Consider the following 225,864-nt stretch of genomic DNA (forward strand, 5'->3'; position numbering starts at 1 on the left):
GCTGTTCTGGGAAACAGGCGTGCGCCCGCATTGCGTTGTGCCATCAGGCGTATCCGATCTAACGCAGGAGTCGGGTGGCAGCACTGTGTCGCGCAAGCGGAGCTTGTGGCAAAAACTGATCGCCGCGGCAAAGCGCTGGACCTACCGAAACCAAGTCGCAACGCTATCGCGCAAGTACAACTAACCGGCGGGTAACTCGTATAGCGAGTTGTTTCGGGTGCGTGTGACCAAGACGTAGCCACGCGCTGCGAACGCTTTGGTGCAGCCGGGATAATCCGCGTCAGGGTAGGGATGCTCAATGACAATCCGCCGCGGCAGCAATGCGTCGGGTGCGGCCTCCATGAAGGGCACCAATGCTTTGTCTTCATGCCCTTCAATGTCGATTTTCAAGCCATAGATCGCCGTAATCCCGTGCTCGTCCAGCAGGGCATCAAGACGGCGCACAGGCATATCCCCGTCGGGTGTTTCTTCAACTGCAACGATTGCCAGATCATCTTTGCGGATTTGCAGATCGCCCCGCCCTTCCTGATCGCTGACAGCGCAGTGGATCACGGTCAGGTTGTCCAACCCGCTGGCCTCGGCGTTCCACGTCAGGCGGTCAACCATCAGCGGGTTCGCGTCGATAGCAAGTGTGCGGCCTTGTGGCGCGCAACGGGCCATCGGCTGGGCATACAGACCGATGTTGCAGCCAAGGTCCAGGAAATTGGCATCAACCGGCGCGTCTTTCGTCAGGAAGTCCAGGTCCTCGCCGTTATAGTCGGGATTCAGAAGGAGACCGTATTCGATAAGGTTGTTCTCGCCGCGGATACGGTAGGCGCAGTCGCGGAAGTAGATATCTAGCTTTCCACGTCCGGCAGCGAGCACCGAAGATGTCCAACCACCACGAAACACACCGCGTTTGAGCGGGGTTGATTTGCCCAGTGAAATCATACCGCGTTGCACCGCATTCGGGGCGAAATGGCCAAATGGTAGTTTATCATCCGCATCGTCAAGATTGCGTTCTTTGCCGTTGAGGCTGCGCCAGATGCCGGAGCCTGTACTGCGCGTGAAGGTCTTGGACGTCACGGGGATATCTCCGGTGAAAGGCTTGGTACCGGTTTGGAATTGCAGGTCGTGCAGACGGGCGTAGATACCGGCCTTGCCGATCAACTCGTCATGAGGCCCGCTTTCCGCCAGTTTGCCGTGATCAAGCACAAGAATTTGGTCCGCGTCGCGGACAGTGGACAAGCGGTGGGCAATAACCAGTGTCGTGCGGCCTTTGGAAAGTCGTTCCAACGCTTTTTGGACCACCTTTTCGGATTCGGCATCCAAGGCACTCGTCGCCTCGTCCAACAACAGAATCGGTGTGTCGCGCAGTAGGGCGCGGGCAATGGCGACGCGTTGGCGCTGCCCGCCTGACAGGTTGCTGCCCCGTGGGCCAACGGCGGTTTCCAGCCCGTCGGGCAGGTCTTTCAGAAAATCGCTGACATGTGCATCGTCCAGCACCTGTTTTAGCCGCGCGTCATCGACGTCTTCACGGCCCAACAGGATGTTCTCGCGCAGCGTTTCGTCGAACAACAAAGCGTCTTGCGACACGACCGAGAACAAGCCGCGTAATTGCGACAGGGGCATGTCTTTGACGTCCACGCCCCCGATGGTGATCTTGCCGCTTGCTGGATCAACCAAGCGGGTGAGCACGTTGAACACGGTGCTCTTGCCCGCCCCTGACGCGCCAACCAGCGCTGTTGTGGTGCCAGAATTCGCAGTGAAGCTCAGGCCGTTCAACACGGCTTTGTCACCGTAGGACAAAGAGGCGTTGTCAAAGACGATGGAGGAGCCATCCAGCACGGCTTCGGCAGATGTTCGATCCGCCACGGCGGGTTTGGTATCAAACAGCCCGAAGATGCGGCTGAGGCTGGCGATCATCATTTCCCAATAGCCCAAAACTCCGCCCAAACGGCGCATGGGTTGAAAGGCCAGTGACATGGCGGTGAAGAAGCTCATGAACTGGCCGATGGTCTTTTCACCGGCAATGATTTGCGGGCCGCCGTAAAGCAACACGCAGAAAAAGCCGAAGCCCACGGCGAAATCGACCAGTGCCGGCACGGTGGCTTGCCCGATGGTAGTTTTGATCGTCGCTTTTACCCAAGTATCTGAAAGGCCAGAAAAATTCTCGACTTGATATTCTTCCATCCGGTTCAGCTTGATCGGGGTGACGCCGTGAAATACCTCGTCCAGACGGGTGGTCCGCTTGCCAGCCACGTCGCGCAGGTAGTTGGATTTGCGCCGTACATAGCGCTGCACCAGCAAGCTGGGGATGACCAACATCGGGGCGCCGATGATTGCCACCAGCGTCCATTTCCAGTCAATCGACAAGGCCACACCTAGAAGCGAAAGCAACGCAATCAGGTCGCGACCAGCGCTCACGAGGATCATATTCCAAAGGGTTTGGATCGCAGTTACATCCCCCTGAACCCGCTCGATCATCGAGCCGGGCGAGGTGCGGGAGTGGAATGCGTTATCAAGCGTCAGCGTGTGCCGCAGCAGGTCGACCTGCACCTCCGTCGAGGCACGGAAGGACACGCCGGTCAGAATGCTCTTGTGGATGATGCCGGTGATGCCGCGGATGACGAAAAGCGCGAAGATGCCGATGCCGACCCACCAGATGGCACTTGCCTGACCCTCGACGAACACAAGGTCGAACATCGGCTGAAGCATGTAGCTCAGCGCACCCAAGGTGCTGCCTTCGATGACCATGAACACAAAGGCCAGCACGAAAAGCATCCAGTGTTTGCGCAAGTACCCACGCCACAGGCGGGCAAACAGCTTGCCTCCGCTCTCGGTCGACTGGGCCAGATCTAGGTCTGTCGGGTTGCTCAAGAAAAGGCTCACATATGGCTACTTTAGCGATCTGTGTAACGCAGTTTTGCGCGGCGCGGCAAGGCTGGGGCAACATGGCCCTTTCCCATCGGGTCTCAAAAGAGTATCAGGCCCCGTCTGAAACAAGACCTATAGAAGGATCAAAGGGATCATGGGTTACAAAATCGTCGTCGTAGGCGCCACGGGCAACGTGGGTCGCGAGATGCTGAACATTCTGGATGAACGTCAGTTCCCAGTGGACACAATCGAGGTTCTGGCCTCCCGTCGCTCGATCGGCACCGAAGTTTCCTTCGGCGAGAAAACCCTGAAGACCAAAGACCTTGATACCTTCGACTTCACCGGCTGGGACATTGCGTTGTTCGCAGTGGGCTCCGAGGCCACGAAAAAATACGCGCCGATTGCTGCCAAAGCTGGTTGCGTGGTGATCGATAACTCGTCGCTCTACCGTTACGACCCCGACGTGCCGTTGGTGGTTCCTGAAGTGAACCCCGAGGCCGTGATGGGTTACACAAAGAAAAACATCATCGCCAACCCCAACTGCTCTACGGCGCAGATGGTTGTGGCGCTGAAGCCGTTGCACGATCGGGCGCGGATCAAGCGCGTTGTTGTCTCCACCTACCAATCGGTGTCCGGTGCCGGCAAAGATGCAATCGACGAGCTGTGGGATCAAACCAAGTCGATCTACAACCCCGTCGACAACAAACCACCAAGCAAGTTCACCAAGCAGATCGCGTTCAACGTGATTCCGCATATCGACGTGTTCATGGACGACGGCTCCACCAAAGAGGAGTGGAAGATGGTCGTCGAGACCAAGAAAATCGTCGACAAGGATATCAAGGTCACCGCGACTTGCGTGCGCGTTCCGGTTTTCGTAGGTCACGCCGAGTCGATCAATATCGAGTTCGAAGACCATCTGGACGAAGACGAGGCCCGCGACATCCTGCGCGAAGCCCCCGGTGTCATGGTGATCGACAAGCGCGAAGACGGTGGCTACGTGACGCCCGTCGAATGCGTTGGCGACTTTGCCACCTTCATCTCCCGCATCCGTCAGGACAGCACCATCGACAACGGCCTGAACCTGTGGTGCGTCAGCGATAACCTGCGCAAGGGTGCTGCCCTGAACGCAGTGCAAATCGCCGAAACGCTGGGCACGCGGTGCTTGAAAAAAGGCTAGGCTTGCAAAGCCCACTCTGACACGAAACATTGGGCCTCAGATCAATTGATTTGAGGCCCTTTTTCTATGCTCCGTTCCCTTGCCCTATCCGCCGCCCTGTTGTCTTCCGCTGCTTACGCCGAGGACTTTCAGTTGGTTGCGCCCGTCTCCTCCGTCACCGTCTATCCGCAAGGTGCGACCGTTACGCGGGTCATTGCGGCTGACCTGCCGCAAGGCAAGCACCGGATACTGGTTCCCTACCAAGCCGGCAGCAGCGACGGCCCGCCGCGCGTGAACGCGCCGGACGGTTTTGCGATTGGTGCGATGGAAGTTTTGAACGATTTCCTGAGTGACCCGAAAGCGGCCTATTCCCCAGAGCAAACCGCCGCGTTTGAACGTGTCGAAGCTGCCAAGGATGCTTTACAGGCGTTGGAAGACGTGGTCGTGCGTGGACAAGCTTCCGTGGAAGCGCAGAACGCCAAGAACGCCTACCTGCGCACGCTGACGGGCGCTGCTTTGACAGGTGCTGACGCCGACGCGATGCGCGCCGCCAGCAACATGGTGGCCGAGGAGTTGGAGAAAGCGTGGCGTGACCAATACGCCGCTGCCGTCGCACTTCGTGCCGACGAGAAAGCCCGCGATGAAGCACGCAAGGTAGTTCAGCAGGCCGAGCAGGACTTGAACCGGCTGGCCCCGCCAAGTGGTGCCGTCACCATGCTGGCGCTCACGGTCGAGGCTGCCGTTGCGGGTACGGTTGAGATGACATTGGACAGTTTGATTTACAACGCAGGTTGGCGGGCGGACTACGATCTGAACTTGACCCGTGGCGATGACGCGCGCGTCGCGATGGAGCGCAAAGTCGTCATGCAGCAGTCGTCGGGCGAGTTGTGGTCCGACGTGAATTTGACCCTTTCCACGGCTAACCCTTTTGCGCAGGTCGACCCGACAAAGCCTTATCCGTCTCAAGCGTTCATTCAAGCTAAGGGCAAAGCGGGATACGGATCGGTTCGAACGGCCGCACCACAGGCAGACTACGCTGAACTTTCGCGGGCAGGTGGCCTAGCAGAACCGATTATGGAGGAGGCGGTGCCTGTTACTGCCGCAGCTGTAATAGACGGCCTGTCAGTCACTTATGAGTACCCTCAGCCCGTCAACCTCGCGTCCGGCGGCGGGGAACTGATCCTTGCCTTGGACGATTTCACCTTCGATGCCCGTGAGTTCAACCGTGCAGCACCTCGCTTCGACAAAACGGCTTTCCTGATGGCGGAGTTTACCAACTCCACACAGGAGCCTTTCCTGCCGGGGCAAATGTCGGTGTCGCGCGATGGTGTATTTGTTGGGCGCAGCGCCCTACCGCTGGTCCCCGCAGGCGACAAGGCGGAGGTGTCCTTCGGAACGCTTGAAGGTCTGCGCCTCGATTACAAGTTGCTCGACAACGACACAGGCGACCGTGGTTTCCTGACCTCCAGCAGCACCCGCGTGCAGCAGATGGAGTTCTCGGTGGAAAACCTTCTGGCCACGACAGAGCAGGTCCAAACTATCTTTGCATTGCCATACGCCGAGCAGGAAGACCTCAGCATCACAACAAGTTCGCGCCCGTCACCGGATGAAACTGATTTCGAGCAGAAGCGCGGTGTATCTGTCTGGAATCTAGACGTCGGTCCGGGCGAGACAAAAACCGTGCGTGTGAATGTCGATATGGACTGGCCCGAAGGGCAGCAGTTGTTCTGGCAGCCGTAGCCTAGAACCGCTCCGCCCGCAGCACCTGACAATCGGTCACGGTAACAATGCCGATATACCGTTCGACCACCGCGAAGGCCGCGTCGAGCAGTTTGTCCAGCTTGTCGGGGCGCACGATGCAGATCACCTGCACCATGCCGCCAGCACGACTGACTTGCCCCTCGCGGCTCCATGGGCCGGACTGGCCCGAGCCACCAAGGACGGGAAGAATGGAGTAGCCGGTCACGTCCGCCGTTTGCAGTGCGTCGGTCAGGCGGCTTTGCATCACGGCCTCGATCGTGATCACTACGCGTTTCGCGTCATGGGTTTGCATGGGTCATCCTCCGGTTACTTGGCTGGCAATCGCGATATAGGCGGGGATGCCGAGGGTCAGGTTGAAGGGAAAGGTGATCCCCAAGGACAGTGTCAGATATATGGACGGGTTGGCCTCTGGCAGCGCCACGCGCATTGCCGCTGGAACGGCGATATAGCTGGCCGATGCACAAAGGGTCATGAATAACGCAACACCACCAGTGGACAGCCCCAGCAGCATTCCGGCCGCGAGGCCGAAACAGCTGCCGACCAGTGGCATCAGCATGCCAAAAGCGAACACGCCTGGCGTCAGATATTTGCCGCTGTCCCGCAACCCGCGACCTGCGACAAGGCCCATATCCAGCAGGAATAGACACAAAACGCCCTGAAACGGAGAGACGATGAAACTGGCGATTTTTTCCAGCCCGTCTTGTCCCGTGATCGCGCCAATGACGAAGCTGCCGATCAAAAGCACGATGGAGCCGTTCAGCAGTATTTCCCGCCACAAATTTCCGTCCATCTGGTTGCCGCCTGCCTTTCGCGACACCAGCCAAAGGGCCGAAAGGATCGCTGGCGCTTCCATGATGGCCGCAACCGCAACCATGTAGCCTTCGGGGTCCAACCCGCGTCCTGTCAACGCACTGGTGCAGGCCACAAACGTCACAATAGAGATAGAGCCGTAATGCCCTGCAACGGCGGCTGCATCGATGGTGCTTAGCTGCGTCATGATGCGCAGAAGTCCGAAGGCCACGAACGGAATTGTCGCTGACAAGATCCCACCGGCAATCAAAGACAGGATCAACCCCGCGTCCACACCATGCGCGGCAACAGAGGCGCCGCCCTTGAAGCCGATCGCAAACAGCAAGTAGATCGACAACGCCTTGGCGGCGGCTTCCGGGATTGTCAGATCAGATCGCGCGAACGCGGCCAGAACGCCCAATACAAAGAACAGGATCAATGGGGACAGCAAGTTGTCAGCTGCCAGTGATAGCACGTCGCCCATGCGGGTCCTCCGGCGGGTTAGGGTCTAAACTGGAACGAATCCCGTCTCTGGGACGTAGTGCTCGAGGCCGCCTTCGCCAATGTCGTTCCACAGGCCGTGCAGGCTGAGCATCCCTTGCTCCATTTCCTTTGCGACGAAGGGGAACCCCGCAAGGTTTTCCAGCGACACCAACACTGCCTCCCTCTCCAATGCGCTGCGGCGTTCTGCCTCGTCCTCGATGTCTTTCACGCGCTCGTAGCCGGGACGCAAAATGTCCATCCAGCGCCCGATGAAGCTGGTCTTCTCCTCCAGTTGCGGCGCGTTGCCCGAGCACATGTCGTGGCACCCGTTGACACCGCCGCAGTTTGAATGTCCCAGCACGATGATATGTGCAACTTTCAGGGTGCCCACTGCGTATTCGATGGCGGCTGATGTGCCGTGATACTCGCCATCCGGATTATAGGGCGGCACGAGGTTGGCGATGTTGCGGTGGATGAAAAACTCGCCCTGCTCTGCCCCGAAAATCGAGGTGACATGCACTCGGCTGTCGCAACATGAAATCACCATGGCGCGCGGGTTTTGCCCGTCGGCGGCAAGGCGGCGGTACCACGGTTCGTTCTCCGAATAAGTCGTGGCCTTCCAGCCATGGTAGCGGTTGATCAGATAGTGCGGCAGGGGTTTGGGCGTGCGCATGGGGTACCTCTGAAAGTTTCGAACACAAGTATGTCGAATTGAGCAGAAATTCGAGGGAAATCGTGCCGCACCGGAAAGACTTTGTTCAGCTTCGCCGCCGATGTTTGCAATGTGCTTTAAGGGGGCACGGATAATGGGGTGCGTTATGCAGGATGTTTTGAAACTCGAAATGCGTGAACCGGTTCGGGTTGATCCGGACCGTTTGGTGGAGCTGTGCGTGTCCATGGGCGAAGCACGTGCCGAGGCGCTGATTACCACCGCGATGGAGGAATTGGCACGAGGAATGGTCGCGATTGAAGACGCATATGCGGCACAAAACATGGATGTTTTGACCCGTCGCGCCGATCTTTTGGTAAAGACCGCCGAAAATATCGGGATGACGACGTTCTCCCGGGTAGCGGATGATGTCGCCGCGTGCGGGCGTTTGAAAGAAGGCGTTTCGTTGGGTGCTACCTTGAACAGGCTACGGCGTATTGCCGATCGTTCGCTCAGTGCAGTGTGGGATATGCAAAACATTCCGGGTTAGACGCCGCTCTGCGACACGCCTTTGCTTGCAGATTGCGCCGCAAGCAGTAGGCTGCCCCTGCAGCACCAAGGGCATGGACTATGTTGAACCACACAAGGCTTAAATTTGCCGACACCAGCGACGACGCGGTTCGGCTCCTGGCATTCGGCGTGGATGCACTTGATGACTGGTTGGAGTCCCAACCACAAGATGTACAGGTTTGGGTCAAGGCGCAGGGCTTTAAAGCTGCCGAAGGCACAACTTGTATCATACCCGCTGGGGGTGGCGTTATTTCCATGGCGCTTGCGGGCTTGGGCGATGCTCAGTCGCGCGCGCGCGGGCGCTTCACGATGGCCTTGATTGCCGCCAAGCTGCCTGCCGGAACGTATCAGCTCGTCAGTGACCACGCGGCAGATGATCTGGAAGAACACGCATTGGGCTGGCTGTTGTCGCAATACGCGTTCGAGACATACCGCGCGCAGCCACCGCACAGTGCGCGCCTCGTTTGCCCTGATGGAGTGGACAAAGACCGGATAGAGGCCATCGCCGCCGGAGAGACCCTGACCCGCGATTTGATCAACACACCCGCGTCGGACATGGGGCCGAACGACTTGGAAGGCGCCGCGCGGACGCTGGCGAAAGCACATGGTGCGGCCATCACTGTGGTGACCGGCGATGACCTGTTGGCCCAGAATTTCCCCATGATCCACACGGTTGGCCGTGCATCCGCGACCCCGCCGCGCCTGATCGACATGACATGGGGCGATGAAGGCCCGACGCTTGCGTTGGTCGGCAAGGGCGTATGCTTTGATACGGGCGGATTGAATATCAAACCTGCCGCGTCGATGGGCCTGATGAAGAAGGATATGGGCGGTGCCGCAACCGTATTGGGGCTGGCACACATGATAATGGCGTTGGGTCTAAAACTCAAGCTTAGGGTGCTGATCCCCGCAGTTGAAAACGCCATCGACGGATCGGCCTATCGCCCGCAGGATATCCTGACATCCCGCAAGGGGCTTACCGTCGAAATCAACAACACCGACGCCGAAGGCCGCCTTGTGCTGGCAGATGCGTTGGCGCTTGCGGATGAGACGCCGCCTGATTTGATGATCTGCATGGCGACGCTTACAGGTGCCGCGCGCGTGGCTGTTGGCCCCGATATCTCGCCATTCTTCACCGGTGATGCGGCCTTCGCAGATGCGTTGCGCACAGGCGCGCGGCAGGTGCGCGATCCGGTTTGGGAACTGCCGTTCCATGACCCCTACGAGCCATTGATCGAGCCGGGCATCGCCGATCTCGACAACGCCCCGAAAGGGGGCTTCGCTGGCACCATCACCGCGGCGCTGTTCTTGCGCCGTTTCGTGTCTAACACAGCGCGATTTGCCCATTTTGACGTCTATGGCTGGCAACCCGTTGCCGCTCCGGGACGACCTAAAGGGGGTGTCGGAATGGGTGCGCGCGCCATCCTTGCAGCTTTGCCGAAAGCGATGAACCTATGAGCCATGACCCGCGCGTTACTCCGGCCAATGGGCGTGTTGCCGCCAACCACCTCAAGGAGGTGGTCGACGCGCCAAGCTACACGGACGGTGATATTGCCCAATGCGGCGCGGCCTTCGCGGATATTACTGGAAAGCCCGAAGGGCGGCGCACGTCGCAACTGATCTATGGCGATTTGTTCAATGTGCTGGAGCGTCGCAACGGTTTCGCGTTCGGGCAAACGGTGCATGACGGATATTGCGGTTATGTGCGGGAAGACCTGCTCGACCGACCCCATGACGCAAGCCATTGGGTGGCGATGCCCTGCACGCATCTCTATCCTGGCCCCAACATGAAGCTGATGAATAACGGCGCGCTTTATCTCGGCTCCGAAGTGCAGGTGATGGAGGAGGAGGGCACTTGGTCCCGCCTGTCCAACGGCGGCTATGTACCAACCATGCATTTGCTGCCAATCGACCAGCGGATGAACGATCCGGTGTCTGTCGCTGACCTTTATATGGGAACGCCCTATCTTTGGGGGGGCGGCACGCGGCACGGGATCGACTGCTCCGGTCTGGTGCAGATCGCCTGGCGCAGTTGCGGGATGGATTGTCCGCGGGACAGCGACATGCAGGAAGCCGAGGTCGGCGCCCCGATCGAGCTGGCAGATGCCCGGCGTGGTGATCTGTTGTTCTGGAAGGGCCATGTTGCGCTTGTCTCGGGAGACGACATGATCCTGCACGCCAACGCCTATCATATGGCCGTGGCCTACGAGCCGTTGTCTGACGCCATCTCGCGGATCGAGGCTGCGGGTGACGGTCCGGTAACTTCTGTAAAACGGATCTAGTCGACGGAGCGGATCAGCTTTTTCTCAAGAACGCGCAAGACCTGCCGCAAGTCGGCTCCGCGTTTCAGAATGCGTCCGTCCATGCCAATCACAGCGTAGGTCTGTTTTTTCGTCGCCAGCTTTGGGCGCTTTTCGATCCGGTAGATCGGGTGTTCTGCCGCCCGCCGGAAAATCGAGAATACCGCGACATCCTTCAGCATCGAAATGCCGTAGTCGCGCCATTCCCCTGCTGCGACCATGCGGCCATAGACCGTTAAAATATCGCCTAGCTCGCGCCGCTGAAACGCAACCTTTTCAGATTGGTTTGGTCGGAAGGGGATCGGCGCGTTTTGGTTCATGCAAGTATGGTGGGCCGCGTTTCGTTTCAAATCAAGCTTTGCCTTTAAATTGCCGCGTGATGACCCAAGCATCACCACTCCGCCTCCCCGATGACGCCCCACTTGATGGCGATACACGCCTTGTAGCGAGTGTAAGCTCAAGCCCGATGCGGTGTGATCAGCCCCCACCCAGATCGCCGTGTCGGGTGCTACATAGTTAAAGAGCCCCCGGTCTGGTTATCAGGCCGGGGGTTTTTCTTTGTGCTGGAGTTGTGAAGGGCAAATGGTTGGGTTGCGCCAACAATGTCGCGATACTCCATAGGCTACGTCAAAAAGCTGATTACTCGCAGACATGAAAGGTAATACGCCCGCTAGGAACATACTGAGCGAATTGCCCGATCATCTCGATGTCACCAATGTCTTCACCAAAACGGAAAGCAAAAACTTGCGGGATCAAAAACATCGGACCCGCACAGTACCCTTTTCTGGTAAGGGTCTGGTATTCTTTCAAATCCAATTGTGGAAGTTGGTCAAATTCACAAAGAAACTCAATCGCTTCGATGGTTGTTTCTGACATGATAAACCCCCCTGCATCCAGAACGGTCTCCTCCGAGGTGCCACATAGGGCGGCATCCGAGATGATCATACGATCCGCAAGACTCACGCTTGGAACGGATGTCAGAATGGCGAAGGCAATCAAAGAATTGAAGTTGAAGAAACCCATCAAAAACATCCACTTTGAATTATATTTCGTGTTTGACGGCGGGAAGAAGGGTTTGGTGTTCCTCACCGACCGAACCGTCCCACAATAGTCAAAAAGAAGCTTGTTTGCTTCAACTCATTTGTCAGGATCAGCCAACGTTATCTGCACGATTCATGACCGAAGCCGGATCAATGTAGACTGATAACTTCCCTACTCCGGAACCTTAAACGTCAGCGACGCCCAGACGGACTCCCAAACCGGAAACTTGGTTGGGTCCCCTTCATCCAGCGGTAGTAACTGCACGGCATCAACAAGATACTCGTGACCGGCGGTTACAGGGAACGCGCCGATTCCTTCGGCATTTGTCCGGTGCAGCGTGATCTCGACTTTGCCGTCGGGGCCTTTGTCGAACAGCTCAATCTGGGCATCCGCGAGGGGTTTGCCATCCAGAAGCACCTTTACCGGAAACGTATCCATCTGGTCGGTATACGGATTGGCCAGCGCGATAATTTCAGTCTTCAACCCGACTTCAAGGTCAGCCCCTTTGCCGTCACCCACAGCAACAAGACTTTTGGCATATCGCCGATAGCGTTCCATAAACCGCTCGGTCGGCAGCGCGCGTTCCGCGTGGCTCTGAACCGCCCACTCGAAATCCTTGTGCTTGGCGAATTTGGTGAACTTCTTCATGCCCTTGTAGGTGAGAAGGTTGTCACCCGTTTCGTGCACGATAATGACCAGCCCCTCGGCAGGTGCGATCATATTCAGGGCAGGGGTGTCCCCCAACCGTCCGGCGACCGGCGTGACTTGATTGCCCATCACCAGATCGAAGCGCGTAAACCGATTCTCGTTGAAGGCGTAGGACGCGCCGCCAAACTCCTCACCTACCCGAAGTTGGGCTTGAACCTCGCCGCCTTTCGGGGTCACGTAGGCTTCGGGAGAAATCCAGAATTCGTGGGCATTGGCTGTGGCCGTCCACACGGTGATCAAGACGGCAAAACAGGTAAGGCGGGGCAACATGGCAAATCCTTTGAACAAGTTAAAACACATGCTGGTGCAACTGGGTGCGATGTCAATGCTGGCGTTGTTCACGATGACGTCGTTGCTTGTAGCGCATGAGATCAGGCCAGCCATCGCAGATGTGACTTTGACCGAAGACGCGCTGGAAATGAAGATCCGTATGACGGCGGAGCCGCTGATTGCGGGCATTGACCTTGAAGGGCTGCAAGACACCAACGAAGCCCCCGAAGCCGAGCAATACGACGCCCTGCGCGCGTTGCCCCCTGCTGAACTGTCCGCACAGTTTCAACAGGCGTGGCCCGACATCGCGAATGGGGTCTCCGTGTTGGCGGGCGATGCGCCCGTCGCCTTGGAACTTGTAAGCGTAGAGGTCGCAGACCAGCCGGATATCGAACTTCCCCGTGATACGATGGTTGTTCTAAGGGGCGTCCTGCCTACCGATAACAGCGATGTGCGCGCCGGATGGCAGGCAGCCAACGGGCCGATTATCATACGTCAGGCAGAGGGTGGGGATGACGCCTATGCGGGCTATCTGGAGAACGGCGCACTCAGCGAGCCGCTTCCGCGAACCGGCGCTGCAACGGAATCTGCGCTGTCGGTTTTTGTCCGCTACATCGGGGTCGGCTTCGACCATATTATTCCCAAAGGTCTGGATCATATCCTGTTCGTCTTGGGCCTGTTCTTCCTCTCGCTGCATTTGCGCCCGCTAATCACGCAGGTCACAGTATTCACCGTAGCGCACACCATCACGCTGGCTTTGGCAAGCCTTGGCTACGTCTCGGTCAACCCCGCAATTGTGGAGCCCTTGATCGCCGCCTCCATCGTTTACGTCGCGGTTGAAAACATCTTTACCAGTCGCATTACGTGGTGGCGGCCTATCGTGATTTTCGCGTTCGGCTTGCTGCACGGTCTGGGCTTCGCCTCTGTTCTGGGGGAATTCGGCCTTGCGCCGGGTCGCTTTGTGGCTGGGCTTATCGGCTTCAACGTCGGCGTTGAAGTTGGCCAACTCACGGTTATCGCGCTGGCGTTCCTTGCGGTGGGCTACTGGTTTGGCAACAAGCCGTGGTACCGCGCGCGCATCGCGATCCCTGCATCCGTATTCATCGCAATCGTCGGCGGTTACTGGGCGGTCGAGCGGGTATTCCTGTGAGGGTGCTGCAGCACCTGATGTTATGAAGCAGTTGATCCATCGCCTCGCGCTGAAGGCCGAAAGGGTCGCCGACCGCCTTTTCGGACGCACTGGCGAAGGGCGGGTGATCGACCCCTATATCGGCTATGCGACGCCCGATGCGTTGGTCGTGCGCGGTCGCGTTCTCTCGAAGATTACGCGCAACAAGCCCGCGAAGGGCCAGCGACTGCTGACGAATATCCGACAGATGATTTCGTTGTTCGTAACGGATGAGGTCGCGGCTGTTGATCTGCACTCCGGCGCTGCCGCGACGTCCAGCGACGAAGAAGGGTATTTCACGCTCCATCTGCCACGCCCCGAAGCGGCGGGCTGGCACAACGTCGCGGTGACCATCGAAGGGTATGAGGATCTTGCTACCTGCCCCGCTTTAGTCCCACGCGACGATGCGCGGTTTCTGGTGATCTCTGACATTGATGACACGATGATCGAAACCGGCGCATATGTGCTGTGGAAGAACCTCTGGACCTCGCTCACCGGCAATGTGCTGACGCGGCGGGTGTTTCCCGACGCAGTTGCGATGATGGAGCGGCTGTCGGATGACGCGCGGAACCCCGTGTTCTACGTCAGTTCCAGCCCGTGGAATTTCCATTATTTCCTTGAGCAGATATTCCTCCAAGCGGCTTTGGTGCGCGGCCCTATGTTCTTGCGTGACCTCGGCTTGAGTGACGATCAATTCATCACCGGCACGCATGGGGATCACAAGGGTGGCAGCATCGACACCATCCTTGCCGCCAATCCCGACTTGCCTGTGATCTTGATGGGCGACACCGGCCAGCACGATGCGCAGGTCTATCTGGATGCGATCAACCGGCACGCAGGGCGTATCCATTCCGTCGTATTACGAGAGCCCGGCCCTGGGCCTGACGCCAAGATCAAAGCGGTCATGGACCAGATAAAGGCCACCGGAACACCTCTCTATCATGCACCGGATTTCACAGGCATGGCCCCCGAGACAGGCCTCACCTAAGGTTTGGATATGGATGCTCCAAAACAAAATATCCCCGTTGCGATTTTTTCCAAGCTGGGGGCCGTGTTCTTCTTCATGGCGATGGCGACGCTGGTTAAAATCGCCTCCGCGCGCGTTCCACCGGGCGAGACGGTGTTCTTCCGTTCTTTCTTCGGGCTGCCCATCATCTTGGGCTGGATCGCTATGCGCGGGGAGCTGCGTACAGGGTTGAAAACCGATAACCCGCAAGGCCATTTCTGGCGTGGCCTTGTCGGGGTGACAGCCATGTCCATGGGCTTCGCCGCGCTGGGTCTGCTGCCGCTGTCCGAGGTTAAAGCCATCCAATACGCCCAACCGGTTCTGGTGGTTATCTTCGCTGCCATGTTCCTTGGTGAACGGGTTCGCGCCTTCCGCCTGACTGCGGTGGCACTTGGGATGACCGGGGTGCTAATTATTATGTCGCCGCGGCTCACCGCCTTCTCCGACAGTGGGACTGATCCCTATCTGGCCATTGGCGCGATGCTCGCCTTCGGGTCCGCCGTCATGGCCGGTTTGGCCCATGTCTTCGTGCGCAAGCTCACCATGTCAGAGCCGACCTCCGCCATCGTGTTCTGGTTCGCGGTCACGGCGTCCACATTGTCACTTATGACGCTCCCCTTTGGCTGGGTCTGGCCCACGGGGCCGGAAGCGGCGGCACTCGTCGGGGCGGGGATATGTGGCGGCATCGGGCAGATTTTCCTGACCTCCAGCTATCGCTATGCCGACGCCTCTGTCGTTGCCCCGTTCGAGTATTTCTCGATCCTGCTCGCGCTTGCCATCGGGTACTTCGTATTCGAGGAGGTTCCGACTGCCGTGATGCTCATCGGGATTGCCCTGATCGTTTGTGCGGGCATCCTGATCATCTGGCGCGAAGGCAAGCTGGGTCACGAGCGCAAACAGGCTCGCAAAGCCATGACACCGCAGGGGTAGGATGCCGGATTCGCTGCTACCCTTGGCGATTGCCGCGGCCTATCTGGCTTTGGTCAATCTGATCACCTACATTCTATTTGCGTTCGACAAGCGGCGCGGACGGGTGCGGGGCCGCAGGATCAGCGAGTCAAACCTGCTGTTGTGGTCCGCTGTGGGCGGCACTCCGGCGGCTAAACTGGCCCAGAAACGGCTGCGCCACAAAACGGTCAAACAACCCTTCGCGCGCCAGCTGAATGCGATCATCTGGGTGCAAATCCTGATCGTCGTGTTTATCGCGTTTCCGCAAGTGCGGGCGCTCCTTTGGCAGGCCTTAACCTTTGTGAAAGGGCTGAATTAGATAAGGTTGCGTTGGTGCAGGAGAACCAGACCTCCATTTTGCGGTAATCTGTGCTAATGTTCCCCGACAATCAAAAGGAGACACTTGCATGAGACACGTCCTCGACAAGCCATCCCCGTCACTTGACAAGGCTGGAAAGCGTCACGCTTTTGCCTTGCAACTCAAAGACATGCCAAGTGCTGCAACGCTCGCGCTGCAACGTCGCAAGAAGGCCGCACCGAAAGATTCGGGACGGCCTCAGCAGTATTCCAGAATTGAGCGCGGTATCGAGGCTTAGGCCCGAACCAGCTTCTCGTAACCTTCTGCGATATCGCGCACGAGGGCGCCAACCTCGAAGTTGTAATCACCGATGGACCCGACCGGTGTCACCTCGGCTGCAGAGCCGGTGAGCCAGCATTGCTCGAAGCCTTCCAGCTCTTCGGGCATGATATGGCGCTCGTGGACTTTGATCTGGCGATCCTTCAGCATGCCAATCACCGTTTGGCGCGTCAGCCCGTTCAGGATGGCGTCGGCCAGCGGGGTATGCACCTCACCGTCTTTCACAAAGAAGATGTTGGCCCCCGTCGCTTCGGCCACATAGCCGCGATAATCTAGGAACATGGCGTCCGAGCAGCCTTTGGCTTCCGCCGCGTGTTTGGACATGGTGCAGATCATGTACAATCCCGCCGCCTTGGCTGCCACAGGGATGGTCTCGGGGCTGGGCCGTTTCCATTTCGCGATGTCGAGCTTCGCGCCTTTCATCTTGGCGTCGCCATAGTAGTTGCCCCACTCCCAAGCCGTCACCGCCATACGGATCGGGTTGCGAGAGGCGGCGACGCCCATGTCTTCGCCTGCACCACGGAAGGCCACCACGCGCAGGTAGGCGTTTGTCAGCTTGTTGGCATCCAGCGTGGCGCGTTTGGCGGCTTCGATTTCATCCACGGTGTAAGGGATCGCCATATCCATCAGCTCACCGGATTTCAGCAGGCGTTCGGAATGCTGCCGGCTTTTGAAGACCTTGCCGTCGTAGCAACGCTCACCCTCGAACACAGAAGAGGCGTAGTGCAGCGCGTGGGTCAGGATGTGGACGTTGGCATCGCGCCAGTCCACCAGCTTGCCATCCATCCAGATGACGCCATCGCGATCGTCATATCCACCAGCCATTGCCTTCATCCTTTTCATTTGTTGCGCGTGATAGGCCCGTTTCGGACACAATATTTCACTAAACTGGAGATTCGCTACCATTCGATACTTGGAAAGTCAACAAGGCTGACATAAACTGACCTCAAGCAGCAAGAGCGAGGGAGTTGCCGCATGTCAGATCGAGGGACGGGTCAAACACCAATCAGCGGGGAAAGTCTGCTGTTCCTCACGGATGACCAATTGCGGCGCGGAATCGAGGCGATGTTCTTTGCCTATCGCGGCTTCACCGCGGACCCTGACCGGATTTTGCAGGACTATGCCTACGGTCGCGCGCATCACCGCGCGGTCCACTTTATCAAACGCAGCCCCGGCACCACCGTGAACAATCTGCTGGATATATTGGGTGTGACCAAACAATCCTTGAACCGCGTGCTGCGGGCGTTGATCGAGGACGGTCTGGTCGAAAGTCGCGTTGGCAAACAGGATCGTCGCGAGCGTCACCTGTTCCTGACCGAAACCGGACAAGAACTTGAAAAAGAACTATCCGAAGCGCAGCGAGGCCGGATGCGCGCCGCCTATCGTGACGCTGGACCAGACGCAGTTGCCGGATTTCGGCAGGTGCTGGAGCAAATCATGGACCCTGAAATGCGCAGGCATTTCCAAGCCTTCAAGGAGGGTTCATAAGTGTCATTGACCCAAAACGACGCTCATCTGCTTATCGTCGATGATGATGAGCGCATCCGCAAACTGATCCAGCAATTCCTCAGCCGGAACGGATTTTTCACCACATCTGCCCGCGACGCCGACCATGCTCGGCGTCTGTTGGAGGGCTTGGATTTCGACCTGATCGTGCTCGACGTCATGATGCCCGGAGATGACGGGATCACCTTTACACGGGAACTCCGTCAGACTCGGGACACCCCGATTTTGCTGTTGACCGCAAAGGGTGAGAGCAACGATCGGATTTCGGGGCTGGAAGCCGGTGCAGACGACTACCTGCCGAAACCGTTCGAGCCGAAAGAACTGCTGCTTCGGATCAATGCAATTCTGCGTCGCGTGCCTCAAAGCCAGGAGGTCATCGACGTGCCGAAGACGCTGTCCTTGGGCGACATCCGATATGACATCGAGCGCGGAGAGATGTGGCACGGCGAAGACCTGATCCGCCTGACCGCCACCGAAGTGCAATTGATGAAGATTTTCGCAACACGTCCGGGGGAACCTGTTTCACGTGCCAAACTGGTGGAAGACCTTGGTCGCGACCGCGGTCAGGCGCAAGAACGCGCCGTTGACGTGCAAATCACTCGCCTGCGCCGCAAGATCGAAGCCGACCCGAAACAGCCCCGCTACCTACAAACCGTGCGCGGCTCCGGCTATATGCTCGCGCCTGACTAAGGAACCGGAATGACGACTGCCCTGATCACCCACACCGATTGCCTGAACCACGTCACACCTCCGGGTCATCCCGAACGGGTCGACCGCCTGATGGCGATCTATTCCGCATTCGACGCGATGGATCTAAGCAATGTCCTGCGGATCGACGCGCCGATGGGTACTGATACCGACATTCTTCGTGCCCACCCACGCGCGCACATTGATGCCGTGACGGATGCAGCCCCGAGCGTGGGGTCGATCGCTTTGGATGCCGACACGCATATGTCCACCGGTTCGCTCAAAGCCGCCTATCGCGGTGTCGGGGCCATGACCAAGGCGGTCGACATGGTGCTAGGCGGCGAGGTTCAGAACGCCTTCGCCGCTATGCGTCCGCCGGGTCACCATGCCGAAAAGCAAACACCCATGGGGTTCTGCCTGTTCGGTAATATCGCCATCGCCGCGAAACACGCGCTGGATTCCCATGGGCTGGAGCGGGTCGCCATCGTTGATTTCGACGTCCACCACGGTAACGGTACACAAGACCTGCTCTGGGACGAGCCGCGCACGCTGTTCATCTCCAGCCACCAGATGCCGCTCTACCCCGGCTCTGGTGCCGCTCATGAAACGGGCGCATCCGGTAACATCATAAACATCCCGCTACAGGCGAATTCCGGCGGCGCGGAGCTTCGCAAAGTCTATGAACGGGTGGTTATCCCGGCCCTCAACGACTTCAAACCGCAACTCCTGTTGATCTCCGCAGGCTTTGATGCGCATCGCAATGATCCGCTGGCAAACCTGAACTGGGACGAGGCTGATTTCGCTTGGGCGACGCAAGCCTTGTGCGATGTTGCCGATACGCATTGCGAAGGTCGCGTCGTCTCGACTCTGGAGGGTGGATATGATCTTGATGCCCTCGCTGCGTCGACGCGCGCGCATCTGGAAGTATTGATCAAGCGAGGCACCCATGGCTGACACAAAAGTAGACGAAATGAGCTTCGAGCAGGCCATGGCCGAGCTGGAGCAGGTTGTTGGCCAACTGGAACGTGGCGACGTGCCCCTGGAAGACAGCATCAAATTGTATGAGCGCGGTGCAGAACTGAAAAAACGCTGTGAGACCAAGCTGAAAGAAGCCGAGGAAAAGGTGGCGCAAATCACCCTCGGCGGTGACGGCCAGCCAACAGGAACCACGCCAGTCGAAGGCCTGTAAATCCCGTGTTCCAAGACGCTTTAACCGACGCGCAATCCCGCGTGCAAGCAGCGCTGAACGAGGCGATGCGACCACTTGATGGCGTCATCGCCGACGCCATGCGCTACACTTGTACTGGTGGCAAACGGCTCAGGGCGTTCTTGGTGATGGAAGGTGCGCGCTTGCATGATGTGTCGCCCGAGGTGGCCGATCAAGCCGCAGCAGCAATCGAGATGATCCACGCCTACAGCCTCGTCCACGACGACTTGCCTTGTATGGACAACGACGACCTGCGCCGTGGCGTGCCAACCGTCCACATCCAATGGGACGAAGCAACCGCGGTCCTAACCGGCGACGCGTTGCAAACGCTTGCCTTCGAGCTGCTGTCGAATATGGACGCCTATGCAGAGGTGCGGCTCGCGCTGATCTCGTCGATGGCGAAAGCTGCTGGCGCGCAGGGCATGGTGTTGGGCCAAGTGCTCGACATTGCTGCCGAGACCGCAGAAACACCCTTAACGCTTAAACAAATCACCCGCCTGCAAGCTGGTAAAACCGGCGCATTGATCGAGTGGTCAGGGCAGGCAGGCGCGATCCTCGCCGAGGCCGATCCAGCCCCGCTGCGCCAATATGCCCAAGCGCTTGGTCTTGCTTTCCAGATCGCCGATGACATCTTGGATATCGAAGGCTGCGCTGAAAAGGCAGGAAAACGCCTGCAAAAAGATGCTGATGCCGGGAAGGCGACATTCGTGTCACTCCTTGGTATGGAAGGGGCGAAGGCCCGCGCGAACGAGTTGGTCGTGCAAGCTTGCGATGCCCTTTCCCCTTACGGTGACGCGGCGGACAACCTAAAAGCAGCGGCGCGGTTCGTCGTGGATCGCGACACGTGAAGGACAACGCAGATGAGCGATAGACCGCAGACGCCCCTCCTGGATCGGGTCAAGACCCCCGCTGACATGAAGAGCATGTCCAACGCCGAGCTGACCCAGCTCGCGTATGAGTTGCGGTTGGAAACTGTCTACGCGGTCTCTCAAACTGGCGGCCATCTTGGTGCAGGCTTGGGTGTAATAGAACTGACCGTCGCGATACACGCTGTGTTCGAGGCCCCGAAAGATCGCCTGATCTGGGACGTGTCACACCAATGCTACCCGCATAAGATCATCACAGGTCGCCGCGACCAGATGCCCACGATCCGCCAGAAAGACGGGCTGTCCGGCTTCACCAAACGGTCCGAGTCGCCCTACGATCCGTTCGGCGCGGCGCATTCGTCCACCTCCATTTCCGCAGCACTTGGCATGGCTGTCGCCCGCGATCTTGGCGGCGCACCGGAGCATGGCATCGGGGACTGCATCGCGGTGATCGGTGACGGCTCCATCAGCGCCGGCATGGCCTATGAGGCGATGAACAACGCGGGCCATCTGGGCAAGCGGATGATCGTCATCCTCAACGACAACGAAATGTCCATCGCGCCGCCCACCGGTGCCATGTCGTCCTACCTGTCGCGCCTTTATGCGGGTGCGCCGTTCCAGGAATTTAAAGCCGCCGCCAAAGGCGCGGTCTCCCTGCTGCCGCCGCCTTTCCAAGAGGGGGCCCGCCGCGCGAAGGAGCTGCTGAAAGCCGCAACCGTCGGCGGCACTCTGTTCGAGGAACTCGGGTTTTCCTATGTCGGCCCCATCGACGGACACGACATGGAGCAACTGCTTGCCGTCCTGCGCACCGTCAAATCCCGCGCCGATGGTCCGGTGCTGATCCACGCGATCACCAAAAAGGGCAAGGGCTACGCCCCTGCCGAAAATGCCGCTGATGGCGGTCACGCCACTGCGAAGTTTGACTTCGTGACCGGCAAACAAAAGAAATCCCCGTCGAACGCGCCCAGCTACACCTCGGTGTTCGGCAAGGCGCTGGTGGATCATGCCGCCGAGGACAGCAAGATTGTCGCCGTCACCGCGGCCATGCCCGATGGCACGGGCCTGAAACTGATGGCCGAACGCTACCCCTCCCGCACCTTCGACGTGGGCATCGCGGAGCAACACGCCGTCACCTTCGCCGCCGGTCTGGCAGCGGGCGGCATGAAGCCGTTTTGCGCGATTTATTCTACCTTCCTGCAACGCGGCTATGACCAAGTCGTCCACGACGTCGCCTTGCAGCGCCTGCCCGTCCGCTTCCCCATCGACCGCGCCGGTCTGGTCGGGGCCGATGGCGCAACCCACGCGGGCAGCTTTGACATCGCCTTTATGGCGAACCTCCCCGGCATGGTCGTGATGGCCGCCGCCGACGAGGCGGAGCTGGTCCACATGACCGCCACCGCCGTCGCCCATGACGATGGCCCCATCGCGTTCCGCTACCCTCGCGGCGAAGGCGTCGGTGTCGAGATGCCGGAGAAGGGCCAGATTCTGGAAATCGGCAAATCCCGCCTGATCCAAGAGGGCAACCGCGTCGCCCTCCTGTCCTTCGGCACCCGCCTGTCAGAGGTGATGACCGCCGCCGAAAATCTCGCCGCCAAGGGGATCACCCCTACCGTGGTAGACGCACGCTTTGCCAAGCCACTGGACGAGGACGCGATCCTCAACCTCGCCCGCAACCACGAGGCGCTGATCACCATCGAGGAAGGCGCCATTGGCGGCTTCGGCTCTCACGTGGCGCAGCTACTGGCGGAAAACGGCGTGTTCGACAAAGGCCTGAAATACCGCTCCATGGTGCTGCCCGATATCTTCATCGACCAAGCCAGCCCGGCTGATATGTATGCCGCCGCCGCCATGAACGCGCCGCAGATCGAAACCAAGGTTCTGGAAACACTGGGCATCGCCGATATGGCAACGCGCCGCGCTTAGTTGCGGGCTTTGATAAGCCGTTCGATCTCTTGCAATCGCACCAAGACGTCGTCGCGATAGCTATCTGTTGCGGCGTGCTCTTCCTCCGAATGGGCGTTCTGCATAGAGTTCACGATCAGGCCCACCAGCAGGTTCACCACTGCAAATGTCGTCACCAGAATGAATGGCAGGAAGAATAGCCACGCGTAGGGGTAGATCTCCATCACCGGGCGCACGATGCCCATGGACCAGCTCTCCAGCGTCATGATCTGGAACAGAGTGTAGCCCGAAAGACCAAGCGTGCCGAACCAGTCGGGGAAGGCCGCGCCGAACAGCTTGGTCGACACCACCGCGCCGATGTAAAACAACAGCGCCATCAGCAAAAATACCGACGCCATGCCGGGCAGGGCGGTGACCAACCCCTCCACCACGCGACGCATGGACGGGGCGACCGACAACACCCGTAACAGCCGCAAAACGCGCAACGCCCGCAGGACCGAGAACGCGCCCGAGCCGGGGACCAGCGCGATCCCGACGATCACGAAGTCAAACAGGTTCCAGCCTTTGCGGAAGAACTGCCCCCTTTGTGCGAACAGCTTGGCGGCAATCTCCACCACGAAAATCGCAAGGCAAAGCGTGTCCAACGCCAAGATCAACGGTCCTGCGACAGCCATCACAGGCTCCACTGTTTCCAGCCCCAGAATGATCGCGTTGAACAGGATGACCGCCAAAATGAAGTTGCGGGTCAGTGGTCGATCAAGGATGGCTTGCGTGCGGGCGCGCAGGGACATGGGGGCTCCGGTCTAGGGGTTTCAGCCCATATGGGGTTTGCTGAACTGCGCCGCAAGTTCCACATGCGAAGACCAGCGAAATTGATCCACCGGCTGCACCCAATCGAGGCGGTATCCCCCCGCGATCAGGATTTCCGCGTCCCGCGCGAAGCTGATCGGGTTGCAGGACACCGCCGCGATCCGCTTCACGCCGCTCTGCGCCAACTCGACCGATTGCGCCTCCGCACCCGCGCGCGGCGGGTCGATGATAATCGCGTCCGTCTTGCGCAATTCCTGCGGCAACAACGGGCGGCGGAACAGGTCGCGGGTCTCAGCCTTGACCTTCTTCAGCCCCACAGCTTTCCGCCATCCGGCGTCTAACGCATCAATCAGCGCGGCCTCGCCCTCCAGTGCCCACACTTCCGCCTTCTCGGCGGCGGGCAGGCTAAACGTGCCGCAGCCCGCGAACAGGTCCACGACCTGTTTGGCATCGCCCAAGGCTTCCTGAACGCAGGCCAGTAACGCCGCTTGCCCATGCGCGGTCGCTTGCAAAAAAGCGCCGGGCGGCGGGGCAACCTTGGCCTTGCCGAAGCTTTGCACCGGCGGTTCGCGGGTCGCCACGGCCTCCCCGTCCCAGCTTAGCCGCGCCAGTTTGTGCCGCTCCGCCAACGCCGCCATCTCCAAGATGCCCTGCGGTTCCAATGGTTTTGCATCGCGAATGTCGATATCCAGACCCGCTTCCGACAAGGTCACGACCAGCCCGACAGTACTTTTCCGCGAAGCCGCGGCAACGGTCAGTTCCTCCAACACCGGAAAGGCCGCGATCAGGGCCGGGTCCAGCAGCTTGCAGTCCGGCACCTCGATCAGCGCGTCAGAGCCGCGCCCGAAGAAGCCCACCATGGCACCTTTCTTGGTCCGGCGGCCATGCAGCGTCGCACGGCGACGCGATTGCGCGGGCGAGGTCAAAATGGGCCGTATCTCGGTCTCGATCCCCCGCGCGGACAGGCCCAGCCGGATCACATCCGTCTTCCAGTCCGCCACGAATTCATCGCTGGCATGCTGCATCGCGCAGCCGCCGCAGCTTTTGTAGTGGCGGCAAGGGGCCGCGACGCGGTCCGCAGAGGGCGTCACGATGCGCCCGTCCTCGACCACCTCATCCGGCAACACGCGCGGGATCGGCGCGCCCGTCTCCGGCACGCCTTCGCCTTTGTGGTTCAGTCGTAAAATGGTCTGTGTCATGGGGGCTTACTCGGCTGCTTCTGCAATGCCTATAAACCCGCCGGACTGCCGCCGCCAGTAGCCAGCGTATCGTCCGTCCTGCGCCAGAAGTTCCGTGTGGGTGCCGTCTTCGACGATCCGCCCTTCTTCAAGCACCACGATCCGGTCCATCCGCGCAATCGTGCTGAGCCGGTGGGCAATGGCGATCACCGTCTTTCCCTCCATCGCGCGTTCCAGCGCATGTTGGATGGAGGCTTCCACCTCGCTGTCCAGCGCGCTTGTCGCTTCATCCAGCACCAGAACCGGCGCGTTCTTCAACAACGCCCGCGCCAGCGCGATCCGTTGCCGCTGTCCGCCTGACAGCTTGACGCCCCGCTCGCCCAGATGGGCGGCGTAGCCTTTGCGCCCTTTGTGGTCCTCAAGCTCCAAGATGAAGTCGTGCGCCTCGGCCCGTTTGGCGGCGGCGATCATCTGCTCCTCGGTCGCATCGGGGCGGCCATACATCAGGTTGTCGCGGGCGGAGCGGTTGAACATCGCCGTTTCCTGCGTGACCATCCCGATGCTCTGGCGCAGGCTCTCTTGCGTAACCTCCGACACGTTCTGCGCGTCAATCCGCACGGCACCTGTTTCGGTGTCATAAAGCCTGAGCAGCAAGCTCACCAAGGTTGACTTGCCCGCGCCGGATGCGCCCACCAGCCCCAGTTTCTGTCCCGACGGGATCAGCAAGGAGACGTTGTCGATCCCTCCTGCCTCGCGGCCGTAACGGAAGGTGACGTGGTCGAACTCAACCTCCGCCGACGGCACGCGCAACGGCGTCGCCCCCTCTGCGTCCAGCAAGGCGTGCGGCGGGGTCAGCGTGCGCATCCCGTCCTCCACCTCGCCGACATTCGCGTACATCGCCATCAGCGAGAAACTGACCCAGCCGGTCATCTGCGCGATGCGGATGGAGATCGCCCCCGCCGCCGCGATGTCGCCTGTTGTGGCGATCCCCGATTGCCACAACATCACCGTGCCGCCGATCAGCAGCACAGGCAAAACCCCCGCCGCCGCCATCAGCGCAAAGCGGAAACCTGTGGACAGGCGGCCAAACTCTAAAGCGCGGTCGCGCAGCACGGACATGGCGTTCAGGGCGGATTCGTCCTCGAATTGCGAATGGCCGAACAGCTTAACGGTCTTGATGTTGGTGATCGTGTCCACGACCTGTCCCGTCACCATCGTCCGCGCCCCCGCCCGCGCGGCCGCGCGTTTGCGGATACGCGGCATGAACCAGCGGATCATCAGGATGTAGCCAGCAAGCCAGACCGCCAGCGCCAGTGCGACCCAGCCGCTGATCGTGCCCAGCAGCAGCACCGAGCCCATGATCGACGCCAGTGCGAAGGCCACCACGTTGATGGCTTCCGCCGTCACTTCGGTCAGCGCACGGGCGGTCTGCATCTGCTTTTGCGCAATGCGCCCGGCGAAGTCGTTGTCGAAGTAATCTACCGAATGGCCCAGCGTCCAGCGGTGCAGGCGGCTTTGGATCAGCGGGTAGACATTGGGTGGCACCACGATGCCGTTGAACGCCGCACTGACCCCGAAGGACAGCGGGCGTAGGATCAGGAAGAAGCCCACGAACAGCGCGATCAGCGACCAGTTTTGCGCGAAAAAGCCCTCTGGCCCCGTGGCCGAGACCGCGTCGATGACCCAGCCCAGCAGCATTGCTGTGACTGCCTCCATCGTGCCCGCCAGCGCCGAGAAGACCGAGGCCAGCACCAATACCGGCCAAGATCCCGCAAGACACCATTTGCAAAACGCCCAGAGCGTGCGGGGCGGCGCGGTCTCGGCCTCGCGGAACGGGTCGATGCTGTCGCCCAAACGGGTCAGCACCGGCTCGAATAATCTACCAAAAAACCCCGTCATTCCGCCGCATCCGTATTCAGGAACCCGCCAGATTGACGCGCCCAAAACCCTGCATATAGCCCGCCCTTCGCCAAAAGCGCGGCGTGGGTGCCTTCCTCGGCAATCTTGCCGTCGTCCAAAACTACGATCCGATCCATATGCGCAATTGTGCTCAGACGGTGGGCGATGGCAATGACGGTTTTCCCTTCCATCACGCCATAAAGCGTGTCCTGAATCGCCGCCTCCACCTCACTGTCCAAAGCACTCGTCGCCTCGTCCAGCACCAGTATCGGCGCATTTTTCAGGATCACCCGCGCCAGCCCGATCCGTTGCCGCTGCCCACCGGACAGCTTCACCCCACGCTCGCCGACATGGGCGTCGTAGCCTTCGCGCCCTTCAGGGTCGCTCAGGTCCAGAATAAACTTATGCGCCTCGGCTCGTTTCGCGGCTTCAATCATCTCCGCCTCCGACGCATCAGGGCGGCCATACAGGATGTTGTCACGCACCGAGCGGTGCATCAAAGAGCTGTCCTGACTGACCATCCCCGTCACATGCCGCAGGCTATTCTGCGTCACGCGGGTAATGTCCTGCCCGTCAATCTCGATGGTCCCGCCTTCGGGGTCATAGAACCGCAGCAGCAGTTTCACCAAGGTCGATTTCCCCGCGCCGGAGCGCCCGATCAGCCCGACTTTTTCTCCCGCGCTAATGCGCAGGGACAGGCTTTCAAGCCCGCCCTTGTCGCGCCCGTAGTGATGCGTCAGCGCCTTGAACTCTACCACCCCATCGGTCAATTCCAGCGCCTTCGCATCCGGTACGTCCACCAAGGTAATCGGCTGCGCAATCGTCTCCATCCCCTCGGACACAACGCCAAGGGACCGGAAGAATGACGACAACGCCCACATGATCCAGCCGGTCATCGCGTTCAATCGCAAGGTCAGCGCTGTCGCCGCCGCGACCGCGCCCACCGACGCGCTGCCTTGCGCCCACAGCCAGATCGCCCAGCCGACAACGCCAACGATCAGCAGCCCGTTCAGCGTCACCAGCATCACGTCCATGATGGTAAAAATCCGCATCTCGCGGGCGAAGGTCTGGCGGGTTTTCTCGATGGCTTCCTTGGCGAATGCCACCTCGCCCTCGTGATGCGCGAACAGCTTGACCGAGTGGATGTTGCTATAGCTGTCCACCACCCGCCCCGTGGTCATCGACCTCGCGTCCGATGACGCCTTGGACGCAGGGCCAACCCGCTTCATCGTCCACGACACCAAACACGCGTAAAGCATCATCCAAAGAACCAACGGGATTGCCAGCCTCGGGTCCGCTTCACTTAGCAAAATGAACGCGCCGATGATGTAGGCGACCGAGAATGTGATCGCGTCGAACACCTGAAAAATCGCCTCACCAGCGGCGGGGGGCGCCTGCATGATGCGGTTGGCGATGCGTCCGGCGAAGTCGTTTTCGAACCAGCCCACCGATTGCCGCAGCACATGCTTGTGCGCACGCCAGCGGAACAAGGTGCCGTAGTTCGGCAGGATCGCGTTGTTTAGAATGCCCACATCGGCCGCCTGTATCAGCGGGCGCATCACTAGAATGAACACGGCGGCAAGGAACAGCTCCAGCCCGTATTGCTCCAGCACCTGTGACGGTTCGCCGCTCGACATCAGATCCACGACGCGGCCCATGTAGTAGATCAGTCCGACCTCGACCGCCGCGACTATCAGCGACAGCAGCGCGGCCCAGATGAACACCTTTTTGAACGGCTGCGAATATGACTTCAGGAACGGCCACAGCTTTCGCGGCGGGGCGTCCACCTCGTCATAGGGTCCGTAGGGGTCCACCAGATTTTCCAGAAACCGGAACATTCACACCTCTGTCTCAGCCTCAGTATATAGGCCGAGTGTTAGAGGAAAACCATGACCGCCGACGCCGCCAATGCAAGCGCCATGACGCTCATGAAACCGCGCCACCAGACAGGCCGTGTCATTAGTACCGCCAGTAGTGACCCTGCGAAGGTCCAGAACAGGCACACGAACAGGTTGATGCCGGAGAATGCGGTGCCAAGCCGCAAGGCTTCCTGCGCGGGCGGCAATCCGATGGCGTAACCTGACGAGGCCGCCATGGCGATCGCCCAGATTTTCGGGTTCACCCATTGAAACAACACCGCTTCAATAAAGGTAAACGGCCTGTCGCGCCCTTGCGCCTGCGGTCCTCTGGTGGAGCGGAACAGCTTCCACGCCATCCACAAAATCCACGCGGCGGCGAGGCATTTCAGCGCAAATGTCAGGGCCGGTTGCGCCAGCAACAGCGCACCAATCCCGAACCCCGTCAGCGCCGAGGTGATGCCCACCCCGAACGCCACGCCCAGCACATGCGGCAAGGTGCGACTGAACCCGAACCGCGCGCCGGAGGTGGTCAGCAAAATGACATTCGGGCCCGGCGAAAACAGCCCCGCAAAGACGAAGGCATAGAGCGGATCAAAACTCATCCAAGCAACTCGGCTTTGGTCAACGTGAACCCGGAGGCAATCCAGCGCGCCTCCAGCTCTTGCAGTTTCGCGCCAAGGGCAGGGCCGGAAAACTCCGGCATCAGGTCGGCGGCTTTCACGGGGAAAATCGCCTCCGCGCCTGCCGCAATTTTACGTTGCATCGCGCCCGGCAACGGCTGCTCGAACAGCGCTCCGCGCAGCAACGCGACATCCCGCGCGGAGTCTGCGCCGTGGCGGTAGGCGATCTCTGCCAAACCTGTATCCGCTCCGATCAAGTCCCTGAGCAATGCAATCTCCGCGGCCACGGCATTGGAAAGCCGCCATTGCTCTTTCAGTCCTTCGCCCCCCAAACATGCCGCGCGCCGCGCCATGTTAGGGTCTTGCCCGTCTTCAATATGCACCAAAATCGGCAGCGCTTTTGCATCGGCCCCCGGCATCACCCGCGTCAATATTCCGGCCTGTTCCATGGCCGCGACCGCAGGGGATGGGTCGGGCGCGCTCAGCAGTTTTGACATCTCTGCCCCGATGCGTTCTGCCGACAGTTGCTCCAACCCGTCCGCAGTCGCAGCACAGGCGGCAAGGCCATCGGCATCCAAGCCTTGGGCAACGTCGCCATACCACGCATGAAACCGGAAAAACCGCAGTATACGCAGGTAGTCCTCTGCAATCCTTGCCTCCGCGTCCCCAATAAACCTTACCTGCCGCAACTCCAGATCGGGCAATCCACCTACTGGGTCGGTGACCGTCCCATGCCGGTCTGCATAAAGCGCGTTCATGGTGAAATCCCGCCGTGCGGCATCGTCCTCCAGCGAGTTCGAGAACGCCACATCCGCGTGCCGCCCGTCGGTCTCCACATCGCGGCGGAAGGTGGTGATCTCATGCGGGACGCCACCGGATACGACTGTCACGGTCCCGTGCTCGATCCCCGTTGGCACAACCTTCAGCCCCGCGTCTTCCGCTGCCGCACTCACTGCGTCCGGTGTCGCGGCGGTGGCCATGTCGATATCCGCTACGGGCGCATCCAGCAAAGCGTTGCGCACGCAGCCGCCGACGAAATACCCCTGATGTCCGGTGGTCTCTACCGCGTCAAACACCGCTTGCGTTGCGGGGGCCAGCAGCCAGTCGCCCCTGATCGTGGTCACAGCCGCACCTGATCGGCCAAAGACCGCAGCATCCGCGCCGTCGCGCCCCAGATGTAATAAGGGCCGTATGGCACCACAAAATACTGTCGCCGCTGGCCGCGCCACCGACGTCCCTCGATTACGTAATTGTCAGGGTTCAAAACATGGACCAATGGCACGGTGAAAATTTCCGCGACTTCGCCCAGTTCCGCCACGGGCTCAAACGGCCCGTCAATCACACCGACCTGCGGCAACACCTGAAAACTGGTCACGGTTTCATGTGTCGGCAACGTCCCGATGAGGCGCACCTGTTTGCGGTCCAGCCCGATTTCCTCTTCGGCTTCGCGCAACGCGGCGGTCGCCAGTGTTTCGTCCCCGTCCCGCTTACCGCCTGGAAAGGCAATCTGGCCGGGGTGGTGTTTCAGGGCAGAGGATCGTTTCGTCAGGATCAGTCGCGCCCCGTCATCAGCGGGCATCAAGGCCACCAACACTGCCGCGTCCCGCAACACGCGGGTCTCCGGCAAAACCACATTCGGGTTCAGGTCAAAATCAGAGGTGGCCGCGCCGGGGTTTGCCAGCGCGGCCTCTACTGTTTTGATCAGGTCACTTCCCGTCATCGGGGGTCTCGGCCTCGAAGCCCATCGTCTTCGGGTCCATCACGTAATGCGCCCCGCAGAACTGGCAGTCCGCCGTCAAGGTGCCGTCGTCCTTGGTCATATGCGCAAGGTCGCGGGCCGAATAGATCGACAGGCTTTGGCGCACCTTTTCCTCGGAGCAGGTGCAGCCGAACTTGATCGGTTGGGCGTCGTAGACAATCGGTCCTTCCTCGTGGAACAGGCGGAACAGAAGGTCCGTCGGGGCCACGCTTGGTCCGATCAACTCCAACTCTTCGACCGTGTCCAGCATTATGCTCGCGCGGTTCCAGTTGTCCGAGGCGTCACCGTCCAGAATGTCATCGGCCGCCAGCAATCCTTCTTCGCCCGTTGCGTTGTCCTTCGCCATCAGCGGCGAGGCTTTCGGCATATGTTGCAACATCACGCCGCCCGCACGCCAGGTTTCCGCCTCGCCCCGTTCGGTGGAGCGGCCATAGGTTAGCGAGAATTTGGTCGGCAGCTGTTCGGACTGCGCGAAATAAGTCTCCGCGCAGGCAGACAGGCTGCCACCGGCCAGCGGGGTGATGCCCTGATAGGGTTTCATATCGTTGCCTTGGTCGATCAGGATTGCAAGGAACCCTTTGCCAATCTGACTGAACGGATCCGCGTCAAGGTCGATGGTCTCCGCATCATAGCTCGCATAGGCGCGGATGCGGGCAGGCTCACCGTCCTCGGTCGGGCCGTAGTAATCGGTCGCGATCAGCCGCAATGGCCCGTCGCCGCGAATTTGCAGGGACAGCTTCCAACGCAGCTTGATCGTTTGCCCGATCAACGCCGTCAGCAACGCCGCTTCCGCCACCATCGCCTCGACCAAAGGCGGGTAGTCATGTTGCTCCAGCACAAGGTCCAACACGCCATCCAGCCGCGCCACGCGGCCACGAATGTCGATTTTGTCCAACTGGAAAGGCAGAACGGTGTCGTCCCACGCGATTTTTTGTCCAAGAGTCATGGGGTTTCCTTACACCTAGGGGCTTGGCATACCGTGTCTAGATAGGCGCGACAATCCATTCCCCAAGGGGTAGGCGCTTCATGCATGGCGGAGTTGCACAATGATCAGGCGTTTTGGAGAACCCTTCCAGTCCGGGAAACCCTATCGGCTACGGCCCGGGGCCTATGCGATTTTGTGGAATGGCGAGGAACTTTTGACCACAATGCAAGATGGTGACGATCCGGAAATCCAGCTGCCCGGTGGCGGAATTGATCCGGGCGAGCATCCAATCCCCGCCCTCCATCGCGAAGTGATGGAAGAGACCGGCTGGGCCATGGCGTCCCCACGCAAGCTGGGGGCGTTCCGACGGTTCGTTTATATGCCTGAATACGGCTATTGGGCCGAAAAGCTTTGCAGCGTCTACATCGCCCGTCCCGTTTTGCAACGCAGCCCGCCGATCGAGCCGGATCATTCTGCGGTCTGGATGTCCCCTGCGGATGCTGCGCGGCTGCTTGGCAATGAAGGCGACCGCCATTTCGTGCGTCAGCTTTTTGCGCTGTGATGCCAGCGTTGGGTGTCACCGGACAGGCCCGTGATAGTCGAAAATCAACGCCGACACATCGTCGCTGAATTCGGTGGCGCCCGTGTAACTGCGCAGCGTCGACAACATCTGGCACAGCGTTTCCTGTCCGTCCTGATCGCGCGCCGCGGTCAGGATTGCGCCAAAGCCGTCGTCATCCAGCATCTCGCCGCTCGGGGATTCGGCTTCGGTGATTCCGTCAGAATGCAGCACCAGCCTGTCCCCTGGTTCCAGTTGCGTCTCGAACGAAATGTAAGGCGCGTCGGGGATTAATCCGACCGGCATACCCCCATCGCCAAGCAGCACAGGAGGGTTTTCGCCCCTTTGCAGCACCGGATGCGGGTGGCCCGCCTGCACCGTTCGCATGCGCCCGCTTTTCAGGTCCACAATGCTCAACGCGATAGTGAAGTAATGCTCGGTCTCCAACTCCCGCAGCAGCAGCTTGTTCAGGTCGCTGACGGTTTCGGCCGGATCACGGGCCGTGAATTTACCATTGCCGAGCTTGTGCAACGCCATGTTCTGGCTGGGGGTCAGCCCGCTTAAATACCCCGCCAGCCGCGCCGTCATCAGCGCGGATGTGACGCCATGGCCGGACACATCAAGCGAGAACAGCCCGATCTGGTGATCGTTCACGCGGAACTGCCCCACCAGGTCACCACCGACATGGCCGCTGGGTGTCAGGTTCAACGCAATGCGGCCTTCCGGAAGCTCGATATCGGTTTCGCGGACAAGGGATTGCTGGAGATGCCGCGCCTCCGACAGGTCGTGATTGAGCGCGTCGTAGAGCGTTTCGATCCGCGTCAGTGCGGCGTTGACGATCTCGTTCTTGTCGATCAGCGCGGCTTGCATCTGCAATACCCGCTCGCCCGCCCGTAACCGCGCCCGCAATTCGCCGGAATTGACCGGCTTGGTTAGAAAGTCATCGGCACCGGAATTCAGCCCTTCGGCGATTTCACCACTGCCGCCCTTGCTGGTGAGCAAGATGAAGTACCCGTACCCGTCCTGCCCCAGTCGCCGGAACGCGCGGCAGAAATCCGGCCCGGACATTCCGGGCATCACCCAATCGCTCAGGATCAGGGACACGTCATGTTTTTCGCACAGCGCAAGCCCGTCAGCGCCTGATTCCGCCTCCAGCACTTCGTAGCCCCATTTGCGCAGGTTGGCAGAGAGCAGTCGCCGCTGCATGCGGCTGTCATCCACCACCAGAACCTGCCGCGGCACCGCCGGATCGGTGTCGCCGCTGTCTTCCCATTCAAGGGGGTCGAACTGTTGAGCATGTGCGATCCCGTGGATCGGCGAAGTATGACGTAACATACATGCAGAAAGCGCCTGAATTCTTAAGGCTCTGTGAATGCTCAAATTGGATTAATTACAATTGGAACAGTCACCGTTCCTTAATCTTCAGGACCACAGCATGGCGCATCAAAGACGTGTGCAGGATCTGTGGAATGTTGAACTGGTCACGAGTGGCAGAGTTGAAAGAGGATTTGGGAGAGGAGGATTTTCGCGAAATCACCACCCTGTTTCTGGAGGAGGTGGAGGAGAAGCTGGCAGAGCTATCCTCTGACCCGCCAGACATCTTCGCCGACGACCTTCATTTCCTGAAAGGCAGCGCTGCCAATCTGGGGTTCGAAGGTTTTCGCGCGATGTGCGAGCAGATGGAAAACACGCCGGACACAGCACAGCTAAGTGATCTGCGCGGTCTGTACGCGCTTTCGAAAACCGCGTTTCTGGAAGGGATGGGCCCCTAAATCAGGAACTCGGCCAACACGTCGTCATTGGTGATGTCGCGATGCTCGAACCCGCCATCGGACATGGACTGGAACAGGCGCGCGAAGGCATCTGGCTCCTTGGTTTCAATCCCGATCAGAACGGAGCCGAAGTTGCGCGCGGACTTCTTCAAATACTCAAAACGCGCGATGTCGTCGTCAGGTCCAAGCAGCGCCAGAAAGTCCTTCAACGCGCCGGGGCGTTGGGGCATCCGCAAAATCAGGTATTTCTTCAATCCGGCATAGCGCTGGGCGCGCTCTTTGACCTCGGGCAGGCGTTCAAAATCGAAATTCCCGCCAGAGGTCACGCACACAACTGTCTTGCCTTTGATCTCTGCCGCCAGATCGTCAAGCGCATCAATCACCAGCGCACCGGCGGGTTCCAGCACGATCCCTTCCACGTTCAGCAGCCGGATCATGGTGCCGCAAATGCGGTTTTCAGGCGCAAGCAACACATGGGCCGGATCGACATGTTTAAGCACCTCGAAGGTGTGTTTCCCGATCTGGGCCACGGCGGCGCCATCCACAAACGTGTCAATATGGGGCAGGTTCACAGGTTCGCCTTTGGCCAAGGCGGCGGTCAGGGACGCACCGCCCGCAGGCTCGATATAGCGAAACGCAATGTCAGCACCGACCTCGTTAAAATAGCGCGTGACACCTGCCGACAATCCGCCACCGCCGACGGGCAGCAGCAACATATCCGGCGTCTCCGGCATTTCCGCCTCAATCTCGACCGCGACGGAGGCTTGCCCCTCGATCACGTCGGGGTCATCAAAAGGCGACAGGAAATGCGCGCCAATCTCGGCGCAATGGTCTTGCGCGGCGCGTAGGGTCTGGTCGAAATAGTCGCCCGTCAGGCGAATTTTGACGGAGTCGCCCCCGAAGGCGCGGGTTTTCTCGATCTTTTGCTGCGGAGTGGTGATCGGCATGAAGACCTCGCCCGTCACGCCGAAATGGCGGCAGGCAAAGGCGAAACCTTGCGCGTGGTTGCCAGCACTCGCACAGACGAAATTGCGTTGCTCCGGATGGCTGATCCTGCGTTTCGACATGGCGTTGAACGCGCCGCGAATTTTGTAGGACCGCACGGGAGACAGGTCCTCGCGCTTCAGGTAAATCCGCGCGTTATACCGCTCTGACAGGTAGTCGTTCAGTTGCAGCGGTGTCGTGTCGAACAACGCGCGCATCGCTTTGCACGCGGCGCGGGCGGTGGTGGGGAAATCGGTCATTTTGCCACCGGCGGAATCAGGCGGAAGATGGCGACGAGCCAGCCCGTGCCGATCAGCACGATCAGCCATGTCGAGACGATACTGACGATGTTGCCAGCGATCAGCAGGCCCGACAGTACGGCGGACGGCACCGACAACAACGTCACCAGCAACGCGGCGAAAATCGCTAAAATCCAAAGCCCCTTGTCGCGTGAACCGGACCACGCTTGCATCAGGGACAACACCTGACCCGCCGCGGCGGCAGGCAGTGCTGCCCCAAGTCTGAAGAACAGCCAAAGCAGCAGGCATGCAATCACGAAGGGATAGACGGTGAACCCGACCAGCAGCGGCAGGTAGGGCAGGACGAACGATCCGAGACTGCTTATCACGAAGCCCGCCGCGCCGATTGATCCGGTGATCAGGATCAGCGTCATCAAAAATCCGCCAAACGGCGCCGCCTTCAGTGACGCTATCACACCGCGCGGCGTGTCTGCGCCAAGGCAAAAGCGACTCCAGATCAGGGAAACGCAGCAAGCCGCAATCAGGTTGAAGACCACCGATAGCATGGTGAAGGTCGCCGACAGGTTCGGCATTTGCCCCTCGGCATCCGGTTGCAAGGACATTGCCCCGATGGGCAAACCGACCATCAGGTAACCAAGCGCGTAGATCAGCAAGCTCGCCAACACCCAGATCAGGGCGGTGAGCCGAAGTGCTGTTCCAAAGTTGCCGAATAGCTGCGTTAACCCATAGGTGAAGATGTCGATTGCTTGCCGCATAGTGCTCGTTGCCCGTCATTTTTCTTTGATGCGACCCTGCGGTTAAACGCCCTTTGGGTCAATCACGGCGATGCACGCCCTTGCACCCCTGTGACATTGGCGCTATCGCCCTTGGCGACCTTTAGCCTCAGCCGGAGACGCCCAATGTCCGCCCCCAAAAAAGTAGTTCTCGCCTATTCTGGCGGTCTTGATACCTCGATCATTCTGAAATGGCTGCAAACCGAATACGGCTGCGAGGTGGTGACTTTTACCGCCGATCTGGGTCAGGGCGAGGAGCTGGAGCCAGCCCGCAAGAAAGCCGAGCTGCTGGGGATCGCACCGGAAAACATCTACATTGAAGACGTGCGCGAGGAATTCGTGCGGGATTTCGTCTTCCCGATGTTCCGCGCCAATGCGGTTTATGAGGGCCTGTACCTGCTGGGTACATCGATTGCCCGACCGCTGATATCCAAGCGTCTGGTCGAGATCGCCGCCGAAACTGGCGCTGACGCCGTGGCGCATGGCGCGACGGGCAAAGGCAACGACCAAGTGCGGTTCGAGCTGGCCGCCTATGCGCTGAACCCCGACATCAAGGTGATCGCACCTTGGCGGGAATGGGATTTGTCGTCCCGCACCAAGCTGCTGGAATTTGCCGAGCAGAACCAGATACCGATCGCCAAGGACAAACGCGGCGAAGCGCCGTTCTCGGTGGATGCGAACCTGCTGCATACGTCCTCCGAGGGCAAAGTGCTGGAAGATCCCGCCGACGAGGCACCCGATTACGTCTATCAGCGCACGGTGAACCCCGAAGACGCGCCGAACGAGCCGGAATTCGTGGAAGTCGGCTTTGAGCGCGGTGACGCGGTGTCGATCAACGGCGAGGCGATGAGCCCCGCGACGATCCTGACCAAACTGAACGAGCTGGGTGGCAAGCATGGTTGCGGCCGTCTTGATCTGGTCGAAGGCCGCTTCGTTGGCATGAAGTCGCGCGGCGTTTACGAGACACCGGGCGGCACATTGCTGCTGGAAGCCCATCGCGGGATCGAGTCGATCACGCTGGATCGGGGCGCGGCGCACCTGAAAGACGAGCTGATGCCGAAATACGCAGAGCTGATCTATAACGGCTTCTGGTTCTCGCCAGAGCGCGAAATGCTGCAAGCGCTGATCGACAAGTCTCAGGAACATGTCACCGGCACCGTGCGCCTGAAGCTCTACAAAGGCTTGGCGCGGACTGTGGCGCGGTGGTCGGATCACTCGCTCTATTCCGAAGCGCATGTGACGTTCGAGGAAGACGCGGGCGCTTATGACCAGAAGGACGCGGCTGGTTTCATCCAGTTGAACGCGCTGCGGTTGAAGCTGCTGGCAGCCCGCGACAAGCGCCTTAAGAAATAGCCAAAACGGCGCCCTGTTGAGGGCGCCGTCCTACTCGTGCACTCGCTACCGCACTAACTTTACTTGGCCTTGATGACCTGCATCACCAGTTTGCCGTCCGGCTTGATCGGGCCGTCTTCTTTGGCACCCAAAGTGTATTCGAAGACGCCGGTTTGCATGCCGCCTTCTTCCGCGTGGACCATCAGCATCAGCATATCGCCAGAGGCAACAGGCTCTTGCAGGATGGCGGCGACGTCTGCGTTGTCACCCATGCGCAGGGGGGCGTAGCCGACCACCGGGCCGGGTTTCATGTCGGCGTCGGTGCGGTGAACGACCAGCCAGCCGTTGACGCCAGCGGTGACGGCATCGGCGGAAACGATGCCGTTGGAGACGTCCTGATCCATGGCGGTGACGCTTGGGGTCGGGGCGTGACCATCGGCCAGCGCGGCCCCTGTGATCATCAGGGCGGCGGCGGTTGTAGCGATGAAGAATTTCATGTGTCGTAACTCCTTAAGCTCAGCTCCCCCGTTATGGGGGATGTGCTTGGAGACACGTATCCAGCAGTTAGGAAGTTTCACCGGAGTTGAAAAAAAGGTGAAAATGGTAGGTAACCCATGGGTTACCTTGGATATTTTTGCGTTAACTTTCTTCGGCTGATCTGGCTGGGTTTTCCTGTTTTGCGTTTACAGGTGTTGAAGAACCGTAAACCCAATCAAATCAAAAACCCGCCATTTATGATGCGATTAGCAGTTTTCGCGCTTTCAGCGCTTCGTAATGCGGCAGGGCTTTTTCGCACAATTCCGCCGCTTCCCCGTCCAGTTTCGGCAGCGCCCCTTCCGGCCCCGCGAAGCCGGTGGAGCGGTGAACCGCGCCGTACCAATGCGATGCCCAAACCCCGTCAAAAGGCTTGGGGCCGGCGGGCCAGTGCAGCATCGCGTCGGAAAACGGTAGGCCGATAGCGTCGCACAAGACGCGCAACGCGGCCTCGGGGTCTTCACGGATGTCGTGACTGTCGATCACCAAGCCGCCAATTTTTTCATACAGCGCGGTTTGCTGCGGGTAGCCAATGTCTTCCAGCGTCGGGTTCTCGCGCTTGGCGGCGTAGCTGGCGATCACGCGGGCAGGGTGGCGGATCAGGTGGACGTTGACGCAATCCTGCGTCCAGTCCAGCGGGACACCGTCCAGCATGTGATGCGGCATGTGCTTCATGTAGCGGTGTTGCGCGGGCTCCGCCGCACAGGCGTCGGCGACCTTGGCGGGGTCGGTGTCTTGCGAGGCAATGACCTCCGCGCCCATCGGGTGTTTGATCCCCGTCGCGTGCAGGTAAGCGCCATAGAAGGGTTCGTCCACCGCCTCGAAGTCGGGGCGGTTGCCGAAGCTATACATCATCGCTGTCGACAGATTGCGGGGGCCTGACCACATGGCGATCTTCATTTGGTTTGGCTTTCTACCAGTTCTTTATAAAGAGCGCGCAGGCGGGTGGTGATAGGCCCAAGCTCGCCGGTGCCGATCTGGCGACCGTCGATTTCCGACACAGGTGTTTGCGCGCCGAAGGTGCCAGTCAGGAAGGCCTCGTCGGCGGAATAGGTATCGACCAGCGAGAAATTCCGCTCGTAACAGGGGATACCATTTGCATGGCACAGGTCGATGACCTTCTGGCGGGTGATCCCGTTCATGCAATAGTCACCGGTCGAGGTCCAAACGGCCCCCTTCTTCACCACAAAGAAGTTGCACGCGTTGGTGGTGTTCACGAAGCCATTGACGTCCAGCATCAACGCCTCGTCCGCGCCAGCCTTTTCGGCGGCGATGCAGGCGAGGATGCAGTTCAGCTTGCTGTGCGAATTCAGCTTCGGGTCTTGCGTCATCGGCAAGCCGCGCAAATGCGGGACGGTGGCCAAGCGGATCGGGCGGGGCAGCTTCGGCTGGGAATGCTCCATGATGATCACGAAGGTCGGGCCGGAACGGGACAAAGCAGGATGCTGGAACGGGCGGTGCTTTACACCGCGGGTCACCATCAGGCGGGCATGTGTGTCGGTAACCATGCCGTTGGCATCGCGGGTCAGCTCAAGGGCGGCGATGACGCCCGCGCGGTCCATGCCGATATCAAGGTCGATGGCTTTGGCAGCCTCGAAAAGGCGGTCGACATGTTCGTCCAGAAAAGCCCATGTGCCATTATACAACCGTAGCCCTTCCCAGACGCCGTCGCCCAGCATGAAGCCGCTATCATAGACAGAGACCGTAGCCTCGGCTTTGGGTTTCAGCTCGCCGTCGACATAGATCAATATCTTGTCGTTGCGGGCGTCTTCTTCGGCTTGGTGTGTGGTCTGGTGATCTGTCATTGGGGCCTCCTACATCGACATAGAGCCTGAATTTTAAGTTTGGGCCAGTGGAATTCTTAGGATTCACAAACGACTCGGGCTTGTTTATTAGGTTTGAAAAAACCAATTTCATTGAACAGAGGGAATTTACAATGAGTGAGAGTTTACCACAGGGTGCGAAGCCCTTTGATTTTACCGGAAACGCCAAGGAGTGGTTCGGTATCTGGATCGTTAATCTGCTGTTGAGCATCGTGACGATTGGCATCTACTCGGCTTGGGCGAAGGTCCGGACCAAGAAGTATTTCTACAACCACACCTATGTCGAAGGGCGCAATTTCGACTACCACGCCACCGGCAAGCAAATCCTGATCGGTCGCCTGATCGTCATCGGGGCTGTGATCGTGTTCCAGATCATTACCGCAGTTCTGCCCATCTTGGGCCTTCTGCTGCTGATCGGGCTTCTGTTCATCTTCCCGTGGCTGATCGTACGCTCGATGATCTTCAACGCGCGCATGTCCAGTTTCTCGAATGTGCGGTTCGGGTTTGTGGGCACCGTCGGGCAGGCGTTCCTGACATTCATTGTCTATCCGATCCTGACCGCCCTGACGCTTTATACAACCTTCCCGATTTTGGACCGCGCAGTGAAGCGTTTCTCGATCGACAACCACAAGCTGGGCCAAGCGCGGTTCAACATGGAGGTTGGCCTGGGCCCGTTCTACAAAGCGTTCCTTGTCGCGATTGCGTGGATCATCGTTGTTGGCTTGGTTGGCGTCGTCGTCACCGGCTTCAGCTTCAACGAGTTTGCCTATGCGATGGACAATGCCGACCGTGCGCCAGAGCAAGCCATGAAAGTCATGGGCCTGTTCTATCTGTTGTTCTTCGTGGCCTTCTTGCCAGCGGCGTTCCTCTATCAGGCGCTGGTTCGCAACGCGGTTTACAACAACACAACTCTGGAAGGCGGACATGCTTTTGCCTCCAACGTAACAGCGCCACAACTGTTGTGGCTGGCCGTGACGAACATGATCGTCGTGGTGTTCACGCTATTCTTGATGCTGCCATGGGCGCAGGTCCGCATGGCGCGGTATCTGGCGGCGCATACCGGCTTCATTCCGGGTGGCTCCATGGATGACTTCGTGACCCAGCAGCAGGAAGCTGGCGGCGCACTCGGGGATGCCTATACGGACCTCGAAGGCATCGACGTCGGCTTGCCGATTTAAATGATGGGGGACGCGCCGCAACTTCGGGGCCTTCGCGGCCATGCCTATGCGGCGCGTTCCTCTTACCGCCAACCCGCACGTCTTTTGACGCGCGAAGGGGGCGAAGACCTTTGGGTCGATATTCAGAACGACGAACGTGCGGTTCTTGCCAGCGCTTATCTGTCGGACCTACGGGTCGACCCGCCTTTGGGCACCGCGCCGCGCAAGGTGACCTTCCCTGACGGCGCCGTTTTCGAGACCACTGACCACGACGCCATCGAGGCGCTGACGGGCAAAACCCGAGGGTCGCTGTTGCACCATTACGAGAGCTTTAACGCACGCCTGATTGGTGTGGTCGCCGTGTGCCTTGCCGCGGCTTGGGTGATGTGGCGCTACGGGCTGGACATCATGGCCTCGGTCGCCATCGCCTTCACCCCGCCTGCCGTGATCGAGCAGATCGACGTGGGCACCTTACAAACAATCGACTTCACCATGGCGGAGCCATCGCGGCTGACGGATGCGCAAAAGGCCGACGTCAACAAAGTGTATCGCCGGCTGGTCCAGTCGCTGCCACAAGATGTGCAGGACGAGCACAGCTTCCAGTTGCTGTTCCGCGACATGCCTGGCATGGGGCCAAACGCTTTTGCGCTGCCGGGTGGGACGATGGTGATGACCGATGCGTTCGTGAAAGACTTTCCCGATGCGAATGTGATGGCCGGTGTATTGGGCCACGAGATCGGGCATGTGGTCGAGCAACACGGGCTAAAACGGATCTACCGGTCGTTGAGCATGTATATCCTGATTGCCTTTCTGGCAGGCGATGTCGGGCCCATTCTGGAAGATGTGGTGCTGGAAGGGAACGTGCTGTTGTCCCTGTCATTCAGCCGTGCGCAGGAGACCTCGGCGGACGAGTTCGGCCTGTCCCTGTCGGATGCCTCCGGCTTTGATCCGGCGGGGCTGAAGCTGTTTTTCGAGAAGCTGGACGAAGAATATGGCGACCAGGAGCCACCCCAATGGCAGTCCACCCACCCGTCCAGCGCGGAGCGGGTGAAGGCCATCGACGCCTATATCGACAGGCTTTGATCACGAAGACGTTTTAGTCTGATGGAACCAATCACGGCAAGTTTGGTTGAGTTTGACAAGTGGGCGCAGCAGATTGCCCCACAGCGAATTCAAAACGACCTTGCACGGGAGTGGCACCTTGACACATTTCAAACGCACACGCTGGTATCTGACGGGACTTGGACTTGCCGTTCTGGCAGGTATTTCCGCCCAACCAAACATGGCGAAAGCGGCGGAGATTACCGTCGCGGGGGGATGCTTCTGGTGCGTTGAATCCGACTTTGAGTCCGTCGCAGGGGTGAGCGAGGCCGTGTCAGGCTTTACAGGCGGTAAAGTGGCCAGCCCGACCTACAAACAGGTTGTGGCAGGTGGCACCGGACATCTGGAGGCGGTGCAGATCGACTATGACCCGTCCAAGATTTCGGCGCGCAAGCTCTACGATTTGTTCTTCCGCTCGATTGATCCCACGGATGCGGGCGGGCAGTTTTGTGACCGTGGCGAAAGCTACTCCACCGCGATTTTTGTGACGAACCGACCGGACCGCGAAGCTGCCGAAGCCGCGAAAGCCGCCGCCGAGAAAGAGTTGGGGCAAAAGATTGTGACGCCCATTCTGGACGCAAAACCGTTCTTTCCGGCGGATGAGTACCATCAGGACTACTATAAGCAGGACAAGTTGATACTGACCCGTTTCGGACCGCAATCAAAAGCCAAGGCCTACAAGAAGTACCGCAATGCGTGCGGGCGCGACCAACGGGTGAAACAGCTTTGGGGCAGTTCCGCGCCGTTCACCAACTAAGCGACTGGATTAGTAGAAAAGTGCCGCGTTGTTGGTCAGGATGATCTGCAACGCGTAAATGCCCAGTAGCGCCACAACAGGGCTAAGATCCAGCCCGCCCATTTGCGGCAACATGCGGCGGATGGGGCCGTATAGCGGCTCCAACAGGCGGTTCAGCCCGTCCCAGATTTGGGCGACGATAGGCTGGCGCATGTTCAATACCCCGAAGCTGATCAGCCAGCTCATGATGAAGTGGATGATGATCACCGTGCGGACCACACCAAGTAGCAACATCAGGATTTGAAAAAGGCTGGTCATTCGGGTGCTCCGGTCAAAGGTTGCGAAGTAGGTAAGCGTCGCGCGGCCTGCGCGCAAGGTGTGACGCGATGTCTTGGTTGACGCTGCCACCCAGTAGGGCATGTGTCGGCGCAACCAAGGAGCCTTCATGTACCCGATACCACGCCTGATTTTCCAGTTCTTCCGCCATCGCAACGACCCGCCGCTGGGGCCGCTGGATACCCATGTGTCCCACCATATTTGCTGGCCGTGGGATTTGGACCTGTGGCGGGAGCTGAATAATGGGCGGACGCTGACCCTTTACGACATGGGGCGGTTGCCCTTGGCGGGGCGGGTTGGCCTGATAAAAGCGCTGAAAGAGCATCGCTGGGGGCTGACCATGGCGGGGGCGTCAGTGCGCTACCGTCGCCGTGTGCGGATGTTCGACCGGATCGAGATGCGGTCCCGCGCGGTGTGCTGGGACGACAAGTTCCTGTATCTGGAGCAATCGATGCGCGTGCGCGGCGAGGCGACATCGCATATTTTGTACCGCTCGGCGGTGACGGGCAAAGGCGGGATCGTGTCCCCGCAAACGGTCATGGAGGCGCTTGATCTGAAGATGGAGGCCCCGGAGGTGCCAGCGTGGATCAAGGCATGGACCGAAGCCGAAGCGTTGCGTCCGTGGCCGCCATTCTAGCCCTGAAGTGACGTCGAGGTCACTTTTTGAGGTAAGTTATTCCTTGCTTCGTGTGCTTAGATAGCCCTAGGTCAATGCATCAGTGCTGGGAAATTTGTAAGTATGGCGACCTCTGCCAAGAAGCGCATTTGGGGATGGTTTATGTTCGACTGGGCTTCCCAGCCGTACAATACACTGTTGCTGACATTCATTTTTGGCCCCTATTTTGCAGAGCTGGTAACCGCGCAATATGTGGCTGACGGCATGGAGGTGGACCTTGCCAAAGCAAGCGCCCAAAGCATGTGGGGCTGGGTTCTGACGATCTCTGGCCTGCTGATCGCACTGTCGGCGCCTGTCCTTGGTGCCGTCGCTGACAGCACCGGGCGCAAACTTCCCTATATTTGGGTCTTTTCAGTGCTTTACGTCATTGGCGCGGCTGGCACTTGGCACGCCGACCCGCAAGGTTTCAGCCTGCCTTTGGTTATGGGACTGTTTATTGTCGGGCTCATCGGGATGGAGTTTGCCACGATCTTTACCAACGCTATGCTACCGGATTTGGGCACGCGCGAGGAAATCGGGCGCATTTCCGGTTCGGGCTGGGCGATGGGATATTGGGGCGGTTTGCTGGCCTTGGTTTTCGCCCTGCTGTTTTTGGCGGAAAACAGCGAAGGCCGCACCCTGATCGGATTGTCGCCCTTGGGCGGGCTCGATTCAGAGCAGCGTGAAGGGACGCGCTTTGTCGGCGTTTTCTCGGCAATATGGTTCATTCTGTTCATGGTGCCGTTCTATATTTGGGTGCGGGACTCGAAAGATCGCCCTGCCCGCACGAAGGGTGTTATCGCGGCGGGCCTGCGCAGCTTGGGCCGCACCATAAAACGGCTACCAAAAAGCCCGAGCCTTGCGAACTATCTGGCGTCTTCGATGCTGTACCGCGACGCATTGAACGGCATGTATACCTTCGGCGGTGTCTATGCTGTCGGGGTTCTGGGCTGGAGCGTTGTGGATGTTGGCGTCTTCGGTATTCTCGCGGTGATTGGCGGGGCCATAGCGGCCTACCTGGGCGGTCGAGCTGACAGCCGTTTCGGACCCAAGCCAGTTATTCTGGTGTCGATCATTGCGCTAATTATTGCGGCGATTTCGATTGTGATGATTACGCCGACCTCGATATTCGGCGTTGCGGTTCTGGACGAGGGCGTGATTGCAGGCCGCACCGCGTCCGACATCGCGTTTTATCTGGCGGGTATTCTTGTCGGGGCCGCAGGTGGCACGATCCAATCCGCGTCCCGCACGATGATGGTCCGGCAGGCCAACCCGAACCGCATGACCGAGGCCTTTGGCTTGTATGCGCTGGCGGGCAAGGCGACGTCGTTCCTTGCGCCGGGCTTGATCGCGCTGTTCACCACATTGTCCGGGTCGCAGAGAATTGGCGTTACCCCGCTCATCGGGCTCTTCCTTTTGGGGCTGGTCCTGTTACTCTGGGTGAAACCAGACGGAGAGGACGCATCAGTATGGGATTCCGGCACCTGATAGTTGCGGCATTGGCGGCGGTCTGCATGACCTTGCCTGCCAGCGCGGAGAAACTTGCAAAGCAGTATTTTGGAGCCAAGAGAGATGGCTCTGCTCAACAAGCTGCCGCCTTCGGCTCTTACGCCAAAGGATGCGCTGCCGGTTTGGTGCAAATGCCTGAGACCGGCCCGACATGGCAGTCCATGCGCCTGTCCCGCAATCGCAATTGGGGCCATCCCGAATTGATTGATTTCAGCCAGAAGCTGAGCCGCGTTGCCGTGAAGCAGGGCTGGAAGGGGCTGTATTTCGGCGACTTCTCGCAGCCGCGTGGCGGGCCGATGCTGACGGGGCACCGCAGCCACCAACTGGGGCTGGACGCCGATATCTGGATGAATCCGGTGGGGCGTGTGAACCTGAACCGCAACCAGCGCGAAAATATTTCCGCCATCTCCATGCGGCGTGCGGGCGGAGCTTTTGTGAACGACAAATGGACCCGCGCGCATCATGAAATCCTGAAAGCCGCCGCGAGTGACCCGCGGGTGGCGCGGATTTTCGTGTTCCCCGGCGCGAAGGTGCAGATGTGCAAGGACGAGAAGGCCAAAAGCAAGCGCAAGCGGGCATGGCTGCGCAAAATCAGGCCTTGGTGGGGGCATCACTACCATTTCCATGTGCGGCTAAGCTGCCCGAAAGGGTCGCGCGGTTGCGTGAACCAAGACCCGCCGCCCGCTGGTGACGGCTGCGCAGACGCCCAGCAATGGGTCAACAACATCCTGAACCCGCCACCCCCGCCGAAGAACCCGCCGAAAGCGAAGAAGCGGCGCGAATTGCGGCTAGCTGATCTACCAAAAGCATGCGTTGGCGTTCTGAACTCCAACTAGCACTCGCCGCCCTCGGGCTTTCTGCGGGGATTGCCTATGCGCAATCGCTGGAGTTTGTCAGCAGGTATGGCTGGAAGAATGCTGTCGATGGCTTCGGCGGTTTCTCCTCGCTTGAGGTGAGCCGGAATGGTGTGGGTTTCATCACAACCTCCGACAAGGGCATGATTGCCGAGGGGCGTATCCTGCGCGATGGCAACCGCATTCGCGGCTTGGACAACCTGCGGTTTATGCCGTTGTTGAACGCAGACGGTATGCCTTGGCGAAGCTATCGCTCTGATGCGGAGGGGTTGGCGGTGTCGCCCGGCGGGACGATCTATGTGTCCTATGAGGGGACGCATCGGGTCGTAGCCTATGACAGCGTAGGAGGCGTGGGCAGGCCATTGCCGGACCTACCTTGGCGCGAGTCCCTGCAAAGCAATTCGTCCCTTGAAGCACTGGCGATCGACAATGCGGGTGTGCTGTATACGATGCCGGAACGCTCCGGCGATCTGAACCGGCCGTTTCCGGTGTATCGCTATCGTGGCGGGCGATGGGATCGCACGCTGAGCATCCCGCGTCGCGACGGGTTCTTGCCGGTTGGCGCGGATTTCGGGCCGGACGGGCGGCTGTATCTGCTGGAACGGGAGCTGGTCGGTCTAAGCGGTTTTGCCAGCCGGGTGCGCAGCTTCAAGCTGAGCCGCAACGCGCTGACCGACGAGCGCGAGCTGCTGCGCACGACCGCTGGCACGCATGATAATCTGGAAGGCATTGCCGTTTGGGCCACGCCCGAGGGGGCGATCCGCGTTACGATGATCTCGGACGACAACTTCAAGTTTTTCCAGCGCACCGAGTTGGTGGAGTACCGGTTGGTGCAGTGAGGCGTGTCAACGCGTGATTCTTGAGGTCAAGCGAGCGACTTCCAAAACACAATTTTATCGTCTCCTGCCGCCCAGAAATCCCTGATGCGTGCTTCTTCGGCATAGCCGTTCTTGCGGTAGAACTCGCGTGTCTTTGCAAAGTCATCCGCCCCTGATGTGTCCGCGATCAAGATGCGCTGTCCGCGCTTCTTAAGCTCGGCCTCAAGATGTTTTGCGATGGCGCCACCGCAGCCACTGCCTTGTTCAGTCGGCAGGACTGCGATTGCGAGCATGTTCCACGCACCCTCTGCAAGCTCTTCCGGAGCGGCGTAGCAGAAGCCCACGGCCTTGCCGTTCGCTTCGCAGGTTAGCCAGATATCGGAACTTTCGTCATCGGATAGAAAGCCGCTCATCATGTCGGGCAGCATTTCACTTGGGAAAAGCTCGGCGCCAACAAGCACCGCCTGCAAGTCGGCTGTGTCGTCTTTCCGTGTTGCTCTTATTTTCATTGGTCAATCGTTTCTAGGTATCATTACAAAAGCAAAACTGCTTGATGCGCTTTACTTGTGCGCGTCGATGACGGCGATGGCCTCCTCGGCAGTCTCGACGAAGTGGAACAGGTCCAAGTCGTCAGCGCCAATGGTGCCTGCATCCAAAAGTGCCTCCCAGTTGATGATCTTGCGCCAGAACGCCTCGCCGAACAGCACGAAGGGTACGGGGGACATGCGACCGGTCTGGATCAGGGTCAGCGCCTCGAAGGTTTCATCCAAAGTGCCGAAGCCGCCGGGGAAGACGGTGATCGCGCAGGCGCGCATCAGGAAGTGCATTTTGCGGATGGCGAAATAGTGGAAGTTGAAACACAGCTCGGGCGTGACGTATTCGTTCGGGGCCTGCTCGTGCGGCAACACGATGTTGAGGCCGACGGAGCGTCCGCCAGCCTCCAGTGCGCCGCGGCTGCCGGCCTCCATGACACCGGGGCCGCCGCCGGTGCAGATCACGTTGTGATTGCCATCAGAGCGTTCGGTCATCAAGTGCGCGAACTTGCGGGCCTCGTCGTAGTATTTGGACAGCTCGGCCAGCGTTTCGGTGCGGGCGGTGTCCTTCTTGGCAGGCTCGGGGATGCGCGCGCCGCCGAACAGAACGACGGTCGAGACAATTCCGGCCTCGTCCATCATCAGTTGCGGCTTCAGCAATTCCAGCTGCAGGCGTACGGGGCGCAGCTCTTCGCGGCACATGAAGTCATTATCGGTGAACGCCAGTTCGTAAGCAGGGGATCGTGTCTGCGGCGTGTCGGGAATCTGTTTGACCTCCTCCATGTCCTGACGGGAGTGGCGCATGGGGTGCTTGCGGTGGTCTCTCATAATGTCTGCCTCTTCATTGCGCGGGTGCGTCGTTTCGGTCTATAGGCGTTCAAGTTTTGAAACCAGACACGATTGAGGGAATCCTACCATGTCCAACGCTCAGCTAGAGACCGCCATCGAAGCCGCATGGGAGGCCCGCGACACCATTACGCCATCGACCACGGGTGAAACACGTGACGCAATCGAAGATACGTTGAACGCTTTGGATAGCGGTAAACTGCGTGTTGCCGAGAAGCAGGGTGACGGGTCGTGGCATGTGAATCAGTGGGCCAAGAAGGCCGTGCTGCTGGGCTTCCGCATCAAGGATATGGAACAGCAAGACGGCGGGCCGCAGGGTGCGGGCTGGTGGGATAAGGTTGATAGCAAGTTCAAAGGCTGGGGCGACAACCAGTGGAAAGCGGCGGGCTTCCGTGCTGTTCCGAACTGCATCGTGCGCAAATCCGCGTTTATCGCGCCGGGCGTGGTGCTGATGCCATCCTTCGTAAACCTTGGCGCGTATGTCGATGAAGGCACCATGGTTGATACATGGGCCACAGTTGGCTCCTGCGCACAGATCGGCAAGAACGTGCACCTATCCGGTGGTGTCGGTATCGGCGGCGTGTTGGAGCCGATGCAAGCTGGCCCGACGATCATCGAGGACAACTGCTTTATCGGAGCTCGCTCCGAAGTGGTCGAGGGCTGCATCGTGCGCGAAGGCTCGGTGCTGGGGATGGGCGTGTTTATCGGCCAGTCGACCAAGATCGTGGACCGCGAAACCGGCGAAGTGATGTATGGCGAAGTGCCGCCGTATTCCGTGGTTGTCGCGGGCTCCATGCCGTCGAAGAATGGCGTGAACCTGTATTGCGCCGTGATCGTGAAGCGCGTGGATGCGCGCACACGGTCCAAGACTGGCATCAACGAGTTGCTGCGTGACTAATGGCAGAGCTTTGGACGGAGGCGCATGAGCGGCTGATGGTTAAGGATAAGCCCAAGAAGCAGCATAAAGTGTTCACCCTTCTGGTCGAAGTTGGCCGGAAGGAGGAAGACGGGCTGCCGGATGCGGCGTCAGGTGCCGCGCTGATGTGCTATGCCAGCGGCGTGGACGAGGCGGAAGCAGTGCGTGAAACTGTGGCGCTGATGAAGCAAGCTGGGTTGGCCCCGCTGGACGTCACGGGCTACGGCTCGCTGGATGACCGGCTGGCGGAAGGGCATGACATCGAAGAAGAAGAGCGCGCATTGATGCAGCGGGCGCTTGACGAGAACTCTGTCGTCGTGGCGCAAACCACCGCGTTTTACGAAGGTGACGCCTAGTTGTGGAAGCCGACGCGGTGCTCGGTCGCGAAGCAGCGGGCTTCTTCATCGCTGAGCACGCGGCCTTGTGTTGCCCCGTCCTTATACAAGGCGGATACCGCGCAACGGCCAATGGCCATCGGCTCGGGTGTGTCCAGCTGTAGCTGATACATCCGGTCGGTCGAGCGGGTCTCGTAGTGGCCGACCTTGCGGCCATCGGCCAGTGCCCAAACCGGCATGATCACCGTTTCTTCGCCAAACAGGTATTCAGCGATATCGGATGTGACGACGATCTTTTGATCGGGGGCGAGGACCACATCGTGGTCCAACCCGAAATACGGTGCGCGCATGAGGAACGAGTTGCGCGGCGCGTCGGTTTTCAGAACGTGGCGGATTTTTGCTTCGCGGCCTCGCGCGTCCAGCACTGTATCGCCGGCAGACAATTCGTCGATGCGACGAGGTCCTGTGGGTGTTGCGATACGTGTATCGGCCATCATGCCGGTATTCGCGGGCGCTTCTGGCAAATCGTTGATGTTGGAGGACGCGGGCTTGAGACCCACATCGTTGGCGACGCGGCCGTTGGCGCGTAAAGCGACTGTTTCCAACAGCTCCTCACGGCCCAGTATGGCTTCGTGCCCGTTTATTTTTAACGCGATTTGTCTCATTACCTATTACCCCACACACGACCAAAAAGGTCTTTGGATGTATGTTGAGTATCGGTCATCCGCGCCAAAAGCGTGAAAGGGCCGTGATCATTCCGAGGAATAACCAAGGCATTGTTGCCATATTTGGGGGTAATGCTACGCCGCATAGCCTTGCGACAGCAGCAGCTGCGCCTCGTATCCCTTCAGCGCGGTGCGCGCTGCTGCCCCATATCCAGTTCCGGTCATGGGATCAATCTCGGGGAAAATAGTGCAGATTTCGTTTATGACCTCGTGGTCGAAGCTTTGGAGCGATTGCGGCCCGGGCAGGAAGCTTTCGGTGGCCAAGCGTTCCGAATAGACCACCTGATGGGTGTCGAAGAGGATATGAACGTAAGTCACCTGCGCCTGTGACGTATCACGGCGCACAGTCTGATCGTTGACCAGATCCTTTGCAGCGACCAATACCTCTTTCTCGCCAAACAGGATTTCGGCCATCTCGTCGCTTATCAGAATGCGGTGCTGTGGAGAGACCGACAGGGCGTCGTGATCGCCGAAGGCTCCGGCCTCGATGCGGATGGGGGCCAGTGTTCCGGTGGCGTCCACTGCACGAGACCCGATCCAGCGCACGGGCTGCGCGCCCTCGTCTTTGGTGATGACCAGATCGCCGGGGACCAGAGATTCGACCGCGCGGGCACCCGAGGGTGTTTCCACCAATGTTCCGGCCACAAAGCAGGGGATGGTGTTAACCGTCACGAACGCGACGTCGGATACACCAGCGCTGTTTTCGATCGTATAGGTGAAGCTGACCTCTTCAATATCAGCATCGTTGACATAGCCAAAGGTGCCATCCGCGTTCAACGTGACCTGCGCACCGGTTGCCAGCGTGACGGTGCTGCCGGTCGTTACGGCCTGCCCGTTGATATGGGTGATGGTGAGCGTGCCGCCGCTGCCTTCAACGTCATTGGCGAGAACATCCAAGGTGGGGGTGCCGTTCTGGACCACATCGAAAGCATCGTCATAGGCCAGCACGTCGCTTTGGATCGACCCGCCCGCGATGAGCAGGTTGCTGTCGTAGTTGCTATCCGCCACATCGGCGATACCGATGCGGATGGAGTTCACCACCCCAGGATTGACGTTTAGTGTCAGCGTAAGGGTGACCGTGAAGCCGTCCATTTCGGTATTGAAGTCGGACGTGGTGTTGTCGTTGTAGAGGTTCTCGTTGTTGGTGGCATGAATGTTGCCGATGTCGGAATCGCCGTCACCTACCGCCAAAGAAACTGACGCACCGTTGACCCACACGCCCACCATATCGTTGTAAATCGAGTTAACGTATTCGGGGTATTCCTCGGAGGAATACACGAACTGGATCGACATTGTGTCGCCGACCGGAATGAAGTCGACCGTCAGGATCGAGGCATCATAGGTGTTGGTGCCTGCCAACGCGTTGAACTGAGCGTCGTTGCTTGCACCAGGAGTATTGGTTGAGGTGTTTGTGTCCTGATTGGCCTGCCCGCGGGAGTTGGTAAAATGGCTGGCCCGCCCTGTGGACAGTATCACGCCCGTATCGCCCGGCGTTACACCGGGAGACACGCTGTCGCCGTTAGAGTAGATGCCCGAAGATTGGGACCACCCGGAATAGGATGCGCCGACCACGGTTGCGCCGTTGCCGAAAATCTCGTTGGCCATCTGCACCGCAGACGCGCCTTCATTGATCGGAATCTCCGATGCTGCAACCATTACTGCCTCCGTCCCCGGAGAGCAGGCGAGCGTAAACCGAAGAAAGAATGCGATTCTTTCCGCATAAGCTGGAACTCGGTAATCTAACGCTCGAACGGTTCTATTGCGAACCGCATACCCTGCCTCGGGCTTAATATTATTAGTATCTTGTTAACGTACGGTTTTGCTTACGGGGAAGGATTTTCTTGGCATCGACCCAATTTCCCCAAGATTTTGCCTTAGTTTCAGCCTGCCTGTTGCGATTGCGCCGCACCTATGGGGCGGGCTAGAAGGGGTGGAGAATGAGCGGAGAGCGAAATGAACCAACCTATTGATCCTGTTGATCTTACGGCAGCTTTGGTGCGCTGCGCGTCGGTGACGCCTGTCGAAGGGGGCGCTTTGGTGGCCTTGGAAACGCTGCTATCAGAGGCCGGATTTGACTGCACGCGGGTCGACCGTGGAGAGGTTTCGAACCTCTATGCACGCTGGGGCGACAAGGGCCACGGGCGTAGCTTCGGCTTCAATGGGCACACCGATGTGGTGCCTTTGGGGGACGAGGCCGCTTGGACGATGGACCCGTTTGGAGCAGAGATCAAAGACGGGTTTTTATACGGGCGCGGCTCCACCGACATGAAGTCCGGCGTGGCCGCGTTTGCCGCCGCTGCCGTGGATTTCGTGCGCGATACGCCGCCGGACGGGGCGGTGATTTTGGCGATCACCGGCGATGAAGAAGGGGATGCGGTGGACGGCACCGTGGCGCTGTTGGACTGGATGAAGGCGCAGGGCGAGGCGATGAGCGTTTGTCTGGTGGGAGAACCTACTTGCCCCAACGAGATGGGCGAGATGATGAAGATCGGGCGGCGTGGCTCTATGACGGCCTATTTCACGGTGAAGGGCGTGCAGGGCCATTCCGCCTACCCGCACCGCGCGTTGAACCCCGTGCCGGTGATGGCGCGGCTGATGGACAGGCTGGCGTCTCATGTGCTGGACGAGGGGACGGATCATTTCGACGCCTCCACCTTGGCGGTGACCACGATCGACACGGGCAACACGGCCAACAACGTCATTCCGGCAGAGTGCCGCGCGACGGTGAATATCCGGTTCAATGATGAGCATAGCTCGGACGGGTTGATCGCGTGGCTGCGTGGTGAGGCGGATAAGATTGCCGCCGAGAGTGGCGCTGTGGTCGAGATGAAAACCCAAGTCTCGGGCGAAAGCTTCCTGACCCCGCCTGGCGAGTTGTCCGCGATGGTGGCGAAAAGCGTGGAGGCGGAAACGGGCGTGGTGCCGGAGATGTCCACGTCCGGCGGGACGTCGGACGCTCGGTTTGTGAAAGATCACTGCCCTGTGGTGGAGTTCGGCTTGGTCGGCAAAACCATGCATCAAGTGGACGAGCGGGTGAGTGTGGAACAGGTGCGCCAGCTCAAAGGTATCTACACCCGCATTTTGCAGGACTACTTTGCGTAAAACCCTCGTCGTCATGGTCAAGGAGCCGCATCCAGGCCGCGTGAAGACGCGGCTGGGGCGCGATCTGGGCATGGTCGGCGCGGCTTGGTGGTTTCGCCATCAGACGGGCGCGCTGTTGCGCCGGTTGCGCGATCCGCGATGGGACTTGGTGCTGGCGGTGTCGCCTGATGTAGAAGGGCTGTCGTCTCGGGTCTGGCCTGCGGATTTGCGGCGATTGGCGCAGGGGCGTGGAGACTTGGGCGACCGGATGAGCGCTGCGATGGATGCCATGCAAGCGGGGCCGGTCTGCGTGATCGGGGCGGATATTCCGGGCGTGACGCGGGCGCATGTGGCCCGCGCGTTCGCGGCATTGGGCGGGGCGGAGGCCGTGTTCGGCCCCGCGCTGGATGGTGGCTACTGGCTCGTCGGCCTCAAGGGGATGCGGCGTCATGCGGGGCTGTTCGACGGGGTGCGCTGGTCGACGGAACATGCGCTGGCCGACAGCGTTGCGTCCTTGTGCGGGGCGCGAGTGGCTTATGTTGATACTCTAAGGGACGTCGATACTGTGGCGGACCTTGGCGCTGTGAATATTTATACCAAGATGAAGCAATGACGTCCCGCGTGGGGCATGTTAGGCGGTGTCCATGAAAAATCTTCCCACCAAAGCCGATATCCTGTCCTTCATTGAGGACAACCCGACCAAGACCAACAAGCGCGACATCGCACGCGCCTTTGGCATCAAGGGCGCCGCGCGGATTGATCTGAAGCGGATGCTCAAGGAGTTGCAGGACGAGGGGCATCTGGAGAAGCGGCGCAAGACCTATCGCGAGGACGGGGCGTTGCCGCCCGTGTCCGTGTGCCGCGTCACCGGTGTGGATGCGGATGGCGACCTGTTTCTGGAGCCGGTGGAGGCAGGGGATACCCCACCAAGGGTGCTGTTCATCGCCAAGGACGGCGACCCCGCCTTGGCCGAGGGCGACCGCGTGTTGTGCCGCCTTACCAAGGTGTCAGGCGAGGATCATGCCTACGAGGCGCGGCTGATCCGGCGCATTGGCACGGGGCCGGCGAAGATTCTGGGCATTTTCCGCAAAGGCGCGGAAGGCGGGCGGGTGACACCGATCGACAAGGGCGACGACAAGGAATGGCGGGTACCGCCGGGGGCCGTGTCCGGAGCGCTGGACGGTGAATTGGTCGAGGCGGAGCAGACGGGGCCGAAGTCGCGGATGGGGTTGCCTCAGGCGCGGATCGTGGCGCGGTTGGGCGACCCTGCGGGGCCGCGTGCCGTGTCTCTGATTGCCATTCACCAGCACGGGATACCGGATGAATTCCCTGACGACGTGATTGCGGAGGCCGAGAACGCCAAGCCCGTCAAGCTGGGCAAACGCGAGGATTTGCGCGAGCTGCCGTTGATCACCATCGACCCGAGCGACGCGCGCGACCATGACGACGCCTGCTATGCCCATGCCGATGACGACCCGAAGAACAAGGGCGGGCATGTGGTCTGGGTCGCGATTGCGGATGTGGCGCATTACGTGACGCCCGGCTCGAAGCTGGATGTCGAGGCGCGTAAAAGGGGCAATTCCACCTATTTTCCCGACCGTGTGGTGCCGATGCTGCCGGAGGCGCTGTCGGGCGATTTGTGCTCGCTGCATGAGGGGGTTGAACGCCCGTGTATGGCGGTGCGCATGGTGCTGGATTCGCTAGGCAACAAGCTTTCGCACAGATTTGCGCGCGGGCTCATGCGCTCGTCTGCGTCGCTGAATTACGAAGAGGTTCAGGCGGGGCAGGATGGCGATCCAAACGATAAGGTTGCGCCGTTGATGGACAGCGTGATCGCGCCGCTGTTTGCAGCCTATGAGGTGCTGCGGCAGGCGCGGCATAGGCGGCAACCGCTGGAGCTGGATTTGCCGGAGCGCAAGATTGCGATGGACGAGGCGGGGAAGGTGATCTCCGTCGCGTTTCGGGAGCGGCTTGATGCGCATAAGCTGATCGAGGAATTCATGGTGCTGGCCAATGTCTGCGCCGCCGAGGAGTTGAAGGCCCGCAACACGCCGCTGCTCTACCGCGTGCATGAGGAACCCAGCCCCGAAAAACTGGATGCCCTGCGCGAAATCGTTCAGGCCAGCGGGTTAACGCTGGCCAAGGGGCAGGTGCTGCAAACGCGGCATCTGAACCAGCTTCTGGCACAGGCCGAGGGGACGGATCAGGCGGAGTTGATCAATATTGCGGCCCTGCGTTCGATGACACAGGCCTATTACGGGCCGCAGAATTTCGGGCATTTCGGATTGGCCTTGAAGGACTACGCACATTTCACTTCGCCGATCCGGCGCTATGCGGATTTGATCGTACACCGTGCGCTGATCTCGGCGCATAACTTTGGCAATGACGGGCTGGTCGACGATGATCTGAAGTCGACGGGCGAGCATATCTCGATGACCGAGCGGCGCTCGATGGTGGCGGAACGTGATACCACCGACCGCTATCTTGCGGCCTTCCTGGCGGACCGTGTGGGCACCGAGATGGAGGGCCGCGTCAGCGGGATCGCCAAGTTCGGGCTGTTTGTGCGGCTGGACGGATCGGGGGCGGACGGATTCATTCCTATTGGCACGCTGGGGCGCGAATACTTCGCCTATGACCGCGACGCGCAGACCTTACGGGGCGAGAAATCCGGCGTGGTGATCGGACTTGGCGCACGGGTTCTGGTGCGTTTGGCGGAGGCCACGCCGATCACCGGCGGATTGGTGCTGGAATTGCTGGAGCTGGACGGAAAAGCGCTGCCGCAAACGGGCGGACGCGGTCGCGGTGGTCCGCCAAAAGGGCGCAAGTCCGGCAAATACAAGGCCAAAGGTGCCAAGCTGAAGAAGAAGCTGTCGCGCAAACGGGGTTAGCTTTCCTCGGGTCTTGATTCTGGGTAGACTGTTTCCAAACCGAGAACACGAGCAGGTGTCAAAAATGAGAATTCTAACGGCGACAACAGTCGCAATTTGCATGGCGCAGGGCGCTATGGCCGAGGCGTCGAAGCGCCCGATTTTACGGCCTGCCTTTGACGTGCCTGCGGTGCAGGCGGCCTTGGTCATTTCGCCCACGACCTCGCGTTTGGCAGTGGAGCGGTCCTTGCGCCCGCGTTTGCGCGGCGTTGTGCGTGAGGCGGCCCCCGCGGAGCCTGCTCCGGTTGATCTGGTCGCATCCAATGCGCGGTTTCAGGCGTGGATCAAAGGTTTCCGCCCGCGTGCGCTTTCCAAAGGCATTTCCGGCACGACATTTGATCAGGCGTTTCTGGGTGTCCGCTATGATGCGGATGTGATCAAGCGCGACCGCAACCAATCCGAGTTTACCAAGACGCTTTGGGACTATCTCGACAGTGCAGCCAGTGACACGCGGATTGCCAATGGCAAGGCGGCGGTTGCAAAACATCGAAGCACGCTGGACCGGATCGAGGCGCGCTTTGGTGTCGACAAGGAGATCGTGGCCGCCGTGTGGGGGCTGGAGAGCGCCTATGGCACGTTCCGCGGCTCAAAGGATCTGGTGGGCTCGCTTGCGACTTTGGCATTTGACGCGCGGCGCGGCACGTTTTTCGAGCAGCAGTTGATTGCGGGTCTGAAAATCCTGCAATCCGGCGACGTGGCCCCGCGCAGCATGACCGGCTCTTGGGCCGGTGCGATGGGTCATACACAGTTTATCCCGACCTCTTATCTGGATTACGCGGTGGATTTCACCGGCGACGGCAAGCGCGACATTTGGGGGGATGACCCGACAGATGCACTGGCGTCGACGGCGAATTATCTGGCGAAGTTTGGCTGGGTAAAGGGGCAGCCTTGGGGGGTGGAGGTCACCTTGCCCCAAGGCTTCGACTACGCGTTGGCAAACCGCAAGATACTGAAATCGCCTGCACAATGGGGCGCAATAGGTATCAAGGGGATGAACGGGCAAACCGTACCGAACCATGGGCAAGCGTCGATCCTGTTGCCTGCGGGGGCGAAGGGGGCGGCGTTTATGATCTTCAAGAACTTTTCGGTCATCGAGCGCTACAACACCGCCGACGCCTATGTGATCGGGGTGGGGCATCTGGCGGACCGGATCAAGGGCGGGCCTGCGATCCGGTCGGGCTGGCCGCGTGGAGACCGTGCCTTGAAGTTTGCAGAGCGCAAGGAGATGCAGCGACTGCTGACCGCCAAGGGCTTCGACACCAAGAAAATCGACGGCAAGATCGGGCCTTTGACGATCGAGGCGGTGCGCGGCTTCCAGCGCTCTATCGGGCTGGTGCCGGACGGGTATGCGAGCTTGGATATTTTGAAGAAACTGCGGTAATCTGGAGCATCCACATGAAACGACTGGATGGAAAATCGGCGCTGATAACGGGCTCTGCGCGCGGAATTGGGCGTGGGTTTGCCGAGGCATATATCGCCGAAGGTGCCACGGTGGCGATTGCGGATGTGAACCTTGAGGCGGCGCAGCAAACCGCAAAAGAACTGGGCGATGTGGCCTATGCTGTGCAGATGGATGTGACCCGTCAGGACAGTATTGATGGAGGGATAGCCGCTGTTGTGGCCAATGCGGGCAAGCTGGATATCCTGATCAACAACGCCGCATTGTTTGATGCGTCGCGGACGGTTGATATTACACGGGCCAGCTATGACAAGCTGTACGCAGTCAACGTGGCGGGCACGTTGTTTACGATGCAGGCGGCGGCGCGGCAGATGGTCAAGCAAGGGCATGGTGGCAAGATCATCAACATGGCCTCGCAGGCCGGTCGGCGCGGCGAGGCGCTGGTAGCGGTGTATTGCTCGACCAAGGCGGCGGTGATCTCCTTGACCCAATCAGCCGGTCTGGACCTGATCAAGGACGGCATCAACGTCAACGCCATCGCCCCGGGCGTGGTGGATGGCGAACATTGGGAACATGTGGACGCGATGTTTGCCAAGCTTGAGGGCAAGCCATTGGGCCAGAAGAAAGCCGAGGTGGAAGCGGGTGTACCAGCGGGACGTTTCGCGGTGCCGGCCGACCTGACGGGGATGGCGGTCTTTCTGGCGTCTTCGGATGCCGATTATATCGTTTCCCAGACATATAACGTCGATGGCGGGCAGTGGATGAGCTGAGGGAGCAGTCCTTCAAGCCTTTAAGCCGCAGTAAACGGCCCTATTTGCCGCGTTGCCGCGAATAGGCTGGCTTTTGTAGGGCGGGTGCGTTAGGTCGCGCGCAAACACTCCTTACAAGGTTAGTCTAATGGACCTTCGCAATATTGCGATTATCGCTCACGTTGACCACGGCAAGACGACGCTGGTGGATGAAATGCTCAAGCAATCCGGCTCGTTCCGTGAAAACCAAGCTGTGGCCGAACGGGCCATGGACAGCAATGATCTGGAACGCGAGCGCGGGATTACGATTCTTGCCAAGGCGACCTCGGTCGAGTGGAAGGGCATTCGCCTGAACATCGTCGACACCCCCGGCCACGCCGATTTCGGCGGCGAGGTGGAGCGCATCCTGTCCATGGTGGACGGCGTTGTGCTGCTGGTGGACGCCGCCGAAGGGCCGATGCCGCAGACCAAGTTTGTGACCTCCAAGGCGCTGGCGCTGGGCCTGCGTCCGATTGTGGTTCTGAACAAGGTGGACAAGGGCGACGCGGAGCCGGATCGTGCTTTGGACGAGGTATTCGACCTGTTTGCCAATCTGGGCGCGGATGACGACCAGCTGGATTTCCCTGCCATGTATGCCTCGGGCCGGTCGGGCTGGGCTGATATGGAGCTGGATGGGCCGCGCAAGGATCTGTCGGCGCTGCTGGACCTGATCGTGGAGCATGTGCCTGCGCCCAAGCAGGTGGCGGCCCGCGACGAGCCGTTCCGCATGTTGGCAACCACGCTGGGGGCGGACCCGTTCATTGGCCGCCTGCTGACGGGGCGCGTTGAGGCGGGCACGTTGAAAGTGGGCGAGACGGTCAAGGCGCTGTCGCGGGACGGGACCAAGATCGAGCAGTTCCGCGCCACGAAAATTCTGGCGGCACGGGGCCTGACGCAAGAGCCGATCGACGTGGCGGAAGCGGGGGACATCGTCTCGCTGGCGGGCATGACCAAGGCGACCGTGGCGGACACGATCTGCGCGGTGGAGGTCAATGACGCGATCCCCGCGCAACCGATTGACCCGCCGACGATTACCGTGACCTTCGGGATCAACGACTCGCCCTTGGCGGGCAAGGACGGCAAGAAAGTGCAGTCCCGCGTGATCCGCGACCGCCTGATGAAAGAGGCAGAGTCGAACGTGGCGATCAAGATCTCCGACACGCCGGGCGGCGATGCGTTCGAGGTTGCGGGGCGTGGCGAATTGCAGATGGGCGTGCTCATTGAGAACATGCGCCGCGAAGGGTTCGAGCTGTCGGTTTCGCGCCCTCAGGTGCTGTTCCAGGAGATTGACGGCGTGCGGCACGAGCCGGTCGAGGAAGTCACCATCGACGTGGATGACGAGTATTCCGGCGTGGTGATCGAGAAGCTGACCGGCGTGCGCAAAGGCGAGATGACCGAGATGAAACCGGCGGGCGCTGGCAAGACCCGCATCATCGCGCATGTGCCGTCGCGGGGGCTGATCGGCTACCACGGCGAGTTCCTGACCGACACCCGCGGCACCGGCGTGCTGAACCGTGTGTTCCACGAATGGGCGCCGCATAAGGGCGAGATTCCGGGGCGCCGCGCTGGGGTTCTGATCTCGATGGAGAACGGGGTTTCCGTGGCCTACGCGATCTTCAACCTTGAGGACCGTGGCAAGTTTTTCATCGGCGCGCAGGAGCCTGTGTATCAGGGCATGATCATCGGCGAGCATTCGCGCGAGAACGATCTGGAAGTGAACCCGCTGAAGGGCAAGAAGCTGACCAACGTGCGGGCCTCCGGCACTGACGAAGCGGTGCGTCTGACCACGCCTGTGCGCATGTCGCTGGAAGAGGCGATTGCCTATATCGACAATGACGAGCTGGTGGAGGTGACCCCCAATGCCATCCGTCTGCGAAAGCGCCACCTTGACCCGCACGAGCGCAAACGCGCGTCGCGCTCGGCTTAAGGGCACTGCGATAACTTGATGTGAGGCCTCGGCAGAAATGCCGGGGCCTTTTTCGTTGCAGGCCCTTGGATGGTGTAAGTCGCTGGGCAGACAGATCGCGCGCATTAATGTATCTTGGCGGCGTCCAGCGAAGGTACACCCAATGAAGGACCGCTACGAAAACCCAGTGTCTACCGATTCCCAAGCTGCGCGGGACGCGTATGTTTCTGGACTTGATCTGTTCCTTAGTGCCGGAACCGGGGTGGAAGCGGCACTCACTCTGGCCAACCGCGAAGACCCCGATTTTGCTTTGCCTTACGCGGTTCTGGCCCGTTACCGTCAGCTTATTGGAAACGTTGAAGGCGCACGCGCGGCCCTAGATGCGGCGCAGAAGTGCGGCAGGCCGTTGACCGACCGCGAACAACGACAGATCCATTTCGTCGGGTTATTGGTCGCGGGCCGAAGCACCGCCGCCTACGACGCCGCCCGCGCGCAACTGCGCGACTACCCCCGCGACGTGCTTGTCGCGCAGGCTTGCCTTGGCGTTCTGAGTTTGATCGGGTTCAGCGGACAGCCCGGGCGGGAGGCGGACAACCTTGCAATGGCGGAAACTCTAGCGCCGCATTACGGCGATGATTGGTGGTTTCAAGGCCTTTTGGGCTTTGCACAGGTTGAGGTGGGGCAGTTTGATCGCGCAGAAATCAGCATCGACAAATCCCTGACGGCGAATCCGCGAAATGCTCATGGTGCCCATTTCCGGTCTCATCTTTACTATGAGACCGGCCAAACCGACGCCGGATATGCGTTTATCACCGACTGGCAAAGCTCCTACGAGAAAGAGGGGCAAATGCACTGCCATATCGCGTGGCACATCGCGCTTTGGGCGTTGGCGCGCGGCGACACAGAGGAGATGTGGCGGGTGGTAGACCGCGATATCGACCCCAGTGGGGCGTGGGGGCCTCCACTCAACGTGATGGTTGATCTGGCCGCCGTCCTCTACCGCGCCGAACTGTCGGGCGTCGAGGTTCCCAAGAGGCGCTGGCAGGTCGTTTGTGACTATGCCGCCGCGAAATTCCCGCAACCGCGGTTGGGGTTCGCGGATGCACACGCGGCACTTGCCTACGCGATGGCCGGACGGTCAGAGGCGCTAGAGCGCATCATCACCGGCGCCAAGGGCCCTGCCGCAGATATAGTGCGCTATCTGGCGGAGGCGTTCAGGGCTATCGCGGATCAGAACTGGTCCACAGCGAACGACTATTTGACCAAGGCGATGTGGGATCATGCGCGGCTGGGGGGAAGTCGTGCGCAACGTGATCTGATTGAATATGCGTCGATCGGGGTCTTGCTGCGACTGGGACGTCACGACGAAGCGCGCCGGCAATTGGCCATGCACCGCCCCCAGGCCGCGATTGGCAACGCGGTCCTCGGGCTTTGATTTGCGTCGCTGCAGGCCGCCTTCACACGCGTTCTTTTCAACGGGCTTTATGTCGGGCAAACTGGCCGCATTGTTTTTGGAGTTTCACAATGCGCCTACGCCGACTTGCCCTGATTATGATGCTGCCTTTGGCTGCCTGTCTTGATGTCGAATCCGAGGTCACGATCGGCGAGGACGAGATTATAACCGCCGACACCACGATGGTGCTGGGACGACAGCTGTTCGATATGATGCAGATGATGGGGGAGCAGGGGACAGGGCTTTGCCCGCCGGACTCTGAAAAGGTCGAGACACCGGAAAGCGTCTCCTGCCGGACAACCGAGACCATGACCATCGACGACGCGATGAAGGAAGCCGAGAAGGCCAAGACCGAAGACCCGTTCTTTGGCGAGATGGAGTTTGTGCGGCTGGATGACGAGCGGATGAAGATCAGCCTGCCGCTTGATTTTGAGAATATTGAGGGCAAGCCCGACGAACTTGACGCCAGCAACCCGATGTTCGGAATGATCACCGGCGGTTTGGAAGGGTCCGAGATTGTCATGCGGTTCCGTGCGCTGGAAGTGGAAAGCTCCAACGGGACGATTTCAGCGGACGGGACGACGGTGGAGCTTGTGATCCCGACGCTGGAGATTATCCAGCCGTCCGGCACGTTGCCCAAGACGTTTGAAGCGGTTCTGAAATACCGCGATTGCGGGTTTTTCGGCTGCTGACGGAATTTGAGTATTTTTGACCAAATGGAGACTGGGGTTTGCCCTGTGTCTTCAGCGTTGCAGGTCGAGGCAGGTCTTGCGGCGGGCGGGCAGCACGAAGGTCGCGCCTGCTTGGTATAGTTTGCTCACGTAGCCGGGATCATCGCTGCGTAGAATGAGCAAGCCGGGGGCGGTGCCGATGACCGCGATATTCGCGGGGATGCGGGTGCCTTTGGGGACCGCTGCCGTCTCGATCGTGCCGGTGAGCATGGCACCGAGGGCCAAGGCGACCCATGCGACGGCAAGAGTGACTATGATCAGGAACGGGCGCATCTAGTAGTCATATATGTGCTCCAGCCCGCTCAGCTTCAATGTGGGGGTGAGCGTATGCAGCTGGTCGACTTTCATCGCGACCAGCACGCGGGTTCGCTCGTAAAAGCCAACGCGGTTGGTGATGGAAAGCACGTTCAGATCGTCACGGAGCACAGGATTTGGGCGGGCGTCGAGGCTGATAAGAATGTCGTCATTGCCCGCGACTTCTACGATGCGGGCCTGACTGTAGTCGAAGAGGAGCTTTTCGACGAGTTTGGTGAAGGTGCGGTAGCGGGGGACTTCGGCGATGATGGTGCCGCCTTCGCCGGAGATGACAGTGATCTCGGGGTATGCCTTTAGGTCGTCGGGCGTGACGCCTTGGATGGCGATGCGCATGGTGAGCTTGTCCACACCCACCGCGCCTGCGGCCTTGGCGATGATGCGCGCGTAGGCGGCCTTGGCTTTCCATTCGATGCCGAGCGCTATGCGGCGCTCGTAGGAGCGGATGCCTTCGGTGGGGGCGGCCATGAGCTTGGCGTACCATGCGTCGAAGTCGTATTTGTACCACGGGATTTCTTGCAGGAAGGTGGCGTAGTCGGCGGCCATCGCCATCTCTACCTTGTCTTGCGGGGAGGTGTCGGAGGTCCAAGAGGCGATGCGCCCGATTGTTTCCTCGTAGGCGGCTTTGAACAGCATCTCCAGCGTGAAGCTGGCGCCGATGGTGTAGATCGTCAGCTTGGCGTCGGTGCCTGCCTTGCCCAACTCATCAGCCTTCTCGGTCAGGGCGCAGAGGGATGACCAGAAGCCGGTGACGGCTTTTGTGTAGGGGAAGTTATGCGGGTCGGCGCGTTTCAGGACCTCGGCATAGCCTTCATAGGCGTAGACGATATGCCATTCGGGGTAGGTGAGATAGGTCCGTGCCTCGGCCCGTTGCCACGTAGGGTCGGTGATATATCTGGCCTCGGCTTGTTCCAGCGGGGTGCCGCGGCACATGGTTTCGGTGTAGGCGATGGGTGCAGCGATCAGCAGGACCAGTGCGAGCATCCCAAGCCCTAGCCATTTGAGCAGGCGCTTCATTTGCGGCCGAAATAGGCGGCGGCGAGGGCGAAGCCGCCTAAGAACAGGTGCGGGATGTTGGCGGCGAGTTTGATCAGGAAACTGGGGTATTCATAGAACCCGTAGATCAGGATGCCCGCGTCCAGAAAGCCGGAGCCGGTGGCGAGGCCGAGCAGGCCGTCAGCAAAGTATAAAGCGCCGAAATAGGTCAGGAAAATGCGGCTGGCGCGGTGCGAGATTAATGCGGCGGCCAATGCCCACAAGGCCGATGCCACGTGCAGCAGGTCGTCGAACACATCCAGCGCGAAGATGCCGAAAGCGTAGGCTTGGTCATCGATGATGCCGGGGATGGGCAGGTAGTTTAGCGACGCCGCGATGAGCAGCGAGACGAAGTAGCCGAGTGTGATCAGGCGCAATGTGGTCATCGGGTTAACCCCTTGCCATGTAGGTGTCCCACATCGCGTGGCGGAACAGGTTGGTCGGGTCCATGGCGCGTTTCTTGGCCACGAAGGGGCGCAGACCGGGATAGGCCTTGATGATCTGGTCTTGGCGGGCATGAAGGCGGTAGGGCAGGTAGTAGCTGCCGCCGAGATCCAGGGTGCGGTCGATCAATTCCTGCGTCATGCGTTTCATGTCCTCCTCGCCGCGATGGGTTTTCTCCTGAGAGAACAGCATCACGCAGGCGATACGGTCGGCAGGAGCGTAGCTGAGCCAGCTTTCGCCATCCTGCGCCACGTAGCGGAGCGTGATGTTAAGCAGCTCTTGGTAGCTTGAGGGGATCACCTCGCGGCAGGCATGTATCCAGCCTGCGAATTTGTCGGGGGCGATGAAGTATTCGTGCAGGATGTCGGTGCGGGTGTCGTCGCGGTCGTCGAGCGTTATCACCGGCTCGTTCAGCAGCGTGTTGCGGGTGGTCTCCCCGCCGCCGATCCACGGGCCAAGGCCGGATTCGAACCACCAGCGCCGGTGCTTGGCGCTGTCGGAGCCGAGCTGCGCGCGGAAGACCGACCGCGCCGCTTTGGACATGAAACCGGATCCGGGGGCGGGGGGCAGGTCGCTTTGGTCCTGGGTGGGGCGGTAGGTGATCATCATCGCCCGTTCGAAAAAGCGGTCCTTGCTGACGTCGAGACGGCCATAGGCCATCTGCACGCCCGTCCCCCCCTTGACGGCTTGCACGAAGCGGGGGCCGAACAACTCGGCATCCATCTTCTCGAACGTTGGTTGCAGGCGGGAATTGGACACCATCCTGACGGTCATATCGGTGATCACGCCAAACAGTCCGTAGCCGCCCATTGCGGCGAAGAAGATGTCGGCATTCTCGTCGCGCGAGCAGTTGATATAGGACCCGTCGGCCAGCATCATGCGCAGACTGTCAACGGTGGAGCCCATGCCGGAAAAGGGCGTTGGCCAGCCATGGGCATTGACCGAAAACGTAGCGGCCACGCCAAAGTCGTTGTTGGACTGCATGACGGCGGGAGAGAACCCTTCCGCGTCCAGCTTTGCGATCACGGTGGACCAGCGGGTGCCTGCGCCGCAGCGATAGGTGAGCGCGGTTTTGTCCAGCTCGATCCAGTCGTGGTCCATGGTGATCGTGGTGCCAGCCACAGCCATGCTTTGCCCGCCCATCGAATGGCGCGCGGCGGAGGCGATGACGGGGCGACCCGCTTGTTTGGCATCGACCAGCTCGGCCCTGAGCGCGTCGATCTGCGGGGTCTCAAACCGGTCGGTAAGTGTGAGATGCTTGGCCACGCGCGTCGGTGACAATTCGGACGCGTCATTGAGGACAAGCGGATCATTCGAGACCCCACCAAGCAGACGACCGGACGGGTCGGGCGTGGTGTAATACTTGCGGGTTGCATATGCGCCAGCCAATGCGCCAGTGCCGAGCAGGAATGCGCGTCTTGTATTGCTCATCTGGTGTCCTCTGCCCCGTCTTCTGTTTCGACCCCGTCATTGGAATTTCCGCGGAGTTTGTAACGGTTAACGGCAGATTAAGCAGATTCTATCTGTTTGGCAAAAGATGCGTTGCGACCCGCTGGCGTTCTAGGAGGCTTTAGCGAGCGCCTCGGCGCGTAGGAATACAGGGCGGTCCGGCGTGGACTGGTCGGGCTGGTAGGTGTAGCCACCTGTGTCGAAGTCGCGGATTTGTTCCGGCTTGGTCAGGCGGTTCTGGATGATGAACCGCGCCATCGCGCCACGGGCCTGCTTGGCAAAGAAGCTGACGATCTTGGGGCCGCCGGGTTTGTCTTCGTAGAACTGGGGCGTGACGACGTTCAGCGACAAGGCGTCGGGCTTAACCGCGCCGAAATATTCCTGGCTGGCGCAGTTGATCAGCGTGTCGGTTTGCACCTCTTGCGCCTGCTGGTTCAGAGCCTTGCTGATGGTGTCGCCCCAGTAGTCGTAGAGGGACTTGCCGCGCTGCGTTTTTAGGCGGCTGCCCATTTCCAGGCGGTAGGGCTGGATCGCGTCGAGGGGCTTGAGCAGGCCGTAGAGGCCGGACAGGATGCGCAGGTGGTTTTGGGCGAAGGTGACTTCTTCGGCGTCGAGGCTTTTGGCCTCAAGACCCGTATAGGTGTCGCCCGCGAAGATATACATCGCGGGGCGGGCATTGTCTGGCGTGCTGGCGTCGGCGAAATTGCGGAAGCGGTCGCGGTTCAGCTTGGCGAGGTTTTCGGAGATGTGCATCAGCTTGCGTAGGTCGTTCACGGACAGGTCGCGGGCCACGCTTGCCAACTCGTTCGCTTGGGTCTGGAATTCGGGCTGTGTCGGGGTCACGTCGACCTCGGACATATCCAGTTTCTTGGCGGGGGAAATGACGGTCAGCATGGGCGGTCTCCTTTGAGGCCTAATGTAGGGGGCTGGGCCGCAGCCTCAAGAGGCGCGGAGCACATTGAGGAAGGCCTCGCCGAAACGCTCGGCGCGGCGGTCGCCCAAAAGGCGGGCCATGGAGTTGGTATCGCTTGGTTTGACCTCTGCCACCTTGGCGATCAGGGACGCGGAGCAGCTGAGCGGTTTGTCATAGCCCTCGGGGCCGCGTGAGAGGTTGGCTTGTGCCTCCAGCAGCTGATCGTAAAGCGCACCGCTGTCGCGGCCTGCCAGCTTGCGGCGGGTCGGATGCAGTTCCGGCGCGGGGGCGCCGTTGATGACTTCGAGGAAGGCCGCGCCGAAGCTTTCGAGCTTCTTGGCACCGACGCCGGAGATGCGGGCGAAGGCGTCCAGATCGGCGGGGCGGGTTTCGGCCATCTCTATCAGGGTCTTGTCGTTGAAGATCACGTAGGCGGGGACCCGCGCGGCCTCGGCGAAGGCGCGGCGTTTGGCCTTGAGGGCGGAGAGCAGCGGCGCGTCCTCGTCGGAGACCAGCGTTTTGACGGCGGGGCGGTTTGCGCCCTTCTTGATGGTGTCGCGTCGCAGCGTGATCGTGGCCTCGTCGCGCAGGATGGGGCGGGCGGCTTCGGTCATGCGGAAGGCCCCGTGGCGGGACGGGTCGGGGCGGATCAGGTCGCGGCCCATCATCTGGCGGAACACGGCCTGCCAGCCGCGTTTGTCGTATTCGCCTCCAATCCCGAAGGTCGGCAGTTGGTCATGGCCACGGGCCTGCACCTTGTCGGTGGAGTTGCCCAAGAGGATGTCGATCAGGTGGCCTGCGCCGAAATATTCACCGGTGCGCAGGATTGCCGACAGGGCCTTGCGCACCGCGACGGTGCCGTCGAACGTGTCGGGGGGCTTGTCGCACAGGTCGCAGTTGCCGCAGGTGATATCGGTGTCGCCGAAATATTCCAGCAGGGGTTTGCGGCGGCATTCAAGCGCCTCGGCCAGTCCCAGCAGCGCGTTCAGGCGGGCGTGGTCGGCGGCTTTGCGGTCGTCGGGGGCTAACCCCTCGTCGATCTGCTGGCGGCGGAAGCGGATGTCGTCGGGGCCGTAAAGCGTCAGCGTGTCGGCAGGGGTACCGTCGCGGCCTGCGCGGCCGATTTCCTGATAATAACCTTCGATGGATTTTGGCAGGTCTGCATGGGCGACCCAGCGAATGTCGGGTTTGTCGACACCCATCCCGAAAGCGATGGTGGCGACGACGATCAGGCCGTCTTCTTGGGAGAACCTACGCTCCACTTCGCGGCGGTCATCCTTGTCCATGCCGCCGTGATAATGGCAGGCGGAATGGCCTGCCTCGCGCAGGGCTTGGGCCAGCGTTTCGGTTTTGGCGCGGGTGCCGCAATAGACGATGCCCGCCTGATCGCGGTGGGCGGCGGCGAAGTCGAGGATCTGGCGGCGGGGGCCGTCCTTGACCTCGAACGCGAGGTTCAGGTTGGGGCGGTCGAAGCCTTGCATGAAAGTTTCGGGCTGCACCCCGTCGAACAGGCGGGTGACGATTTCCTCGCGGGTTTCCGCGTCGGCGGTGGCGGTGAAGGCGGCCAGCGGCACGTTTAGCGCACGGCGCAACTCGCCGATGCGCAGGTAGTCGGGGCGGAAATCGTGGCCCCATTGGCTGACGCAATGCGCCTCGTCCACGGCGATCATGGTGCAGTTCGCGCGGCCCAGCATGTCGCGGGTGCCGCTGGAGGCGAGGCGTTCGGGGGCGATGTAGAGCAGTTTCAGAGTGCCTGCGTGCAGCGCGTCTAAGACCGTGTCGGTCTCTTCCTCGGTGTTGCCGGAGGTGAGCGCACCGGCCTGCACACCCGCCGCCCGCATGGCGCGGACCTGATCGCGCATCAGTGCAATGAGCGGAGAGATCACAACGGTAAGCCCGTCGCGGGCAAGGGCGGGCAGTTGGAAGCATAGCGACTTGCCGCCGCCTGTCGGCATGATGGCCAGCGTGTTTTTCCCTGCGCAAACGGCATCCACAATGTCGCGTTGACCGGGACGGAAGGCGTCGAATCCGAATATATCGGCCAGCAGCGTTTGCGGGTCTTGCATGGGGGTTTCGCCTGTTTTTGTCATTTGCTCGATTTTGGCCGAAACTCCCATATTTTACTTGTGCAAACAATCCCTGTGACCACTACATCTAGAAGAAGTTTTTGCGAATGACTTGCAATAAGCGTATCTCTGCTTACATATTTGCTGCGATGCAGCTAAAGCTTCGCCAACCGATCTTGCAAAAGGAGGTCTTAAGATGACCTTTCTAAAAACTACAACTTTCGCCCTTATCACCATGGCAAGCGCCTCGACGGCCTTCGCACAGGACGTGACACTGCGTTTCCAGCACTTCGTGTCCCCCAAATCGGCGAACCCAACGTATTTCATGCAGCCATGGGCGGACAAGATCGAGAAGGACTCGGGTGGCCGCATCAAGGTGGAACTTTACCCGTTCATGCAGTTGGGCGGCAAAGCCCCGAACCAGTATGACCTGATCCGCGACGGCGCGGTGGATGGCGGCTGGGTGATCCCCGGCTACCAGCCCGGTCGCTTCCCCGAGGCGGAGGCCATGGAGCTGCCCTTCATGACCACCAAATCCGGCGAGGCCGCATCTGTGGCCGCGTGGAAATTTACACAAAAATACCTGATGGACGACTTCAAAGACGTCCACCTGATAGCGGCCCACATGCACGGGCCGGGGATCGTGCACAAGAAAGGCCCGTCGATCAAAACGGTCGAGGATTTCAAAGGCCTGAAGCTGCGCGGCCCGTCGCGCCCTGCGACGCTGCTTTTGAACAAGATGGGGGCCACGCCTATCGGCATGCCGGTTCCGGCCTTCCCCGAGGCGCTGTCAAAAGGTGTCGTGGATGGTGGCGTGATCACGTGGGAAATGTCGCCCTCTCTGAAGCTGGACGAATTGACCGACAGCCACACCGATGTGGCGGGGGATCAGGCGCTCTATAACCTTTATTTCATCTGGGCGATGAACAAGGACAGATACGACAGCCTGCCCGCTGATTTGAAGGCAATAATTGACGCCAATTCCGGCGAGTTTGCTTCCGCTTGGGCTGGTCGGGCCCATGACGAGGGCGACGTGGTTGGCAAGCAGGTGATGACTGCTGACGGCAACGAAATCGGGGTTCTGTCCGAGGAAGAAACCGCCCGCATCATGGCGCTGGGCGAGGAAGTCACCGCCGAGTGGATTGTTGAGGCGACCGAAAAAGGCCTTGATGGCGCAGCGCTTGTTGAAGACGCCAAAGCGTTTGTTGCTGAAGGTCGGTAATTACCTGAGTAACCAGTAATATACCCAGCCGCTCCGAATTTCGGGGCGGCTTTTTCATTAGTCATTGCGAATGTCGATGGATTTGAACAAGCCTTCAGTGTCCGTCGCGCGATGCCGTGAAAGCAGCGGTTGTGCCACGATGCCACCAAAGCGCGCCTCGGTAAGGTACACGTCGCGATTCAGAATGTAGCAGTAAAGACCACGGCAGGTTGTCCAATCATCGGTCCCGATATACCGCCATTGGAAGCCTCCCGACATGCTGACATTGGTGCATTCCACTTGTCGCCCGCTACCATTGGTCGCTTGTTCGCAGCAATCGGAGCAAAAGTGCCAAGCGTAGCGCGGGAAGCTTTTTCGGGCGACACCACAACCCGGGCAGAAATGATCGGGGGTGTCGGTCATGCCGACAATCCGGATGATGCGACCGGTGTCATGCGGGTTCCATAAACGTGATGTTGGTGGAGCCGTATTTTTTGCTCTCCAGCAGCGCGAAACCCTCGGGGGCGGCTTGCGGGCTGTCCTCTTCCCAGACAATCAGCGCGTCGTCGGCAATCCAGCCCTGCGCCTTGGCGCAGATGAGCGCTGCGGGTCCAAGCGCTTTGCCATAGGGCGGGTCCAGAAACACCAGATCGAAGGGCTTGTAGGGGTTCGCGGGCAGGCGGGTGGCGTCCCATGTGAGGGCGTTGGTGACCTCGCCCGCGCGCAGTTTGGCGATGTTCTTGCTCAGGATCTTGTAGCCCGAGCGGCCCTTTTCGATAAAGCAGACCTGCGCGGCCCCGCGAGACAAAGCCTCCAACCCAAGCGCGCCGGTGCCTGCGAACAGGTCCAGCACCCGCGCATCGGTGAGGGGGTCGCCAAAGCGGCCACCCGCCAGCACATTGAACAGGCTTTCGCGGATGCGGTCGGTGGTGGGACGCAGGTGGCCCGCCTCGTCGCCTTTGCCCACAGGCGTCAGTGCGACGGAGCGGTGGGTGCCGCCGATGATCCTCACCTGAGCAGCGCCTTCATGTCCGTGTCAGGGTCGCTGACCAAATCCGCCGAGGGGCTTTTGCCCGCCTCTATCAGACGCTTGCCGATCATGTAGCTGCGCGGATCGTTCATCGCGTCGACCGCGAGCAGTTTGTCGCCTTTGTAATACCAGTAGGACACTGCATCATCGATGTGGCGCACGGCGATTTTGTCGTAGCCGGTGTTCAGCCCCGCGATCTGCAATTTGACGTCGTATTGGTCGGACCAGAACCACGGCATCGGCAAATAGTCCTTGCCCGCGCCCATGATGTTCTCGGCCACCAGTTCTGCCTGGTCGATGGCGTTCTGCACCGATTCCAGCCGTATGCGCCCGCCTTGCCACGGGAAGGAGGCGCAGTCGCCCGCAGCCCAGATATCGGGGTCGGAGGTGCGGCCATGGGTGTCCGTTTCGATGCCATTATTGATGGTCAGACCAGCGTCTGCCGCAAGTGCGTCACCCGGTGTGATGCCGACGCCGACGATCACCATATCTACATCGATATGGCTGCCATCGGTCAGCTTTGCACCGCTGACATGGGACTCGCCCAACAAGCGGTCCAGCCCGACGCCTTCGCGGATATCGACGCCATGTGCTTCGTGCAGCTTGCGGAAGTAGCCGGAGGTTTCGGGGGCCGCGACCCGTTGCAGGATGCGGTCGGCCATTTCGATCACGGTGACCTTCAGCCCCATCTTGGAGGCCACCGCGGCCGCTTCCAGCCCGATATATCCGCCACCGACGATCAAGGCGCGTTTGCCGGGGGCCATTTCGGCGCCCATGGCGTCCACATCATCCAGGCTGCGCACGACATGTACGCCGTGCAAAGCACCGCCAATGCTGGCGGGCAGGTGGCGCGGGTTGGAGCCGGTGGTCAGCGCGAGTTGGTCGTAGTTCAGCGTCTCCCCCGCGACGGTGACTGTCTTGGCCGCGCGGTCTATGGCCGTCACAGGCGCGCCAAGGCGTAGGGTAATATTCTGATCCGCATAGAATTGCTCGGGGCGCAGGAACAGGCGTTCTTTCTCCATTTCACCCAGCAGATAGGCCTTGGACAATGGCGGGCGCTGGTAGGGTGGCACGGTTTCGGTCCCGATCAGCGTGATGTCCCCGTCAAAGCCTGAGTTGCGCAACTTGGCGGTCAGGGATGATCCGGCCTGCCCCGCCCCGATCACGATAATATGGCTCATGCAGACTGCCTTTTTCTGGTCTAGCGTTCGGTAAGAACCTATATGCATGGGTAACCAGAACTCAATCAGGGAAATCGACATGGCTATTTCTACCGGCGACACACTGCCCGACGTAAATCTTATCCGCCTCGGAGCCGAGGGGCCCGAAGCGGTTTCCCTGTCCAGCCTGACCAAAGGCCGCAAGGTCGTGATCTTTGCGGTGCCGGGGGCCTATACGCCGACCTGTCATTCCGCCCACGTCCCCAGCTTCATCCGCACCAAGGGTGAATTCGACGCCAAGGGCGTGGACGAGATCATCTGCGTGTCGGTCAACGACCCGTTCGTGATGAAGGCATGGGGCGAGGCGACCGGCGCCACCGAGGCGGGCCTGACTATGCTGTCGGACGCAGGGTCCGAATTCACAAAGGCCATCGGCATGGATTTCGACGCTCCGCCCGCGGGCCTGATCGCCCGCTCCAAACGCTACGCGATGTATGCGGATGACGGCGTGGTGAAAGTCCTGCAAGCCGAGGAAAACCCCGGCCAGTGTGAAGTGTCGGGCGGCGAAGCACTGCTGGCGAGTTTGTAAGGGGCGAAGGCCCTGACAAGCGGGCGGCGACGGTCCGTTGGGATAAAGGCGATTTCATGGTACGATCTGTTCATTCAATTGTGAAAGAGATCATTCCATGCCCAATAAAACACCAGTTGCCGCCTCGCGGTTCTCGATCTCGGTCGATGGAGTCGAGGTTGCGAGTTTCTCCGAATTGCAGGGGATATCGACCAAGGTTGATGTCACTCCGAGAACAACGCCCCGCAAGCTTCTCGCCCATGAGCTGACCCACGCTGTACAGAAAACAGTCGGCTACGGCCCTGTCGCGGTGCGGGTCAAGACCGCAGATATCGGCAAATCTGCCGCTCAGAAACTGCGGAGCGCTGTCGGACGCATGCTGATCCTGACCGCGACCAACGCTCGCGGCGGTGTCGCATCACGCTTTCGGGGCAGGCTTATTGCCCCCGAACGCTCGGCAAATGCCGAGACAGTCACCATTGTCTGCGATCATCTGCAACGGGTGGCAGTCTGAGCGAGGTTGGTGAACAGGCGCTGGACCGACTGGCGGGCGGATGCCTATGCGGCAAGGTCCGGTTTGTAGCTTCGGGGCGCCCGTACCGCGTCGGGATCTGTCATTGCCTTGATTGCCGAAAACACCACGGAGCGTTGTTCTATGCGGCAGCGGTGTTTCCGCAGGCCGCGGTTCAAATTCATGGTGAGACACGAGAGTACGAGCAAAGGTTCTTCTGCCCCCAATGTGGCTCATCCGTCTTCGCGCGCAGTGCCGACGAGGTTGAATTGCATTTGGGGGCGCTTGATGCGCCGGACCAGTTGAGGCCCACCTATGAATGCTGGACCGTTCGCCGTGAGGCATGGTTACCGCAGTTTCCGGAATTGGCGCGATATGAACGCGGCCGGAGCAGGCCAGAGAGACGTGAAGAGTAGGCCCCGCGAAATCACGGGACCTTCTTTCGTCAGGACGCCTGACTGACAATCGTGCGGGTTGGAAACGGGATGTCGATATCCGCCTCGTCCAGCGCCTCTTTGACCTTGCGGGTCATGTCTGTCTTGAAGGCCAGATAATCCGTCCGGTCGCACCAGACGCGTACCAGAAAATCGACGGAGCTGCCGCCGAGGTTGTTGACCTGAATGAACGGTTCGGGGTCCGTGCGGGCGCGCTCGTCGGCCATGATGGTGTCGCGGATGACTTGTTCGGCCTTCGCCAGATTGACGCCGTAACCGACGCCAAATGTCCATTCCGCGCGGCGGGTCGGGTAGACGGAGTAGTTGGTGATCGTGTTGCCCCAGACTTCGGAGTTCGGAACAATCACCTGCGTATTCGACAGCGATGCCATCTCAACAAAGTTCAGGGTGACATCCTTTACCGTGCCGCTCTTGTCGTTGATCTCGACGAAGTCGCCCACCTTGATCGGGCGGAACAGGATGAGCATCACGCCCGCCGCAACATTGGACAGGGTGCCTTGCAAGGCCAAACCAATCGCCAAGCCAGCAGCACCGATTGCCGCAACCATGGAGGTGGTCTGGATTCCGAACGTGTTCAGCACGAACAGGATCGCGAAGGCCATCACCACATAGCGGGCGATGTTCGACAGAAAATTGAACAGGGTGTCGTCCAGCTTGGCGTGGTTCTCGCCAATCGAGCGTATGCGGCGACTGATCCAGCCTGACACCAGCAATGCAATCACCAGAATGGCGATTGCGCTGGCGATACTGCCAACGATGGAGACCATCATGTCGAGGGTGAGATAATCGGCAATGCTTTTGCCGTTCCAGATTTCGGTCTTCAGTAATTCTTCCACTTAACTCTCTCGCAGTCGGTCCATAATCCGAGCCAGCTTCACATCCAGCGGGGAAAGGCCGTCGACGTCATGGGTGATCAAGGTGACCGCCACTTTGTTGTAGACATTGGACCACTCGGGGTGGTGGTTCAGCTTTTCCGCATGGATGGCGGCTCGGGACACAAACCCGAATGCATCGATAAAGTTCCGAAATTTATAGGTTTTTGTGATGGCGTCGCGATCGGGATGCGTTTCCCACCCGTTTTGCAACAGCTCCTGAAGATCGGTTTCGCGTGCGTCGTCGCTGAGGGCGTCGGTCATGGGTCCACCTTTTGATCAGATTTCTTGAACGGGCCGTATTCGGTCATGATCTCGATATCCTCGTCGATGGCGGTCCGTTCTGCATCAAGAAACTGCTGGACCGCGTCGCGGAAGCCTTCATCGGCAATCCAGTGCAGCGAATGGGTGGCGACAGGCAGATACCCCCGTGCCAGTTTGTGTGCGCCTTGCGCGCCGGCCTCAACGCGGGTCAACCCGTGGGTAATCGCCCAGTCGATAGCCTGATAATAGCACAGCTCGAAATGCAGGCAGGGGTGGTCCTCTAGGCAGCCCCAGTAGCGGCCATAGAGGGTGTCGCGCCCAATGAAGTTCAGCGCGCCCGCGATGAACTGCCCGTCACGTTCCGCCAGCAGCAAAACCATGTCGTCGCGCAGGTTCGCTTGCGCCTCGTCGAAGAACGCGCGGGTGAGGTAGGGTGTCCCCCATTTGCGCGCGCCGGTGTCTTGGTAGAACAGCCAGAAGGCGTCCCAATGTTCAGGCTGGATCTGGTCGCCGGTCAGGGCATGGATGGTGCCGCCGAACTTCGCGGCCTGTGCGCGTTCGCGGCGGATGTTTTTGCGCTTACGCGCCGACAGCGAGGCAAGGAAATCGTCGAAGGTCTTGTACCCGCCCGACACCCAGTGGAACTGCTGGCTGAGCCTTGGCATCAGACCCATTTGCGTACCTGCATCGGCCTCGTCCTCAGTGCAAAACGTGATGTGCAGGGAGGAGACGTGGTTTTGTGACGCCAGTTGCACAGCACCTTGCACCAGCGCAGATTGCGCTACTGCCTCGAATTCGGGCTTCACCAACAGCCTGCGCCCTGTGGCGGGGGTATGCGGAACGGCCATTTGCAGCTTGGGGTAGTAGTTTCCGCCTGCGCGCTCGAAGGCATGCGCCCAGTTGTGGTCGAAGATGTATTCGCCCTGCGAATGGTTTTTGGCGTAAAGCGGCGCTGCGCCGATCAGTGTGCCGTTCTGGCGGGCGAGCAGGTATTGCGGCTGCCACCCCGTGCCAGCGCCAACAGAGCCGGAGCGTTCCAGAGCCAGCAGAAACCGATGCGTTGTAAATGGATCGACGAGGCGGCCATCTGCGGCCTCCGGGCAAGCACAGGCGTCCCAGTCGGCGGCATCAATCTGCGTGAGGCTCGCGATGACGCTGATCTCTATCTGCGTCTCCGCCTTATCATCGGTCCCGTCATGCATGACTGAAAGATGGGCCTTCAAGATGCAGGGTCAAGCGGGGATGAACCCCTCGAAGGTGATGTTTTGCGCGAATTTCAATGCTTCATCCGCCTGCGCTTGGCTTTTGATCGTCCAGCAGAGGATTTGAGCGCCTTGTGACTTCAGCTCCGCCACGCGTGGGCGGGTGAGGTCTGGCGCTTCATGAGAGATAAAGGACGCCGTGCTCCATTCGTAGTCAGGAATTTCGCGCAAATGGTCGCAAACCTTGGTTGAAAGGGGTGCCCAGTCGGACGGTTTGTAGGCGCTTGTGACCAATCCGCGGGGGCGGTTGGGGCTAAGCTCGGACATCATCTTTGTGGAGTGCGGGTTGAAAGACATGACCGCTGCGTCGCCTTGGTAGGTGCTCAGGGCGTCGGCCACAGCGCGTTCCAAAGGGCCGATATTTGGACCCATGGAACCGTCCTGATCCTTCAACTCGATAAGCAGCGGGACGCGACCGGCGACAAGTTCCAGCACGGCTTGCAGGTCAAAGATCGTGTCGTCACTGTCGCTGAGCGTCATGCCCCGCACGGTTTCCGCCGTGCGGGTCTGGATAGGCCCGCCCTTGCCGGTCAGGCGGGCCATGTCGTAATCATGGAACACCATGGCTTGCCCATCGAAAGACAATTGCACGTCCAGCTCGATCCCGTAGCCCGCGTCGATGGCGGCCTTGAAGGCCGACATGGAGTTTTCGATCACGCCCTTGGAGCGGTCGTGCAACCCCCGATGTGTGATCGGACGGGCAAAGAACGCGGCGGGCAGGGTCATGTATTGATCTGGAAAATGCCTTCGATCTCGACGGCGACATTGAAGGGCAACGCGCCGGCACTGACGGCAGAACGGGCGTGTTTGCCAGCGTCACCCAAGGCTTCAACAAGGAAATCCGACGCGCCGTTGATAACCTTCGGCTGCTCGGTGAAATCGGGCGTGGAGTTCACGAAGCCGGTCAGTTTCACAACACGCACCAGGCGGCTGAGGTCACCGCCGCAGGCGGCTTTCAGTTGCGCCAGAAGCGAGATTGCGCAGGTGCGGGCGGCTGCGGCACCTTGCTGGGCGGTCAGGTCTGCACCGATTTTTCCGGTGATGAACCCGTCGTCGTTCTGGCTGATCTGGCCGGAGATATACACTGTGTCGCCGACAATAACGCTCGGCACATAATTGGCGGCGGGGGCTGGGGCGTCGGGCAGGGTGACGCCAAGTTCGGCAAGGCGGGTTTCGTAATGTGACATGGTGATCTCCATTCAGGTTTCGCGGAAGGCGCGATTGAAGTAATCGGTAAAAGGTTTCAGCAGATATGTCATCGGTGATCTGTCGGCGGTGCGGATGAATCCGTCCACAGGCATACCCGGCACAAGGTCCACATCGCCCAAGCGGTCGATCTCGCCTTCTTTCAAAGTCATCTCGACACGGTAGAAGCTACGGCCCGTTGCCTCGTCGCGGAATGCGTCGCCAGAGATGGACGAGACGGTGCCGAATACCTCCGGCGTGGTGCGGGCGTCAAAGGTGGCAAAGCGTAGGGTGACGTCTTGCCCCAGATAGACCTCATCCACATGGATCGGCTCAATCTCACCGGTGATCACCATCGGGCGGTCTTGCGGTACGATAAACATCAGCGCTTCGGCGGGTTTGATAACCGCGCGTTCTGCAAATACCGTGAGGCCGAAAATCAGCCCTGAAACCGGTGCTGTAATATCAAGTCGCGACAGGCGTTCCTGCAACGACAGGCGTTGTTCGCGCAGTTCAAATTCGCGGTATTGCAGGTCACGCAGTTGGGTGATCGCCTCTTCCTTGCGCTGGGTGGCAAGGCGCAGGATTTCAAGGTCGATCTCGGTGATGCGGCCTTCGTTTTCGGCGGCGGAGGCGGTCAGTTCACCTACCGTCCCACGCAGCCGCGCATCTTCACGACGCAGCGCCAATACGCGGCTGGATTGTGCCAACCCTTTTTCGAGCAGGTCTTGCTGGGTCAGCAGTTCTTCTTGCAGCAAGTCGAGCTGCGTCTCCAGCGCTTGTTGCTGCGCGCGGACGCCGTCCACCTGATTGTCGATTTGAGCCTTGCGTTTTTCAAGCTGCTCGATCGCTTGGTTCGCCGAAGACACGCGCGTCTCGAACAGCAGTTGTTGCCCGTCGATCAGTTCCAGAAGTTGCGGGCGGCGTTGCGCGGCGTCCAGAAGCAGCGGGTCAAACGTGATCTTATCTGTTTCGTCACGTTCAGCCTTCAACCGGCCATTCCTCGCGAGGATTTCAAACAGCTGACCTTCGACGATCAGCAGTTCGGAGCGCAGTCGCGTGTCGTCCAGCTTGACCAGTAGATCGCCTTTTTTGACGCGATCCCCTTCTCGCACCGGCACCGCTGCGACCACACCGCCATCGGGATGTTGTAGCACCTGACGGTTCTGGTCGACCTCGATGCGCCCCGGCGCGATAATTGCGCCAGAGATGTTGGCTTCGACAGCCCACAGGCCAAACCCGCCCAGTAAGACCACCAAAGCCAGCAGGCCTATGCTGACGGGGGTGCGGGCGGACCATTTGTTCGCGCCACTCATGACACACCTCCTGGACCGGGTTTTTTGGCAATGGTCTCATGGTTTGCAACCGTGCCCCGCAGAACTTCGTCGCGGGGGCCGAAGGCGCGGCGCTGGCCTTGTTCTAGAACCATCAAAAGCTCGCATTCAGAGATGGCGGACGGGCGATGGGCCATGATGATGATCGACCCGCCGTCCGCCTTCATTGCGCGGATGGCAGTGTTTAGGGCCAGCGACCCGTTATTGTCGAGGTTGGAGTTCGGCTCGTCCAGGACCAGCAAAACCGGCTCCCCGAACAGCGCTCGCGCCAGCCCGATCCGCTGCAACTCGCCGCCTGACATCCGCCCGCGCGTGGCCGAGATATGCGTGTCGTAACCGTTTGGTTGGCGCAGGATCAGATCATGGGCGTCCGCCTTTTGCGCGGCCTTGATGATTGCCTCAGGATCGGCGTTGGCCTGCAGCCGCGCGATATTTTCGCCGATCGTGCCGTCAAACAGGGTCACTTTCTGCGGCAGATATCCAATATGGCTTCCCAATGTGTCAGGGTCGTATTGGTCCAGCGCGGCCCCCCCAAGGCGGATTTTGCCACCCGCGGTCGGCCAGATGCCCGTCAGCGCCTTGGCCAGCGTGGATTTGCCCGCGCCGGACGGCCCGATCACGCCCATGGCCTGACCGGCTGGCAGTTCAAACGACACCATGCGCAATGTGGCCTGCTTTTCGCCCGGTGGAATAACGGTGATCTGTTCGCCGCGCAGATGCGCCTCGGGGCGCGGCAGCGGGGTGCGGGGCGGCAGAACCGCGACTTCGGATAGCAACGCCTTGAGACTGTCCCATCCCATCAAAGCGCGTTGCACCAAGGCCCATTGCCCGATTGCCATTTCGATCGGCGCAAGTGCGCGACCCAATAGGATAGAGCCCGCGATCATTGCGCCCGCCGTCATTTCATTTTGCAGGACCAGATAGGCACCAAGGCCAAGCATTGCAGACTGCAAGAACAGCCGTAGCGTCTTTGTGGTGGCGCTGATCGCGCCCGCGCGGTCGGCTTTCAGGATGGACTTTTGCAAGGATTCCGACCGGAACTTTTGCCAGCGGTCAAAGCTGGCCCCACGCATCCCAAGGCCTGCGATGACTTCGGTTTCTTCCATGATTTCGTCGGATAACCGGTTCGCCTGAAGGCCGGATATTCCGGCTTCCAGTTGCGGCTGGCGGGTAGTGCGCTGGTTGACCAATGTCAGGATCACCAGAAGCGTGCCACCGGCGACGGCCAGATATCCCAACCAGGGGTGAAAGATGAAAATGGCGGCAACGAAGAACGGCGTCCAAGGCATGTCGAACAAGGCCAGCAATGCCGGCGATGACAGCAGGGTCTGCACCGATTCCAAATCGCGCAAGCCGGTGTTGTTGTCACCCGATTGCGGGGCAAGATTGGACTTGCGCTGCATCGCGGAAAAGACACGGCGGTCGAGTTTGTCCTGAAAACGCGCGCCGATCCGTGATAGGATGCGTCCGCGGGCATAATCCAATATGCCCATCATAGCGTAAAGGAACACCACAAGTATTGAGAGGGCGACGAGTGTTTCCTCGGAGCGGGAGCCGAGGACACGGTCATAGACCTGCAGCATGTAAAGCGGGCCAGTTAACATCAGGAGGTTAACAAAAATGCTGAAAATGAAGGCCGCGACGAATAACGGGCGGCTTTCGCGGCGTGCGGCGGTCAGTTCAGCCCGGCCAAGGTGATTTTGCTCTCTTCTCATGCGAGAGTTTTAACCCCATTTTTACTGTCTCGCGCCAGTGCATTGTGAAATCGGCGGCAGGATTGTGCCTTTCAATCCTCTATCGACAAAAGATTGAAGGGTCGTGACTTGAACATCTGGAACTTTGCAACATCGTCTCATATAGCGCGATACTTGGACTTTAAGACGACCCTGATGGGGGGCAAGATGACAAAATTTGCACATGTACTGCTGAAGCGCGTTGCTGTCGTGTTGGTGGCTGCGGCTGTTGCCGGTTGCACCGCTGCGCCTATTGGTGTCGGCATTGACGATCCGATTGAACAGCAAAACCGTGACACCCACGCGGCGAACCGTGCTTTGGATAAAGCCTTGGTGCGTCCTGCGTCGAACGGCTACGGTTCCGCCGTGCCATCTCCGGTGCGCACGGGTGTGTCGAACTTTGCTTCAAACCTGAACCTGCCGGGGCAGGTGCTCAACAACCTGCTGCAATTCCGCATTGAGAATGCAGGCCACAACACCTTCCGTTTCCTTATGAATACGACGTTCGGGTTCGGTGGTTTGCTGGATGTGGCGACAGAGGCCGGTTTGGAAAACAGACGCACAGATTTCGGCGAGACGCTGCATGTCTGGGGCGCGCCTGAGGGGGCGTATCTCGAACTTCCGCTCATTGGTCCCTCGACCGAGCGTCATGCCGCTGGCCGTGTTGTCGACATTCTGATGAACCCGCTGAATTTTGCGGTCGAAGGCCCGCTGCGAAGCGCAGGGACCGGGGCCAGCGTGGCCGCACGGTTTGGTGATCGCTACCGCTATTCAGATTTGGTAGACTCTGTTCTATATGAAAGCGAAGACAGCTACGCACAGGCGCGGCTTCTGTATCTGCAAAACCGGCGCTTCAAGCTTTCGGGCGGGGCGCAGCCGGACTATATTGATCCCTATGAGGCCGTCTATGGTAATGAATAACCTCTTTTCCCGTCGCGCGTTTGTCGCCAGCCTTGCTGCGTTGACGCTTCCTCTTCCTGCTTTCGCGATTTCCGGCCCTGCTGCCGAAAAGCTTGTCGAGAACGCGGTCGGCGACATCAATAAAATCATCGCTTCGGGCAAGTCCGGGAATGCGATGCTGCGTGATTTCGAACGTGTCTTCGAGCGTTACGCCGATGTGAACATCATCGCGCTGACAACGCTTGGTCCAGCGCGTCGTAGCGCCAGCAAGGCCGAAGTGTCAGCCTTTGTGTCGGCCTTCAAGGGCTACTTCACCCGCAAATACGGCAAGCGTTTCAACGAGTTCGTTGGTGGCCAGATCATCGTCGAAGGCTCCCGCGCTTCCAAAAGCAACGTGGAGGTTCAGTCCACCGCAAAGCTGCGCGGCTCTGCACCGTTCAAGGTAACTTGGCTGGTGTCCGATAAATCCGGCAGCCCGAAAATCTTCAACATCATCATTGAAGGTGTGAACACGCTGACCTCCGAGCGGGCCGAAATCGGTGCCATGCTTGACAAGCGGCGCGGCGATATTGGCGCTTTGACTGCCGACCTTAAAAAGCTGGGCTAATTCCCGCCTAACAGCTTCCCGAGCAGATTGCCCACGTCGCGGATGATCTGCTCGGTGACATTTTCCAGATTTTGCTGACCCTGATTGCTGCGACCGTTTCCGCGTGGTCGCTGTGCCACTTGTGGTTGCTGCACGGGTTCTGGCCGCGTGACTCGGGGCGGGTTGGCGGGGCGGATCATCGGTAGCGGTTCCGCCGGAAGGCCGTCCGTTACGCGCACCATGGTCTCTTTCCAGATCTCCGCCGGCAATCCTCCGCCGGTCACGCCTTTCAGCGGGGTGTTGTCGTCATACCCCATCCAGACACCGACCACATACTGCGCGGTGAAGCCGATGAACCAAGCATCCTTTGCAGCACTTGTGGTGCCGGTCTTGCCCGCCACTTCGCGGTCGCCCAGTTTGGCGCGGCGCCCCGTGCCGTCATTGACGACGCGGTACATCATATAAGTCAGCTGTTGTGCGGCGCTCTCGGTGATAACCCGCTCGCCGTAGCCGCCGCCTTGGCCGAACAGCGCGTTCTGGTCACCCTTCAGGCGCAGCTCGCGGATGCCGTAGGGCGACACTGCACGGCCGCCGTTCAGGATGCCCGCATAAGCCCCCGTCATCTCCAGCAACGTGCTTTCAGACGCACCAAGCGCCAGCGCGGGGCCGGCGGCCAACTCATTGTCGATGCCGAACCTTTCGGCCACATCGCGCACGTTGTCACGGCCCACGGCTTCTGACACTTTCACGGCCACGGTGTTAATGGACTGCGCCAGCGCATCGGTCAGCGTCATTTCGCCTTTGAAGTTGCGGGTGTAGTTCTTCGGCGTGTAGGGGCCCGAGCCGGGGACGTTGATAGTGAAGGGTTCATCCACCACGATGCTGTCATACTGGAAGCCCAAATCCATCGCGGCGGCATAAACGAATGGCTTGAACGCCGATCCGGTTTGCCGCTTGGCCTGCACCGCGCGGTTGAACGCGCCAGAGACCTTGGCCTGACGTCCACCCACCATGGCGCGCACTGCGCCATCGGCGGACATGACCACAATTGCGGCCTGCGCCTCGGAGCCTTCGCGCACCTTTTCTTCGAAGATGTAATCCAGAGCGTCTTCCGCGGCTTTTTGCAGACGCGTGTCGAATGTCGAGCGGATCATAACGTCTTCGGTCGTATCGTTCGCCAGAAAGTCGGGCGCGGTGTCCATCACCCAATCCACGAAATAGCCACCCGCCCGCGCTTGCGCGGCTTTGGACAGGGTCGCAGGGGCGGCATTTGCCGCGGCCTCGTCAGAGGAGGTAATATAGCCCTGCTCACGCATCAGTTTCAAAACTGTCGCCGCGCGGTCTTGGGCGCGTTGCAGGTTGTTGGTCGGCGCATAGGTGGACGGGGCTTTCAGCAAGCCCGCCAGCATTGCGGCTTCCGGCACGCTGACCTTGGCGGCGTGTTTGCCGAAGTAGATTTGCGATGCGGCCTCGAACCCGCGTGCGCCGCTGCCCAGATAGGCGCGGTTCAGGTAGACCGACAGGATGTCGTTCTTCGAATACTTGGCTTCCATCGCCAAGGCATAAAGCGCTTCCTTGCCCTTGCGGGCCAATGTGGTGCGGCGGCAGTCGGATTCGTAGTCGGTTTCGTTCTTCCACTTGGTGGGGTCAAACTTCACACCAAGGCACAACAGCTTGGCCGTTTGCTGCGTCAGGGTAGAGCCGCCGTTGCCTTTCCACGGCTTGCGCCCCTCGCGCATGTTGATGCGCATCGCCGATGCGATACCACGGGGCGAGATGCCCAGATGCCAGTAGAACCGCTTGTCCTCGGTCGCGACCACGGCGTTTTTCAACGCTGGGGCTACGGATTCCGCGCGGACCGCACCGCCGAAATTGTCACCGCGCCATGCGAAAACCACGTTCTCGCGGTCCAGCACTGTGACCGAACCACGGGTCCGCCCGTCCAGTAGTTCCTCCACAGGGGGCAGTTGCGCGTAAGTATAGGCCACGGCAGCCGCCAGCAGGATCGCGGCGACGGCGGTGATCCGCCATGTCAGACGCCAGATCAGCCGGAAGGTCCAGACAAACGGGAACAAAATCCACCCGATCACGCCTCGCTTCTTGGGCGCGGCCTTGCGCTTGGTCACGCGAGGCTTCGGCTTGGCCTTGGGTTTCGGCTTCGCTGCGGGCGCCTTGGAATAGCGCTTTTCTGCCACCAGAGGGGGCTTTTTACGTCCGGAATTGCTCATGTACCTGCGCTTCAAGGCTACTTTTTGTTCGGGTCAATATAGGGCGGCTTGTCGCAGATGTGGAGAGGAAGTCTGCGCAGAGCACGTCTCAATTGTGCTCAATTCGCGGGCATCGGCTAGAAATTGTGCAAAAATTCATGCCGCATGGCAGCATTTGCCCCGAAATCGCGGCGGGAAACATTGCTGCGCGCCCCTCTTCCTCGCTGTCCTGATGCCAGACCTGCCCTGCGTATCGGGGTGAAATCGAAGGGGAAGACAGTGAAACTGATCATTGCAGCAATCAAGCCGTTCAAGCTGGAGGAGGTCCGTGAAGCGCTGACCGCCATCGGCGTGCGCGGGATGATGGTGACCGAGATTAAGGGCTTCGGCTCCCAGTCCGGTCACACCGAAATCTACCGTGGTGCGGAATACGCCGTGAACTTTGTGCCCAAGGTCAAGCTGGAGATCGCGGTGACCGCCGCCATGGCCGACCAAGTGGTCGAGACCATCACCACCACCGCGCGGACCGACAAAATCGGGGATGGCAAAATCCTCGTGCTGGACGTGACGCAGGCCGTGCGTGTGCGCACCGGCGAAACCAATGAAGACGCGTTGTAAGGGAACCCAACACATGAAACTCACTCACCTTCTACCCGCTGCCACGCTGATCGCGTTGCCAACCACGGGCTTTGCCCAAGACGCCGAAACCTTGCCGGTCAGCGCTGAAATCGGCTTTATCTTCAACACCTTCATGTTCCTTGTAGCGGGCTTCCTCGTCTTCTGGATGGCGGCAGGCTTCGCCATGCTGGAGGCGGGTCTGGTCCGCTCCAAAAACGTGGCGATGCAGTTGACCAAGAACATCGCGCTGTTCTCGCTGGCGGCGATTGCTTACTACCTTATCGGTTACAACCTGATGTATCCGGGCGATGGCTGGAGCATCAACGGCATCCTCGGCACATTTTCCACCGCGTCGCTGGAACCCGTCGGCCTTGACGGCGCCGAGCCCGATCTGACCTACGCTTCCGTCGGCTCGGACTTCTTTTTCCAGTTGATGTTCTGCGCCACCACCGCGTCCATCGTGTCCGGCACATTGGCCGAGCGCATCAAGCTGTGGCCCTTCCTGTTCTTCGTGATCGTGCTGACCGCGTTCATCTACCCGATCCAAGCGTCGTGGAAATGGGGCGGTGGTTTCCTTGACAGCATGGGCTTCCTCGACTTCGCAGGCTCCACGGTCGTTCACTCCGTCGGTGGCTGGGCAGCGCTTGCAGGTGCCCTGATTCTCGGCCCGCGTCTGGGCAAATACAAGGACGGCCGCACGGTGCCGTTCATGGGCTCCAACCTGCCGTTGGCCACGCTGGGGACGTTCATCCTGTGGCTTGGCTGGTTCGGCTTCAACGGTGGCTCGCAACTTTACATGAACACGGCAGGCAATGTCGGCGATATCAGCCGCATCTTTGCCAACACCAACACCGCCGCAGCTGGTGGGGCCGTCGCCGCACTGCTGCTGACGCAGCTTCTTTATAAGAAGGTCGACCTGACCATGGTTCTGAACGGCGCGCTGGCCGGTCTGGTCTCCATCACGGCGGAACCACTGACCCCGACCTTGGGTGCAGCGACCCTAATTGGTGCCGTCGGTGGGGTAATCGTGGTCTTCGCGGTGCCCTTCCTCGACAAGCTCAAAATCGACGATGTTGTCGGTGCCATTCCGGTGCACCTGATGGCGGGTATCTGGGGTACCATTGCTGTGGTCTTCACAAACGGCGACGCCAACATCGGCACGCAGCTCTATTCGATCCTTGTGGTGGGTGCGTTTACTTTCATCGTGTCCGGCGCCATTTGGTTCATCCTCAAGTCGACCATCGGTATCCGCGTGTCCGAGGAAGACGAGGTTATGGGGCTCGATATGGCAGAGCTGGGTATGGAGGCCTATCCAGAGTTCACCAACTAGGCATTTGCCACGCGATAAAAAAAGGGCGCGGCCATCTGGCTGCGCCCTTTCCTGTTTCTAACTGAAAACCGGTTTAGACGGTCTCTTTGATCCAGCCTTCAAACGCGGATTTCGGAGCTGCGCCAACTTTGTTCGAAACGACTTCGCCGTTTTTGAACATAAACAACGCCGGAATGGAGCGGACGCCAACGGCCGCAGCGGAATTCGGGTTCTCGTCGACGTTCACTTTGACGATTTTCACTTTGCCTTCGTACTCGGCGGACAATTCTTCCAAAGCCGGGCCGATCTGCTTGCAAGGGCCACACCATTCGGCCCAAAAATCGACCATGACCGGGATGTCCGAGTTGCGTACTTCGGCGTCAAAAGTTGCATCGGTGACTGCGACGGTGGCCATATTTAGCCCTCCAAACTGAATGAGAATTGCGTTGGTTGGAACCTAGGTAGCCCCGCCCCGCGCGTCAAGATGTATGGGCTGCGACCAGTGCGCACCTCACGATGTCGTGCGGGAGCGTCATAAGCCGCGCGGATTGCGTCCAAAGGATTGCCACCTCTACAGATTTTTGCGGATAGAGCTGCTCCAGCATCTCCAAATAGGCCCCCATCTGCGCCAAAACGCCAGACGGTGTTTTTTCTGCTGTGTCAGGAACGACTACGTTGGACTTGAAATCCACGGCAAGGATTCGATCGTCTTTGATGATCAACCGGTCGATCGTGCCTAATACCACCTGCCCGCCAAGCGAGGGCAGCTTTGCGGTCAATGTGACCTCCGCCAAAGTGCCATCCGCGAAGATATGGGCCAAGGACGGATCGCCCAGAACCGCCTGCGCCAACGGGTACAGGTCTTCCTCATTCGGGCCATACCGACCCACGCGGTTCGCCAAATCCATCGGGTCAGCCGCATGGGGCAAATGCTCCAACAAGCGGTGCAGTGCTGTACCCCGCGCTTTGGCATCATCTTCCGACAAGGCTGCGCCACTCGGATCGGGCAGCGCCTTTGCCCCTTCAAATTTGGACGGTGAAATCGGCTCTGGCGTTGGCGCGACGGTCGGGGCTTTGGTCTCCACCCAAGGGGGCAGGGCCGCACGTTCGGGTTTCGCTTCGGCCTCGCGGCGGGGCAGATCTTCGGGCCATTGCAAATACTCCAGCCGCCCGTCCACAGCTTCCGCCTTAGCCATTCCGGCCTCCGCCACCGCGTACCAGCCGCCATCTTCCAGCTTAGCAGGCTTGCCCGCGCCGCAGATAATCAGCCAGCTTTCCGCCCGCGTCATCGCCACATAAAGCAGCCGCATCCGCTCCTCGCGCTGGCGTTTCTTGATCTCGTCGGTCAAGTCCACCTGAGCAGGCGGCAGGTCCTCGGACTTGGCCTTCCACAGAGCCACCCCGTCGCGGTTCAGCACATCGTCGCGGACCGAGTTCCTGACCTGCCCCGTATCCGGCAAAATCACGATCGGCGCTTCCAGCCCCTTGGCCCCGTGCACCGTCATCACCCGAATGGCGTCGCCCGCGCTGTCCATCTGGCGCTTGATCGTCACCTCGTCGCGGGCCAGCCATTCCAGAAAACCCGTCAGCGACGGGATGTCCGCGCGTTCATACGCCATCGCCTGATCCAGCAGCGCGGCGATGCCTTCGTCGGCCTCGATCCCCAGCCGCGCCAGCAGTTTTTCACGGCCATTGTGGCGGGTCAGAACACGCTCCAGCAGATCATAGGGGCGCAGGTAGTCGGCGCTGTCGCGCAGATCGCGCAGCATGGCGGTCACTTGCGGGAAGCGGCCTTTCTGGTCCTCCAAGGCGCGGGTCAGGTAGTTCGGTCGGCCATGGGCAAGGTCGAATAGCTCCCCTTCCGATAATCCGCACAAAGGGGATCGCAGCACCGCGGCCAGCGACAAGTCATCCTCCGGCGTCGCCAAATAGCGCATTAGCGCGGTCAGGTCCTTGACCCCAAGCTCCGCCCCGATCCGAAGCCGGTCCGCGCCCGCCATAGGCAGGCCCGCATCCTTACAAGCGCGGATAATCTCGTGGAACAGGGTCGATCTGCGCTGCACGAGGATCAGGAAATCCCCCGCCTCGATCCGGCGGGTTTGCTGCACGTCGCGCCCGTCCACGCGCTTCACCTCGGTGATCTGGCCGTGCAGCAGCCGGTCCTTGATCGTCGCCGCAATTTGACGCGCCAGAATGACGGAGTGGTGGTCGTCGCCCACCGTATCGACCGGATCGAACCAGTCCTTCTTTTCAGCCTTTTCAGTCTCGTCGATCCAGTCCCAAATGTCGACCCGTCCGGGCAGGTCTTGCTTGAAGGCTACGTGCTCCACGCGGTCGCCCATGCCGCGCATCAGATCGCCGGTGAAGCTGGCGTCAACCAGACCCAAAACCGCCTTGGAAGACCGGAAAGAGTGCAACAAGTCCTGCCGCTGCAAAGGCTGCCCGATGGCGGTCAGGGCTTCGTCGAAATGGGCGCGCATCGCCTCGAACGCGTCGGGGTCCGCCCCTTGGAACGAGTAGATCGACTGCTTCTGGTCGCCGACCACAAAGATCGTCCGCTCCGTCTCGGCCCGCGCGCCCTGTCCGGCGGTAAATTCCTGCGCCAGCAAGCGCACCACGTCCCATTGCCGCGGGGCGGTGTCCTGCGCCTCGTCCACTAGAATGTGATCGATCCCGCCATCCAGACGGAACAGCACCCACGCCGCGACGCTTGGATCGGTCAATAGCCGGCGGGCTTTCAAAATTAGGTCATCGAAATCCAGCCATGCATGGGACTGCTTGTGGGAGTCCAACCGAGGCAGATAGGCCTGCGCAAATTTATGCAGCGCCAGATTGCGCGCGTGCGCAGCCAAAGCCTGCCGCATCGGTCGCGCCTCGGATACGCGCATTCGAAGGGCATCAAAAGGGTCTAACAAGGCTCCAAATGCCTCTTTCGCGCCTTTTGTCGGTGGATGTAGCTTCGGCAATCCTTCCGATTTTCCGGACGCTGACAGGAACAGTTTTTCCAACTGCGTCAGCAGCGCCAAGCTTGGGGTGGAGCAATCCAGCATGGCCAAACTCTGGCCCAGCTGCATGTCACTCTTGCCCGTGCAGCTTTGCAGCACGGCCGCCACATCGCGCAGCAGCGCAGCTTCATTCCCATGGAATACAGACTCTAAAACAACCGCTTCGGTCACGCCTGAACCCAACCCGCCTGCAGTACGCAAGTCGGCGTCCGTGGCGGCACTGTCAAACAGCTCCTTGCGTCCAAGCAACTCTTGCAGGAACCCGTCCACTTCAGCCCCGCTGAAATGCTGCGCGAAGGCAGCCATGGCGTCGGAGTCTTGTAATGCGACCTCTTCCATCACGTCTTCGCGCAAGGCTTTGGCCGCACGGTCGTCCATTTCGGTAAACGCCGGAGACACGCCAGCTTCCAGCGGAAACCGCCGCAACAAGGACGCGCAGAACGAGTGGATGGTCTGTATTTTCAGCCCGCCCGGTGTCTCGATCGCCTTGGCGAACAGCCGACGCGCCTCCGACAGCACGTCCGGCGCGATGTCTTCCGCGCCCAAAGCTGTCAGGCTGTCGCGCAACGCGGCGTCAGGCATCATCGCCCAGTCGCCCAAGCGCTGGAACAGGCGGTTCTGCATCTCGGACGCGGCCGCTTTGGTATAGGTTAGACACAAAATCCGCTGTGGCGGCACGCCGTCTAGAAGCAGTCGCGCCACGCGGTCGGTCAGCACCCGCGTTTTGCCGGATCCCGCATTGGCGGCGAGCCATGTCGATGCCTTCGGGTCGGCTGCCGCAACCTGCGCCTGTGTGGCCGCGTCCCGCTTCATTGGCCCACCTCCTGTGCAACGGCCTCATCGGTTTCGTCCCATTCGCCAAAGCGGGCGAGGTGGTCGTAATTCTGTTCCCAACGGGTCTCGAACACCGCGCGGCGGGAGGAAAATCCCTTGTCCGGTTCTAGATAGGCACTGATCAATGCGGTCAGCTCCTCCCAAACTTTGTCCAGATCACCGAACTCGAAGCGATCACCCTCCTGTTTTGCAGCGGAGCCCAGGCCGATATAGTCGGCACCAACGACTTTACGCCGTGTTATACCGTTAAAGCCGTCCTTGTCAGCAATCGCCGCCAGCAGCGGAAGCTGCTTGTTGAAGTGCTCTCGTTGCGCCTTCGTTGGCAGAGAGCCGGTTTTGTAGTCATACAAGAACAGCGCGCCGTCTGTGGCCTCGTCAATGCGGTCGGCACGGCCTTCCAGCGTAAAGTCGAGCCCGTCGAGTTTCACCGCACCGCGCTCCTCTTGCAGCAGCGGGCGGGCATATTGGCGGCGCAGATGTTCCGTCTCGATGAACCATGGTGCGACCCGCTCCAGCTTCGCTTGCCACATGGCGCGGGTCGCGGGCCAAGGCACCATATCCGCGAAGACTTCCTCGGCCAAATCGGCCAGTTTTTGAACCGCGTCATCCGGCAAATGCGCTGAAGTTTCGTCAATGAAGCGGTCCAGCACGTCATGCAGCGCCAACCCACGCAGCGGTGCATCGGCAGAGGCGTGGAGCGCATCCAGCGGGCGAAGCTTTAATACATAGCGGGCATAAACCGCGTAAGGATCGCGGATCAGCGTTTCGATCTGCGTCACCGGCAGTTTTTTCGGACGTGCTGTCAGCGGCGGTATCGGGGAGGGGCGCTTGGCGGGGGGTAAATCTCCGCGCGGCGTATCCAGTGCCCCGGCGAGTGCGACCCATTCGGCACCACGCCCACGCATTGCATCCAAGGCGGGTTTCCCTTCGTCTTCCAGCCCGCCCAACAGGTTGGTCAGCCGGTTGACCCAGCGGGATGGCACCGTTTCGGCCTCCGCATTGCGTTTGGCGCGGGTAAGCCAGACTTCCGGCGCCGCAATCGCTTGCTGGAAATCATGCGCCGACAACCCGATGCGACGGTCCGGCAGCAAAAGCCCTGCATCGCGTCGCATCTGTCGGTTGAGCCACGGGTCGGGGCCGGGAAGTTCCGGCCAAATGCCGTCATTCAACCCCGCAAGGATCACCATGTCAGAGCCTTGAACCCGCGCTTCCAACGTCCCCCAGATCATGATGCCGGGATGCGGGGCGTTCGGGTCGCGCACCTCGTGGCGGTTCAGGACAAAATGCACAAGGTCGCCATAATCGGTGCAGGACATCTCGCCACCAGCGCTGGCGGCTTCACGCAACTCACTCACAGCTTTCGCCGCCTCTTCGCCAGTGGGCTTGTCCCACATCGCCGCGCCGCACAGTTGCTCGGTCAATGCGATGTGACTTTCCAGCAGTTCCGGCAGGGGGGCGGTCGTGCAGTTCGCCAGGGCGTCGAGCACATCCCAAATCCACGCGACCCATGTTTGGATGCCTTCATCGGATTTGCGCTTTTCGGCCCATTCCAAAACCTCGTCACGGGTGGGGAAGGGCGGGCCGCCCCGCAGCAGCTCAAGCTCCAGATCGCGGGTGCGTTTCAGGTGATCGCCGCGCTCGCCAGATGCCACCAATGGATGTTTCAGCAAGGCCAGCAGCTTGTCCGAGGGCAGTTTGCGCCCCATCAGTTCCGCCGTCTGACGCAAAATGCGCCCGCTTGGCGTTTGAGGCAGCGGAATGCCCGCACTGTCGTCAGGCTCAATCCCCCAGCGTTGCAATGCGGCGGTGACCTGACGGGTCAGCATCCGGTCGGGAGAGATCAGCGCGGCGCTTTGGCCGTCCTCTGCCGCTTTTCGCAAACGCAACGCAATGGCGAGCGCTTCGTGGCGGGCGGTGGGGGCTTCGATCAAGGTCACATTGCTGGTCGCCGCAGTCAAATTCTGCAGTTTAGGGCCTTCTAGAAGCCATTCGTCGGTCACAGGGGCAGGTCGCAAGGCCAGCGACACCAACGCATTCCGTCCCGCGCTCGCGGGTGGGGTGTCATCCCAAAGCGGCACACCGGTATTTGTCAGATCCAACGCGCGCAGCAAGGCATGGAACCGATATTGTGGATGGTCTTCGCTGGCCAGATCATTGTCCAGTTGGTTCCACACGGTTTCAGGCATATCAGTGTCGAACCCGGGCAAAACCAACGCGCCTTGCGGCAGCTTCGCGACCGCCTCCATAAGCAATCGCGTGGTGCCGCGTGATCCAGTCGAGCCCGCGATGATCACCGGATGCGTTGGGGGTGTGTCCGCCCATCGTGCGATCAACCGGTTCACCACGACACGTTGCCGCGCCTCGGCATTCAGCGGCGCGTCGGAGGCGAAAAACTTGGTCACCAGTTTCAGGAACTTCTGGCTGCGTTCCCAGTGGGCGGAGTGGCGGTCCACATCCAGTTGCCCCAGCGTGTCGGGATGCACGCCTTCGCCCTGCATCTCCTCCATCAATGCGGCGAGACTGTCTGCCAGATCAAACGTGTGCGCGCGGGCAGCAAAGTCGCGTTCGGCTTCGATCAGCTTGCGCACCAGTTGCGCCAGTTCCAGCCGTCGCACCAGCGGGTTCACAGCGTCGGGAAGGTTTGCGCCAATGTCATCGCGCCCCAGATCGGTGACCAGCCGCAGTTTGGGCAGAAAGCTGGCGTCTTGTCGGGCAAACAATGTGCGGATGCGGCGTTGCATGCGGGCGGTGTTCACGAACAACTCCACCCGCGCCAAGTCATGCGGTGCGGCGTCTTTTATACGGTCACGCAACCCGCGCACCAAGGCCGCCGGAAAATCCACACCGGGTGGCAGGGCAAAGACGCGCGGGCGGTGGGAAGGGTCAAACATCGGCATGTTGCTCCAGCATTTGCTCGGCCAGCCCGATGCCGTCAGGGGTGCCTACATCCGCCCAATAGCCCGGATATTCCACGCCAAACAGACGTTGTTCGGGCAGCATCTGGTCCCACAACACATTCAGCGAGAAACTTGCCTCGGTGATCTTTGCAAGCCCGCCCGTATGAAGCACCTGCGCGCCGGTATAGACCATGCCGCTACGGCTGCGTGTCAGATGCCCTCGCGCGTCGGTGGCGAAGTTTCCGGCACGGGTGTAGCCAACCGTACGCTCCAAAGGAACCAGCAGCAGCAGCGCGCCCATCTGCTCAGGGCGCCACGCCGCGTGCAGGCAGTCGATCGGGTTTGGCCCCGCCCAAATGGCGTCGGAATTCAGCGTGAAAACCGGCGCGCTTCCCAGCCGCGGTAACGCCGCTTTCAATCCGCCGCCTGTGTCGAGTATCTCCGGCTGCTCGACCAGCAGTTCGGTGTTCGGGCGGTCCTTTAAATGCGCGGCAACCATGTCGGCTTTGTAATGGGCATTCACCACCGTTTTGACCCCTGCGGCGGTGGTGAGGTCCAACGCATGGTCCAGCAACGCCCGTCCTGCGACTTCAATCAACGGCTTTGGACGGTTCGCGGTCAATGCCACCATGCGGGTGCCAAATCCTGCGGCGAACACCATTGCGGCTGTTGGATTAACCATGCGCGGCAGCCTTGATACGGGCGATGATCGCGGCGTTGGGCGTAGGGACATGCGTGTCGATAAAGCTGCGCAACGCAGCAAGCGCAGGGTGCTTCAGGTCGTCCATCAAATTGTCCCAGACGCGCGGCATCATGTCGGGGTAGTTTGGCTTTCCATCACGAACGCAAAGGCGGGCAAAGCCGCCGATGATCCGCAAGTTGCGCTGCGTCGAACACGCGGCGTAGGCCGCGGTGAACGCCTCAGCATCAGCCCCCGTTTGCGCGATGTAATAAGCCAGCATTTCTCGCTGCACATCCACCGCCACATCACGCCGCGCATCTTTGAGCAGGGAGGCCAGATCATAGGCCGGATGGCCCAGCATCGCGTCCTGAAAGTCCAGTAAGCCGACGCGGGCGGCGCCGTCACGGTCCGGCAGCCACAGCAGGTTTTCGGCGTGGTAATCGCGTTGAACCATCACCGACGGGCCGGTCATAAGGCGGTCCAGCATGTTGCGTACCAGCGCGTCATACTCTGTCGCCAGCGCATCGGGAACCGCATGTCCGGTCGCGTGGGGAAGGTACCAGTCCGTCAGCCGCATCGCGGTGACCGCCATCGCGTCAGTGTCATAGGGGGCAATGGGTGGCGGCGGCGCATTTTGCGCCACGATCAGCGCGTCGATGGCCGCTTGGTACAGTTGGCCTTCCAAGTCCGGTCGACGCGCCACCATACGCGCGAAAAGGTCATCGCCAAGGTCTTCGATCAGCAAGAACCCGTGCGCCGCGTCCTCTGCATAGATCATCGGCGCGCTCAGTCCGAGGTCGGACAAATGCCGCGCGATGGTGGTGAACGGCCGCACGTCCTCGCCCCGTTCCGGGGCCGCGTCCATCAGCACCGCAGGTGGCAGGCCGTCCTTGCGCACACGGTCATATTTCCGGTTCGACGCATCACCAGCCAAGGGCGTGCGATTTGCGCCGGTCCAATCGGTTGAGGCGATAAATCGCTCTGCCAGCTCTTGCCGCGTCTGGGTCATTCGGGGGGGGGCTCCATGGCGCTGGGCAAGCGGGTGATCAGATCGGTCGGGCCGTCAATCCTGACATGCCGCCTGTCCTCGTGATCGGGGTCGGGCGTCAGGGTCAGCTCCACCGCGCCATCCGGGCGCAGGCTGCCCAAGCGGTCCGGCCATTCGATCAAGCACAAGGCGGTGTCGAAGGCCTGCTCCAACCCCAGTTCGATCAGCTCGCCCGCATCTGTCAGCCGATAAAGGTCGGCATGCCACACGTCCAACGGCCCCAGCTCATAGGTCTGCACCAGCGTAAAGGTCGGGGACGGAACATCTTCCAAAGCGCCATTTTGCGCCATCAAGGTCTGGATAACGTTGCGTGCGAAGAAGCTTTTGCCCGCGCCCACAGGGCCGTCGAGCAAAACGCACAGGCCCGGCGTCGCGATAGCAGCGAACGCGCGGGCCAGTGTGGCGGTCGCGTCCGGCGATGTCAGATCGGCGGTCCAGACGGAGCGCGGCGTGTCTGCATCGTGTCGGGATGGGGCGGGAGACGTCATATGATGCAGTCTTACGCCAACCCGCCCTGCCTTCAAGCGGTGATCAGGAAGAAATCGCCGCCAATTGTGTGGAACGTGGGGGCGGCAACGCGCTTTGATGCGCGGGTGTGAACCCGACAAGCGTTGCCCCGCCTGCCAACGGCTGGAACCGGCAGGTCACCACAAGACCATTTGCGAGCGTTGCGGTGTCTGTCCATTCCGACCGGTCGCCCCGCTGGCTGACGAAGTCGCGCGCATCGCCCCAGATCGGGTTCGGCGCGCTGCTGGCCTGCCAAAGGCGTGTCGCGTCGGTGATCGTGAGCTGGCCCAGCGCATCTTCGGGATCGGTACCCCACAAGGCATCATAGGCGGCGTTGGTCATGGTGATGACACCGTCATCGGCAAAGACAGCCAGTGCTTCGGGCAGGTGGTCCAGCAGCGCCTGGTTCATCGACATCTCGCGACGGAATTTGCGGGTCAGGCTCATCTCGGCGGTGATATCTTCCATCAGGAATGCCACAGCACCTTCGGGGTGGGGTCTGCCTGTGACGCGGTAGGTTTGGCCCGTCGGCAAGGTCCAGGTTTCGCAATAGGTGCCGTCTTCGGCAGATTTCTCCAGTTCCGTTATTTTCTTGCGCCAGTCGGCGAAGTCGCGGCGTTCCGGCAGCATCCGTTTTTCGCGCAACTGGTTGACGAAATCATACAATGTCGGGCGTGCACTCAGCCATTCTGGCTCCAGATTGGTCAGATCCATCAACGCGGGGTTGAACATGACCAGTGAGCGCGATCGGTCAAAGATGGCCAATCCGATGGGCAACGCCGCGAAGGTCTGGGTTAGCGTCTGCATGAAGCTGCGCAGGGATTCTTCGGCTTTGATGGTTGCGCCGACATCTAGGGCAAAGTTCAGCGTCCCGTTGCCGCTGCCGTAGCGAAGGACCTCATAGGTTCTGCGCTCGCCCGAATTCATCATCAGCGTGGAGCGTTTGGGACGGGCCTGATCGCCCGATTGTGCAACGGCCCCGCCATGAAACAGGCGCGCTGGAGGCCATGATGTTTCTTTGCGCGGGATGTCGGCTTCTCCGGCGGCTGTGGTGTAGGCTTTGTTGGCCCAATCCACGGTCCCATCGGCCGTTTCGCGCCACGACAAAAAGGGTGCGGTCTCGGTCGCCGCGCGCAAAACCGCAAGCTCGGCCGCGACGGCGGTAGCTTGGTCGCTGTCCACCAGAACCTTGCGCGATAACGGTGCATCAATTCCGGACAGGCGCAGGCGCAAACTGCCGCCATGCGCATCGACATCGAGTAAGGCGGGGCCGTTTTGCGTCGCTTCGCTCAGCGTAAAACTGGCGCTGTGAAGGGTGGTATCGTCGAGCCGTTGCCGCAGGTCGGGAAAAATTCTGCCCAGCCTGTCAATCAGCTGGTGGTAAACGTCTTCGTCCAGGTCTTCGAGGCTGAGCGAGCGCCGCGCCCGCGGACAAGCCCCGACCAGTTCGCGGTTCTCGAAGCGGAATTCCAGCTGGGACTTGTCTGCGCTTTCGGGCGGAGACGTCAATCTCAACAAGGAGTAAACGGCCATCGCCCCAAGCAGCGCGCCCAGCGCCATTGTCGCTGCGAATTCGAACAATAAATCTGCCATCAGTGCCACCTTTGATGCTGACATCGGGTTGCTGATGAACTGAAACTAGATTCATTAAGGGTTGATTAAATCTCGATAGGTTTGTTTTCGCCCAGCGGTTTGGAGGGGCCATCGCTGGCCTCCACGATGGCCTCCGTCGGCCAGATCACTTCCGCAATCGCCCCGTATCGTGGCCTGCCCGGGTGATTGTGCCGGTCGGAACCGTTGGCAAAATTCACCCTCGCGCCAGAGCGCTCCAGAAGCGTTTTCGCGATGAACAGTCCCAGTCCCATGCCTTCATATTCGGGCCGCGACGCGTCTTTTTCGCGCTTGCCACCCCGTTTGATGAACGGATCGCCGATTCGCCCCAAAAGGTCATACGGATAGCCGGGTCCGTCATCCAGAACCCGCACGATTACCTCGCGGTCGCTCCATTTCACCTCGACCCAGACCTGAGAGGTGGCGAAATCCACGGCGTTCTGAATAAGGTTGCGCACCCCGTGGATGATCTCGGGGCGGCGGTAGATATTGGGCGTTTTGTCATCCGCCCCTTGCCTCGGTCCAAACTTGAAATTCAGCGTCTTGCCGCGATGGGTATGTGGTTCCGCCGCGTCTTTGATCACAGAGCTGAGCGGCGCTGTGTGTAGATGGCGGTCGTCCTTTCCCGCGCGCCCCATGGAATGCAGAATGTCACGGCAGCGGTCTGCCTGATCGCGGATCAGGGCGGCATCTTCGCGCAGGTCAGCGTCTTCCAACTCGTCCAGAAGCTCGGCGCTGACCAGCTTGATGGTGGCAAGCGGTGTGCCCAACTCATGCGCCGCTGCCGCTATCACCCCGCCAAGGTCGGTCAGTTTCTGCTCGCGGGACAACGCCATCTGCGTGGCCAAAAGCGCCTTGCTCATGGAGGTCGTCTCGGCGGTGACGCGCGCGGCATAGATACCCAAGAACACGATGCCAATGACCATGGCGACCCAGAACCCAACCACAAACAGCTGCGGCATGCGCAGCACAAAGCCAAGGTCGCTGCGCAGCGGCACGTAGTAATAGGCCAGCAACGTGACCAGAACCACGGCCAACCCGCCCAGAAAGAAGGTCGGCCCTGCGCGCAACGTCATGGCCGACACCGTCACGGGGGCCAACATCAGCAGGGCAAACGGGTTGTTCAAACCGCCGGTGAGGTACAGCAGAAAGGCAAGCTGGCTGATGTCGAACAGCAGGGTGATCAACACCTCGCGCTCCGGCATTCGGCGGTTCTCGGGGTATACGAAATGCGCCACGAGGTTGGTGATGACCGATGCGCCAATCGCCAGGAAGCACAGGCCCAGCTCGATTTTCAGTTCAAGAAAGAAGCTGGCGACGCCAATGGCGAAAATCTGGCCGAAGACAGCGAGCCATCGCAAAATTATGAGGGTACGAAGGCGGACAACGCCTCCGCGCGTCCCCACCGTGGCAAGGCCAAGCGAGGTATCTACCATCGCGAAGAAGTGAGGTGCAGCGTCATAATGGCAGATTGATACATGGCGCTGTATAGCGGATCAACTGAAGCGTTAATATCACTGCGGAGCATGACCATGAACAAGATCTATTCAGCCACTGCAATCGGACTCGTCATAGCCATGCTCGGTGGGACCGCCGCATATGTTGTATTTAACCGCGGGGGCGAGGACGAGTTCGCGTCCTGCCGGTCCTCGGCCGTGGCGGGTGGTGATATCGGGGGTGCGTTCGAGTTGGTGAGCGAAACTGGCGCAACCGTCACCAATACCGATGTAATCACGTCGCCGACGCTGGTCTATTTCGGCTACACCTTCTGCCCCGATGTCTGCCCGCTGGACAGCGCGCGTAACGCCGAGGCTCTGGATGTGTTGGCGGAACGTGGCATCGACGCTGGGGCGTTGTTCATCTCCATCGACCCGGAACGCGACACACCAGAGGTCGTGGCGGAGTTCACCGAGGTGATGCATCCCAAGATGATCGGGCTGACAGGCTCGCCGGAGCAGGTGAAAGCCGCTTCACAGGCCTACAAAACCTATTACAAGAAGCAGACCGGCGATCCGGAATACTACCTCGTCGACCACTCGACCTTCACCTATCTGGTGCTGCCGGAAAAAGGGTTTGTTGAATTCTTCCGCCGCGAATCCACGCCAGAGCAGATCGCCGACACCGTCGCGTGCTACGTCAACGCCAGCAGCTAGGCCGCGTCACGCCGCCGCAGTAGTGTTTGACGCGCCCTCGCTTGCGACCTACATCTTGTAGATGAATTGCGAACGAGGGAAATTGCCATGGCTGACAACGCGCTAAAAGAGATTGGCGAAGACAATTCCCTGCTGCTTGTCGATGATGACGAGCCGTTTCTGCGCCGACTGGCCCGTGCCATGGAAAAACGGGGTTTTGCCCCCGAAACTGCCGACACCGTTGCAGGGGGCCGCGCCATAGCCACTGCCCGCCCACCCGCTTACGCCGTGATTGATTTGCGACTTGGCGACGGGAACGGCCTCGACGTGGTCGAGGTGTTGCGAGAGAAACGGCCCGACGCCAAAATCGTGGTGCTGACGGGCTACGGCGCGATTGCCACCGCCGTGGCGGCGGTCAAGATCGGGGCCACGGATTACCTGTCCAAGCCCGCCGACGCCAATGACGTGACGAATGCGCTGCTGGCCAATGGTGACGAGTTGCCGCCCCCACCGGAAAACCCCATGTCCGCTGACCGTGTGCGCTGGGAGCATATCCAGCGGGTTTATGAACTGTGCGACCGCAACGTCTCCGAGACCGCGCGCCGGCTGAGCATGCACCGCCGGACGCTGCAACGCATCCTTGCCAAGCGGTCGCCCAAGTAATGCGCGCGCTGGTGGCAGTTCTGCTGCTGGCCGCTTGTGCGCCCGCGGCACCTAACTCTCCGCGCTCTGAGCCTATCTCCTACACGCTTGACGCGGGCGGTGTTCAGCTGTCCGACCGTGCGCAGCGTATTGATTTCGGGCGCACGGACCACTCCACTATCCCTGCCATGACGAAGCTGGTCGGGCGCGGCCCCACCGCAACACGCGATTGCGCGGGCGGTGTGCAACAGGTCGAATGGTCCGACGGCACCGCGCTGGTCTTCGCCGCAGGGGAGTTCCGCGGCTGGACCAACGCGACGGGCAGCGCCGGGCTTAGCTGCTGAGCAGCCCAGCCCCCATCGCCGCCAATGCGACGGCGTGAATCAGCATGATGGCGCGGTCCTTCCACAGAACACCCACCGCGAACCATCCGATCAGGCCGACCAGAAACAGGTAGATGTTCAGCGGCGCCATCCCGAAGGCGGTCGTGGCGTAGCCCGCAATCTGGACCAGTGAGGCCGCCCATTTCAGGGCGAATGTGGCGGCCTCACGGTCCAGCGCTCGGAGCGTGGACGTTACCATAGGTCGCGTCCGTACCGCTCGGAGCGTCGCGACACGCCGTCCCGCCGCGCCGCGCGGGGGCTGCGGATATAGCGGTCGGCGTGATCCTTGAGGTGGTCGGGAAAGTCCGCGCGGCGGCGGATGGCTGTGAGCATACTTTCGGCGATGATGCTAAACATGGGTTATAGTCCTTCTATGAAGTGATGACCCATCATGCACCGCTTGCCTTTGCTCTGCACGTCAGTATGATTTCACATATGTTAGCTCAACTTTCATATACTTGATGGACTGGCGCGACATCCCATCCTTGTCGGCGCTCAAGGCGTTCGAGGCCACCGCGCGGCTCGGCAGTTTCTCGGCGGCAGCGCGGGAGTTGAACGTGACCCATGCAGCCATCGCCCAGCATGTGCGCGGGCTGGAGGCGGAGTTCGGCGCGGAGCTGGCCTTCCGCGAAGGCACCGGCATGGCGCTGACCGAAGCGGGACGGGCCTTGTCGCTGTCCTTGGGCGAGGGGTTCGGGACCATTGCCAGTGGCGTGCGCGACATCCGCGCACTAAAGCAGAACCAACCGCTGAAGGTTGCCCTGACCGCGACCTTCGCCGAAAACTGGCTGATGCCGCGCATCGGCGCGTTCTGGGCAGAGCATCCCGATATAGAGGTCGCCTTGCAGCCATCCAACGCGGTCGTCGACATGCGCCGCGACGGCTTTGATCTTGCGATCCGTTACGGCCACGGTGAATGGGCTGGGCTGGACGCGGAGTTGCTGGTCCATGCCAATTATGTCGTCGTGGCCTGCCCCGAACTGGCGGCTAAGACGAACGACACCACAATGCTGGGCCTGTGCTCCCTGCCATGGGTGTTCGAGGCCGGACGGATGGAGCAGCGCGTCTGGGCGGAGGAGGTCGGGCTTGATCTGTCCTGCACCACCAGCATCGACCTGCCTACCAATTCGCTGGTTCTGTCCGCGACGCGCGGCGGTGCGGGGTTGTCGATCCAGACACGCGCCATGGTGGAGGGCGACCTGCAACGCGGCACGCTTGTCTGCCTGCAAGAAGCACCGGTTTCCACGCTCGGATACTACCTTGCGACCCGCCCTGTGCCACGGTCGGAGGCGCTGAAAACCTTCATCAGATGGCTGAAATCGGCGGCGGCCTGAATTTGGCCGCGACGCTAATCAAATCAAAAACACCCGCTTTTTGATTTGATTGAATTAACCACCTCGAAACAGGTGTAAACGCACTCTCAGCCATCGCCTTGCGGGCCTGCAAAAGCTGGTTAACGCTCGCTACAATGCAGCGTAACCCATGGGTTACCTCAGGTGCATCCGCTTGTGGACGCGGTCCACGGGGGTTCCGTCGCTTAAAGGCACCGCGGGGGTCACGGAATGGTCCTTGAATCCCATCTTGGAATAGTAGGCCAATCCGCCGGTGTTGTCGGCGCGGATCGTTGCATCAAGCAGCGTATATCCCGCCTCGCGACAGCACCTCAGCGTCCGATGAAACAGCGCCGAGCCAATGCCGCGTTGCACGGTTCCGGGACGTGCGAAAGTTGCGATGATGCCCATTCCGTCTTTGTCGGGACTCATCCATTGAAAGCCCACAACCTCACTATCTGCTTCGGCCACATGCAGAAACGTCCGGTCGTTTTCGGGCGCAATGAAGCGGTCGAAATGCGAAGGCTCAATCGGTTTTTGATAAGCGGTCGTGCCGCCAATCGCGATGACCTCGTTCAGGATCGCAGTGATCGCGTCGCGGTCTTGCGGGGCGACTTTGCGGATGATCATAATGCCTCCGACAATGCGTTGAAGCGGGCCAGAAACTCCGCCTTCACCTCCATAGGCGGGCGAGGGATCAGCTTGTCGGGTAGTGGTATGCTGCCGCGTGGCGCGCCGAAAAACTTGTTGCTCTCCTCAATAGAAAACCCCGCAATCTGCGTCGCTTCTAGCCACGCGGACAGCTTGTCGGCCTTTTTGATCTGCTTTTTCACCGCCACCGGAATCGCCGCGGGCAGGCCAAAGCGCAGGTGGATGGCGGCTGTCAGCCGGTCGTCGAGTTCCGCATAGCCCGGCCCGACCGCATTTTTCACCGGTGAGATCATATCCCCGATCACATATTCCGGCGCGTCGTGCAGCAAGGCGGCCAGTTGCCACTTTACCGGCGCGTTTGGATTTGCTTCGGAATAAAGGCGTTCCACCAGCACGGAATGCTCCGCCACGGAGTAAGCGAACTCACCCATGGTCTGCCCGTTCCAGCGTGCGACAAAAGCCAGCCCGTGGGCGATGTCCTCGATCTCTATATCCATCGGGGTTGGGTCCAGCAGGTCGAGCCTGCGACCGGACAACATGCGCTGCCATGCTCTGGGTTGTTTCATCTGCCTGCCCACCTTTTCGTGATCGTCCGGAACTTCTGTGCGGTTTCCCCGTTCTACCCCCGAAGGAGAAAACGATGAAACCGCTTTTTACTGCCGCTGTACTTGCTCTTAGCACCTTGCCTGCGTTCGCGCAGGATGACGTGGTCTGCATGGCCACGGAAGAAATGGAGGCGTCACTTGTCGACTGGTATGACGAAACCCCTGCCGTGATGGACGAAGACGGCACAATCGTTTGGGCATCCGGTATCGGCGGGACATGGACCGTGGTAAGCTACAACGATAACGGGACAAGCTGCGCATTGGCTCAGGGTGATAACTGGTCGCCGCGTATGAATGCGGACGCACTGATGGCTGGCTTGCTCAACGAACAAGGCACCTCAGGGTCGTGACCCATTGAGATCGGGGCGTTTAGCTGTTACGCGAAGCGCAAATTCCCAAGAGGACCGTGATACAATGGCTAACGACTATATCGTCAAAGACATCAACCTTGCCGCCTTCGGCCGCAAAGAGCTTGATATTGCAGAAACCGAAATGCCGGGGCTGATGGCCCTGCGCGACGAGTATGGCGAGAGCAAACCGCTCGCCGGGTCGCGCATCGTCGGCTCACTGCACATGACCATCCAGACGGCTGTTCTGATCGAGACGTTGGTGGCTCTTGGTGCCGATGTGCGCTGGGCGTCGTGCAACATTTTCTCGACTCAAGACCACGCCGCCGCGGCGATTGCCGAGGCTGGCGTGCCGGTCTTTGCGATCAAGGGCCAGTCGCTGGAAGAGCATTGGGACTATCTCGACAAGTCCTTCATGTTCCCTGACGGCCCGAACCTGATCCTCGACGATGGCGGCGACGCGACGCTGTATATCCTGCTGGGTGCCCGCATCGAAGGTGGCGAAGCGTTTGGCGTAGCAACCTCCGAGGAAGAAGAAGCCATTCAGGCGCAGATCAAGAAGCGCATGGAAGCCAGCCCCGGCTGGTTCACCAAGATGCGCGACCAGATCAAAGGTGTCTCCGAGGAGACCACCACGGGTGTTCACCGCCTCTATGATCTAGTGAAGAAAGGCCAATTGCCGTTCCCTGCGATCAACGTGAATGACTCGGTGACCAAGTCGAAGTTCGACAACAAATACGGTTGCAAGGAATCGCTGGTCGACGGCATCCGCCGCGCCACGGATACGATGATGGCGGGCAAGGTTGCCGTGGTCATGGGCTATGGCGACGTGGGCAAAGGCTCTGCCGCTAGCTTGCGCGGTGCCGGTGCGCGGGTGAAGGTGACCGAGGTCGACCCCATCTGCGCGCTGCAAGCTGCCATGGACGGGTTCGAGGTTGTGCTGCTGGAGGACGTCGTGTCCTCGGCTGACATTTTCATCACCACCACCGGCAACAAGGACGTGATCCGCATCGAGCACATGCGCGAGATGAAGGACATGGCGATCGTCGGCAACATTGGCCATTTCGACAACGAAATCCAAGTTGCCGCGCTGAAGAACCACAAATGGACCAACATCAAAGAACAGGTCGACATGATCGAGATGCCGAATGGCCATCGTCTGATCCTGCTGTCCGAGGGCCGTTTGCTGAACCTTGGCAACGCCACCGGCCACCCGTCCTTCGTGATGTCCGCATCCTTCACCAACCAGGTGCTGGCGCAGATGGAGCTTTGGACCAACAACGATGCCTACAAGAACGACGTCTACATCCTGCCCAAGCATCTGGACGAGAAGGTTGCCCGCCTGCATCTGGATCGCATCGGGGTGAAGCTGTCGAAACTGGACGCAGAGCAGGCGGCCTATATCGGCGTGTCGCCTGACGGTCCGTTCAAGCCAGAGCATTATCGCTACTAAGGGGGCGGTACTATCGCCACTTTTCGCATCTTGCTGAGTATTCTAAGCGCCATCGCGGTTTTTGCTGCGGTGGCGTTTGGCGTTTACTGGGCGTTTACTGATCCGAGCAGCCCTGTGCCGCGCGAATGGAATCCCCTGCGTGAATTGGTGGTGTCCGATCCTGTGACGCCGGTGACGCATTTCAAGCTGCGACGTGTGGTCGATGATCCGAAGCTGTGCCTGACCGTGCTGGCACAGGCGGGCCGTTACCAAGAAATGACCCCGTTGGTGGCCAGCGCACGGTGCGGCATCGCCAACCGTGTTGATCTGACCGGAGTGGGTGCTACAAGGTTGCAAGCAGTCGAGACGGAGTGTGAAACTGCCCTGAGACTTGCGATGTGGGAGCAGCACGGTATCCAGCCCGCCGCACAGGTGCATCTGGGGCAGGGTGTGTCGGCGCTTCGCCATATCGGAAGCTACAATTGCCGCGCCATTCGTGGCTCCAGCACGCGGATGAGCAAGCACGCCACGGCAGCAGCGATCGACATTGGCGGGGTTGTGCTGGCAGACGGCACACGGATCGAGTTGCTGGCAGATTGGAACGGCACGCCGCAAGAGAAATCCTTCCTGCGCGACATACGCGACGCGTGCTGTGAATGGTTCTCCACCGTGCTGGGACCCGACTATAACGCGCTGCACGCAGACCATTTTCATTTGCAAAACAGGGGCTGGGGCACCTGCCGTTAGGCTTGATGCCGCCTGCGGGGAAAAGTAGCGGCTTTTTTCCTTTGGAATGGCTGATTTAGCCAGTATTGTGCACTCTAAGGCCGTTTGCTGGCCTGAAACGGGGCCTGATGCGCCCGAACATTGGTGGGAGATATTTCTTTGGGAAAACGTGACGAACTGATCGCTGTCTATGCGGATGATCTGAAAAATAAATGTGGCATGACGCCTGATATGGACCTTTTGACAAAGGTCACCATCGGGTGCGGTCCTGCAATCTACAACGCGGACGCATCGACTGTTGCCGGTAGCCAGCCAGAAGAGCTGGAAACCGTCAAAAACAACTTCCTGATCAAGAAGCTGGGCCTGTCCGACAGCCCGCAGCTGATGGAAGCGATTAACTCGGTCATCGAGACCTATGGCAAATCCGAACGCAACAAGTACCGCGCTGTGGTTTACTACATGCTGACCAAGCATTTCAGCAAAGAGTCCGTGTACGGCTAAGCCCTGCCGCTCTTGTGCATTGATAGAACGTCCGCCGGACTTCGCGCGGGCGTTTTGCTTTTCTGGTATGGAAAAATTGAACGAAATGGGGATCGAATTGTGGGGATAGTTTGTTTGCAATGTTGAGATGCGGTCGCTACCCATAAGACACCGAGCCAGTAAGGCCGGACCCAGTTTCATAGTCACGTGGTGCGAGTAACCAAACACGTGGGGTAGAAGAGGGTTCCGGGGGGTCGGAGCCCTCTTTTCATTTTCAGCGTTGCAATGACAGCCTTGGCGCCGCGGCAGCCTTAGAACAGGCCAAGTACCAGCCCCATAATAGCGCAGCCAAAGCTGGCATAGCCACCGTCGATCAGGGTCAATTTAAACGGGCGATCACCATAGGCATTATTGATCATGATCCAAGGCGAGATGAAAAACAGCCCGATACCCAAACCCGCTACCAAGCCAGACAGCGCGGTGTCGATACCCGATGCCGCGAAGGTGTGGCGCATCATTCCCGCGACGATGACCATTGCAACAGCGGCCATAAGATAAGGTGTCATGGAGTCGTTCTCGGGTTTGCCATCAGGGCCGGTTTTGATGCCTGCTGCAGCCATCCACGGTTTGGCCAGTGTCATGTACCAAACGGCGCCGAACGCGAATCCGGCAAATGCAGCGACGATGATTGACAGGAATCCCATAATGCACGTCCTCCTCGTTGTTTCACGCAGCAGAATAGCAGCGGTGTGAGGACGCGACCAACTTTTTAGGTTGTTGGCTTTACTCGAAGTACTCGGAATGCTCTTTCTGAATTCTTTCGACGATAGAATCCAGCCGGGCAAGGTGTTTGCGGATTGTAGTTTCCAGCGCGTTGAAATCGTTCTTGTCCAATGCAGCGAGGATTTGTGTGTGGTCTTCCAGAAGAACCCCCATCTCGGTGGGTTCTTCAAGGGACAGACGACACAGGCGGTCGACCTTGGTTTTGTTCTCGGCAATCGTTTCAAACGCCAACTCGAATCCGGCTGCCAGACATAAAAGTTTGTGAAACTCGTAGTCCAGCTCGTGGAAGCGATCGGTATCCTGCGCCTTCACCGCTTTCGCCTGCTCCGTCATGTTTTCGCGGATGGCGGTTGTGTCGGTGTCGGCCCATTTCAGGATTGCCGTGCGCAAGACCTCGACCTCGATCGCGGTGCGGATGAAGCGGGCGTGGGAAATATCGGGGATGGAGAATTTGCGGATCACGGTTGCCCTTTGCGGGCGGATCAGCAGCAGCCCCAAATTTCCCAAGCGGGAGAACGCGTCGCGGACAGGCTGGCGGGACACCGAGAACTTGTTCGCAATCTCGACCTCGGAAATCTTGGTGCCCGGCATCAGCTTCAAGGTGACGATGTCATGATGAAGCGTGTCGAAGACTTCATCGACGCTGGTGCGGCGCTCTGCGATACTTGTGAACTGTGACATACCGTTTTCCCACTTTGTGTTGGGGTTACGTATACTAGTAACCTCGGTTAATCCACCGCTCTTGCCCCGATCCCCAGCCCCGTTTGATCAGTCATAGAGCGACGGCAGCCATAGTGAAACCTGAGGGACGAATGTGACCAGCAGCAGCGCGCCCAGAATGGCGATGTAGAACGGCCAGATCGACTTGAGCGCCTGCTCGATCTTGATCTTGCCGACCGCGCAGCCAACGAAAAGGCAGGTGCCGACAGGTGGTGTGCACAGGCCCAATCCGAGGTTTATCAGCATCATGATACCGAACTGGGTCGGGTCCATGCCCAGCCCCTTGGCGATGGGCAAGAAGATCGGTGTGCAGATCAGGATCAGGGCGGCCATGTCCATGATCATGCCCAAGATCAGCAGGATCACGTTGATCATCAACAGGATCATGATCGGGTTGTCGGAAATGGACACCAGAAGATCACTAAGCTTTGCCGGAACCTGATAGAGCGCCAGCAGGTAGGCGAAGGAACTGGCGAAGGCGATGAGGATCATCACCATGGCCGTTGTGCGCACCGCACCTGTTACGGCCAGAACAAAGGCATCCCAGCTGAGGCTGCGATAGTAGAACCGCGTCAGCAGCACCGCGTAGATCGCACCGAACGCACCGGATTCCGTCACGGTGAAAACACCCGACAGCGTACCGCCCACGATGATCACCGCCGTAAAGAAGCCGGGAATGGCGTCGACGGCACTGCGGCCCACTTCGCCCCAGCCGGGGAACGGCTCTGACGGGTAGTTGTGTTTGATGGAAAGGATGTAGGCGGCGATGGCCAGACAGGCGCACATCAGGATGCCCGGGATCACTCCAGCCAGGAACAGCTTGGAGACCGATATGCCCCCACCGGCGGCCACGGCGAAAATGATCATGTTGTGGCTGGGCGGAATGACGATGCCCGCGATGGAAGAGGTCACGGTGACGTTGACCGCAAAGTCGGGGCGGTAACCGCGCTCTTTCATCACCGGAATAAGCAGCGAGCCAAGCGCCGAGATGTCAGCAACCGCAGAGCCGGAGATGCCGCCGAACAGCATGCTGGAGAAGATGTTGACCATGGCCAAACCACCCTTGAGGTGGCCGACCAAGGCGGAGGCGAGTTTGACCAAGCGTGTTGCGATCCCGCCGTGCAACATGATCTCGCCTGCGAACACGAAGAACGGGATGGCAAGCAGCGAGAACACCGACACGCCTGCGGTTGCCCGCTGGAAGGTGATGAGAAGGGGGAAGCCCTCGTACCAGAAGGCCGCGGCGGCTGCGATGCCCATGGCGAAGGCCACGGGAACGCCGATCACGACGCCTACGCCGAAGACGCAGAGTAATATGGCTAGTCCCACGCTCAGGACTCCTTGAGTTCGGTTTCAGGCGCCCAGTCCTGAAACGTAAGAATACGAATAAGCCCGCGCAGACCCGCGAACAGCAAGATCAGCGCACCACAGGAGGTGATTGCAAGCGTCCGGAAAGTTTCTGGGATGTTCAGCATCGGTAGCAAGGTGTCCCAGCCGAATTGCATCAGCACCGTTCCGGCAAACAACATGATCCCCCCGAAGGCCGCGAGGATCAGGTCGATTGCGATCATCAGGACTTTCTGCACTCTGACGGGCATCATGTCGCGAAACAGCGTGACCCCGATATGGGTGTCGTCGCGGATGCCAGCGGCAGCGCCTAAAAACGCCACGTAGCAGATGAGCAAAAGGGCCAATTGTTCGACCCATGTCGGGGTGACGTTCAAGACGTAGCGCCCGAAGACCAGCCAGCCGAAAGTGGTGACGAGGACCACAAGGGCGATGGATGAGAGCAGGATGCACAGGGACCGGACCCAGTCCAAGGCGTGCTCGATGCGCTGAATGAATGGTGAATGTCCTGACATCATAGTCTCCGCAGATGTGTGTAGGCGCAGTCTGGTAACAAAAGGCCCGCTGTCCAAAGGAAGCAGCGGGCCTATCGTCGTTCAGATCACATTACTCTGCGTTGCGGATCATGTTGACCAGATCAGTCAGGTCAGGATTTGCCGCGAGGAAGCTGTCATAGACAGGGGCCATTGCCGCCTGAAATGGCGCTTTGTCTGCAATGGTGTTCACGATCGTGCCGCCTGCCTGGACTTTCTCCATGCTGGCTGCCTCACGGGCCTGCCACAGCTCACGCTGCAAGTTGGCGCTTTTCTGGCCGGCTTCTTTCAGGATAGCCTGCTGCTCCGGTGTCATCTTTTCCCAAGTCTTCAAGCTCATGCACAGGCATTCGGGGATGATCAGATGCTCGGTCAGCGAGTAGTATTTGGCGACCTCGAAGTGGTTGGTCGACTCGTAGGAGGGCGGGTTGTTTTCCGCACCGTCTACAACGCCGGTTTTGATCGATTGGTAGACTTCGCCGAATGCCATTGGTGTTGCGTTGCCGTCCATGGATTCGACCATTTTCACGAACAGGTCGTTGCTCATGACGCGGACCTTGAGGCCTGTCACGTCGGCCGGCGTGTTGATCGGTGTCTTGGAGTTGTAGAAGGAGCGTGCGCCCGCATCATACCATCCCAGCGGCACCATGCCTTTGGCCATCATGCCTTCACCGATTGCCGCGCCGACTTCGCCGTCCATCAGCTTGTACATCTGTGGGATGCTTTTGAATATGAAGGGCAGGGAAACGACGTTGGTTTCCGGTACAGACTGGCCCATTGGCCCGAGGCTGAATTCACCAAAGTCGATCACACCAAGGCGGATCTGCTCGATGGCGTCCGGTTGGTTGCCCAGAACGCCGTTGTGGTAAATCTTGCCGGTCACTTCACCGCCGGTCTTCTCGGCCACTTCGGCCATGAAGGATTCCATGGCGATGGACACCGGATAATCCTCGACGTGGATGTTCCAGCCACGCAGCTCCGCAGCACCTGCTGTTGTTGCGGCGACTGCAAGGCATCCGCCGACCACTGCACCGGCCATGGCTGTGTTAAACTTTGAAATAAATGTCATTCGATCCTCCCTGATCGTCTTGATTCTTTCACAGTTGCGTTGTGGCGGGGTCCTCCAACCTCACAACACGCCCACTGCGTGATGTATTCTAGTATACCAATGAGAGATTCGCGTCAATTTATTTGCGATTTGAATGTCACAAACCGCGTTGCCGGCCTTGCTGGGCGGTGTTGATAGGGTAGTGCTAGCGAAGTGTTAGGGGGCGGTGGTTACAGTCCGCCCAGCCCGCAGACGAGTTTCCACTCGGCGTCGGTCACGGGTTGCACCGACAGGCGCGAGTTTTTGACCAGCACCATATCGTCAAGCCGTCCGTCAGCCTTGATCTGGTCCAGTGTGACGCCGTTTTTCAGCGGCTTGACCGCCTTGATGTCCACACACTCCCAGCGGTCGTCTTCGGTGGTGCTGTCGGGATGCGCCTCGGCGCAGACCTCAACGATGCCGACGATCTCGCGGTCCTTTTGGGAGTGGTAAAAGAAGCCGCGATCACCGAGTTTCATCTCCCGCATAAAGTTGCGGGCTTGGTAGTTACGCACACCGTCCCATTCCTCGCCCGCGTCGCCTTTGGCGACCTGATCATCCCATGACCAGACGGAGGGTTCGGATTTGAACAGCCAGTAGCGCATCAGCCGATCACCTTGTTCCATTGCTCAAGGCGCACCTCGGAGAACAGGCCAGCTTGCGCGTAGGGATCAGCAGCGGCCCACGCGTGGGCGGCATCCATATCCTCCACATCTAGTACGATGAGTGATCCGTACATGTCGCCGCTTTCATCAAGGAAGGGACCCGCCTGCTTCACGCAGTCGGAGGCCTTCAGATACGCCACATGTGCATCGCGGTTCGCCTTGCGGGTGTCGAGGTGGTCGGGTTTATCGGTGCAGATCAGCGCGATAAGCATAGGGCCATTCCTTTGTCAGCGGTCGGGACAGCAGCATCGAGACCGCTTGTTCCAGTGTCAGTTTCTCTTCTACCACCCCAGCGACCATTTTGGCGATGGGCATATCCACGCCTTTAGCCTCGGCCAGCTTCACGATGGCGCGGGCGGTGTGGCGGCCTTCGGTGGTGGCCGTCGGGGCAGGGCCTTTTCCACCAAGGGACAGGCCGAATTTGAAGTTACGGGATTGCTCGGACGTGCAGGTGAGCGCCAGATCGCCGAAACCCGCGAGGCCCGCAAGTGTTTCAGGCTTGGCCCCCATGGCAACGGCCATACGCAGCATTTCGGCCATGCCGCGTGTCATCAGCGCGGCGCGCGCGCTTTCGCCAAGGCCCGCGCCGATGCAGATGCCGCAGGCAATAGCGATGACGTTTTTCAACGCGCCGCCAAGTTCCGCGCCGATGGGGTCGTGGGACAGGTAAAGGCGCAGGGTGTCGGTCGAGAGGGCTTCTTGCAACTCCTCGCCCAAGTCGCTTTCTGTGGCGATAACCAGCGCGGTGGGCAGGCCGCGGGCGATGTCGGCGGCGAAGCTGGGGCCGGTGAGGATGGCGGACGGCACGTCCAGCAGGTCATTGATGATCGCCGTCGGGCCGCGCCCGGTGGCGAGGTCGACGCCCTTGCTACACGCGATGGCGGCCTTGGGTTTGGGCTTGGTGTCTTCCAGGTAGCCCGACATGGCTTGCATGGGGACAGCGAGCAGCAGCAGGTCGTCTTGGGTGACGTTCAGCTCGGAAGTAAGCGTGATGCTGTCAGGGATCGGCACACCTTTGAGGCGCGGGTTGTCGCGACTGGTCTGGAAGGTGTCGATGTTACGGCCCACGAGCGTGACCTCGCGGCCTGCCATGTCCAAGGCGACAGCTAGCGCGGAGCCGAATGCGCCCGCGCCTGCGACGGTGATTTTGGTCATGCTTTCGCTCCTTTTTTGCCGGAGCCCAGCATGGCGGGGGCTGCGGCGTCCAGCGGCCAGCGAGGCCGCGCGGTGAGTGTCAGGTCGTCGATCAGGCCAAGGCGGAAGCGTTCCAACCCCGCCCACGCGATCATCGCGGCGTTGTCAGTGCAAAGCTTTAGCGGTGGGGCAGTGAAGCGGACGCTATGCTGGTCGGCCAAGCCGGACAGGCTGGCGCGTATGGTCTGGTTCGCGGCGACGCCACCGGCGACGGCGATGGCGGGGGCCTTTGGTTCGAGTTCTAGATACTGGAGCAAGGCGCGACGGGTCTTCTCGGTCAGAACGTCCGTCACGGCGGCTTGGAAGCTGGCGGACAGGTTGGCCTGATCTTGCGGGTGCAGGCCGCCTTGCTCCGCGACCAGCGCATCGCGGGCGCGCAGTGCAGCGGTTTTGAGGCCGGAAAAGGACATATCACAGCCCTCGCGGTCCAGCAGAGGGCGGGGGAGCTTGTGGGATTTGGGGTCACCGGTTTTTGCGGCCTGCTCGATGGAGGGGCCACCGGGTTGTGGGAGGCCGATGAGTTTGGCGATCTTGTCGAAGGCTTCGCCGGGGGCATCGTCGATGGTGCCGCCGAGGCGTTGGAACTTGGTGGCAGAGTGCGCGATCAGGAACTGACAATGCCCGCCGGAGACAAGAAGCATCAGATAGGGAAACTCCAACTGATCTGTCAGTCGCGGAGTCAGGGCGTGGCCAGCGAGGTGGTTCACCCCGATCAGCGGCTTGCCCGATCCAGCGGCCAGCCCCTTGGCGCACATCACGCCGGACATGACGCCGCCAATCAGGCCGGGGCCGGCGGTAACGGCGATGGCGTCCATATCCGCGAGGGTCAAGCCGGAGGTCGTCAAAGCCGCCTCAACCATGACATCTAGCTTCTCCGCATGGGCGCGGGCGGCGATTTCAGGGACGACGCCGCCGAAATCGGCGTGCAGGTCGGTCTGGCCGAAGACCTCGTTCGACAGGATTTCAGGCGGCTGGCCATCGACATGGCGCACCACGGCGGCGGCGGTGTCGTCGCAGCTGCTTTCGATGCCAAGGATGGTGAGGGTTTGCGCCAAGGGTCGGGCCTGTTGTGCGGGGCTTTTGCAACGGGTAACACCTTTGCCATGACACAGACAATCCCAGCCACCGTCTTACTGACCCGCCCCAAAGCCGCGGGGGAGCGTTTTGCCGCTGAACTGGCAGTACCTGTGATCTTGTCACCGCTGATGGAGACGGTGTTTTTGGACCCCGAACCATTGGACACGCCACCAGATGCGATGGTGTTCACCTCGGAAAACGGGGTGCGCGGGTTTGTGCGTGGCTCGGCATGGCGCGGATTGGCGTTTTGCGTGGGGGAGCGCACTGCGCAAGAGGCTCGTGATGCGGGATTCGAGGCGGAAAGCGCCGACGGGGACCTGCGCGACCTGAATGCTTTACTGTCCGACCGTGCCGAAGGGTTGCGGCTGGTTCACTCTCGCGGGCGGCACGTCGCGGGGGATCTGATCCTGCCGTCGATACCTTTAGTGACCTATGAGCAACGACCTTTGTCGCTTACCGAAGACGCGCGAAGGGCGTTGGGCACTGACGGCAAGCTGATTGTCCCGCTGTTTTCCCCGCGAAGTGCCGCATTGTTTGCGAAACAGTTGAACGGCACTGAAAAGGCGGCGCTGGACGTGATTGTTATCAGCCAAGCCGCTGCTGAAGTTGCCGAAGGCGCGGGGTTGCAGGTGTCCTGTGTGGCGGATGCGCCCGATGGCGTGGCGATGTTACACGCCATTGAAGCCCGTCGGAGCTAGGTGTTCTGCTTGAGAGCGGGTAAGTTGTTGGTTTAAGGTCGGGTGTGGCGGTGTCCCAGAGAGTCGCCGCGCGCGATTGAAGTGAAAAGGAATACGCGCCTTGGCCCGAAAGAAAAACACTCCGCCCAAGACAGACGCGACCGACAGCAAAGCGTCGTCGTCAAAAGCCGGTGCTATTTCCGGCGTGGTGAAAGATGCGGAGTTCGACGAGCTGGACGCCGCGATGGCCGATACCAAGGTTGAAGGTGTGCGTCTGGACGAGGACGCTGCGACGGATACCCCAGACGACAAAACGCCAGACCAGTTGCCAGCGGTGGAAACCCACCGCGAGGTCGTGGTTGACGGTGAAGTCGTCGACGAGGGTGCCGCCAAGGATGGCGAAAGTGCCAAGCCCGTGGACGAGCCCGAAGCCGACAGTCCTTCGGAAGACCCTGTTCCGGCACCCGTGTCGGCACCGGTCACTGTGGTCGAAAAACGGGGCGGCTTCTGGTCGGCCCTGCTTGGTGGCGCGCTGGCTGCGTTGATCGGTTTTGGCGGCGCGATCTATTTCAAAGCGGCTGAATGGCCGGTTTTCGGGGGCGGTGGCGATAGCGGGCTGGAAGCGATGATCGCCCAGCAATCCGAAACCGTTTCCACATTGCAAGCCGCGTTGGACACCGCACAGGCCGGCGATGCGGAAGCCCGCGCAGCCTTGAGCGCCCGCATCGACGAATTGCCGACAACTGCGCCAGTGGCCCCGCTACCGGCAGACGTACAGGCCAAACTGGATGCGCAGCGCGCCGAGATGGAGACGCTGGAAGCGAGCCTTGCGAAGATGCGGGAACTGACTCAAGGCCAGATCGCGGCCGCGCAAGCCCAGCAGGAAAACGCGGCACAGGCCGAAGCCCGCGCCAAAGCACGCGGGGCATTGAACGCCTTGCGGACGGCTTTGACCACAGGAGCGCCCTATGCCCCGATCGTGCCGGAAATTGCCGCAGCCACAGATGTGCCGGAGGTTTTGGCCGCCAATGCCGAGACCGGTGTTCCCACCGCCAAGGCGCTGGAAGACCGGTTCGCCGTAGGTGCCCGTGCGGCGTTATCCGCATCGCTGAAAGCGACGGCAGGTGATACGCCGACAGAACGGTTGACGTTTTTCCTGAAGGACCAGCTTGGCGCACGCTCGTTGACACCACGCGAAGGGGATGACCCTGATGCCGTGCTGTCGCGTGCTGAAGCCGCCACCAAGGCGGGGGATCTGGACGCCGCTTTGGCAACCATTGACGCCTTGCCGGACGCGGGCAAAGCCGAACTTCAAGACTGGGCAAGCGCCGCCGTAACGCGCCGCGATGCCCTTGCCGCTTTCGACAGCCTCTCAGACGCGCTGAACGCGAATTAGGATAGTTATATGCTTTGGTCTCTCGTGAAAATTCTGGTGTTTGTGGGCGTCATTGTGGCGATCACTCTGGGCTTGGGCATGTTGCTGGAAACCAGCGGCGGGGTCCGCGTGTCGGTGGCGAATACCGAATTTACCCTAAGCCCGCTGATGGCGATCTTGGGTCTTGTGGCCCTGCTGGCAGGGTTCTGGGTGTTGCTGAAAGTCCTTGGGCTTTTGAACGCGACCTTCCATTTCCTCAATGGCGACGAGACGGCGATCAGCCGCTACTTCACCCGCAACCGCGAGCGGAAAGGCTTTGAGGCATTGGCCGATGGCCTGATGGCACTGGCGTCGGGCGAAGGCCGCACCGCGATGGCGAAAGCGGCGAAGGCCGAGAAATATCTGGCCCGCCCGGAATTGACCAACCTGCTGACCGCGCAAGCGGCTGAATCTGCGGGCGACACCAAGAAGGCGCAAGAGGTTTACAAGCGGCTGCTGACAGACGAGCGGACCCGTTTTGTGGGTGTGCGCGGTATCATGAAGCAGAAGCTGGCCGAAGGGGATACGGACACAGCACTTAAACTGGCCGAGAAGGCGTTTGCCCTGAAGCCGAAGCATGAAGAAACTCAGAATGTGTTGCTTGGTTTGCAAGCCAAGACCGAAGACTGGTCCGGCGCGCGCAAGACGTTGAACGCCAAGCTCAAGCACGGAAGCTTGCCGCGCGATGTGCATCGCCGCCGCGATGCGGTTCTGGCGCTGTCCGAGGCGAAAGACATTCTGGCCGAAGGGTCCAGCATTGAAGCGCGGGAAACCGCGATCGAGGCCAACCGACTGTCCCCCGATTTGATCCCTGCGGCGGTACTTGCTGCGCGCGGCTATATCGAACAGGGCAAACCCAAATATGCCACCCGAGTCATCAAGAAATCTTGGGCCGCACAGCCACATCCGGATTTGGCCGCGGTCTTTGCCGAGATCGTGCCGGACGAGACGCCTGAGGCACGCATAAAGCGCTTCACCGCGCTGACACGGGCGCAGCCTGACCACCCCGAAACCAAGATGCTTCTGGCCGAGTTGAACATCGCAGCCGAGAACTTCCCCGAAGCGCGCCGCGCCGTCGGTGATCTGGCTGAGACCGCTGCGACCGCGCGCTCGCTGACCATTATGGCGGCGATCGAGCGTGGCGAAGGCTCTGACGATGCGGTTGTTCGAGGTTGGTTGACCCGTGCGCTTTCCGCCCCGCGTGGCCCGCAATGGGTCTGCCAGAATTGCCAGACCGTGCATCCTGCATGGGCGCCGACCTGTTCCAGCTGTGGCAGCCTTGATACGCTAAGCTGGGCCGAAGTACCGGAGACATCAGTGTCGATGCCTGCGGGAACCGCGATGTTACCGCTGATTGTCGGGGCCTTGCAGGACAAGTCCGACGCTGTGGAGGCTGAGGATGCCGAAATCGTGCCGGATCACGAGGTCATCGTGGTGAAACTCGACGACGAGCCCGCCAAGGACGAAGACGCCGCGAAAGCAAATTAGGACTTTCCCCATCGCGCACAGGGTGCTAATTCCCGCGCCGAAGCCCCAATAGCTCAGCTGGTAGAGCAGGTCCTTCGTAAGGACAAGGTCGGCGGTTCGAGTCCGTCTTGGGGCACCATTTCCCTGCTATGAATTCCCGAACGTCCGGCGCTTAGGTCGGGCTGTTTTCCGGGAAGAAGCAGGCCGCTGAATGGGCGTCGCCAAACAATGCAGGGCGCGTTGCACGACATTTTTCCTGCACCTTCCAGCATCGCGGCGCGAAGGGACACCCGTCCGGAATAGCCAATGGCGAAGGCAGCTCCCCGTCCAGCTTGATCCGTTCCTTTTTCGCCCGTGGATCGGCTTGCGGCGTCGCAGAAAGAAGCGCCTTGGTGTAGGGGTGAAACGGCGTTGCAAACACGGTATCACGGCTGCCTTTTTCGACGGCGCGGCCCAGATACATGACGATCACCTCGTCGGCGACGTGCTTCACTACGCTCAGATCGTGAGAGATAAACAGATAGGCCAGTTGCAGCCGCTCTTGCAGGTCCACCAACAGGTTCAGGACCGAGCTTTGGATGGACAGGTCCAGCGCGGAGACAGGCTCGTCCAGTACCAACACTTTCGGGTCCAGCATCAGAGCGCGGGCAATCGCGATCCGTTGACGTTGGCCGCCGGAAAACATGTGGGGGTAGCGGTCGAAATGCTCGGGTCTCAGGCCCACCAGCCCCAGCATCTCGCGCGCTTTGGCGGTGCGTTCGGTGTTGCTCATGTCGGGGCGGTTGATCTTCAGCGGTTCCTCTAGAATGGTGCCGATGCGTTGGCGCGGGTTCAGCGACCCGTAGGGGTCTTGAAACACGATCTGTACCGATTTACGCAAGGAGGCCCAGTCTTCGGGGACCACGGGTTTGCCGTCCAACGTCAAAGACCCGGCGGTCGGCTCTTCGATCATCGTGACCATACGGGCCAGCGTGGACTTGCCGCAGCCGCTTTCGCCAACCACGGCAAGCGTTTTGCCCGGGTAGAGCGCGAACTCGACACCGGCCACGGCCTTCAGCGTGCGTGAGGCGCGAAACAATCCGCTGCTAACTTCATAATGCCGCTCAAGTGCTGTTGCTGTCATCACCGGGTCTGTCATGACGCCGCCCTCTCGTTCGAATTCAATGGGTAGAAGCACCGTGCGTGGCCCAATTCGATGCTTGACGGGCGCGGGGCTTCGGCCTTGCACTTTGCATTGGCAAACTGGCAGCGCGGTGAAAACAGGCAGCCCGCCGGACGGTCGAACTGTCCGGGGACCACGCCGGGGATCGTTGGCAGCCGCTTTTCGGTCGCGCGTTCCGGCAAGGCGTCCAACAGCGCGGAGGTATAGGGGTGATGCGGTGTCTCGAACAGCGGCACCACAGGCTGCTCTTCGATCTTCTGGCCCGCGTATTGCACGCTGACGCGCTCCGCCGTTTCGGCGACCACGCCCATGTCGTGGGTGATCAACACCAGACCCATTCCGGTTTCGTCGCGCAGTGATGCGAGAAGGTCCAGAATTTGCGCCTGAATGGTCACGTCGAGGGCTGTCGTCGGCTCGTCCGCGATCAGCAGCTTGGGTTTGCAGGCGATTGCCATGGCGATCATCACGCGCTGGTTCATGCCGCCGGACATCTGGTGCGGAAAGGCGGACAGGCGTTTTTCAGGGTCGGGGATGCCGACTTGTTCGAACAACTCAATCGCGCGGGCCTGCCGTTCGCGTCGGCCCATGCCCAGATGCACCCGCAGTGCCTCGCGGATTTGCCAGCCTACGGTGAAACAGGGGTTGAGCGAGGACATCGGCTCCTGAAAGATCATCGCGAGATCTTTGCCGACGATCTTGCGGCGGGCGCGCGGGTCCATTGTCAGCAGGTCTTGCCCGTCAAAGGTCAGCTCGTCAGCGGTGACGGTCGCGGTCCATGGCAGCAGGCCCATCACGGCCAGCATGGACACCGACTTGCCAGAGCCGCTTTCGCCGACGATGGCGAGAATTTCGCTTTCGTTGACGTCCTGATCGACGCCGTCCACCGCGCGGAACTGGCCGGAGGCGGTGGCGAAGTCGACGCTAAGGTTTCTGATGTGCAAAAGGGTCATTGGCCTAGCTCCGCTTCAGTTTCGGATCAAGCGCGTCGCGCAGCCCGTCACCCATCAGGTTGATGGCCAGAACGGTCACAAGAATTGCGAGGCCGGGGAAGGTGACGACCCACCACGCGCGCAAGATGAACTCGCGCGCCTCGGCCAGCATGGTGCCCCATTCCGGCGTGGGTGGTTGCGCCCCCATTCCCAGAAAGCCGAGGGCGGCGGCGTCCAGAATGGCGGTAGAGAATGACAGCGCCGCTTGCACGATAATCGGTGCCAGACAGTTGGGCAGCACGGTGATGAACATCAGCCGGAATATCCCCGCCCCTGCGACGCGGGCGGAGACCACGTAGTCTTTCTGCCGCTCTGACAACACGCTGGCGCGGGTCAGACGCACGTAATGGGGTTGCAGTACGATGGCGATGGCGATCATCGCGTTGGTCAGCGACGGCCCCAGAATGGCCACCAGCACCAGCGCCAGCAGCAGGGACGGAAAGGCCAGCACGATATCCATGATGCGCATGATGATGCTGTCGACCCATTTGGGAGCGAAGCCGGCGATCAGCCCGATGATGATGCCGCCGGTGGCGGCGATGCTGACGACAACGACCCCGACAAAGAACGAATAGCGCGCGCCGACAATCAGGCGGGACAGCATATCGCGACCCAACGGGTCGGTGCCGAGGATATGGGTCCATGAGCCGCCGTCCTGCCAGACGGGGGGCTGCAAGGTCGCGGTGCGGTATTGGGCGGTTGCATCATGCGGCGCAATCCACGGCCCGAAGAAAGCGAGGAACGCGAAAACCGCGAATATCCATAGGCCGATGACCGCGCCGCGGTTCTCGCGAAAGTAAAACCAGAATTCACGCAGGCGGCCCGGGCGGTCCTGAACTGTCTCTGCTTCGGCTGAGAGTGCGTCGTCCATCCTAGCGTTTCCTGATCTTGGGGTTGATGACGCCGTAGAGCATATCAACGGTAAGGTTTACGATCATCACCATCACGGCAATCAGCAGCAGGCCGCCTTGCACGACGGGATAATCGCGCCGGAAAATACTATCGACCATCCACTTGCCGATGCCCGGCCAGCTGAAGATGGTCTCGGTCAGGATCGCGCCCGCCAGCAATGTGCCAACCGACAAACCAATTACGGTGATCACGGGGATCAGCGCGTTGCGCAGCGCGTGAATGCCGTTGATCCGGCCCGGGGACATACCCTTCGCGCGGGCGGTGCGAATGTAGTCTTCGCCCAAAACTTCCAGCATCGCGGAACGGGTTTGGCGTGCAATCACTGCCAACGGGATCGTGCCCAGCACGATTGTGGGCAAGATCAGATGGCGCATTGCCGAGGTGAAGGCACCCTTTTGGCCCGAGGCGAGGCTGTCGATGATCATGAAACCAGTTGGGTCGGGGAAGTAGTAGAGCAGGTCAATGCGCCCTGACACTGGTGTCCACTGCAAGTTGCCCGAGAACACGATGATCAGCAGCAAGGCCCACCAGAAGATTGGCATAGAGTAGCCCACAAGGGCGGTCGACATCAGCGCGCGGTCGAAGAACTTACCGCGGTTTACGGCGGCGATCACCCCTGCGGGCAAGCCCAGTGCTACGGCAAAGATCATGGCGCAGATGGAAAGTTCCAGCGTTGCGGGGAAGAGCGCGAAGAACTCGTCCCAGACGGGGCGCTTGGTGACGAAGGAGTTTCCCAGATCGCCTTGCAGAACGCCTGTCAGGTAATCCCAGAACTGCACATAGATAGGGCGGTCGTAGCCGAATTGTTTGGCCAGTTCGGCGTAGCGTTCGTCTGATATGCCCCGCTCGCCCGCCATGACCTGAATGGGGTCCCCTGGCAGGGCGCGAATGAAGCTGAACGAGATCAGCGTCACCCCGATGAAGGTGGGAATGAAGGTAAGCAGGCGGCTTAGGGCATAATTCAGCACGAAATCACCATCAATTCTTTGGGGAAATGGGTCAGGGTTTGGTAGCCATCTTCGGTTATAAGCACATCGTCTTCGATGCGCACGCCGAAGTTGCCTATCTGATATAAACCGGGCTCGTTGGTGTAAACGGTTCCGGCGGGTAACGTCATGTGGTTGCCGCGCATGATGTAAGGGGCTTCATGCACGTCTCGGCCCAGCCCGTGTCCGGTTTTGGTGCGAATGCGGTCAGCATAGGGCGAGGCTTCGAGCACACCGGTGACGACATCGTCAATTTCGTGGGCCGTGACACCTGCGCGGGTGACAGCCAAGCCGGCCAGATTGGCCTGTAGCACCGCGTCATAGACCGCGCGCCCTTCATCGGAGACGTGGTCGAGAAACACCGTGCGCGTGATGTCGGCGGCAAACCCGTTCTTGCGCGCGCCGAAGTCGATCAGCAGGGCATCACCTGCCTTGACCTTGTAGTCATGCCGCGCGTGGGCGTGGGGCATGGCGGTGCCGTCTCCGGCGACCACAATCGGGTTGAAGGCCAGATCATCCGCGCCTTCGTCAAACAGCGTTTTGATGAGCATCTGTTCGATTTGTTTTTCGGTCTGGCCCAGCTTGACGCTGTCCAGAGTCCGGTGCAACGCGCGCTCTGATATATCAATGGCGTCCTGCATCGCAGCAATGTCTTGAGAGGTCTTGATCATACGCAGACCGGAGATTTCGCGTTCGGCGTCGGTGATCTTCAGCGATGGCTGCGCGGCGATCAGGGCATGGTGCACGAATACGCGCATCACTTGCCCTTCGACAGCCAGAGACGAGATGCCCAAGTGGTCAATCAGTGCGGCGAAGGCGTCTGCATAGCCCGTCTGGTCGCGCCAATCGAACACGGCGCCGTCAAACCCGACCTGGTTCCAGCTGCCCAACTCCAGGTTTGGCACCAAGGCAGCGGATGGTTTGTTAGCTGGAATAACCAAAAGGAACGGCCGCTCGTGGCTCATGAAGCTCTGGTCGATTGCGCGGGTGAAATTAGGGCCGGGCACCAATGCCACAGCATCTACGCCCAAATCGGCGGCAACACCGGCATACTCAGAAAGACGCTGTTCAAGTGATTGGGGCATGATGTGGTGCGCCTTGAAATTCGCAAAATATGGAAGGGGCGGCGCATGGTGCGCCGCCCCTCAGGTCTATCAGCCGCTTATTGCGACAGGCCGACTTGGTTGAAGATGTGGCCGCCCAGCGGGTGCACGACATAGCCTTCAACTTCCGGACGCATGGTCATGTAGACAACCGAGTGCGCAATGGTGGCCCAAGGTGCTTGATCCTTGAAGATGACTTGTGCCTCTTCGTAGAGCTTCGCACGCTCTGCCTGTGTTGGCAGAACTTTGGCTTTCTGGATGATCGCATCGAATTCCTCGTTGCACCATTGTGCGCGGTTGGATTTCTCTACGCCGTCACAGCCCAACAGAACTGCGAGGAAGTTATCCGGATCGCCGTTGTCACCGGTCCAGCCCAGCAGAACCGCACCGTCACGGTCCTTGGCTTTGGAGCGCTCAAGATACTCGCCCCACTCGTAGGACACGATCTCCACGTTCACGCCGACCTTGGAGAAATCCTCCTGCATCAGCTCGGCCATGCGGCGGGCGTTCGGGTTGTACGGACGCTGAACCGGCATCGCCCAGATCTTCATCGACAGATCGGAGACACCTTCGGCCTCGAGCGCAGCTTTCGCGGCTTCGGGGTCGTAGTTATCGTCTTCGATCGCGTCGTTGTAGGACCACATGGTCGGTGGGATCGGGTTCTTGGCGATCTGGCCAGAGCCTTGGAAGACCACGTCGATGATCGCTTGCTTGTCGATCGCCATGTTCAGGGCCTTGCGAACCTTCGGGTTATCGAAAGGCGCGACTTGGGTGTTGTAGGCGAGATAGCCGACGTTCAGACCCTCTTGCTCCATCACCACGATGTCATTGTCGTCTTTCATCGACTGGACATCTGCCGGGTTAGGATAGGCCATTACGTGACATTCGCCCGCTTGGACCTTCTGGAAGCGCACGGAGGCGTCAGGCGTGATTGCGAAGATCAGGCTTTCAACCTTGGCTTTGTCGCCCCAGTAGTCGTCGTTACGCAGATAGCGGATAACCGCATCTTTTTGATACGCTTGGAACGCGAACGGGCCAGTGCCGATTGGCGCTTGGTTTAGCATCTCGGGCGTGCCAGCTTCGAGCATGGCGTCCGCATATTCCTTGGACACGATGGAGGCGAAGTCCATTGCCATGTTGGCGATGATTGGCGCTTCGGGGCGAGTCAGCTTGAACGCAACCGTATAGTCGTCGACCTTCTCAATGCTCTCGATCAGGTCAGGCATGGACATGCCACCGAAGTATTCCCACGTGCCGCCGGAAACCTGATTGTAGGGGTTTTCCGCGTTGCCCTGACGGTCAAAGCTGAAAATCACGTCATCCGCGTTAAAGTCGCGCGTTGGTGTGAACTGAGCGTTGGAGTGGAACTTCACGCCCTTGCGCAGCTTGAAGGTTACCGTTTTGCCGTCTTCGGACACTTCCCAGCTTTCAGCCAAAGCAGGAACTGTTTCCGTGGTGCCAACCTTGAATTCCGCCAAGCGGTTGTAGATCGGGTGGCTGGACGCGTCGAAGGTGGTGCCAGCGGTATACAGCGCTGGGTCAAAGCCTTCGGGCGAGCCTTCCGAGCAATAGACCAGTGATTGCGCATGCGCCGACACGCCCAGCGTGCTCAGCAACAGGCCAGTGGCCATGATTTTGTTAAAAGACATCAGTTTTTCTCTCCTAGTTGACGACTTGTTGTGGTCAGCGACCTATCGATGCCGCTGATGGTGATGGGTTTCAAGGCCTGAGTGGTAGCATCTCACGCGTAGTCTCATGTTGCGTGGCCTCTAGTTGTCCGATCTCGCCGGACTTATCGTATTGCATCCGGCCAACCCACAGAATGCGGGCGAGCCGGGATGTCTTGTTGGACCAGCAATGCGGGGTCGACCCGAGATAGTGCAGGCTGTCACCCACCCCCATCAGGTATTCCCGCTCGCCGACCATTTGTGAAATCTCACCCTCAAGGATGTAGATGATTTCCTCGCCGATATGGGTGACCACCTCGGATTCGTATCCCGGGGGGACGTTCATCACAAAGGATGTCAGTTCGTGCCCTGCACGTTCCGCGCCGATTTGCTCGTATTCAATGGAGGATCCAGACACAGCGAATTTGGGCCGGGCTGCGCTGCGGGTCAGACTGTCGACGGCACGGGGAGGGCGGACAAAATAACCAGCGTCCACCTCCAACGCCTGTGCGATTTGTGTGAGTGTGCCCAAGGTAGGTGTCGCGTTGCCACGCTCCACCTGACTTAGGTAGCCGACCGAGACACCAGACATCGCTGACAATTGCTGTAACGTCATCGACAACCGATGCCGCTGTGCGCGCATCCGCAAACCCAGCCCTTCGGCCGGTTTTCGTGCTTTCGCTTGTACTGTCGTCTGTGGCAACTGTTTCCCCGTAGGCGCTCGTTGGCGTTCCTAGGGTGTAGCCTGTCGTGACATCTTGTGAGGGTCAACAATAAAAATTATTCTGACAGTGAAAGTAGTTGACTGGAGCGACGGTTGCCCTTGCAAATAAGGCCGCGCTTATCAACCTCTAGCTATTCGGCGGCTGCACGACGTGGCAGAACCCAGTCCGGTCGGACGAAGTGGCATGTGTATCCGTTCGGGATTCGCTCCAGATAATCCTGATGCTCCGGCTCGGCTTCCCAAAAATCCCCGACGGGCTCCACCTCTGTCACCACCTTGGCGGGCCAGAGGCCGGAGGCGTCGACATCGGCGATCGTGTCGAGCGCGACCTCTTTCTGGGCATCGTCGACATAGTAAATCGCGGAGCGGTAGGACATGCCACGGTCATTGCCTTGCCGGTTGGGTGTCGTCGGGTCGTGAATCTGGAAGAAGAACTCGAGCAGCGTGCGGTAGCTTGTCAGCTCGGGGTCAAAAGTAATCTCGATTCCTTCGGCGTGAGTGCCGTGGTTGCGGTAGGTGGCGTTCTCGATATCGCCGCCAGTGTAGCCCACGCGGGTCGAGACAACGCCGGGCAACCTGCGGATCAAATCCTGCATGCCCCAGAAGCAGCCACCGGCCAGAACAGCGCGTTCAGTCATTCGATTTCCTCCACTTGATCCACGAAATCGCCATAGCCTTCACTCTCCATCTCGTCGCGATGAATGAAGCGCAGGCTGGCGGAGTTGATGCAGTAGCGCAACCCGCCGCGGTCGGCGGGGCCATCGGGGAAGACGTGCCCGAGGTGACTATCCCCGTGCATCGAGCGGACCTCTGTGCGGACCATGCCCAAAGAAGCGTCGCGGTGTTCTGTTACGTGGTCGGTAACGATGGGCTTGGTGAAGCTGGGCCACCCGCAGCCGGATTCGAATTTGTCCGACGACGCGAAAAGCGGCTCGCCAGAGACGATGTCGACATAGATCCCTGGCTCCTTGTTGTCTGTCAGCTCTCCGGTAAAGGGGCGTTCCGTGCCGCTCTCCTGCGTTACACGAAATTGCTCGGCTGTGAGTTTCGCCAGCGCTTCTTCGGTCTTTTCATATTTCATGGCGCAGATCCTTTGCGTTTCGGTCCGTTGGTTTGAAAATAGGATGCTGGTGGCAAGAATTCCAATTCTAAACCAAATTTTCGAGCGGGACTTCGGTGGGCAGGAACATGATTCGACCACCCGAGGGAGTCATGAAATCCTGGAGTTTGGGCGTGGAAAGGGGTGCGGGTTGTATTATTCTGACGCAAATTCTCGTACTTTGCCGCAGTAGGCGCACAAAAAGTATCAATCCTTGATAAAATGATATTGGCTGAGAAGCGGGAAGATCAGCAAGCTTACCTCACGGAATTCTGCAAACCGTGATTTCAGGGAGGATAACATGAAATCTCTTCGCAATACTGCGTTAGGTCTTGCCATCGGCGTCGCCGGTGCAACGACCGCATTCGCCGGCGAGCTTACCATCGCCACAGTAAACAACGGCCACATGGTCGAAATGCAAAAATTCACCCCAGAGTTTGAAGCTGCAAATCCAGGCATCACATTGAACTGGGTTACGCTTGACGAGGGCACTTTGCGCTCCCGCGTTACGACGGACATCACCACCAAGGGTGGCCAGTTCGACGTTATGACCATTGGTATGTACGAGGCTCCGATCTGGGGTGCGCGTGGCTGGTTGGAAGAGCTGACTTTCGACGCCGAATACGACGTTGATGACATTCTGCCCGCGATGCGCGGCGGTCTGAGCCACGAAGGCAAACTGTACGCGGCACCATTCTACGGTGAATCGTCGATGATCATGTACCGCAAGGACCTGGTCGAAGCTGCTGGCATGTCCATCGAGGACAACCCGAGCTGGGATCACATCCGCGAAGTTGCTAAGGCGATCACCAACAAGGACGAAGGCGTCTACGGTATCTGTCTACGCGGCAAGCCGGGTTGGGGTGATAACATGGCGTTCATCACGACAATGGCGAACTCGTTCGGCGCACAATGGTTCAACGAAGACTGGACACCTGCTCTGAATTCCGAAGCTTGGAAAGATGCAGTCACCTTCTACGTTGAGATGCTCAACGAATCGGGCCCTCCCGGCTCTGAAGGGAACTCGTTCAACGAGATTCTTGCTTTGATGAACGAAGGCAAATGCGGCATGTGGATCGACGCAACTATCGCGGCTTCCTTCGTGACCGACCCTGCGCAGTCCAAAGTGGCTGACAAGATCGCCTTCGCACAATCGCCACAAAAAGCGACCACCAAAGGTGCGAACTGGTTGTGGGCATGGGCGCTGGCTGTTCCGGCCGGTACCAAGCAAGGCGACGACGCCAAAAAGTTCATCGAGTGGGCAACTTCCAAGTCCTATATCGAACTTGTTGCATCCAAGAACGGTTGGGGCTCGGTGCCGACTGGCACACGTCAGTCCACCTACGACAACCCGAAGTTTCAGGAAGCTGCAACCTTCGACGAAGCTGAACTGAAAGCCATCCTGTCTGCGAACCCGGAAGACAGCACAATGAACCCATCCCCTTATGTTGGTGTTCAGTTCGCTGCGATCCCCGAGTTCCAAGCAATTGGTACAGCTGTTGGTCAGCAAATGACCGATGCGCTTGCGGGCAACATCACGGTTGAAGAAGCTCTGGCAAATGGCCAAGCTGCTGCGGACCGTGAAATGAAGAAAGCCGGCTACTACTAAGCCTAGGCTGACTGTTAGGGGTGGGCGCTTCGGTGCCCGCCTCGACCTCTCTTCTCTGCGTTACTCTACTCTATAATTGGTTTCTCGAACGCTGTCCGCGTTCTGATCGAACTGCCAACCAAGGGGCTACTCCATGAATCCGACACTTGTCAGATGGCTACAGGCACCGAGCGTAATCTTGCTTCTGGTGTGGATGATCGTCCCGCTGAGCATGACGATCTACTTCTCGACCATCCGCTACAACCTGCTGTACCCTGAGCGCACCGGTTTCATCGGTCTTGATAACTACCGCTTCTTCGCCACCGACCCGTCCTTTGGTCCGGCGCTGATCAATACGCTGGTTCTCGTCGGCTCCGTACTGGTCATTACCATTGTCCTTGGCCTTGCCATTTCGATCCTGATCGACCGCCCGTTTCGTGGTCGCGGGATTGCCCGTGTTATGCTGATCTCACCGTTCTTTATCATGCCAACCGTGTCGGCACTGGTCTGGAAGAACATGCTGATGGATCCGAATAACGGGTTGTTCGCCGCCTTCTCAAAGTCATTTGGTCTGGAGCCGGTTGAGTGGCTGGCCCAGTACCCGCTGTTTTCGATCATTTTGATGGTCAGCTGGCAGTGGACGCCCTTCGCGATTCTGATTTTCATGACGTCGCTTCAGTCCCAAGACCAAGAGCAAAAAGAGGCGGCCACCCTCGACGGCGCTGGCTTCTGGTCCCAGTTCTGGAACCTGACGCTGCCGCATCTGGCCCGCCCGATTTCCATCGTGCTGCTGATTCAGATGATCTTCCATCTGTCGATCTTTGCCGAGATATTCGTGACAACCTCCGGCGGTCCGGGCGTGTCGTCCACCAACCTGACCTACCTAATCTATATCCAGTCGCAGCAAGCCTTTGACGTGGGCGTAGCCTCCGCCGGTGGTGTCTTTGCAATCATCCTCGCCAACATTGTCGCGCTGTTCCTCATCCGCGCTGTTGGCAAAACATTGACGGTGTAATCATGACCGATAGACAACGCCAAATCTGGATCGACCGCGCCGCCGTAACGGCCGCATGGATCGCCGCCCTTGTGTTCTTCTTTCCGATCTTCTGGATGGTTCTCACCAGCCTCAAGACGGAAGGGCAGGCCATTCAGGTGCCACCGCTGCTGATTTTCGAGCCGACGCTGGAGAACTATCTGGAGATTCAAGAGCGCACGAACTACTTCAAGTTCGCCATGAACTCGGTCATCACGGCCTTTGGCGGCACCTTGCTGGCGCTGCTGATCGCAATTCCGTCGGCCTATTCCATGGCGTTCAACACCACGCATCGTACCAAGGATGTGTTGATGTGGATGCTGTCCACAAAGATGTTGCCTGCAGTTGGTGTTATGATGCCGATCTACTTTCTGGCGCAGAAGTTTGACCTGTTCGACACAAGGACCCTTCTGGTTGTCATCTACGCAATGATGAACCTGCCGATTGTGATGCTGATCCTGTTCAACTACTTCCGCGAAATTCCGAAAGAGATTTTGGAAGCCTCGCGGATGGACGGGACGTCGACCTTCAATGAAATTCGCCAGATCGTCCTGCCACTGGCATGGGGCGGGATTGCGTCGACCGCTTTGCTGTCCATCATCTTGTGCTGGAATGAAGCGTTCTGGTCGATTGTTCTGACGACAACTGACGCCAGTACTCTGACCGCCTTCGTGGCCTCCTTCCAAGCGCCTGAGGGACTGTTCTGGGCGAAGGTTTCCGCCGTGTCGACGCTGGCCTGCGCACCGATTGTGGTATTTGGCTGGATGGCGCAAAAGCAATTGGTCCAAGGCCTGACATTCGGGGCGGTGAAGTAATGTCGATTATCCAACCGGAAATCGAAGTTGTTGACCGTGCGATAGAGAGTGTCCGCTATCTTGAGCATGGCTGGCCCACGGAATTGTGCCGTTGGCACAGCCACCGTGAGTACGAGCTGCATTTGATTACCGAGACGCGCGGTAAAGCCTTTGTTGGCGACTATATCGGTGATTTCAATCCAGGAAGCCTGTTCCTGACAGGGCCAAATCTGCCGCATAACTGGATCACCGACGAGGTCTACAGCGATCCGGTCAAAGTCCGCGATATGATGGTGCAATTCAGCCAAAGCAGTCTGGACCGCCTAGCGACCGCCTTTCCGGAGTTTCTGGATCTGCGCCCGATGTTGACCCTTGCCCAATCGGGCATCGAATTTGTCGGCTTCAACCCGACCTTTGCGCAGGGCCATCTTGAGGCGATCCGCGATTCCAAAGGGCCGGAGCGTATTGTGGCACTTCTCAGGTTTCTTATTCGTGTAAACGAGCACGCGGAAAAGAAAGCACTGTCGGTGATGAAAATTGTGCAGCCCGAAGGCGGTAGCAAACAGACGCGCATCGCGGAGGTGATCAATCACATCGTCAAAAATTTCGCCGACGATATTTCGGTTGATCTGGCAGCTCAGAAAGCTGGCATGAGCACGACGTCGTTTTCGCGCAACTTCCAAGCTGTGACGGGCCACCGTTTCGTCGAGTTCGTAAACCGCGTGCGCATCGGGCAGGCATGCGGCATGCTCTATGCTACTGATGAGCCGATTTCGGCGATTTGCTATGATGTGGGGTTTCAGAACCTCGCCAATTTCAACCGTCAGTTCCTGAAAATGAAGGAAATGACCCCTTCGGCATATCGCGATTTTGCGCGTCACGAATTGGCCTCCAAAGGGACGCGCGCGTCATGAACAAGCCGAACCAAAAGTCCCTTTATGCCACCAGCTATGACAGGAATGCCTGTTCAATTGGTATTGTGCATTTGGGCTTCGGCGCGTTTCACCGTGCGCACCAGTCGATGTATATCGATGACATGATGGAAAAGACGGGCGATCTGCGGTGGGGCATCGCCGCGGTCAATCTACGTGCAGCCGAGGCAGACGCTTTTGCGCGGCATAGTGCTGATGCTGATGGCTACGTGATCAAGTCTATCTCGCCTGACGGGCAGGTTTCGTTTCGCAAAGTCCGCGCGCATGTGGCTTTTGAGGACTGGAGCAAGAACGCTGCCCAAGCCGAAGAGTTGTTGGCGCTGCCCTCAGTTCACGCCGTGACAATCACGGTCACCGAAAGCGGCTACTACACTGACGATTCTGGCGCGCTGAACCCCGAAGACCCGACTATCGTATCCGAGGTTTCAGGCGGAAAATCTGTGTCCGTTTATGCCTATCTGACCGCTGCCTTGAAGGCCCGGAAAGCCGCAAGTGGTCGGGCGCTTACTGTTTTGTGCTGCGATAACATTCGTGAAAACGGCACCAAACTGGGGGCAAATTTCAAGCGGTATCTGACCCTGCTTGGGGATGCCGATCTGGCAAATTGGGTGCAGCAAAACGTGACCTTCCCGTGTTCGATGGTCGACCGGATTACGCCGCGCAGTAGCCCCGACCTCGAGGCTGAAACCCGCGCGCTGTTCGGCCGTGACGGGGCCGCACCGGTGATTGCGGAATCCTTCGTTCAGTGGGTTCTGGAGGACGATTTTGCCAGCGAAATGCCTGATCTGGTTGCGGTTGGCGTTACGGTAACGAAGAATGTTCACCCCTATGAAGAAGCCAAAATCCGTATCCTGAACGGCGGACATACTTGCCTGACATATCTTGCGGCTTTGCGTGGTCTGGAGACCTTCGATGCCGCAATGCGGGACCCTGAGCTGAATGCCCATTTCTGGGCCTATGAACGTGACGAGGTTCTACCAGCCCTGACGCTTGATCTGCCTTTCGACCGTGCGGAATATCTTCAAAGCATCGCAGACCGTTTCGGCAATGCCGCGATCGCGGACTCCGTCTCGCGTATTTGCGCGGACGGTATGGCGAAGTTCCCTATTTTCATTCGACCGACACTTGAAGAATGTTTCGCCCAAGGGTTCACACCCGACGCCGGGCTTCGGTCGGTTGCGAGCTGGTATGTTTTCGCCAAGCACGTGGCGGCAGGAAACATTCCTTTTACCTATCTCGAACCCAGCTGGGCCTCTTTGGAGGACATGCTCCAAGGGGATGCAGGGCTGGACGCTTTTTGTACTTCGAAGCTTCTTTGGGCGGACCTACCTGACCGCTTCCAAGACTTCTCCAACGCCCTACGCGGCGCGATCAAAGAAATGGAGCTAACATGGCCGGTGTAACCATACGCAATTTGGTGAAACGCTATGGCGACGTGCAGGTTATGCATGGCGTCGATCTGGATATTAATGACGGCGAGTTCGTTGTCTTTGTTGGCCCGTCGGGGTGTGGCAAGTCCACTTTGCTTCGCATGATTGCCGGTCTGGAAGACATTTCAGACGGGACGGTTGCCATTGGCGACCGCGTCGTGAACGAAGTGGCACCTTCCAAGCGTGGCGTGGCCATGGTGTTCCAGACCTATGCGCTTTACCCGCATATGACGGTTTACAAGAATATGGCGTTTGGTCTTCAGCAGGCGAAGACGCCTCAGGACGAAATCGACCGTCGCGTCCGGTCCGCCGCCGAAGTACTGCAAATCACCGACTACTTGGAACGTAGCCCGCGTAATTTGTCGGGTGGTCAGCGCCAGCGGGTGGCCATTGGTCGCGCCATTGTACGCGACCCGGAAGTGTTCCTGTTTGACGAGCCGCTGTCGAACCTCGACGCGTCCTTGCGTGTGCAAACGCGTTTGGAAATTGCGCGCCTGCACGAGCGTCTCAAGTCGACGATGATTTACGTGACACACGACCAAGTCGAAGCGATGACTTTGGCCGATAAGATTGTTGTTCTGCGCGACGGTATGATCGAGCAGGTCGGCTCGCCCATCGAGTTGTACGAACGCCCTGCGAATGCCTTCGTTGCACAGTTCATCGGTAGCCCTCAAATGAACTTCTTCGTTGCGGCCGATGTGGTTGCTGACTCCCGCCCGTCAGTCTTTGTGGATGGCGACACGTTGGGCATTCGCCCTGAACACCTGATCGAATGCGACGCAGACTCCGCCTTTGTGTCGGGCAAGCTGGAGCTGGTTGAGCAGTTGGGCGAATACGCGCTGGCTCACCTGATTTCCCCTGCCGGATCGGAGTTCATCGCCAAGATGGAAACACCGCCAACGCAGGCGCATGGCGATACATTGCATTTCACTGCGGTTCCGGAACGGCTTCACGTCTTTTCTGCTGACGGGATATCTAAAACATCCTGAGGGGTTGACCTTCCAGTAGCTGGAAGCACCATATAACGAGTCACTGACACATTCAGAGGCTTGTTCCATGCCCACGGCTACTCATCTGTCTTTCGAAATTGAAGGCCTGTCCTGCGCGTCTTGCGTGGGGAGGGCCGAGCGAGCGTTGCAAGCGGTGCAAGGCGTGGCGTCTGCCGCCGTGAATCTGGCCACCTCGCGCGCCGAAGTCGACGCGGAAGGCGCGGATGCCAAGACTCTGGTTCAAGCGTTGAGCGGCGCTGGCTATCCGGCCGTGACGGAGGAAGCGCGATTTTCCGTTGACGGTTTGTCTTGCGCGTCCTGTGTGGGACGTGCGGAGCGCGGAGCGCAAGGTCTGGCGGGCGTGGTGGACGCATCGGTCAATCTGGCGACTGCCATAGCCACGGTGACTTGGCTGAAAGGCAGTATAACGCAGGAAGACGTTGCCCGCGCCATTACCGACGCGGGATATGCCGCAACGCCATTGGACGCGGAAAGCAACTCACCAACACCTGAGAGCAAGCACGACGCCGAAGCGGACACATTGCGGCGCGACACCCTGATCGCTGCAGCGCTGACCTTGCCGGTGTTCATTATCGAAATGGGCGGGCATCTCATTCCGGGCATGGCCGATTTGGTCGAGCGCACTATCGGGCAACAGACAAGCTGGCTTTTGCAATGGGTTCTGGCGACGGCGGTATTGCTGTGGCCCGGTCGGCGGTTCTTGTGGGACGGGTTTCCGGCGCTGTTACGCGGCGCGCCCGAGATGAATGCGCTTGTTGCTCTTGGCACATCTGCGGCTTGGTTGTTTTCATCCGTCGCACTTTTCGCGCCAACTCTGCTACCTGCCGGAAGCCGCGCCGTCTATTTCGAAGCGGCAGCGGTGATCGTGACATTGATCCTGTTCGGTCGCTGGCTTGAGGCTCGTGCGAAAGCGCAGACCGGGTCCGCGATCAAGTCGCTTCTGGGGCTGCAACCTTCGGTTGCGGATGTGCGGCGCAATGGGGACTGGGTTGAAGTGCCAATCGCCGAGATCGCGAAAGGGGATGTCGTTCTGGTTCGTCCCGGTGAGCGGGTCGCAGTGGATGGCGAGATTGTCGACGGGCAGTCCTTCGTGGATGAAAGCATGGTGACCGGGGAACCTGTTCCGGTGGAACATCGCGCAGGGGATGCGGTGATTGGTGGTACGGTGAATGGCACCGGTGCGTTGCAGGTGAAGGCCACCGCTGTCGGGGGCGACACGGTGCTGGCGGGCATCGTACGCATGGTCGAACAGGCGCAAGGTGCCAAGCTGCCCATCCAGGCGGTTGTCGATCAGGTTGTGCGCTGGTTCGTGCCTGCAGTGCTGCTCGCAGCATTGGTCACGGTTCTTGTGTGGCTTAGTTTCGGGCCGACCCTTGCTCATGCGCTTGTTGCGGGCGTTTCGGTCCTGATTGTGGCGTGTCCCTGTGCCATGGGATTGGCGACACCGACATCGGTGATGGTCGGAACAGGTCGCGCGGCGGAGCTTGGGGTTTTGTTCCGTAAGGGCTCTGCCTTGCAGACCCTGTCGCAGGTAAAAACAATCGCTTTCGACAAAACCGGCACGCTAACCATGGGCCGACCCGAGTTGACCGATTTCGTAGTATCCGAAGGGCGTGACGAGGCAATTGTTCTAGCACAAGTTGCGGCGGTAGAAGCCTTGTCCGAACACCCGATTTCAGCCGCGATCGTGCGCGAGGCCGAGGCGCGCGGAGTGAGCATCCCGACCGCTTCGGAGTTCGCCTCGATCACGGGGTTAGGGCTACGGGCGCGTGTTGGAGACAGCGACGTGTTGGTCGGTGCTGACCGGCTCATGGCCAAAGAAGATATCGGTTTGGGCGACCTTGCCACACAGGCCAACCAGTGGGCGAATGAAGCCAAGACTCCCGTGTTTATCGCCATCGATGGCGTGCTTGTGGGTGTCATTGCGGTCGCTGATCCAGTTAAGCCCGAGGCTGCCGAACTCGTGTCTAAACTGGCCCGAAGTGGCATCAAGGTCGCTATGATAACCGGCGACACCGTTCATACCGCCAAGGCGGTCGCGCGCGAGTTAGGTATTGAAAAGGTCGTCGCTGGCGTCATGCCAGATGGCAAGGCGGACGCGGTGGCAGAATTGAAAGGCGAAGGGGCTTTGGCTTTTGTAGGGGATGGAATCAATGACGCTCCGGCTTTGGCGGCGGCTGATGTCGGCATTGCGGTAGGAACCGGAACCGATGTGGCGATTGAGACTGCAGATGTGGTGTTGATGTCGGGTGAGTTGTCTGGCGTGCTGCGAGCGGTTGATATGAGCAGCAGGACCATGGGCAATATTCGCCAGAACCTTTTTTGGGCTTTCGCCTATAACACGGCTCTCATTCCTGTCGCAGCGGGAGTGCTTTATCCAACCTGGGGCATCCTCCTGTCGCCTATGTTGGCTGCTGGCGCGATGGCATTGTCGAGCGTTTTTGTGGTGAGCAACGCGCTTAGGCTGCGTCGGATGGGAGGTGCTTGAATGAACATTGGTGAAGTGGCCGAGCGCGCAGGGCTGCCGGCAAAAACGATACGGTATTACGAAGATATCAAGTTGATCCGTCCGGCACGTGACGGGAACGGCTATCGTGCGTTTAGCGAAACCGACTTACATAAGCTGACCTTCCTGAGCCGTGCGCGCGCACTGGGTTTCACCATCGAAAACTGCCGCGCGCTGCTGGCTCTTTGGGAGGATCAGTCGCGGGCCAGCTCTGATGTGAAGCGGATCGCGGGCGAGCATTTGGACGAGATTGACCGCAAGATCGCGGACCTGCAATCCATGCGGGACACGTTGGGCGAACTTGTGCGCGACTGCGCCGGAGATGGGCGGCCTGATTGCCCGATCCTGACCGGGCTGGGAAAGCCGCGCAGCTAGTTCACAAGCTATTGCCAAAGAGCTGTCTGATATGTCTGATGCCCGTGTTGCACGGGGGAGGACAGGGTTATGCAGGCACCAAAAAGAACAAGCTACGACGTGGTGATTGTCGGGGGTGCTATCTATGGCTCCTCGGTTGCGTGGTGGCTGTCGCGCAACCCTGATTTTGGTGGCTCGATCTTGGTGGTGGAGCGTGACCCGACCTACGAATTCGCCTCGACCTCGCATACGAACAGCTGCATCCGGCAGCAGTTCTCGGCAGAGGTGAATATCAAGATTTCCCAGTTCGGGGCGGAGTTCATTCACGGCTTTCAGGAATTCATGCAAGACGACGCCGCGCCCAGGATCGTGTTGCAAAGTTATGGCTATATGTATCTGGCCGACAACGAGGTCTTCGCGCAAACCTTACGTGAAAGCCAGCAGATACAGCAGCGCCTTGGGGCTGGCACCAAGTTTATGGCAGTGGATGAGATCAAGGCGGCCTATCCGTTCTACAACCTCGACGGCATCATCGGCGGCAATCACAACCTGATAAACGAGGGCTATTTCGACGGCGGCACCATCTTCGATTGGTGGAAGCGCAAGGCCCGTGCGCAGGGGGCCGAATACGTTCATAACGAGGTGTGCGGCATCACCCGTAACAGTGCGGGCGACAGGGTTAAAAGTGTGACGCTGGCGTCGGGAGAGACCATCTCTTGCGGCACCTTGGTGAACTGCTCCGGCCCTCGTGCGGCGCTTACGGCGCAGATGGCGGGGCTGGATATTCCGGTCGAGCCCCGCAAGCGCTACACCTTCATTTTCGACGCTGAAACCCCGCTGGATCGTGACCTGCCGCTGACCATTGACCCCTCCGGCGTGCATATGCGCAGCGACGGGAAATACTACATGGCGGGCTGCCCGCCGGACGACGATCCTGCCGTAGCCTATGACGATTTTGTCGAGGATCATTCGATCTGGGAAAACAAGGTCTGGCCTGCCGCCGCCACCCGCGTGCCGGCCTTCGAGACGGCCAAGCTGGTGAATTCATGGGTCGGGCATTACGCCTACAACGCCTTTGACCAGAACGCGATTGTCGGCCCGTCGCCCGAGCTGGAGAACTTCCTGTTCGTCAACGGCTTCTCCGGCCACGGCCTTCAGCAAAGCCCTGCCATAGGGCGCGGCGTGGCGGAGTGGATCACCTATGGCGAGTACCGCTCGCTGGACCTGTCGCCCTTCGGAGTCGAGCGGATTATAGCGCGGGAGAGCTTTGTCGAGCGGGCGGTGATCTAGAACGCGGTTTGGTCACCGCCTTTCAGCGCCAGCCTTGCCCGTGCCTCGTCCGGTGTGGCGAGGCGTCGGCCCACGCCTTCGATAATTTCCTTCGCGCGGGCGACCTGCGCCGCGCTGGACGGTGCCATCACGCCTTTCTCCAGCCACAGCGAATCCTCCAGACCGACCCTGACATTGCCGCCTTGCGATGCGGAAATTGCCGCCAAGGGCATCTGGTGCCGCCCCGCGCCCAGCACCGACCATACGTAGTCATTGCCAAACAACCGGTCCGCCGTGCGCTTCATATGTGCCACATCATCGGGATGCGCCCCGATGCCGCCCAGCAGGCCGAACACGGTCTGGATCAATAGCGGACCTTCGACTTTGCCCGCATCGCGAAAATGGGCAAGGTTATAAAGATGCGCGGTGTCGTAGCATTCGAACTCGAACCGCGTGCCGCTGTCGCGAAGAGTGTCGAGGACGAAGCCGATGTCTTGGAATGTGTTGCGGAAGATGATGTCGCGGTTGCCGAGGTAGTCCGCCTCCCACTGATGTTTTAGCTCCGGAAACCGCCCCAGCATTCCGAACAGCCCGAAATTCATCGACCCCATGTTGAGCGAGGCAAGCTCCGGCTGCCAGTGCTGCGCGGGGCGTACGCGCTCGGCAACGGTCATGGTTGGCGCGCCGCCGGTGGTGATGTTGATAACCACATCCGCCCGCGCCTTGATCGCGCCAAGGATCGGCGCGAACGCCTCTGCGCTTTGGTCTGGTGCGCCGTTTTCGGGATTGCGGGCGTGCAGGTGGACAATGGCGGCCCCCGCTTCTGCGGCACCCACGGCGGCGTCCACGATCTGCTCCGGCGTGACGGGCAGGGCGTCCGACATGGTGGGTGTGTGGATGGCACCTGTGATGGCGGCGGTGACGATGACGGGATCGGACATTGCGGGTCTCCTTTTCGCTGATACTGTCGTAGTGGCGAAGTTCAGGAAAGGGGGCACTATGGATTTGGGTTTGAAAGACCACCGCGTGATCGTCACCGCAGGGGCAAGCGGCATCGGTCGCGCGATTGCAGAAGGCTTCCGCGATGAGGGTGCAGTGGTGACGGTGTGCGACATAGACGCGGAGGCGTTGGCCACGGTCGACGGTATGACCACCGCACAAGTCGACGTGTCCGACCGGGACGCGGTGAGCCGGTTCATGGCGCAAGCGATCAGCGACATGGGCGGGCTGGACTGCGTCGTGAACAACGCAGGCATCGCGGGGCCGACGGGCGCGGTCGAAGACATCCCGCCAGACGGCTGGGACGATACGCTGACGATCTGCCTGACCTCGCAATTCAACACAACGCGCTGCGCGGTAGAGGCGTTGAAAGCGAGCGCCAACGGCTCGATCATCAATCTGTCTTCACTCGCGGGGCGCGTCGGCTTTGCCATGCGAAGCCCCTACGCTGCCGCCAAATGGGGCGTCATCGGCTTCACCAAATCACTGGCGCTGGAGCTTGGCCCCCACGGCATCCGCGCCAACGCGATCCTGCCCGGCTTGGTCGCAGGCGACCGCCAACGCCGCGTGCTGGAGGCCAAGGCGCAGCGGTTGGGGCAGGCCTATGAGGTCACTGAGGCGCAGGCGTTCTCCCACGTTTCCATCAAGGACTACGTGACCCCGCAGCAGATCGCCGACCAGTGCCTGTTCCTCGCATCCACGCGGGGAAGAACCATTTCTGGACAGGCGATCTCGATCTGCGGGGACACGCAGAAGCTGGCTTAAGGCTAAGCGCGATTCTTGTTGCAGTGCCCGAAGGTTCGCGTGAAAATGGAAAGGCATCCGAGTAAAGTATCCCGTCTCGCCGGTCATTGCGAACCGCGGAGGAAGTGACGTCCTCCCGGATGCACCTTTTGCACTAAGCCGCCAGCGCCGCCCGTGTTTTGCCAATCATTAACGCGGCCTGCGCCGCCTCGCGGCCCTTGGTGACGAAGTGGTCGCGATAGATGGTCATGTGGTGCTCGGTCTCTTGGAAGTGGTGCGGGGTCAGGGACACTGACAACACCGGAATGCCGGTATCCAAGCCTGCCCGCATCAAGCCGTCCACGACCGCTTGGGCCACAAAGTCGTGGCGGTAAATGCCGCCATCGACCACCAGCGCTGCGCAGGCCACGGCCCCGTACTTGCCGGACGCAGCCAGATCGCGGGCGACCAGCGGCATTTCGAACGCACCGGGCACGTCGAATACATCGACTTGCGACGCGGGGATTAATTCGCAGAAACCTTCCAGCGCCCGGTCGACTATATCCGAGTGCCAGTTGGCTTTGACGAACGCGTATCGGGTGGGTGTCATGGTGATCTCTCCTTTTGCAACAGACACGTCACCCAAGGCGATCACGGGCGCTCCGCCCCAAAGGGCGCAACGCTCGTTCTCTTTCATCCGGACTGTGACCGTCGGCTCAGGAGTTGCACCTGATCTGCTGACCCTTTGCCAAGGCAAAGGCGCTCGCGGGCTTACGGCCTTCGCCGCTTACCGCCGGTGGGGAATTTCACCCCGCCCTGAGAACAGCCCCAAGATGGCGGGCCGTTCCTTGGGGTGCAAGCGCAAATGCGTCTTACGAAGCGGCACGTGCGACCATGCCGAACAAATCGCGCGGATCGTCGGGGTCGGCCAGCATGTCCAACTCGATAAAGGTGTCGTGGGTGGCCAGTTGGTCACGGATATAGCGCAGGGCCGAGAAGTCTTCGGTGGCGAAGCCTACGCTATCGAACAGAGTGATCTGTTGCGCGTCGCGGCGGCCTTCGGCTTGGCCGGTCATTACGCGCCATAGCTCGGTGACAGGGTGATCCTCGTCCAACTGCTGAATCTCGCCCTCGATGCGAGTCTGCGGCGGGTATTCGACGAAGATGTCGGAGCGCAGGAGGATGTCGCGGTGCAGCTCCGTCTTGCCGGGGCAGTCGCCGCCGATGGCGTTGATGTGAACGCCCGCACCTACCATGTTGTCGGTCAGGATGGTTGCGCATTGTTTGTCAGCGGTGCAGGTGGTGATGATCTGCGCGCCTGCCACGGCTTCCTCAGGCGAGGTGCAGGAAATCACGTTCAGGCCGGTTGTTGCGAGGTTTCTGGCGGCCTTCGCGGTGGCCTCGGGGTCAATGTCGTACAGGCGCACGGTGTCGATGCCGACGATGGTTTGGAACGCCAGCGCTTGGAACTCACACTGCGCGCCGTTGCCGATCATCGCCATGACCTTTGCGCCCTTCGGTGCCAAGTATTTTGCCACCAAGGCGGAGGTTGCGGCGGTGCGCAGCGCCGTCAGGATCGTCATTTCCGACAGCAGCACCGGATAGCCATTATCGACCCGCGCCAGCACACCGAAAGCCGTCACAGTCTGGAAACCACGCGCCATGTTGGCAGGGTGGCCGTTGACGTATTTGAAGCCGTAGCTTTCGCCGTCGGAGGTTGGCATCAACTCGATAACGCCTTCGTCGGAATGCGCGGCGACGCGCGGGGTCTTGTCGAACAGCTCCCAGCGTTTGAAGTCGGTTTCAATGTAATCGGCGATCTCTGCGATCATCGGAGCGGGGCCGATCTTGTTGACCAGCTTCATCATGTTGTCGACTGAAACGAACGGGACTAGGGCGAGTTTTGAAGGCGTTGTCATAGTGTTTCCTCTCAGAAGCGTTTTGTCTGGCGGTCAAGAACCTTGCGACCCATCAGGCTGGCGCATAGATCAACCATCAGACTGGCGGTGCGGCCGCGCTCGTCCAGAAACGGGTTCAGCTCGACCATATCAAGCGAGGTAACCAGCCCGCTGTCGCAGAGCATTTCCATCACCAGATGCGCCTCGCGGAATGTGGCGCCACCGGGCACTGTTGTACCGACGGCAGGGGCGATGGATGGCTCCAGAAAATCCACATCGAGGGACACGTGCAACGCGCCGTCGGCTTCGCGCACGCGCTCTAGGAAGGCACGCAACGGCGCTGCAATGCCATGCTCGTCAATTGCACGCATGTCGCTGACTTCCACCTCGCGCTCCGCCAGTGCGGCGTTTTCCGCAGGATCAACCGAGCGGATGCCCAGCATGCACAGGTTCGCCGGATCGACAGGTGCCGCCAAGGGCGGGTAAACGTCAAAGCCGGGAAGCCCGCTGAAATACGCCACAGGGGTGCCGTGCAGGTTGCCGCTGCTGGTCGAGTCCAGCGTGTGAAAGTCTGGGTGCGCATCCAACCACAGCACGAAGAGCGGACGGTCTTTCGATGCCCAGTGCCGCGCAATGCCGGGCACTGTTCCGATGGAAAGGCTATGATCACCGCCCAGAAAAATGGGCATGTCGGAGCTTTGAGCGGCGTCAAACGCGGCGCTTTCCAACGCCTTCGCCCACGCAACGGTCTGCGCCAGATCGTGAATGGCCCCATTTGCGTGGGTCACGTCGGGCAAATCGTTTGCGGTGACGTTGCCAATGTCGCTGACGCTGTGGCCAAGATCACCCAGAGTTTCTGCTAAGCGGGCCGTGCGAAACGCATCTGGTCCCATAACGCAACCGGGTTGGCTGGCGCCGGATTGAACGGGCGCGCCGATAAGTGTGCATGATTTCGAGGTCATTTCGCTCTCCTAAGTGGGTTGCATTGAAATTATCCAAGTTATTTCGCAAATGCGATAATCAGTATGGAAAATATGGATATATTCTTTATCATAGTGAGCAATGAATTTATCAATATGTATATAAATGGATAAAAATGGACGCAACAGATCAGAAATTAGTAGCGCTGCTAAAACAGGATGGCAGGGCGTCTGTAACGACTTTGGCCGGTGCGCTTGGGGTGTCGCGCGTGACAGTTCAGACGCGTCTGGATCGCATGAAGCACGATGGCACGATCCGCAGGTTCACCATCGAGTTGGGGCAGGTCGGGCTGGATGATTTAATCCATGCGATCATGATGATTGAGGTCAAGGGCGCGCAAACCGCAGCGGTGGTCAAACAGCTCAGGCGCATGCCGGAGATCGTAGATTTGCACACGACAAATGGTGTCTGGGATTTGGTTGCGCAAATCGAAACAGTCAGCCTTCCAGATTTCGACCGCATATTGCGACAGGTGCGTGAAGTGCAGGGGGTCACCGGCAGTGAGACGTCGTTGTTGCTTGACCGTGCCAGAGGGTAATTGGAAAAAACTGATCAATTTTAATTGTTAACCGGTGTTTCAGTTGCATCTGTTTTAGTCCGCCAGACAACACTGCGAGGACAAGCATGAGCGACAATTCGGCCCGCCCCATTATAATCAAGCGCAAGAAGGTTATCAGTGGTGGCGGGCATCACGGCGGTGCATGGAAGGTTGCCTATGCCGATTTTGTGACGGCGATGATGGCGTTTTTCATGTTGATGTGGCTGCTGAATGCGACGACCGAACAACAGCGCAAAGGACTCGCGGATTACTTTGCGCCGACGATTGCTATTGCTCGTGTGTCCGGAGGTGGTGCCGGGGCGTTCGGTGGAAATTCTCTATTGATCGAAAGCCGCCTGCCGCAATCCGGGCAAGGTGGTGTGCCGGAAATACTCCTGACGGAACAGGGAACCCTTGCGGGTGAAGATCAGGCGAAGCTCACCGAACTTGCGAACGGAATTCTCGGCAAGGGTGGCGACAGCCTAATCAAGGAACTCGCGCTGGAGCACATCATAACAGATGTCACTGATGAAGGTCTTGTCGTGGAGATATTCGACTTGGAAGGCGCTCCCTTGTTTGACCCTCAAAGCGGACAACCGACTTCGGTCCTGCGTGAGATATCCAAAATGCTCGTGGAGACGTTCGCAGCGGTGACCAATCGCATTTCTATTTCCAGTCATTCTCGGGCTTATCCCAGCGTGCTGATTGATAATCCTGCATGGGACGAAACAACCGCCCGCGCGCATGTTACACGCGATTTGATGGACCTTCATGGAATGGATCCCAACCGCTTTGAGCGTTTGACGGGCTACGGTCAGAGCAAGCCATTGCTCGATGACCCGATGTCGGTCCGCAACAACCGGCTTGAAGTCACTTTGCTGCGCGAAATGCGCTGACCGTTTAGCAATCTCGTTCGAATTTTATCTGTTAGCGCGATGTTAAGGCGGCGTTCGGATAGTGGCTCGCAAGACGTATGCTTCAGAAAGGCGCATTATGACGATTTCCTCCTCCCTCAATGCCGGCGTCGCGGGCTTGGCCGCCAACGCAAGCCGTCTGTCAACGATTTCCGACAATATCGCGAACTCCGGGACAAATGGCTACAAGCGTGCTGAAACACAGTTTCATTCGATGGTCATTTCGAACGGTCAGGGCAGCTATTCTGCGGGTGGCGTGCGAGTTACATCCCAACGTCTGATTGATCAGGCTGGCGCGCTTCTAACGACGACCAACTCGACTGATCTGGCCGTTCGCGGTCGGGGTTTTCTACCTATCACGACTGAATCGGCCGTGAATTTGCAGGGCGGGGACATACCCTTCCGGCTGGCCACCACCGGATCGTTCCGCACGGATTCGCAAGGATATCTGACAACCGATACCGGTATGGTTCTGATGGGCTGGCCTGCAGATTCAGACGGTACTGTCCCTACGTTCCCGCGTGATACCGCCGACGGGCTTCAGCCAATCCAGATCAACGTCAATCAGTTCGCAGGGGAGCCGACCACACGCATGAGCCTTGGTGTGAACCTGCCTGCAACCGAAACCGAAGCGGGTGCAAGTGGGGAGTCTCTGGAACTTTCGGTTGAGTACTTCGATAATTTGGGCACATCGCAAAATCTTCTTGTGACATACACCCCAGTGATTCCAGCATCTGGCGCGTCCAATCAATGGACCATGCAACTCAGCGACTCTGCCAGTGGTGGTGCCGTCGTCGGGGAATACACCATGACCTTCGACGACACGCGAGGCAGCGGCGGTACGCTGGCGAGTGTTGTGCGCACGTCAGCCGTTGGCGGGGACTATGATCCGGCCACGGGCAGTTTTCCTGTGACACTGGATGGCGGCCCGTTGGAGATCACGATCGGTGATTTGGGGTCCGGAACCGGCGTGACGCAGTTATCAGATAGTTTTGCGCCGACACAGATCACGAAAGACGGCTCTCCTGTTGGTAACATGACCTCTGTGGACGTGGACGCCAACGGGTATGTCCAAGCTACTTTCGACATCGGAATCACGCGCACGATTTATCAAATTCCCTTGGTGGACCTGCCCAACCCGAATGGGCTGACGGCAATGGATAATCAAACCTATGTTCCGTCGAATGACAGCGGTTCGTTTTTCCTGTGGGACGCAGGCGATGGTCCGACCGGAGACATCCTTGGCTATGCACTTGAGGAATCGACCACTGATGTTGCTGGCGAGCTGACGGCGCTCATTCAAACGCAGCGGGCTTATTCGTCCAACGCCAAAGTGATTCAGACCGTGGACGAGATGCTGCAGGAAACGACCAATATCAAACGCTAATTTAGAGTAGGGGGTCTTCGCATGAGCATATCAGCGTCTCTTTCCAACGCAGTGTCCGGTTTGACAGCGGTATCCCGGGCGGCAGAACTGGTATCGGCCAACGTCGCGAACGCCATGACCGAAAGCTACGGGCGACGGGAGCTTTCACTTGGGGCTGCTACCGTAGGCGGCCAAGGCGCTGGTGTGAGAATCTCCGGTGTGGATCGCGTAGTCAACCAAACTGCCATCGCGGACCGTCGTCTGGCGCAAGCAGAGCTGGGCTATCAAGACGCACGCGCCAGTTTCTTTGCCTCGGTGGAGCAGACGATAGGAACGCCTGATATGGCCTCTTCGCTTTCAGCGTTTATGGACCGGTTTGACCAGAGCCTGATCGCGGCTGCGGCCAATCCATCCAGTGGCTCCCGTTTAAGCGCTGTGGTCGATAGCGCCCTGGGGCTGGTCGGGAAAATAAATGATATCTCCGCCCAGCTTGTTGGCAAACGGGAAGCTGCTGATCGATCAATAGGCTCACAGGTCGGTTTGTTGAATTCAGCCCTGACAGACGTCGACAGATTGAACCGCGAAATTCGTCAACAGGTGAATTCGGGTGGTGACCCATCAGGCCTTATGGATCAACGGCAAGCGGTGGTGGATGGTATCAGCTCGATTGTCCCCGTTCAGGCGGTGAGCCGAGACTACGGACAAATCGCGTTGGTTACACCCAACGGCACGACCCTTGTTGACTATCAAGCAGCGCAGTTCCAGTTCACCCCGACCGGCGTAATCACACCGGATATGTCCCTCGCAAGCGGCGCGTTGTCCGGCATTCAAATCGTCGGGGCATCTAGCGTGAACGGCTCTGCGATTGAAGCCATATCAGGTGGGGCCTTGGCCGGCGCATTTGCAGTGCGCGACCAGGATATCCCCACCGTGCAGACAAATCTGGATGCATTGTCCCGCAATCTGATAGACCGCGCCATTGCAGCGGATACGACGCTGTTGCCCGGGCAAGCCGGGCTGTTCACCGATGCTGGCGGAGCTTTGGATCCGCTGGATGAGGCCGGACTCGCCTCCAGACTTTTGGTTAATGCAGCGGTGCAAACTACTACCGGCGGCGCGTCGTGGCGAATGCGCGATGGCATTAACGCGATCACGCAGGGCCCTGCATCCGACAACACGCTTTTGAGCGCCTACGAGCAGGTCTTCTCGGCCTCTCAGCAACCGGTCAGCGGGGCATTTTCCATTGCTGGCTCAAGCTCTGCTTTGATGGGGGATTTTCTGTCACAAGTGAGCCAAAACCGGCACGGTTCTGAGCAACGGCAAAGCTTCGAAGCAACCCGGGTTCAAGCTTTCCGCGATGTAGAGCAGGCCGGTGGCGTCGATACTGATCAAGAGATGCAAAAGCTGTTGCTGATCGAACGGAACTACGCCGCGAATGCCAAGGTTATTCAGGCCGTCGACGAAATGCTTCAATCATTGCTGAGGATATAACATGAACTACGGCAACCTAAGTGACCTTGGCCAGAATATGATGCTGCGCAGGCAGGGTGCGGGGCTGAAAACAACGCTCGCAAAACTGACCAGCGAACTGACAACCGGCGACAAGCAGAACCTTACGAGCCATGTCCGTGGCGACTTTGGTCCGTTGGCCGGATTGGAGCGGTCTTTGTCCCGACTGGACGGATTTGCCTTGGGGCGTTCTGACCTGCAGCTGAGGGTGTCGGGGTTGCAAACAAGTTTGGCGGCTATGCAAACTACCGTTGCCACATTTGGCACGGACCTGACCGCCGCCGCATCGCTAGAACAGCCCGACGTTCTTGATGCTAAACTCGCCAGCGCATCAGGGCGAATGAGTCAGGTTGTGTCCTTTCTGAATACCCAAGTGTCCGGTCAGTTTTTGTTCTCTGGCGTGGCGACCGGGCAGGCACCTCTCGTTGGCTCTGAAGACATCATGCTGCATATCAATGGGCTCGCGGCTTCTTCTACTGACATCGCTGACTTCACTAATCAGGTGAACGCTTGGTTCCAAGATGTTGGCGGCGGGTTTGAGACGCTTGTCTATGGCGGCAGTGACCAATCCCAATCCAGCATCGCAATATCGGAGCAGCACAAGATTGACCTTCCGCTTAAGGCGGATGATCAGACGTTTCGCGCGATCTTGCGGGATCTGGCAGTGGCCACCGCAATCTCCGAAGGTACTATAGCGGTTCCTCAAGATGAAAAAAGAAACGCCCTTTCAGAGGTAGGGCAAGGTTTGATTGCATCGGAGCAGGCGTTGATCGCAATGCAAAGAGATACCGGTGTAACTGAAAACTTGTTGACTGAGGCTGATGTGGCAGGGCGTGTAGAGCACGGCGTTTTGGATATGGCCCGATCAAAAATCACAGGTGCGGACCCTTACGAAACGGCAAGCGCGCTTGAGGCCGTACAGTACCAGATAGAGACGTTATATGTACTGACTGCCCGTACATCCCAACTCCGGCTTTCGGACTACCTGCGATGATCCGTGCTGTTCTTTTCTCCATTCTGTTAGCCTTGCCTACTCTGGTGTCGGCTTCCAGTGTGCGGCTGAAAGACCTTGTCGAATTCGACGGGGTTCGGGGCAACGATCTGGTGGGCTACGGTCTCGTTGTCGGGTTGAACGGTACCGGGGACGGTTTGCGCAATTCCCCGTTCACCGAGGAGATGATGATCAACATCCTGGAGCGGCTGGGTGTGAATGTTGGCGGGGAGCAGTTCCGACCCAAAAACGTAGCTGCCGTTCTTGTGACGTCTACCCTGCCTGCTTTCAGCCGCGCAGGAAGCAAGGTTGATGTGACCGTGTCTGCAATCGGAGATGCGAAAAGCTTGCTGGGCGGGACGCTGATTATGACGCCGTTGAATGCTGCTGACGGCGATGTCTACGTAGTCGCGCAGGGGACTGTTATTGCCGGCGGAATCTCTGCAGAAGGCGATGCTGCGCGGGTGGTGCACGGAGTTCCAACCGCCGGGATCGTGCCATCCGGCGGACGGATCGAGCGCGAAGTGGAGTTTGAATTTTCGACGCTGTCGAGTTTGCGGATGGCCTTGCGAACGCCTGATTTTTCGACCGCCGAAAAGATTGAAAATGCGATTAATACCGCGCTTGGCCGCCGTGTCGCCTTGATGTTGGATGCAGGCACGGTCGAGCTGAATATTGACGCGACGGGGATGCGATCACCGGCGCATGTTCTGAGCCGGATAGAGAACATCATCGTTGAGCCGGAGAGACGTGCGCGGGTTGTAGTTGATCAGCGCTCCGGCACGATTGTAATGGATGAAAATGTCCGGATTTCCAGAGTGGCGGTCGCGCAAGGCAATCTGACGCTAACGATAGACGAGGCGCCAGTGGTGGTTCAACCGAACCCGTTTAGCGAGGGCGAAACAGTGGTCGTGCCGCGAACCACGGCGACCATTGGCGAGGATCAGGGAACCGGCCTTGCGGAGATCAAACCCGGCACGACCCTGAAAGACGTGGTCTCGGGATTGAACGCTTTGGGAGTCACACCATTGGATATGATCGATATTTTGAAAAGCATTAAGGCAGCTGGAGCCTTGCATGCAGAATTTATCGTTCAGTAGGGGCGCTGATTGACCCTGTCGAGGTGAGTTCAGCGCTCCAGCCGATTCTTAAAAATCCAGGTTCTCGACACTAAGCGCATTGGTCTGGATGAATTCGCGCCGCGGTTCCACCACGTCACCCATCAGCTTAGTGAAGATATCATCGGCTTCGGCCATGTCTTCGACCTTCACCTGCAACAATGTGCGGGCGTCGGGGTCCAAGGTGGTTTCCCACAATTGGCCGGGGTTCATTTCACCCAGACCTTTATAGCGTTGCAAAGACAGGCCCTTTTCGCCTTCTTCAAGGATGGATTGAAGTAGGTCGATCGGGCCGTAGACAGGCTGTTCGCGGTCTTTGCGAACAAGTTTCGCAGGCTTGCCGTAGGATTCTTGCAGGCTTTTGGTTAGCTGGCCAAGGCGTCGGGCTTCGCCGGACCGGAGGACCCCACCATCGAGAACGCGAACTTCGTCCACGCCACGCAAGACACGCCACAGGCGAATGCCCTTGTCTTGGGTCGGGCGGCCTTGCCAGCCCTTCTCATATTCTAGAGCGATCAGGTCCAGACGCGCAGCAACGGTATTCGCGACGGCCTGCAAATCCCCGTCCACCTGACCGGCCTCAAACGCACCGGCAATTGCGGATTGTTCCAGAATGTGTTGCGGATAATGGGTGGGGAACGCTTGCAGGATGCGCCGGACAGTGCGGGCTTCTTCGATGATACGACGCAGATCCTGCCCGATGATTTCTTCACCCGAGGCGAGTTTAAGAACCGCCCCGTCCACACCCTGTTCGATCAGATAATCCTCCATTGAGGCCTGATCTTTCAGGTAAACTTCCGATCGACCGCGCGCGACCTTATACAAAGGCGGTTGCGCGATATACAGGTGCCCCTGCTCGATCAATTCGGGCATCTGGCGGTAGAAAAACGTCAGCAGCAATGTGCGAATGTGTGCGCCGTCGACGTCAGCATCGGTCATGATGACAATCTTGTGGTAACGCAGTTTGGAGATGTCGAATTCGTCGCGTCCGATCCCTGTACCAAGCGCCATGACCATATTGCCAATTTCCTGGCTGCCAAGCATCCGATCAAACCGTGCACGCTCGACGTTCAGGATTTTACCCTTCAGAGGCAGGATGGCCTGCGTTTGGCGGTCACGGCCCGTTTGGGCAGACCCTCCGGCGGAGTCACCCTCTACAAGGAAAATTTCAGTTTTGGAGGGGTCTTTGTCCGAGCAGTCTTTTAGCTTCGAAGACAAGAAATTCATGTCCATCGGATTTTTCCGGCGGGTCAGCTCACGGGCCTTGCGGGCAGCTTCGCGGGCTTGTGCAGCTTCCACGATCTTCGACACGATAATCCGCGCTTCGTTGGGGTTCTCCTCAAACCATTCCGCAAGTTTCTCGTTCATCAGGCCTTCGACAGCGGGGCGCACTTCGGACGACACCAGTTTGTCCTTGGTTTGGGACGAGAATTTCGGGTCCGGAACTTTCACCGACAAAACGCATGTCAGCCCTTCACGGGCGTCGTCACCGGTGAACGAAATCTTCTCTTTCTTTGCGATGCCGCTCGATTGCGCGTAGTTGTTGATCGTCCGCGTCAGCGCGCCACGAAAGCCCGCCATATGCGTGCCGCCATCGCGTTGCGGGATGTTGTTGGTAAATGGCAGCACCATTTCGTTATAGCTGTCGTTCCACCACATTGCGACTTCTACGCCGATATCGTCCTTTTCGCCGACCACATAGATCGGTTCGGGCATAATCGAGCTTTTCGAGCGGTCGAGATATTTCACAAATTCTTTGACGCCACCTTCGTAGAACAGCTCGCTGCGGAGGGCCTCGGCGGGGCGTTCATCTTCCAGAATAATCCGGACGCCTGAATTCAAGAAAGCCAGCTCTCGCAGCCGCTTTTCCAGCGTTTCAAACACGTAGTCACGGTTGGAGAACGTGTCGGTGGAGGCCATGAACCGTACTTCGGTACCGGTGCGGTCGGTCGGACCGACGACTTCCAGATGCTTCACGGTGAATCCACCCTCGAACCGCGCGATATGTTCCTTGCCTTCGCGCCAGATGCGCAGTTCCAACCAGTCGGAGAGAGCGTTTACGACGGACACGCCCACGCCGTGAAGGCCGCCGGATACTTTGTAGGAGTTACTGTCAAATTTACCGCCAGCGTGCAGCTGGGTCATAATGACTTCGGCTGCCGAGACGCCTTCTTCCTCGTGGATGCCCACCGGAATTCCGCGTCCGTTGTCACCGACGGAGACGGAGCCATCTGCATGGATCTTTACGTTTACTGCGTCGGCATGACCGGCCAGTGCCTCGTCAATTCCGTTATCTACGACCTCGTAAACCATGTGGTGCAAACCAGAGCCGTCATCGGTGTCACCGATATACATCCCCGGCCGTTTTCGGACAGCCTCCAAGCCCTTGAGAACTTTGATGGAATCGGCGCCGTAGTCTTCTTTTTTTTCTTGCTCGTCGGACATGAGATATTTCCCGCTTAAGTTGCACGAAATATAGGCGTTTTGTAGGGGGATGTCACGCAATTGGCGCAAGATATTGTGGTTTACTCGGCCACCCCTTCAGAGCCTGTTTCGACCCCCTATTCAAGCTCGATAGGTGTTCATCAGCTGACGGCAATCACCACGCCAACACCGACCAACAACCAGCCCGCGATCACGTTCATACGACGTACAGCGCCCGGGGCCTTCAGGAGCCCTCTGACGCGGTCGACCGAGGCCGCGAGCACTAGATTGCCCAATAGCGGCACGAGGAAGCTTAGGAAGCAGATCGCGGCGATGTCCCAACGGGTCACTCTTGTCAGATCGAAGAAACCGGGCAGTACACCCATGTAGAACAAAACCGCTTTCGGGTTGGACATGATCACCACGACCCCGGCGATGAAACCCGCCCACATGCCGGGACGCGTGAGGCTCGAGTTTTCCGACAGCTCTTTGTCCGCGTGACGGATCAACAATACGCCCATCGCGATGAACATTGCTACGGCGACCCATTTGAGGACGTCCATAAACCAGCTGGCCTGATCGACTATCCATGTGACGCCAAGAACCGCAATGAGCGGCCATATGACGTCCCCGACAACCACGCCGAAAGCTAAGGGCCATGCTGACCGGAATCCCCCCGACATAGCCCGCGCCAGAAGCGCGACCCAAACGGGACCGGGTGTCAGAAACAGGATGAAAAGCCCGCCAGCATAAAACAACAATTCGAGTGGGGTGATGGTCATGGTCAAAAACCGTTTACAACTATACTTGTGAGATCAGTGTCGAACATCTTCATCGCGGTTCCACCACAGAAGCACCATCGTCGTCCGACACCTCGAAATGCTGAGCGCGATCGCCCAGTTCAGTGAATAACTCGGCACCGGTGCCAGTCATCCACGCCTGTGCTTTCAACGCGCAAATTTCGTCATAGAGCGCCGCCCTGCGGCCCGCATCCAAATGTGCTGCGACCTCATCCAGCAAGATGATTGGTGCGGCTCCGAAATCTTCTGACAGGGCACGCGCGTTGGCAAGGATCAAAGAGAGGAGCAGGGCTTTCTGCTCTCCGGTAGAGCATTGCTTTGCTTCAATATTTTTTGCTTTGTAGATGGCCTTCATATCAGCCCTGTGAGGGCCAACCAGCGTTCTTCCAGCGCGCAAGTCGGTGGATCTCGATGCCTGAAGGGCGACTAACAATGCTTCAGCACCATCAATGAAATCGGCATCGTCGGGGTTCTCGATAGATAGCTCCGCGGTTGGGAAGGAGGTCTGCGCATTCTCCATTGCGAATTGCAGCCGTGCCAGTGCCGCGGCTCTGTTCGCGATAACCTGCGCACCGGCTTCGGCCATTTGCGATTCCAGAGCCCCATACCACATGGCATCGCGAACCATATCCTTGAGGAGCCTGTTCCGCTCTCGCATCGCTTTCTCATAAGCTACAGTAACTTCGGCATGCTTTGGCTCGAAGCTCAGCGTCATACGGTCCAGAAAACGGCGGCGTCCCTCAGCACCTTCTAGCCAGAGGCGGTCCATCGCCGGCACCAACCAAACCACGCGTGCCACACGCCCAAGCGCGATTTGAGGTGCCGTTTTGCCATCGATGCTAACGGTGCGATTGCTGCCGTTCTCGGCTCGTGTTTCGATTTCATGAAGCTGCCCCAAGCTGTGCAGGAGACCCGACACCTTCCAGCCCAGTGCCTCCGGTGCGCGTGCGATTTCATCCACTTTCGCACGCCGAAGGCCGCGGCCCGGTGACAGCATCGAAATTGCTTCTAGGATATTGGTTTTTCCGGCCCCGTTAGAGCCGAAAATCGCTATGGGACGGTCGTCAAGGTTCAGCTCCACCCGTCGGTGAGACCTGAAATGAGACAGAGTTAACGCAGAGAAATACAGCCCCGCCATGAGCGCGCGTTAAACGCGCATTGGCATCACGACGTAGACGGCCGACTGGTCATTGCCTTCGCGCATCAAGGTTGGGTCTCCTGCCGAATTGAACATGAAGACCGCGTTTTCGCGATCAACCTGTCCGGCAATTTCGAGGAGGTACTTTGCATTGAAGCCGATCTCCAAGCGCTCGTCGCTATACGCAACAGCCAGTTCTTCCTCAGCTGCACCGCTGTCAGGCGCGTTGACGGACAGCACCAGCTTGTCTTCGTCAAGCGACAGCTTCACCGCGCGAGAGCGTTCCGAAGACACGGTTGCCACACGGTCCACGGCTTTGGCGAACTCGGTCGCGTCGACTTCCAGTTTGCGTGTATTTCCTTGCGGAATCACGCGGGTGTAGTCTGGGAAAGTCCCGTCGATGACCTTCGACGTCAGAGTGATGTCCGGAGTTGCGAACCGCACTTTGGTTTCGGACACGGATACCGCGATTTGCATGTCGTCGTCTTCGAGAAGCTTACGGAGTTCGGCTACGGTTTTGCGGGGTACAATGACGCCCGGCATGTCGGCCGCACCGTCTGGCAGATCGGCGTCAATGCGCGCCAAACGGTGCCCATCAGTGGCCACACAGCGCAGCACTTTGCCACCTTCGCCGTCAGACACGTGCATGTAGACGCCGTTGAGATAATACCTTGTTTCTTCCGTGGAAATTGCAAACTTAGATTTGTCGAACAAACGGCGCAGCATGGGTGCCGGAGCCGAGAAATTGGATTGGTATTCCGATGTCGCCATAACCGGGAAGTCTTCTTTGGGCAGGGTGGCCAGCGAAAATGTCGATCGTCCGGCTTCTACGGTCAGCCGACCGGATGTGCCGTCATCGGTGAGCGATACCAAAGCGCCGTCTGGCAGTTTGCGAACAATCTCGTGCAAGGTTGTCGCGGATACAGTTGTAGCGCCTGGGCGTTCCACCTGTGCCGGGGCTTTATCGACCACTTCGATGTCGAGGTCGGTGGCACGGAATGATACATCATTCCCCTCAGCCTCGATCAGCACGTTGGCAAGGATCGGAATGGTGTTGCGGCGCTCAACAACAGATTGGGCTTGGCTCACAGCCTTGAGCAGGGCGCTGCGCTCGACACTGATTTTCATATCCGTCCCTCTTTGGAAGATAGCTGGGGCGGAGAAGTTATCCTCTCCGCCCGCTTATGCAAACAATTTGTTGAAAAGTCCGCTTTTCTTGCGGGATCGTCAAGCCAATTAGGCTTCCAGCATCCGACGGAGGAGTTCCGCGTCCTCAGCGACTTGGCTGTCTTGTGCTTTGAGCTCGTCAATCTTGCGAACAGCATGAATTACGGTGGTGTGGTCACGGTTGCCGAAGCGCTTGCCGATCTCCGGGTAGGAGCGCTGCGTCAGGAGCTTCGCCAACCACATAGCCATTTGACGCGGGCGCGCGATGTTGCGAGAGCGTTTGGGCGACAGCAGGTCAGACATGCGCACATTATAATAGTCGCAAGTTTTCCGCATGATTTCGTCCATCGTGACTTTGCGGTCAGACTGGCGCAGAATGTCAGCAAGGCTTTCTTGGGCCATTTCCAACGTGATTTCACGACCTACAAGAGAGGCCAAGGCAAACAGGCGGGTTAGCGCGCCTTCGAGGACACGGACGTTGTTGGAGATGCGGTGAGCAAGGAACTCCAACACACCATCGGTGATTTTCAGTTCTTGATACTGCGCGCGATATTGCTCGACCTTTTGTTGCAAAATGCCGAGGCGGAGTTCGTAGTCGGTCGGGTGCAGATCAACAACCAAACCCCATTGCAGGCGAGATCGGATACGCTCCTCCAAGCCGTCAATTTCGCCTGGTGCACGGTCAGCGGAGATGATGATTTGCTTCTGTTGGTCTATCAACGCGTTGAAAGTATGAAAGAATTCGTCCTGCGTGCTGTCTTTTCCGGCAATGAATTGCACATCATCGACCATAAGAACATCGACCGAGCGGAAGAGGCTCTTGAAGTCCATCATCTGCTTATCACGCAGTGCTTGAATGAAGCGGTACATGAATTGTTCGGCCGAAAGATAAACGACCTTGAGCTCTGGTGAGCGCGTCTGCAACTCCCAAGCGATTGCATGCATCAGGTGCGTTTTGCCCAAGCCAACGCCGCCATAAAGGAACAGCGGGTTGAAGCTGACCGGACCACCTTCAGCAACACGGCGCGACGCGGCGTGTGCCAACTCGTTGGGTTTGCCAACAACGAAACGATCAAATGTGAAGCGCTTGTCCAGCGGCGCTCCGAGGACGGGCTCATCAGAAATTGCCGGCCTACGGGCTGGCTTCGTGACGAAATTTTCGCGCGCCGGAGACGATTGCGCAACTGGTGGACGGCGGTTGGCTTGAACGGAGAACTTCAGGCGATCAACGGACGCGCCTAGTTTTTCAAACTGTCGCAAGATTTCGTCGCCGAAGTTGCGGGACACCCAATCGCCTTGAAAGCTGGTTTGTACGCCAAACTCAGCCACACCATTTTCGCAGGAAACGAAAGTTAGTGGTTCAATCCAGGTTTGGTAGTTGTTCTTACCAATTGTTGTTTGCAGAGTTTCACGTGCTTCGCCCCAAGTGTCGTTCGTCATCATTTACCCGTTCCGCAGATCAGGATTGCCTCCATGGCAATCCGTGGGCCTTCCAACCGTTCAGGCCCCCCCGATGTTTACTAGGATCCAAATCGCCTTCGAAGCCCTCGGTCACATTGAACAGATCAGGTCCAAGCGCTTCTCCAGCCAGAGACGCTTGAAATGACAGTGCCGCACTCATCGAGCGTGCACCTGACCTGCAAATGAACAAAACTTGGGACGGTTTGCTGTCGCCCAATGCTTCATTCATTTCTTCAACGAACCGCGGATTAACGGACATATCTGGATACCTAGACCACTCGATCGTAATGACCGAACGGTTCAGGCTCGACAAATCAGGCTTCCCTACAAATGACCATTCGGCCTTTGTCCTGACGTCAACGAGCACAGCATTTGGTTCTCTTTCCAAAAGGTCCCATGCTTGAGTTGGCAGCAACTCTTGCACAGCCGGACCGGTGTCCGTGCTCATTCCATGTCCCCCCGAGACGAAGTGAATCGCTCACTAGGGATAGCGAGTGGAGGGGCGGTCTCGCAACTTATCTTCGCGCTTGACTCATACTTAGTTCGAACCCGAATCCTAAAGCGACTTCATTTGGGTCCTCTAAGCGATTGAACACAAAAAAAACGCGCCCATGAAGGCGCGTTTTAAAAGATTGGATTGACGCGTGAGCTACGGCTTAGCCGAGTGCTTTTACCCGCGACGCAAGGCGCGACATTTTGCGCGCTGCGGTGTTTTTGTGCATCACGCCTTTAGACACGCCACGCATTAGCTCTGGCTGCGCAGACTTCAACGCGTCTTTCGCGACAGCCGAGTCGCCGGATGTAATCGCCTCTTCCACGGAACGCAGGAAGGTGCGGATACGCGAGCGACGCGCTTTGTTAACTTCTGTGCGGCGTTCGGTTTGACGCGCACGCTTTTTAGCTTGAGGCGAATTTGCCATACGTAAGGACCCCGATGGTTCGGTGTGTAAATCTAAGAATGCGCTTCTAGGACCGACTCAGAGCCAAGTCAACGACCTAATTGGCCTTATTTGTCGCGGAACTGAGGTTCCCGCTTTTCTACAAAGGCAGCCATGCCTTCTGCCTGATCCTCAGTGGCAAAGAGCGAGTGGAATACGCGGCGCTCAAACAGCAGTCCCTCATTCAAAGTCGACTCATAGCTGCGGTTCACCGATTCTTTTACTGCCATGGACGCCAAAGCCGATTTCTCGGAAATCTTGGCAGCGGCGGCCATAGCTTCAGAGATGAGCTTTTTGCTTGGAACAACGCGACTGACTAGCCCAGAGCGTTCTGCCTCTTCGGCATCCATAAAGCGACCGGTCAGGTTCATGTCCATCGCCTTGGACTTGCCCACAAAGCGTGTCAAACGCTGCGTTCCGCCCAAGCCAGCCATAACGCCGAGGTTGATTTCCGGTTGGCCAAATTTGGCTGTATCAGACGCAATGATGAAGTCACACATCATCGCCAACTCACAACCGCCACCTAGCGCATAGCCAGATACGGCAGCGATGATGGGCTTGCGCACGCGCAGGAAGATATTCGGAAACTCCGAGAACAGATCATTTCCGAATGCATCGACAAAGGACTTGTCCGCCATTTCCGTGATGTCTGCACCAGCAGCGAACGCTTTCTCTGACCCGGTCAGGACGATGCAGCGCACTTTGCTATTTTTGTTGGCGTCAGTCAGCGCTTCGGACAATTCTTTCAGCAAAACGGCGTTCAGCGCGTTCAATGCGTCAGGGCGATTCAGTTTGATAAGAGCGATATGCTCTTCAATTTCCACGATAATTGTCTTGAATGCCATGGTGAACCCTCATTGCTATCAGGGCATGAGACGTATCATGTTCGCGAGAAGGTTCAATTCATCTTTGACATTTCGGGCAGTAAAAACTGGAACGTCCTGACTGTACGACCCTGAAAATCTTGCTACCGCAATCGTTTTTGCATTGCTGTCCTTCGCGATCATACACTGCGAAATTGTGCTGGAAATAACCCAACTCACCATTGGTTTGGCGATGATCTCGCAGGGATGATCCGCCAGATTCGATCGCCTCGCTCAATACCTCGCGAATTGCCGGAACGAGCGATGCGGCGCGTGTAGCGCTTAGATTCGATGCTTTTCGCTTTGGGGATATTCCAGTTCGAAACAGAACCTCGCAGACATAGATATTCCCCAATCCTGCGACGATATGCTGATCCAGAAGCGCGGTTTTGATGGGTGCACTCTTCTTTTTAAGGGCCTCAAATAGATAGGTTTCATCAAACGCGTTGCCCAAAGGTTCCGGACCCAGCTTGTTGATTAACCAATGATTCTCAACGCCCGCTGTGGCTATGATATCCATCGCGCCAAACCTTCGTGCATCATTAAAGGCAATTCTTGTGCCATCTTGCATATGGAAGACCACGTGATCGTGCTTTTGGTGAATCGGGGCTTCTTGATGGAACTTTGCGCTATCATGCTGGTCGATTTGCATTCGGCCCGACATGCCGAGATGGATGATCAACGTTTCGCAGCTATCCAGGTCGGCTAGAATGTATTTTGAGCGCCTGCGCAACGCCATCACAATCCGCCCGCTAAGGCGCTCGGCCATGTTTTCGGGAAATGGCCAGCGAAGATCGGGCCGGTTTACGTCTGCACGGGCGATGACGCGCCCTTCCATCACCGGCTGGAGGCCTCGCCTTACGGTTTCTACTTCGGGCAGTTCTGGCACTTGGCCTCCTTTTGGTCCTTCCGGTCGCATTGTAACCGGACAGGCTCGACCTATAAGAAGGGTGAGACTGTAAGGACCGCAAGAACAGATGGCTGAAGATTCGCAAAAAACTACCCATTTCGGGTTTACCGACGTTCCGGAAGAGCAGAAGGCGGGGATGGTCCACGGGGTATTCACCAACGTGGCCTCTAAATATGACATTATGAACGATGTCATGTCCGTCGGAATTCACCGCATTTGGAAAGATGCGATGATGGATTGGCTGGCACCGCGCCCGGGGCAACGGCTTCTAGACGTGGCAGGTGGCACCGGCGACGTTTCCTTCCGGTTTCTAAAGCGCGCGGGGCAGGCGCAAGCGGTTGTGTTGGACATGACCGAATCGATGTTGGTCGAAGGAAGTAAGCGTGCTGAAGCCTCTTCCCTTGCTGACAGCCTGGATTGGGTCGTCGGCGATGCGATGGCATTGCCTTTTGAGGATAACAGCTTCGACGTTTACACAATCAGCTTCGGTATCCGTAACGTCACTCGCATCGCGGATGCGTTGTCCGAGGCGTATCGCGTGCTTCGTCCGGGCGGGAGACTGATGGTGCTGGAGTTCTCGCAATTGCCGAACCCGATGATGCAGAAGGCGTATGATCTGTATTCGTTCAACGTCATCCCGAAGATGGGTAAAGTGATCGCAGGCGATAGCGAGAGCTACCAATATCTAGTCGAGTCCATCCGCAAGTTTCCTGACCAGGAGACATTCGTTTCAATGATCCGCGCTGCGGGTTTTGAGAATGTAAGTTACCGAAATATGACACTTGGCGTTGCCGCGTTGCATTCTGGCTGGAAGATATAGATGCGCGGACCTCATAATTTATGGCGTCTCGTTCGAACGGGCGCCACGCTGGAGCGGACGGGGGCTATGAATCTGGTACTCGACGCGTTCGATGCGCCTCCTTCGCTGCGATTGGTGTCGCGGGTGATGGGATGGCCATTCAAGTGGCTCGGCCTCAAAGGTGATCCGAGCATGCCGCCTGCGGTCCGCGCGCTGGCCGCTTTGGGACCGGCTTATATAAAGTTTGGCCAAGTTCTTTCAACGCGGCCGGATATTGTGGGCGATGATCTTGCACTGCAATTGAGGGTTCTGCAGGACAAGCTGCCGCCATTTCCAACGACTATCGCCAAAGCAACGGTCGAAGACGAGTTGGGCCAAACAGTTGATGCTGTCTTCTCGGACTTCTCGGAGCCCGTTGCTGCGGCCTCGATTGCACAAGTGCATAGGGCAAGGCTACAGGAAACGGGGCAAGAGGTTGCGGTGAAGGTTTTGCGCCCCAACATCGAGAAAGCGTTTCGGAAAGACATTGATGCGTTTTATTTCGCAGCATCTCTGATTGAGCTCATCTCACCATCATCGCGCCGGTTGCATCCCTCGGAGGTCATCAAGCACTTTGACGGTGTTGTCCAAGGTGAGCTGGATTTGCGTTTGGAAGCGGCGGCCGCCGGGGAATATGCGGCGAAGACAGCTGACGACGCTGGATTTGTCGTTCCGCGGACCCACTTTTTCCACTCGGCCAAGCGCGTAATGACCATGGAATGGGCCGAAGGAATCCCGTTTGGAGACGTTGAAGCGATTGACGCTGAAGGCCACGACCGCAAAGCCCTTGGAGAACGCGTCTTGCAGTTGTTCCTGCGTCAGGCTCTGAACGACGGGTATTTCCACGCAGACATGCATCAAGGCAATTTGAAGGTTAGTGCGAGCGGCGACATAATCGCATATGATTTTGGTATCATGGGGCGCATCGACGAATATACCCGTCGTGTATATGCAGAAATCCTGATTGGTTTCATCCGCAAGGATTACCGACGTGTGGCAGAAGTCCACTTTGAAGCCGGCTACGTCCCTGCGGATCGTGACATAGACGAGTTCGCGCAAGCTTTGCGTGCTGTTGGCGAGCCGATTTTCGGCATGAATGCGACGCAGATGTCGATGGCGCATCTTTTGTCTTACCTCTTTGAGGTCACTGAGCGTTTTGGCATGGAAACGCGAACCGAACTGATCTTGCTTCAACGGACCATGGTCGTGGTCGAAGGAGTGGCGCGGACGATGTATCCCCAAATCAACATTTGGGAGGTCGCGCAGCCTGTTGTCGAGGACTACATTAAGCAAAATGTTGGGCCGAGAGCATTGCTTAGAGATCTCGTCACTACTGCCCAGGTTTTGGGGCGTTTTGGCCCGAAGTTGCCTCAAATAATGGAGGCAGCATTGATGCAGAGAAGCCAAAATTCCAACCCCGTACGCGCTAAACCTGTTCACAATCAGATGCTTACTTTTGCGGCAGGTTTTACCGTTGCAGCCGGGGCCTTCATTGTTTGGTCATTGCTACCTTAAGCCTGTAACGGAGTTGGCGGGATAAATGGTGCCGCCTTCCAGCACGACCACGGCCGTTTGGTCTATTGTGCGGATTTCCGAGACACGCGCAAACACGTCGGGAATATGAGTGTCGATGAGCGCGTCGTTTGAGTAGGCCTCGATTTCAAAGCTGTAGGTGCCTTGCGCGAATGGTTGACCATTGTCTGCCACACCGGCCCAATGCATCGGCTCGTCGGACACCGGAACTTCGATTCGCTGAACCTCTGTTCCGCTTTCGTTTTTTATCACCAGTACTGCCCGCTCCGCGAAGTTAGGAGGGTTCGATACGATCTCTATCGGGGCGCCGCTGAAATGTGCTGGGACTGCCATGCGCGCCTCCATACCGACCCAACTTGCCATGTCACCCATGCTGGACACTAAAAGCTGACTGGTGAGCGCGCTGAGTAGGTCGTTGGTTTTCACTTGTTGCTCGACACCTGAAAATGTCGCCAACTGAGTGGCGAAATCTTGGGAATCCAACGGGTTCAAGGGGTCTTGGTTTTCCATCTGCGCAGTTAGCATCACAAGAAAAGTTTCAAAGTCCGAGCTGATTACACTGCTAGTTGCCTTGTTTGCAGCTTGGGCCTGCGTGGTCGTCGAAGTGGGTGTTATCGCATCCATCGAAAACTCCTTAAAATTTTAAATCTAACCGCGCTGAACCGTCGATTGCTTGTGGCTGGTGCGATTCTGGCGCGTCCGTTGTCATACCTGTGTCGCAATGTTCCCGAGCGCTGTCCGTGGGTTGGTCCCGTTCGTGCTGCTCTTCCTGGAACGAGAAGTTGGCGCCTTCGTATCCGATATCTGAGAAATCTGATGCGAGTAGGTCGGAGTTCCGGCGCATCAGGTCCAGGACTTCAGGTCTTTCGGTGAAGACGGTAATGTTCATTGTCCCTTCTTTGGTTGAAAGCACAATTCGAACGCGTCCGAGTTCCTCTGGATCCAGCCGAATCTCGACATCCTGACTTCCACCACCTTCAAGAGCCTGACAAATTTGCGTGCTAATATGGTTCGGCAGTGGTGTCGGAGAGTTGGGCGATGCCGAGTGAATTGTACCGGAGGCGGCTATGATTGAAGGTGGCGCCGGTACGCTCGTCGTGTGGTCGCCTTCTACTTGTTGCGCCACCGGTGGAGTTTGCACTGTGGATTTGGCGGGTATCAGGATTTGCGAAGGCACCGTCGTTGCGGCAGTGTTCGTCGAGCCAATTCCCTGCGCATCAATGGCTTCAAATTCTGATGTGTCAGGCGCGGGCGTATCTCTTTCGGCGCCCATCCGGCCAGATGGTCTGCTTACCGTGAGCCCAAGGTTGCCAGATGGGAACGTACCCGTAGTTGTTATCTCTTGAGCCGAATCTGTAATGCTTTGCGTTGCGGATTTAATGGAAGCAGCTTCCATCTCAAGCGTTTGTAAAATCGGGGCAAGTGTTGAACTGATTATCACCGCTGGGGGCCGTGATACGTCTGTAATGGCCCAGCTCTCCAACGCTGACCGTGAAGATGCCAAGCCGCTCGTGGCTAATTCTAATCCCTCGGTTGGTATCGTAGACTTTTCGACGGATTTGAAAGGTGAAAGATCATGATCAAATACATCTGATACGCTGTCTGCCGGAAACTCTGTTAAGTTGAAGGATGAATTATTTGTGCTGGCATCCGAGCTTTCTAGAGGCTTTGGCTGATCGTCAGCGGCCTCTAACTCAGAGTTTCCTTTGTGGGCAACGCGCAATGGAACGCCAGCATAGCTGTTGTCTTCAAGTCTAGCAGGGTTTGTGCTCGATGAGCCTTTGCTCTCCGGAGGATCGCCAATGGGTGTGTTAGATGCGGTCGACATCGTGTGTGGCGCGGTCAGACCTTCAGTGGATAGTTGATCGATGGGCAAGCCAGATGGCTCGAGTGTTTTGGGAGCTTCAAGTGTGTTTTTATCATTTGCTTTTGTATTTTGAGTGTTAGCCCCCAAAGCATCAGCTTCGGTCGGTTCCAGAATAGGCAGTGTCGACCTTAACTGTTGTTCAAGCGGCGTTGACTGAAATTCGATCAACTTCTCGATAAGCGCAGCTTCTGTGTCCGTTTTCTCCTGATATTGCGGCTGTGTCGTGGCCGACGGATTTAATTGAACGTCGCGTGGCAGGGTGTCGTTTACCAACAATTCGGGAAGCGTCTCGACATGGTTGCAATTGTTTAACTTGGTTAGAGTCGTGCCGAAATCCGCTTGATGATCTTGAGGTACCGTAGTCTCGCAGCCAGACATGTTACGAGCCTCCTGGTTGATGCCTCCCAATAGGATGTTGAATGCAAATTGTGGTGTCGACATCTTCACGAAAAACTTCTCCAAGAACTCGGGTGTGTTTTGCCATGAAGGGGTTACTCAATCTTTACTACTGGCGAATATTTGTTTGAGGAACGAGGAAACCTGAGGATGACATGGAAATATCTACTAACCCGAGCACCCTACGTGTACCTTTAACGGACAATAATAAAAGTCAGCGTCAAGAGATTTCAAAAAATTTAGAAGTCGCTTTTGTTACCGAAATGCTGTCTTTCGTGGGAATGAAGGAGCTTTCATCTGAGTTTGGAGGCGGTGCTGGTGAAGAACAGTTTCAATCATTCCTCCGAGAGCAGCATGCTCGCCTCATTGTCGATAGAGGCGGGTTGGGCCTCGCTGAGCAATTTTTTAACAGCATGGCGGAGAAGTGAAATGGCATCTGCAAATAATGACAGTAAGATTGCAGAGGTAATGAAACTCGTCTTCGACGAACGGCAAGCGTTGATCGACGGCAAGATTGAAGGACTTGCTGAAATTTCAAGTCAAAAGCAAAAAGCGATCGAAAGTGTGTCTAAATATAAAGAGCAATTTTCCGACACAGATATTGCTGTCATATTGAGTGCTTGTGGCGATTTGCAGGATCTATACCGATCTGCTCAAGCTGGACTAGTAGCCGCACGCTCTAGACTCCAGTCGGTGCAGTGTCCCTCTGAGCATTTGAAGACCTATGATGCTGCAGGGCGTAACCAAGGTTTTCAAATTTCTACACGAGAGAGGTTTTACTGATCTATTTCGTAAATGTTTATCCAAGAGGACTCGGAGTCTTAGGGAACTCTTAGCAAGTCTCAGATCACATAGACAGGCATCCTGCGAATGGGGTGGCGCGTGTTTGGGGAAAACCCTGCAAGCAAAAGTCAAAACGGCTCTTCAGTCACCAAGTGTGATTTAATTTCGGCGTTGAATTCGTCGTATCAGAGGAAACGATATGTCTAGTATACTAACTAACAATGGCGCAATGGTTGCATTGCAGACTCTTAAGTCAATTAATTCTGATTTGCTTAAAACCCAATCAGAAATTTCCACGGGCAAATCTGTAGCGTCGGCAAAAGATAACTCAGCACTTTGGGCGATTTCCAAGGTTATGGAGTCGGACGTCAAAGGATTTAACGCAATTTCGGAAAGCCTGTCACTCGGGGAATCTACCGTTGCTGTGGCGCGTCAGGGTGCGGAAACAGTAACTGATCTTCTGACGCAAATTAAGGGTAAGGTGGTTTCGGCTCAGGAGGAGAACGTCGATCGAGATAAAATTCAAACTGACATTGATGCGCTGACATCACAGATCAAGTCGGTTGTCGGCGCTGCGCAATTCAACGGTTTGAATATGCTCAAGGGCACAGATTCAGTCGACATCCTGTCTTCTCTGGACCGCTTAAGCGACGGATCTGTATCCGCCTCGAATATCTCGATCGCACGAGCTGACCTTTCGGACAGTTCCGGGACATACGGCACTGGAACATCGTTGACGGCTAATGCCACGGCGTCTGCTGGACCAGTGGCAAACACCGGAACCACTGAAGCCATCACATTTTCTGACAGCGCAGACATGTCAGGTGAAGATTTCCAGATCACTGTTGGCGGTTCCACGCTGAACTTTGCGTCAGGAACATTCTTGGCGACCGATACCGAGGAACTTGCAATTGACCAGATCGCAGGGGCGATCAATGCCCTTGGTCTGGAGGGGATTAGTGCGGCGCGTAACGGTAGCGACCTCGAAGTCACGTCTACACGAGCTTTTGAAACAGTTGATCTTGCCTTTTCAGGCTCTCCGGTTGTCGATGGAACCGCAACAATTGCAGAGCGCGCTGAAAATGTCACCTTTTCAGCAGTTTCGAAAGTCAATGCAGGTGACGGATACCGAATTACGCTTGGCTCCAACGTCGCTACTTACGTGGCAGGTGAGGGCGAAACCTTTGAAGACGTCGCAAATGGCTTGAAGGCTGCAATCGACTCAGTTGGAATTGAAGGTATTTCGACGCGAGTTGCGACAAACAGCAATGGTGAGCAGGTGCTCAAAATTGATAATGACAGTGCCTCGGCAATTGCGACTTTCACTGCAGTCGGCGCGCAAGATGGAACGGCTTCAGGCGGCTTGTTCGGTTTGGGGAGCATCGATGTCACTTCTAATCAGGGTGCCGAGGCTGCTCTGGGAAATGTTGAAGTCCTAATCCAGAACTCGATTGATGCAGCCGCTGAGTTTGGCTCTGCCCAGGGCCGCATTGAGACGCAATCTGATTTCATTAGCAAGCTGACAGACTCTCTTAAATCTGGGATCGGAACGCTGGTTGATGCGGATATGGAAGAGGCTTCTGCGCGCTTGCAAGCACTCCAAGTCCAGCAGCAGCTAGGCGTCCAAGCATTGTCGATTGCAAATCAGGCTCCGCAAAGCATTCTTTCGCTCTTCCGCTAGGCGAACCTAAGAACGAGGCACCACTTCGGTGCCTCGTTCGTTCTCAGAACATAAGGTGACTATATGAACGTAACGCTTAGAGCTATTTCCGCTTATGGAAAGAATAATACACCCTTAAGGACGAATCGTGGCATTGAATATGAAGTGTTCGCTCGCGTTACACGATCTTTAACCGAGGCGCGGAATGCCGACGTGACAGATTTTCCAAAACTTGTTGAGGCATTACATGCTAACAGACAGCTTTGGAATACACTTGCTGCCGATGTTGCAGATGTTGAAAATGCACTTCCGAAAATGCTTAGGGCTCAAATTTTTTATCTAGCAGAATTCGTCAATGTTCACACGAGTAAAGCTCTTGCCGGGAACGCAACGGTCAGCGCGTTGCTTGATGTAAATTTGTCCGTGATGCGCGGATTGAGTTTGAAAGGGTAATGGCAATGAGTGGGCTTGTATTGAAACTAGGGCCGAAGGAACGCGTCCTCATTAATGGTGTGGTTGTGGAAAACGGAAGTCGTCGTGGTCGGGTGCAGATACTGACGCCTAACGCCAAAATCCTTCGACTGAAAGATGCGATCCACCCAGACGAAGTAACCACACCAGTACGTCGAGTGTGCTACATTCTCCAGCTTATACTTTCTGGGGATGCTAACCTTGGTGATGGTAAGCGACAGGTTCTTAACGGTATTGAGCAATTAAGCCACGCATTTTGGGATGCGGATAGCCGGCGTATCCTTGATGTTTCCACAGAGCATGTCGTAAAAGAACAATTTTATCCTGGGCTTAAATCGCTTCGTCAACTTTTGGCACGAGAGGCGAGGTTAATGGCCGCCGCGAGCCAATGACTTTTACGCCAGTGATTCCTTTCCCTGGCCTTCAAGGTTGGACTTTTTTGTCCAAGACTATCGATTCCCAGAGAGAGAGTTTGATCAACTCAAGCGAGGTCAAGCGCGAGTCAGAGGCATTCAGACAGAAGATCGGGGGAATCAAATCTGCCGAAGAATTAGTAGGTGATCGGGAGCTGCTATCAGTGACCCTAACCGCGTTCGGGCTAGAATCAGACATCGATAACGTATTCCTCATTAAGAAAGTACTTGAGGATGGAACGCTATCGCCGGACGCGTTGGCCAATCGCTTTTCGGATAAGCGCTACCTAAGCTTATCTAAGGCATTTGGATTTGGTGACTTTGATGTTCCGAGAACCCAACTTAGCGATTTTCCTGATGAAATCTTGTCAGCTTATAACACGCGTAAGTTTGAATCCGCCGTTGGAGAACAAAGTCAGGACCTGAGATTGGCGTTGTCCTTCGATCGAGAGATTCTGGATATTGTAGATGGAGGAGGCAGTGATACGGCAAAGTGGCTCGAAGTTTTAGGGAATGCACCGCTGAAATCTATGGTGGAAAGGTCACTGTTTTTACCATCTAATTTTGGAAACCTTCCCATAGACAAACAAGTCACCATCCTCAAAGAGAAATCGAACTCAAGACTCGGGGTGTCTGATTTCGAAAATTTTCGGGATCCGGACGTTAGGGGAAAGCTTCGCGTCAATTTTCTATTGGCGTCACAAATCACTGAAGGTGGGGGTTTGAGTAGTGCTTCGACAGCACTAAATTTGTTGCAAGGTAGCGCCACACTGCGTTTTTGATATCTAAGAGAACAAGATGTCCTTTTCAACTACTGGGTCAAAAAAAACGTATTTGATTATGGTGGCGAGATAAGTATCGATATTTGAATTTCGGATTATATGTAGATATGAGAGGTGGTCGCGGAAATTCGGACCAGATGTTCAGGTGGATATCATGATGAAAGTGACGATCCAAAATGAAGAAACGAAAGAACCATTCGCCGGATTTTAAGGCCAAGGTTGTTCTTGAAGCGATCCGCAAGGAGATGACGCTTGCCAAGCTGTCCAAGAAATACGGCGTGCATCTATTACGGGCAACACATGCAAAGCTACCGGCAACACATGCAAAGCATGTGTGAGAGGCGAAGCAGGTCGGGACGTGGAAACGCGCGGCGATAGAAAACATGGCGACGGCCTTTACATCAAACAAGGCACGCCACAGCTCAACGGGAATGCGGAGCGCTCTCACCGATCCAATCAGCAGGAATTCTATCAGCTCCTCAGTTACAAGGGCGACGTCGATCTCGAAGCCAAACTCGACTAATGGGAGCGTTTCTACAACCTCGCAAGGCCACATGGTGCACACAATGGTCAGACCCCTTACGAAGCTCTCAGAGACAAGCTACAGTGATCCGACAAGTGTCGCGAGGGTTCGTCTAGTTACACGGATCATATCAGAAATATGAACTTATCTCATTTTGGAGTAAAATCAGAATTTGGTCTTTTTGGGTGGGATTGTTGAAATTTTTTTAATAAATAATTCAACTAAATGTCGATAGGAAAACCAAGCTAACACTTTGTGTACTAGCAAAAATCTTTAACCATTTGGGCATATCCCTTTTGAATTTGAAGGCTAGACCTGTCGTATATTATGATGCTCTTACTCTCTGCATTTTTTCAGGCATGTTTCTAGATGACTAAAGGCTTTCTTTGTGGTGGTAAGCCGTGCTGAGGAAAGAAATGCTTCAATTATCGGTCTAAAACTGATCGCCTGATCGATTGCGTCATCCGATCCGGCCTCATACAGACCAGATTTGATCAGGATTTGAGCTTCTTCATATGTACCAATGAGACGACGAGCTTGTGTGAGGATTTCATTCTCCTCTTTTGTTGCCGCGTTGGGCAGACTCCGGGATACCGACTTTGATATATTGATGGCTGGAAACCGTCCTCGCTCCGCGATTTCACGTGATAAAACAACATGACCATCTAACACACCGCGCATAATGTCCGCGATTGGACCTTCCATATCTGAGCCTTGCACAAGAACGGAGAATACTGCAGTGATATCTCCCGCTTTGACGGCTCCAGGACCAGCACGTTCGCTAAGTGCCATCAGTTCCTGAGCAGTTGATGGCGGGAAGCCGTCTAGGCTTGCGGTCTCACCCGTTGAGAGTGCAATTTCTCGATGCGCTTCTGCAAATCTTGTGACTGAATCCGCAAGCAAAAGAACATGGGCGCCTTGGTCTCGGAAATACTCAGCAATGGCCATGCCGACCCATGCACTTCTGCGTCTGAGCATCGCTGATTGATCGGAAGTCGCCGCAATAATCACTGCTCGCTTTAGACCTTCAGGTCCCAATGTGTCTTCTACAAAATCTTTTAGCTCACGTCCTCTTTCTCCGATCAGAGTTATCACAACAACGTCGGCTTGTATCCCTTTTGCAAGATCGGCAAGCAAGGTGGATTTTCCCACGCCCGAGCCCGCAAAGATACCAAGCCGCTGACCTTTCACAATTGGCAAGAACGTGTCGAATGCCGCAAGCCCGCTATTGAGCCGCTCCCCGAAGCGCTTCCTTGTGGATGGCGCTGGAGGGCTAGCTTTTAGTGCAACGTCCTTCGGGCCTTTGCTTAATGGTCTGCCATCCAGCGGGCGCAGCAGGGGGTCTATTATCCGACCTAGCCAACTGTTATCGGGCATAATGCGTTTTGGGCCCAAATGCGAAACACGGTCATCCAGGGCGATGCCTGTCGAACCGGTTTCCGGCAGGATGTCTGCGACTGTCTCGCGAAGTGCAAGGATTTCTCCAAAGACGGATGATGCGTTTTTGGGGTGAATGGTCACCAGATCACCAACCTTCGCGAAACTACAAAGCCCACGGACTTGAACCAAATTGGCCGAGGTTGAACATATCGATCCGTCGCGAAATGTGCGCGGAATGTCATTGATCGCGGAAAGCAAGGCGTTGAAGTTTTGCGGTGTCATCTGGCTGCTCCCAATTCGATTACCTTTTTTAAAGGAATCACTCTTAAGACAATGTGTATACATTCGACGGGAGAAGCCCTGATGTTCGAGAAAATTACAATCATGAGCGTAGCTGGGCAAATGGCTCGGCACGCGACGTCTCGGCAAAGTCTAATTTCGCAAAACATTGCACATGCAGATACACCAAATTTTAAAGCGAAAGATATCATTGAGTTTTCTAGTGAAATGCCAGAAGAAGTTGACTCTTCCGTTTTCCGGGCGACGCGATCGGGGCATGTTGGGGCTTCTGAAGTAAATAGCTTAAATGCGCAAATATCAGAAACGAATTTTCCCGCAGATCCAAATGGAAACACGGTTTCAGTTGAGCATGAGATATTGAAATCAATTGAAGCAGAGCGGCAACATTCGCGAGCGATCGCGATTTATCAGCATTCCATTGATCTTCTGAAAATGTCGATTGGGAGAGGGCGGTAGTTCTACAGATGAGTGATTTTGGGAAAAGTTTGGAAATTTCTGCAAGCGGAATGCGAGCCCAGTCGTCGCGGTTACGCATGGTGTCGGAAAACCTAGCTAACGTAGATACGCCGGGATACCGGCGTAAGATGTCGTCTTTTGAACAGGTTTTTGACGACAGCGGTGAAACGGCGTTAGTACGTAAAGGCAGGACACATCTCGATCAAAGTGAATTGCCAAAAATTTACGATCCCTCCCATGTTCTTGCTGGCTCTGATGGATATTTTGAAGGCTCGAACGTCAATCTCATGATTGAAATTGCCGACGCGCGGGAAGCGCAAAGAAGTTACGATGCGAATTTGAAAATGTTTGAGCAAGCGCGAAAAATGTCAACCGCGTTGCTAGATATATTGCGCCGGTAGCGGCCCCTAACAACATAAGGATAGTCCAGAATGGATGTTTCTACTACACTCGCGCAGCGCGCCTATGGTGCCGCTCGGCCAGCAACCAAGCCAACAGAAGAACAGGCGTTGGGTCATGCTGTTCAGACGTTCTCGGACCTTGTTTCCGTAGGAGAGCGGGTCGCGATAGACTCGATGGCAGGCCGCGCTGACGCACACAGCCTTGTCGAGGCCCTTACCCAATCAGAACTGGCTGTTCAAACCGCAGTGAGTGTTCGCGATAAAGTTGTTGAAGCCTACCAAGAAATCCTTCGGATGCCGGTTTGATGTTGAGTGAGTCAGAGTTTTTCGATGTCTTGCGGCAAGGGTTGTGGGTCGCTGTTGTGATTTCCGGACCCATCTTGATTGTTGCGCTTGGCGTAGGTTTGTTGGTTGGCCTGTTTCAGGCCCTAACCTCAATTCAGGAAATGACGCTCACTTTCGTTCCCAAGGTCGGAGCCATTCTTGCGACGTTCTGGATTTCTATGAGCTTCATGACGCGCCATTTAGTGATTTTTTGGTCAGACACGATTCTACCCCTAGTTGCAGGAGGTTAGATTGGGAAGCACGGTTTACACAACAATCACACGTCAATCTGGATTGATGAATGAGATGCGCGTTGTTGCAAATAACATCGCTAACCTCGCGACGACCGGCTTTCGCACAGAAACAGCAGTTTTCTCCGAGTACATCATGCCGTTGGGACAAAACGAGGGAAGCGTATCAATGGCGCGGGCGAATGCGCATGTGACCAGTTTTCAACAAGGCGGGATGACAAAAACTGGTGGGACTTTTGACCTCGGGATTAACGGGGAAGGATTCTTCCAGTTGGAAACCCCAGCTGGCATTCGCATAACGCGTGCCGGAGCGTTTAGTCCGAATGCAGCGGGAGAGCTGGTTTCCCCGGAAGGTTTCCGATTGTTGGATGCCGGCGGTGCGCCGATATTTGCCCCGTCGGACGTGGGCCAGATAAGTATTTCTGCAGATGGAACCATGTCTGCTGATGGGAATCCTATCTCCCAAATTGGCTTGGTCGTCCCATCAAATTTTAACACTCTTGAGCGGGAAGATGGGGTGAGGTTCAAAAGCAACTCAGAACTTCTTCCGGCTGAAACAGCCACGGTGAGTCAAGGTTTTCTTGAATCCTCTAACGTCGAGGCAGTTCAGCAAATTGCACGGATGATCGAAGTTCAGCGATCTTATGAAATGGGGCAGTCGTTTCTTGAAAAAGAAGATGAACGGCTGCGTTCAATTATGACGCTCGTTGGCGGGCGCTAGAGGAAAGGGCAATCAAATGAATGCACTCAAAATCGCAGCGACCGGAATGGCGGCGCAGCAAGCACGTGTTGACGTGATTTCAAACAATCTCGCTAACATGTCGACGACGGGTTACAATGCACGGCGCGCCGAGTTTGCCGACCTTCATTATCAGCAACTTACCCGAGCCGGTAGCATCAATGCCGCCGATGGCACCGTTGTTCCTGCGGGAGTTCAAATGGGGTTGGGGGTGCGTCCAACAGCTGTTTCAGTGAATGTTTCGCAAGGCGCGCTCTCCCAAACGGGAGGTGATCTCGACCTTGCAGTGGAGGGGCGAGGTTATCTAGAAGTCACGATGCCGTCCGGGATTTCAGGCTACACGCGTGACGGTGGACTCAAGCGAACCGGAGAGGGGCTGCTGGTCACATCGGACGGTTTTCCGATTGTTCCGAACATTACCATTCCCGAGGACGCCAGATCGATTTCGATTAGTCCTGAAGGGGAAGTTTTTGCGTATTTCATTGATCGGGTCGAACCTGAGCAATTGGGGCAACTGTCGCTTGCCGGCTTCGCCAACGAAAAGGGCTTGGAGGCAATCGGGAGTAATCTTTTCGTTGAAACTTCGGCCTCGGGTGGCGCAATCGTCGGAACTGCCGGTGAAAACGGCTTGGGCAGCTTTCGACACGGCTATCTTGAGGATTCTTCGGTCGATGCCGTTCGGGAAGTGACCGAGCTGATCGAAGCGCAGCGAGGGTATGAATTGAATGCAAAGGTGATCACTGCTGCTGATCAGATGCTGAGTGCGACGACACAGATCCGATGATAGCAAGCGTTCAACTCCTTTTTATACTGATCCTTTGTAGCGTCACCGCCAATGCCGCAACGGCACAGACGGTTGTTCCTACACATACGCTTCAACCCGGTGACATCATCTCAATTGACGATGTTCAAATTGCCGAAGCCTCAGTGCGCGATGGGTTTTCTGAACTTGTTCAAGTTTTGGGATTCGAGGTGCAAAGGGTTCTTTACCGTGGCCGCCCGATGCGTCCGGGCGATATCGGAACCCCCGCTGTGGTAGAGCGCAACGAGATCGTAACTTTGGTCTATCGCATCGGAGAACTTAGCATTGAAACAGAGGGGCGTTCGCTTGGGCGCGGTGCAATTGGCGACAAGCTTAAGGTGCTTAATCTTTCGTCAAGAAATACCGTTTCAGGTCACGTTAATGAACTCGGCACTGTCATTGTTGGGCGCGAATAGGAAGCATGATGAATAGACTGATCGATAACAAATTACGCTGGGCTTTGATATTCGTCGCACTCTCGGCATGCGGGCGTTTGGAAAATGTTGGCAAGGCTCCTGAGATAAGCCCAATCGCAAATACAAACGAACACTATGCGATGATGCGGGTTCCATTGCCCAAGTCGTCTGAGCCTGCGTTGGTGTCTGATAGCGCGTCCTTATGGGAATCCGGCCGTCATTCATTGCTGGGGAACCAACGCGCAGAGCAAGTTGGCGATATCGTGACTGTCGTCGTCGAAATTGACGAGCGCGCCGAGATTTCCAATAGCACCTCGCGTGCACGGGCCGGGTCCGAGTCGATGGGCATTCCGTCCTTATTTGGAATCCCACAAAGGATTAACGAAGCGCTCCCAGAAGGCGCAAGCCTCGACACTGCAGTCGCAACAAACTCCTCGAGTTCTTCGTCAGGGGACGGCTCGGTCAGACGCAAAGAAAAGTTCTCGATCCGAGTGGCCGCAACGGTAGTGGACGTGCTTCAGAATGGGGTTCTAAGTATTCAAGGGACGCAAGAGGTTCGCGTAAATTTTGAACTTCGGGAACTGCTTGTCAGCGGATATGTGCGACCCGCCGACATCAATCGGAAGAACGAAGTCTCTTATGATCGCATTGCTGCCGCGCGGATTTCCTATGGCGGGCGCGGGCAGATCACCGATGTGCAGCAGCCGCGCTACGGACAGCAGGTTGCTGATATTTTATTGCCGTTTTAGGAGAGACCAATGGGTGCGTTGCTACCAATAGTTCTAGTTGTGCTGGGTGTGGGGCTGGGTGCCGGTGCCGGATTTGCCCTCCGCCCTGTATCGGTCGATGAAGAAACCGCCGATGTTAAACACCCTGAAAATCATGAGGAAGAGAAGGTCGCGGTGGAAGCTCCGCAAAGTGAACTGAGCTATGTGAAAATTAACAACCAGTTTGTTGTGCCTGTGATCAAGCAGGATCGGGTGTCGGCTTTGGTTGTTTTATCGCTCAGCTTGGAGACTCTGGCGTCCGAAACAAGCGCTGTCTACGATCGGGAGCCAAAACTGCGAGACGCATTTTTACAAGTGCTTTTCGATCACGCGTATCTAGGTGGCTTTGATGGTGTTTACACTGCATCCCCAGCGATGGACACCTTGCGCCGTTCGCTGCTTGCCAGTGCACGCAAGGTAGTTGGGGAAAATATATCCGATATATTGATCACCGACATCGTTCGACAGGACATCTAAAGCTCTCCTCTAGTGATCAGTTCCCGCATCGCTTCTAGCCGACCGAAAGAAGTCTTTAGCTTCCTCTTTGCTTCTAGAAGTTCCGGGTCCATTTCAAACATTATTCGTGAGATTTTGTGGGCTTCGCACCGTCTCCAGGCAGCGTATTTGCAGGCGGCCTCAGCGAGCTGAAAGCCACCAGTACCTATTTGATCATGCTGTTGCGTAGTTTGGAGTGTGACGCGCTTTCTCTCCAGTTCGGAGAGTCGTTGTTTTAACTTCTGAAATTTCGCTTGGTCTGCCTGATAGAGGGTATCAAGCGCTGCGAGCAATCCAGCGGCCTTCATGGTTTTCTCCTCGATATTGCACTTACCGACTGGGCAAAGCGGATTGCTGCGGCAACTGCACGGTAGTCATCCGGCCAAACCTCGCTGCCTACTTCTATGCGAGCGAACAGGGATCGGGCGGAAGGCGGATCGTGATGGATCGGAATGGATGATTTGAGCGCAATTTCTCGGATTCTGGCTGCAATCTCATCCACACCTTTGGCAACACAGATTGGCGCAGTTGATGCGGATTCATTCCATTTCAATGCCACTGCGTAGTGAGTGGGATTCACGATGATAACTGTCGCATCTGGTACGTCCGACAGCATTTGGTTCATTGCAATCTCCAATCCTCTTTGGCGTCTGGCCTGCTTGTTGTGAGGGTCGCCTTCCGCTTCCTTGCTTTCGTCCTCCACCTCCTTTCGCGTCATGCGATTTTTACGGTGATGCTCTGCAACCTGCCAAAGGTAGTCGACACCCCCGACAATGATCGAAACGACCAGTAGCAAGGTCAGGAATGCCAGAATTTGACTGCCAAGTACGCCTGTCATTTGTGGTGGCTGGAGATCTACGGTTTGAAGGATTTCCGGCAGTCCAGCTTTCAAGAACCACACCATGACGAGGCTGACGACTACAAGCTTGGTCGCTGATTTCGCAAACTCGAAGAGTCCAGTCGCGCCGAATTTATTCTTTGCGGTGGTGATAGGAGAAATTTTGCTCAATTTGGGACGTATTTTGCCGGGAGCAAAAGTGAATGCTTTTTGTGCCACAAGGCTAAGTGCGACCGCTATCGCAGGGATGGCAAAAAGAGGCAGCAGTGATGTCAATACGAGCGACCCGAGCAAGCCAGCGATTGACGCACTATCCATTGCGTGTTCTGAATTTGAAAAGTGCTGAGGTTCAGAGATGAAGTGACTCAGCTTTGTCGCGGCATCTAGCAAGGCCGTTGGGCCCAACACCGTAAGCGCCAGAATTAACCCGACATATGCGGCTGCGGCAGACAAGTCGGTCGACTTAGCAATTTGCCCCTCTTTTCGCGCATCTTGGAGTTTCTTCGGTGTCGGCTCATGCGTCTTTTCCCCGCTTTCTGGAGCATCTGACATTAGAACCCCGCACCAGACGGGCTGGTCAGGTGCGCAAATGCGCGGCCCCAAACAGTCAGGATGACGGGGCTAGAGACAAGAAGTAAAATCAAGCCGCCCAAACTGATAGCTGGCGCTCCGACAAGCGCGACCATGAGTTGAGGCATCGCCTTGTTAATCGCACCCAGTCCCAAATTGTAAATCAAAGATGCTAAAACGAAGGGGCCGGCCAGAGTGAAACCTAGGCCGAAGATCTGGCCCACCTTCAAGACAGCCCATTCGGCGGTCGGACCACTGGCTGGCCAAACGCCGACTGGGAAGGTCTCGTAAGAACTCAGTAAGAGTTCGACTACGCGAATGTGAAGTCCTAGCATCACCGCCAAACTAAGACCTGCAACAACAAATAGTGTGCTGAATGCTGTCTGGGGTTCTGCACCCAATCCGCCGCCGAAAAACTGTGACAAAGAGGTGGATTGTGCCGCGATAGTGCCTGCAATTTGCAATGCAATCACCAAAAGGCGAAATACAAATCCTACCATAAGTCCGGCGATGACCTCTGGGCCTATTAGCGCAAACCAGTCACGTTGCGGGCTGGCCTGTTCCAGATTTTGCCAAATCATCGGAGTTAAAATTGCCGAGAAGGCCAGTGTAGCCGCGAGCTTGACGCGCATCGGGACGACCTGTTCTCCGAATGCTGGTAGAAATGCCATCGCGGCTCCTACCCGCATGACGACAAGTGAAGTTGCCCAGATATATGCTTGGGGGAAAGCGATTTCGGAAAGGAGCCCCAACATCACGCCGCGACCATACCAACGATAGCAGGCCGACTATCAGACGCGATCTCCTCGTAAGAAAAGACAGAAGTGTTGATCCCGCGGTTTGCCAAGAGCAGTCGAATAAATCTGCGACGAAGGACTGATGTTACGACAGCGGGAAAGACTCCATTCTCATTAAGATGTGTCAGCTTTTCAGTTAAGCCTTCCGCCAGCCGGGTGTAGTCTTCGGGGGGTAGAGAAACGTCTGAAGGTTGTGTTTCTGACTTGGAATATTTGCTGAACACATCTTCCCAATCGGGTGAAAGCTGGATCAGCGGGAGTGAACCGTCCTCTCTTTTTAGCTCAGCAAACAACTGAGCGCCTAACCGTTGGCGCGTATGTTCGCACAACCCTTCTGCCGTCGAATGGATTGATCGCCCTTCCGCGATACTTTCGAGAATTACTGGAAGGTTCCTGATCGAAATTTGCTCCTCTAGAAGCAGCCGGAGCACCTGAAGAAGAGTCTCGAGGGAGACCTTTTCTGGAATGAGCTCATCCAAAATCTTTCGGTTTGCTTCATTTCTTTTTGCGTCTGAGAGATTGGTAAATTCATCAAGAATTCGACGTAGCCCTCTTAGGCTCAATAGTCGCCCGAAGTTGCCCTTGATGACTTCCAACAAATGTGTCGCTAGGATCTCCGGAGGAGTCACCACAGTGCATCCGGCCAAGGCAGCGTCTTCTTTATATTTTCGCGCCATCCACTTTGCGGGCGCGCCGTAAACCGGTTCCTTGACGGTTTCGCCTTCAATTGCGTTCGGGGCATCAGGCGGAAGCAGGGCAAGCACGGAATCAGGGAGTAGCTTGTCCTCAGCCTTCACGACGCCATGAATGCGTATTCGGTACACGCCAGATGCAAGAGATGCGTCGTCGGTTAATCTAATCTCAGGCAAAACCAGGCCAAAGCTGCTCGCTACATGGCTGCGCATATTTGCAATTCGAGTTTCCAAGCCGGTCGTTGGATCAAGTGCCATCATTACAAGGTCCGGTGAGAATTCGACATGAATCTCGTCCAGATCAAGAATGTCACCCATTGATTTTTCTGGCACTCGCTCGATTGATATTGGCGCTGTAATTTCCGGCGTCAGGTCGAGCTTGCGTTTGAAATAATAAGCTGCAGCCAAAAGCGCCGCAGCTCCCAACATGAACGGGATGAAAGGCATCCCTGGGACTAATGCGAAGAACACCATGAGCACCCCGACAGTTGCAATCGCGGATGGATGCCTCCCAATTTGCTCAACCATGGCAATGTCGGTTGCGCCGCTGGTCCCACCGCGGGCAAGAAGCAGGGCTGTGGCAATTGAAATGATGACGGCCGGTATCTGGGTTACGAGACCATCGCCGACCGTCAAGATCGCGTAAGTTTCGAATGCCAAACCCATTGGCATCCCGTGAGCTGCCACACCAATGATGAGGCCCATCACGAGGTTCAACATGGTGATCAGCAGGCCCGCCACGGCATCGCCTTTCACGAATTTTGATGCGCCGTCGAGAGAGCCGAAAAAAGTAGTTTCAGCTTGCTCACGTTCTCGTCGGGATTTGGCCTCGGTGTGATCAATGGCACCTGCGGACATGTCGCTGTCGATTGCCAGTTGCTTGCCCGGCATTCCGTCCAACGCAAAACGTGCGCCCACTTCCGCCATGCGCGTTGCGCCCTTGGTGATAACAATAAAATTCACGATGAGCAGGACGCAAAACACCACAAGTCCAAGATAAACACTGCCTCCCATGACAAAGTTGGCGAAGCCCTCAATCACGTTTCCTGCGGCTCCGGTTCCGGTGTGTCCCTCTCCGATAATCAGCTTGGTTGATGAGACGTTGAGCGATAATCGCAGCATCAAAGATGCCAGCAAGATCGTCGGGAATGCCGAAAAATCCAGTGGTCGTTCCAGAAACAACGTCGTCGTGAACATAAGGATCGCAAGGCCGAAAGATGCGGCCAAGCCAAGATCCAACACCCATGCAGGCATCGGCAGGATCATCATTACAATGATTGCCATGAGTGCCACGGCCAGAATAACGGTGGGTTGGAGGAACATTTTCATCAAAAGATCAAGCCGGTTGGAGTTAGGTATTGAAAGCGCCCGTCCAGCTTAGTTTTGCAGGCAATAATGGATGGTTAACTTGCTTGCCGTTATTCGACGACCGAAGCACTTTCAGGACTCAGCAGGTTTCCGATTTTTTGGCGCAAGTCTTTACTGTCTCCAAGCATGCCCTTTGCTGAAAACAGTGTTGGCGGTACAGTAGTTTCGGAGGGCAAGGCGCTGGAAGAAATAACATTCCCAGCGTCGGCAGGAAAATCCGTTTTGGCATTAGTATCAATTGTTGAACGACCAGAAAACGCCTGCGCGAGCGAGTCCAAGCTTGCCAATTTAAGTCGCTTTTCAATAGAGTCGACTGTCTCGGGCTGTAGGTACTTGTCCCGCTGCTCGGGCTTTAGCCGTAACGCAAATTTTGCAATGTCAGTATCGCTTCCGTGCTGTGCCAAATGCTTGGCAGCAAAGGAGACAATCTTTGCAATGCGATCGTCGTCAATGAGTTTGGCGGCCGCATCTAATGCATCGGCGTAGTCTCCTCTTAGTACAGAATTTTGCGCTAGGAGCATTGTCAGGTCTTTTGACGATTTGTCACCACTTTGCTGGACGGCAAACGATCTTGCGATTTCTTCCATTGGTGGCTCGACGGCAAGACCCTTTTCAATTGCCTGCTGAAGCAAGAGGATCAGAGCTTGAGGTGTTTCACTATTGCTCTTCTCGACCATGACCATCAAATCTTCGACAGGCAGACTTTCTAGATCGCCCTGCACCGGAGCAGCAGCCTCCAAGTCTGGATGATGTCTGCCCAGTGAATTTCGAAGGACACTAAGAGCGATCTCTTGGCCGTCTTGGTGCAGCCGTACCATCAAATAAGGACCAAGTGCAGATTTTAGATGATGGGGAAGGCGGGTGAAGCTCTCCGTAATTACTTTCGCCTGAGGTTCGGCGATTTTCACGCCGTCGCCGCTTGAAATCGCTGCCCATACAGCGAGCATGCCATCGCAACCGTTGCTTGGAAGATTGGTCGGAAAATTCGCTGTATTGCCGCCATCCAAAATTTTTGCGAGCGGCCTCAGGAATTGAACCTGCTCACCAGTCAACCCGAGTGTATCTATCGTCGCGAGCGCTTCGGCTCCCATGGCAAAATAGAGGTAGAGTTTCGTAAGGCGCAACGCTTCTGCTTGATCCAATTCGTCAAATTCACCCACAAGCGAGTTGCGTGCGTCACTGATCTGATCCGAGAATGAGAGTTCGGTTCCCCAGTTTTCGATATCACCAAGCCGTTCTGGTGGGCATACAGGTTTCGCTGTGGCTGAGACGTGCTCCCGTCTTGCAGCGCGATCAAAGGCAGAAGTTGTTCTTATCCGGTTGGCTGGTGGTTCAGGGAGCAGTTTTGCTTCGGTCGGTGTAGGAGGGGCTTCTGACTTCGGCAACTTGGTTGGAATTGGAGTCAGTAATTGTTGTGTTGCGGCCTTCCCGATGCGTTCCGACAGGTTTTCCCGAAGGGCAGACACGGCGGATGTATCCTCACGTTGGCGGGTGAATTCCTCTGGGTCCGGCCAATAGTATGTAGCGGGAGCGGGCTTCACTTCTGTCGTCAAGCTGACGGGTTCGTCAAAGACGTCCACCAGCAGACCCAGTCGATCCACCGTCTGGATGTCTATTGGACAATTACAATCAAGAACGATATTCAAGCTCGAATTGGTGGACTCCACCCGCGCAATTCTATCAGGAGGAATCATGCGGAAAACGTCGGAGGTATCGAAGCCCGATGTCCAACCCTCGATTGTGACCGAGATTGAGTTGTCTGATCGGGATTGGGACCATGTCTGCGCCTTGCCTGTGTAGAGAACCAACCGTGAGAATCCGTCATGTTCGCCGGATTTGACAATTGCCGGCTTTGCCCAAACGCTCCCGCAATACAGGATGCCCAAAAGGAAAACGATAGGTTTCAAGCCGCGTCCTTTCGGGCCCCTTTCAGGGCTTCTTCAAGCTCGGAGTAACTAGGGCGAAGAGAGCTTGGCGTGTTTTGCCGCCCGACTTCGATGCACATGTTCACGGAATGCTGGTGAAGATTGGCAACCAGGATTTCGCGTATCAGGGACTGGAAATGCCCCTCGTCTTCAATGACGGTTTTGATCTTCGCTGCGAATGGCCCCACAAAGCCGTAAGCTAGAAATACACCCAAAAAAGTTCCTACAAGCGCACCACCAATGAGCTTGCCCAACACCTCGGGGGGTTGGTCAATTGATCCCATTGTTTTGATGACACCTAAAACAGCCGCCACGATGCCCAATGCTGGCAAACCATCCGCGATGGTCTGCATGGCATGACTTGAATGCATCGCGTGATGTGAGTTTCCCTCGATGCGCTTTTCAAGAACCTCTTCGACTTGATGCGGGTCGTCGTAATTCATTCCTGCGGATCGCAATGTGTCGCAGATTAGGTTGACCGTTTCGTTATCCGCCAAAATCTTGGGATAATCTGTGAAAATCGCCGACTCCGCAGGCGCTTCAATATGGGGTTCAAGCTCTACCGGACTGCGGCGGGCGACACGCAAAAGCTCCGACAGCAAGCAAAGCAGGTCTTGATAATCCTGCTTGTTCCATTTCGGGCCTTTGAATACTTTTCCGATGTCTTTGACGGTGTGTTTGACGCCCGAAAAGTCGTTGCTGATCAGAAATGCTCCGACGGCTGCTCCGCCTATCATGGTGAATTCAAAGGGGAGCGATTTCAGGATAATGCCCATTTTGCCACCGGCAGCAAGATAGCCACCGAAGACCATCACGAATACGACCACGACCCCGACTATTCCAACCATTTTCAGATACTCCTTTCTTTGCTGCGCAGATGTGGCTTAGGTTTTCGGAGCGTTTGCGTTCCGGCCAGCAAGAACGACGCTGATTGCGTAGGCTTTTTCTGCTGAGAGACCAGATAAAATACCTGCAGCTGCCGAAGGCGACATTTCCGCAAGGAAGCCTGCAGCAAATTCGGGGCTCATTTGTTCAAATAGTAGGGCCGCATCTTTTGGTTTCATCGATTCATAGACTGAAGTCAGTCGACTGATGTCATTCGATGACGCCCCGTCGACACGCTGAATAGTCGCGGCAAGACGGGCCTCTGCAATCTCCAATTTATTAAGATTCTCCAGAAGTTCCGCTTCGGCTCGGGCAAGGTCCTTCTGTCGTTGCGCCTGCGTGGCCTCTACTTCTGTCACCTGATCCGAGCGATCCCGTAATAGTGCCATAAGCTCCTGCGTTTCTGCATCAGTTACGCACTCCAAGGTCGCGCCGCTTCCCGTCGATGGCTCCGTGTCTGTAGGGCTGGATGCAACCGCAATTCCGACCGAACCGAGACGCAAGCTGCCAGATAAAAGCAACATGGCGACGACGAAGATCAGTATCTTTCGTGGTGATCGGGCTTTCTTGGAATCTGTCATTGCGATGCCTTTCGGGAAGCATTCCGAACGAAGATGTTCGCGTCCGGTTTCGCAGCCGCTGCTTCCGCAAGGAATTGAGCGTCCGCCTCCACTTCAGTTTCGGGGAGGTCCTGAAGTGCGGCGATCATTAACTCCAAGCGGTCGGCGATGTTCGCGGCAACTTCGGTTTTATCCTTCAAGTCGGTTGCCGAAGTGTTTGCGGTATCTTGTGCCGATGATAAAACGCGTGTCATTTCATCCACTTGCCGCGACAGTATGGCAATGGCCGAGCCTAAATCTTGGTCTAGACCTTTCAGCTTGGACAGTTTTCGGGACAGGACAAAGCAATAGATTGCGGCGGCAATTGCCCCAAGTCCAAGGAGGATATCAGCTAAAAAAGTCAAACGAGGTCCTCACGAAAAAACGAATTCGGTAATTAGGAGGTCACGCACGTGCCCCGTGCCTGTCACGATCTGCACCCGGCGCAGCATTTGTGCCCGAAGTCTGATCAGTGAGGCCGGATTTTCGAGCTCGGAAAGGTCCACTGCTCGCAAATAGCCGTTCAAAACGTCCAGAATTCGCGGCATCAACAACGCAACATCTTCAGTGCGTTCAGGTGCGACTTCCAGTTCTGCACGAAACCGAAGTTGACGATTTCCAGAGCGCCCTACAGTGACGACAATGGGATTGATTGGCACAAAGCTGATTGCTGGAAGCGGTTCTGTTACGTCATGCGCTGCCTCTGTTTTGTGCCCGATTTCAGGTGCAAGGATCATGCCGGAATACACCGCAAAGAATCCACCGCCGCCACCCAGTATGGCTAGGACGAGCCCGATGACCAGTCCGGCTTTACCCTTCTTCTTGGGCAGTTCTTGAGTTTCATCCGTCATTTGATTCTCGCTGGTTTTTTTCAGCTATACGGGCCAACCGACTAACCGATTGTTAAGGCTGATCACTTTAAGTGGCTGTCAGCGGGTCAGAATGACTCGCCATTGTGAGAGGTTCAGCCGTGAAGCAATTCCAGCAGTTATGGGACGCATTGGATACGCGGAAGCGCGTCATTGTCATTGGAGCGACGGTGATCGTTATGCTGGGCGTTTTGTTTCTTACGCGCATGGCTGCGACGCCGAATATGGGCCTTCTTTATAGCGGGCTCGCGCCGAATGCGGCCGGTGAAGTTATTGCACAGCTAGAAGCTCAGGGTGTTCCGTTCGAGGTAAAAGGTGGGGCGATTTATGTTGACGATGCCCGACGCGACCAACTGCGGTTGACGCTTGCGGGGGAAGGATTGCCGGCCAATTCCGGCGATGGTTACGAGCTTCTTGATGAACTCAGCGGCTTTGGGACAACTTCGCAGATGTTTGATGCTGCTTATTTGCGTGCAAAAGAGGGGGAATTGGCGCGGACAATCGTGGCAAATCCCCAGATCAGCGCGGCCAGAGTGCACATTGCGCAAGCCTCCCAAAGCCCGTTTCGGCGATCTGTGCAACCGACTGCTTCTGTATCGGTTCGAGGGGATGGCGGCCAAATTCCGAACGCGACCGCTGATGCAATTCGTTTCCTTGTCGCGTCGGCTATCGCAGGGCTTCAACCCGATGACGTATCAATCATTAACGCGGATCTCGGAGTGATCATGACACCTTCAGGCAAGGATACCCCCGCGCGTTCAGCCTTGGCACATGGGGAGCGTCTCAAGCAAAATGTCGAGCGGCTCATTCTGGCAAGAACCGGCATCGGTGGTGCGGTCGTGGAGGTTAATGTCGATACGCTGACAGACGCGGAAACCATTGTTGAACGCAAAGTGGATCCCGACAGTCGAGTGGCGATCAGCACAAACACGCAAGAGACATCAAGCTCCTCACGGAACCAGGGCGGCGGGGCAGTGACAGTCGCTAGCAACCTGCCTGAAGGCAATGGTCAGGGTGGAAACGAACAGTCCGGCCAAAACTCTGACACCCGAGAAATTGTTAATTACGAAATCTCGGAAACGACCCGTGAAATCCGCCGAATTGCAGGCTCGATAAAGCGGGTCACCGTTGCCGTGCTTGTGGATGGGACAAAGCGAATTGACGAGGGGGGAGTAGAAGTTTGGGAACCCCGGAGTGACGACGAATTGCGCGCGCTCGACGCATTGGTAAAATCAGCGATCGGGTTTGATGAGGCGCGCGGCGACTCAGTGACGTTGCGCTCAATGGATTTGACGCCGGATCCGACTTTAACTGAAACACCCGAGAACGGTTGGGTGACGTCTCGTCCGCTGGATGTCATGGCATTAACCCAGATCGGGGCCGCGGCTTTCGTTGTTCTCGCGCTTGGGTTGTTTGTTTTGCGGCCCGTTTTGGTGGCTGCCAACGCCGCCGAGCGTCCGCTGAACGAGCTAGCTTCGCCTGATCTGATCTCCGGGCCCACACAAGTTCCTGCCCTGCCTGCTGCAATCGGCAATGATCAGACCCAGAGAGGTCAGGCCGATTCTGTATCGACTGCTTTGCCGGTTATCGGATCCAGTTCATTGAACGCACCCGCGCAGCCCGAAGACCCTGTAGAGCGGTTGAAGGCCCTAATTGACGAACGCCAAGATGAAACCGTTGAGGTTCTAAAAAGCTGGATCGAAGCGCCGGAGGTGACGGCACAATGACCCAGGCTTCGTATCTAGAGGATTTCTCTTCTGCTGGCCTGCGACCAAAGGCAAGGACGCAGTCAGATGGGGCAAACGCAGATGCCCTGCGCGCGTCATTCGACGATGGTTATAAATGTGGATGGCAGGATGCGGCTGCCGCAACTCAAGACCAAGATCGCGAAACGCGCGAAGGATTGTCTTCTGCGCTTCAGGTGGTGAACTTCACATATTTCGAGGCGCGGGAGCACGTCATGCAGTCGGTGAGGCCGGTGCTGGATGCTATGGTTGAAGTGATCCTGCCCCGGCTTTTAGCCAAAAGCATTGGAGGCCGGATCGTAGAAGTGCTTGCTGATGCTGCCGACGGCATCGAGACGACGATTACGATCGCGTGTGCGCCGGAAAGCACTGCCATGCTAGAAGAACTGGTGGCTGACACTATAAAGTTTCCGGTGATTGTGAAAGCCGAGCCGACCCTCACCGCATCTCAGGCAACGGTGCATCTTGGCGACGGGCAGGCCCGCATTGATCTGGATGCCACGCTCGATGATCTACGGGATGCGATAAATACCTTCTTTGGAACCCCGAAATTGATGGAGGCGGAGCATGCCTGACCCGACAAGTTTGAAGGACGATCTTCTACAAGGTGTAAGCGTTGATGTACGCGTGTGCGTCGGCTCCGCGTCACCGACCATCAAAGACCTGATGCAGCTGGAGCCGGATTCAATTCTACCATTAAGTACCCATGTCGACGATCCGGTGGAACTCTATGTTGGTGACAAGCTAATCGCCAAAGGGTTTCTAGAAACGTCGCCCGACGGTGACGACGGCAGCCTGTCGGTGCGGCTGACCGCTGTAGGTGATCCGACAACCGGGTTGAAATGACGAGTTTGCAAACAACCGGTCGTATGGTCGTACTCGTTCTGACGGCGGTGATATTTCTCGCGTTGCCCGCACACGCACAGGACCTGTCGATTTCGCTGGGGGATGACGCATCACTAAGCGCGCGTGCGATGCAGTTGATTGCGTTGATGACTGTCCTGAGCCTCGCACCGGGCATCGCGATTATGATCACATGCTTCCCGTTCGTCGTTACGGTGTTGTCTATTTTGCGTCAGGCGATCGGCCTGCAATCTGCACCTCCCAACATGCTGATTGTCAGCTTGGCGTTATTTCTGACCTATTTCGTAATGGACCCAGTTTTCATGGCAAGCTGGGAAAACGGGCTGAAACCCTTGAACGAAGGTGCTCTCTCAATCGAGGAGGCCATACCCAAGGCGCTGGAACCATTTCGCGGGTTCATGTCTGCGCGATTGGATATGGATACCTTTTTGACGCTGGCGGATCTTCGGCCGGAGCAAGCCGGAGGCGGCGCCCCCAGTGAGGCGTCATTCTCGATCTTAATTCCGTCGTTCATGCTCAGCGAGATCGAGCGTGCATTCCAGATCGGTTTTTTGGTGTTCCTACCATTTTTGATCATCGACCTGGTGGTGTCGGCGGTTCTCATGTCGATGGGCATGATGATGGTGCCACCCGCCATCGTATCTTTGCCATTCAAGCTGGCATTTTTTGTTGTGGCCGATGGGTGGAGTTTGATCTCAAGCGCACTTGTAAGGAGCTATATATAAATGTCGGATTCTGCCGAGCCTTTGCCAACTATGCCTCAGCACAATGAGGGGGTGCCATCACCGGATCAGGTCAAGAAAGCGCGTATGCTTGTTTCAATGCTTGGCGCTGATTTTGCCAAGACATCTGCACACCCGTTTTTCAAGGATCTGGCCCGCACTGCCGTTCAGCCGTTGGACAGGAAAGCCGCACCACCTGATATGAGTAAAGCGCTGGCAACCCTTGTGCGGCGATTGGCCGAGCCTCATCGGTCACGCGAAAGCCGTCGTAACACTGAGGGGCAAAAGAGCACAGTGTCTGTAGAACCCGCCGCATCCGCAACAGGGGAGCCTGATATAATGGCGCAGCATCCGGCCTTGATTGCAAAGCATCTTATAGATTTGCCGACTGCATTGCAGCTTGACGCGCTACGCAAATTACGAGGGCAAACCGCGCGGCAAGTGGCCGCTTATGTTGCGGAATTGAAGAAGTAGCCGCTGTCTAAATTGGTTTCCCCATGGCGTCACCTTCGCAAGCTGTGCCAAATACGGGTATGATGGATCGTGTCGATACAGAAATCCTAATTGTCGGCGGTGGCCCCGCCGGATTGTCTGTTGCGTCCACGCTGCCTCAAGATATTTCGGCGATTTTGGTGCACCAAGACCGCAGCATTGGCACCCCGGTTCGCACTTCCGGTGGATGCTGGATGCGGGACGTCAACGCGCTGGGCATTCCAGCTGAATTCGCTCACCCCGTGCACCATGCGGATATATATTCAGACAATGAACACCTGAAGCTCGACATGTCATCAGACCCTGTTGGAGTGTTGAATGTAACGGCTCTGTATCGCTGGCTAGCGGGTCAATCTAGGGCCGACATTCGATGTGGTACCAAATACTTGGGGACTCGGCGAGAAGGTGGAAAGCTCATCTCGCGGCTGCGCGAAAACCGAGTCGAGTACGAAATTGCCTCGCGGGTGATCGTGGATGCTTCGGGTTGGCATTGCGCAGTTTTGCAAAGTTTGGGTCTCAGTCCACCGCCCGACAGGCGCGGGATTGGTATCGAGTACGAGTTTGCAGCACCATCGCACGACCCAGATCGCGCGGCCCTTTTCTTCGGGTCAGCGACACCCACGGGATATGGATGGGCATTCCCCTCGACATTGGGGAGCTTACGGTTGGGTGTGGGCTTGATTGAGCCGGATTCCGACCAGTCGCCAAAGGCGCTTATGGAGGGCCTTCTTGCAAGCAATGCGATGGAGCGCATGGGTTTACCAAGGCCTCAAAGCTTCCACGTTAACGCAGGAATTCTGCCATCCGTGCCGTTCACATCCGATCTGATTTTCGACGGGGTCATCCGCGTCGGAGATAGCGCGAATATGGCCACGCCGACATTAGGGGAAGGCATTCGGATATGTATCGAACACGGCCGCACGTTGGGCGCAGCATTGGGAAAGAACTCCCCAAAAGCCTTGACGCAGTGGGAGAGGATAGTTCGCCGAAAACTGGCTTTGCAGTATCGCATTGGTTTCGAGGCCAATCGCCGTGCCGCTGCCTATACGCCGCGCGATTGGGATCGGTCGGTCGCAAGGATGCGCACTTTGCCACCTGAGGAGTTGCTGCGCTTTTTCCAGAATGATTTCTCGGCGCGTATGATTGCGCAACGGGGTGCTCAGTCCATAGGGCGCAAGATCGGCCGGATGCTTGGCGGTCGCTAACCGATGTGCTTTTCGCCGCGATTGGTCGCCAACCTGATCTGCGTCTGACGCTCGCGGAAGCGGTCGCGATCCTCAGGCGTGGTTTCGTGCAAGCAGTGGTGGCAGCTAACGCCAAGCTCGTACTCCGCGCGCCGCATATCTTCGGGCTGCAAGGGGCGGCGGCAGGCATAGCACAGCTTCAACTCGCCTTCTTTTAATCCATGTCCCACGGAAACCCGCCCGTCGAAGACAAAGCATTCCCCATCCCAAGTGCTCTCGCTTTCGGGAACTTCTTCCAGATATTTGAGAATGCCGCCTTGCAGATGGTAAACGTCTTCGACTCCTTGGCCGAGCAAGTAATTGGTGGATTTCTCGCAGCGGATGCCACCGGTGCAAAACATCGCGATCCGTTTGTTGTGGAAGCGCTCTTTGTTGGCCTCCCACCAGGCGGGGAATTCACCGAAACTTCTGGTTTGAGGATCAATCGCGCCCTCAAAGGTGCCAATGGCCACCTCGTAGTCGTTGCGTGTGTCGATGACGGCGACGTCTTCTGACTGGATAAGCTCGTTCCAATCGGCTGGTTTGACATAATGGCCGGTGCCCGCCAAGGGGTCTACATCCGGCTGGCCCATCGTCACGATCTCGCGCTTCAAGCGGACCTTCATCCGGTTGAACGGCATGTCAGAAGCGGTGGATTCCTTATGTTCCAGCCCTGCGCAGCCGGGTAGGGTACGAAGGTGCGCCAGCAAGGCGTCAATTCCACCACGTTTGCCTGCCACCGTGCCGTTGATCCCTTCGTGGGCAACCAGCAAGGTCCCTCGCAAGCCCTCGCGCTCGCAAAGCGCAACCAAGGCAGGGCGCAAGCTGTCAGGGTCTTCGAAACGGGTGAAATGATAAAGTGCAGCAACTGTAAACATGCGAACGCTTTACGACTGTGCAAAAGCAGGATCAAGTGCGGGCTGTTGACGCAAGGCGGGCATGGCCCTAGCAAGTTCAGGCGAAATCCCGGGAGGATGAGATATGCGCGCAGCCGACGAAGCCTTGATCGTCATCGACGTTCAGAATGATTTCTGTCCGGGTGGGGCGCTGGCCGTTGCAGGTGGCGACGAGATTGTTGAGCCGATCAGCGCGCTGATGACCGAGTTCCAAGCGGTTATTCTGACCCAGGACTGGCATCCCGAGGGGCATTCGTCTTTTGCGTCTTCCCACGAGGGGCTTGAGCCGTTTTCAGTCACCTCCATGCCCTATGGCCCGCAAGTGTTGTGGCCGGATCATTGTGTGCAAGGAAGCCAAGGGGCTGCGTTTCATCCGGGTCTGCTCACGGACACTGCGCAAATGATTGTGCGAAAGGGTTTTAACCCTGCGGTCGACAGCTATTCCGCCTTTTTCGAGAACGATCAGACCACGCCCACTGGGCTGGAGGGGTATCTGCGCACGCGCGGGATTACCAAGCTGACGATGGTTGGACTGGCACTGGATTTCTGCGTGAATTTCTCTGCCGTAGACGGTGCCAAACTTGGCTTCGCGGTGAGCGTCAAAAAAAACCTGTGCCGCGCAATTGATATGGACGGCTCGCTTGAGGCTGCACTGGAAAATATGAAACGCGCGGGAGTGCAGCTCAATGGTTGATATCGCGACACGGGTTTATAACCACAAATGGAAGATTGACCCAATTGTGCGATCTTTGATCGACACCGATTTCTACAAGCTGTTGATGTGCCAATCGGTTTTCCGCAATAAGCGGGATACCAACGTCACCTTCTCGCTAATCAACCGGAGCAAGGATGTCCGCTTGGCAGATCTTGTGGATGAAGGAGAGCTGCGAGAGCAACTTGATCACATCCGCTCGCTGTCTCTGTCCCGCGGCGAAAGCACTTTTCTGCGCGGCAACACCTTTTATGGCAAGCGACAGATGTTCCGTCCTGATTTTATGGAGTGGTTCGAGAATGTCTCGTTGCCTGCCTATCATCTTGAAAAGCGCGACGGCCAGTATGAGCTGACTTTTGAGGGCAAATGGCCCGAAGTTATGCTTTGGGAAATTCCAGCGCTGGCTGTCTTGATGGAGCTGCGCTCTCGTGCTGTTTTAAAGGACATGGGCCGGTTCGAGCTTCAAGTGCTCTATGCGCGGGCGATGACGCGGTTGTGGGAAAAGGTCGAGAAGCTGCAAGGCGTTGACGACCTGCGCCTTGCGGATTTCGGAACGCGCCGCCGGCATAGCTTCATGTGGCAAGACCGATGCGTGCAAGCGATGCAGGAGGGGCTCGGCGACAAGTTCGTGGGCACCTCGAATTGCCTGATCGCGATGCGCCGCGAAGTCGAGGCTATCGGGACGAATGCGCACGAGTTGCCCATGGTCTACTCCGCCCTGGCCGAGAGTGACGAGGCGTTGAGGCAGGCGCCTTATGACGTGTTGGCCGACTGGCATGAAGAACATGAAGGCAATCTGCGTATAATCTTACCCGACACTTACGGCACGGACGGATTTCTTGCCGGTGCGCCGGATTGGCTTGCCGGATGGACAGGAATTCGTATCGACAGTGGCGATCCGGCGGAAGGTGCCGAGCGGGCCATTCGCTGGTGGAAGTCGCGCGGTGAAGACCCGACGCAGAAGCTGGTTATTTTTTCGGACGGGCTGGATGTCGACAAAATAATAGAACTACAGGCCAAATTCCGCGGGCGAGTCCGTGTGTCGTTTGGTTGGGGGACGTTGTTGACCAATGACTTCAGGGGGCTGGTGCCCAATGACGGCCTCGCCCCGTTCTCTCTGGTGTGCAAAGCCGTGTCCGCAAATGGCCGCCCGACGGTGAAGTTGTCTGACAACCCCCGCAAGGCAATGGGGCCAGCGGAGGAGATCGCGCGGTACAAACGCGTCTTCGGCGTCGGTGATCAGAAAGACATTGCAGTTGTCGTCTGAAGCTAGATTTGTGGACCTAGCATAACAGTATATCAGTCGTCGTCACTGACCTTGCCGCGAAGGGATTTGACTTCACCGCGCTGTTTCTTGGCCGCAATTCTGCGGCGTTGAGATCCAAGCGTCGGGCGTGTCTTTATCCGCCGCTTGGGTGTTTCCAGCGCTTTCAGGATCAGCTCTCGCAGGCGAACTTCCGCGAGTTCGCGGTTACGGGCTTGGGATCGGGTCTCCTGCACAAAGATGATCAACGCGCCGTCATTGGTCCAGCGCCGTCCGGCAAGCCGTTTCAGGCGCGCCTTCACCGGACCGGTTAGATTTGGGGACCGCTCCGCCTCGAAACGCAACTCGACGGCTGTAGAAACCTTGTTGACGTTTTGCCCGCCCGGCCCTTGGGCGCGGGTGAAGCTTTCGGTCAATTCCCAATCTTCAATCGTAATGGAGTCGTTCACGCGGATCATAGGGCTTTGATACCCCATGATCCGCGTGATGAATACGCCGGATTAAGGTTTGCCTTTACCGCGTTTCGGAGTGGCACCAGCCCCTTTGTTGACACGAGGCTTCACTTTACCGCCCGGAGGCGTGAAGCGTTTGGACGTATCATTGGCGCTTGCAGTAGGGCGCTTACCCGCAGGCTTGCCACCATCGGCTTTGTTGAACGGCTTTTTGCCGCCGGGCTTCTTGTCGAAACGCGGCTTGTCGCCATCGGTTTTGCGGAACGGCTTGTCCCCGTCGGCCTTGCGGAAGGGTTTTTTGCCGTCGGGCTTCTTATCGAAAGCAGGCTTGTCGCCCTTCTTCTCGTAGGGTGCTTTGTCGCCACGAGGTTTCTTGTCGTATGGCTTCTTGTCGCCCTTTTTGTCGAAAGGCTTCTTCTCGTACGGTTTTTTGTCACCGGCAGGACGCGGCTTGTGATCTGTCACCGCACCCGCTGGCCGTGCATCGCTGATGCTTTTGCCAGACTTGGGTTGCTCCGTCGCTGCGGGACGCGGCGGCGTATCATAGTCGCCGCGATGCGGTTTTTTCTCGTATGGTTTCTTGTCATACGGTTTTTTATCGTAGGATTTCTTTTCGTACGGCTTTTTGCCAGCACCACCTTGTGGGCGCGGCATGGACGTGAAGTCCGGTGCCTTATCAAGGCGCGTTACAATCGCCCCGTCCTCCAGTTTCATCCCGTCGCCAAGCGCCTTTAGGAAACCGTCGACGCTGGTTTTCAAAATCTCGACGAAGCTTGCGTTCTGCTGGATGCGAATTGCGCCGATATCGTCTTTCGTCAGGTCACCGGCGCGGCACATTGCCGGCAGAAGCCAGCGTGGCTCTGCGTTGTCTTTGCGACCAACAGAGATCGAGAACCAGACGCTTTCGCCGAATGCAGGGCGTTCTTTTGGCGCGTCGGAGCCGGACGGGGCCAGATCTTCCGGTGCGGATTGACGTTCGCGGAACAGGCGAGTGTAGGCGGTCGCGATTTGCTCGGGCGAGAAACGCTCGACCAACTTTGCGACCAGACCGGCTTCGCTATCCGTTGCCGTGTCGACCCAAACCGGATCGTTGAACAGGCGTTCTTCGTCGCGGGCGTTTACATCGTCGGCGGAGGGGGCCTCGGCCCATTCGGCTTTGACCTTTGCCCCTTGCAACAAGCGCTCGGCCTTCCGGCGCATTTTGGCAGGGACGATCATCGCGCTGACGCCCTTACGGCCAGCACGGCCCGTCCGGCCAGACCGGTGCAGCAGGGTCTCGTGATTGTTTGGTAGCTCGGCGTGGATGACCAGTTCAAGGTTGGGTAGATCAATCCCGCGTGCAGCGACGTCAGTGGCGACGCAAACGCGTGCTCGGCCATCACGCATGGATTGCAATGCGTGGGTGCGTTCGTTCTGGCTTAACTCACCGGACAAGGCTACGACCGAGAAGCCCCGGTTTGAAAAGCGCGTCGTCAGGCGGTTTACCATGGCGCGGGTGTTGCAGAACACGATCGCAGTGGGTGCTTCGTAATAACGCAAAACGTTGATCAGGCTGTTCTCCGCATCGCGCGGGGCTACCGCCATCGCACGGTATTCAATGTCAGAGTGTTGGCTGTTCTCGGCTTTTGTAGAAACGCGGATCGCATCTTTCTGGTAGCTCTTCGCCAGTTTGGCGATAGACGCCGGAACCGTTGCCGAGAACATCAGGGTACGGCGGCTTTCCGGCGCTTCGGACAGGATGAACTCCAGATCTTCGCGGAAGCCGAGGTCCAGCATTTCGTCAGCTTCGTCAAGAACGACAGCACGCGCTTCGCTCAGGTCGATCGAGCTGCGTTGGATATGGTCACGCAAGCGGCCCGGTGTCGCGACGACGATATGCGCACCACGGTCCAATGCACGGCGTTCGTCACGCATGTCCATGCCGCCAACACAGGACGCCACGACAGCACCAGCCTTTGCGTAAAGCCACGACAACTCGCGTTTGACCTGCAACGCCAGTTCGCGGGTTGGGGCAATCACAAGGGCAAGCGGTGCTGCAGCGCGGCCGAATTTCAGCTCGTCGCCGAGCAAGGTCGGTGCAATTGCGAGGCCGAACGCAACGGTTTTGCCGGAGCCGGTTTGCGCAGAGACCAAAAGGTCCGCGTTGCCGTATTCGTCGTCGGTTACTGCTGTTTGGACCGGAGTCAGGTCGGTGTAGCCGCGCTCGGTCAGCGCGTCTTGAATGGATTGTATCACGGGTCACGTCTTTCTGGTCAGGGCATAAAGGAAAAAGCAGCCACCCCTATTTGGCCACAAACGCGGCCCGTGCCCTGAGAGCGCACCGCAAGTGGGCGGCAATACGCTGGTTGGGCGTTGTTGTATAGGGGGTGCGTTCAAACGGCACAGGGCATACAGTTTGCCGCAGCAATAGGAGATAGCGAAAAATGATCGAAAGAATTGAAACAGGTGTGCGGTCCAGCAAGGTCGTTAAGCACAATGGCGTGGCTTACATTACGGGCCAGGTTGGTGAAGGAAACGGCATCAAAGAGCAGACCGAGGAGTGTCTGCGCCGCGTTGATGCCATGCTAACCTTGGCCGGGTCCTCACGCGAAAAAATGCTGCGGGCCACGGTTTGGCTGGCGCATATGTCCGATTTTGCAGGGCTAAACGAGGTCTGGAATGCGTGGGTGCCAGAAGGCCACGCCCCGGCGCGTGCATGTGGTGAAGCGCGGTTGGCGCGGCCGGAGTTGTTGGTCGAAATTATCGTCGACGCCGCATACGACTGATTTGAAAAAGCAAAGGGCGCCCACAGCACGGGCGCCCTTTGACGAGATCTGATGGAGGTGGGTCAGGTTGATCCGTGACCGATACCTCGGTGTGGGTTAGGGGGCTGCCCCTAGACACGCACCTCCGTACCTTGCCTGACACCTTGCTCCAATATCACTCTAGACATGGACACCTCCTTTCAATGGTTGCTGTTCAAGGGAAAGGTGCCACATCTTGTGGATAACTCAAGAGTTTTCTACGCAGTTTTGTGTGAAAGTTTCGCAACGATCATCCGGAAGGGGATTAAAGCCAGCAAGGCTACGGCCAGTTTTACCGACCAGTCGGCGATGGCCAGAGAGACCCAAAGCGGCATCACGGGGCCTTGTCCGAGCAGGGGGATAGCTTCCCAAGCCCATGATATTGCTGCGTCATTTCCTGTGCCGAAGATCGTCACCGTGGCGGAGAATGCGATGGTGAAGAACAGCGCGGTGTCGACGATGGAGCCGATGAGGGTCGAGGCCAGCGGGGCTTTCCACCAGACGCTCTGACGCAGGCGGTCGAAGATGGACACGTCCAGAAGTTGAGCCGTCAGAAACGCGATGGCTGAGGCCACGGCGATGCGCAGCGGGACGGCGGGTCCGTATTCCAGCATGATTTGCGAGCCGATCAGGGAACAGGCGATGCCGACGAAAAAGCCAGCGAAAACAACGCGCCGTGCGGCTTGGGGGCCGTAGATGCGGTTCATCACATCGGTGACGAGGAAGGCGATCGGGTAGGTAAATGCGCCCCATGTCAGCCAGTCGCCGAGCAGGAACTGGACGAGGATGTTAGAGGCCACGACGGTGGCGGCCATGGCAAGGATGCCGGGGAGGAGACGTGTCATAATGGATTCCGTTTTGACAAGGTAGCGGAGACTTGTTGATGAGGACGCCGTTTAGGGGAACGGCGGAATGGGGGCAAGAGTTAACGTGGAGAACGGTGGAATTCGGGCGGCAGTGGCGCGACCCCTCGAGACCTGCGTTAACCAAGGCTGCACAGGGGTTTTGCGCTGTCGGCAAAGCGTCGGCGATGCGTCGGCATTCCGTCGGGCCTTGAACGGGGCTGTGTCGGGCAGGGCGTCAAAAGGTTAACGCGCTTCGGAGGGTGCTCGCCGTGAACGTTAGCCGGACCGCAAGCCGGTCTCGACCAGCATCCCGCGGCGCTTGGCCTCAAAGTAGTAGCCGCGCGAATACCATTTGACCGCGTTGTCGTAGCTGCCATCGGAGAGCAGCCACGCGCCGCGCAGATATTTGACGGCGTATTTCAGGTTGGTCTCCGCATCGAGCAGACTGTTCGGCGGGCCGCGATGGCCCATGGTGCGGGCCGTGGCGGGCAGGATTTGCATCAGGCCATAATACGGCCCGTTGCGCGCCTCGGGGCGGTGGGTGCTTTCGCGGATGATCTGGCGATGTACCAGCGCACGCGGCACCTCGTAGAGATCGGCGTATTTGTTGATGAGCAGACGAAGCTCTGGCGTCTCATTGGGATGCAGCGGGATCGCCTGCCGCTGCTCCGCGCTCTCTTTCGGGGCGGAACTTGAGCAGGCGGGCAGGGCCAGCAGCATGAGGATAAGAAATGCACGTATCATGAAAATTGGGATAGCTGCGCCTCGCATGTCTGCCAAGCGCGGCGTTCAACCATAAGCGGGATTTTGCTGGATACGGATTGTGGTGAGTGTTGCTTCTAGCGTGGGACGCGATTTTGGAAGCTGAGGCAATGCGCCTGTGCAGTGTGTATGCCTGCTTTGAGCCCAAAAGCGCATGATGCTGCGCGATGCAGCTACGGCAGCTATTACGTATTTGATGCCGTAAACGCTTTGATCAAGGCGTTTCGTTTAACAGGTCAGAGGCGCTGCATTGCTAAAGCTACTCTGACGATTTCCCACGCCAAAGGATGAATAAACCTGAAAACACGATCAAACCGGAACCAAGCACCATTGCGGAACTCAATTGTTCGTCGAACATCACAACACCCAGCGCAATCCCGAAAAGCAGCCTTGTATATCTGAAGGGTGTCACAGCAGAGACTTCGCCAGTGCGCATAGCCTTCATTAGGCACGAATAAGCGCCAACACCCGCGAGGATTGCCCCTAACAGGTAGAAGGACGTCTCAATGTCGGGGGAAACAAATGTCGCCCCTTCCCAGACCGAGAACACCCCACCAGCGACCACAATCGACAGGAAGCCATATAAGCCGAGGATATTTGTGCTGAGCGTGGCGGGCGCCGCACGGCTCGCAAGGTCACGCCCCGCAAAACCAAACATGCCGACAATCGCAAGAATGGACAGCACCGAAAAACTGTCTGTTCCTGGCTGGATAATAATAACCACACCAATCAAACCGACGAAAATCGCAAACCACCTGCGCCACCCGACCTTTTCGCCGAAAACTAACGCGGCACCAGCGACAACAACAAGCGGGGTTGCCTGCAAGATAACCGTCGCGGCGGATAATGGCGTCAAGGTAATGGCAAGGACATAAAACAACCGGCCGACTATTTCGAATACGACGCGGATGCGCATCGGCCGCGATACCACATCTTGCACGAATAGCGGTTCGCTTTTGAAGCGTGCCAAACTCGCAAACACAGCGGCCCCGCCTAAACCGAAGATTATCAAGATTTGCCCAACCGACAGGGTGGAGGATGCCGCTTTCACAAACGCGTCCTCAATGGCAAATATAGCCATCGCCGCGACCATCCAGATGCTGCCGAGCAAGTTCGTTCTGCGATCTATATGAATTTTCGTGGTCATGGGTGTTCCGATTTAGATGTCGCTTACCGAAATGATTGATAGGGCGCGCTTTATTGCCACGAGCTTCGAGAGCGATGCCAGCGCAGCCTAGTTCTGTCAACCAATGCCGTCATAATCAGCCATTCGCACAGTAACTGCGAACGGCAGCTTTCATGAACAGCGGACATCGAAGCAAAATGCAGCGAATGACGGCAGAGAGCCCATTGTGTGAGTTCGGTTTTCTCGCTGCATGCGCTCGCAGCGTGGAAAATGCTGCGTCAGCGTAAAATTCGGTGCTGCCGCGCGGCGGAAAAACCAGCCATTCGTGCAGAGTGCAGCAAGGATCAGAGGTCGAATTCACAGACTGCGGACAAAGTCAACTTTCGCTGCAAATGCGAATCTCAGAGGCTTGTATGGAAAAAGCAGAAGTTCGGCATAACGACGCAATGTATGAACGGCGAGAAATTGCTCAGAACTTCCAGCAACAATTTCAGTTTTTGGATACGTACCCAATGCTACAGTGAGCCAAGGAAAGAGGTGCGAAGTAGTCTCTAATCTATCAATCCAAAATACTGTTCAAACGAGCGATCTTAAATCTACAGCTTCACTTTGACGATTGCTTGGAATTAGAGCAAGTTCGCTGATATGATCGTTTCCGCTCATCTTCAACAACTCATGCCCGAATTTCTGGCATATGCCCGATCGATAACGTCTGCCTCTGATAGTGCGGAAGATCTCGTTCAAGACGCCATAGAGCGTGCCTTGCGCAGCAATAATAAGCCAGACGTTTTGGATCAACTTCGACCATGGATGTTTCGGGTCATCCGTAATCTGCATTACGATGAATTGAGAAAATTACGTGTGCGCCGGGAATATTCTGCCGGTATGGGACGTCTATCTGAGGAAAGCATGCAAACGGGAGATCATGCGCGGGACGTGCTGATCCGCCGTGCATTCGAAAAACTGCCGCCAGACACCCGCGAAGTGCTTTTTCTGGTGGATATTATGGGTTTGAAATACGCTGAAGCGGCAAAGGTGATGGATGTGCCCAACGGCACGGTGATGAGCCGGTTAAGCAGGGCACGACGCGCGCTGTTAGAACTGGTGGAAGGGCCCTCCGAGGACCGCAAGAGTAATGGACGATGACACAGATAACGGAACAAGACTGGGAATTGGTGAGTGCCTTTGCAGATGGTGAATTGCGAGGTGAGGATGCTGCACGCCTTGAACAACGGCTCCGCAACGAATCGGAATTACAGGCGGCACTTGCGTCAATCACCGAGATGTCACAGGCACTGTCTACCTTGAAGCCAGGCCAAAATAATACGTCACAACCCGCAAACTCAAATCGGCGTCCGTATCGCTGGATCGCTGGCGCGGCTGTCGCTGCTTCGATTGCGGTGGCGGTGTTTCTGGCCCCTCAGCAAAGTGTCCAAGACCCGTTGGACATTCACAATGCCTACACGGCCCAGACTTTTCCAGCGCCAACGCTGAATGACCTCCGTTCTGTATCCAACGCTGAGACAGATGGCTTCCCCAGTTTGCGGGATGCGAACATGGTGTTGGTGGTTACAAGTACAGCTGATGCAACAGCTTCAGCTCACTACGTTGGAGAGAATGGATGCCGTTTGACTCTTTTGCGTGGGATTGGCGCTCCCCCGCAGCCCATCCAGACCCTGCAGTCTGCAGAATGGACTGTAGGTGAGCAGTGGTATCAATCTTTGGCAACTGGCATGGATCAAGTGAAATTTGATGCGTTGACCGTATATTTACAGCAATCCACCCAAGACCAACGTAAACCTGCGACTGTGCTTGCACTATTGGGTGCAGTACGTGGCGCAACACCCTGCGCATAATTTTCGCTCCTACTTATCATAGCAGGAGCGATTACCTTGGGCACGCGCAGGACAGTTAATTTAAGGGTCGAGGGAAATTGGGACGATCTTCGTTATAGTGCTTGGCAAGATAGTCGAGGATGATTGTGCGATCGGGTTCGTCTATTTCTGACATGCCCTGTTCTTCGACCATCCATTCAAAGGATTCGTCCCAATGCTCGCGCGTTAATCCTTGTTGGGCGACGATCATCTCGGAGTGACAGGCCGTACATGCATAAAACGTTTCCTCAACACCCGGCGCAACTTTCAAAACCCCGAATTCAGGATCTTCTTCTGGTAGCGTGGCTTCAGCGGCGGCTGGCGTCGCACCAAATTCCATTGGGGTATCGGACAATGTATTCAGATAGGCGATCAAGTTGGCGCGATCATCATCTTTTCTCAGCCCTGCGAACCCCATTTTTGTGCCTTTGACCTCGGCCTTGGGTTTGGCGAGGAAGGCGTCCAATCGCTCGGGTGTCCAATCGCCACCATATTCGGTCAGCGCGGCTGAATACTTAAATCCGTCAACTGTCGCGACAGATGCGCCAACGATATTGTAGAGGTTCGGACCAACCTTGTTTTTGCCATCTGCTGCGGCAACGTGGCAGGCTTTGCATTTGCGAAAAACGCTCTCCCCTTGCGACACATCCGCCGAAGCAAGCGCATCGGTGAGATCAGCAAAGGCGGGAAGGGGTGACAAAATCGTAGCACCAAGGGCCAGCGCGCCCAGGTTCATCTTACGAAACATAGAAATCTCCAGAATTTAATTCGGCGGGCACAACAAAGCGCCCGCCTGATTAGATTAACTCACCCGCAGGCCGACGCGGTGCATGGTGTTGTTGAGATACCCTTTGGGATTCCAATCAATCGCAAACGGCTGCATGTCGCCTTCGCTGTCTGTGGCGCGCGCCCAAACCTCGTAATATCCTGCAATGGGGAAGGTCACGTTTGACCGCCAGTTTTGCCATGCGCCTGAATTGACCGGTGCGTCCATATCGGCATCCTGCCAAGTCGCGCCAAAGTCGATGGAAATTTCGAGCTTATCGACGGTCCTGTCACCTGACCATGCATGGCCACGTACTTCAGTCTCCATTCCGGATGCAGCACCGTTGGCGGGGAATGTAACCAGCGACTTCACAGGCATCCGCTCAATGATAACGAAGTCTTTTTTGTCCACGTCCTCACCTGGCTCGACCGGACGATTGGGCACACGGTAGGCGGTGCCGGTCATTTTCGGTCCATCGTGAACGATGTCGCGCAGCTGGATGCGTGTCAGCCATTTCTGCGCTGTAGACGCAGGCCAGCCCGGTACAACAAGACGCAAGGGTGCGCCGTTCAACGGGTGGAGTGCATCGCCGTTCATCTCGAACGCAATCAAGATGTTGTCAGTCATCGCCTTATCGATAGGCATCCCGCGAGAAATAGGCAGTTTGTCAGGATTGCCTGATAAATGCGCGTCTGCACCGTAATGCGCAGTATAGATCGCGCCTGCCTGCACGCCAGCCTTCTCCAGCACATCTTTCAGACGCACACCTGTCCATTCAGAGCAAGCAACTGCACCATAGGTCCACTGGTTGCCTTTGGCAGGCGGATTGAAATATCCCCGACCATTGCCTCCACATTCGAGCGTCAAAGCCATTGTTACGACTTCAAATTGATCACGCAGATCGGCGATGGTCAGTTCCATCGGTGCGTCAACAAAACCGTCGATGGTCAGCGTCCAAGTCGCTGGATCGACGTCTTCGGGTGGAATGCCATTGTTGCGCACAAAGTGCCGCGCGGTTGGCGTTATTGCATCGTCGAGAAATTCAGGGGGTGTTTCGGCATTGATCGGTCGATCGTTTAGCAATGTCAGACCATCCTTACCCATCAAAATGTCGTCCTGTGCGAAGGCAGCAGGGACAAACCCGATGGGCATCTTATCTGAAAACGGGATTGATGTCCCAACCATAGCCGCCATCGTGGCATAGCCGGTGCGTTTCAGAAATCCGCGACGGTCAGGATTGGCGACGCGGCCAAAAAATTCCTTGTCCGCTTTTTCAGGGTCTTTCGAAAAAAATCCGTGGACCGTTTTGTTTTTGTCATCATCGAGTGCCATATGTTCCTCCCTGGCAGTGCCTCGGTATGCAATCGCGCACCCAAGGTCTTTCGATATTGACGTACGGGCCGCGGGTTTTATTCCCGCAGCCCTACACCTTTTCTTAAAAAACGCTTCTTAACGAACCCATCCCTCTGTTTTCATGAGACTTTGGGCCTCGTCTGTTATCAGGAAATCAAGGAACATTTGCGCTTCAGGGTCGGCATCGGGTGCGACGGCCACATTCACATCGCGCCAAATCTGGCGGTCATCGTCGATTTGTACCATGTCCAGTACGTCCGGATGTGTGATTGGCCAATTTGGCCAAGTAATCCAGGCATCAGCATCCATATCTTTGAATGCTTTAAAACTGGCACCGGACCCGAGGGCATAGCTCACAATGTTTTTCCGAAACGCGCGCACATCTTCAAGGTTGCCTGTACGGCCAGCCACGTCTTCCCATGTGCCGGTGCCGGAGGTATTGTAGACACCAGAGCCTTCAGTCACCACAATCTTTATTCCGTCTTTCAGCAAGTCATCGAAACCGTCGATACCTTTAGGATTGCCTGCCTTCACAGCGATCACTGTCGGACGAATATAGATCGGATCAACCTGATCGGACGAAAATGTCAGGTACGTCTGCAAAAACGCTGTCATCGACTGTTCAGATGTGCCCCAAAGAATGTCAGCATCCGCCTGAGCCGCTGCGGACCATTTGGATTCTGGGCCTGCAATAATTTCAACTTTGTTGCTAGTCTGCGTCTCCCAAACTTCGGCGACTTTCTTAAATGCAGTATGTGGACCCCCAGCACCATAGAGCTTAACGATGCCGTCCTTTGGCATGTGTTTGATAGCTGAATCATAAAATTGCGTATCTTGGGCCAGCACAGGGCTGGCAATCAATACAGTTGTTGCAAGAATGGCTGTGGTTCGCATTTTGTGTTCCTTCCGAAAGGTTGAGGCAGCACTCGTTGGTGTCACTCCAACATTAACGTGCGAGCGCCCCGAATTCTTCCAAAAGAAATGTCAACTGTACGAAAAAGCGTAATTCCAGCTGGTGTTCCGACGCCGCTTCCATAGCCAAAGCGAGGGAAATTGGTAGTGTCTTGAGTGGTTGCGTAAAGAAGTAATAAGCAGAATTCGGCACTGCTTTTTCAACGGTATGGGTTCGAAGCCGCCCTTTGCTTTCGCAGAAACACTTGATGGCGAGCCAGCGGCGAAGCCGACATTAGTTTTTAGGTTATGATACGTCGTCAGCGCTGTGTTGATGTTTGGGTAGGAGGGTTGGATGGAGGGCAAATCATGCCAAGAGTTCAACTTCCCGCTGTCACCCCAAAACGAAGAGCCTGGAATAAGGGTCGCCTCGTCGGGCAAAAGCGCCCGCTTCTGCCAAAACAGGTCTGGGCCATCCGCGCTCGCCTCGAACTAGCGGGTAATCTCCGCGATCTCGCATTGTTCAACGTCGCAATAGATAGCAAGTTACGCGGTTGCGACTTGGTGTCACTGAAGGTCATTGACCTTCTCAGGGACGACAGAATTCGTGAACGCGTGTCCGTCGTTCAAAGTAAAACGAACAAGCCTGTGCAGTTTGAACTGGCTGAAAACACGCGAGAAACTGTGACCAACTGGATTAAGTTTCCGGAAATGATCGGGCGTCAGTTCTTATTTCCGAGCCGATTTCATGATCGGCCGCACATATCAACGCGCCAGTATGGGCGCTTGGTTCGGGATTGGGTTGTCTCGATTGGTTTGGAACCTAGTGGCTACGGCACCCACTCTATGCGCCGAACGAAGGTGGCGGAAATCTATCGCAAGACAGGCAACCTGCGTGCTGTTCAGCTACTGCTTGGCCACACAAAAATTGATAGCACAGTCAGATATCTGGGGGTCGAGCTCGAAGACGCGCTGAGCATAGCAGAAAGGATTGATATCTGAGAATTCTGACGAACGGTTGGAGCCGTTCGTCATTTCGAAGCGGCCTTGATCGTTTGATACTTCCTACGGCAGCGCTGAGCCCACTTTACCTTATGCCGCACTGCGCACGAATGTCCGGTTTTCAAGACGTGGCCCAAAACGTGACAAAATCAAACAGGGTTTTGCTAAGGGTTTGTGTCACAAGATTTTCCAATGATTTCGGTGAACCAAGGGTAAGTGACAAAAACGACCGTTTTTGGCTTCGACACTATCATTGTCCCACTGGCTGACATCAGAAGTCAGACTCCAGTCATACACTAAACGCATGCGCTAGGGCGCTGCGTGTGCAGGAAGCTTGCGTGCGGCAAAAAACAGCGGCATGATGCATCAATTATTATTCTATTTGGAAACTATCGGCCTATTCGCTTAGGTATTTACAGATTCTGATTGAGGACTTGGGCGACCACTTCAACACAGTGCGTCCACACTGTTCCATCAGTTGCTACCATCAGCTTCTGCGGCGATCTTGCCTCGTTCGATCTCTGCGCCCGGCACAGCACTCCGACGAGCCAGTACCGGCTCTTCACACCCGCCACAGATTTAACTCTGACATTTGGCGACCTAAATGGAGATTAGTTCAGTGAATGATAACCAAATTTCGGGAAAAATTCTGCAGAAGTCCGACCATCAAGGGATCGAAAATCTGCTTGTCGTTGTTTACGAATTTGACAGGGATACAAATGCGAGTTTTCTGAGTTGGATTACGGGTTTAAATCCAACCGCTGTATCCGATCTACTTCCGTCAGATGCGGTACATAATCTACCCCCACCAGACCCATCGCTTACCCAGCCCGATAGAATTGGAAGTGTCCTAACCGATAAAAGTGGTTACTTCGAACTTCACTACGAAGATGAATTGGTCAAAGAAGCTGATGGTACTCGCCCAGACCTTTTGCTGCTTGTTCTTGGACCAGACTTCTCCGAAAATTCGAACAGCGCACCATTCGGGATCGATTTCTCTAGCCGCCTTCTTCATATCTCGGACCTCAAAGTTCGTATGAACGTTGGTCGGACTGAGGGCTACATAATTCTACTGGATGAGGAACTGCTAGCTGCAAAGGGGATGATCGTCAAACCGGATAAAGTAGTGCCGGATAAGAAGGAAATCAGCGCAAAGTTAGCACGCCAAACAAGGGATCGTTTTGATCTTCGAGCCGCAATAGATGTTCAGCAGAGAGAATTATACGCTGAATTTAAAGATGAAAATAGTGACCTCGAAAAGGCTGTAGCCCACACCAAAACCGCAGTGCTTAAGACACTTGCGTTGCAAAAGGGTGGCGGCAATAGTGAAAATTATTTTTGGGGTGACGAGCCGCCGATGCAAATCACCCAGGGTTTGACGGTGATGCCTGACTGGTTTGTCGCAAAGGATGCGATTTCTCTGCATCTAAGCGATTGGGACATAGATGAACTGGATGTAGATGTAGATGTGGATTTTGCCAGAGGCCCTTCATTATGTAAATTGATGCGGCATTTTGGCTACGGAAGCGGTTTAGAGAAGAACAAAGACCTACTAACTGAAATCAGAACGAAGAAGGCTCTTAATGAAATTTTGGCCAGCGCTTCCAAGCCGGTTGTGACTTCGGAGGACGGTGGCGAAATTTTGAACGACACCAGCCTCCCGGAACAGCTTCGCTCTGATATTCTCGGAAAAATAGCCAGTCAAGTTTCTAGTATCCCTTCAGTACAAAAGAGTGATTTGGAGCTGTCTTCTCAAGCCAGTTCAACCAACGACTTAAATCGCACAAAGGAGATCGTCAGTAGTCTGGAACACTCAGGGGGGCCAGACAACGTAGCGACTTGGTACGACTACAATGTTCTTAATCTTGCGTTTGAATCCGTTTGGACCTCCACTTTTGACAAAAACTTTGAAGAAACTGCTTCCCAGTTGTTTCGTGAAACAGTAAAAGTAATGCCTGATGATCCGTTTGGGCGAATTCAAATGGAATCTATTCACGCACACAATGAACTTGTCAAAGTCTTGAACGGCATCGCTGGTGATCCTGAAGCCGACAACGCAATCAGAGCTGTGCCGGTTCTTCCGAGGGAAGTCCTGGAATACCTTCCACGGATGGATCCATACACCTGGAGTTCATTTTCAGACTCGAAGCAAGTAGAAATCGTAAATATTTTCAGAGACTATGAGAGGCAGCGTGACGATCCATCCATCCCGAACCAAGACAAACTTCGGATGGACGACGCCGTTGAACAAGCAGAGAATGCAGTTCGCCAATTGTGGTCTCCCGACAGCGCTGGTGGCGCCCTTACGTATGTCGTCCCATCGAAACCTCAGAATAATTTGGCGCGACTTGCGTTGCAAATGCAGAGTCAACTGAACGAACCGTATGTGTTCAATTACTTTGTTCCCGGCTCTGTCAACTTCGGCCTAATGGAGACAACGCGAACCAACTTTTACTCCATGGGAATGGAGCCAACCCGCTGCGTATCAACATTTCCGCTAGCACCGGGCGAAACTTTCGAATTTAGCTATAAAAGTGAAACCACGCAGTCTTTAAACGAAAAGAGGCTGGAAAAAACGCTGCGCGAAACAAATTTTGAAAACCAGAAGACGACGAAATCTGAAGTAACTGCCATGGCCAAGGTGACGCAAGCGTTGGAACTGCAAGCTGGCGGCGACGGCGGGCTCAATTTTGGCATCGTTAACATTAATGCCCAAGCATCTGCCAAAAATAATTCCGCTCAAGAACGTCAAAAAACGAACAAAAGAATCCTGGAAGGAGTGAGCAAGGTAGAAAAAAAATTACACAACGAAACTCACATTTCATTCGATACAACTTCTAATTTCGAAGAAGAAGTCTCGACGAAACGGACGATCAGCAACCCGAACAATGAACTTACTGTCACGTACATTCTGTATGAGCTTGAACGCCGGTACAGAGTTTCAACCAACATGCAGCGCGCCGAACCAGTGATCGCTGTCGCTTTGGATATGCCAGCGCCCCACGAGATCAACGAAATTTTTATTATGCGCTATAGCTCAATATTCAGGGATGTTCTGTTAAGCAGCGATTTTGAGGGGGCACTCGATTTTGTCGAGGACGGTTTGTCCGCTGATTTAGCTCGTATCGAAATTGCGAAAGCGACCCACGAAAAGCAATCCAGACTCTACGATACATCAGAGGCTTCCGCCCTTGAATTGGCGCAGATGGTGAAGTCTCATAGAGAGCGGGTGACAAGCTACAGCAACCATGCGATTGACGCCGAGGAACGGGAAGACACCGCTGGTGATATATTTGGCGCAATCATGTCCGGCGGTCTCACTGAACTTTTTGGAGACGACAATGATGGGAAATCACCAGAATACTATCAGGCGAAAGCGGATAACGCCGAGAAGGCCCTAAATTACCTGACAAGCGAATACGAAGCTAAAGTGCGTCACATGAGGAGCGCCGAAGACGGTCTCAACCAAGCTTCGAAAGCTCTTTCTGACCTCATGGTTGAAAAGTCGCGTAAAGACATATTGATCGCTCAGTTCATTCTGCATCTCAAAGATAACATCTTTCACTACATGCACGAGATATGGAAACGCGAACATAAGGACAAACGCTTTTTCTCTCTCTACGATATGGAAGTTCCTTTCTTCCCGGCTTCAGACACCAACTATCGGCTGCGCAGGCCACAACCAGGAGACAAATTTCAAGCCCCCATTCCTGGCTTGCGCCGAGACGCAAATCCCTATGTCCTTGAATTTGACGCGCCGACCCCTCCCTCCGATCAGTCCGATGTCCCACGCAGGAAACTAGCTGACATTGCGGATCTGGACAGTCCACTGGGGTTTAGAGGTAACTTTGCAATCTTCCCGCTCAGAGAATGCTGCCTGATCACAGATGTCATGTTGCACAGCTATTTTGATGAGTATTTTGGTACCAAGGATCCGGCAACCAATAGATCCTACACTGCCAAAGATCTGATTGCCTATGCAAAGGAAGCCTGGAACTTTAAGTATAGTTCGGCAACCAGCCCCGACGCGGATCCGACGCCGTTTCTTTCCGAGATTGAGAAGCAGGAATTGGCACAGCTCATCGAACGCTTGAGTCTGACCAACCCTGGCGGCGAAATTGAGACGTTGTTTCATACCGGTCAGGTCTATCTTGATGCCCTAGTAGGTGAAAACACACTTCTTGAACCCTTCAAAAGGGCTCATCGTGAACACGACCAAAACAAGGTCCAAGAGGAAGTCCGCAAGGCACGCCTGGAGAACCTTCGCTTCGCCGCACGATTAGCACAAGACCAACCCCTTTTGGACGACCCTGATGTTGATAAACGCACAGAAATTATTGGTAATCCGCAGCAAATTTTAAACGGCGAATAATATGCTCCCTCCCGAGCTTGAAGAACTTGTAACGATATTTCGCTCTGAATTAAGGCAACGGTTGCTTGACTCCAGAATTGGCGGACGAAGATTAAATCGTATGGTCGGAGTACAAATAGCTTCACTTCGATTAGAGCTTGCCGAATTACAAGAATCTTCGATAGAATTATATAGAACAGTTTACGTCATCATTTCTCGCTATCGCGCCAAATCAGTGAGCCAGATCCAATCCGAGTATTCAGCCCAATTTGGCCGACCTGTTATCGACTTCAGCAATCCATTTACGAGGGTTGCTGAGGGAATTGGAGCATATTTTGACGGTGTTTGGCTCGGTATTCTTGATGTTCCAAACCACATAAGAAATAATTTCTCTAGCGTGTGGAATTTACATGCGGCTTCGGCTGGCGCCGCTCTTCTTAGGCCAGACACAGCAGCGTATTTTTGGGCAGGCGTGGGGCGTTCCGTTTTGGAAGCACAAGTCTTAGTCATGATCTACAGGATCGGAAGTTCTGTCGAAGAGATAATAGATCAAGCGCGGAACATATATAACGGGAACAATATGCAAGGCCGCCTACGGAGAATGGGAAGAGGAATTAGCAGCCGTAAAATTCAACAGCTTGTACGACTATTGAACATGCAAGACACGCATGACCGTGCGTTCGAAATGGGAAAATTTCTAGGTCCATTACTAATTGAAATAGCAATCTCTATTGCGACTGGTGGCGCAAGTGCTGCACTTTCTGCTGGTCGCAGAGCACTAGCTGCCCCTGTGGAGTTCGCTACTGGAATAGCGCGGCGGTCAGGAAGACGAGTTATTTCGGACACCGCGTCTCAACCAAATAGACAATTATTACTCGACAACACAACACCCGTCTTACCCAGGATCAGCGATCAAGCCGTGAGAGGTCAAAATTTGCCCGATAATCACAATCTGGCTGGACCAGCAAGTGATGTGCCAGAGTCCGCTCGCCACGCTAACTTTAGCAACGCTAACTCTAACGGTAGACACATTGAGGGAAATAGAGGATTGGAACCTGCGATTTCGGACAGTGATCGTGTTGGAGGAATGCAAATTACACCTGAAATCACAACCGTTCCTCTAAGTAGTAGCGCTCTAAGGTCAGTTTTTTCATCCGCTCGACGTGCGTTCAATCGCCTTCGGCCCCAATTTCAGCGAGCGCTTGGAATTGCTCGCGGTCGAGGTGGACAAGTCCATCATGCGATTGAATTACAGGTCATCACACGGTATCCGAATGTGTTTCCAGTAGATGAGTTAAACCATATTTCAAATATGAGGGGTATCCCACCGGAGCGCCTCTCCTTTGATTCAACAACAATGCACAATAGAAGAGGGCGTAGGGCTCTTCACAACTCAGCAATCAGAGAGTTTTGGGACAATCAATATCGACTTCTTGATCAGACTATTGAGATAAGGCATCTTGATCCCAATGATACGTTTAGAAAATTTGGTCCAGACTACAACGATCTCGTACGAAGGCGAATATACGAAGCGGTGAGGGAACATGATTGGAGATTTGGTGCGTTTTTTTCTGAAAGCCGTCGTCAGAGAGATTGGACTCCTAACTTTGAAACCAATGATTTGCGAACGTTGGACAGCAACATCGAACTTGATTTGCCACCAACTTTAAGGTGACCGGAGGCTGTCGCGCTCGATGATCCGCTCCAGCGCCTCCACATGCATCGCCTTCATACCTGTCGCACGCGGCTCCTCGATATCAACCTTCACCGTAGAGCACACCTTTTGGCCAATGCATCAGAGCATCAAACAGAACGTAAAGTGCAGGATTGATATCTGGCTTAGATGACTGCACGCGCCCAATCGTTTCCTCAATGCAGACATTGGCGCAACCGCGGCGAATTGGCGCTTCGTCCGCATAGCCGACAAAGCTAACCGACCTCCCCTAAACCCCCGCCGCCACAATCGCATCCGCAAGGATCGGCACCGACTGCGCATTGAGCCCCGCGATGTTCAGGCGACTGTCGGAGACCATGTAAATGCCGTGGCTTTGGCGCATCTGCTCGACCTGCGCCTCGGTTGCACCAAGGCGGGAGAACATGCCGCGATGCTGGGCGATGAAGTCGAAACGGTCGGAGTTGGTGCGTTGGCGCAAGGCGTCCGCGAGTGATTGGCGCAGGGTGAGCATGCCGGTGCGGATGCCCTCCAGCTCGGTCAGCCAGTCGGCGCGTAGGGCCTCGTCGTTCAAGACCATCGTTACCAGCCGCGCGCCGTGATCGGGCGGGAAGGAGTAGTTCTGACGGTTCAGGAATGCCACGGTGCCTTGGTTCAGCGGCGTCTTGGACGGGTCTTGGGAAACCGCCATCAACAGGCCCGCGCGCTCGCGGTAGACGCCGAAGTTTTTGGAGCAACTGGCGGCGATGAGCATTTCCGGCTGCGTCTTCGCCAAGTGGCGTGGGCCGAAAGCGTCGGCGTCTAGCCCGTCGCCGAAGCCCTGGTAGGCGATGTCGACGAAGGGGATCAGCTGCTTGGCCTTGAGGAAATCCGCGACCTCCTGCCACTGGCTGGCGGTCAGGTTCGCGCCGGTCGGGTTGTGGCAGCAGCCGTGCAGCAGGACGACATCGCCGGGCTTGGCGGTGTCCAGATCAGTGAGCATGCCGCCAAAGTCCACGCCGCGGGTTTCCGCGTCGAAGTAGCGGTATTCGGCCATCGGCATGCCGAGATATTTGATGATGGACGGGTGGTTGGGCCATGTGGGCGCGGACAGCCAGATGCGGGCGTCGGGGGCGGCCATGCGGATCAGCTCCAGCCCCTGCCGGATCGCACCCGTTCCACCGGGGGTGGCGGCGGCTGCGACCTGATCCTTGGAGACGGTATCGTTCAGGATCAAACTGCGCAGCGCCTCGTGATAGCCCGCATCACCCGCGAGGCCGGTGTAGCTTTTGGTGTCCTCGACCTGCCAGAGCTTCTGTTCGGCGGCTTTGACGGCGCGCATGATCGGGGTCTGGCCTTCGGCGTTCTTGTAGACGCCGACGCCGAGGTCGACCTTGTCCTCGCGCGGGTCGTCGCGGAAGGCGGCCATCAGGGACAGGATTTTGTCAGCGGGTTGGGCTTTGAGGGCTTCGAACATTATCCTTCCTCCACGGCAAGCTGGTCGAACTGGCCCCATTCGGCCCATGAGCCGTCATAGAGCGAGTGGTTGCGGTTGCCGATACGCTCCAGCGCGAGGCTGAGGATCGCGGCAGTCACGCCGGAGCCGCAGGTGGTGATGACCGGCTTGGACGGGTCAACCTTGGCGTTGTGGAAGATTTCGCGCAGGTCGGAGACGGATTTCATCGTGCCATCTGAATTGAGAAGCGACGTGTAAGGCATGTTCTGCGAGCTGGGTATGTGACCCGAGCGCAGCCCCTCGCGGGGTTCGGCTTCCTCACCCTTGAAGCGCGGCGCGCTTCTTGCGTCTAGAATGGTGTGATCGCCAAGTTTGGAGGCGGCGGCGACCTGCGTGACGTCGCGGACCATATGCGCCTGTCGGTGAATTGTGATGTGGCGGTCTTTGAGGACGGGGGGCAGGTCTTCGGTCGGACGGCCTTCGGCCAGCCATTTGGGGTAGCCGCCGTCCAGCACGGCGACGTCGGTCTTGCCCATCAGCCGGTAGAGCCACCAGACGCGCGCGGCGGAGAACAGGCCCGCGCCGTCATAGACCACGATCTGGTGCCCGTCGCCGACGCCAAGCGCGCGGGAGCGGGACATGAATTTTTCCACCGGAGGGGCCATGTGGGGCAGGGACGATCGCGTGTCGCTGATTTCGTCGATGTCAAAGAACCGCGCGTTCGGGATATGGCCGCGATCGTATTCAGTGCGACCGTCGCGGTTCATATCGGGCATGTACCAAGAGGCGTCGATGATCCTCAGGTCGGGATCATTGAGGTGATCCTCCAGCCATTTGGTGGAAACGAGAGTTTTGGGATCGTCAGTCATTGGGAAGCCTCCAGACGGGATTGCCTTTTGGTAGACCTGTGGCGGTTTGGAGGCAAGTGGGGGGGCGCATCATGGCGTCAAAACGGAAAAGCTTTGCGCGTTGGGTGGGGAGGTTGAGAACTCGACTTCTGGATGTGTGAAAGGTCCGCTGTGCGGGACAAAGTTGCCTTTGGCAAGCGCGGCTATTGCTGACGCAGCATTTGTTCGCAGACGCGGCACCTTTGTTGTCGCAACGCAGCGTGTGTCGCCATTCCAGCCGTTCAAGAGCGTTGTTTTGGGTGCAACAGAGACCCTGTTTTCGCCTCACACAGTCCTAACAAACAGGTCGCGGGACAGAGAGCCGCCCTTTGCTCAAACGGCTATTTCTATTAAACATTGGTGTCACCTCCGAGGAGTGACCTTCATCGGGTTTCAACAGCGCCTGTATCTATTCTGGCAAACCAGCAACGCGCAATGCAGTCTCCAGATTAGAAAGGGCAGCAGGATCCTGAATGATGAAAAGGCTCATGATCGAGGAAATCGACGCTTCAAATCCCAATAATTCGTATTCGTCCGCCGCCCATTCTGCATCCTCAATCTGCCCCATCGCCCCGTAGTTGGCGATCTGAAACCTCAGACAATACGGCGCAGTTGGCATTTGGGTCAGGCATTGTTCAAGGGCGATGGCTGCATCCTCATAGCGTTTTGCATGGAACAGGGCATGACCAAGTGAGAGATAGTACCAGAAGGGCGGGCTTGGATGCGATGCGATTGCTTGCTCAAGTATCGTGATCGCCAAATCCACCTCACCCTGGAGGTTCTTCACGGCACCAAAATAGGCCCGCGCGTCTTCATTTGCCGGTTGCAGGGAAATGGCGCGTTCAAGATGGTGTTCCGCCATCTCATAGTCTTTTTCCCCGATGACCGTGTGGAGACGACCGAGCGCATAGTGCGCCAGCCAAAGATCAGGATTGCGCGCAATGGCTGTGTTTGCAAAATGAAGCGATTTAATTTCATCCGCTTCGTTTAACGTTATCCAACCGTTTTCGAAACGGATCGCAAACAAAGCAGCAAGTTCGGCATAAGCCCGTGCATAGTCCGGGTCCAATTCAATGGCACGGCGAAAATGGCGTTCCGCCAACAAACTATCATCCCGGGTGATCGTTCCACCGGCGTGCTTTCCGCGCAAGACTTCCTCATAGGCCAGCGGGTTGGACGTTTCCTTCTGGGCAATCCGAGAGCGGTCAGAAGGGTTCAGCTTGTCGAAAATCTCAAGGGTGATGCTTTTGATGATCTCGTCACGTATTTGCAGCAACTGTTCAGGCGTCCCCTCGAAACTCGATGCCCACAGAACCTTGTGTTCGCGGACATCAATCAGTTCGACGACAATTCGGAACTGGAGGTCGGAGGATTTGATCCAACTGTCTACGGCGTATCGCGCGCCCAGTGCCTCCGCCCGATTGGTCGCCAATTCAGTGTCATCGCCAATGGTTGATGACACTGAATTGGGTATGACGCTGAACCCTGACAACTCAGCCAGCTTTCCGTTCAATTCTTCGGCGAATACAGACGCAAAATAACTTTGTTCAGTCGCGCCGTCATCTTCACGGAGTGGGAAGACGGCAATCACCTCGCGAAGCACTGGTGTTGGCACTGTTGTCTTTTGAAATATTAACACCCCGATCAAGGCCACCAGCACCGCAATGATGGCGGCAACCAAAGCGAATTTGCCTTGACGCGTGTTTGTTAAAGGCGTTGCAAATTTGGCAACATTGATCCTGTAGCCCTGTTTAGGGAACGTCTCCAGCACGGCGCGGTTTTCGTCGCCGAGAAATCGGCGAATATCGGCGACACATTGGCTGATACTTTCATCGCTCACAATCAATCCCGACCAGACTGTTTCAGCCAGTTCGGATTTGCTGACGATGCGGCCATGCCTTTCCAGCAGTGTTTTGAGAAATAGCAGGGATTTGGCACGTAAGGCAATCGGCTGGCCCTGATCATCGAATAGCATGCCCCCCTCAAGACGACAGAACGTCTTGCCGAGCATAAACCCGGCCTCATCCAGGATGGGCTTTTCGGTCATCTGACAACTCCGTGTTGCGCGCACAAAATGATAGCAGAAAACGCGTTTTATATCCAACAAAGCTGCACCATCAGCATGGGCAAGACTACAGAATTCATAGGTTTTTCAGGGTAATTTCAACCCGCTTTCAAGACTCCGCCACCCTCTTTGGCCACGTTTTGCATAGGGCTTGGACATAAGCCGCCTCACAACCTAGGAGATTTCCAAATGTTACATTCTTTTCTGGCCACTGGGCCTGATATTTTTCCCTCGGTCAGGCGTTGCGCCTTTGGTGCGTCTCTCGCCGCATTCGTCGCGCTCGCCCCGCAAGCATTCGCGAACAACCTGGGAAAAGTTGATTTCGAAACCAGTTGCACCGTTGAAGCGGACGAAGCGTTTGATCAAGGACTGACCCTCCTTCATCATATGATGTACTTTCAGGCTGAAGGTGTCTTTGCAGGCGCGGCAGAAAGGTCGCCCGAATGCGCGATGCTGCATTGGGGTGTCGCGATGAGCAAGTTTCACCCTCTGTGGCCCGGCCGACCAAGCCCAGAGAAAATTGCAGCCGGTCAGGCCGCCGTTGAACGCATGAAAGTCGCTGAGCCGGGATCTGATATCGAGCAGGCATTCACCGAGGCTGCCGAGGCCTATTACGAAGGGGCTAATACGCCCTATCCCGAACGGATCGCTAGCTGGGCGGCCGCACAGATCAAGGCATTTGAGGAGTTTCCGGAAAACGATGATGTCACTGCGTTTCACGCGCTGGCCTTGCTTGCAACCGCACCAAGGGGCGACAAGACAATGGCAAACCAGCGCAAGGCAGGGGCGTTGATGGAAGACCTAGACGCCCGAACCGAAATGCATCCGGCGGTCTATCACTATGCCATTCACGCCTATGACAATCCGGTTCTCTATGAAAATGCACTGTCATACGCAAACGACTACGGAAAAATTGCGCCAGACGTTCCACATGCATTGCACATGCCGTCTCATATCTTTGTTAGGGCAGGTCAATGGGATCAGGTCATTGAATGGAATGCAAGGTCTGCCAGGGTTGCCTTGGCAGAGCCGCTGAACGGCGTAATTTCCAACCACTATGCGCATGCGATGGACTATTGGATCTACGCGGTGCTGCAAAAAGGCGACTTTGAACAGGCCGAAAAATTGCTGGGTGAGTTTGTTGGATACACCAATCAACAGGACAATTTTGGCGCAGCCTACGCACTTGCTGCATCACCGGTTCGGGTGGCTCTGGAACAGGAACAATGGGAGCGCCTGGCAGGGATGAGCGGTGAACTACACCCGGCTATTTCCTGGGAGAAGTTTCCGCAGACTGTCGCGATGCGCTGGTTCGCTATCGGGTTGGGAGCTGCGCGCAGCGATAATCTGACCCGCGCCAACGAAGCGCTGCGAGAATTGGCAGATTTGCGGCAAACGCTTGAGGCTGGAAAACAGGGCTATTGGCTCAAACTGGTCGAGGCACAAATTTTGAGCATTGAAGCTTGGGTGGAATTGTCCCGAGGCAATACTGATCTTGCAATAGAACTTCAGACAAAAGCAGCAGACATTGAAGATGCCGTCGGGAAGTCGCCAGTCACCCCCGGCCACGTGTTGCCAGCCAGAGAACTGTTGGGTGATCTCTTTACTCAGGCGGGCAACAGCGACCTTGCGGCTGGGGCATACCGTGACGCACTCAAGGACGCTCCCAATCGGCTCAGAAGTACGCTAGCGTTGAAGTGACACTTGTGGCAATTCAACAGCGCCAACCGCTCACCCCTGTTCGGTTGGCGCGGCTGCGTCATCGGCAAGATTCATGCGAAATCACCGTTTGTCCCGCGATGCGTGTATTCGGCGTCTGAGCTTGTGCCGCGATCAGCACGAATGGCCGCAACGTCTGCTGCAAGTTGGCATCGTTTTTTCGCTTCCGCCGCAATATTTGTGCTGCGAGAACGCGCAGCACAAATATTGAATTCACAAGTCGGGCTCAAAGCGGACCTTTATCCCGAACTCCAGCCCTACCCGTGATCCTTCATCAGCCGTGCCTTGGAGCGTTGCCAGTCGCGTTTGGCTGATGTCTCGCGTTTGTCGTGTAGCTTCTTGCCCTTAGCGATGCCGATTTTGATCTTCGCGCGGCCCTTGTGGTTGAAATAGAGCACCATCGGGACCAGCGTCATGCCCTCGCGCTGGGTGGCTGACCAAAGTTTGGCCAGCTCTTTTTGCTTCACCAGCAGCTTGCGGCGGCGGCGTTCCTCGTGCTGGAAGGTTTTGGCCTGCGCATAGGGCGGGATATAGCTGTTCACCAGCCACAGCTCCCCCTCTTCGACGGCGGCGTAGCTTTCGGCGATCTGGGCTTGGCCCGTGCGGAGCGATTTGACCTCGGAGCCTTCGAGCATGATGCCACATTCGAGATCGTCCTCGATGGCATAGTCAAAGCGGGCGCGGCGGTTTTCCGACACGACCTTATAATTGCGCTCTTCGGCTGATTTGGGTTTCTTTGCCATACTCTTCTCTAGGTAGGGAGGGCGGGTCTTGGGGTCAATCCCAAGTCGGGGTTTGCTCAGACGGTCTCGAAGACCGACCAGTTCATGGCGCGGGACAGTTGCTCCAGCGCGATGGTACCAAGCATGGAGTTGCCGAAGCTGTTGAGCCCCGGCGCCCAGACCGCGATGGAGGCCACCCCCGGCACAATGGCCAGAATGCCGCCGCTGACGCCGCTTTTGCCAGGGAAGCCCACGCGGTAGGCGAACTCGCCCGATCCGTTGTAGTGGCCACAGGTCATCATCAGGGCGTTGATGCTGCGCACATGGCGTTTGGCGATCATATCGTCATCGCGGCTGAGGCCCGCCAGAAAGCGGCCCGCACGGGCGAGTTGCTGGCAGTTCACCTCAATGGCGCATTGGTGGAAATAGGTGCCGAGGGTCAGGTCGCACTCATGCTCCAGATTGTCGGCGGATTTCAGGAAATGCGCCAGCGACCAGTTGCGGTGGCCGGTGATGTTCTCGGACCGCGCCATGTCGTGGTTGATATAGATTTCCTCGTCGCCGATGGCGGCCTTCACGAATTGCACGATCTCGGCCAGCGTCTCTTTCGGGCTGCGTCCGGCGAGCAGCGCGTCGGTCACGACGATCGCACCTGCGTTGACGAACGGGTTGGGCGGCCTGCCGCCTGCGAGTTCCAGATCGACCACCGAGTTGAACGCGTTGCTGGTCGGCTCCCGTCCGACGCGGCCCCAGAGGCCGTTACCGAAGCGGCCGAGCGCCATGGCAAGCGTGAAGGCTTTGGACACGCTTTGCAGGGAGAAATCGGTGGTGGAATCGCCGCAACTGATCTGCTGGCCGTCGGCCAGACACACGGACATCGCGAACTGGCTCGGATCGACTTGCGCCAATTCGGGGATGTAGTTCGCGACGAGGCCCTTGTCGGGGGCCTCGCGCATGTCTTTTTCGATACGTGCTAGGGTGTCTTCCAGCATCTTCGATCCTCTCGGTGGTTCGGATCAGAAAGAACGTGACGGCTAGTTGATCAGACCCGCGTGGATCATCGCGTCTTTGATCATCAGGCGCGTGCCCTCTTCCAGCTTGGTCAGCGGGGAGCGCACCTCGTCAGAGCATTTGCCTAGCAGCGACAGGCCGTATTTGGCCCCTGCAACGCCCGGTTCGGTGAAGATCGCCTTATGGAGCGGCATCAGGCGGTCGAGCTGGATCAGCGCGGTCGCATAGTCGCCGTTCAGCGTGCTGGCTTGGAACTCGGCACAGAGCTTCGGCGCGACGTTGGCGGTGACCGAGATGCAGCCAACGCCGCCATGGGCGTTGTAGCCAAGGGCGGTTGCGTCCTCGCCGGACAGCTGGATGAAGTCGGTGCCGCAGGTCATGCGCTGTTGCGGGACGCGGGACAGATCGCCGGTCGCGTCCTTGACGCCGATGATGTTCGGGTTCTTGGCCAGCTTGCCCATGGTTTCCGGCGTCATGTCGACGACCGAGCGGGGCGGGATGTTGTAGATGATGATCGGCAGACCCACGGCGGCGGCGGCCTCGAAATGGGCGATCAGGCCGCGTTGGGTCGGCTTGTTGTAATAGGGCGTGACCACCAAGGCAGCATCGGCTCCGGCTTTCTTGGCGTGCTCGACCAAGCGCACGGTCTCGACCGTGTTATTTGAACCTGCGCCTGCGATGACAGGGATGCGGCCAGCGGCGGTTTGGACCACGGCGTCGACCACGGCGTCATGCTCTGCATGGGTCAAGGTCGGGCTTTCACCAGTGGTGCCGACAGGAACGAGGCCGTTGGAGCCTTGTTCTATATGCCACTCAACCAAGTGTTTGAGCGCGTCAAAATCCACCGAGCCGTTTTTGAACGGCGTGACCAGTGCGGGCATTGAGCCTTTGAACATGACACGTTCTCCTTTGATTAAGATGTCTCTTTGCTCCGATACCGTTGGCGGAAGGTCGCTGCAAGGGGGCAGATGCCATCTTAGTGAGTTGCAAGGGGCGGGTGTCCGCCTACCTAATGGGGATGAGTCGCGCGAAAGGGTGGTTGTGATTACAAGGTTTTGTGGTGCTGTTCTGGCGGTCTGGATGGGCTGTGTGGGCGGCGTGGCGGCACAAGACGCGCCCCCTTTGGCCAAAGCGATTGCAGCCGCCGGATCGCGCGACTGGGACAAGGCGGCGGAGTTGCGGGCCGGACTTTCCGATCCAATCTCGCGGGAGGTTCTGGACTGGATGCGGATGCGCGGGCGGCAGGGCAGCTTTAGCGAATGCGTCGATTTTTTGAGCCGTAACAGCGACTGGCCGGGACTTCCTTTGCTGCGCTTGCGGTGCGAATATTCCATCCCCAGAAGCGGCGTTGCCCCGCAGCTGGTGCTGGATTTCTTTGCCGCCACGATCCCGCAAACGGGCACCGGATCGCTGCGCCTGATCGAGGCGCTAAACGCTACCGGTCGGAAAGACGAGGCCGTTCAGGAGGCGCGTCGGGCGTGGCAGGTGTTCAACCTCGCACAGGTCGAGCATGACGCGTTCATCGAGCGCCATGGTGATGACTTGAAGGATTTGCACACGGTCCGGCTTGACCTGCTGCTGTGGCGTGGCGAGGAGAAAGCCGCGCGCCGGATGTTCAATCTGGTGTCCGAGGACTGGGCGAAGCTGGCGGTGGCGCGCCTGGGCTTGCGGGGGCTGGATCGCGGTGTCGACAACATGATCGAAGCCGTGCCCGCGTCCTTGGCAGAGGATGCAGGTCTTGCCTATGAGCGGTTCTTGTGGCGGGCGCGGAAGGGCCGGACCGAGGGGGCGGTTGAAGTTTTGTTGCAGCGGTCGTTGTCGGTGCAAGACCTTGGGCGACCGATTGAATGGGCGGACAGGCGGCGCTCGATTGCGCGCCAGCTTATGCGCGACGGAAAACATGCGGAGGCCTATGCCGTCGCGTCCCAGCATTTTCTGACGGCGGGGTCGGCCTATGCCGATCTGGAATGGCTGTCGGGATTCATTGCGCTGCGGAAGCTGAACGCGCCGAAGCAAGCGCTTGTGCATTTCAACAGTTTTCAGGAAGCGGTGGAGACGCCGATTTCCCTAGGTCGGGCCGGATACTGGCTGGGGCGGGCTTATGAGGCGGACGGGAATGCGGAACTTGCCAAGGCGGCGTATGAGTTCGGTGCGTTGTACCAGTCGTCGTTCTATGGCCAGTTGGCGGCGGAGCGTGGGGGCGTCCCGCGTGACCCGAAGATGACAGGTGCGGAAAAATTTCCGGACTGGCGCACGGGCGAATTCACCAAATCCTCGGTCTATGACGCGGCGGTTACCTTGCATCTGGCGGGACTTCTGAGCCTGTCAGAGCGGTTTTTGGTGCATCTTGCCGAAAGCCAGACACGTGACGGCATTGGCCAGATGATTGACCTGGCGCTTGAATGGGACGAGCCGCACATCGCGTTGATGCTGGCCAAACAGGCGGCACGGCAGGGCTATGAGATTTATCACGGCTATTTCCCGTTATCGGTGCCAAAAGGTGTCAAAATGGAGATTCCAGAGGAGTTCGCCCTGTCCATCGCGCGGCGCGAAAGCGAGTTCGACCCGACGGTGGTGAGCGGCGCTGGCGCGCGCGGGTTGATGCAGTTGATGCCCGGCACGGCGCAGGAAGTGGCGGGCGAGATTGGCGAGGATTATGAGCGGTCCCGCCTGACGGATGACCCCACTTACAATGCGCGGCTTGGCACGGCGTATCTGCGGTCCTTGTCGGAGCGGTTCGGGGCCAATCCTGTCCTGATGTCGATCGGCTACAATGCCGGTCCAAGTCGGGCGGAGCGCTGGCCAGCGATGTTTGGCGACCCGCGCGGGTCGGATGTGGATGTGGTGGACTGGATCGAGGGCATTCCGTTCCGCGAGACCCGAAACTACGTGATGCGGGTGACGGAAAGTTTCGCCCCATACCGTGCGCGTTTGAACGGCAAAGTGGATGACATCAAGTTGAGCGACCAACTCAAGCAGTAGCGCGGCGCGCCCGCCAGAGAGTGAAAATCCCTGCCGCGATCACCAGACCCGCGCCGATGACCACATTGGTGCGCAGGTCCTCGTTGAAGACGAACAGCCCGATCACCGAAACGAACACCAGTTGCAGGTAGGCGAAGGGTTGTACGGCGGAGGCCTCGGCGACTTCGTAGGTTTTGATCAGCAGGTAGTGGCCCGTGGCGCCGGAGATGCACAGGGCCAGCATCCAGAGCCAGTCGCTGCGTGCCATGGGTTCCCAGAACCAGATGCCGATTGCCGAGATCGCCACGGCGCCAGCGACCCCTGTCCAGAAGAAACTGGTCGCGGCGGTATCTTTGCGGGCCACATAGCGGGTGAGCAGGGTGTAGAGCGCGAACATCATCGCCGACACAACCGCCAGCAGCGCGTAGGGGCTGAACACGCCACCACCGGGTTGCAGGATGACCAGAACCCCGATGAAGCCGATGCCGATGGCGGTCCACCGGTAGAGGCCGACCTGCTCGCCCAGAATGGGGCCGGACAGGGCCGCGACGATGAGCGGGTAGGAGATGAAGATCGCCATGCTCTCGATCAGGCCCAGCAAGGTGAAGGCGGCAACGAGGATGCAGACTTCCAGCACAAGAAGCACGCCGCGGAAGATTTGCAATAGAGGTTGTCGCGTGCGGGCGGCGTTGGCGATGGAGCCTGCACGCTTGGCGGACACGGTCAGCACGAAGGCGGCGAAGAACCAGTAGCGGATCATCACCACCATCATCACGTTGTATTCACCCGCCAGATAGCGGGAGATGCCATCCTGCGAGGCGAAGATCAGCATGGTCAGCGACATCAGCATGATGCCGCGTTTGGTGTCGTTGCCGCTCATCTCAGGCGTCCGACGCTCATGTGACGCTTGCGACCGAAGCCTTGCACGCGCTTCACGTCAAACCCCGCGTCGGTGAGGCTGCGACGGACATGACCTGCGGCGGTGTAGGTGGCGAATGTGCCTTTCGGCGCCGTGTGGGTGCCGACCTCAAGCATCAATTCGGGCGACCAGAGTTCGGGGTTCTTGGCGGGCGAAAAGCCGTCGAGGAACCACGCATCGGCCTTGCCAGTCCAGTTCGGCAAGGTCTCGCGCGCGTCGCCGATGATGATGTCGGCATGCAGGCGGTCTGTTCGGATTGTGGTTGCTGGCCAATGGTCGAGCAGGGGCGAGGGGTCAAGGTCCGGGAAGGCCTTTAGGGCGGACTCTATGTCGGCGCGGGCCATGGGGTAGGCCTCGAAACTGGTGAAATGCAGCGTGCCGTTGCCCTGAAAGGCCTGCAACGCAGTTAGCATCGACAGGCCGGTGCCGAACCCCAGCTCAGCGATGTGGAACCCGTCGCGGTAGCGGTTTGGCAAATCGTTTCCTGCCAGAAAGACGTGGCGGGTTTCGTCCAGCCCGCCGGCAAGCGAGAAATAGGGATCGTCGAATCTGGTGGACACGGGGATTGTGCCGTCGCGCCATTCGAGTTGTGCTGTCTGGTCGCTCATGCCGCTTTGCCTTAGGTTCCCGCAGGGCGACACTGAGTAAAGGGGACAACCTTGTCCAGAGCAGAAGTAACGGTGCTGGGGGCGGGTGCGTTCGGCCTGTCGATTGCATGGGTCTGCGTCCAGCGCGGCGCGCGCGTGCGTGTGATTGACCCGAACGGGGTCGCGGCAGGATCGTCGGGTGGGATCGTCGGGGCGTTGGCCCCGCATACGCCCGAGAACTGGAACGACAAGAAGCAATTCCAGTTGGAAAGCCTGCTCATGGCGGGCCGGTTTTGGGCAGAGATCGAGGAGGTCTCGGGACTGACCGCGGGGTATGGCAGGCTTGGGCGGGTGCAACCCGTTCTGGACGCGGCGGGTCTTGCGTTGGCCAACCAACGCGCCGAAGGGGCACGCATGCTTTGGGGGGATGCTGCGGAGTGGCGCGTGGACCGCGCGCAGGGCGATTGGTCCCCAGCCAGCCCGACGGGTCAGGTGATTTTCGATACGCTATCCGCGCGGCTGCATCCGCGTCAGGCTTGTTTTGCTTTGGCGGGAGCGATAGAGGCGTCCGGCGGCGAGATCGTGCGTGACGGCGCTGTTGAGGGCGCAGTGGTGCATGCCACGGGCGTGGAAGGTCTGGTGGCCATGACCGCGCAGCACACGCGTCAGGTGGGAAACGGGGTGAAGGGCCAAGCGGTTCTGCTGGCGCATGAGGCGCGTGACCTGCCCCAGCTGTATTTCGATGGATTGCATGTTGTGCCGCATGCCGATGGCACGGTGGCCGTTGGGTCGACGTCGGAGCGTTACTTTGACGCGCCCGCGTCAACTGATGCGCAGCTTGATGACGTCCTCGCGCGGGCGGTGGCGGGCGTGCCGCTGCTTGGCGGGGCGAAGATCATCGCGCGCTGGGCCGGAGTGCGCCCCCGTGCGCGGTCACGCGCGCCAATGCTGGGCGCGCATCCGTTCGAGGACGGGGCGTTCGTCGCCAATGGGGGGTTCAAGATCGGATTTGGCGTGGCACCCAAAGTGGCGGCGGTGATGGCGGATTTGGTGCTGGACGGTGTCGACCACATCCCGCCGGAGTTTCAGGCCGCGCGTTGCTTGTAGCCCTAGCTTGCGGTCGCCGTCATGCATTGACGCCCGTCTTCTGCCCTTGCCCATAGGGTAAGGCCCCCGTCCACGGGTTTGGCGCAGAAGGTGACCGATTGGTGATCCAACAAAGGCGCGGTTGCACGGAAGTCGAAGGTTGCGAGGTCGCCAAGCAAACCCTCTGCCATGATCATCAGGTATTGCGCCAGAAGTGGCCCGTGCACGACGAGGCCGTCATAGCCCTCGACGTTTCGCGCATAATCGCGGTCGTAATGGATGCGGTGGCCATTGAAGGTGAGCGCGGAATAGCGAAACAGCTCTGTGGTGGTGAAGTTGTGCGATCTGGCAGCGGTTTCGTCCGTTGCTGCTTGCGGTGGGGTGCCGGATTTGGCATCGGCCTCGCGGTAGATCAGGTCCTGCTCTTCCGAGACAAGGAGGGTGCCGCCTTGGGATATCTCGTGGTGCAAGGTGACAAGCCCAAGCGCGCCGGTGCGACCTTGCTTGCGGTTTGCGCTTAGCAATGTGGTGGATTTTCTTGCAGTCTGCCCCAGCGTAGGGCGCGCGTGAAACCGGAGCCTGCCACCCGCCCACATGCGGCGCGGCAGCCCCATGTCGGGGATAAGCGCGCCGGTTTTGGGATGGCCATCCACGCCAAGTTCGCCGCCGGGTTGCGCATCCCAGAAGTATATCTGGTGCCAGAAGGGTCGTATTGCCTCGCCCGACAGAGCAAGCGTCGCCGCAAGGGCCGAGAGGCGCGCGGGGTCCAGAATGTCGTCACAAACGGAGCGGTCTTGATCTTGGGTCATGGCCATATCATCCTCCGCTCGAACGGCGAAAGGCAAGCGTGTAATGACCCCAAAACTGACCGGGCTCGACCATTTGGTGCTGACGGTGCGCGACATCGGGAAGACCGTTGCGTTTTATCGCAATGTGCTTGGGATGGAGGTGCAGGAATTCCAACCTGCGAACGGCTCCACCCGGACAGCCCTGATGTTCGGGCAGCAGAAAATCAACCTCCACGTGGCGGGGGCCGAGTTCCGCCCGCATGGTCGTTGCCCGATGCCGGGCAGTGCAGATTTGTGTTTGCTGACCGACGCGCCGTTGGAAAGCTGGGTCCGGCATCTGGATAATGCGGGTGTCGAGATCGAGGAGGGGCCGGTGGCGCGGAGCGGGGCACAAGGGCCGATCCAGTCCGTCTACATTCGTGATCCCGATGGCAACTTGATCGAAATCTCTGTGTATCTGCCCTAAAGCCTCAGGCCTGACCGCTCACCTCCGCCGCAAGGTCTTCCATTAACTGCGTCAGGGTTTTGACGTAGCGTTCGTTGGTCAGCTTTCCGCTGTCGTCAAACTCGTTTGACGCACCACCGACCAGAACCTCCGGCCCTTGCAGGATGCGCGGTCGAAACGGCACCATGCAGAGCCTTAGGTTGAACTGCGTCCGCTCCCCGCCTGCGCGGCCTGCGGTGGCTGACATGATCGCAACCGGTTTTCCGAGCCACGGGTTGCTTTCCGTGCGGCTGACCCAATCGAGCGCGTTTTTCAGCACACCAGAGATGCCTTTGTTGTATTCGGGCGTGGAGATGATCACCGCATCGGCCCCCTTTATTTGATCGGTGAGGGTTTGGACGCTCTCGGGGATGCCGCTCGTGGCTTCTAGATCACCGTCATAGAGCGGGACCCGTAAGTCTGCCTCGATGAAGCTTGCGGCTTTGCCAAGACGGGCTGCTTCACGGATGAGTTTTCTGTTGAAGCTGTCGCTGCGAAGCGATCCGGAGATACCGAGTAAATTCATTCATCGCCCTCTTTCGTTACGAGATTGCCGTTGCAAATAGTGCTTACCTGTCCAAAGACTACGCGCAAATGACACGGAGGTTCCAATGGCGATCAGACATGGCGGTACAATTCTTGCGGACCAGTTGAAAATTCAGGGCGTGACGCGGGTGTTTTCGGTCCCGGGCGAGAGTTTTCTGGCGGCGTTGGACGGGCTTTATGAAAGCGGCATCCAGAATGTGGTGTGCCGGCAGGAGGGTGGCGCGTCGATGATGGCCGAGGCGCATGGGAAGCTGACAGGGCGCCCCGGCGTGGCGTTCGTGACCCGCGGGCCGGGGGCGACCAACGCGTCGTCGGGGCTGCATGTTGCCATGCAGGACAGCACGCCGATGGTGCTGTTTGTCGGGCAGATTGCGCGGGACCATCGCGACCGAGAGGCGTTTCAGGAGGTCGACTACCGCCAGTTTTTTGGCGGGTTGGTCAAATGGGTGGCCGAGGTTGATCAAACCGAACGGCTGCCTGAATATATCTCCCGCGCGTTCCAGATTGCGCAGTCGGGCCGACCGGGGCCGGTGGTTCTGGCGCTGCCCGAGGATATGCTTTCGGCGGTGGCAGACGTGGCCGATCGCCCCGAAGTTCAAGTGGCTCGGGCGATGCCGTCGACGGACGATGTTGCGCGTGTCATCGACATGCTGGGGCAGGCAAAGCGCCCCTTGGTGATTGCCGGCGGGCCGGGGTGGTCGGCGCAGGCTGCCGCAGATCTGGAGCGCTTTGCGGGCCACATGGATTTGCCCGTCGCGGTTCCCTTCCGGCGGCAGGACTACCTGAACAATGACAGCCCGAATTACGTGGGTGATCTGGGTGTAGGTATGAATCCGGCGCTGGCGAAGCGACTGCAAGCCGCGGACTTGCTGCTGGTGATCGGCGCGCGGGTTGGGGACATTCTGACAAACGGCTACGCGCTGCTGGACCCGGCGGATCATGGCAAGACCCTGATCCATTCCCATCCCAGCCCGGACGAGCCGGGACACGTTTATGCACCGGACTTGGCGTTGGCTTGCAACAGTGCGGCACTGGTCGCAGCGCTCGCGGATGCTGGCCCTCAGGTGGGCAGTTGGACTGACTGGACAGCGCAGGCGCGGGCCGAGTATGAGGTGTGGCAGGAGCCCAAGCAGACACCCGGCCCGGTAAAAATGGAGCAGGTCGTCTCATGGTTGGCAGAACACTTGCCGCAGGACGCAATTCTGACCAACGGAGCTGGAAATTACGCGGCTTTTGTCCACCGCTATCACCGGTTCCGGAGCTACAAGACGCAAGTTGCCCCAACCTCTGGCTCGATGGGATATGGCTTTCCGGCGTCGATCGCCGCCAAGCTGGAGCATCCGGACCGCACGGTTATCTGCTTTGCCGGAGACGGCTGCTTCCAGATGACCTGCAACGAGATGTCAACCGCCATTCAACACGGCGCAGCGGTGATCGTGATTGTAGTCAATAACGGCAAATACGGCACGATCCGTATGCATCAGGAAAAGACCTATCCGGGGCGGGTGTCCGGCACGATGATCGCCAACCCCGACTTCGCCGCCTTGGCCCGCGCTTATGGCGGGACAGGGCAGACGGTTACCCGCACCGAAGATTTTGCGGCGGCGTTCGAGACGGCGCAGAACGACGGAGTTCTATCTGTCATAGAATTGCGGCTGGATGATGAGGTTCTGTCGACTGGCATGACCCTGTCAGAGACCCGCGCGCAGGGCGAACATAACAGTAAATGAGTGTCCTTCAGGGGGCGCACGTGGTCCCCCTGAAGCATTCGAAGACACTCAATACGAGGCTTCACCTTGGACGGCCATCGGGTTTCCACCCTGTACCGCCTAGGCAGTAGATGCGATTCTGGTTTCATCTTGGTTAAAATATTCCCGCCGGAGGCTCTATCCTATCAGCCATGCTGGCGTTTGATAGTTTGGAAGCCTCCGGCGGGAATATTTGGGCCAAGATGAAACACAACCGCTGCCAAGCACCGCGCGTGTTAACCTTAATATCCGGTTAGTATTCCACGCCGATCTGCGCTTTGATGCCGGAGCGGAATGGATGCTTGATCAGCTCCATCTCGGTCACAAGATCGGCCAATTCAATCAGCTCATCTTTCGCGTTGCGGCCTGTCAAAACCACATGGGTCATGTCGGGTTTTTCTTCAGCGAGGAAGGTGACCACTTCATTAATGTCGATATAGTCATAGCGCAGCGCGATGTTGACCTCGTCCAGCAACACCATGTGGTTCGACGGATCGCGGATCAGTTCTTTGGCTTTCGCCCAAGCCGCTTGCGCCATTTCGATGTCGCGGGATTTGTCCTGCGTCTCCCATGTGAAGCCTTCGCCCATAGTGTGGAATTCGCAGATGTCTGAGAATTTTCCCAAGATCAGATCGCGCTCGCCGGTGCTCATGCCGCCTTTGATGAACTGAACCACGGCGCATTTCATATCATGCGCGATGCAGCGGAAAATCATCCCGAAGGCGGCGGAGCTTTTGCCCTTTCCCTTGCCGGTATGCACGATGATCAGACCGCGCTTGTCGGTCTTGGTCGCCATGATTTTATCGCGCGCGGCCTTTTTCTTGGCCATTTTTGTGGCGTGGCGGGTTAGATCGTCTGGGGTCTCGTTGGTCATGATGTGCTCCGGAATTGGGTTGCGGGTAGCCTGTTGGACTGGCCTGCCTGATGCAAGCCTAAAGGCGGTAAGGGGTTGTTAATCATGCAGGGCCTAGGATGGCCTTCTCCGCCAATAACGGGACTTGGCCATGCGCTTGTTGCATTATTTTTTTTTAACTCTTCTTTCGGCCTGCGCTGCGCCCAGCGTCGGCGCGATGGGCGGCTCCAAAGGTTCTGCGACCGTCGGGGCGTATTCTTTTGATGTGAAATTCAGGGGCGGGCATGCCGAGGCGTATCGCTCCAACATCGCCCTTAAACCCAAGTCCCGTGAAGTGTTCGCAGCCGGGACCACTGCCATTGAGCGTGTTACCGGCTGCCATGTCGTCCGGAGTTCCGTTCGGGGCGATGTGGCTGTCATTCAAGCGGATATCCTGTGCTAGGCTGCCGTTGTCCTAGCGGGTGGGTGTTCACAGCAGTCGGTCAATCAACGCCCTTGCAGAGTTTGATTTTGGGTTCCACAGCCCCCGCTCGATAGCTTCGTTCAGCCGTTCCGCCATTTCGCGTAAGGCCGCTGGATTGTGCTCTGCGATGAACTCGCGGGTGTCGTCATTCTCCAGATAGGCCTGATGTACCAAATCGAAATGATGGGACTTTGCGGCCCCCGTGGTGGCAGCAAAGGCGAACAGATAGTCAAGCGTTGCCGCCATCTCGAACGCGCCTTTATAGCCGTGGCGTTTGACGCCTTCGATCCATTTCGGGTTCACCACGCGGGAGCGAACGACGCGGCCGATTTCGTCCTCCAGCGTTCGGATGACCGGGCGCTCAGGACGGGAGTGGTCATTGTGGTAAACAGGGCGCGCACGACCTTGCAAGGTTTCGATCGCCGCCGCCGCGCCGCCTTCAAATTGGTAGTAGTCGTCGCTGTCGAGCAAGTCGTGTTCGCGGTTGTCCTGATTTTGCACCACGGCTTCGGCTTGGCTCAGTCGGGCCTCAAAGCTGGCGCGGTCACGGGTGCCTTCGGCGTCTTTGCCATACGCGTAGCTACCCCATTGCAGATAGGCTTCGGCAAGGTCGGTTTTGTCGGACCAGAGCCGCTCGTCGATCATGGCTTGCAGGCCGGCCCCGTAGGCGCCGGGTTTGGAGCCGAAGACGCGGTGTGCGCCGCCATTGGCGCGGGCGGGGTTGTCGGCCTCGGGCTCGTCGAGTTCCATCACCGCGCGGGCGGCGCTGTCGACCAAGGCGATCAGTTGCGGGAAGGCGTCGCGGAAAAAGCCGGACACGCGCAGGGTGACGTCGACGCGAGGGCGGCCAAGGACGCCCATCGGCAGGATTTCAAAGCCGGTGACGCGGCGGTTTGCGGCGTCCCATTTCGGCTTGCAGCCCATCAACGCCAAGGCTTGTGCGATGTCGTCGCCGCCTGTGCGCATGTTGGCGGTGCCCCAAGCGTTCAGCAGCAAGGCGCGGGGCCAGTCGCCGTGGGTTTGCAGGTGTTTCTCGATCAGCAGATTGGCGGATTTCCAGCCCAAGGCCCATGCGGTGGGCGTCGGGACTGCGCGGCTGTCCACTGAGAAAAAGTTGCGCCCGGTGGGTAAAACATCCATCCGTCCGCGTGTCGGGGCGCCGGATGGTGCCGGGGCGACGAAGTGCCCCTTGAGGGCGCTGAGAAGCCCCGCCCCTTCCATGGGTCCACAGGCGGCGACGGTTGGTTGCACATGTTTTCGGATAT

General features: G+C 57.9%; 229 protein-coding genes, 1 tRNA gene, 2 pseudogenes and 1 riboswitch (2 of these 233 cut by a window edge). Of the genes and pseudogenes, 112 read left to right on the forward strand and 120 right to left on the reverse strand.

Annotated features, from left to right (window positions below; translation table 11 throughout):
• On the forward strand, positions 1–184 hold the final stretch of the coding sequence (locus BDE40_RS12045) for a glycosyltransferase family 25 protein (RefSeq protein ID WP_162848083.1). 545 nt of this gene lie to the left of the window's left edge; 184 of the gene's 729 nt are visible here — the last part of the coding sequence; the start codon falls outside the window, past its left edge; it ends in the stop codon at positions 182–184.
• On the opposite strand, the gene BDE40_RS12050 is transcribed toward BDE40_RS12045, so the two are convergent.
• Entirely contained in the window at positions 181–2,859 is a 2,679-nt protein-coding gene (locus tag BDE40_RS12050) for an FkbM family methyltransferase (RefSeq protein ID WP_134014845.1), read from the reverse strand. The two genes, BDE40_RS12045 and BDE40_RS12050, sit on opposite strands and share 4 nt — an antisense overlap.
• Positions 2,860–3,010: 151 nt before the next feature.
• On the opposite strand from BDE40_RS12050, the gene BDE40_RS12055 reads away from it, so the two are divergent.
• Positions 3,011–4,033, forward strand: coding sequence for an aspartate-semialdehyde dehydrogenase (locus tag BDE40_RS12055; RefSeq protein WP_134014847.1), 1,023 nt, complete (start codon positions 3,011–3,013; stop codon positions 4,031–4,033).
• A 66-nt stretch (positions 4,034–4,099) separates the two neighbouring features.
• Positions 4,100–5,752 carry a DUF4139 domain-containing protein gene (locus BDE40_RS12060; protein WP_134014849.1) on the forward strand — a complete coding sequence of 551 codons (1,653 nt, stop codon included), beginning with the start codon at positions 4,100–4,102 and terminating at the stop codon, positions 5,750–5,752.
• A gap of 1 nt (position 5,753) precedes the next feature.
• On the opposite strand, the gene BDE40_RS12065 is transcribed toward BDE40_RS12060, so the two are convergent.
• Genes BDE40_RS12065 through BDE40_RS12075 form a run of 3 tightly spaced genes read right to left on the reverse strand, consistent with a single transcriptional unit; the run spans position 5,754 to position 7,718 of the window.
• Positions 5,754–6,065, reverse strand: a complete 312-nt coding sequence (locus tag BDE40_RS12065) for a P-II family nitrogen regulator (protein ID WP_134014851.1) — start codon at positions 6,063–6,065, stop codon at positions 5,754–5,756.
• A 3-nt stretch (positions 6,066–6,068) separates the two neighbouring features.
• Entirely contained in the window at positions 6,069–7,046 is a 978-nt protein-coding gene (locus BDE40_RS12070) for a sodium-dependent bicarbonate transport family permease (RefSeq protein WP_134014853.1), read from the reverse strand.
• 24 nt (positions 7,047–7,070) lie between these two features.
• Positions 7,071–7,718, reverse strand: a complete 648-nt coding sequence (locus tag BDE40_RS12075; RefSeq protein ID WP_134014855.1) for a carbonic anhydrase — start codon at positions 7,716–7,718, stop codon at positions 7,071–7,073.
• 145 nt (positions 7,719–7,863) lie between these two features.
• Here BDE40_RS12075 and BDE40_RS12080 point away from each other — a divergent pair, with 145 nt between their 5' ends.
• From BDE40_RS12080 to BDE40_RS12090, 3 genes are all read left to right on the forward strand, one after another.
• Positions 7,864–8,244 carry a hypothetical protein gene (locus BDE40_RS12080; protein ID WP_134014857.1) on the forward strand — a complete coding sequence of 127 codons (381 nt, stop codon included), beginning with the start codon at positions 7,864–7,866 and terminating at the stop codon, positions 8,242–8,244.
• An 80-nt stretch (positions 8,245–8,324) separates the two neighbouring features.
• Positions 8,325–9,722, forward strand: a complete 1,398-nt coding sequence (locus tag BDE40_RS12085; RefSeq protein WP_134014859.1) for a leucyl aminopeptidase family protein — start codon at positions 8,325–8,327, stop codon at positions 9,720–9,722.
• Entirely contained in the window at positions 9,719–10,546 is an 828-nt protein-coding gene (locus tag BDE40_RS12090) for a C40 family peptidase (protein ID WP_134014861.1), read from the forward strand. Before BDE40_RS12085 ends, BDE40_RS12090 begins: the two co-directional genes overlap by 4 nt.
• Here BDE40_RS12090 and BDE40_RS12095 read toward each other — a convergent pair.
• From BDE40_RS12095 to BDE40_RS12105, 3 genes are all read right to left on the reverse strand, one after another.
• Complete coding sequence (locus tag BDE40_RS12095; RefSeq protein ID WP_134014863.1) at positions 10,543–10,884, reverse strand: DUF2794 domain-containing protein; 342 nt, start codon at positions 10,882–10,884, stop codon at positions 10,543–10,545. The two genes, BDE40_RS12090 and BDE40_RS12095, sit on opposite strands and share 4 nt — an antisense overlap.
• 319 nt (positions 10,885–11,203) lie before the next feature.
• A complete protein-coding gene (locus tag BDE40_RS12100) occupies positions 11,204–11,587 on the reverse strand; it encodes a hypothetical protein (RefSeq protein ID WP_134014865.1) in 384 nt (127 codons plus the stop codon).
• A gap of 189 nt (positions 11,588–11,776) precedes the next feature.
• The gene (locus tag BDE40_RS12105) at positions 11,777–12,583 is read right to left on the reverse strand and encodes a DUF4198 domain-containing protein (protein ID WP_134014866.1); all 807 of its coding nucleotides are present in this window, start codon (positions 12,581–12,583) and stop codon (positions 11,777–11,779) included.
• Here BDE40_RS12105 and BDE40_RS12110 point away from each other — a divergent pair.
• From BDE40_RS12110 to BDE40_RS12130, 5 genes are all read left to right on the forward strand, one after another.
• Positions 12,582–13,733, forward strand: coding sequence for a HupE/UreJ family protein (locus tag BDE40_RS12110; protein WP_246030446.1), 1,152 nt, complete (start codon positions 12,582–12,584; stop codon positions 13,731–13,733). The genes BDE40_RS12105 and BDE40_RS12110 overlap by 2 nt on opposite strands.
• Before the next feature lie 22 nt (positions 13,734–13,755).
• A complete protein-coding gene (locus BDE40_RS12115) occupies positions 13,756–14,739 on the forward strand; it encodes a phosphatase domain-containing protein (protein ID WP_134014868.1) in 984 nt (327 codons plus the stop codon).
• Between the two features lie 9 nt (positions 14,740–14,748).
• Entirely contained in the window at positions 14,749–15,687 is a 939-nt protein-coding gene (locus BDE40_RS12120; RefSeq protein ID WP_134014870.1) for a DMT family transporter, read from the forward strand.
• Position 15,688: 1 nt separating this feature from the next.
• Entirely contained in the window at positions 15,689–16,024 is a 336-nt protein-coding gene (locus BDE40_RS12125; protein ID WP_134014872.1) for a DUF1294 domain-containing protein, read from the forward strand.
• An 88-nt stretch (positions 16,025–16,112) separates the two neighbouring features.
• Positions 16,113–16,301, forward strand: coding sequence for a hypothetical protein (locus tag BDE40_RS12130; protein WP_134014874.1), 189 nt, complete (start codon positions 16,113–16,115; stop codon positions 16,299–16,301).
• On the opposite strand, the gene BDE40_RS12135 is transcribed toward BDE40_RS12130, so the two are convergent.
• Positions 16,298–17,167 (reverse strand): branched-chain amino acid aminotransferase, encoded by an 870-nt coding sequence (locus tag BDE40_RS12135; RefSeq protein ID WP_073144237.1) that lies wholly within the window; start codon positions 17,165–17,167, stop codon positions 16,298–16,300. The two genes, BDE40_RS12130 and BDE40_RS12135, sit on opposite strands and share 4 nt — an antisense overlap.
• Positions 17,168–17,317: 150 nt before the next feature.
• Between BDE40_RS12135 and BDE40_RS12140 the strand changes: the two genes are divergently transcribed.
• Genes BDE40_RS12140 through dxs form a run of 6 tightly spaced genes read left to right on the forward strand, consistent with a single transcriptional unit; the run spans position 17,318 to position 22,531 of the window.
• Complete coding sequence (locus BDE40_RS12140) at positions 17,318–17,830, forward strand: MarR family winged helix-turn-helix transcriptional regulator (RefSeq protein ID WP_134014876.1); 513 nt, start codon at positions 17,318–17,320, stop codon at positions 17,828–17,830.
• A gap of 6 nt (positions 17,831–17,836) precedes the next feature.
• The gene (locus BDE40_RS12145; RefSeq protein WP_134015945.1) at positions 17,837–18,538 is read left to right on the forward strand and encodes a response regulator; all 702 of its coding nucleotides are present in this window, start codon (positions 17,837–17,839) and stop codon (positions 18,536–18,538) included.
• 9 nt (positions 18,539–18,547) lie between these two features.
• Positions 18,548–19,489 carry a histone deacetylase family protein gene (locus BDE40_RS12150; RefSeq protein ID WP_134014878.1) on the forward strand — a complete coding sequence of 314 codons (942 nt, stop codon included), beginning with the start codon at positions 18,548–18,550 and terminating at the stop codon, positions 19,487–19,489.
• Positions 19,482–19,724 carry an exodeoxyribonuclease VII small subunit gene (locus BDE40_RS12155; RefSeq protein WP_073144231.1) on the forward strand — a complete coding sequence of 81 codons (243 nt, stop codon included), beginning with the start codon at positions 19,482–19,484 and terminating at the stop codon, positions 19,722–19,724. The genes BDE40_RS12150 and BDE40_RS12155 overlap by 8 nt, the downstream gene beginning before the upstream one ends.
• 5 nt (positions 19,725–19,729) lie before the next feature.
• A complete protein-coding gene (locus BDE40_RS12160; RefSeq protein WP_342775020.1) occupies positions 19,730–20,590 on the forward strand; it encodes a polyprenyl synthetase family protein in 861 nt (286 codons plus the stop codon).
• A 12-nt stretch (positions 20,591–20,602) separates the two neighbouring features.
• A complete protein-coding gene (gene dxs / locus BDE40_RS12165) occupies positions 20,603–22,531 on the forward strand; it encodes a 1-deoxy-D-xylulose-5-phosphate synthase (protein WP_134014880.1) in 1,929 nt (642 codons plus the stop codon).
• Here dxs and BDE40_RS12170 read toward each other — a convergent pair.
• Genes BDE40_RS12170 through hslO form a run of 8 tightly spaced genes read right to left on the reverse strand, consistent with a single transcriptional unit; the run spans position 22,528 to position 31,581 of the window.
• A complete protein-coding gene (locus BDE40_RS12170; RefSeq protein WP_134014881.1) occupies positions 22,528–23,301 on the reverse strand; it encodes an ion transporter in 774 nt (257 codons plus the stop codon). The genes dxs and BDE40_RS12170 overlap by 4 nt on opposite strands.
• Before the next feature lie 21 nt (positions 23,302–23,322).
• The gene (locus BDE40_RS12175; RefSeq protein WP_134014883.1) at positions 23,323–24,519 is read right to left on the reverse strand and encodes a class I SAM-dependent RNA methyltransferase; all 1,197 of its coding nucleotides are present in this window, start codon (positions 24,517–24,519) and stop codon (positions 23,323–23,325) included.
• Between the two features lie 6 nt (positions 24,520–24,525).
• Positions 24,526–26,397 carry an ABC transporter ATP-binding protein gene (locus BDE40_RS12180; RefSeq protein WP_134014886.1) on the reverse strand — a complete coding sequence of 624 codons (1,872 nt, stop codon included), beginning with the start codon at positions 26,395–26,397 and terminating at the stop codon, positions 24,526–24,528.
• Positions 26,394–28,235 (reverse strand): ABC transporter ATP-binding protein, encoded by a 1,842-nt coding sequence (locus tag BDE40_RS12185; protein ID WP_134014888.1) that lies wholly within the window; start codon positions 28,233–28,235, stop codon positions 26,394–26,396. The genes BDE40_RS12180 and BDE40_RS12185 overlap by 4 nt, the downstream gene beginning before the upstream one ends.
• 38 nt (positions 28,236–28,273) lie before the next feature.
• A complete protein-coding gene (locus BDE40_RS12190) occupies positions 28,274–28,858 on the reverse strand; it encodes a LysE family translocator (protein ID WP_134014890.1) in 585 nt (194 codons plus the stop codon).
• Positions 28,855–30,000, reverse strand: a complete 1,146-nt coding sequence (locus tag BDE40_RS12195; RefSeq protein ID WP_425462398.1) for a CCA tRNA nucleotidyltransferase — start codon at positions 29,998–30,000, stop codon at positions 28,855–28,857. The genes BDE40_RS12190 and BDE40_RS12195 overlap by 4 nt, the downstream gene beginning before the upstream one ends.
• A complete protein-coding gene (locus BDE40_RS12200) occupies positions 29,997–30,596 on the reverse strand; it encodes a CoA pyrophosphatase (protein WP_134014891.1) in 600 nt (199 codons plus the stop codon). The genes BDE40_RS12195 and BDE40_RS12200 overlap by 4 nt, the downstream gene beginning before the upstream one ends.
• Positions 30,583–31,581, reverse strand: coding sequence for an Hsp33 family molecular chaperone HslO (gene hslO / locus BDE40_RS12205; protein WP_134014893.1), 999 nt, complete (start codon positions 31,579–31,581; stop codon positions 30,583–30,585). The genes BDE40_RS12200 and hslO overlap by 14 nt, the downstream gene beginning before the upstream one ends.
• A 100-nt stretch (positions 31,582–31,681) precedes the next feature.
• On the opposite strand from hslO, the gene BDE40_RS12210 reads away from it, so the two are divergent.
• Entirely contained in the window at positions 31,682–32,122 is a 441-nt protein-coding gene (locus BDE40_RS12210) for an NUDIX hydrolase (protein ID WP_134014895.1), read from the forward strand.
• 15 nt (positions 32,123–32,137) lie between these two features.
• Here BDE40_RS12210 and BDE40_RS12215 read toward each other — a convergent pair whose 3' ends face one another.
• Positions 32,138–33,454: a PP2C family protein-serine/threonine phosphatase gene (locus BDE40_RS12215; RefSeq protein ID WP_134014897.1), complete on the reverse strand. Its 1,317-nt coding sequence runs from the start codon at positions 33,452–33,454 to the stop codon at positions 32,138–32,140.
• A gap of 134 nt (positions 33,455–33,588) precedes the next feature.
• Here BDE40_RS12215 and BDE40_RS12220 point away from each other — a divergent pair, with 134 nt between their 5' ends.
• Positions 33,589–33,891: an Hpt domain-containing protein gene (locus BDE40_RS12220; RefSeq protein ID WP_134014899.1), complete on the forward strand. Its 303-nt coding sequence runs from the start codon at positions 33,589–33,591 to the stop codon at positions 33,889–33,891.
• On the opposite strand, the gene ilvA is transcribed toward BDE40_RS12220, so the two are convergent.
• Positions 33,888–35,135 (reverse strand): threonine ammonia-lyase IlvA, encoded by a 1,248-nt coding sequence (ilvA, locus tag BDE40_RS12225; protein ID WP_134014901.1) that lies wholly within the window; start codon positions 35,133–35,135, stop codon positions 33,888–33,890. The genes BDE40_RS12220 and ilvA overlap by 4 nt on opposite strands.
• Positions 35,132–35,890, reverse strand: a complete 759-nt coding sequence (locus tag BDE40_RS12230; protein WP_134014903.1) for a hypothetical protein — start codon at positions 35,888–35,890, stop codon at positions 35,132–35,134. Before BDE40_RS12230 ends, ilvA begins: the two co-directional genes overlap by 4 nt.
• A gap of 144 nt (positions 35,891–36,034) precedes the next feature.
• Between BDE40_RS12230 and BDE40_RS12235 the strand changes: the two genes are divergently transcribed.
• Positions 36,035–37,261, forward strand: a complete 1,227-nt coding sequence (locus BDE40_RS12235) for an argininosuccinate synthase (protein ID WP_134014905.1) — start codon at positions 36,035–36,037, stop codon at positions 37,259–37,261.
• Between the two features lie 59 nt (positions 37,262–37,320).
• On the opposite strand, the gene BDE40_RS12240 is transcribed toward BDE40_RS12235, so the two are convergent.
• The 3 genes from BDE40_RS12240 to BDE40_RS12250 all read right to left on the reverse strand — a co-directional run bounded on the left by BDE40_RS12240 (position 37,321) and on the right by BDE40_RS12250 (position 39,579).
• Positions 37,321–37,737, reverse strand: coding sequence for a DUF7282 domain-containing protein (locus tag BDE40_RS12240; protein WP_134014907.1), 417 nt, complete (start codon positions 37,735–37,737; stop codon positions 37,321–37,323).
• Positions 37,738–37,972: 235 nt separating this feature from the next.
• Positions 37,973–38,674, reverse strand: coding sequence for a sulfotransferase-like domain-containing protein (locus BDE40_RS12245; protein ID WP_134014909.1), 702 nt, complete (start codon positions 38,672–38,674; stop codon positions 37,973–37,975).
• Complete coding sequence (locus BDE40_RS12250; protein WP_134014912.1) at positions 38,671–39,579, reverse strand: D-amino acid aminotransferase; 909 nt, start codon at positions 39,577–39,579, stop codon at positions 38,671–38,673. The genes BDE40_RS12245 and BDE40_RS12250 overlap by 4 nt, the downstream gene beginning before the upstream one ends.
• 131 nt (positions 39,580–39,710) lie before the next feature.
• On the opposite strand from BDE40_RS12250, the gene BDE40_RS12255 reads away from it, so the two are divergent.
• The 3 genes from BDE40_RS12255 to msrA (BDE40_RS12265) all read left to right on the forward strand — a co-directional run bounded on the left by BDE40_RS12255 (position 39,711) and on the right by msrA (BDE40_RS12265) (position 42,612).
• Positions 39,711–40,775, forward strand: a complete 1,065-nt coding sequence (locus BDE40_RS12255) for a YjgN family protein (protein ID WP_134014913.1) — start codon at positions 39,711–39,713, stop codon at positions 40,773–40,775.
• Positions 40,776–41,837 carry a M48 family metallopeptidase gene (locus tag BDE40_RS12260; protein WP_134014915.1) on the forward strand — a complete coding sequence of 354 codons (1,062 nt, stop codon included), beginning with the start codon at positions 40,776–40,778 and terminating at the stop codon, positions 41,835–41,837.
• Positions 41,838–42,036: 199 nt separating this feature from the next.
• Positions 42,037–42,612: a peptide-methionine (S)-S-oxide reductase MsrA gene (msrA, locus tag BDE40_RS12265; RefSeq protein WP_134015951.1), complete on the forward strand. Its 576-nt coding sequence runs from the start codon at positions 42,037–42,039 to the stop codon at positions 42,610–42,612.
• A gap of 9 nt (positions 42,613–42,621) precedes the next feature.
• Here msrA (BDE40_RS12265) and BDE40_RS12270 read toward each other — a convergent pair whose 3' ends face one another.
• Positions 42,622–42,909, reverse strand: a complete 288-nt coding sequence (locus BDE40_RS12270) for a YggT family protein (RefSeq protein ID WP_134014917.1) — start codon at positions 42,907–42,909, stop codon at positions 42,622–42,624.
• Between the two features lie 127 nt (positions 42,910–43,036).
• On the opposite strand from BDE40_RS12270, the gene BDE40_RS12275 reads away from it, so the two are divergent.
• The 4 genes from BDE40_RS12275 to BDE40_RS12290 all read left to right on the forward strand — a co-directional run bounded on the left by BDE40_RS12275 (position 43,037) and on the right by BDE40_RS12290 (position 46,784).
• Positions 43,037–43,564: an acyl-CoA thioesterase gene (locus BDE40_RS12275; protein ID WP_134014919.1), complete on the forward strand. Its 528-nt coding sequence runs from the start codon at positions 43,037–43,039 to the stop codon at positions 43,562–43,564.
• A gap of 102 nt (positions 43,565–43,666) precedes the next feature.
• Complete coding sequence (locus BDE40_RS12280; RefSeq protein ID WP_134014921.1) at positions 43,667–45,070, forward strand: MFS transporter; 1,404 nt, start codon at positions 43,667–43,669, stop codon at positions 45,068–45,070.
• A gap of 26 nt (positions 45,071–45,096) precedes the next feature.
• Positions 45,097–45,927: a penicillin-insensitive murein endopeptidase gene (mepA, locus tag BDE40_RS12285; RefSeq protein WP_425462404.1), complete on the forward strand. Its 831-nt coding sequence runs from the start codon at positions 45,097–45,099 to the stop codon at positions 45,925–45,927.
• Positions 45,900–46,784, forward strand: coding sequence for an esterase-like activity of phytase family protein (locus tag BDE40_RS12290; RefSeq protein ID WP_134014925.1), 885 nt, complete (start codon positions 45,900–45,902; stop codon positions 46,782–46,784). Before mepA ends, BDE40_RS12290 begins: the two co-directional genes overlap by 28 nt.
• Before the next feature lie 26 nt (positions 46,785–46,810).
• Here the strand turns inward: BDE40_RS12290 and BDE40_RS12295 are convergent, their stop codons facing one another.
• Both BDE40_RS12295 and BDE40_RS12300 read right to left on the reverse strand, forming a co-directional pair.
• Entirely contained in the window at positions 46,811–47,272 is a 462-nt protein-coding gene (locus BDE40_RS12295; protein ID WP_134014927.1) for a GNAT family N-acetyltransferase, read from the reverse strand.
• A 51-nt stretch (positions 47,273–47,323) separates the two neighbouring features.
• A complete protein-coding gene (locus tag BDE40_RS12300) occupies positions 47,324–48,124 on the reverse strand; it encodes an LOG family protein (protein WP_134014929.1) in 801 nt (266 codons plus the stop codon).
• A gap of 88 nt (positions 48,125–48,212) precedes the next feature.
• Here BDE40_RS12300 and dapD point away from each other — a divergent pair, with 88 nt between their 5' ends.
• Positions 48,213–49,040, forward strand: a complete 828-nt coding sequence (gene dapD, locus BDE40_RS12305) for a 2,3,4,5-tetrahydropyridine-2,6-dicarboxylate N-succinyltransferase (protein ID WP_134014931.1) — start codon at positions 48,213–48,215, stop codon at positions 49,038–49,040.
• Positions 49,040–49,414 (forward strand): hypothetical protein, encoded by a 375-nt coding sequence (locus BDE40_RS12310; RefSeq protein WP_425462399.1) that lies wholly within the window; start codon positions 49,040–49,042, stop codon positions 49,412–49,414. The genes dapD and BDE40_RS12310 overlap by 1 nt, the downstream gene beginning before the upstream one ends.
• Here the strand turns inward: BDE40_RS12310 and BDE40_RS12315 are convergent.
• Both BDE40_RS12315 and BDE40_RS12320 read right to left on the reverse strand, forming a co-directional pair.
• Complete coding sequence (locus BDE40_RS12315) at positions 49,411–50,058, reverse strand: Hint domain-containing protein (protein WP_134014935.1); 648 nt, start codon at positions 50,056–50,058, stop codon at positions 49,411–49,413. The two genes, BDE40_RS12310 and BDE40_RS12315, sit on opposite strands and share 4 nt — an antisense overlap.
• A gap of 135 nt (positions 50,059–50,193) precedes the next feature.
• Positions 50,194–51,774, reverse strand: a complete 1,581-nt coding sequence (locus BDE40_RS12320; RefSeq protein WP_134014937.1) for a Hint domain-containing protein — start codon at positions 51,772–51,774, stop codon at positions 50,194–50,196.
• A 297-nt stretch (positions 51,775–52,071) separates the two neighbouring features.
• Here BDE40_RS12320 and dapE point away from each other — a divergent pair, with 297 nt between their 5' ends.
• The 8 genes from dapE to BDE40_RS12360 all read left to right on the forward strand — a co-directional run bounded on the left by dapE (position 52,072) and on the right by BDE40_RS12360 (position 62,364).
• Entirely contained in the window at positions 52,072–53,220 is a 1,149-nt protein-coding gene (dapE, locus tag BDE40_RS12325; RefSeq protein ID WP_134014939.1) for a succinyl-diaminopimelate desuccinylase, read from the forward strand.
• Entirely contained in the window at positions 53,213–53,812 is a 600-nt protein-coding gene (locus BDE40_RS12330) for a TIGR04282 family arsenosugar biosynthesis glycosyltransferase (protein ID WP_134014941.1), read from the forward strand. The genes dapE and BDE40_RS12330 overlap by 8 nt, the downstream gene beginning before the upstream one ends.
• A 31-nt stretch (positions 53,813–53,843) precedes the next feature.
• Positions 53,844–56,087, forward strand: coding sequence for a ribonuclease R (gene rnr, locus BDE40_RS12335; protein ID WP_134014943.1), 2,244 nt, complete (start codon positions 53,844–53,846; stop codon positions 56,085–56,087).
• 64 nt (positions 56,088–56,151) lie between these two features.
• Positions 56,152–57,507 carry a lytic murein transglycosylase gene (locus BDE40_RS12340; RefSeq protein ID WP_134014945.1) on the forward strand — a complete coding sequence of 452 codons (1,356 nt, stop codon included), beginning with the start codon at positions 56,152–56,154 and terminating at the stop codon, positions 57,505–57,507.
• A gap of 14 nt (positions 57,508–57,521) precedes the next feature.
• A complete protein-coding gene (locus BDE40_RS12345) occupies positions 57,522–58,295 on the forward strand; it encodes an L-iditol 2-dehydrogenase (protein ID WP_134014947.1) in 774 nt (257 codons plus the stop codon).
• A gap of 127 nt (positions 58,296–58,422) precedes the next feature.
• Complete coding sequence (typA, locus tag BDE40_RS12350; RefSeq protein WP_134014949.1) at positions 58,423–60,240, forward strand: translational GTPase TypA; 1,818 nt, start codon at positions 58,423–58,425, stop codon at positions 60,238–60,240.
• Positions 60,241–60,382: 142 nt separating this feature from the next.
• The gene (locus tag BDE40_RS12355; RefSeq protein ID WP_134014951.1) at positions 60,383–61,654 is read left to right on the forward strand and encodes a tetratricopeptide repeat protein; all 1,272 of its coding nucleotides are present in this window, start codon (positions 60,383–60,385) and stop codon (positions 61,652–61,654) included.
• 89 nt (positions 61,655–61,743) lie between these two features.
• On the forward strand, positions 61,744–62,364 hold the full coding sequence (locus BDE40_RS12360) for a hypothetical protein (RefSeq protein WP_134014953.1): 621 nt from the start codon (positions 61,744–61,746) through the stop codon (positions 62,362–62,364).
• 51 nt (positions 62,365–62,415) lie between these two features.
• Here the strand turns inward: BDE40_RS12360 and BDE40_RS12365 are convergent, their stop codons facing one another.
• From BDE40_RS12365 to recQ, 6 genes are all read right to left on the reverse strand, one after another.
• A complete protein-coding gene (locus BDE40_RS12365; RefSeq protein WP_134014955.1) occupies positions 62,416–62,676 on the reverse strand; it encodes a hypothetical protein in 261 nt (86 codons plus the stop codon).
• Positions 62,677–63,732 (reverse strand): hypothetical protein, encoded by a 1,056-nt coding sequence (locus BDE40_RS12370; protein WP_134014957.1) that lies wholly within the window; start codon positions 63,730–63,732, stop codon positions 62,677–62,679. It abuts the gene before it with no gap.
• Positions 63,729–64,136, reverse strand: coding sequence for a hypothetical protein (locus BDE40_RS12375; protein ID WP_134014959.1), 408 nt, complete (start codon positions 64,134–64,136; stop codon positions 63,729–63,731). Before BDE40_RS12375 ends, BDE40_RS12370 begins: the two co-directional genes overlap by 4 nt.
• Positions 64,137–64,140: 4 nt before the next feature.
• The gene (locus tag BDE40_RS12380; RefSeq protein ID WP_134014961.1) at positions 64,141–65,625 is read right to left on the reverse strand and encodes an FAD-binding oxidoreductase; all 1,485 of its coding nucleotides are present in this window, start codon (positions 65,623–65,625) and stop codon (positions 64,141–64,143) included.
• A 129-nt stretch (positions 65,626–65,754) separates the two neighbouring features.
• A complete protein-coding gene (yaaA, locus tag BDE40_RS12385; RefSeq protein WP_134014962.1) occupies positions 65,755–66,537 on the reverse strand; it encodes a peroxide stress protein YaaA in 783 nt (260 codons plus the stop codon).
• Positions 66,538–66,582: 45 nt separating this feature from the next.
• Entirely contained in the window at positions 66,583–68,622 is a 2,040-nt protein-coding gene (gene recQ / locus BDE40_RS12390) for a DNA helicase RecQ (RefSeq protein ID WP_134015953.1), read from the reverse strand.
• A gap of 196 nt (positions 68,623–68,818) precedes the next feature.
• Between recQ and BDE40_RS12395 the strand changes: the two genes are divergently transcribed.
• The gene (locus BDE40_RS12395) at positions 68,819–69,844 is read left to right on the forward strand and encodes a TRAP transporter substrate-binding protein (RefSeq protein ID WP_134014964.1); all 1,026 of its coding nucleotides are present in this window, start codon (positions 68,819–68,821) and stop codon (positions 69,842–69,844) included.
• A 57-nt stretch (positions 69,845–69,901) separates the two neighbouring features.
• Here BDE40_RS12395 and BDE40_RS12400 read toward each other — a convergent pair whose 3' ends face one another.
• The 3 genes from BDE40_RS12400 to BDE40_RS12410 are packed head-to-tail and all read right to left on the reverse strand — an operon-like array spanning position 69,902 to position 72,034.
• On the reverse strand, positions 69,902–70,246 hold the full coding sequence (locus tag BDE40_RS12400; RefSeq protein ID WP_134014966.1) for an ADP-ribosylglycohydrolase: 345 nt from the start codon (positions 70,244–70,246) through the stop codon (positions 69,902–69,904).
• Positions 70,247–70,274: 28 nt separating this feature from the next.
• Entirely contained in the window at positions 70,275–70,835 is a 561-nt protein-coding gene (rsmD, locus tag BDE40_RS12405; RefSeq protein WP_134014968.1) for a 16S rRNA (guanine(966)-N(2))-methyltransferase RsmD, read from the reverse strand.
• Entirely contained in the window at positions 70,832–72,034 is a 1,203-nt protein-coding gene (locus BDE40_RS12410) for an NAD(P)/FAD-dependent oxidoreductase (RefSeq protein WP_134014970.1), read from the reverse strand. The genes rsmD and BDE40_RS12410 overlap by 4 nt, the downstream gene beginning before the upstream one ends.
• Before the next feature lie 79 nt (positions 72,035–72,113).
• Between BDE40_RS12410 and BDE40_RS12415 the strand changes: the two genes are divergently transcribed.
• From BDE40_RS12415 to BDE40_RS12425, 3 genes are all read left to right on the forward strand, one after another.
• Complete coding sequence (locus tag BDE40_RS12415; protein ID WP_134014972.1) at positions 72,114–72,602, forward strand: peroxiredoxin; 489 nt, start codon at positions 72,114–72,116, stop codon at positions 72,600–72,602.
• Positions 72,603–72,699: 97 nt separating this feature from the next.
• Complete coding sequence (locus tag BDE40_RS12420; protein ID WP_134014974.1) at positions 72,700–73,095, forward strand: hypothetical protein; 396 nt, start codon at positions 72,700–72,702, stop codon at positions 73,093–73,095.
• Positions 73,096–73,115: 20 nt separating this feature from the next.
• Positions 73,116–73,508: a GFA family protein gene (locus BDE40_RS12425; protein ID WP_134015955.1), complete on the forward strand. Its 393-nt coding sequence runs from the start codon at positions 73,116–73,118 to the stop codon at positions 73,506–73,508.
• Positions 73,509–73,537: 29 nt separating this feature from the next.
• Here the strand turns inward: BDE40_RS12425 and BDE40_RS12430 are convergent, their stop codons facing one another.
• Genes BDE40_RS12430 through BDE40_RS12460 form a run of 7 tightly spaced genes read right to left on the reverse strand, consistent with a single transcriptional unit; the run spans position 73,538 to position 80,179 of the window.
• The gene (locus BDE40_RS12430) at positions 73,538–74,383 is read right to left on the reverse strand and encodes a mechanosensitive ion channel family protein (RefSeq protein ID WP_246030449.1); all 846 of its coding nucleotides are present in this window, start codon (positions 74,381–74,383) and stop codon (positions 73,538–73,540) included.
• Positions 74,384–74,683, reverse strand: a complete 300-nt coding sequence (locus tag BDE40_RS12435) for a 4a-hydroxytetrahydrobiopterin dehydratase (protein ID WP_134014976.1) — start codon at positions 74,681–74,683, stop codon at positions 74,384–74,386.
• Entirely contained in the window at positions 74,680–75,885 is a 1,206-nt protein-coding gene (locus tag BDE40_RS12440; protein WP_134014978.1) for a GNAT family N-acetyltransferase, read from the reverse strand. Before BDE40_RS12440 ends, BDE40_RS12435 begins: the two co-directional genes overlap by 4 nt.
• 30 nt (positions 75,886–75,915) lie before the next feature.
• Positions 75,916–76,671, reverse strand: a complete 756-nt coding sequence (locus BDE40_RS12445) for a glycerophosphodiester phosphodiesterase family protein (RefSeq protein ID WP_134014980.1) — start codon at positions 76,669–76,671, stop codon at positions 75,916–75,918.
• The gene (locus BDE40_RS12450; protein WP_134014982.1) at positions 76,668–77,132 is read right to left on the reverse strand and encodes a RidA family protein; all 465 of its coding nucleotides are present in this window, start codon (positions 77,130–77,132) and stop codon (positions 76,668–76,670) included. The genes BDE40_RS12445 and BDE40_RS12450 overlap by 4 nt, the downstream gene beginning before the upstream one ends.
• A 12-nt stretch (positions 77,133–77,144) precedes the next feature.
• Entirely contained in the window at positions 77,145–78,446 is a 1,302-nt protein-coding gene (locus tag BDE40_RS12455; protein ID WP_134014984.1) for an HlyD family type I secretion periplasmic adaptor subunit, read from the reverse strand.
• Positions 78,443–80,179 carry a type I secretion system permease/ATPase gene (locus tag BDE40_RS12460; RefSeq protein WP_134014986.1) on the reverse strand — a complete coding sequence of 579 codons (1,737 nt, stop codon included), beginning with the start codon at positions 80,177–80,179 and terminating at the stop codon, positions 78,443–78,445. Before BDE40_RS12460 ends, BDE40_RS12455 begins: the two co-directional genes overlap by 4 nt.
• 186 nt (positions 80,180–80,365) lie before the next feature.
• Between BDE40_RS12460 and BDE40_RS12465 the strand changes: the two genes are divergently transcribed.
• Both BDE40_RS12465 and BDE40_RS12470 read left to right on the forward strand, forming a co-directional pair.
• Entirely contained in the window at positions 80,366–81,118 is a 753-nt protein-coding gene (locus BDE40_RS12465) for an MlaA family lipoprotein (RefSeq protein ID WP_134014988.1), read from the forward strand.
• Positions 81,111–81,704: an MlaC/ttg2D family ABC transporter substrate-binding protein gene (locus tag BDE40_RS12470; RefSeq protein ID WP_134014990.1), complete on the forward strand. Its 594-nt coding sequence runs from the start codon at positions 81,111–81,113 to the stop codon at positions 81,702–81,704. The genes BDE40_RS12465 and BDE40_RS12470 overlap by 8 nt, the downstream gene beginning before the upstream one ends.
• Here the strand turns inward: BDE40_RS12470 and BDE40_RS12475 are convergent.
• Entirely contained in the window at positions 81,701–83,911 is a 2,211-nt protein-coding gene (locus tag BDE40_RS12475) for a transglycosylase domain-containing protein (protein ID WP_134014992.1), read from the reverse strand. The genes BDE40_RS12470 and BDE40_RS12475 overlap by 4 nt on opposite strands.
• 144 nt (positions 83,912–84,055) lie before the next feature.
• Here BDE40_RS12475 and BDE40_RS12480 point away from each other — a divergent pair, with 144 nt between their 5' ends.
• Both BDE40_RS12480 and BDE40_RS12485 read left to right on the forward strand, forming a co-directional pair.
• Positions 84,056–84,508, forward strand: a complete 453-nt coding sequence (locus BDE40_RS12480) for a P-II family nitrogen regulator (RefSeq protein WP_162848084.1) — start codon at positions 84,056–84,058, stop codon at positions 84,506–84,508.
• A 13-nt stretch (positions 84,509–84,521) separates the two neighbouring features.
• Positions 84,522–85,838 (forward strand): ammonium transporter, encoded by a 1,317-nt coding sequence (locus BDE40_RS12485; RefSeq protein WP_134014994.1) that lies wholly within the window; start codon positions 84,522–84,524, stop codon positions 85,836–85,838.
• A gap of 73 nt (positions 85,839–85,911) precedes the next feature.
• Here BDE40_RS12485 and trxA read toward each other — a convergent pair whose 3' ends face one another.
• The 8 genes from trxA to regB form a co-directional block, all read right to left on the reverse strand.
• Positions 85,912–86,232, reverse strand: a complete 321-nt coding sequence (gene trxA / locus BDE40_RS12490) for a thioredoxin (protein ID WP_134014996.1) — start codon at positions 86,230–86,232, stop codon at positions 85,912–85,914.
• Between the two features lie 64 nt (positions 86,233–86,296).
• Positions 86,297–89,635: a double-strand break repair helicase AddA gene (addA, locus tag BDE40_RS12495; RefSeq protein ID WP_134014998.1), complete on the reverse strand. Its 3,339-nt coding sequence runs from the start codon at positions 89,633–89,635 to the stop codon at positions 86,297–86,299.
• The gene (gene addB / locus BDE40_RS12500) at positions 89,632–92,547 is read right to left on the reverse strand and encodes a double-strand break repair protein AddB (protein WP_134015000.1); all 2,916 of its coding nucleotides are present in this window, start codon (positions 92,545–92,547) and stop codon (positions 89,632–89,634) included. The genes addA and addB overlap by 4 nt, the downstream gene beginning before the upstream one ends.
• Positions 92,540–93,235, reverse strand: a complete 696-nt coding sequence (locus BDE40_RS12505; RefSeq protein ID WP_134015002.1) for a nucleotidyltransferase family protein — start codon at positions 93,233–93,235, stop codon at positions 92,540–92,542. The genes addB and BDE40_RS12505 overlap by 8 nt, the downstream gene beginning before the upstream one ends.
• Complete coding sequence (locus tag BDE40_RS12510) at positions 93,228–94,244, reverse strand: aminoglycoside phosphotransferase family protein (RefSeq protein WP_134015004.1); 1,017 nt, start codon at positions 94,242–94,244, stop codon at positions 93,228–93,230. Before BDE40_RS12510 ends, BDE40_RS12505 begins: the two co-directional genes overlap by 8 nt.
• Positions 94,241–94,771: a tRNA (adenosine(37)-N6)-threonylcarbamoyltransferase complex ATPase subunit type 1 TsaE gene (gene tsaE / locus BDE40_RS12515; RefSeq protein WP_134015006.1), complete on the reverse strand. Its 531-nt coding sequence runs from the start codon at positions 94,769–94,771 to the stop codon at positions 94,241–94,243. Before tsaE ends, BDE40_RS12510 begins: the two co-directional genes overlap by 4 nt.
• A 43-nt stretch (positions 94,772–94,814) precedes the next feature.
• Positions 94,815–96,383, reverse strand: a complete 1,569-nt coding sequence (locus BDE40_RS12520; RefSeq protein WP_162848085.1) for a PAS domain-containing protein — start codon at positions 96,381–96,383, stop codon at positions 94,815–94,817.
• Between the two features lie 65 nt (positions 96,384–96,448).
• The gene (regB, locus tag BDE40_RS12525) at positions 96,449–97,837 is read right to left on the reverse strand and encodes a sensor histidine kinase RegB (RefSeq protein ID WP_134015010.1); all 1,389 of its coding nucleotides are present in this window, start codon (positions 97,835–97,837) and stop codon (positions 96,449–96,451) included.
• 96 nt (positions 97,838–97,933) lie between these two features.
• Between regB and BDE40_RS12530 the strand changes: the two genes are divergently transcribed.
• From BDE40_RS12530 to BDE40_RS12540, 3 genes are all read left to right on the forward strand, one after another.
• Positions 97,934–98,554, forward strand: coding sequence for an SCO family protein (locus BDE40_RS12530; protein WP_134015013.1), 621 nt, complete (start codon positions 97,934–97,936; stop codon positions 98,552–98,554).
• Positions 98,555–98,641: 87 nt separating this feature from the next.
• Positions 98,642–99,196, forward strand: a complete 555-nt coding sequence (locus BDE40_RS12535) for an ActR/PrrA/RegA family redox response regulator transcription factor (RefSeq protein ID WP_073144075.1) — start codon at positions 98,642–98,644, stop codon at positions 99,194–99,196.
• Positions 99,196–99,519: a hypothetical protein gene (locus tag BDE40_RS12540; RefSeq protein ID WP_134015015.1), complete on the forward strand. Its 324-nt coding sequence runs from the start codon at positions 99,196–99,198 to the stop codon at positions 99,517–99,519. Before BDE40_RS12535 ends, BDE40_RS12540 begins: the two co-directional genes overlap by 1 nt.
• Here BDE40_RS12540 and BDE40_RS12545 read toward each other — a convergent pair.
• Positions 99,509–99,757, reverse strand: a complete 249-nt coding sequence (locus BDE40_RS12545; RefSeq protein WP_134015017.1) for a DUF6552 family protein — start codon at positions 99,755–99,757, stop codon at positions 99,509–99,511. The genes BDE40_RS12540 and BDE40_RS12545 overlap by 11 nt on opposite strands.
• On the reverse strand, positions 99,751–99,915 hold the full coding sequence (locus BDE40_RS18230; protein WP_162848086.1) for a hypothetical protein: 165 nt from the start codon (positions 99,913–99,915) through the stop codon (positions 99,751–99,753). Before BDE40_RS18230 ends, BDE40_RS12545 begins: the two co-directional genes overlap by 7 nt.
• A 104-nt stretch (positions 99,916–100,019) precedes the next feature.
• Here BDE40_RS18230 and BDE40_RS12550 point away from each other — a divergent pair, with 104 nt between their 5' ends.
• On the forward strand, positions 100,020–100,892 hold the full coding sequence (locus BDE40_RS12550) for a LysR family transcriptional regulator (protein ID WP_134015019.1): 873 nt from the start codon (positions 100,020–100,022) through the stop codon (positions 100,890–100,892).
• Between the two features lie 153 nt (positions 100,893–101,045).
• On the opposite strand, the gene BDE40_RS12555 is transcribed toward BDE40_RS12550, so the two are convergent.
• Positions 101,046–101,519: a GNAT family N-acetyltransferase gene (locus BDE40_RS12555; RefSeq protein WP_134015021.1), complete on the reverse strand. Its 474-nt coding sequence runs from the start codon at positions 101,517–101,519 to the stop codon at positions 101,046–101,048.
• Positions 101,516–102,106 (reverse strand): HD domain-containing protein, encoded by a 591-nt coding sequence (locus tag BDE40_RS12560; protein ID WP_134015023.1) that lies wholly within the window; start codon positions 102,104–102,106, stop codon positions 101,516–101,518. Before BDE40_RS12560 ends, BDE40_RS12555 begins: the two co-directional genes overlap by 4 nt.
• Before the next feature lie 74 nt (positions 102,107–102,180).
• Between BDE40_RS12560 and BDE40_RS12565 the strand changes: the two genes are divergently transcribed.
• From BDE40_RS12565 to BDE40_RS12580, 4 genes are all read left to right on the forward strand, one after another.
• Entirely contained in the window at positions 102,181–102,495 is a 315-nt protein-coding gene (locus BDE40_RS12565) for an S-adenosyl-L-homocysteine hydrolase (protein WP_211342432.1), read from the forward strand.
• 64 nt (positions 102,496–102,559) lie between these two features.
• Entirely contained in the window at positions 102,560–103,945 is a 1,386-nt protein-coding gene (gene ahcY / locus BDE40_RS12570) for an adenosylhomocysteinase (protein WP_134015025.1), read from the forward strand.
• 30 nt (positions 103,946–103,975) lie between these two features.
• On the forward strand, positions 103,976–104,671 hold the full coding sequence (locus BDE40_RS12575; protein ID WP_134015027.1) for an extensin-like domain-containing protein: 696 nt from the start codon (positions 103,976–103,978) through the stop codon (positions 104,669–104,671).
• Between the two features lie 138 nt (positions 104,672–104,809).
• Positions 104,810–105,151 carry a DUF2853 family protein gene (locus BDE40_RS12580; protein WP_073144055.1) on the forward strand — a complete coding sequence of 114 codons (342 nt, stop codon included), beginning with the start codon at positions 104,810–104,812 and terminating at the stop codon, positions 105,149–105,151.
• Positions 105,152–105,441: 290 nt separating this feature from the next.
• On the opposite strand, the gene BDE40_RS12585 is transcribed toward BDE40_RS12580, so the two are convergent.
• The 9 genes from BDE40_RS12585 to tsaD form a co-directional block, all read right to left on the reverse strand.
• A complete protein-coding gene (locus BDE40_RS12585; protein ID WP_134015029.1) occupies positions 105,442–105,834 on the reverse strand; it encodes a DUF1761 domain-containing protein in 393 nt (130 codons plus the stop codon).
• Positions 105,835–105,913: 79 nt separating this feature from the next.
• Positions 105,914–106,594 carry a GntR family transcriptional regulator gene (locus BDE40_RS12590; protein ID WP_134015031.1) on the reverse strand — a complete coding sequence of 227 codons (681 nt, stop codon included), beginning with the start codon at positions 106,592–106,594 and terminating at the stop codon, positions 105,914–105,916.
• A gap of 87 nt (positions 106,595–106,681) precedes the next feature.
• Entirely contained in the window at positions 106,682–107,962 is a 1,281-nt protein-coding gene (locus tag BDE40_RS12595) for a TRAP transporter large permease (protein ID WP_134015033.1), read from the reverse strand.
• Positions 107,963–107,964: 2 nt separating this feature from the next.
• A complete protein-coding gene (locus tag BDE40_RS12600; protein ID WP_246030450.1) occupies positions 107,965–108,498 on the reverse strand; it encodes a TRAP transporter small permease in 534 nt (177 codons plus the stop codon).
• Between the two features lie 88 nt (positions 108,499–108,586).
• Positions 108,587–109,582, reverse strand: coding sequence for a TRAP transporter substrate-binding protein (locus tag BDE40_RS12605; protein WP_134015037.1), 996 nt, complete (start codon positions 109,580–109,582; stop codon positions 108,587–108,589).
• Between the two features lie 209 nt (positions 109,583–109,791).
• Positions 109,792–110,205: an EVE domain-containing protein gene (locus BDE40_RS12610; protein ID WP_134015958.1), complete on the reverse strand. Its 414-nt coding sequence runs from the start codon at positions 110,203–110,205 to the stop codon at positions 109,792–109,794.
• The gene (locus BDE40_RS12615; RefSeq protein WP_134015039.1) at positions 110,205–110,477 is read right to left on the reverse strand and encodes a YciI family protein; all 273 of its coding nucleotides are present in this window, start codon (positions 110,475–110,477) and stop codon (positions 110,205–110,207) included. Before BDE40_RS12615 ends, BDE40_RS12610 begins: the two co-directional genes overlap by 1 nt.
• Entirely contained in the window at positions 110,449–111,420 is a 972-nt protein-coding gene (locus tag BDE40_RS12620; protein WP_134015041.1) for an NAD(P)H-dependent glycerol-3-phosphate dehydrogenase, read from the reverse strand. Before BDE40_RS12620 ends, BDE40_RS12615 begins: the two co-directional genes overlap by 29 nt.
• Positions 111,417–112,514: a tRNA (adenosine(37)-N6)-threonylcarbamoyltransferase complex transferase subunit TsaD gene (gene tsaD / locus BDE40_RS12625; protein ID WP_134015043.1), complete on the reverse strand. Its 1,098-nt coding sequence runs from the start codon at positions 112,512–112,514 to the stop codon at positions 111,417–111,419. Before tsaD ends, BDE40_RS12620 begins: the two co-directional genes overlap by 4 nt.
• Before the next feature lie 48 nt (positions 112,515–112,562).
• Between tsaD and BDE40_RS12630 the strand changes: the two genes are divergently transcribed.
• From BDE40_RS12630 to BDE40_RS12650, 4 genes are all read left to right on the forward strand, one after another.
• Positions 112,563–113,234: a uroporphyrinogen-III synthase gene (locus BDE40_RS12630; protein ID WP_162848087.1), complete on the forward strand. Its 672-nt coding sequence runs from the start codon at positions 112,563–112,565 to the stop codon at positions 113,232–113,234.
• A gap of 100 nt (positions 113,235–113,334) precedes the next feature.
• Positions 113,335–114,609: a COG4223 family protein gene (locus tag BDE40_RS12640; protein WP_162848088.1), complete on the forward strand. Its 1,275-nt coding sequence runs from the start codon at positions 113,335–113,337 to the stop codon at positions 114,607–114,609.
• A gap of 9 nt (positions 114,610–114,618) precedes the next feature.
• The gene (locus BDE40_RS12645) at positions 114,619–116,115 is read left to right on the forward strand and encodes a heme biosynthesis protein HemY (RefSeq protein ID WP_134015049.1); all 1,497 of its coding nucleotides are present in this window, start codon (positions 114,619–114,621) and stop codon (positions 116,113–116,115) included.
• Between the two features lie 42 nt (positions 116,116–116,157).
• A tRNA-Thr gene (locus BDE40_RS12650) sits at positions 116,158–116,233 on the forward strand.
• 33 nt (positions 116,234–116,266) lie between these two features.
• On the opposite strand, the gene BDE40_RS12655 is transcribed toward BDE40_RS12650, so the two are convergent.
• The 9 genes from BDE40_RS12655 to msrB form a co-directional block, all read right to left on the reverse strand.
• Positions 116,267–117,232 (reverse strand): ABC transporter ATP-binding protein, encoded by a 966-nt coding sequence (locus tag BDE40_RS12655; RefSeq protein WP_134015051.1) that lies wholly within the window; start codon positions 117,230–117,232, stop codon positions 116,267–116,269.
• Positions 117,229–118,206, reverse strand: coding sequence for an ABC transporter ATP-binding protein (locus BDE40_RS12660; protein WP_134015053.1), 978 nt, complete (start codon positions 118,204–118,206; stop codon positions 117,229–117,231). The genes BDE40_RS12655 and BDE40_RS12660 overlap by 4 nt, the downstream gene beginning before the upstream one ends.
• Before the next feature lie 4 nt (positions 118,207–118,210).
• Positions 118,211–119,116 carry an ABC transporter permease subunit gene (locus BDE40_RS12665; RefSeq protein WP_134015055.1) on the reverse strand — a complete coding sequence of 302 codons (906 nt, stop codon included), beginning with the start codon at positions 119,114–119,116 and terminating at the stop codon, positions 118,211–118,213.
• Between the two features lies 1 nt (position 119,117).
• A complete protein-coding gene (locus BDE40_RS12670; RefSeq protein ID WP_134015057.1) occupies positions 119,118–120,125 on the reverse strand; it encodes an ABC transporter permease subunit in 1,008 nt (335 codons plus the stop codon).
• Entirely contained in the window at positions 120,119–121,228 is a 1,110-nt protein-coding gene (locus BDE40_RS12675) for a M24 family metallopeptidase (protein WP_134015059.1), read from the reverse strand. Before BDE40_RS12675 ends, BDE40_RS12670 begins: the two co-directional genes overlap by 7 nt.
• Before the next feature lie 77 nt (positions 121,229–121,305).
• Positions 121,306–122,895, reverse strand: coding sequence for an ABC transporter substrate-binding protein (locus BDE40_RS12680; RefSeq protein WP_134015061.1), 1,590 nt, complete (start codon positions 122,893–122,895; stop codon positions 121,306–121,308).
• Positions 122,896–122,965: 70 nt separating this feature from the next.
• Positions 122,966–123,556, reverse strand: a complete 591-nt coding sequence (locus BDE40_RS12685) for a helix-turn-helix domain-containing protein (protein ID WP_134015960.1) — start codon at positions 123,554–123,556, stop codon at positions 122,966–122,968.
• A 212-nt stretch (positions 123,557–123,768) separates the two neighbouring features.
• Positions 123,769–124,275, reverse strand: a complete 507-nt coding sequence (gene msrA, locus BDE40_RS12690; RefSeq protein WP_134015063.1) for a peptide-methionine (S)-S-oxide reductase MsrA — start codon at positions 124,273–124,275, stop codon at positions 123,769–123,771.
• Complete coding sequence (gene msrB, locus BDE40_RS12695) at positions 124,272–124,718, reverse strand: peptide-methionine (R)-S-oxide reductase MsrB (protein ID WP_134015065.1); 447 nt, start codon at positions 124,716–124,718, stop codon at positions 124,272–124,274. Before msrB ends, msrA (BDE40_RS12690) begins: the two co-directional genes overlap by 4 nt.
• Positions 124,719–125,037: 319 nt before the next feature.
• Between msrB and BDE40_RS12700 the strand changes: the two genes are divergently transcribed.
• The 9 genes from BDE40_RS12700 (at position 125,038) to BDE40_RS12740 (ending at position 135,673) form a co-directional block, all read left to right on the forward strand.
• Positions 125,038–126,345, forward strand: coding sequence for an ABC transporter substrate-binding protein (locus tag BDE40_RS12700; RefSeq protein WP_134015067.1), 1,308 nt, complete (start codon positions 125,038–125,040; stop codon positions 126,343–126,345).
• 133 nt (positions 126,346–126,478) lie between these two features.
• Positions 126,479–127,339: a carbohydrate ABC transporter permease gene (locus BDE40_RS12705; RefSeq protein WP_073144020.1), complete on the forward strand. Its 861-nt coding sequence runs from the start codon at positions 126,479–126,481 to the stop codon at positions 127,337–127,339.
• 2 nt (positions 127,340–127,341) lie between these two features.
• Positions 127,342–128,172, forward strand: a complete 831-nt coding sequence (locus BDE40_RS12710; RefSeq protein ID WP_134015069.1) for a carbohydrate ABC transporter permease — start codon at positions 127,342–127,344, stop codon at positions 128,170–128,172.
• Entirely contained in the window at positions 128,172–129,065 is an 894-nt protein-coding gene (locus tag BDE40_RS12715; protein WP_134015071.1) for a helix-turn-helix domain-containing protein, read from the forward strand. Before BDE40_RS12710 ends, BDE40_RS12715 begins: the two co-directional genes overlap by 1 nt.
• Complete coding sequence (locus BDE40_RS12720) at positions 129,062–130,486, forward strand: mannitol dehydrogenase family protein (protein WP_134015073.1); 1,425 nt, start codon at positions 129,062–129,064, stop codon at positions 130,484–130,486. Before BDE40_RS12715 ends, BDE40_RS12720 begins: the two co-directional genes overlap by 4 nt.
• A complete protein-coding gene (locus tag BDE40_RS12725) occupies positions 130,474–131,502 on the forward strand; it encodes an ABC transporter ATP-binding protein (protein ID WP_134015075.1) in 1,029 nt (342 codons plus the stop codon). The genes BDE40_RS12720 and BDE40_RS12725 overlap by 13 nt, the downstream gene beginning before the upstream one ends.
• Positions 131,503–131,569: 67 nt before the next feature.
• Positions 131,570–134,011 carry a heavy metal translocating P-type ATPase gene (locus tag BDE40_RS12730; RefSeq protein ID WP_134015077.1) on the forward strand — a complete coding sequence of 814 codons (2,442 nt, stop codon included), beginning with the start codon at positions 131,570–131,572 and terminating at the stop codon, positions 134,009–134,011.
• A complete protein-coding gene (cueR, locus tag BDE40_RS12735) occupies positions 134,012–134,404 on the forward strand; it encodes a Cu(I)-responsive transcriptional regulator (RefSeq protein ID WP_134015079.1) in 393 nt (130 codons plus the stop codon).
• A gap of 69 nt (positions 134,405–134,473) precedes the next feature.
• A complete protein-coding gene (locus BDE40_RS12740) occupies positions 134,474–135,673 on the forward strand; it encodes an NAD(P)/FAD-dependent oxidoreductase (RefSeq protein WP_134015081.1) in 1,200 nt (399 codons plus the stop codon).
• Here the strand turns inward: BDE40_RS12740 and kce are convergent.
• Entirely contained in the window at positions 135,670–136,593 is a 924-nt protein-coding gene (gene kce, locus BDE40_RS12745; protein ID WP_134015083.1) for a 3,5-dioxohexanoate:acetyl-CoA acetone transferase, read from the reverse strand. The two genes, BDE40_RS12740 and kce, sit on opposite strands and share 4 nt — an antisense overlap.
• 58 nt (positions 136,594–136,651) lie before the next feature.
• Here kce and BDE40_RS12750 point away from each other — a divergent pair, with 58 nt between their 5' ends.
• Positions 136,652–137,416 carry an SDR family oxidoreductase gene (locus BDE40_RS12750; RefSeq protein WP_134015086.1) on the forward strand — a complete coding sequence of 255 codons (765 nt, stop codon included), beginning with the start codon at positions 136,652–136,654 and terminating at the stop codon, positions 137,414–137,416.
• A 133-nt stretch (positions 137,417–137,549) separates the two neighbouring features.
• On the opposite strand, the gene BDE40_RS12755 is transcribed toward BDE40_RS12750, so the two are convergent.
• From BDE40_RS12755 to rocF, 3 genes are all read right to left on the reverse strand, one after another.
• A complete protein-coding gene (locus BDE40_RS12755) occupies positions 137,550–137,984 on the reverse strand; it encodes a 6,7-dimethyl-8-ribityllumazine synthase (protein WP_134015088.1) in 435 nt (144 codons plus the stop codon).
• A 71-nt stretch (positions 137,985–138,055) separates the two neighbouring features.
• Positions 138,056–138,202, reverse strand: a riboswitch (FMN riboswitch).
• A 44-nt stretch (positions 138,203–138,246) separates the two neighbouring features.
• A complete protein-coding gene (locus tag BDE40_RS12760) occupies positions 138,247–139,293 on the reverse strand; it encodes an ornithine cyclodeaminase (protein ID WP_134015089.1) in 1,047 nt (348 codons plus the stop codon).
• A gap of 11 nt (positions 139,294–139,304) precedes the next feature.
• A complete protein-coding gene (rocF, locus tag BDE40_RS12765; protein ID WP_134015091.1) occupies positions 139,305–140,234 on the reverse strand; it encodes an arginase in 930 nt (309 codons plus the stop codon).
• Positions 140,235–140,368: 134 nt separating this feature from the next.
• On the opposite strand from rocF, the gene BDE40_RS12770 reads away from it, so the two are divergent.
• The 6 genes from BDE40_RS12770 (at position 140,369) to BDE40_RS12795 (ending at position 146,671) form a co-directional block, all read left to right on the forward strand.
• A complete protein-coding gene (locus BDE40_RS12770) occupies positions 140,369–140,791 on the forward strand; it encodes an Lrp/AsnC family transcriptional regulator (RefSeq protein WP_134015093.1) in 423 nt (140 codons plus the stop codon).
• A gap of 86 nt (positions 140,792–140,877) precedes the next feature.
• The gene (locus BDE40_RS12775) at positions 140,878–141,687 is read left to right on the forward strand and encodes a flagellar motor protein MotB (protein ID WP_134015095.1); all 810 of its coding nucleotides are present in this window, start codon (positions 140,878–140,880) and stop codon (positions 141,685–141,687) included.
• Positions 141,688–141,784: 97 nt separating this feature from the next.
• Positions 141,785–143,092, forward strand: coding sequence for a flagellar hook protein FlgE (locus BDE40_RS12780; protein WP_134015097.1), 1,308 nt, complete (start codon positions 141,785–141,787; stop codon positions 143,090–143,092).
• 21 nt (positions 143,093–143,113) lie between these two features.
• Complete coding sequence (gene flgK, locus BDE40_RS12785; protein ID WP_134015099.1) at positions 143,114–144,562, forward strand: flagellar hook-associated protein FlgK; 1,449 nt, start codon at positions 143,114–143,116, stop codon at positions 144,560–144,562.
• A gap of 1 nt (position 144,563) precedes the next feature.
• Complete coding sequence (locus BDE40_RS12790) at positions 144,564–145,574, forward strand: hypothetical protein (protein ID WP_134015101.1); 1,011 nt, start codon at positions 144,564–144,566, stop codon at positions 145,572–145,574.
• On the forward strand, positions 145,571–146,671 hold the full coding sequence (locus tag BDE40_RS12795) for a flagellar basal body P-ring protein FlgI (RefSeq protein WP_134015103.1): 1,101 nt from the start codon (positions 145,571–145,573) through the stop codon (positions 146,669–146,671). The genes BDE40_RS12790 and BDE40_RS12795 overlap by 4 nt, the downstream gene beginning before the upstream one ends.
• A 48-nt stretch (positions 146,672–146,719) precedes the next feature.
• Here BDE40_RS12795 and gyrB read toward each other — a convergent pair whose 3' ends face one another.
• From gyrB to mutM, 9 genes are all read right to left on the reverse strand, one after another.
• The gene (gyrB, locus tag BDE40_RS12800) at positions 146,720–149,134 is read right to left on the reverse strand and encodes a DNA topoisomerase (ATP-hydrolyzing) subunit B (protein WP_134015105.1); all 2,415 of its coding nucleotides are present in this window, start codon (positions 149,132–149,134) and stop codon (positions 146,720–146,722) included.
• Positions 149,135–149,274: 140 nt separating this feature from the next.
• Positions 149,275–149,895 carry a LysE family translocator gene (locus BDE40_RS12805; protein WP_134015107.1) on the reverse strand — a complete coding sequence of 207 codons (621 nt, stop codon included), beginning with the start codon at positions 149,893–149,895 and terminating at the stop codon, positions 149,275–149,277.
• Positions 149,896–149,944: 49 nt separating this feature from the next.
• The gene (gene recF / locus BDE40_RS12810) at positions 149,945–151,051 is read right to left on the reverse strand and encodes a DNA replication/repair protein RecF (RefSeq protein ID WP_134015109.1); all 1,107 of its coding nucleotides are present in this window, start codon (positions 151,049–151,051) and stop codon (positions 149,945–149,947) included.
• A 9-nt stretch (positions 151,052–151,060) separates the two neighbouring features.
• The gene (gene dnaN / locus BDE40_RS12815) at positions 151,061–152,179 is read right to left on the reverse strand and encodes a DNA polymerase III subunit beta (RefSeq protein WP_134015111.1); all 1,119 of its coding nucleotides are present in this window, start codon (positions 152,177–152,179) and stop codon (positions 151,061–151,063) included.
• Positions 152,180–152,287: 108 nt separating this feature from the next.
• Positions 152,288–153,658: a chromosomal replication initiator protein DnaA gene (gene dnaA / locus BDE40_RS12820; RefSeq protein ID WP_134015962.1), complete on the reverse strand. Its 1,371-nt coding sequence runs from the start codon at positions 153,656–153,658 to the stop codon at positions 152,288–152,290.
• Between the two features lie 19 nt (positions 153,659–153,677).
• Positions 153,678–154,127 (reverse strand): rhodanese-like domain-containing protein, encoded by a 450-nt coding sequence (locus tag BDE40_RS12825; protein WP_134015113.1) that lies wholly within the window; start codon positions 154,125–154,127, stop codon positions 153,678–153,680.
• Between the two features lie 208 nt (positions 154,128–154,335).
• Complete coding sequence (gene rpsT / locus BDE40_RS12830) at positions 154,336–154,599, reverse strand: 30S ribosomal protein S20 (protein ID WP_073143975.1); 264 nt, start codon at positions 154,597–154,599, stop codon at positions 154,336–154,338.
• Between the two features lie 86 nt (positions 154,600–154,685).
• Entirely contained in the window at positions 154,686–155,462 is a 777-nt protein-coding gene (locus BDE40_RS12835) for an enoyl-CoA hydratase (RefSeq protein WP_134015115.1), read from the reverse strand.
• Positions 155,463–155,520: 58 nt separating this feature from the next.
• Positions 155,521–156,369, reverse strand: a complete 849-nt coding sequence (mutM, locus tag BDE40_RS12840) for a bifunctional DNA-formamidopyrimidine glycosylase/DNA-(apurinic or apyrimidinic site) lyase (protein ID WP_134015117.1) — start codon at positions 156,367–156,369, stop codon at positions 155,521–155,523.
• 88 nt (positions 156,370–156,457) lie between these two features.
• On the opposite strand from mutM, the gene ubiE reads away from it, so the two are divergent.
• Positions 156,458–157,210: a bifunctional demethylmenaquinone methyltransferase/2-methoxy-6-polyprenyl-1,4-benzoquinol methylase UbiE gene (ubiE, locus tag BDE40_RS12845; RefSeq protein WP_134015119.1), complete on the forward strand. Its 753-nt coding sequence runs from the start codon at positions 156,458–156,460 to the stop codon at positions 157,208–157,210.
• Positions 157,211–158,743 carry a 2-polyprenylphenol 6-hydroxylase gene (gene ubiB, locus BDE40_RS12850; protein WP_134015121.1) on the forward strand — a complete coding sequence of 511 codons (1,533 nt, stop codon included), beginning with the start codon at positions 157,211–157,213 and terminating at the stop codon, positions 158,741–158,743.
• Here the strand turns inward: ubiB and BDE40_RS12855 are convergent.
• Both BDE40_RS12855 and BDE40_RS12860 read right to left on the reverse strand, forming a co-directional pair.
• Entirely contained in the window at positions 158,735–159,385 is a 651-nt protein-coding gene (locus BDE40_RS12855) for a flagellar hook capping FlgD N-terminal domain-containing protein (RefSeq protein ID WP_134015123.1), read from the reverse strand. The two genes, ubiB and BDE40_RS12855, sit on opposite strands and share 9 nt — an antisense overlap.
• A gap of 10 nt (positions 159,386–159,395) precedes the next feature.
• Positions 159,396–161,090 (reverse strand): flagellar hook-length control protein FliK, encoded by a 1,695-nt coding sequence (locus BDE40_RS12860; protein ID WP_134015125.1) that lies wholly within the window; start codon positions 161,088–161,090, stop codon positions 159,396–159,398.
• 89 nt (positions 161,091–161,179) lie between these two features.
• On the opposite strand from BDE40_RS12860, the gene BDE40_RS12865 reads away from it, so the two are divergent.
• From BDE40_RS12865 to BDE40_RS12900, 8 genes and pseudogenes are all read left to right on the forward strand, one after another.
• Positions 161,180–161,452 (forward strand): rod-binding protein, encoded by a 273-nt coding sequence (locus BDE40_RS12865; protein ID WP_134015127.1) that lies wholly within the window; start codon positions 161,180–161,182, stop codon positions 161,450–161,452.
• A 1-nt stretch (position 161,453) separates the two neighbouring features.
• The gene (locus tag BDE40_RS12870; protein WP_134015129.1) at positions 161,454–161,807 is read left to right on the forward strand and encodes a hypothetical protein; all 354 of its coding nucleotides are present in this window, start codon (positions 161,454–161,456) and stop codon (positions 161,805–161,807) included.
• A 199-nt stretch (positions 161,808–162,006) separates the two neighbouring features.
• Positions 162,007–163,488, forward strand: coding sequence for a flagellin (locus tag BDE40_RS12875; RefSeq protein ID WP_134015131.1), 1,482 nt, complete (start codon positions 162,007–162,009; stop codon positions 163,486–163,488).
• A gap of 63 nt (positions 163,489–163,551) precedes the next feature.
• A complete protein-coding gene (gene flaF / locus BDE40_RS12880) occupies positions 163,552–163,920 on the forward strand; it encodes a flagellar biosynthesis regulator FlaF (RefSeq protein WP_134015133.1) in 369 nt (122 codons plus the stop codon).
• 5 nt (positions 163,921–163,925) lie between these two features.
• Positions 163,926–164,330 (forward strand): flagellar biosynthesis repressor FlbT, encoded by a 405-nt coding sequence (gene flbT, locus BDE40_RS12885; protein ID WP_134015135.1) that lies wholly within the window; start codon positions 163,926–163,928, stop codon positions 164,328–164,330.
• Entirely contained in the window at positions 164,327–165,133 is an 807-nt protein-coding gene (locus tag BDE40_RS12890; protein WP_134015137.1) for a DUF1217 domain-containing protein, read from the forward strand. Before flbT ends, BDE40_RS12890 begins: the two co-directional genes overlap by 4 nt.
• 176 nt (positions 165,134–165,309) lie before the next feature.
• Positions 165,310–165,417, forward strand: a pseudogene (locus BDE40_RS12895) (transposase); the annotation flags it as partial.
• Positions 165,418–165,530: 113 nt separating this feature from the next.
• Positions 165,531–165,743: pseudogene (locus tag BDE40_RS12900) on the forward strand (integrase core domain-containing protein); the annotation flags it as partial.
• 249 nt (positions 165,744–165,992) lie between these two features.
• Here BDE40_RS12900 and BDE40_RS12905 read toward each other — a convergent pair.
• Positions 165,993–167,318 (reverse strand): FliI/YscN family ATPase, encoded by a 1,326-nt coding sequence (locus tag BDE40_RS12905; RefSeq protein ID WP_134015141.1) that lies wholly within the window; start codon positions 167,316–167,318, stop codon positions 165,993–165,995.
• 81 nt (positions 167,319–167,399) lie between these two features.
• Here BDE40_RS12905 and BDE40_RS12910 point away from each other — a divergent pair, with 81 nt between their 5' ends.
• Genes BDE40_RS12910 through BDE40_RS12950 form a run of 9 tightly spaced genes read left to right on the forward strand, consistent with a single transcriptional unit; the run spans position 167,400 to position 171,969 of the window.
• Positions 167,400–167,792, forward strand: coding sequence for a FlgB family protein (locus BDE40_RS12910; protein ID WP_162848089.1), 393 nt, complete (start codon positions 167,400–167,402; stop codon positions 167,790–167,792).
• Between the two features lie 8 nt (positions 167,793–167,800).
• The gene (gene flgC / locus BDE40_RS12915) at positions 167,801–168,193 is read left to right on the forward strand and encodes a flagellar basal body rod protein FlgC (RefSeq protein WP_134015145.1); all 393 of its coding nucleotides are present in this window, start codon (positions 167,801–167,803) and stop codon (positions 168,191–168,193) included.
• A 30-nt stretch (positions 168,194–168,223) separates the two neighbouring features.
• The gene (fliE, locus tag BDE40_RS12920) at positions 168,224–168,499 is read left to right on the forward strand and encodes a flagellar hook-basal body complex protein FliE (protein ID WP_134015147.1); all 276 of its coding nucleotides are present in this window, start codon (positions 168,224–168,226) and stop codon (positions 168,497–168,499) included.
• A complete protein-coding gene (locus BDE40_RS12925) occupies positions 168,499–168,768 on the forward strand; it encodes a flagellar biosynthetic protein FliQ (RefSeq protein WP_134015149.1) in 270 nt (89 codons plus the stop codon). Before fliE ends, BDE40_RS12925 begins: the two co-directional genes overlap by 1 nt.
• A gap of 1 nt (position 168,769) precedes the next feature.
• The gene (locus BDE40_RS12930) at positions 168,770–169,489 is read left to right on the forward strand and encodes a flagellar hook-basal body complex protein (protein ID WP_134015151.1); all 720 of its coding nucleotides are present in this window, start codon (positions 168,770–168,772) and stop codon (positions 169,487–169,489) included.
• Positions 169,490–169,505: 16 nt separating this feature from the next.
• On the forward strand, positions 169,506–170,291 hold the full coding sequence (gene flgG / locus BDE40_RS12935) for a flagellar basal-body rod protein FlgG (protein ID WP_134015153.1): 786 nt from the start codon (positions 169,506–169,508) through the stop codon (positions 170,289–170,291).
• Complete coding sequence (gene flgA / locus BDE40_RS12940; RefSeq protein ID WP_134015155.1) at positions 170,288–170,725, forward strand: flagellar basal body P-ring formation chaperone FlgA; 438 nt, start codon at positions 170,288–170,290, stop codon at positions 170,723–170,725. The genes flgG and flgA overlap by 4 nt, the downstream gene beginning before the upstream one ends.
• A gap of 5 nt (positions 170,726–170,730) precedes the next feature.
• Positions 170,731–171,474 (forward strand): flagellar basal body L-ring protein FlgH, encoded by a 744-nt coding sequence (flgH, locus tag BDE40_RS12945; RefSeq protein ID WP_134015157.1) that lies wholly within the window; start codon positions 170,731–170,733, stop codon positions 171,472–171,474.
• Positions 171,475–171,483: 9 nt separating this feature from the next.
• A complete protein-coding gene (locus BDE40_RS12950; protein ID WP_134015159.1) occupies positions 171,484–171,969 on the forward strand; it encodes a flagellar basal body-associated FliL family protein in 486 nt (161 codons plus the stop codon).
• On the opposite strand, the gene BDE40_RS12955 is transcribed toward BDE40_RS12950, so the two are convergent.
• From BDE40_RS12955 to BDE40_RS12995, 9 genes are all read right to left on the reverse strand, one after another.
• On the reverse strand, positions 171,966–172,295 hold the full coding sequence (locus tag BDE40_RS12955; protein ID WP_134015161.1) for a hypothetical protein: 330 nt from the start codon (positions 172,293–172,295) through the stop codon (positions 171,966–171,968). The two genes, BDE40_RS12950 and BDE40_RS12955, sit on opposite strands and share 4 nt — an antisense overlap.
• Entirely contained in the window at positions 172,292–173,377 is a 1,086-nt protein-coding gene (locus tag BDE40_RS12960) for an EscU/YscU/HrcU family type III secretion system export apparatus switch protein (protein ID WP_134015163.1), read from the reverse strand. The genes BDE40_RS12955 and BDE40_RS12960 overlap by 4 nt, the downstream gene beginning before the upstream one ends.
• Entirely contained in the window at positions 173,377–174,150 is a 774-nt protein-coding gene (locus BDE40_RS12965) for a flagellar biosynthetic protein FliR (RefSeq protein WP_134015165.1), read from the reverse strand. Before BDE40_RS12965 ends, BDE40_RS12960 begins: the two co-directional genes overlap by 1 nt.
• Complete coding sequence (flhA, locus tag BDE40_RS12970) at positions 174,150–176,213, reverse strand: flagellar biosynthesis protein FlhA (RefSeq protein WP_134015167.1); 2,064 nt, start codon at positions 176,211–176,213, stop codon at positions 174,150–174,152. The genes BDE40_RS12965 and flhA overlap by 1 nt, the downstream gene beginning before the upstream one ends.
• A gap of 89 nt (positions 176,214–176,302) precedes the next feature.
• Entirely contained in the window at positions 176,303–177,898 is a 1,596-nt protein-coding gene (locus BDE40_RS12975) for a hypothetical protein (RefSeq protein ID WP_134015169.1), read from the reverse strand.
• A 257-nt stretch (positions 177,899–178,155) separates the two neighbouring features.
• Entirely contained in the window at positions 178,156–179,025 is an 870-nt protein-coding gene (gene motA / locus BDE40_RS12980) for a flagellar motor stator protein MotA (RefSeq protein ID WP_134015171.1), read from the reverse strand.
• A 36-nt stretch (positions 179,026–179,061) separates the two neighbouring features.
• Positions 179,062–179,643, reverse strand: a complete 582-nt coding sequence (locus BDE40_RS12985; RefSeq protein ID WP_134015173.1) for a MotE family protein — start codon at positions 179,641–179,643, stop codon at positions 179,062–179,064.
• Positions 179,640–180,026, reverse strand: a complete 387-nt coding sequence (locus BDE40_RS12990; RefSeq protein WP_134015175.1) for a hypothetical protein — start codon at positions 180,024–180,026, stop codon at positions 179,640–179,642. The genes BDE40_RS12985 and BDE40_RS12990 overlap by 4 nt, the downstream gene beginning before the upstream one ends.
• 9 nt (positions 180,027–180,035) lie before the next feature.
• The gene (locus BDE40_RS12995) at positions 180,036–180,512 is read right to left on the reverse strand and encodes a flagellar basal body-associated FliL family protein (RefSeq protein ID WP_134015177.1); all 477 of its coding nucleotides are present in this window, start codon (positions 180,510–180,512) and stop codon (positions 180,036–180,038) included.
• A 119-nt stretch (positions 180,513–180,631) separates the two neighbouring features.
• On the opposite strand from BDE40_RS12995, the gene fliF reads away from it, so the two are divergent.
• The 6 genes from fliF to BDE40_RS13025 are packed head-to-tail and all read left to right on the forward strand — an operon-like array spanning position 180,632 to position 185,558.
• Positions 180,632–182,257, forward strand: a complete 1,626-nt coding sequence (fliF, locus tag BDE40_RS13000; RefSeq protein WP_134015179.1) for a flagellar basal-body MS-ring/collar protein FliF — start codon at positions 180,632–180,634, stop codon at positions 182,255–182,257.
• Complete coding sequence (locus tag BDE40_RS13005; RefSeq protein ID WP_134015180.1) at positions 182,254–182,850, forward strand: hypothetical protein; 597 nt, start codon at positions 182,254–182,256, stop codon at positions 182,848–182,850. The genes fliF and BDE40_RS13005 overlap by 4 nt, the downstream gene beginning before the upstream one ends.
• Positions 182,843–183,121, forward strand: a complete 279-nt coding sequence (locus BDE40_RS13010; RefSeq protein ID WP_134015182.1) for a FliM/FliN family flagellar motor switch protein — start codon at positions 182,843–182,845, stop codon at positions 183,119–183,121. Before BDE40_RS13005 ends, BDE40_RS13010 begins: the two co-directional genes overlap by 8 nt.
• Before the next feature lie 23 nt (positions 183,122–183,144).
• Positions 183,145–183,864, forward strand: coding sequence for a flagellar type III secretion system pore protein FliP (gene fliP, locus BDE40_RS13015; RefSeq protein ID WP_134015185.1), 720 nt, complete (start codon positions 183,145–183,147; stop codon positions 183,862–183,864).
• Entirely contained in the window at positions 183,865–184,335 is a 471-nt protein-coding gene (locus BDE40_RS13020; RefSeq protein WP_134015186.1) for a hypothetical protein, read from the forward strand.
• A gap of 23 nt (positions 184,336–184,358) precedes the next feature.
• Entirely contained in the window at positions 184,359–185,558 is a 1,200-nt protein-coding gene (locus BDE40_RS13025) for an NAD(P)/FAD-dependent oxidoreductase (protein ID WP_134015188.1), read from the forward strand.
• Here BDE40_RS13025 and trhO read toward each other — a convergent pair.
• A complete protein-coding gene (trhO, locus tag BDE40_RS13030) occupies positions 185,555–186,454 on the reverse strand; it encodes an oxygen-dependent tRNA uridine(34) hydroxylase TrhO (RefSeq protein WP_134015190.1) in 900 nt (299 codons plus the stop codon). The genes BDE40_RS13025 and trhO overlap by 4 nt on opposite strands.
• Positions 186,455–186,557: 103 nt before the next feature.
• Between trhO and pncA the strand changes: the two genes are divergently transcribed.
• Together pncA and pncB are read left to right on the forward strand one after the other, a co-directional pair.
• On the forward strand, positions 186,558–187,166 hold the full coding sequence (pncA, locus tag BDE40_RS13035; protein ID WP_134015192.1) for a bifunctional nicotinamidase/pyrazinamidase: 609 nt from the start codon (positions 186,558–186,560) through the stop codon (positions 187,164–187,166).
• A complete protein-coding gene (pncB, locus tag BDE40_RS13040) occupies positions 187,159–188,451 on the forward strand; it encodes a nicotinate phosphoribosyltransferase (RefSeq protein WP_134015195.1) in 1,293 nt (430 codons plus the stop codon). The genes pncA and pncB overlap by 8 nt, the downstream gene beginning before the upstream one ends.
• A gap of 32 nt (positions 188,452–188,483) precedes the next feature.
• On the opposite strand, the gene arfB is transcribed toward pncB, so the two are convergent.
• Complete coding sequence (gene arfB / locus BDE40_RS13045) at positions 188,484–188,906, reverse strand: alternative ribosome rescue aminoacyl-tRNA hydrolase ArfB (protein WP_134015197.1); 423 nt, start codon at positions 188,904–188,906, stop codon at positions 188,484–188,486.
• Between the two features lie 42 nt (positions 188,907–188,948).
• Positions 188,949–191,135, reverse strand: a complete 2,187-nt coding sequence (locus tag BDE40_RS13050; protein WP_134015199.1) for a DEAD/DEAH box helicase — start codon at positions 191,133–191,135, stop codon at positions 188,949–188,951.
• A gap of 188 nt (positions 191,136–191,323) precedes the next feature.
• On the opposite strand from BDE40_RS13050, the gene BDE40_RS13055 reads away from it, so the two are divergent.
• Positions 191,324–191,665 (forward strand): RidA family protein, encoded by a 342-nt coding sequence (locus BDE40_RS13055; protein WP_121025765.1) that lies wholly within the window; start codon positions 191,324–191,326, stop codon positions 191,663–191,665.
• 236 nt (positions 191,666–191,901) lie between these two features.
• Here the strand turns inward: BDE40_RS13055 and BDE40_RS13060 are convergent, their stop codons facing one another.
• From BDE40_RS13060 to BDE40_RS13070, 3 genes are all read right to left on the reverse strand, one after another.
• Positions 191,902–192,528: a queuosine precursor transporter gene (locus tag BDE40_RS13060; protein ID WP_134015201.1), complete on the reverse strand. Its 627-nt coding sequence runs from the start codon at positions 192,526–192,528 to the stop codon at positions 191,902–191,904.
• A gap of 276 nt (positions 192,529–192,804) precedes the next feature.
• Positions 192,805–193,272 (reverse strand): lytic transglycosylase domain-containing protein, encoded by a 468-nt coding sequence (locus BDE40_RS13065; protein WP_134015203.1) that lies wholly within the window; start codon positions 193,270–193,272, stop codon positions 192,805–192,807.
• Between the two features lie 277 nt (positions 193,273–193,549).
• Positions 193,550–194,437, reverse strand: a complete 888-nt coding sequence (locus BDE40_RS13070; RefSeq protein WP_246030452.1) for a DMT family transporter — start codon at positions 194,435–194,437, stop codon at positions 193,550–193,552.
• A 624-nt stretch (positions 194,438–195,061) separates the two neighbouring features.
• Between BDE40_RS13070 and BDE40_RS13075 the strand changes: the two genes are divergently transcribed.
• Positions 195,062–195,562, forward strand: coding sequence for an RNA polymerase sigma factor (locus BDE40_RS13075; protein WP_134015205.1), 501 nt, complete (start codon positions 195,062–195,064; stop codon positions 195,560–195,562).
• Positions 195,559–196,272: an anti-sigma factor gene (locus tag BDE40_RS13080; protein ID WP_134015207.1), complete on the forward strand. Its 714-nt coding sequence runs from the start codon at positions 195,559–195,561 to the stop codon at positions 196,270–196,272. Before BDE40_RS13075 ends, BDE40_RS13080 begins: the two co-directional genes overlap by 4 nt.
• Before the next feature lie 55 nt (positions 196,273–196,327).
• On the opposite strand, the gene BDE40_RS13085 is transcribed toward BDE40_RS13080, so the two are convergent.
• The 3 genes from BDE40_RS13085 to BDE40_RS13095 form a co-directional block, all read right to left on the reverse strand.
• On the reverse strand, positions 196,328–197,038 hold the full coding sequence (locus BDE40_RS13085) for a c-type cytochrome (protein WP_134015209.1): 711 nt from the start codon (positions 197,036–197,038) through the stop codon (positions 196,328–196,330).
• A gap of 54 nt (positions 197,039–197,092) precedes the next feature.
• Positions 197,093–198,388, reverse strand: coding sequence for a sulfite oxidase (locus tag BDE40_RS13090; protein ID WP_134015211.1), 1,296 nt, complete (start codon positions 198,386–198,388; stop codon positions 197,093–197,095).
• Between the two features lie 117 nt (positions 198,389–198,505).
• On the reverse strand, positions 198,506–199,303 hold the full coding sequence (locus tag BDE40_RS13095) for a substrate-binding domain-containing protein (protein ID WP_134015213.1): 798 nt from the start codon (positions 199,301–199,303) through the stop codon (positions 198,506–198,508).
• A 366-nt stretch (positions 199,304–199,669) separates the two neighbouring features.
• On the opposite strand from BDE40_RS13095, the gene BDE40_RS13100 reads away from it, so the two are divergent.
• The 3 genes from BDE40_RS13100 (at position 199,670) to BDE40_RS13110 (ending at position 206,328) form a co-directional block, all read left to right on the forward strand.
• Positions 199,670–200,302, forward strand: coding sequence for a tyrosine-type recombinase/integrase (locus BDE40_RS13100; protein ID WP_134015215.1), 633 nt, complete (start codon positions 199,670–199,672; stop codon positions 200,300–200,302).
• Positions 200,303–200,921: 619 nt separating this feature from the next.
• Positions 200,922–204,674, forward strand: a complete 3,753-nt coding sequence (locus tag BDE40_RS13105; protein ID WP_134015218.1) for a hypothetical protein — start codon at positions 200,922–200,924, stop codon at positions 204,672–204,674.
• A 1-nt stretch (position 204,675) separates the two neighbouring features.
• On the forward strand, positions 204,676–206,328 hold the full coding sequence (locus BDE40_RS13110; protein WP_134015219.1) for a hypothetical protein: 1,653 nt from the start codon (positions 204,676–204,678) through the stop codon (positions 206,326–206,328).
• 268 nt (positions 206,329–206,596) lie between these two features.
• Here BDE40_RS13110 and BDE40_RS13115 read toward each other — a convergent pair whose 3' ends face one another.
• The 3 genes from BDE40_RS13115 to BDE40_RS13125 form a co-directional block, all read right to left on the reverse strand.
• Complete coding sequence (locus BDE40_RS13115) at positions 206,597–207,781, reverse strand: amino acid aminotransferase (RefSeq protein ID WP_134015221.1); 1,185 nt, start codon at positions 207,779–207,781, stop codon at positions 206,597–206,599.
• Entirely contained in the window at positions 207,781–208,629 is an 849-nt protein-coding gene (gene sseA / locus BDE40_RS13120) for a 3-mercaptopyruvate sulfurtransferase (protein ID WP_134015222.1), read from the reverse strand. Before sseA ends, BDE40_RS13115 begins: the two co-directional genes overlap by 1 nt.
• A gap of 427 nt (positions 208,630–209,056) precedes the next feature.
• Complete coding sequence (locus tag BDE40_RS13125; RefSeq protein WP_134015223.1) at positions 209,057–210,694, reverse strand: winged helix-turn-helix domain-containing protein; 1,638 nt, start codon at positions 210,692–210,694, stop codon at positions 209,057–209,059.
• Positions 210,695–210,901: 207 nt separating this feature from the next.
• Between BDE40_RS13125 and BDE40_RS13130 the strand changes: the two genes are divergently transcribed.
• Positions 210,902–212,413, forward strand: a complete 1,512-nt coding sequence (locus BDE40_RS13130; protein WP_134015225.1) for a tetratricopeptide repeat protein — start codon at positions 210,902–210,904, stop codon at positions 212,411–212,413.
• 275 nt (positions 212,414–212,688) lie between these two features.
• Here BDE40_RS13130 and smpB read toward each other — a convergent pair whose 3' ends face one another.
• Genes smpB through dapA form a run of 3 tightly spaced genes read right to left on the reverse strand, consistent with a single transcriptional unit; the run spans position 212,689 to position 215,060 of the window.
• Entirely contained in the window at positions 212,689–213,174 is a 486-nt protein-coding gene (smpB, locus tag BDE40_RS13135) for an SsrA-binding protein SmpB (RefSeq protein ID WP_134015226.1), read from the reverse strand.
• A gap of 56 nt (positions 213,175–213,230) precedes the next feature.
• Positions 213,231–214,145 carry a glutaminase gene (locus BDE40_RS13140; protein ID WP_134015228.1) on the reverse strand — a complete coding sequence of 305 codons (915 nt, stop codon included), beginning with the start codon at positions 214,143–214,145 and terminating at the stop codon, positions 213,231–213,233.
• 42 nt (positions 214,146–214,187) lie between these two features.
• Entirely contained in the window at positions 214,188–215,060 is an 873-nt protein-coding gene (gene dapA, locus BDE40_RS13145; protein ID WP_134015230.1) for a 4-hydroxy-tetrahydrodipicolinate synthase, read from the reverse strand.
• A 145-nt stretch (positions 215,061–215,205) separates the two neighbouring features.
• On the opposite strand from dapA, the gene BDE40_RS13150 reads away from it, so the two are divergent.
• Entirely contained in the window at positions 215,206–217,146 is a 1,941-nt protein-coding gene (locus tag BDE40_RS13150; protein WP_162848090.1) for a lytic transglycosylase domain-containing protein, read from the forward strand.
• On the opposite strand, the gene BDE40_RS13155 is transcribed toward BDE40_RS13150, so the two are convergent.
• Positions 217,136–218,005, reverse strand: coding sequence for a DMT family transporter (locus tag BDE40_RS13155; protein ID WP_134015233.1), 870 nt, complete (start codon positions 218,003–218,005; stop codon positions 217,136–217,138). The two genes, BDE40_RS13150 and BDE40_RS13155, sit on opposite strands and share 11 nt — an antisense overlap.
• A complete protein-coding gene (gene mnmC2 / locus BDE40_RS13160) occupies positions 218,002–218,652 on the reverse strand; it encodes a tRNA (5-methylaminomethyl-2-thiouridine)(34)-methyltransferase MnmC2 (RefSeq protein ID WP_134015234.1) in 651 nt (216 codons plus the stop codon). Before mnmC2 ends, BDE40_RS13155 begins: the two co-directional genes overlap by 4 nt.
• Positions 218,653–218,703: 51 nt before the next feature.
• Here mnmC2 and BDE40_RS13165 point away from each other — a divergent pair, with 51 nt between their 5' ends.
• Positions 218,704–219,738: an NAD(P)/FAD-dependent oxidoreductase gene (locus BDE40_RS13165; RefSeq protein ID WP_134015235.1), complete on the forward strand. Its 1,035-nt coding sequence runs from the start codon at positions 218,704–218,706 to the stop codon at positions 219,736–219,738.
• A gap of 2 nt (positions 219,739–219,740) precedes the next feature.
• On the opposite strand, the gene BDE40_RS13170 is transcribed toward BDE40_RS13165, so the two are convergent.
• Complete coding sequence (locus BDE40_RS13170) at positions 219,741–220,526, reverse strand: HTD2 family dehydratase (RefSeq protein ID WP_134015237.1); 786 nt, start codon at positions 220,524–220,526, stop codon at positions 219,741–219,743.
• A 43-nt stretch (positions 220,527–220,569) separates the two neighbouring features.
• Here BDE40_RS13170 and BDE40_RS13175 point away from each other — a divergent pair, with 43 nt between their 5' ends.
• Positions 220,570–220,971, forward strand: a complete 402-nt coding sequence (locus tag BDE40_RS13175; RefSeq protein WP_134015238.1) for a VOC family protein — start codon at positions 220,570–220,572, stop codon at positions 220,969–220,971.
• A 4-nt stretch (positions 220,972–220,975) separates the two neighbouring features.
• Here BDE40_RS13175 and BDE40_RS13180 read toward each other — a convergent pair whose 3' ends face one another.
• Positions 220,976–221,515 (reverse strand): NADPH-dependent FMN reductase, encoded by a 540-nt coding sequence (locus tag BDE40_RS13180; protein ID WP_134015240.1) that lies wholly within the window; start codon positions 221,513–221,515, stop codon positions 220,976–220,978.
• A gap of 85 nt (positions 221,516–221,600) precedes the next feature.
• Here BDE40_RS13180 and BDE40_RS13185 point away from each other — a divergent pair, with 85 nt between their 5' ends.
• Positions 221,601–223,265: a thiamine pyrophosphate-binding protein gene (locus tag BDE40_RS13185; protein WP_162848091.1), complete on the forward strand. Its 1,665-nt coding sequence runs from the start codon at positions 221,601–221,603 to the stop codon at positions 223,263–223,265.
• Positions 223,266–223,536: 271 nt separating this feature from the next.
• On the opposite strand, the gene cobO is transcribed toward BDE40_RS13185, so the two are convergent.
• Positions 223,537–224,157 (reverse strand): cob(I)yrinic acid a,c-diamide adenosyltransferase, encoded by a 621-nt coding sequence (cobO, locus tag BDE40_RS13190; protein ID WP_134015241.1) that lies wholly within the window; start codon positions 224,155–224,157, stop codon positions 223,537–223,539.
• Positions 224,158–224,287: 130 nt separating this feature from the next.
• Between cobO and BDE40_RS13195 the strand changes: the two genes are divergently transcribed.
• Complete coding sequence (locus BDE40_RS13195) at positions 224,288–224,578, forward strand: hypothetical protein (RefSeq protein WP_162848092.1); 291 nt, start codon at positions 224,288–224,290, stop codon at positions 224,576–224,578.
• A gap of 27 nt (positions 224,579–224,605) precedes the next feature.
• On the opposite strand, the gene cobN is transcribed toward BDE40_RS13195, so the two are convergent.
• A protein-coding gene (gene cobN / locus BDE40_RS13200; protein ID WP_134015245.1) for a cobaltochelatase subunit CobN crosses the window boundary here: on the reverse strand, positions 224,606–225,864 show its end. The gene runs 2,413 nt beyond the window's last position; 1,259 of the gene's 3,672 nt are visible here — the last part of the coding sequence; its start codon lies beyond the right edge, outside the window — the gene reads right to left on this strand; its stop codon occupies positions 224,606–224,608.

The organism is Litoreibacter halocynthiae (genome assembly GCF_004365635.1).
Classification (GTDB): domain Bacteria; phylum Pseudomonadota; class Alphaproteobacteria; order Rhodobacterales; family Rhodobacteraceae; genus Litoreibacter; species Litoreibacter halocynthiae.

Coding starts and splice junctions, on each gene's coding strand:
- BDE40_RS12055 (WP_134014847.1), top strand. CDS start 3,011: ATGGGTTACAAAATCGTCGTCGTAGGCGCCACGGGCAACGTGGGTCGC.
- BDE40_RS12060 (WP_134014849.1), top strand. CDS start 4,100: ATGCTCCGTTCCCTTGCCCTATCCGCCGCCCTGTTGTCTTCCGCTGCT.
- BDE40_RS12065 (WP_134014851.1), bottom strand. CDS start 6,065: ATGCAAACCCATGACGCGAAACGCGTAGTGATCACGATCGAGGCCGTG.
- BDE40_RS12070 (WP_134014853.1), bottom strand. CDS start 7,046: ATGGGCGACGTGCTATCACTGGCAGCTGACAACTTGCTGTCCCCATTG.
- BDE40_RS12075 (WP_134014855.1), bottom strand. CDS start 7,718: ATGCGCACGCCCAAACCCCTGCCGCACTATCTGATCAACCGCTACCAT.
- BDE40_RS12080 (WP_134014857.1), top strand. CDS start 7,864: ATGCAGGATGTTTTGAAACTCGAAATGCGTGAACCGGTTCGGGTTGAT.
- BDE40_RS12085 (WP_134014859.1), top strand. CDS start 8,325: ATGTTGAACCACACAAGGCTTAAATTTGCCGACACCAGCGACGACGCG.
- BDE40_RS12090 (WP_134014861.1), top strand. CDS start 9,719: ATGAGCCATGACCCGCGCGTTACTCCGGCCAATGGGCGTGTTGCCGCC.
- BDE40_RS12095 (WP_134014863.1), bottom strand. CDS start 10,884: ATGAACCAAAACGCGCCGATCCCCTTCCGACCAAACCAATCTGAAAAG.
- BDE40_RS12100 (WP_134014865.1), bottom strand. CDS start 11,587: ATGGGTTTCTTCAACTTCAATTCTTTGATTGCCTTCGCCATTCTGACA.
- BDE40_RS12110 (WP_246030446.1), top strand. CDS start 12,582: ATGGCAAATCCTTTGAACAAGTTAAAACACATGCTGGTGCAACTGGGT.
- BDE40_RS12105 (WP_134014866.1), bottom strand. CDS start 12,583: ATGTTGCCCCGCCTTACCTGTTTTGCCGTCTTGATCACCGTGTGGACG.
- BDE40_RS12115 (WP_134014868.1), top strand. CDS start 13,756: ATGAAGCAGTTGATCCATCGCCTCGCGCTGAAGGCCGAAAGGGTCGCC.
- BDE40_RS12120 (WP_134014870.1), top strand. CDS start 14,749: ATGGATGCTCCAAAACAAAATATCCCCGTTGCGATTTTTTCCAAGCTG.
- BDE40_RS12125 (WP_134014872.1), top strand. CDS start 15,689: ATGCCGGATTCGCTGCTACCCTTGGCGATTGCCGCGGCCTATCTGGCT.
- BDE40_RS12130 (WP_134014874.1), top strand. CDS start 16,113: ATGAGACACGTCCTCGACAAGCCATCCCCGTCACTTGACAAGGCTGGA.
- BDE40_RS12135 (WP_073144237.1), bottom strand. CDS start 17,167: ATGGCTGGTGGATATGACGATCGCGATGGCGTCATCTGGATGGATGGC.
- BDE40_RS12140 (WP_134014876.1), top strand. CDS start 17,318: ATGTCAGATCGAGGGACGGGTCAAACACCAATCAGCGGGGAAAGTCTG.
- BDE40_RS12150 (WP_134014878.1), top strand. CDS start 18,548: ATGACGACTGCCCTGATCACCCACACCGATTGCCTGAACCACGTCACA.
- BDE40_RS12155 (WP_073144231.1), top strand. CDS start 19,482: ATGGCTGACACAAAAGTAGACGAAATGAGCTTCGAGCAGGCCATGGCC.
- dxs (WP_134014880.1), top strand. CDS start 20,603: ATGAGCGATAGACCGCAGACGCCCCTCCTGGATCGGGTCAAGACCCCC.
- BDE40_RS12170 (WP_134014881.1), bottom strand. CDS start 23,301: ATGTCCCTGCGCGCCCGCACGCAAGCCATCCTTGATCGACCACTGACC.
- BDE40_RS12175 (WP_134014883.1), bottom strand. CDS start 24,519: ATGACACAGACCATTTTACGACTGAACCACAAAGGCGAAGGCGTGCCG.
- BDE40_RS12180 (WP_134014886.1), bottom strand. CDS start 26,397: ATGACGGGGTTTTTTGGTAGATTATTCGAGCCGGTGCTGACCCGTTTG.
- BDE40_RS12185 (WP_134014888.1), bottom strand. CDS start 28,235: ATGTTCCGGTTTCTGGAAAATCTGGTGGACCCCTACGGACCCTATGAC.
- BDE40_RS12190 (WP_134014890.1), bottom strand. CDS start 28,858: ATGAGTTTTGATCCGCTCTATGCCTTCGTCTTTGCGGGGCTGTTTTCG.
- BDE40_RS12200 (WP_134014891.1), bottom strand. CDS start 30,596: ATGACGGGAAGTGACCTGATCAAAACAGTAGAGGCCGCGCTGGCAAAC.
- hslO (WP_134014893.1), bottom strand. CDS start 31,581: ATGACTCTTGGACAAAAAATCGCGTGGGACGACACCGTTCTGCCTTTC.
- BDE40_RS12210 (WP_134014895.1), top strand. CDS start 31,682: ATGATCAGGCGTTTTGGAGAACCCTTCCAGTCCGGGAAACCCTATCGG.
- BDE40_RS12215 (WP_134014897.1), bottom strand. CDS start 33,454: ATGTTACGTCATACTTCGCCGATCCACGGGATCGCACATGCTCAACAG.
- BDE40_RS12220 (WP_134014899.1), top strand. CDS start 33,589: ATGTTGAACTGGTCACGAGTGGCAGAGTTGAAAGAGGATTTGGGAGAG.
- ilvA (WP_134014901.1), bottom strand. CDS start 35,135: ATGACCGATTTCCCCACCACCGCCCGCGCCGCGTGCAAAGCGATGCGC.
- BDE40_RS12230 (WP_134014903.1), bottom strand. CDS start 35,890: ATGCGGCAAGCAATCGACATCTTCACCTATGGGTTAACGCAGCTATTC.
- BDE40_RS12235 (WP_134014905.1), top strand. CDS start 36,035: ATGTCCGCCCCCAAAAAAGTAGTTCTCGCCTATTCTGGCGGTCTTGAT.
- BDE40_RS12240 (WP_134014907.1), bottom strand. CDS start 37,737: ATGAAATTCTTCATCGCTACAACCGCCGCCGCCCTGATGATCACAGGG.
- BDE40_RS12245 (WP_134014909.1), bottom strand. CDS start 38,674: ATGAAGATCGCCATGTGGTCAGGCCCCCGCAATCTGTCGACAGCGATG.
- BDE40_RS12250 (WP_134014912.1), bottom strand. CDS start 39,579: ATGACAGATCACCAGACCACACACCAAGCCGAAGAAGACGCCCGCAAC.
- BDE40_RS12255 (WP_134014913.1), top strand. CDS start 39,711: ATGAGTGAGAGTTTACCACAGGGTGCGAAGCCCTTTGATTTTACCGGA.
- BDE40_RS12260 (WP_134014915.1), top strand. CDS start 40,776: ATGATGGGGGACGCGCCGCAACTTCGGGGCCTTCGCGGCCATGCCTAT.
- msrA (WP_134015951.1), top strand. CDS start 42,037: ATGGCGAAAGCGGCGGAGATTACCGTCGCGGGGGGATGCTTCTGGTGC.
- BDE40_RS12270 (WP_134014917.1), bottom strand. CDS start 42,909: ATGACCAGCCTTTTTCAAATCCTGATGTTGCTACTTGGTGTGGTCCGC.
- BDE40_RS12275 (WP_134014919.1), top strand. CDS start 43,037: ATGTACCCGATACCACGCCTGATTTTCCAGTTCTTCCGCCATCGCAAC.
- BDE40_RS12280 (WP_134014921.1), top strand. CDS start 43,667: ATGGCGACCTCTGCCAAGAAGCGCATTTGGGGATGGTTTATGTTCGAC.
- mepA (WP_425462404.1), top strand. CDS start 45,097: ATGACCTTGCCTGCCAGCGCGGAGAAACTTGCAAAGCAGTATTTTGGA.
- BDE40_RS12290 (WP_134014925.1), top strand. CDS start 45,900: ATGCGTTGGCGTTCTGAACTCCAACTAGCACTCGCCGCCCTCGGGCTT.
- BDE40_RS12295 (WP_134014927.1), bottom strand. CDS start 47,272: ATGAAAATAAGAGCAACACGGAAAGACGACACAGCCGACTTGCAGGCG.
- BDE40_RS12300 (WP_134014929.1), bottom strand. CDS start 48,124: ATGAGAGACCACCGCAAGCACCCCATGCGCCACTCCCGTCAGGACATG.
- dapD (WP_134014931.1), top strand. CDS start 48,213: ATGTCCAACGCTCAGCTAGAGACCGCCATCGAAGCCGCATGGGAGGCC.
- BDE40_RS12310 (WP_425462399.1), top strand. CDS start 49,040: ATGGCAGAGCTTTGGACGGAGGCGCATGAGCGGCTGATGGTTAAGGAT.
- BDE40_RS12315 (WP_134014935.1), bottom strand. CDS start 50,058: ATGAGACAAATCGCGTTAAAAATAAACGGGCACGAAGCCATACTGGGC.
- BDE40_RS12320 (WP_134014937.1), bottom strand. CDS start 51,774: ATGGTTGCAGCATCGGAGATTCCGATCAATGAAGGCGCGTCTGCGGTG.
- dapE (WP_134014939.1), top strand. CDS start 52,072: ATGAACCAACCTATTGATCCTGTTGATCTTACGGCAGCTTTGGTGCGC.
- rnr (WP_134014943.1), top strand. CDS start 53,844: ATGAAAAATCTTCCCACCAAAGCCGATATCCTGTCCTTCATTGAGGAC.
- BDE40_RS12340 (WP_134014945.1), top strand. CDS start 56,152: ATGAGAATTCTAACGGCGACAACAGTCGCAATTTGCATGGCGCAGGGC.
- BDE40_RS12345 (WP_134014947.1), top strand. CDS start 57,522: ATGAAACGACTGGATGGAAAATCGGCGCTGATAACGGGCTCTGCGCGC.
- typA (WP_134014949.1), top strand. CDS start 58,423: ATGGACCTTCGCAATATTGCGATTATCGCTCACGTTGACCACGGCAAG.
- BDE40_RS12355 (WP_134014951.1), top strand. CDS start 60,383: ATGAAGGACCGCTACGAAAACCCAGTGTCTACCGATTCCCAAGCTGCG.
- BDE40_RS12360 (WP_134014953.1), top strand. CDS start 61,744: ATGCGCCTACGCCGACTTGCCCTGATTATGATGCTGCCTTTGGCTGCC.
- BDE40_RS12365 (WP_134014955.1), bottom strand. CDS start 62,676: ATGCGCCCGTTCCTGATCATAGTCACTCTTGCCGTCGCATGGGTCGCC.
- BDE40_RS12370 (WP_134014957.1), bottom strand. CDS start 63,732: ATGAAGCGCCTGCTCAAATGGCTAGGGCTTGGGATGCTCGCACTGGTC.
- BDE40_RS12375 (WP_134014959.1), bottom strand. CDS start 64,136: ATGACCACATTGCGCCTGATCACACTCGGCTACTTCGTCTCGCTGCTC.
- BDE40_RS12380 (WP_134014961.1), bottom strand. CDS start 65,625: ATGAGCAATACAAGACGCGCATTCCTGCTCGGCACTGGCGCATTGGCT.
- yaaA (WP_134014962.1), bottom strand. CDS start 66,537: ATGCTGACCGTCATTTCCCCCGCCAAGAAACTGGATATGTCCGAGGTC.
- recQ (WP_134015953.1), bottom strand. CDS start 68,622: ATGCAAGACCCGCAAACGCTGCTGGCCGATATATTCGGATTCGACGCC.
- BDE40_RS12395 (WP_134014964.1), top strand. CDS start 68,819: ATGACCTTTCTAAAAACTACAACTTTCGCCCTTATCACCATGGCAAGC.
- BDE40_RS12400 (WP_134014966.1), bottom strand. CDS start 70,246: ATGACCGACACCCCCGATCATTTCTGCCCGGGTTGTGGTGTCGCCCGA.
- BDE40_RS12410 (WP_134014970.1), bottom strand. CDS start 72,034: ATGAGCCATATTATCGTGATCGGGGCGGGGCAGGCCGGATCATCCCTG.
- BDE40_RS12415 (WP_134014972.1), top strand. CDS start 72,114: ATGGCTATTTCTACCGGCGACACACTGCCCGACGTAAATCTTATCCGC.
- BDE40_RS12420 (WP_134014974.1), top strand. CDS start 72,700: ATGCCCAATAAAACACCAGTTGCCGCCTCGCGGTTCTCGATCTCGGTC.
- BDE40_RS12435 (WP_134014976.1), bottom strand. CDS start 74,683: ATGACCGACGCCCTCAGCGACGACGCACGCGAAACCGATCTTCAGGAG.
- BDE40_RS12440 (WP_134014978.1), bottom strand. CDS start 75,885: ATGCATGACGGGACCGATGATAAGGCGGAGACGCAGATAGAGATCAGC.
- BDE40_RS12445 (WP_134014980.1), bottom strand. CDS start 76,671: ATGACCCTGCCCGCCGCGTTCTTTGCCCGTCCGATCACACATCGGGGG.
- BDE40_RS12450 (WP_134014982.1), bottom strand. CDS start 77,132: ATGTCACATTACGAAACCCGCCTTGCCGAACTTGGCGTCACCCTGCCC.
- BDE40_RS12455 (WP_134014984.1), bottom strand. CDS start 78,446: ATGAGTGGCGCGAACAAATGGTCCGCCCGCACCCCCGTCAGCATAGGC.
- BDE40_RS12460 (WP_134014986.1), bottom strand. CDS start 80,179: ATGAGAAGAGAGCAAAATCACCTTGGCCGGGCTGAACTGACCGCCGCA.
- BDE40_RS12465 (WP_134014988.1), top strand. CDS start 80,366: ATGACAAAATTTGCACATGTACTGCTGAAGCGCGTTGCTGTCGTGTTG.
- BDE40_RS12470 (WP_134014990.1), top strand. CDS start 81,111: ATGAATAACCTCTTTTCCCGTCGCGCGTTTGTCGCCAGCCTTGCTGCG.
- BDE40_RS12475 (WP_134014992.1), bottom strand. CDS start 83,911: ATGAGCAATTCCGGACGTAAAAAGCCCCCTCTGGTGGCAGAAAAGCGC.
- BDE40_RS12480 (WP_162848084.1), top strand. CDS start 84,056: ATGGCAGCATTTGCCCCGAAATCGCGGCGGGAAACATTGCTGCGCGCC.
- BDE40_RS12485 (WP_134014994.1), top strand. CDS start 84,522: ATGAAACTCACTCACCTTCTACCCGCTGCCACGCTGATCGCGTTGCCA.
- trxA (WP_134014996.1), bottom strand. CDS start 86,232: ATGGCCACCGTCGCAGTCACCGATGCAACTTTTGACGCCGAAGTACGC.
- addA (WP_134014998.1), bottom strand. CDS start 89,635: ATGAAGCGGGACGCGGCCACACAGGCGCAGGTTGCGGCAGCCGACCCG.
- addB (WP_134015000.1), bottom strand. CDS start 92,547: ATGTTTGACCCTTCCCACCGCCCGCGCGTCTTTGCCCTGCCACCCGGT.
- BDE40_RS12505 (WP_134015002.1), bottom strand. CDS start 93,235: ATGGTTAATCCAACAGCCGCAATGGTGTTCGCCGCAGGATTTGGCACC.
- BDE40_RS12510 (WP_134015004.1), bottom strand. CDS start 94,244: ATGACCCAGACGCGGCAAGAGCTGGCAGAGCGATTTATCGCCTCAACC.
- tsaE (WP_134015006.1), bottom strand. CDS start 94,771: ATGACGTCTCCCGCCCCATCCCGACACGATGCAGACACGCCGCGCTCC.
- BDE40_RS12520 (WP_162848085.1), bottom strand. CDS start 96,383: ATGGCAGATTTATTGTTCGAATTCGCAGCGACAATGGCGCTGGGCGCG.
- regB (WP_134015010.1), bottom strand. CDS start 97,837: ATGGTAGATACCTCGCTTGGCCTTGCCACGGTGGGGACGCGCGGAGGC.
- BDE40_RS12530 (WP_134015013.1), top strand. CDS start 97,934: ATGAACAAGATCTATTCAGCCACTGCAATCGGACTCGTCATAGCCATG.
- BDE40_RS12535 (WP_073144075.1), top strand. CDS start 98,642: ATGGCTGACAACGCGCTAAAAGAGATTGGCGAAGACAATTCCCTGCTG.
- BDE40_RS12540 (WP_134015015.1), top strand. CDS start 99,196: ATGCGCGCGCTGGTGGCAGTTCTGCTGCTGGCCGCTTGTGCGCCCGCG.
- BDE40_RS12545 (WP_134015017.1), bottom strand. CDS start 99,757: ATGGTAACGTCCACGCTCCGAGCGCTGGACCGTGAGGCCGCCACATTC.
- BDE40_RS18230 (WP_162848086.1), bottom strand. CDS start 99,915: ATGTTTAGCATCATCGCCGAAAGTATGCTCACAGCCATCCGCCGCCGC.
- BDE40_RS12550 (WP_134015019.1), top strand. CDS start 100,020: ATGGACTGGCGCGACATCCCATCCTTGTCGGCGCTCAAGGCGTTCGAG.
- BDE40_RS12555 (WP_134015021.1), bottom strand. CDS start 101,519: ATGATCATCCGCAAAGTCGCCCCGCAAGACCGCGACGCGATCACTGCG.
- BDE40_RS12560 (WP_134015023.1), bottom strand. CDS start 102,106: ATGAAACAACCCAGAGCATGGCAGCGCATGTTGTCCGGTCGCAGGCTC.
- BDE40_RS12565 (WP_211342432.1), top strand. CDS start 102,181: ATGAAACCGCTTTTTACTGCCGCTGTACTTGCTCTTAGCACCTTGCCT.
- ahcY (WP_134015025.1), top strand. CDS start 102,560: ATGGCTAACGACTATATCGTCAAAGACATCAACCTTGCCGCCTTCGGC.
- BDE40_RS12585 (WP_134015029.1), bottom strand. CDS start 105,834: ATGGGATTCCTGTCAATCATCGTCGCTGCATTTGCCGGATTCGCGTTC.
- BDE40_RS12590 (WP_134015031.1), bottom strand. CDS start 106,594: ATGTCACAGTTCACAAGTATCGCAGAGCGCCGCACCAGCGTCGATGAA.
- BDE40_RS12600 (WP_246030450.1), bottom strand. CDS start 108,498: ATGATGTCAGGACATTCACCATTCATTCAGCGCATCGAGCACGCCTTG.
- BDE40_RS12605 (WP_134015037.1), bottom strand. CDS start 109,582: ATGACATTTATTTCAAAGTTTAACACAGCCATGGCCGGTGCAGTGGTC.
- BDE40_RS12610 (WP_134015958.1), bottom strand. CDS start 110,205: ATGCGCTACTGGCTGTTCAAATCCGAACCCTCCGTCTGGTCATGGGAT.
- BDE40_RS12615 (WP_134015039.1), bottom strand. CDS start 110,477: ATGCTTATCGCGCTGATCTGCACCGATAAACCCGACCACCTCGACACC.
- BDE40_RS12620 (WP_134015041.1), bottom strand. CDS start 111,420: ATGACCAAAATCACCGTCGCAGGCGCGGGCGCATTCGGCTCCGCGCTA.
- BDE40_RS12630 (WP_162848087.1), top strand. CDS start 112,563: ATGACACAGACAATCCCAGCCACCGTCTTACTGACCCGCCCCAAAGCC.
- BDE40_RS12645 (WP_134015049.1), top strand. CDS start 114,619: ATGCTTTGGTCTCTCGTGAAAATTCTGGTGTTTGTGGGCGTCATTGTG.
- BDE40_RS12655 (WP_134015051.1), bottom strand. CDS start 117,232: ATGACAGACCCGGTGATGACAGCAACAGCACTTGAGCGGCATTATGAA.
- BDE40_RS12660 (WP_134015053.1), bottom strand. CDS start 118,206: ATGACCCTTTTGCACATCAGAAACCTTAGCGTCGACTTCGCCACCGCC.
- BDE40_RS12665 (WP_134015055.1), bottom strand. CDS start 119,116: ATGGACGACGCACTCTCAGCCGAAGCAGAGACAGTTCAGGACCGCCCG.
- BDE40_RS12675 (WP_134015059.1), bottom strand. CDS start 121,228: ATGCCCCAATCACTTGAACAGCGTCTTTCTGAGTATGCCGGTGTTGCC.
- BDE40_RS12680 (WP_134015061.1), bottom strand. CDS start 122,895: ATGTCTTTTAACAAAATCATGGCCACTGGCCTGTTGCTGAGCACGCTG.
- BDE40_RS12685 (WP_134015960.1), bottom strand. CDS start 123,556: ATGCGCGCACAGCGGCATCGGTTGTCGATGACGTTACAGCAATTGTCA.
- msrA (WP_134015063.1), bottom strand. CDS start 124,275: ATGACTGAACGCGCTGTTCTGGCCGGTGGCTGCTTCTGGGGCATGCAG.
- msrB (WP_134015065.1), bottom strand. CDS start 124,718: ATGAAATATGAAAAGACCGAAGAAGCGCTGGCGAAACTCACAGCCGAG.
- BDE40_RS12700 (WP_134015067.1), top strand. CDS start 125,038: ATGAAATCTCTTCGCAATACTGCGTTAGGTCTTGCCATCGGCGTCGCC.
- BDE40_RS12705 (WP_073144020.1), top strand. CDS start 126,479: ATGAATCCGACACTTGTCAGATGGCTACAGGCACCGAGCGTAATCTTG.
- BDE40_RS12710 (WP_134015069.1), top strand. CDS start 127,342: ATGACCGATAGACAACGCCAAATCTGGATCGACCGCGCCGCCGTAACG.
- BDE40_RS12715 (WP_134015071.1), top strand. CDS start 128,172: ATGTCGATTATCCAACCGGAAATCGAAGTTGTTGACCGTGCGATAGAG.
- BDE40_RS12720 (WP_134015073.1), top strand. CDS start 129,062: ATGAACAAGCCGAACCAAAAGTCCCTTTATGCCACCAGCTATGACAGG.
- BDE40_RS12725 (WP_134015075.1), top strand. CDS start 130,474: ATGGCCGGTGTAACCATACGCAATTTGGTGAAACGCTATGGCGACGTG.
- BDE40_RS12730 (WP_134015077.1), top strand. CDS start 131,570: ATGCCCACGGCTACTCATCTGTCTTTCGAAATTGAAGGCCTGTCCTGC.
- cueR (WP_134015079.1), top strand. CDS start 134,012: ATGAACATTGGTGAAGTGGCCGAGCGCGCAGGGCTGCCGGCAAAAACG.
- BDE40_RS12740 (WP_134015081.1), top strand. CDS start 134,474: ATGCAGGCACCAAAAAGAACAAGCTACGACGTGGTGATTGTCGGGGGT.
- kce (WP_134015083.1), bottom strand. CDS start 136,593: ATGTCCGATCCCGTCATCGTCACCGCCGCCATCACAGGTGCCATCCAC.
- BDE40_RS12750 (WP_134015086.1), top strand. CDS start 136,652: ATGGATTTGGGTTTGAAAGACCACCGCGTGATCGTCACCGCAGGGGCA.
- BDE40_RS12755 (WP_134015088.1), bottom strand. CDS start 137,984: ATGACACCCACCCGATACGCGTTCGTCAAAGCCAACTGGCACTCGGAT.
- BDE40_RS12760 (WP_134015089.1), bottom strand. CDS start 139,293: ATGACAACGCCTTCAAAACTCGCCCTAGTCCCGTTCGTTTCAGTCGAC.
- rocF (WP_134015091.1), bottom strand. CDS start 140,234: ATGACCTCGAAATCATGCACACTTATCGGCGCGCCCGTTCAATCCGGC.
- BDE40_RS12770 (WP_134015093.1), top strand. CDS start 140,369: ATGGACGCAACAGATCAGAAATTAGTAGCGCTGCTAAAACAGGATGGC.
- BDE40_RS12775 (WP_134015095.1), top strand. CDS start 140,878: ATGAGCGACAATTCGGCCCGCCCCATTATAATCAAGCGCAAGAAGGTT.
- BDE40_RS12780 (WP_134015097.1), top strand. CDS start 141,785: ATGACGATTTCCTCCTCCCTCAATGCCGGCGTCGCGGGCTTGGCCGCC.
- flgK (WP_134015099.1), top strand. CDS start 143,114: ATGAGCATATCAGCGTCTCTTTCCAACGCAGTGTCCGGTTTGACAGCG.
- BDE40_RS12790 (WP_134015101.1), top strand. CDS start 144,564: ATGAACTACGGCAACCTAAGTGACCTTGGCCAGAATATGATGCTGCGC.
- BDE40_RS12795 (WP_134015103.1), top strand. CDS start 145,571: ATGATCCGTGCTGTTCTTTTCTCCATTCTGTTAGCCTTGCCTACTCTG.
- gyrB (WP_134015105.1), bottom strand. CDS start 149,134: ATGTCCGACGAGCAAGAAAAAAAAGAAGACTACGGCGCCGATTCCATC.
- BDE40_RS12805 (WP_134015107.1), bottom strand. CDS start 149,895: ATGACCATCACCCCACTCGAATTGTTGTTTTATGCTGGCGGGCTTTTC.
- recF (WP_134015109.1), bottom strand. CDS start 151,051: ATGGCGGGGCTGTATTTCTCTGCGTTAACTCTGTCTCATTTCAGGTCT.
- dnaN (WP_134015111.1), bottom strand. CDS start 152,179: ATGAAAATCAGTGTCGAGCGCAGCGCCCTGCTCAAGGCTGTGAGCCAA.
- dnaA (WP_134015962.1), bottom strand. CDS start 153,658: ATGACGAACGACACTTGGGGCGAAGCACGTGAAACTCTGCAAACAACA.
- BDE40_RS12825 (WP_134015113.1), bottom strand. CDS start 154,127: ATGAGCACGGACACCGGTCCGGCTGTGCAAGAGTTGCTGCCAACTCAA.
- rpsT (WP_073143975.1), bottom strand. CDS start 154,599: ATGGCAAATTCGCCTCAAGCTAAAAAGCGTGCGCGTCAAACCGAACGC.
- BDE40_RS12835 (WP_134015115.1), bottom strand. CDS start 155,462: ATGGCATTCAAGACAATTATCGTGGAAATTGAAGAGCATATCGCTCTT.
- ubiE (WP_134015119.1), top strand. CDS start 156,458: ATGGCTGAAGATTCGCAAAAAACTACCCATTTCGGGTTTACCGACGTT.
- ubiB (WP_134015121.1), top strand. CDS start 157,211: ATGCGCGGACCTCATAATTTATGGCGTCTCGTTCGAACGGGCGCCACG.
- BDE40_RS12855 (WP_134015123.1), bottom strand. CDS start 159,385: ATGGATGCGATAACACCCACTTCGACGACCACGCAGGCCCAAGCTGCA.
- BDE40_RS12865 (WP_134015127.1), top strand. CDS start 161,180: ATGGAAATATCTACTAACCCGAGCACCCTACGTGTACCTTTAACGGAC.
- BDE40_RS12870 (WP_134015129.1), top strand. CDS start 161,454: ATGGCATCTGCAAATAATGACAGTAAGATTGCAGAGGTAATGAAACTC.
- BDE40_RS12875 (WP_134015131.1), top strand. CDS start 162,007: ATGTCTAGTATACTAACTAACAATGGCGCAATGGTTGCATTGCAGACT.
- flaF (WP_134015133.1), top strand. CDS start 163,552: ATGAACGTAACGCTTAGAGCTATTTCCGCTTATGGAAAGAATAATACA.
- flbT (WP_134015135.1), top strand. CDS start 163,926: ATGAGTGGGCTTGTATTGAAACTAGGGCCGAAGGAACGCGTCCTCATT.
- BDE40_RS12890 (WP_134015137.1), top strand. CDS start 164,327: ATGACTTTTACGCCAGTGATTCCTTTCCCTGGCCTTCAAGGTTGGACT.
- BDE40_RS12905 (WP_134015141.1), bottom strand. CDS start 167,318: ATGACACCGCAAAACTTCAACGCCTTGCTTTCCGCGATCAATGACATT.
- BDE40_RS12910 (WP_162848089.1), top strand. CDS start 167,400: ATGTTCGAGAAAATTACAATCATGAGCGTAGCTGGGCAAATGGCTCGG.
- flgC (WP_134015145.1), top strand. CDS start 167,801: ATGAGTGATTTTGGGAAAAGTTTGGAAATTTCTGCAAGCGGAATGCGA.
- fliE (WP_134015147.1), top strand. CDS start 168,224: ATGGATGTTTCTACTACACTCGCGCAGCGCGCCTATGGTGCCGCTCGG.
- BDE40_RS12925 (WP_134015149.1), top strand. CDS start 168,499: ATGTTGAGTGAGTCAGAGTTTTTCGATGTCTTGCGGCAAGGGTTGTGG.
- flgG (WP_134015153.1), top strand. CDS start 169,506: ATGAATGCACTCAAAATCGCAGCGACCGGAATGGCGGCGCAGCAAGCA.
- flgA (WP_134015155.1), top strand. CDS start 170,288: ATGATAGCAAGCGTTCAACTCCTTTTTATACTGATCCTTTGTAGCGTC.
- flgH (WP_134015157.1), top strand. CDS start 170,731: ATGATGAATAGACTGATCGATAACAAATTACGCTGGGCTTTGATATTC.
- BDE40_RS12950 (WP_134015159.1), top strand. CDS start 171,484: ATGGGTGCGTTGCTACCAATAGTTCTAGTTGTGCTGGGTGTGGGGCTG.
- BDE40_RS12955 (WP_134015161.1), bottom strand. CDS start 172,295: ATGAAGGCCGCTGGATTGCTCGCAGCGCTTGATACCCTCTATCAGGCA.
- BDE40_RS12960 (WP_134015163.1), bottom strand. CDS start 173,377: ATGTCAGATGCTCCAGAAAGCGGGGAAAAGACGCATGAGCCGACACCG.
- BDE40_RS12965 (WP_134015165.1), bottom strand. CDS start 174,150: ATGTTGGGGCTCCTTTCCGAAATCGCTTTCCCCCAAGCATATATCTGG.
- flhA (WP_134015167.1), bottom strand. CDS start 176,213: ATGAAAATGTTCCTCCAACCCACCGTTATTCTGGCCGTGGCACTCATG.
- motA (WP_134015171.1), bottom strand. CDS start 179,025: ATGGTTGGAATAGTCGGGGTCGTGGTCGTATTCGTGATGGTCTTCGGT.
- BDE40_RS12985 (WP_134015173.1), bottom strand. CDS start 179,643: ATGACAGATTCCAAGAAAGCCCGATCACCACGAAAGATACTGATCTTC.
- BDE40_RS12995 (WP_134015177.1), bottom strand. CDS start 180,512: ATGACGGATGAAACTCAAGAACTGCCCAAGAAGAAGGGTAAAGCCGGA.
- BDE40_RS13005 (WP_134015180.1), top strand. CDS start 182,254: ATGACCCAGGCTTCGTATCTAGAGGATTTCTCTTCTGCTGGCCTGCGA.
- BDE40_RS13010 (WP_134015182.1), top strand. CDS start 182,843: ATGCCTGACCCGACAAGTTTGAAGGACGATCTTCTACAAGGTGTAAGC.
- fliP (WP_134015185.1), top strand. CDS start 183,145: ATGGTCGTACTCGTTCTGACGGCGGTGATATTTCTCGCGTTGCCCGCA.
- BDE40_RS13020 (WP_134015186.1), top strand. CDS start 183,865: ATGTCGGATTCTGCCGAGCCTTTGCCAACTATGCCTCAGCACAATGAG.
- BDE40_RS13025 (WP_134015188.1), top strand. CDS start 184,359: ATGGCGTCACCTTCGCAAGCTGTGCCAAATACGGGTATGATGGATCGT.
- trhO (WP_134015190.1), bottom strand. CDS start 186,454: ATGTTTACAGTTGCTGCACTTTATCATTTCACCCGTTTCGAAGACCCT.
- pncA (WP_134015192.1), top strand. CDS start 186,558: ATGCGCGCAGCCGACGAAGCCTTGATCGTCATCGACGTTCAGAATGAT.
- pncB (WP_134015195.1), top strand. CDS start 187,159: ATGGTTGATATCGCGACACGGGTTTATAACCACAAATGGAAGATTGAC.
- arfB (WP_134015197.1), bottom strand. CDS start 188,906: ATGATCCGCGTGAACGACTCCATTACGATTGAAGATTGGGAATTGACC.
- BDE40_RS13055 (WP_121025765.1), top strand. CDS start 191,324: ATGATCGAAAGAATTGAAACAGGTGTGCGGTCCAGCAAGGTCGTTAAG.
- BDE40_RS13060 (WP_134015201.1), bottom strand. CDS start 192,528: ATGACACGTCTCCTCCCCGGCATCCTTGCCATGGCCGCCACCGTCGTG.
- BDE40_RS13065 (WP_134015203.1), bottom strand. CDS start 193,272: ATGATACGTGCATTTCTTATCCTCATGCTGCTGGCCCTGCCCGCCTGC.
- BDE40_RS13070 (WP_246030452.1), bottom strand. CDS start 194,437: ATGACCACGAAAATTCATATAGATCGCAGAACGAACTTGCTCGGCAGC.
- BDE40_RS13075 (WP_134015205.1), top strand. CDS start 195,062: ATGATCGTTTCCGCTCATCTTCAACAACTCATGCCCGAATTTCTGGCA.
- BDE40_RS13080 (WP_134015207.1), top strand. CDS start 195,559: ATGACACAGATAACGGAACAAGACTGGGAATTGGTGAGTGCCTTTGCA.
- BDE40_RS13085 (WP_134015209.1), bottom strand. CDS start 197,038: ATGTTTCGTAAGATGAACCTGGGCGCGCTGGCCCTTGGTGCTACGATT.
- BDE40_RS13090 (WP_134015211.1), bottom strand. CDS start 198,388: ATGGCACTCGATGATGACAAAAACAAAACGGTCCACGGATTTTTTTCG.
- BDE40_RS13095 (WP_134015213.1), bottom strand. CDS start 199,303: ATGCGAACCACAGCCATTCTTGCAACAACTGTATTGATTGCCAGCCCT.
- BDE40_RS13100 (WP_134015215.1), top strand. CDS start 199,670: ATGCCAAGAGTTCAACTTCCCGCTGTCACCCCAAAACGAAGAGCCTGG.
- BDE40_RS13110 (WP_134015219.1), top strand. CDS start 204,676: ATGCTCCCTCCCGAGCTTGAAGAACTTGTAACGATATTTCGCTCTGAA.
- BDE40_RS13115 (WP_134015221.1), bottom strand. CDS start 207,781: ATGTTCGAAGCCCTCAAAGCCCAACCCGCTGACAAAATCCTGTCCCTG.
- sseA (WP_134015222.1), bottom strand. CDS start 208,629: ATGACTGACGATCCCAAAACTCTCGTTTCCACCAAATGGCTGGAGGAT.
- BDE40_RS13125 (WP_134015223.1), bottom strand. CDS start 210,694: ATGACCGAAAAGCCCATCCTGGATGAGGCCGGGTTTATGCTCGGCAAG.
- BDE40_RS13130 (WP_134015225.1), top strand. CDS start 210,902: ATGTTACATTCTTTTCTGGCCACTGGGCCTGATATTTTTCCCTCGGTC.
- smpB (WP_134015226.1), bottom strand. CDS start 213,174: ATGGCAAAGAAACCCAAATCAGCCGAAGAGCGCAATTATAAGGTCGTG.
- BDE40_RS13140 (WP_134015228.1), bottom strand. CDS start 214,145: ATGCTGGAAGACACCCTAGCACGTATCGAAAAAGACATGCGCGAGGCC.
- dapA (WP_134015230.1), bottom strand. CDS start 215,060: ATGTTCAAAGGCTCAATGCCCGCACTGGTCACGCCGTTCAAAAACGGC.
- BDE40_RS13155 (WP_134015233.1), bottom strand. CDS start 218,005: ATGAGCGGCAACGACACCAAACGCGGCATCATGCTGATGTCGCTGACC.
- mnmC2 (WP_134015234.1), bottom strand. CDS start 218,652: ATGAGCGACCAGACAGCACAACTCGAATGGCGCGACGGCACAATCCCC.
- BDE40_RS13170 (WP_134015237.1), bottom strand. CDS start 220,526: ATGACCCAAGATCAAGACCGCTCCGTTTGTGACGACATTCTGGACCCC.
- BDE40_RS13175 (WP_134015238.1), top strand. CDS start 220,570: ATGACCCCAAAACTGACCGGGCTCGACCATTTGGTGCTGACGGTGCGC.
- BDE40_RS13180 (WP_134015240.1), bottom strand. CDS start 221,515: ATGAATTTACTCGGTATCTCCGGATCGCTTCGCAGCGACAGCTTCAAC.
- BDE40_RS13185 (WP_162848091.1), top strand. CDS start 221,601: ATGGCGATCAGACATGGCGGTACAATTCTTGCGGACCAGTTGAAAATT.
- cobO (WP_134015241.1), bottom strand. CDS start 224,157: ATGACCAACGAGACCCCAGACGATCTAACCCGCCACGCCACAAAAATG.
- BDE40_RS13195 (WP_162848092.1), top strand. CDS start 224,288: ATGCGCTTGTTGCATTATTTTTTTTTAACTCTTCTTTCGGCCTGCGCT.